The 225,474-nt window shown below is 69.3% G+C and carries 197 protein-coding genes and 7 tRNA genes (2 of these 204 cut by a window edge); 98 read left to right on the forward strand and 106 right to left on the reverse strand.

The annotated features are described in order from the left end of the window. The 3 genes from LCHO_RS08850 to LCHO_RS08860 all read right to left on the reverse strand — a co-directional run. Positions 1–1,115, reverse strand: partial view of a chemotaxis protein CheW gene (locus LCHO_RS08850; RefSeq protein WP_012346796.1) — the 5' portion only. Its footprint begins 430 nt before the window's first position; the window shows 1,115 of its 1,545 coding nt (coding positions 1–1,115); its start codon is at positions 1,113–1,115; the stop codon falls past the left edge of the window. A 19-nt stretch (positions 1,116–1,134) separates the two neighbouring features. Continuing rightward, entirely contained in the window at positions 1,135–3,213 is a 2,079-nt protein-coding gene (locus LCHO_RS23930; protein WP_012346797.1) for a methyl-accepting chemotaxis protein, read from the reverse strand. 111 nt (positions 3,214–3,324) lie between these two features. After that, entirely contained in the window at positions 3,325–4,116 is a 792-nt protein-coding gene (locus LCHO_RS08860; protein WP_012346798.1) for a 2OG-Fe dioxygenase family protein, read from the reverse strand. A 73-nt stretch (positions 4,117–4,189) separates the two neighbouring features. On the opposite strand from LCHO_RS08860, the gene LCHO_RS08865 reads away from it, so the two are divergent. Continuing rightward, a complete protein-coding gene (locus LCHO_RS08865) occupies positions 4,190–4,933 on the forward strand; it encodes a site-2 protease family protein (protein WP_012346799.1) in 744 nt (247 codons plus the stop codon). A gap of 18 nt (positions 4,934–4,951) precedes the next feature. Here the strand turns inward: LCHO_RS08865 and LCHO_RS08870 are convergent, their stop codons facing one another. From LCHO_RS08870 to LCHO_RS08880, 3 genes are all read right to left on the reverse strand, one after another. After that, entirely contained in the window at positions 4,952–5,296 is a 345-nt protein-coding gene (locus tag LCHO_RS08870) for a hypothetical protein (protein WP_012346800.1), read from the reverse strand. A 10-nt stretch (positions 5,297–5,306) separates the two neighbouring features. Next, a complete protein-coding gene (locus tag LCHO_RS22080; RefSeq protein WP_050757321.1) occupies positions 5,307–7,343 on the reverse strand; it encodes a S8 family peptidase in 2,037 nt (678 codons plus the stop codon). Positions 7,344–7,545: 202 nt separating this feature from the next. Continuing rightward, positions 7,546–8,709 carry a hypothetical protein gene (locus LCHO_RS08880; protein ID WP_012346802.1) on the reverse strand — a complete coding sequence of 388 codons (1,164 nt, stop codon included), beginning with the start codon at positions 8,707–8,709 and terminating at the stop codon, positions 7,546–7,548. A gap of 317 nt (positions 8,710–9,026) precedes the next feature. On the opposite strand from LCHO_RS08880, the gene LCHO_RS08885 reads away from it, so the two are divergent. The 4 genes from LCHO_RS08885 to recD are packed head-to-tail and all read left to right on the forward strand — an operon-like array spanning position 9,027 to position 19,941. Next, positions 9,027–10,019 carry a helix-turn-helix transcriptional regulator gene (locus tag LCHO_RS08885; RefSeq protein ID WP_012346803.1) on the forward strand — a complete coding sequence of 331 codons (993 nt, stop codon included), beginning with the start codon at positions 9,027–9,029 and terminating at the stop codon, positions 10,017–10,019. A gap of 3 nt (positions 10,020–10,022) precedes the next feature. Beyond that, positions 10,023–13,907, forward strand: coding sequence for an exodeoxyribonuclease V subunit gamma (recC, locus tag LCHO_RS08890; RefSeq protein WP_012346804.1), 3,885 nt, complete (start codon positions 10,023–10,025; stop codon positions 13,905–13,907). After that, the gene (gene recB, locus LCHO_RS08895) at positions 13,907–17,725 is read left to right on the forward strand and encodes an exodeoxyribonuclease V subunit beta (protein ID WP_012346805.1); all 3,819 of its coding nucleotides are present in this window, start codon (positions 13,907–13,909) and stop codon (positions 17,723–17,725) included. The genes recC and recB overlap by 1 nt, the downstream gene beginning before the upstream one ends. Beyond that, positions 17,722–19,941 (forward strand): exodeoxyribonuclease V subunit alpha, encoded by a 2,220-nt coding sequence (gene recD, locus LCHO_RS08900; protein WP_012346806.1) that lies wholly within the window; start codon positions 17,722–17,724, stop codon positions 19,939–19,941. The genes recB and recD overlap by 4 nt, the downstream gene beginning before the upstream one ends. A gap of 30 nt (positions 19,942–19,971) precedes the next feature. Here the strand turns inward: recD and LCHO_RS08905 are convergent, their stop codons facing one another. The 11 genes from LCHO_RS08905 to pedF form a co-directional block, all read right to left on the reverse strand. Beyond that, on the reverse strand, positions 19,972–21,150 hold the full coding sequence (locus tag LCHO_RS08905; RefSeq protein WP_012346807.1) for an ABC transporter substrate-binding protein: 1,179 nt from the start codon (positions 21,148–21,150) through the stop codon (positions 19,972–19,974). A 187-nt stretch (positions 21,151–21,337) separates the two neighbouring features. Beyond that, positions 21,338–23,083, reverse strand: a complete 1,746-nt coding sequence (locus LCHO_RS08910) for a TRAP transporter large permease (protein ID WP_012346808.1) — start codon at positions 23,081–23,083, stop codon at positions 21,338–21,340. After that, a complete protein-coding gene (locus LCHO_RS08915; protein WP_012346809.1) occupies positions 23,080–23,673 on the reverse strand; it encodes a TRAP transporter small permease subunit in 594 nt (197 codons plus the stop codon). The genes LCHO_RS08910 and LCHO_RS08915 overlap by 4 nt, the downstream gene beginning before the upstream one ends. A gap of 164 nt (positions 23,674–23,837) precedes the next feature. Beyond that, positions 23,838–24,482, reverse strand: a complete 645-nt coding sequence (locus tag LCHO_RS08920) for a response regulator transcription factor (RefSeq protein WP_012346810.1) — start codon at positions 24,480–24,482, stop codon at positions 23,838–23,840. Then, positions 24,460–25,965, reverse strand: coding sequence for a cache domain-containing protein (locus tag LCHO_RS08925; RefSeq protein WP_012346811.1), 1,506 nt, complete (start codon positions 25,963–25,965; stop codon positions 24,460–24,462). The genes LCHO_RS08920 and LCHO_RS08925 overlap by 23 nt, the downstream gene beginning before the upstream one ends. A gap of 15 nt (positions 25,966–25,980) precedes the next feature. Beyond that, entirely contained in the window at positions 25,981–26,331 is a 351-nt protein-coding gene (locus LCHO_RS08930; RefSeq protein ID WP_012346812.1) for a protein tyrosine phosphatase family protein, read from the reverse strand. A 45-nt stretch (positions 26,332–26,376) separates the two neighbouring features. Next, positions 26,377–26,823, reverse strand: coding sequence for a GatB/YqeY domain-containing protein (locus tag LCHO_RS08935; RefSeq protein ID WP_012346813.1), 447 nt, complete (start codon positions 26,821–26,823; stop codon positions 26,377–26,379). Positions 26,824–26,952: 129 nt separating this feature from the next. After that, on the reverse strand, positions 26,953–27,165 hold the full coding sequence (rpsU, locus tag LCHO_RS08940) for a 30S ribosomal protein S21 (RefSeq protein ID WP_012346814.1): 213 nt from the start codon (positions 27,163–27,165) through the stop codon (positions 26,953–26,955). A gap of 210 nt (positions 27,166–27,375) precedes the next feature. After that, positions 27,376–28,596: a BaiN/RdsA family NAD(P)/FAD-dependent oxidoreductase gene (locus LCHO_RS08945; protein WP_012346815.1), complete on the reverse strand. Its 1,221-nt coding sequence runs from the start codon at positions 28,594–28,596 to the stop codon at positions 27,376–27,378. 57 nt (positions 28,597–28,653) lie between these two features. Next, positions 28,654–29,508, reverse strand: coding sequence for a transporter substrate-binding domain-containing protein (locus tag LCHO_RS08950; protein ID WP_012346816.1), 855 nt, complete (start codon positions 29,506–29,508; stop codon positions 28,654–28,656). Between the two features lie 67 nt (positions 29,509–29,575). Continuing rightward, on the reverse strand, positions 29,576–30,016 hold the full coding sequence (gene pedF / locus LCHO_RS08955; RefSeq protein ID WP_223210551.1) for a cytochrome c-550 PedF: 441 nt from the start codon (positions 30,014–30,016) through the stop codon (positions 29,576–29,578). Between the two features lie 348 nt (positions 30,017–30,364). Here pedF and LCHO_RS08960 point away from each other — a divergent pair, with 348 nt between their 5' ends. Further along, entirely contained in the window at positions 30,365–32,626 is a 2,262-nt protein-coding gene (locus LCHO_RS08960; RefSeq protein WP_012346818.1) for a sigma-54-dependent Fis family transcriptional regulator, read from the forward strand. Here the strand turns inward: LCHO_RS08960 and LCHO_RS08965 are convergent. Beyond that, positions 32,593–33,705 (reverse strand): MBL fold metallo-hydrolase, encoded by a 1,113-nt coding sequence (locus LCHO_RS08965; protein ID WP_190274844.1) that lies wholly within the window; start codon positions 33,703–33,705, stop codon positions 32,593–32,595. The two genes, LCHO_RS08960 and LCHO_RS08965, sit on opposite strands and share 34 nt — an antisense overlap. Before the next feature lie 308 nt (positions 33,706–34,013). On the opposite strand from LCHO_RS08965, the gene LCHO_RS08970 reads away from it, so the two are divergent. From LCHO_RS08970 to LCHO_RS09020, 11 genes are all read left to right on the forward strand, one after another. Next, a complete protein-coding gene (locus tag LCHO_RS08970) occupies positions 34,014–34,856 on the forward strand; it encodes an MBL fold metallo-hydrolase (protein WP_012346820.1) in 843 nt (280 codons plus the stop codon). After that, positions 34,853–35,572: an ABC transporter ATP-binding protein gene (locus tag LCHO_RS08975; protein WP_012346821.1), complete on the forward strand. Its 720-nt coding sequence runs from the start codon at positions 34,853–34,855 to the stop codon at positions 35,570–35,572. Before LCHO_RS08970 ends, LCHO_RS08975 begins: the two co-directional genes overlap by 4 nt. A 58-nt stretch (positions 35,573–35,630) precedes the next feature. Next, a complete protein-coding gene (locus tag LCHO_RS08980) occupies positions 35,631–36,647 on the forward strand; it encodes a PQQ-dependent catabolism-associated beta-propeller protein (protein ID WP_012346822.1) in 1,017 nt (338 codons plus the stop codon). Continuing rightward, on the forward strand, positions 36,647–37,822 hold the full coding sequence (locus LCHO_RS08985) for a type 1 periplasmic-binding domain-containing protein (RefSeq protein WP_012346823.1): 1,176 nt from the start codon (positions 36,647–36,649) through the stop codon (positions 37,820–37,822). The genes LCHO_RS08980 and LCHO_RS08985 overlap by 1 nt, the downstream gene beginning before the upstream one ends. Beyond that, positions 37,819–38,661 (forward strand): ABC transporter permease, encoded by an 843-nt coding sequence (locus tag LCHO_RS08990; protein WP_012346824.1) that lies wholly within the window; start codon positions 37,819–37,821, stop codon positions 38,659–38,661. The genes LCHO_RS08985 and LCHO_RS08990 overlap by 4 nt, the downstream gene beginning before the upstream one ends. A gap of 4 nt (positions 38,662–38,665) precedes the next feature. Then, the gene (locus LCHO_RS08995; protein ID WP_150105441.1) at positions 38,666–39,391 is read left to right on the forward strand and encodes a MotA/TolQ/ExbB proton channel family protein; all 726 of its coding nucleotides are present in this window, start codon (positions 38,666–38,668) and stop codon (positions 39,389–39,391) included. Then, the gene (locus LCHO_RS09000) at positions 39,391–39,993 is read left to right on the forward strand and encodes a hypothetical protein (protein WP_012346826.1); all 603 of its coding nucleotides are present in this window, start codon (positions 39,391–39,393) and stop codon (positions 39,991–39,993) included. The genes LCHO_RS08995 and LCHO_RS09000 overlap by 1 nt, the downstream gene beginning before the upstream one ends. A gap of 41 nt (positions 39,994–40,034) precedes the next feature. Further along, entirely contained in the window at positions 40,035–40,535 is a 501-nt protein-coding gene (locus LCHO_RS09005) for a hypothetical protein (RefSeq protein WP_012346827.1), read from the forward strand. Beyond that, positions 40,532–41,308, forward strand: coding sequence for a hypothetical protein (locus LCHO_RS09010; RefSeq protein ID WP_223210522.1), 777 nt, complete (start codon positions 40,532–40,534; stop codon positions 41,306–41,308). The genes LCHO_RS09005 and LCHO_RS09010 overlap by 4 nt, the downstream gene beginning before the upstream one ends. Beyond that, positions 41,299–42,294, forward strand: a complete 996-nt coding sequence (locus LCHO_RS09015) for a tripartite tricarboxylate transporter substrate binding protein (protein ID WP_012346829.1) — start codon at positions 41,299–41,301, stop codon at positions 42,292–42,294. Before LCHO_RS09010 ends, LCHO_RS09015 begins: the two co-directional genes overlap by 10 nt. A gap of 143 nt (positions 42,295–42,437) precedes the next feature. Further along, on the forward strand, positions 42,438–42,965 hold the full coding sequence (locus LCHO_RS09020; protein WP_150105442.1) for a hypothetical protein: 528 nt from the start codon (positions 42,438–42,440) through the stop codon (positions 42,963–42,965). A gap of 28 nt (positions 42,966–42,993) precedes the next feature. Here the strand turns inward: LCHO_RS09020 and LCHO_RS09025 are convergent, their stop codons facing one another. Then, positions 42,994–43,878: a DNA-binding protein gene (locus LCHO_RS09025; protein ID WP_012346831.1), complete on the reverse strand. Its 885-nt coding sequence runs from the start codon at positions 43,876–43,878 to the stop codon at positions 42,994–42,996. 128 nt (positions 43,879–44,006) lie between these two features. Between LCHO_RS09025 and LCHO_RS09030 the strand changes: the two genes are divergently transcribed. Continuing rightward, positions 44,007–45,212, forward strand: coding sequence for a tyrosine-type recombinase/integrase (locus LCHO_RS09030; RefSeq protein WP_012346832.1), 1,206 nt, complete (start codon positions 44,007–44,009; stop codon positions 45,210–45,212). Between the two features lie 54 nt (positions 45,213–45,266). Here the strand turns inward: LCHO_RS09030 and LCHO_RS09035 are convergent, their stop codons facing one another. Next, a complete protein-coding gene (locus tag LCHO_RS09035; protein ID WP_012346833.1) occupies positions 45,267–45,935 on the reverse strand; it encodes a CAP domain-containing protein in 669 nt (222 codons plus the stop codon). A 365-nt stretch (positions 45,936–46,300) separates the two neighbouring features. On the opposite strand from LCHO_RS09035, the gene LCHO_RS09040 reads away from it, so the two are divergent. Further along, a complete protein-coding gene (locus LCHO_RS09040) occupies positions 46,301–47,143 on the forward strand; it encodes a 23S rRNA (adenine(2030)-N(6))-methyltransferase RlmJ (RefSeq protein WP_012346834.1) in 843 nt (280 codons plus the stop codon). Positions 47,144–47,671: 528 nt separating this feature from the next. Here the strand turns inward: LCHO_RS09040 and LCHO_RS09045 are convergent. The 3 genes from LCHO_RS09045 to LCHO_RS09055 form a co-directional block, all read right to left on the reverse strand. Continuing rightward, complete coding sequence (locus LCHO_RS09045; protein WP_012346835.1) at positions 47,672–51,316, reverse strand: WD40 domain-containing protein; 3,645 nt, start codon at positions 51,314–51,316, stop codon at positions 47,672–47,674. Further along, positions 51,309–52,811: an AAA-like domain-containing protein gene (locus LCHO_RS09050; protein ID WP_012346836.1), complete on the reverse strand. Its 1,503-nt coding sequence runs from the start codon at positions 52,809–52,811 to the stop codon at positions 51,309–51,311. Before LCHO_RS09050 ends, LCHO_RS09045 begins: the two co-directional genes overlap by 8 nt. 108 nt (positions 52,812–52,919) lie before the next feature. Beyond that, positions 52,920–53,774, reverse strand: coding sequence for a M48 family metallopeptidase (locus LCHO_RS09055; protein WP_150105586.1), 855 nt, complete (start codon positions 53,772–53,774; stop codon positions 52,920–52,922). Between LCHO_RS09055 and LCHO_RS09060 the strand changes: the two genes are divergently transcribed. After that, positions 53,749–55,068 carry a hypothetical protein gene (locus LCHO_RS09060; RefSeq protein ID WP_190274845.1) on the forward strand — a complete coding sequence of 440 codons (1,320 nt, stop codon included), beginning with the start codon at positions 53,749–53,751 and terminating at the stop codon, positions 55,066–55,068. The genes LCHO_RS09055 and LCHO_RS09060 overlap by 26 nt on opposite strands. A 91-nt stretch (positions 55,069–55,159) precedes the next feature. On the opposite strand, the gene LCHO_RS09065 is transcribed toward LCHO_RS09060, so the two are convergent. Continuing rightward, positions 55,160–56,908, reverse strand: a complete 1,749-nt coding sequence (locus LCHO_RS09065; protein ID WP_012346839.1) for a PQQ-dependent methanol/ethanol family dehydrogenase — start codon at positions 56,906–56,908, stop codon at positions 55,160–55,162. A gap of 232 nt (positions 56,909–57,140) precedes the next feature. Next, the gene (moeA, locus tag LCHO_RS09070) at positions 57,141–58,433 is read right to left on the reverse strand and encodes a molybdopterin molybdotransferase MoeA (protein WP_012346840.1); all 1,293 of its coding nucleotides are present in this window, start codon (positions 58,431–58,433) and stop codon (positions 57,141–57,143) included. 174 nt (positions 58,434–58,607) lie between these two features. Between moeA and LCHO_RS23355 the strand changes: the two genes are divergently transcribed. The 8 genes from LCHO_RS23355 (at position 58,608) to LCHO_RS09110 (ending at position 65,410) form a co-directional block, all read left to right on the forward strand. Beyond that, entirely contained in the window at positions 58,608–59,324 is a 717-nt protein-coding gene (locus LCHO_RS23355) for an ABC transporter permease (RefSeq protein ID WP_012346841.1), read from the forward strand. After that, the gene (locus LCHO_RS23360; protein ID WP_012346842.1) at positions 59,321–60,040 is read left to right on the forward strand and encodes an ATP-binding cassette domain-containing protein; all 720 of its coding nucleotides are present in this window, start codon (positions 59,321–59,323) and stop codon (positions 60,038–60,040) included. Before LCHO_RS23355 ends, LCHO_RS23360 begins: the two co-directional genes overlap by 4 nt. Beyond that, complete coding sequence (locus tag LCHO_RS09085) at positions 60,031–60,879, forward strand: ABC transporter substrate-binding protein (RefSeq protein WP_012346843.1); 849 nt, start codon at positions 60,031–60,033, stop codon at positions 60,877–60,879. Before LCHO_RS23360 ends, LCHO_RS09085 begins: the two co-directional genes overlap by 10 nt. A 231-nt stretch (positions 60,880–61,110) precedes the next feature. Beyond that, positions 61,111–61,584, forward strand: coding sequence for a 4Fe-4S dicluster domain-containing protein (locus LCHO_RS09090; protein ID WP_012346844.1), 474 nt, complete (start codon positions 61,111–61,113; stop codon positions 61,582–61,584). Between the two features lie 10 nt (positions 61,585–61,594). Continuing rightward, positions 61,595–63,442, forward strand: coding sequence for an aldehyde ferredoxin oxidoreductase family protein (locus tag LCHO_RS09095; protein WP_012346845.1), 1,848 nt, complete (start codon positions 61,595–61,597; stop codon positions 63,440–63,442). Between the two features lie 77 nt (positions 63,443–63,519). After that, entirely contained in the window at positions 63,520–64,800 is a 1,281-nt protein-coding gene (locus tag LCHO_RS09100; RefSeq protein ID WP_012346846.1) for an NAD(P)/FAD-dependent oxidoreductase, read from the forward strand. A gap of 52 nt (positions 64,801–64,852) precedes the next feature. After that, positions 64,853–65,107, forward strand: a complete 255-nt coding sequence (gene thiS / locus LCHO_RS09105; protein ID WP_012346847.1) for a sulfur carrier protein ThiS — start codon at positions 64,853–64,855, stop codon at positions 65,105–65,107. Continuing rightward, positions 65,108–65,410: a hypothetical protein gene (locus LCHO_RS09110; RefSeq protein WP_012346848.1), complete on the forward strand. Its 303-nt coding sequence runs from the start codon at positions 65,108–65,110 to the stop codon at positions 65,408–65,410. Positions 65,411–65,436: 26 nt separating this feature from the next. Here LCHO_RS09110 and LCHO_RS09115 read toward each other — a convergent pair whose 3' ends face one another. Then, positions 65,437–65,730, reverse strand: coding sequence for a GYD domain-containing protein (locus LCHO_RS09115; RefSeq protein ID WP_012346849.1), 294 nt, complete (start codon positions 65,728–65,730; stop codon positions 65,437–65,439). Positions 65,731–65,933: 203 nt separating this feature from the next. Between LCHO_RS09115 and LCHO_RS09120 the strand changes: the two genes are divergently transcribed. Continuing rightward, positions 65,934–67,094: a substrate-binding domain-containing protein gene (locus tag LCHO_RS09120; protein ID WP_012346850.1), complete on the forward strand. Its 1,161-nt coding sequence runs from the start codon at positions 65,934–65,936 to the stop codon at positions 67,092–67,094. Positions 67,095–67,281: 187 nt separating this feature from the next. Further along, positions 67,282–70,491 carry a bifunctional diguanylate cyclase/phosphodiesterase gene (locus tag LCHO_RS09125; protein WP_012346851.1) on the forward strand — a complete coding sequence of 1,070 codons (3,210 nt, stop codon included), beginning with the start codon at positions 67,282–67,284 and terminating at the stop codon, positions 70,489–70,491. Positions 70,492–70,519: 28 nt separating this feature from the next. On the opposite strand, the gene LCHO_RS09130 is transcribed toward LCHO_RS09125, so the two are convergent. From LCHO_RS09130 to folE, 7 genes are all read right to left on the reverse strand, one after another. After that, a complete protein-coding gene (locus LCHO_RS09130; RefSeq protein WP_012346852.1) occupies positions 70,520–71,548 on the reverse strand; it encodes a quinoprotein relay system zinc metallohydrolase 1 in 1,029 nt (342 codons plus the stop codon). Next, entirely contained in the window at positions 71,545–72,390 is an 846-nt protein-coding gene (locus LCHO_RS09135; RefSeq protein ID WP_012346853.1) for a quinoprotein dehydrogenase-associated SoxYZ-like carrier, read from the reverse strand. The genes LCHO_RS09130 and LCHO_RS09135 overlap by 4 nt, the downstream gene beginning before the upstream one ends. A 33-nt stretch (positions 72,391–72,423) precedes the next feature. Continuing rightward, complete coding sequence (locus tag LCHO_RS09140; protein ID WP_012346854.1) at positions 72,424–74,595, reverse strand: TonB-dependent receptor family protein; 2,172 nt, start codon at positions 74,593–74,595, stop codon at positions 72,424–72,426. 237 nt (positions 74,596–74,832) lie between these two features. After that, positions 74,833–75,672, reverse strand: coding sequence for a DUF429 domain-containing protein (locus tag LCHO_RS09145; RefSeq protein ID WP_012346855.1), 840 nt, complete (start codon positions 75,670–75,672; stop codon positions 74,833–74,835). Then, the gene (locus LCHO_RS09150) at positions 75,669–76,130 is read right to left on the reverse strand and encodes a MarR family winged helix-turn-helix transcriptional regulator (RefSeq protein WP_012346856.1); all 462 of its coding nucleotides are present in this window, start codon (positions 76,128–76,130) and stop codon (positions 75,669–75,671) included. The genes LCHO_RS09145 and LCHO_RS09150 overlap by 4 nt, the downstream gene beginning before the upstream one ends. Before the next feature lie 25 nt (positions 76,131–76,155). Beyond that, the gene (locus LCHO_RS09155) at positions 76,156–76,581 is read right to left on the reverse strand and encodes a BLUF domain-containing protein (protein WP_012346857.1); all 426 of its coding nucleotides are present in this window, start codon (positions 76,579–76,581) and stop codon (positions 76,156–76,158) included. A gap of 14 nt (positions 76,582–76,595) precedes the next feature. Further along, on the reverse strand, positions 76,596–77,348 hold the full coding sequence (gene folE / locus LCHO_RS09160) for a GTP cyclohydrolase I (RefSeq protein ID WP_012346858.1): 753 nt from the start codon (positions 77,346–77,348) through the stop codon (positions 76,596–76,598). 493 nt (positions 77,349–77,841) lie between these two features. On the opposite strand from folE, the gene LCHO_RS23140 reads away from it, so the two are divergent. The 3 genes from LCHO_RS23140 (at position 77,842) to LCHO_RS09175 (ending at position 82,051) form a co-directional block, all read left to right on the forward strand. Continuing rightward, a complete protein-coding gene (locus LCHO_RS23140) occupies positions 77,842–78,765 on the forward strand; it encodes a hypothetical protein (RefSeq protein WP_012346859.1) in 924 nt (307 codons plus the stop codon). 122 nt (positions 78,766–78,887) lie between these two features. Further along, positions 78,888–80,612, forward strand: coding sequence for an MFS transporter (locus tag LCHO_RS09170; RefSeq protein WP_012346860.1), 1,725 nt, complete (start codon positions 78,888–78,890; stop codon positions 80,610–80,612). Between the two features lie 173 nt (positions 80,613–80,785). After that, the gene (locus tag LCHO_RS09175) at positions 80,786–82,051 is read left to right on the forward strand and encodes a coiled-coil domain-containing protein (RefSeq protein WP_012346861.1); all 1,266 of its coding nucleotides are present in this window, start codon (positions 80,786–80,788) and stop codon (positions 82,049–82,051) included. A gap of 30 nt (positions 82,052–82,081) precedes the next feature. Here LCHO_RS09175 and LCHO_RS09180 read toward each other — a convergent pair whose 3' ends face one another. After that, positions 82,082–82,291, reverse strand: a complete 210-nt coding sequence (locus tag LCHO_RS09180) for a heavy-metal-associated domain-containing protein (RefSeq protein WP_012346862.1) — start codon at positions 82,289–82,291, stop codon at positions 82,082–82,084. Between the two features lie 172 nt (positions 82,292–82,463). On the opposite strand from LCHO_RS09180, the gene LCHO_RS09185 reads away from it, so the two are divergent. Next, positions 82,464–84,878, forward strand: coding sequence for a heavy metal translocating P-type ATPase (locus LCHO_RS09185; protein WP_012346863.1), 2,415 nt, complete (start codon positions 82,464–82,466; stop codon positions 84,876–84,878). A 4-nt stretch (positions 84,879–84,882) separates the two neighbouring features. Here the strand turns inward: LCHO_RS09185 and LCHO_RS09190 are convergent, their stop codons facing one another. Next, positions 84,883–85,371, reverse strand: coding sequence for a thioesterase family protein (locus LCHO_RS09190; protein WP_012346864.1), 489 nt, complete (start codon positions 85,369–85,371; stop codon positions 84,883–84,885). 71 nt (positions 85,372–85,442) lie between these two features. On the opposite strand from LCHO_RS09190, the gene LCHO_RS09195 reads away from it, so the two are divergent. Further along, a complete protein-coding gene (locus LCHO_RS09195) occupies positions 85,443–86,186 on the forward strand; it encodes an acetyltransferase domain-containing protein (protein ID WP_043705059.1) in 744 nt (247 codons plus the stop codon). Positions 86,187–86,249: 63 nt separating this feature from the next. Here LCHO_RS09195 and LCHO_RS09200 read toward each other — a convergent pair whose 3' ends face one another. The 5 genes from LCHO_RS09200 to LCHO_RS09220 all read right to left on the reverse strand — a co-directional run bounded on the left by LCHO_RS09200 (position 86,250) and on the right by LCHO_RS09220 (position 90,183). Further along, positions 86,250–87,077 carry a peptidylprolyl isomerase gene (locus tag LCHO_RS09200; protein WP_012346866.1) on the reverse strand — a complete coding sequence of 276 codons (828 nt, stop codon included), beginning with the start codon at positions 87,075–87,077 and terminating at the stop codon, positions 86,250–86,252. Positions 87,078–87,208: 131 nt separating this feature from the next. Beyond that, the gene (locus LCHO_RS09205; RefSeq protein ID WP_012346867.1) at positions 87,209–87,514 is read right to left on the reverse strand and encodes a BolA family protein; all 306 of its coding nucleotides are present in this window, start codon (positions 87,512–87,514) and stop codon (positions 87,209–87,211) included. Beyond that, positions 87,511–88,149 carry a septation protein A gene (locus LCHO_RS09210; protein ID WP_012346868.1) on the reverse strand — a complete coding sequence of 213 codons (639 nt, stop codon included), beginning with the start codon at positions 88,147–88,149 and terminating at the stop codon, positions 87,511–87,513. The genes LCHO_RS09205 and LCHO_RS09210 overlap by 4 nt, the downstream gene beginning before the upstream one ends. A 100-nt stretch (positions 88,150–88,249) precedes the next feature. After that, positions 88,250–88,675, reverse strand: a complete 426-nt coding sequence (msrB, locus tag LCHO_RS09215; RefSeq protein ID WP_012346869.1) for a peptide-methionine (R)-S-oxide reductase MsrB — start codon at positions 88,673–88,675, stop codon at positions 88,250–88,252. Continuing rightward, positions 88,672–90,183 (reverse strand): protein adenylyltransferase SelO, encoded by a 1,512-nt coding sequence (locus LCHO_RS09220; RefSeq protein ID WP_012346870.1) that lies wholly within the window; start codon positions 90,181–90,183, stop codon positions 88,672–88,674. Before LCHO_RS09220 ends, msrB begins: the two co-directional genes overlap by 4 nt. Before the next feature lie 127 nt (positions 90,184–90,310). Between LCHO_RS09220 and LCHO_RS09225 the strand changes: the two genes are divergently transcribed. The 5 genes from LCHO_RS09225 to LCHO_RS22735 all read left to right on the forward strand — a co-directional run bounded on the left by LCHO_RS09225 (position 90,311) and on the right by LCHO_RS22735 (position 95,298). After that, positions 90,311–91,981, forward strand: coding sequence for a 3-(methylthio)propionyl-CoA ligase (locus tag LCHO_RS09225; RefSeq protein WP_012346871.1), 1,671 nt, complete (start codon positions 90,311–90,313; stop codon positions 91,979–91,981). An 891-nt stretch (positions 91,982–92,872) separates the two neighbouring features. Beyond that, the gene (locus LCHO_RS22730; RefSeq protein WP_223210523.1) at positions 92,873–93,271 is read left to right on the forward strand and encodes an HNH endonuclease; all 399 of its coding nucleotides are present in this window, start codon (positions 92,873–92,875) and stop codon (positions 93,269–93,271) included. A gap of 41 nt (positions 93,272–93,312) precedes the next feature. Further along, complete coding sequence (locus LCHO_RS23365) at positions 93,313–93,561, forward strand: hypothetical protein (protein WP_150105443.1); 249 nt, start codon at positions 93,313–93,315, stop codon at positions 93,559–93,561. A gap of 362 nt (positions 93,562–93,923) precedes the next feature. Then, positions 93,924–94,568, forward strand: coding sequence for a hypothetical protein (locus LCHO_RS09235; protein ID WP_012346873.1), 645 nt, complete (start codon positions 93,924–93,926; stop codon positions 94,566–94,568). Positions 94,569–94,770: 202 nt separating this feature from the next. Beyond that, positions 94,771–95,298 (forward strand): GNAT family N-acetyltransferase, encoded by a 528-nt coding sequence (locus LCHO_RS22735; protein WP_012346874.1) that lies wholly within the window; start codon positions 94,771–94,773, stop codon positions 95,296–95,298. Here LCHO_RS22735 and LCHO_RS23695 read toward each other — a convergent pair. After that, entirely contained in the window at positions 95,277–95,417 is a 141-nt protein-coding gene (locus LCHO_RS23695) for a hypothetical protein (RefSeq protein ID WP_190274846.1), read from the reverse strand. The genes LCHO_RS22735 and LCHO_RS23695 overlap by 22 nt on opposite strands. Positions 95,418–95,584: 167 nt before the next feature. Between LCHO_RS23695 and LCHO_RS09240 the strand changes: the two genes are divergently transcribed. After that, positions 95,585–96,193 (forward strand): trimeric intracellular cation channel family protein, encoded by a 609-nt coding sequence (locus LCHO_RS09240; protein ID WP_012346875.1) that lies wholly within the window; start codon positions 95,585–95,587, stop codon positions 96,191–96,193. 48 nt (positions 96,194–96,241) lie between these two features. Here LCHO_RS09240 and LCHO_RS09245 read toward each other — a convergent pair whose 3' ends face one another. Beyond that, positions 96,242–97,531, reverse strand: a complete 1,290-nt coding sequence (locus tag LCHO_RS09245; RefSeq protein ID WP_043704078.1) for a lytic murein transglycosylase — start codon at positions 97,529–97,531, stop codon at positions 96,242–96,244. A 40-nt stretch (positions 97,532–97,571) separates the two neighbouring features. Here LCHO_RS09245 and trhP point away from each other — a divergent pair, with 40 nt between their 5' ends. The 8 genes from trhP to LCHO_RS09285 all read left to right on the forward strand — a co-directional run bounded on the left by trhP (position 97,572) and on the right by LCHO_RS09285 (position 104,919). Beyond that, the gene (gene trhP / locus LCHO_RS09250; protein ID WP_083772806.1) at positions 97,572–98,960 is read left to right on the forward strand and encodes a prephenate-dependent tRNA uridine(34) hydroxylase TrhP; all 1,389 of its coding nucleotides are present in this window, start codon (positions 97,572–97,574) and stop codon (positions 98,958–98,960) included. A gap of 62 nt (positions 98,961–99,022) precedes the next feature. Next, positions 99,023–99,997, forward strand: coding sequence for a branched-chain amino acid ABC transporter permease (locus LCHO_RS09255; protein WP_420805705.1), 975 nt, complete (start codon positions 99,023–99,025; stop codon positions 99,995–99,997). Further along, positions 99,990–101,288, forward strand: a complete 1,299-nt coding sequence (locus LCHO_RS09260; RefSeq protein ID WP_012346879.1) for a branched-chain amino acid ABC transporter permease — start codon at positions 99,990–99,992, stop codon at positions 101,286–101,288. Before LCHO_RS09255 ends, LCHO_RS09260 begins: the two co-directional genes overlap by 8 nt. Next, a complete protein-coding gene (locus LCHO_RS09265; protein ID WP_012346880.1) occupies positions 101,285–102,046 on the forward strand; it encodes an ABC transporter ATP-binding protein in 762 nt (253 codons plus the stop codon). The genes LCHO_RS09260 and LCHO_RS09265 overlap by 4 nt, the downstream gene beginning before the upstream one ends. Continuing rightward, positions 102,039–102,746 (forward strand): ABC transporter ATP-binding protein, encoded by a 708-nt coding sequence (locus LCHO_RS09270; protein WP_012346881.1) that lies wholly within the window; start codon positions 102,039–102,041, stop codon positions 102,744–102,746. Before LCHO_RS09265 ends, LCHO_RS09270 begins: the two co-directional genes overlap by 8 nt. 176 nt (positions 102,747–102,922) lie before the next feature. Beyond that, positions 102,923–103,906 carry a transglutaminase-like domain-containing protein gene (locus tag LCHO_RS09275; RefSeq protein WP_012346882.1) on the forward strand — a complete coding sequence of 328 codons (984 nt, stop codon included), beginning with the start codon at positions 102,923–102,925 and terminating at the stop codon, positions 103,904–103,906. Positions 103,907–103,955: 49 nt separating this feature from the next. Next, a complete protein-coding gene (locus tag LCHO_RS09280; RefSeq protein ID WP_012346883.1) occupies positions 103,956–104,420 on the forward strand; it encodes a PaaI family thioesterase in 465 nt (154 codons plus the stop codon). 31 nt (positions 104,421–104,451) lie between these two features. Then, on the forward strand, positions 104,452–104,919 hold the full coding sequence (locus LCHO_RS09285; protein WP_012346884.1) for a GNAT family N-acetyltransferase: 468 nt from the start codon (positions 104,452–104,454) through the stop codon (positions 104,917–104,919). Between the two features lie 21 nt (positions 104,920–104,940). Here LCHO_RS09285 and LCHO_RS09290 read toward each other — a convergent pair whose 3' ends face one another. The 5 genes from LCHO_RS09290 to LCHO_RS09310 form a co-directional block, all read right to left on the reverse strand. Then, complete coding sequence (locus LCHO_RS09290) at positions 104,941–106,413, reverse strand: sensor domain-containing diguanylate cyclase (RefSeq protein ID WP_012346885.1); 1,473 nt, start codon at positions 106,411–106,413, stop codon at positions 104,941–104,943. A 125-nt stretch (positions 106,414–106,538) separates the two neighbouring features. After that, the gene (locus LCHO_RS09295) at positions 106,539–107,762 is read right to left on the reverse strand and encodes a hypothetical protein (RefSeq protein ID WP_012346886.1); all 1,224 of its coding nucleotides are present in this window, start codon (positions 107,760–107,762) and stop codon (positions 106,539–106,541) included. A 41-nt stretch (positions 107,763–107,803) separates the two neighbouring features. Further along, positions 107,804–109,000, reverse strand: coding sequence for a methanobactin export MATE transporter MbnM (locus LCHO_RS09300; protein WP_012346887.1), 1,197 nt, complete (start codon positions 108,998–109,000; stop codon positions 107,804–107,806). A 14-nt stretch (positions 109,001–109,014) separates the two neighbouring features. Beyond that, positions 109,015–110,616 carry an MbnP family copper-binding protein gene (locus tag LCHO_RS22085; RefSeq protein WP_050757324.1) on the reverse strand — a complete coding sequence of 534 codons (1,602 nt, stop codon included), beginning with the start codon at positions 110,614–110,616 and terminating at the stop codon, positions 109,015–109,017. 159 nt (positions 110,617–110,775) lie between these two features. Beyond that, on the reverse strand, positions 110,776–111,189 hold the full coding sequence (locus LCHO_RS09310) for a DUF2946 family protein (protein ID WP_012346889.1): 414 nt from the start codon (positions 111,187–111,189) through the stop codon (positions 110,776–110,778). A 273-nt stretch (positions 111,190–111,462) separates the two neighbouring features. Here LCHO_RS09310 and LCHO_RS09315 point away from each other — a divergent pair, with 273 nt between their 5' ends. Next, positions 111,463–113,829 carry a Tex family protein gene (locus tag LCHO_RS09315; RefSeq protein ID WP_043704085.1) on the forward strand — a complete coding sequence of 789 codons (2,367 nt, stop codon included), beginning with the start codon at positions 111,463–111,465 and terminating at the stop codon, positions 113,827–113,829. Between the two features lie 10 nt (positions 113,830–113,839). Here the strand turns inward: LCHO_RS09315 and LCHO_RS09320 are convergent, their stop codons facing one another. From LCHO_RS09320 to LCHO_RS09330, 3 genes are all read right to left on the reverse strand, one after another. Continuing rightward, entirely contained in the window at positions 113,840–114,466 is a 627-nt protein-coding gene (locus LCHO_RS09320; RefSeq protein WP_012346891.1) for a hypothetical protein, read from the reverse strand. Between the two features lie 281 nt (positions 114,467–114,747). Further along, entirely contained in the window at positions 114,748–115,446 is a 699-nt protein-coding gene (locus tag LCHO_RS09325; protein ID WP_012346892.1) for a phosphatase PAP2 family protein, read from the reverse strand. Next, entirely contained in the window at positions 115,443–117,170 is a 1,728-nt protein-coding gene (locus LCHO_RS09330; protein WP_012346893.1) for a phosphoethanolamine transferase, read from the reverse strand. The genes LCHO_RS09325 and LCHO_RS09330 overlap by 4 nt, the downstream gene beginning before the upstream one ends. A 95-nt stretch (positions 117,171–117,265) precedes the next feature. Here LCHO_RS09330 and LCHO_RS09335 point away from each other — a divergent pair, with 95 nt between their 5' ends. The 8 genes from LCHO_RS09335 (at position 117,266) to LCHO_RS09370 (ending at position 124,523) form a co-directional block, all read left to right on the forward strand. Further along, positions 117,266–117,925: a response regulator transcription factor gene (locus LCHO_RS09335; RefSeq protein WP_012346894.1), complete on the forward strand. Its 660-nt coding sequence runs from the start codon at positions 117,266–117,268 to the stop codon at positions 117,923–117,925. After that, entirely contained in the window at positions 117,922–119,247 is a 1,326-nt protein-coding gene (locus tag LCHO_RS09340) for a sensor histidine kinase (protein ID WP_223210524.1), read from the forward strand. The genes LCHO_RS09335 and LCHO_RS09340 overlap by 4 nt, the downstream gene beginning before the upstream one ends. A 138-nt stretch (positions 119,248–119,385) precedes the next feature. Further along, complete coding sequence (locus LCHO_RS09345; RefSeq protein ID WP_012346896.1) at positions 119,386–120,270, forward strand: acetoacetate decarboxylase family protein; 885 nt, start codon at positions 119,386–119,388, stop codon at positions 120,268–120,270. Beyond that, positions 120,267–120,764, forward strand: a complete 498-nt coding sequence (locus LCHO_RS09350) for a DUF1772 domain-containing protein (RefSeq protein ID WP_012346897.1) — start codon at positions 120,267–120,269, stop codon at positions 120,762–120,764. Before LCHO_RS09345 ends, LCHO_RS09350 begins: the two co-directional genes overlap by 4 nt. A gap of 1 nt (position 120,765) precedes the next feature. Next, positions 120,766–121,146 (forward strand): hypothetical protein, encoded by a 381-nt coding sequence (locus tag LCHO_RS09355; RefSeq protein WP_012346898.1) that lies wholly within the window; start codon positions 120,766–120,768, stop codon positions 121,144–121,146. Between the two features lie 4 nt (positions 121,147–121,150). Next, positions 121,151–122,650, forward strand: a complete 1,500-nt coding sequence (locus LCHO_RS09360) for a patatin-like phospholipase family protein (protein WP_012346899.1) — start codon at positions 121,151–121,153, stop codon at positions 122,648–122,650. Positions 122,651–122,700: 50 nt separating this feature from the next. Continuing rightward, positions 122,701–123,666, forward strand: a complete 966-nt coding sequence (locus LCHO_RS09365) for an alpha/beta hydrolase (protein WP_012346900.1) — start codon at positions 122,701–122,703, stop codon at positions 123,664–123,666. Further along, positions 123,663–124,523 (forward strand): YbgC/FadM family acyl-CoA thioesterase, encoded by an 861-nt coding sequence (locus tag LCHO_RS09370; RefSeq protein ID WP_012346901.1) that lies wholly within the window; start codon positions 123,663–123,665, stop codon positions 124,521–124,523. Before LCHO_RS09365 ends, LCHO_RS09370 begins: the two co-directional genes overlap by 4 nt. A gap of 11 nt (positions 124,524–124,534) precedes the next feature. Here LCHO_RS09370 and LCHO_RS09375 read toward each other — a convergent pair whose 3' ends face one another. From LCHO_RS09375 to ygfZ, 3 genes are read right to left on the reverse strand one after another with little or no spacing between them, the layout of a single operon-like run. Next, on the reverse strand, positions 124,535–125,494 hold the full coding sequence (locus tag LCHO_RS09375) for an NRDE family protein (RefSeq protein WP_012346902.1): 960 nt from the start codon (positions 125,492–125,494) through the stop codon (positions 124,535–124,537). Positions 125,495–125,498: 4 nt separating this feature from the next. After that, positions 125,499–125,849 (reverse strand): DUF4936 family protein, encoded by a 351-nt coding sequence (locus tag LCHO_RS09380; RefSeq protein ID WP_012346903.1) that lies wholly within the window; start codon positions 125,847–125,849, stop codon positions 125,499–125,501. Then, the gene (ygfZ, locus tag LCHO_RS09385; protein ID WP_012346904.1) at positions 125,846–126,805 is read right to left on the reverse strand and encodes a CAF17-like 4Fe-4S cluster assembly/insertion protein YgfZ; all 960 of its coding nucleotides are present in this window, start codon (positions 126,803–126,805) and stop codon (positions 125,846–125,848) included. The genes LCHO_RS09380 and ygfZ overlap by 4 nt, the downstream gene beginning before the upstream one ends. Before the next feature lie 177 nt (positions 126,806–126,982). Between ygfZ and mltG the strand changes: the two genes are divergently transcribed. The 7 genes from mltG (at position 126,983) to def (ending at position 131,953) form a co-directional block, all read left to right on the forward strand. After that, positions 126,983–127,969, forward strand: coding sequence for an endolytic transglycosylase MltG (gene mltG, locus LCHO_RS09390; RefSeq protein WP_012346905.1), 987 nt, complete (start codon positions 126,983–126,985; stop codon positions 127,967–127,969). 55 nt (positions 127,970–128,024) lie between these two features. Next, positions 128,025–128,693 carry a dTMP kinase gene (gene tmk, locus LCHO_RS09395; protein WP_150105444.1) on the forward strand — a complete coding sequence of 223 codons (669 nt, stop codon included), beginning with the start codon at positions 128,025–128,027 and terminating at the stop codon, positions 128,691–128,693. Further along, entirely contained in the window at positions 128,687–129,769 is a 1,083-nt protein-coding gene (locus LCHO_RS09400) for a DNA polymerase III subunit delta' (protein WP_012346907.1), read from the forward strand. Before tmk ends, LCHO_RS09400 begins: the two co-directional genes overlap by 7 nt. Beyond that, positions 129,766–130,146, forward strand: a complete 381-nt coding sequence (locus LCHO_RS09405; RefSeq protein WP_012346908.1) for a PilZ domain-containing protein — start codon at positions 129,766–129,768, stop codon at positions 130,144–130,146. Before LCHO_RS09400 ends, LCHO_RS09405 begins: the two co-directional genes overlap by 4 nt. Before the next feature lie 106 nt (positions 130,147–130,252). Next, a complete protein-coding gene (locus LCHO_RS09410; protein ID WP_012346909.1) occupies positions 130,253–131,029 on the forward strand; it encodes a TatD family hydrolase in 777 nt (258 codons plus the stop codon). A 140-nt stretch (positions 131,030–131,169) separates the two neighbouring features. Next, a complete protein-coding gene (locus LCHO_RS09415) occupies positions 131,170–131,400 on the forward strand; it encodes a hypothetical protein (protein ID WP_012346910.1) in 231 nt (76 codons plus the stop codon). 16 nt (positions 131,401–131,416) lie between these two features. Then, positions 131,417–131,953, forward strand: a complete 537-nt coding sequence (def, locus tag LCHO_RS09420; RefSeq protein ID WP_012346911.1) for a peptide deformylase — start codon at positions 131,417–131,419, stop codon at positions 131,951–131,953. Between the two features lie 4 nt (positions 131,954–131,957). Here def and LCHO_RS09425 read toward each other — a convergent pair whose 3' ends face one another. Together LCHO_RS09425 and LCHO_RS09430 are read right to left on the reverse strand one after the other, a co-directional pair. Beyond that, positions 131,958–132,875 (reverse strand): SPFH domain-containing protein, encoded by a 918-nt coding sequence (locus tag LCHO_RS09425; RefSeq protein ID WP_012346912.1) that lies wholly within the window; start codon positions 132,873–132,875, stop codon positions 131,958–131,960. Between the two features lie 46 nt (positions 132,876–132,921). Next, entirely contained in the window at positions 132,922–133,353 is a 432-nt protein-coding gene (locus LCHO_RS09430; RefSeq protein ID WP_012346913.1) for an NfeD family protein, read from the reverse strand. A gap of 132 nt (positions 133,354–133,485) precedes the next feature. Between LCHO_RS09430 and LCHO_RS09435 the strand changes: the two genes are divergently transcribed. The 6 genes from LCHO_RS09435 (at position 133,486) to LCHO_RS09460 (ending at position 145,361) form a co-directional block, all read left to right on the forward strand. Further along, positions 133,486–135,741: an arginine/lysine/ornithine decarboxylase gene (locus LCHO_RS09435; protein WP_012346914.1), complete on the forward strand. Its 2,256-nt coding sequence runs from the start codon at positions 133,486–133,488 to the stop codon at positions 135,739–135,741. A 177-nt stretch (positions 135,742–135,918) separates the two neighbouring features. Further along, positions 135,919–138,189, forward strand: a complete 2,271-nt coding sequence (glgX, locus tag LCHO_RS09440; protein ID WP_223210525.1) for a glycogen debranching protein GlgX — start codon at positions 135,919–135,921, stop codon at positions 138,187–138,189. Positions 138,190–138,290: 101 nt separating this feature from the next. Then, complete coding sequence (locus LCHO_RS09445; RefSeq protein WP_012346916.1) at positions 138,291–139,925, forward strand: alpha-D-glucose phosphate-specific phosphoglucomutase; 1,635 nt, start codon at positions 138,291–138,293, stop codon at positions 139,923–139,925. A gap of 46 nt (positions 139,926–139,971) precedes the next feature. After that, positions 139,972–141,240, forward strand: coding sequence for a glucose-1-phosphate adenylyltransferase (gene glgC / locus LCHO_RS09450; protein ID WP_012346917.1), 1,269 nt, complete (start codon positions 139,972–139,974; stop codon positions 141,238–141,240). A 68-nt stretch (positions 141,241–141,308) separates the two neighbouring features. Then, positions 141,309–142,772, forward strand: a complete 1,464-nt coding sequence (glgA, locus tag LCHO_RS09455; RefSeq protein WP_012346918.1) for a glycogen synthase GlgA — start codon at positions 141,309–141,311, stop codon at positions 142,770–142,772. A 60-nt stretch (positions 142,773–142,832) separates the two neighbouring features. Then, on the forward strand, positions 142,833–145,361 hold the full coding sequence (locus LCHO_RS09460; RefSeq protein WP_012346919.1) for a glycogen/starch/alpha-glucan phosphorylase: 2,529 nt from the start codon (positions 142,833–142,835) through the stop codon (positions 145,359–145,361). Positions 145,362–145,407: 46 nt separating this feature from the next. Here the strand turns inward: LCHO_RS09460 and LCHO_RS09465 are convergent, their stop codons facing one another. From LCHO_RS09465 to ompR, 4 genes are all read right to left on the reverse strand, one after another. Continuing rightward, positions 145,408–146,874 (reverse strand): VWA domain-containing protein, encoded by a 1,467-nt coding sequence (locus LCHO_RS09465; protein ID WP_012346920.1) that lies wholly within the window; start codon positions 146,872–146,874, stop codon positions 145,408–145,410. Between the two features lie 14 nt (positions 146,875–146,888). Further along, positions 146,889–148,283 (reverse strand): AAA family ATPase, encoded by a 1,395-nt coding sequence (locus tag LCHO_RS09470; RefSeq protein ID WP_012346921.1) that lies wholly within the window; start codon positions 148,281–148,283, stop codon positions 146,889–146,891. A 62-nt stretch (positions 148,284–148,345) separates the two neighbouring features. Further along, a complete protein-coding gene (locus tag LCHO_RS09475) occupies positions 148,346–149,761 on the reverse strand; it encodes a sensor histidine kinase (protein ID WP_012346922.1) in 1,416 nt (471 codons plus the stop codon). Positions 149,762–149,780: 19 nt separating this feature from the next. Continuing rightward, positions 149,781–150,515, reverse strand: coding sequence for an osmolarity response regulator transcription factor OmpR (gene ompR / locus LCHO_RS09480; RefSeq protein ID WP_012346923.1), 735 nt, complete (start codon positions 150,513–150,515; stop codon positions 149,781–149,783). Positions 150,516–150,769: 254 nt separating this feature from the next. Between ompR and LCHO_RS09485 the strand changes: the two genes are divergently transcribed. Next, positions 150,770–151,444 carry an SIMPL domain-containing protein gene (locus LCHO_RS09485; RefSeq protein ID WP_012346924.1) on the forward strand — a complete coding sequence of 225 codons (675 nt, stop codon included), beginning with the start codon at positions 150,770–150,772 and terminating at the stop codon, positions 151,442–151,444. A gap of 21 nt (positions 151,445–151,465) precedes the next feature. Here the strand turns inward: LCHO_RS09485 and LCHO_RS09490 are convergent, their stop codons facing one another. Then, complete coding sequence (locus tag LCHO_RS09490; protein WP_012346925.1) at positions 151,466–152,236, reverse strand: 3-hydroxybutyrate dehydrogenase; 771 nt, start codon at positions 152,234–152,236, stop codon at positions 151,466–151,468. A 73-nt stretch (positions 152,237–152,309) separates the two neighbouring features. Here LCHO_RS09490 and LCHO_RS09495 point away from each other — a divergent pair, with 73 nt between their 5' ends. The 4 genes from LCHO_RS09495 (at position 152,310) to phaR (ending at position 156,366) form a co-directional block, all read left to right on the forward strand. Further along, positions 152,310–153,212, forward strand: a complete 903-nt coding sequence (locus LCHO_RS09495; RefSeq protein WP_012346926.1) for an alpha/beta fold hydrolase — start codon at positions 152,310–152,312, stop codon at positions 153,210–153,212. A 9-nt stretch (positions 153,213–153,221) separates the two neighbouring features. After that, a complete protein-coding gene (locus tag LCHO_RS09500; RefSeq protein WP_012346927.1) occupies positions 153,222–155,498 on the forward strand; it encodes a RelA/SpoT family protein in 2,277 nt (758 codons plus the stop codon). Positions 155,499–155,562: 64 nt separating this feature from the next. Further along, a tRNA-Val gene (locus tag LCHO_RS09505) sits at positions 155,563–155,639 on the forward strand. Between the two features lie 139 nt (positions 155,640–155,778). Further along, positions 155,779–156,366 carry a polyhydroxyalkanoate synthesis repressor PhaR gene (phaR, locus tag LCHO_RS09510; RefSeq protein ID WP_012346928.1) on the forward strand — a complete coding sequence of 196 codons (588 nt, stop codon included), beginning with the start codon at positions 155,779–155,781 and terminating at the stop codon, positions 156,364–156,366. 56 nt (positions 156,367–156,422) lie between these two features. On the opposite strand, the gene LCHO_RS09515 is transcribed toward phaR, so the two are convergent. Continuing rightward, entirely contained in the window at positions 156,423–157,067 is a 645-nt protein-coding gene (locus LCHO_RS09515; protein WP_012346929.1) for an arylesterase, read from the reverse strand. A 55-nt stretch (positions 157,068–157,122) separates the two neighbouring features. Between LCHO_RS09515 and LCHO_RS09520 the strand changes: the two genes are divergently transcribed. From LCHO_RS09520 to LCHO_RS09540, 5 genes are all read left to right on the forward strand, one after another. Continuing rightward, positions 157,123–157,812 (forward strand): ABC transporter ATP-binding protein, encoded by a 690-nt coding sequence (locus LCHO_RS09520; RefSeq protein WP_043704090.1) that lies wholly within the window; start codon positions 157,123–157,125, stop codon positions 157,810–157,812. A 20-nt stretch (positions 157,813–157,832) separates the two neighbouring features. Continuing rightward, on the forward strand, positions 157,833–158,567 hold the full coding sequence (gene rlmB / locus LCHO_RS09525) for a 23S rRNA (guanosine(2251)-2'-O)-methyltransferase RlmB (RefSeq protein ID WP_012346931.1): 735 nt from the start codon (positions 157,833–157,835) through the stop codon (positions 158,565–158,567). Next, entirely contained in the window at positions 158,564–159,340 is a 777-nt protein-coding gene (locus tag LCHO_RS09530) for an SIR2 family NAD-dependent protein deacylase (protein ID WP_012346932.1), read from the forward strand. The genes rlmB and LCHO_RS09530 overlap by 4 nt, the downstream gene beginning before the upstream one ends. Before the next feature lie 61 nt (positions 159,341–159,401). Beyond that, the gene (upp, locus tag LCHO_RS09535; protein ID WP_012346933.1) at positions 159,402–160,028 is read left to right on the forward strand and encodes a uracil phosphoribosyltransferase; all 627 of its coding nucleotides are present in this window, start codon (positions 159,402–159,404) and stop codon (positions 160,026–160,028) included. 30 nt (positions 160,029–160,058) lie between these two features. Beyond that, positions 160,059–160,433 carry a hypothetical protein gene (locus tag LCHO_RS09540; protein WP_012346934.1) on the forward strand — a complete coding sequence of 125 codons (375 nt, stop codon included), beginning with the start codon at positions 160,059–160,061 and terminating at the stop codon, positions 160,431–160,433. 21 nt (positions 160,434–160,454) lie between these two features. Here the strand turns inward: LCHO_RS09540 and LCHO_RS09545 are convergent, their stop codons facing one another. Then, positions 160,455–161,465: a D-2-hydroxyacid dehydrogenase family protein gene (locus tag LCHO_RS09545; protein ID WP_043704093.1), complete on the reverse strand. Its 1,011-nt coding sequence runs from the start codon at positions 161,463–161,465 to the stop codon at positions 160,455–160,457. A gap of 80 nt (positions 161,466–161,545) precedes the next feature. On the opposite strand from LCHO_RS09545, the gene LCHO_RS09550 reads away from it, so the two are divergent. From LCHO_RS09550 to LCHO_RS09560, 3 genes are all read left to right on the forward strand, one after another. Beyond that, entirely contained in the window at positions 161,546–164,002 is a 2,457-nt protein-coding gene (locus LCHO_RS09550; RefSeq protein WP_012346936.1) for a penicillin acylase family protein, read from the forward strand. A gap of 228 nt (positions 164,003–164,230) precedes the next feature. Next, complete coding sequence (gene nadC / locus LCHO_RS09555) at positions 164,231–165,100, forward strand: carboxylating nicotinate-nucleotide diphosphorylase (RefSeq protein WP_012346937.1); 870 nt, start codon at positions 164,231–164,233, stop codon at positions 165,098–165,100. A 119-nt stretch (positions 165,101–165,219) separates the two neighbouring features. Further along, positions 165,220–165,651, forward strand: coding sequence for a PilZ domain-containing protein (locus tag LCHO_RS09560; RefSeq protein ID WP_012346938.1), 432 nt, complete (start codon positions 165,220–165,222; stop codon positions 165,649–165,651). A gap of 41 nt (positions 165,652–165,692) precedes the next feature. Here LCHO_RS09560 and LCHO_RS09565 read toward each other — a convergent pair. Then, positions 165,693–165,766: transfer RNA gene (locus tag LCHO_RS09565), tRNA-Gly, on the reverse strand. Between the two features lie 82 nt (positions 165,767–165,848). On the opposite strand from LCHO_RS09565, the gene trmB reads away from it, so the two are divergent. Beyond that, positions 165,849–166,589 carry a tRNA (guanosine(46)-N7)-methyltransferase TrmB gene (gene trmB / locus LCHO_RS09570; protein ID WP_050757326.1) on the forward strand — a complete coding sequence of 247 codons (741 nt, stop codon included), beginning with the start codon at positions 165,849–165,851 and terminating at the stop codon, positions 166,587–166,589. A gap of 7 nt (positions 166,590–166,596) precedes the next feature. Here the strand turns inward: trmB and LCHO_RS09575 are convergent, their stop codons facing one another. Further along, positions 166,597–167,421 carry an undecaprenyl-diphosphate phosphatase gene (locus tag LCHO_RS09575; RefSeq protein ID WP_043704095.1) on the reverse strand — a complete coding sequence of 275 codons (825 nt, stop codon included), beginning with the start codon at positions 167,419–167,421 and terminating at the stop codon, positions 166,597–166,599. A 129-nt stretch (positions 167,422–167,550) separates the two neighbouring features. Between LCHO_RS09575 and LCHO_RS24245 the strand changes: the two genes are divergently transcribed. After that, positions 167,551–168,801, forward strand: coding sequence for a pseudouridine synthase (locus tag LCHO_RS24245; protein WP_012346941.1), 1,251 nt, complete (start codon positions 167,551–167,553; stop codon positions 168,799–168,801). Between the two features lie 89 nt (positions 168,802–168,890). After that, complete coding sequence (locus LCHO_RS09585; RefSeq protein WP_012346942.1) at positions 168,891–169,529, forward strand: TetR/AcrR family transcriptional regulator; 639 nt, start codon at positions 168,891–168,893, stop codon at positions 169,527–169,529. 31 nt (positions 169,530–169,560) lie between these two features. Here the strand turns inward: LCHO_RS09585 and purL are convergent, their stop codons facing one another. Further along, complete coding sequence (gene purL, locus LCHO_RS09590; protein ID WP_012346943.1) at positions 169,561–173,643, reverse strand: phosphoribosylformylglycinamidine synthase; 4,083 nt, start codon at positions 173,641–173,643, stop codon at positions 169,561–169,563. A gap of 57 nt (positions 173,644–173,700) precedes the next feature. After that, a complete protein-coding gene (locus LCHO_RS09595) occupies positions 173,701–174,816 on the reverse strand; it encodes an NAD(P)/FAD-dependent oxidoreductase (RefSeq protein ID WP_012346944.1) in 1,116 nt (371 codons plus the stop codon). A 91-nt stretch (positions 174,817–174,907) separates the two neighbouring features. Between LCHO_RS09595 and map the strand changes: the two genes are divergently transcribed. Both map and LCHO_RS09605 read left to right on the forward strand, forming a co-directional pair. Beyond that, the gene (gene map, locus LCHO_RS09600) at positions 174,908–175,711 is read left to right on the forward strand and encodes a type I methionyl aminopeptidase (protein ID WP_012346945.1); all 804 of its coding nucleotides are present in this window, start codon (positions 174,908–174,910) and stop codon (positions 175,709–175,711) included. A 192-nt stretch (positions 175,712–175,903) separates the two neighbouring features. Next, positions 175,904–178,462, forward strand: coding sequence for a [protein-PII] uridylyltransferase (locus LCHO_RS09605; protein WP_262925507.1), 2,559 nt, complete (start codon positions 175,904–175,906; stop codon positions 178,460–178,462). Here LCHO_RS09605 and rlmD read toward each other — a convergent pair. From rlmD to surE, 4 genes are all read right to left on the reverse strand, one after another. Further along, complete coding sequence (gene rlmD, locus LCHO_RS09610; RefSeq protein ID WP_012346947.1) at positions 178,438–179,934, reverse strand: 23S rRNA (uracil(1939)-C(5))-methyltransferase RlmD; 1,497 nt, start codon at positions 179,932–179,934, stop codon at positions 178,438–178,440. The two genes, LCHO_RS09605 and rlmD, sit on opposite strands and share 25 nt — an antisense overlap. 55 nt (positions 179,935–179,989) lie before the next feature. After that, on the reverse strand, positions 179,990–180,937 hold the full coding sequence (locus LCHO_RS09615; protein WP_012346948.1) for a peptidoglycan DD-metalloendopeptidase family protein: 948 nt from the start codon (positions 180,935–180,937) through the stop codon (positions 179,990–179,992). A 61-nt stretch (positions 180,938–180,998) separates the two neighbouring features. Next, positions 180,999–181,850 carry a protein-L-isoaspartate(D-aspartate) O-methyltransferase gene (locus tag LCHO_RS09620; protein WP_012346949.1) on the reverse strand — a complete coding sequence of 284 codons (852 nt, stop codon included), beginning with the start codon at positions 181,848–181,850 and terminating at the stop codon, positions 180,999–181,001. Continuing rightward, positions 181,847–182,608 carry a 5'/3'-nucleotidase SurE gene (surE, locus tag LCHO_RS09625; protein WP_012346950.1) on the reverse strand — a complete coding sequence of 254 codons (762 nt, stop codon included), beginning with the start codon at positions 182,606–182,608 and terminating at the stop codon, positions 181,847–181,849. The genes LCHO_RS09620 and surE overlap by 4 nt, the downstream gene beginning before the upstream one ends. 259 nt (positions 182,609–182,867) lie before the next feature. Here surE and LCHO_RS09630 point away from each other — a divergent pair, with 259 nt between their 5' ends. Further along, on the forward strand, positions 182,868–183,614 hold the full coding sequence (locus LCHO_RS09630; RefSeq protein ID WP_012346951.1) for a response regulator: 747 nt from the start codon (positions 182,868–182,870) through the stop codon (positions 183,612–183,614). Between the two features lie 227 nt (positions 183,615–183,841). On the opposite strand, the gene LCHO_RS09635 is transcribed toward LCHO_RS09630, so the two are convergent. Further along, positions 183,842–184,270, reverse strand: coding sequence for a universal stress protein (locus LCHO_RS09635; RefSeq protein WP_012346952.1), 429 nt, complete (start codon positions 184,268–184,270; stop codon positions 183,842–183,844). A 227-nt stretch (positions 184,271–184,497) separates the two neighbouring features. Between LCHO_RS09635 and gshA the strand changes: the two genes are divergently transcribed. Next, positions 184,498–186,057 (forward strand): glutamate--cysteine ligase, encoded by a 1,560-nt coding sequence (gene gshA, locus LCHO_RS09640; protein ID WP_012346953.1) that lies wholly within the window; start codon positions 184,498–184,500, stop codon positions 186,055–186,057. Positions 186,058–186,063: 6 nt separating this feature from the next. On the opposite strand, the gene LCHO_RS09645 is transcribed toward gshA, so the two are convergent. The 9 genes from LCHO_RS09645 to uvrC form a co-directional block, all read right to left on the reverse strand. Then, the gene (locus LCHO_RS09645) at positions 186,064–186,825 is read right to left on the reverse strand and encodes an ABC transporter permease (RefSeq protein ID WP_043705091.1); all 762 of its coding nucleotides are present in this window, start codon (positions 186,823–186,825) and stop codon (positions 186,064–186,066) included. 2 nt (positions 186,826–186,827) lie between these two features. Next, complete coding sequence (locus LCHO_RS09650; protein WP_012346955.1) at positions 186,828–187,754, reverse strand: ABC transporter ATP-binding protein; 927 nt, start codon at positions 187,752–187,754, stop codon at positions 186,828–186,830. Between the two features lie 141 nt (positions 187,755–187,895). Next, positions 187,896–187,971, reverse strand: a tRNA-His gene (locus LCHO_RS09655). A 58-nt stretch (positions 187,972–188,029) separates the two neighbouring features. Continuing rightward, the gene (locus LCHO_RS09660; RefSeq protein ID WP_012346956.1) at positions 188,030–189,943 is read right to left on the reverse strand and encodes a SurA N-terminal domain-containing protein; all 1,914 of its coding nucleotides are present in this window, start codon (positions 189,941–189,943) and stop codon (positions 188,030–188,032) included. 143 nt (positions 189,944–190,086) lie between these two features. After that, positions 190,087–190,162 (reverse strand) — tRNA-Val (locus LCHO_RS09665). Between the two features lie 36 nt (positions 190,163–190,198). Further along, positions 190,199–190,507 carry an HU family DNA-binding protein gene (locus LCHO_RS09670; protein WP_476703319.1) on the reverse strand — a complete coding sequence of 103 codons (309 nt, stop codon included), beginning with the start codon at positions 190,505–190,507 and terminating at the stop codon, positions 190,199–190,201. A 207-nt stretch (positions 190,508–190,714) separates the two neighbouring features. Beyond that, positions 190,715–191,668 carry a DMT family transporter gene (locus LCHO_RS09675; protein WP_012346958.1) on the reverse strand — a complete coding sequence of 318 codons (954 nt, stop codon included), beginning with the start codon at positions 191,666–191,668 and terminating at the stop codon, positions 190,715–190,717. Positions 191,669–191,671: 3 nt separating this feature from the next. Further along, the gene (gene pgsA, locus LCHO_RS09680) at positions 191,672–192,238 is read right to left on the reverse strand and encodes a CDP-diacylglycerol--glycerol-3-phosphate 3-phosphatidyltransferase (RefSeq protein WP_012346959.1); all 567 of its coding nucleotides are present in this window, start codon (positions 192,236–192,238) and stop codon (positions 191,672–191,674) included. A 74-nt stretch (positions 192,239–192,312) separates the two neighbouring features. Beyond that, positions 192,313–194,391 carry an excinuclease ABC subunit UvrC gene (uvrC, locus tag LCHO_RS09685; RefSeq protein WP_012346960.1) on the reverse strand — a complete coding sequence of 693 codons (2,079 nt, stop codon included), beginning with the start codon at positions 194,389–194,391 and terminating at the stop codon, positions 192,313–192,315. Positions 194,392–194,423: 32 nt separating this feature from the next. On the opposite strand from uvrC, the gene earP reads away from it, so the two are divergent. Beyond that, positions 194,424–195,641, forward strand: coding sequence for an elongation factor P maturation arginine rhamnosyltransferase EarP (gene earP, locus LCHO_RS09690; RefSeq protein ID WP_012346961.1), 1,218 nt, complete (start codon positions 194,424–194,426; stop codon positions 195,639–195,641). A gap of 149 nt (positions 195,642–195,790) precedes the next feature. Further along, positions 195,791–196,345 (forward strand): elongation factor P, encoded by a 555-nt coding sequence (gene efp, locus LCHO_RS09695; protein WP_012346962.1) that lies wholly within the window; start codon positions 195,791–195,793, stop codon positions 196,343–196,345. A gap of 96 nt (positions 196,346–196,441) precedes the next feature. On the opposite strand, the gene LCHO_RS09700 is transcribed toward efp, so the two are convergent. From LCHO_RS09700 to tolB, 13 genes are all read right to left on the reverse strand, one after another. Continuing rightward, the gene (locus tag LCHO_RS09700; protein WP_012346963.1) at positions 196,442–197,155 is read right to left on the reverse strand and encodes a hypothetical protein; all 714 of its coding nucleotides are present in this window, start codon (positions 197,153–197,155) and stop codon (positions 196,442–196,444) included. A gap of 17 nt (positions 197,156–197,172) precedes the next feature. Beyond that, a complete protein-coding gene (locus tag LCHO_RS09705) occupies positions 197,173–197,601 on the reverse strand; it encodes an ExbD/TolR family protein (protein WP_012346964.1) in 429 nt (142 codons plus the stop codon). 12 nt (positions 197,602–197,613) lie between these two features. Next, positions 197,614–198,039, reverse strand: coding sequence for an ExbD/TolR family protein (locus tag LCHO_RS09710; protein WP_043704102.1), 426 nt, complete (start codon positions 198,037–198,039; stop codon positions 197,614–197,616). Between the two features lie 15 nt (positions 198,040–198,054). Next, positions 198,055–198,813 (reverse strand): MotA/TolQ/ExbB proton channel family protein, encoded by a 759-nt coding sequence (locus LCHO_RS09715; RefSeq protein WP_150105446.1) that lies wholly within the window; start codon positions 198,811–198,813, stop codon positions 198,055–198,057. A gap of 118 nt (positions 198,814–198,931) precedes the next feature. Further along, positions 198,932–201,496 carry a TonB-dependent receptor plug domain-containing protein gene (locus LCHO_RS24125; protein ID WP_012346967.1) on the reverse strand — a complete coding sequence of 855 codons (2,565 nt, stop codon included), beginning with the start codon at positions 201,494–201,496 and terminating at the stop codon, positions 198,932–198,934. Between the two features lie 333 nt (positions 201,497–201,829). Further along, positions 201,830–201,905, reverse strand: a tRNA-Lys gene (locus tag LCHO_RS09725). Positions 201,906–201,976: 71 nt separating this feature from the next. After that, positions 201,977–202,052, reverse strand: a tRNA-Lys gene (locus tag LCHO_RS09730). Positions 202,053–202,077: 25 nt separating this feature from the next. Beyond that, a tRNA-Lys gene (locus LCHO_RS09735) sits at positions 202,078–202,153 on the reverse strand. Positions 202,154–202,309: 156 nt separating this feature from the next. Beyond that, positions 202,310–203,098 carry a tRNA threonylcarbamoyladenosine dehydratase gene (locus tag LCHO_RS09740; protein ID WP_012346968.1) on the reverse strand — a complete coding sequence of 263 codons (789 nt, stop codon included), beginning with the start codon at positions 203,096–203,098 and terminating at the stop codon, positions 202,310–202,312. Further along, complete coding sequence (locus LCHO_RS09745) at positions 203,095–204,210, reverse strand: YeeE/YedE family protein (protein WP_012346969.1); 1,116 nt, start codon at positions 204,208–204,210, stop codon at positions 203,095–203,097. Before LCHO_RS09745 ends, LCHO_RS09740 begins: the two co-directional genes overlap by 4 nt. A 51-nt stretch (positions 204,211–204,261) precedes the next feature. Continuing rightward, on the reverse strand, positions 204,262–205,113 hold the full coding sequence (ybgF, locus tag LCHO_RS09750; protein ID WP_012346970.1) for a tol-pal system protein YbgF: 852 nt from the start codon (positions 205,111–205,113) through the stop codon (positions 204,262–204,264). Next, positions 205,113–205,703, reverse strand: coding sequence for a peptidoglycan-associated lipoprotein Pal (pal, locus tag LCHO_RS09755; RefSeq protein ID WP_012346971.1), 591 nt, complete (start codon positions 205,701–205,703; stop codon positions 205,113–205,115). Before pal ends, ybgF begins: the two co-directional genes overlap by 1 nt. Before the next feature lie 59 nt (positions 205,704–205,762). Beyond that, a complete protein-coding gene (gene tolB, locus LCHO_RS09760; RefSeq protein WP_012346972.1) occupies positions 205,763–207,046 on the reverse strand; it encodes a Tol-Pal system beta propeller repeat protein TolB in 1,284 nt (427 codons plus the stop codon). A 249-nt stretch (positions 207,047–207,295) separates the two neighbouring features. Between tolB and LCHO_RS09765 the strand changes: the two genes are divergently transcribed. Further along, entirely contained in the window at positions 207,296–207,886 is a 591-nt protein-coding gene (locus LCHO_RS09765) for a peroxidase-related enzyme (RefSeq protein ID WP_012346973.1), read from the forward strand. A gap of 31 nt (positions 207,887–207,917) precedes the next feature. On the opposite strand, the gene rng is transcribed toward LCHO_RS09765, so the two are convergent. From rng to LCHO_RS09805, 8 genes are all read right to left on the reverse strand, one after another. After that, positions 207,918–209,399 carry a ribonuclease G gene (gene rng, locus LCHO_RS09770; protein ID WP_012346974.1) on the reverse strand — a complete coding sequence of 494 codons (1,482 nt, stop codon included), beginning with the start codon at positions 209,397–209,399 and terminating at the stop codon, positions 207,918–207,920. Positions 209,400–209,406: 7 nt separating this feature from the next. Then, the gene (locus tag LCHO_RS09775; protein ID WP_012346975.1) at positions 209,407–210,015 is read right to left on the reverse strand and encodes a Maf family protein; all 609 of its coding nucleotides are present in this window, start codon (positions 210,013–210,015) and stop codon (positions 209,407–209,409) included. Between the two features lie 22 nt (positions 210,016–210,037). Next, positions 210,038–210,508, reverse strand: a complete 471-nt coding sequence (gene rlmH, locus LCHO_RS09780; protein ID WP_012346976.1) for a 23S rRNA (pseudouridine(1915)-N(3))-methyltransferase RlmH — start codon at positions 210,506–210,508, stop codon at positions 210,038–210,040. 20 nt (positions 210,509–210,528) lie between these two features. Beyond that, on the reverse strand, positions 210,529–211,281 hold the full coding sequence (rsfS, locus tag LCHO_RS09785; protein WP_012346977.1) for a ribosome silencing factor: 753 nt from the start codon (positions 211,279–211,281) through the stop codon (positions 210,529–210,531). A gap of 71 nt (positions 211,282–211,352) precedes the next feature. Then, positions 211,353–211,991 carry a nicotinate (nicotinamide) nucleotide adenylyltransferase gene (nadD, locus tag LCHO_RS09790; protein ID WP_012346978.1) on the reverse strand — a complete coding sequence of 213 codons (639 nt, stop codon included), beginning with the start codon at positions 211,989–211,991 and terminating at the stop codon, positions 211,353–211,355. Next, entirely contained in the window at positions 211,984–212,931 is a 948-nt protein-coding gene (gene hemF, locus LCHO_RS09795; RefSeq protein WP_012346979.1) for an oxygen-dependent coproporphyrinogen oxidase, read from the reverse strand. The genes nadD and hemF overlap by 8 nt, the downstream gene beginning before the upstream one ends. A gap of 15 nt (positions 212,932–212,946) precedes the next feature. Beyond that, positions 212,947–214,230 carry a phosphoribosylamine--glycine ligase gene (purD, locus tag LCHO_RS09800; protein WP_012346980.1) on the reverse strand — a complete coding sequence of 428 codons (1,284 nt, stop codon included), beginning with the start codon at positions 214,228–214,230 and terminating at the stop codon, positions 212,947–212,949. Between the two features lie 60 nt (positions 214,231–214,290). Further along, positions 214,291–215,016 carry a YebC/PmpR family DNA-binding transcriptional regulator gene (locus tag LCHO_RS09805; RefSeq protein ID WP_012346981.1) on the reverse strand — a complete coding sequence of 242 codons (726 nt, stop codon included), beginning with the start codon at positions 215,014–215,016 and terminating at the stop codon, positions 214,291–214,293. Positions 215,017–215,220: 204 nt separating this feature from the next. Here LCHO_RS09805 and LCHO_RS09810 point away from each other — a divergent pair, with 204 nt between their 5' ends. The 3 genes from LCHO_RS09810 to LCHO_RS09820 all read left to right on the forward strand — a co-directional run bounded on the left by LCHO_RS09810 (position 215,221) and on the right by LCHO_RS09820 (position 219,277). Next, on the forward strand, positions 215,221–216,798 hold the full coding sequence (locus tag LCHO_RS09810; protein WP_012346982.1) for a helicase HerA-like domain-containing protein: 1,578 nt from the start codon (positions 215,221–215,223) through the stop codon (positions 216,796–216,798). 11 nt (positions 216,799–216,809) lie between these two features. Further along, a complete protein-coding gene (locus LCHO_RS09815; RefSeq protein WP_012346983.1) occupies positions 216,810–217,298 on the forward strand; it encodes a DUF1499 domain-containing protein in 489 nt (162 codons plus the stop codon). Between the two features lie 119 nt (positions 217,299–217,417). Continuing rightward, a complete protein-coding gene (locus tag LCHO_RS09820; protein ID WP_012346984.1) occupies positions 217,418–219,277 on the forward strand; it encodes a glutamine--tRNA ligase/YqeY domain fusion protein in 1,860 nt (619 codons plus the stop codon). Positions 219,278–219,298: 21 nt separating this feature from the next. On the opposite strand, the gene LCHO_RS09825 is transcribed toward LCHO_RS09820, so the two are convergent. The 5 genes from LCHO_RS09825 to LCHO_RS09845 form a co-directional block, all read right to left on the reverse strand. After that, entirely contained in the window at positions 219,299–219,940 is a 642-nt protein-coding gene (locus tag LCHO_RS09825) for a hypothetical protein (RefSeq protein ID WP_012346985.1), read from the reverse strand. Between the two features lie 181 nt (positions 219,941–220,121). Further along, a complete protein-coding gene (locus tag LCHO_RS09830) occupies positions 220,122–220,580 on the reverse strand; it encodes a VOC family protein (RefSeq protein ID WP_012346986.1) in 459 nt (152 codons plus the stop codon). Between the two features lie 564 nt (positions 220,581–221,144). Next, positions 221,145–222,176: a DEAD/DEAH box helicase family protein gene (locus tag LCHO_RS09835; protein WP_012346987.1), complete on the reverse strand. Its 1,032-nt coding sequence runs from the start codon at positions 222,174–222,176 to the stop codon at positions 221,145–221,147. Then, complete coding sequence (locus LCHO_RS09840; RefSeq protein ID WP_262925504.1) at positions 222,161–223,708, reverse strand: ATP-dependent nuclease; 1,548 nt, start codon at positions 223,706–223,708, stop codon at positions 222,161–222,163. Before LCHO_RS09840 ends, LCHO_RS09835 begins: the two co-directional genes overlap by 16 nt. A gap of 362 nt (positions 223,709–224,070) precedes the next feature. Beyond that, a protein-coding gene (locus tag LCHO_RS09845; protein WP_223210528.1) for an IS3 family transposase occupies positions 224,071–225,254 on the reverse strand; the annotation gives its coding sequence in 2 pieces (ribosomal slippage) (positions 224,071–224,984 and positions 224,984–225,254; 1,185 coding nt in all). A gap of 135 nt (positions 225,255–225,389) precedes the next feature. Between LCHO_RS09845 and LCHO_RS09855 the strand changes: the two genes are divergently transcribed. Next, positions 225,390–225,474 carry the 5' portion of a tetratricopeptide repeat protein gene (locus LCHO_RS09855; protein WP_012346990.1) on the forward strand. 2,453 nt of this gene lie beyond the right edge of the window, so the window shows 85 of its 2,538 coding nt (coding positions 1–85); it begins with the start codon at positions 225,390–225,392; its stop codon lies beyond the right edge, outside the window.

Consider the following 225,474-nt stretch of genomic DNA (forward strand, 5'->3'; position numbering starts at 1 on the left):
GGCAGCGGCAGCACCTCGCTGACCTGCGACAGGAGCGTGGCCACTTCGTGGCCGATGTCGTAGGTGATGACCGCGTCGCCGCCGGCGCTGGCGGCCGTGCTCGACGTCGCCGAGGCCGCGCGGGCGGCTCCGTTGCCGACCTGGGCGCGCACGTTCAGGTGCGCCAGGCCTTGCAGGTCGGCATGGTCTCGCAGCACGCCGGGGCCCAGCAGCAGGTGCTGGCCATGGCCCGGCACGTTCAGCAAGGCCCGGAACAGCTCGGGCCGGCGCACTGCCAGGGGCGGCAGCGCTAGCAGGTCGCTCTCGGGCACCTGCACGAGATCGATCACCTGGCTCACCAGAAGCGCCACCAGGCCGTTCTCGTCGCGCAGCAGCAGCGCCTGGCTCGGCTCGCCGGCGGGCCGTGCGCCCAGCTCCAGCAAGGCCAGCGGGTCGACCGCCGGCAGCTGCACGCCGGCGTGTTCGATCACACCGTGGCAGATTCGCCCGTCGATCGACGAGGGCATCAGCGTCACCTGCGGCAAGGTGGCGTGCACCTCGGTCACGCCGATCGCCAGACCGATCTCGCCGCAGCGCACCAGCATCAGCGAGCGGCACGCCAGGTCCTGGCGCGGGCGGGCCGCGCCGGGCGCCGCACCACGCAGCAGCGGCACGCCGGGCAGGCGCATCAGCGCAGCGGCATCGAGCACGCTGACCACCGAGCCGTCTTCGCTGCGCTCGAAGCAGCCGCCAAACAGCAGCTCGGTGCCCGTGCTGTCCATCCGGTTCAAGCGGCCGGCGGCCAGCCGGGCGAGGCCGCGAACGCCGTCGACCAGCAGGCCGATCACGGCGTTCGCGTGGTGCACCAGCGCCACCACCTGGCCGGTGTCACGGGGTGCCGGCTGGCCCAGCAGCAGGCGCAGGTCCAGCACCGCCACCACCCGGCCACGCAGCGTGATGGCGCCCAGCAGTCCGGGGGTGTTGACGGGCAGGGCGCTGAACCGGGCCGGGCCGGGGATCACCTCGCGCAGCGCATCGATCGGCAAGGCCACCTGCGCCGAACCGATTTGCAGCACGCCGTAGACCGTGTCGGCATCGATGGTCGTGGGCGAGGCGGGTGTCTGTAGAACCGACATGGTGTGCACCGCGCCGGGTTCAGGTACGCGCCGGCTCGTGGGTGAGCTCGCCGATCAGCGTGCGGACGGCTTGCGACACGTTCTGCTGAGTCAGCGTCGACTCGGCGATGCGGCTGATCGATGCGCTGGTCTTGCCCACGCTCGTGACGATGTGCTCGAAGGCCTCCCTGGCCTGCTGCGACACCGTCGAGCCCTGGTTCACGCGGCTCGACGACTCGTCGATCAGCTTGTTGATCTCGCGCGCGGCGTCGCCGGCGCGCTCGGCCAGCTTGCGCACCTCGCCGGCCACCACCGAGAAGCCGACGCCATGTTCGCCGGCGCGCGCCGCCTCGATCGCCGCGTTGAAGGCCAGCAGGTTGGTCTGGCTGGCGATGTCGCCGATCACCTTGACGATCGCGGTGATCTCGCCTGACGACTTCTGGATCAGCGCGATCGACTCGATCGACTTGTTGAGCGCATCGAAGCCGGTCTGTGCGGTGTGCCGGGTTTCCTGGGCCAGTTCGGCGGCCGACTGGGTGCTCAGCGAGATGTCCTTGATGGCCGCAGCCAGCCCGACGATCGACTCCGACATCTCGTGGGTCTTTCGGGCCACGCGCTGCTCCAGCGCGACCTGCTCGGTGATGTCGTAGGCGTACTTCACCACCTTCGCCGGCTGGCCGTCGAGTCCGAATATCGGGTTGTAGCTGGCCTGCAGCGACACCCGGCGGCCGTACTTGCCGACCCGATTGAAGCGCTGGCTGATGAACTCGCCCTTGCTCAGGCGCAGCCAGAAGTCGCGGTAGTCGGGCGAAACGATGTCGTCGTGGTCGCAGAACATGCTGTGGTGCTGGCCCAGCACCTCGCGCCGCGAGAAGCCCATCGTGCGCAGGAAGTTTTCGTTGGCAGCCAGCACATGCCCTTCGAGATCGAACTCGATCACCGCCTGCACGCGGCTGATGGCGTTCACCTTGCCCTCGAAATCGGCATTGCGCAGCTTGGCCTGCGTCACGTCGGTGGCGAACTTGACGATCTTCATCACCCGCCCGTCCAGGTCCATGATCGGGTTGTAGGTGGCCTGGATCCAGATTTCCCGGCCGTCCTTGCCCAGGCGCTTGTATTCGCCGCCCTGGAAATCGCCGTGCCGAAGTTTTTCCCAGAAGGTCGCGTAGGCGTCGGTCTGGGCAAAGTCGGTGTCGCAGAACATCCGGTGATGCTTGCCGACGACCTCCTCGGCCCTGTAGCCCATCCAGGCCAGGAAGTTCTCGTTGGCCGCGAGCACGTGGCCCTTGAGGTCGAATTCGATCACCGCCTGCGAGCGGTCGACCGCTCGCACCTTGCCCTCGAACTCGGCGTTGCGCAGCTTCGATTCGGTCACGTCGAGCGCGTGCGTCACCACCTTCACCGGCTTGCCGTTGAGGTCGAAGATCGGGTTGTAGGTGGCACGCAGCCAGACTTCGCGCCGGCCCTTGGCGATGCGCTTGTATTCGCCACCCTCGAACTCGCCACGGCCGAGCGTCTGCCAGAAGGCGCGGTAGGCGGGGCTCCGCGCCTCGACTTCATCCACGAACAGGCGGTGGTGCTGGCCCCGGATCTCGTCGAGCGTGTAGCCGGTCAACGTCAGGAAATTCTCGTTGGCATGGGTGACGTGGCCCTGCAGATCGAACTCGATCACGGCCTGGGCCCGGTCGATGGCGGCGTACTTGTGCTGCAGTTCGGCGAGTTCGCACCCGGACTTCGTGCGGTCGCGCGCCGCAATGAGCAGTCCCTCGATCTTGCCGGCGGCATCGGTGAAGGCCGCAAAACGAGCCTCCAGCAGGCGCAGGCTGCCGTCGTGGGCAAACAGTGTCAACTGGCGCACGCAGGAGGTGCCGCCGGCGACTGTGGCGGCGATCTGCTCGATGTCTTGCGGACCGATCTGCAGCAGCGCCTCGATCGGCTCCCCCACCAGCACGTCCCGGCTGCGGCCTGAACAACGCGTCACCAACTCGTTGACGGTGCTGATCCGACGGCTGTCGATGTCGATGCGGATCAGCATCTGCGCCTCCTGCAGGAGGTTGAACGCCACGCGGCAGAGTGCGGTGTCGCAGTCGGTCGGGTGGTTGCTGGAAATCGAGGTCATGGGCGATCCTGGCGGAGTTCATTGCGCGCGGAAGCCCGCACACTGCCCGCCAATCTATTCGGAGCGCCTCCGATCAGTAGCGCATTGATGCCCTGTGTTCCGGGCTCATTTTCATTTTGGCGGATCCTGGAAACCGCCGGCCCGATACGTCAGCACCAGCGTGTCGCGGTGGCCGCCGGGTGCGGCGGGCTGGATGGGGGTGCTTTCGTGGATCACCCGCACGTCGTCGAGCAGCAGCGCGCTCCACGGTTCGTCGAGCGTGAAGCGCACGCCCAGCGGGCCGTCGGCGGCGAACACGCGCGTTTCGCCACCGACCACGCCGACCCGGTCGACCAGCAGCACGGCCACGAAGTTGACGCCGTCGCGGTGCGCGCCCTCGGGTGTCGGCCGGCCGACGCCGCCGGTGGTGTCGATGCGGAAGGCATGCGCCTCGACGAACCAGCGGCCGTCGAAGGCCGGCTCGCTGTCGGTCGGATGGGCCGCGGCGGCGAACACCTCGCCGAGCCGGCGCACCACGTCGAGAAAGGCCGGCGATTGCGCCAACTGGGCCGACAGCGGATCGAACCAGCGCAGCATGCCGCCGTGCAGCGCGTTGTAGGTGGTGGGCTGCCAGTGCGCGCGGTGCGGCACGCTGTCGAGCGTGGCGGCGCCGACGTCCTGCACCAGGCTGCCGTGGCGGCGGCGGCGGTAGCGGCCGCCGTCCTTCAGGTGGGCGTCGGGCGGCAGGTCGTTCCAGGCGGGCGCGAGCGCGCCGAGGGCCGACAGCGGCTGGTGGCTCAGGTGCGCCAGCGCGTCGGGCGCCAGGCGCGCGAATCCCTGGCTGCGCAGCAGCGCGGCGGCATCGTCGGCCTGCTCGCGGTGCAGCGCTTCGGGATGGGTGAATGAGGGCACGGGTAAGGACATGGCTGCATTTTGCCCCTGCGCTGCGGCCGGCCCGCCACCTCGCCCGAACCGGGGTCGACGGCGAGAATGACCCATGATCAAGATCCTGCTGCTGTTGCTGTCGGGCGCCAAGCTCGGCAAGCTGTTGACCACCGGCGGCACGATGCTGCTGTCGCTGGTGGCCTATGCCTTCATCTTCGGCTGGCGTTATGCCGCCGGTTTCGTGCTGCTGCTGTTCGTGCACGAAGCCGGGCATTACGTGGCGGCCCGACAGCGTGGGCTGGATGTCGGCGCACCGACCTTCATCCCCTTCGTCGGCGCCTGGATCGCGCTCAAGCAGCTGCCGCACGACGCCGAGACCGAGGCCTACGTCGGCCTGGGCGGACCGCTGATCGGCACGCTCGGCGCGATCGTCTGCTTCTTCCTGGCGCGCAGCTGGGACGCGCCGTGGCTGCTGGCGGTGGCCTACGCGGGCTTCTTCCTGAACCTGTTCAACCTGATCCCGCTGTCGCCGTTCGACGGCGGGCGCATCACCGCGGTGCTGTCGCCGCGCATCTGGCTGCTGGGCGTGCCGATCCTGGGCGCGCTGATCTGGTGGCGGCCCAGCCCGATGCTGCTGCTGGTGGCGCTGCTGGCCGCGCCGCAGGTCTGGAAGGCCGTCACCTACCGGCGCGACAGCGTCGAGGCGCAGACCTACTACGCCGTCGACACCGCCACCAAGTGGCGCTACGGCCTGATCTACGTCGTGCTGACCGCTTTCCTGGCGGTCATGACGTTCGAGGTGCACGAGATGCTGCAGGCGCAGCGCCCGGCCGCGGCGTCGACCCCGGTGCTCTGATCCCGGCGCCGGCGTCGCTCAGGGCGCGCCGGTGTCGTCGGGCGCCTCGAACTCGATGTCGCAGTCGCAGCCGATGCCCGCGGCGATGAAACGGCGCGCCACCTTCTGCAGCCGCGGCGCGGCCGGGCGCAGCAGGGCCGGCAGGTGTTCGGCCGGCGCCACCAGCAGGCCGCAGCGGTAGCGCGCATCCGGCTCGCTCCACACCAGCGCGACGCAGGCCCCGCGCCGGCGCCGGCTCAGCAGCATGCCGACCGGGCAGGGCTCGCTGAGGCAGCAGACGCCGCAGCCGTTGCAAGGCTGGCCCCAGGCCGGCTTGGATGGCGCGGCGGGGTGGATGGCGATGACGCGGGCCGGGGCGGTCATGGCCCGGGCGTCAATCGTCGGCACCGACCTGTCTGCGTCGCATCCAGCCGAGTGCCGCGATCGCGGCGGTCAACGCTGCCAGCCATTCGAGCCCGAGTGCGCCGCCCCCGCTGCTGGAGGGGGGGTCTGTCGTGACGTCGTCGGGTGGTGCCCCGACCCGGATGACGACGCTGCTTCGGGCCGTGCCGCCACGGCCGTCGGTCACGGTCAGACGCACGAGCAGTTCGGTCTGGACGGTGGTGTCGAGCGTGACGACGGCGGTGGCGTTGCCGTTGGCGAACGTGGCACCGGTGCCTTGCATGATCTCCCACAGATAGGCGGTGAGGGGCGAACCATCGGACGCACGAGACGCTGATGCGTCCAGCACGACGGTGTCGCCGACATTGACCTGGGTGCTCGTTGCATGCACATGTGCCACCGTCATGTTTGCGGCCGCAAGCAGCACGGCTGCGCCAGCGTCCAGCATGCCTGCCCCGCAGGTGCTGGTGGTGCAGTGGCATTCGGTCTGTTCGGCCGCAGTCGGCGCGACGCACTCGGGCAGTGCCGTGTCGGTGGACAGGGGCGGGAATGCACGTGCGGAGGCACGCAACATCTGACGGATCTGGGCTGGGCTCAACGTCGGTTGGACAGCCAGCATCAAGGCCGCAGTGCCTGCGACCAGCGGTGACGCGTAACTCGTGCCGAAGGCCGGCCTGATCTGACCGTCGGTGAATGTCGCCGTGCCCGGCGCGGTGGTGCCGGTGTTGGACGTGCTCAGGATCGGATAGAGGCAGGCCTGCCCATCCGTGTTGACGCAGTTGCCACCCGGCGCGCTGATCGCGATCTCGGGCCCGAGGCTGGAGAAGCCGTTCTTGGTGCCGCTGTGACGCACGCCGCCCACCGCGATCACGCCGACGCAGTTGGCCGGCATGTCGACCGCCAGGCCTTCGTTGCCGCCCGATGACACCACCACGGCGCGGGCTGCGATGACATCGTCGACAGCGCTCTGGTAGGTCGCACTGCAGGCGCCTTCGCCACCCAGGCTCATGTTGAGCACCCGCGCCGGATGGGGGTTCGCAGGGACGCCGGGGACGCTCACGCCGGCAGCCCAGCGCATGCCGGCGACGATGTCCGACACAAAGCCGCCGCACTTGCCGAGCACCCGCACGGGCAGCACCATGACGTGGCGCCCGACGCCGGCCATGCCCGAACCGTTGTGGGTCGCCGCGCCCACCAGCCCGGCCATCTGCGTGCCGTGCCAGCTGCTGTCTTCTTCGACGCAGGTGCTGGCGACGAGCGAGCCGATGTCCGACGTGGCGACCCAGTCGCCCGGATCGGTCGGATCGCCGTCGCGACCGTTGCCGTCATTGGCAATGTTGGCGTCCGAGATGAAGTCGTAGCCTGGCAGGAGCTTGCCGACCAGATCCGGGTGTTCGGGGCGTACGCCCGTGTCGAGCACGGCCACGACGATGTCGGCGCTGCCGTTGGTGATGCCCCACGCCCCTTCGACATCGATCGACGCCACCAGATCGGCCGTCGATGCGCGCAGATACCACTGCCCCGCGGCCGGACTGTTGGCCGGGCTGGCGGTGTACAGCGGGTCGTTCGGTGCGGCGTGCGCGCGCATGCGGCGATCGATCTCGACGTATTCGACGTCCGGATCGGTCGCCAGCCGGGCGGCCAGCGCAGCGCTGCTCAGGCCGCTGGCCTTGAGCACCTGGGTGCGCGGCGCGAGGGTGTTGCCGTCGGCCAGCGCCAGGCCGTGGCGCTGGCCCATCGCCTGCGCCCGGCGGACTGCGGCTGTGGCCTTGCCCGGCGCGGCGGCGATGCGGGCGCTGCTGCCGTCATCGGCGGCGGCGCGGTACTTCACGATCACGCGCGCTTCGGTGGGCGATTCGTCGGGCAGCGCACGCTTGAGCCGCGTCTTGACCGGTTCGGCGGCATTCGCTGCGCCGCCGGTGGCCAGGCCGATGGCCGTCATGCACAGCAGCGCGAGCGCCAGCGTGCCGGCCTGCCGCAGCGTTGCGGCAAGCCGGGGGCCGATCAGGGCGCCGGGGTTTTGCGGCACGCGGCGGGGGCGCCGTGTGCGGTCGGAACGGTCGGATCGGAGCATCGGTTGAGGGCGCAGGCGGTGTAACTGCGCAGTGTAGACAGTCGATCCGGTCCGTCCTGTTGCGCCCGTTCAGGCGGCGTCGCCGTTGGCGGTCACGCGGGTGACGCCTTGTATCTTGCGATCCGGTCCGGCGCACCCCGCCGGGCCGGCCCGCCGATCAGGCGCCGGCGACCGGCTGCGACCAGGGCAGCGAGAGCTGGCGCGCCATCGCCGCGATCGGCACGCCACGCGCCGGGCTGGCGGCGATCTGCCACAGCGGGGTCGGCATGTCGGCCACCGCGTTGCACGCCGTTACCGTGTAGCCGCGTGTGTCGAGCGCCCAGCCGTCGGTGCTCTGCTCGTCGCTGTGCAGCACGACGCGCTGGTCGAACAGGCCGGCTTCGGCGGCGCGTTCCATCAGGTACTGCGCCTGTTCGGCGTCGAGCTGCAGCGCGAACTGCCACCACAGCTGCTGCACCTCGGTGTCGCGCCAGGCGTCCTCGAGCGCCCAGCGGCGGCGCAGCGGGTCGGTCGGCTGGCCGCCTTCAATCACCCGCGCCAGCAGGGCGATGAAAAAGCGCTGGAAATCCTGCTGCGCGCAGCCGCGCGGCAGCAGCCGCAGCAGCGCGGGCATGCGGGCGCTCCAGCCGCTGCGCGCCAGCATCCGGGTGGCCAGCACCTGCAGCGCCTGGATCGGGTTGCGCAGGTGCAGCCGGTTGGGCGGCAGCACCAGCAGCGGCACCCGCGCGGCCAGCGTGTGCGGCAGCGGCGTCACGAACGACAGCAGCACGCCCAGGCGCCGCCAGGCGTCGCCCGACAGCCCGTCGACCTGGCCGCCGCCGGCGGCCTCGATGCGCTGGGCCTGCTGCATCGACTCGTCCCAGGTGCGCTCGGCGCGGGCCTGCCCGGCCACCCGGCTGAGCGTGGCGAGGTGGCCGGCCGCGTAGCCGGCGTCGTCGTGCAGGCGGGCGATCACCGCGTCGGCGGCTGCGCCGCGCCGCGGGTCGCCCGGCTGGCTGCTGAACTTCCGGCGCGTCACCGGGCAGTGGCTGGTGGCCAGCTGGCCGAGGTAGTTGGGCGTCACGCTCAGCAGTTCGAAGTGGCGACCCTCGCGCCAGGCCTGCAGGCGCAGCTGCAGCCACAGCCGGGTGTGCTCGCCGGCCGGGCTGGTGCGTTGCGCGAAGCGGGCGCGGCCGGCGTCCCAGCCCTGGCGCACCGGGTTGCCGGGGCCGAGGTGCTCGGCCGGCGGCGTCAGGGCGTGGCGGGCGTAGTCGCGGCCCAGCTCGAAACCGTCGCCGGTGCTGTCGTCGTGCCAATCCGATTCGATCCGTTGGGCCGCCATGTCCGCGCTCCTGCTGGGGGTGGGCGACGTGCCCGACCGGTGTGTTCAGTGTGAACCTGCACTGGCTCATGGCGTGAGCCAGTAAGCGCGCTGTTCAGGCTTCTTTTCCTGTCTTGAATCTGCGGTCGGCGCCGCGGCGCGACCAGCCCGTGGCCGCGGGGTCGGGGTCGGCGGGGTGCAAAGGGCGCACGCCAGGGCCCCCCGCAGACTGGGGGAACGCGCACCAGTCGTACCCCGGACGGCGGCACTACCATCAGGCTCACACATTGAGCCAGACACGCGTCCAGCGCCGCGGCGGGTGGAACGGGAGCCAAGAAATGGATCGCACCGAACGCTTCTACAAGATCGAGATGCTGATCAAGAGCCGCGGCTCGGTCAGTTTTGCCACCCTGATGGACGAGCTCGAGGTGTCGCGCGCCACCCTCAAGCGCGATCTCGACTACCTGCGCACCCGCATGGACGCGCCGATCGTCTACGAGCGCGACAGCAACGGCTACCGCTTCGAGCAGCCCAGCGGCCGCGGCGCCAACGGCCGCGCCCAGGAGGCCAGCCACGAACTGCCGGGCGTCTGGTTCAGCGAGCGCGAACTGCACGCGCTGCTGACCATGCACCAGCTGATCCAGGGCCTCGACAGCGGCGGCATGCTCGGGCGCCACCTGCAGCCGCTGCTCGACAAGCTGCACGGCATGCTCGGCACGACCGAGGGCGAGGCGCGCGAGCTGATGCGGCGGGTGCGCATCCTCAGCCCGGCGCAGCGGCCGGTGGCAGGCAAGTTCTTCGAGCGCGTGGCCAGCGCGCTGCTCGAACGCCGCCGCCTGCAGATCACCTACTACACGCGCAGCAAGCAGGCCGAATCCGACCGGATGGTGTCGCCGCTGCGCCTGGTGCACTACCGCAGCACCTGGTACCTCGACGCCTGGTGCCACGCCAGCGAGGGCCTGCGCCGCTTCGCGCTCGACGCCCTGCGCGGCGCCGAGGTGCTGACCCAGCGCGCCAAGGACGTGGCGATGAAGACCGTCGAGGCCGAGCTCGACGCCGGCTACGGGATCTACGCCGGCCGCGACGTGCGCCAGGCCACGCTGCTGTTCAGCCCCGGAGCCGCGCAGTGGGTGGCCAACGAGCTCTGGCATCCGCGCCAGGAGCTCGAGCCCCAGCCCGACGGCAGCCTGCGCATGCGCCTGCCCTATGCCGACGACACCGAACTGCTGATGGACCTGCTGCGCCACGGCCCCGACGTCTGCGTCGAAGGCCCGCCGGCCCTGCGCCAGAAGCTGCAGCAGCGCCTGCAGGCGGCGTTGGGGCACTATTGACGCATGCGTGACGATTCGGGCTCCGGGCCCACCCCAGGCCTGCTGATCCTGCACGGCAACCGCCTCGAGCTGCTGCTCGAGACCGTCCTCCAGTGGCTCGCCGCCCACCCGCTGGCGCCGCTCGAAGAAGAGGTGCTGCTGGTGCAGAGCAACGGCATCGCCGAGTGGCTGAAGATGTCGCTGGCGCAGCGCGTGGGCGTCTGCGCCGCCACCCGGGTCGAGCTGCCGGCGCGCTTCCTGTGGCGCTGCTACCGCGCGATGCTCGGCCGAGCCGGCGCGCCGGCCCGCTCGCCGCTCGACAAGGGGCCGCTCGCCTGGCGCCTGATGCGCGTGCTGCCCGCACTGGCCGGGCGGCCGGGCTTCGAGCCGCTGGCGCAGTTCCTGGCCGGGCCGGGCGGGCCGACGCCGGATGCCGCCCCCGACCTGCCGCGCCGCCTGCAGCTCGCGCAGCGGCTGGCCGACCTCTACGACCAGTACCAGGTCTACCGGGCCGACTGGCTGATCGACTGGGCCGCCGGCCGTGCCGTGCTCACCAACCCCTGCACCGGCGCGGCGCCGGTGGCGCTCGATGCCGAGCAGCGCTGGCAGGCGCTGCTGTGGCAGGCGCTGATCCGTGACCTCGGCACGACCGACGCCGATCAGCCCGCCGACGCACCGGCCGAGTCCGCTGCCCTGGCCGTGCTGGCCGGCACCCGCCCGGCCGTGCACGCCCGCTTCGTCGCCGCGCTCGCGCAGGACGAGGCGCCGCAGCGACCGCTGCCGCGCCGCGTCGTGCTGTTCGGCCACAGCCACCTGCCGGCACAGACGCTCGAGGCACTGGCCGCCCTGGCCGGCCACACCCAGGTGATCCTGGCGGTGCCCAACCCCTGCCGGTTCCACTGGGCCGACATGATCGACGGCCGCGAGCTGCTGCGCAGCGCGCACCGCCGCCAGCCGCTGCGCAACGGCCGCGACCTGGGCGCGCTCGACATCGCCGACGCCCACGCCGAGGCCCATCCGCTGCTCGCCGCCTGGGGCCGGCAGGGGCGCGATTTCCTGCGCCTGCTCGATGCCTTCGAGGAACAGCTCGGCGGCGCCGAGGCCGGTGCCCTGCGCGGCGAGCTGCCGCGGGTCGACCTGTTCGACGACGAACCCGGCGACACGCTGCTCGCGCAGGTACAGGCGCGCATCCGCGACGCCGTGCCGCTGGCCGAACACGCCGCGCTGAACGGCCCGCCGCTCGATGCCGCCGCCGCCCGCCAGCGCGCCGCGACCGACCGCTCGATCGAATTCCACCTCTGCCACAGCGCGATGCGCGAGGTCGAGGTACTGCACGACCAGCTGCTGGCGCGCCTGGCCGCGGCCAAGGGCTCGCTGGCGCCGCGCGACATCGTCGTGATGGTGCCCGACGTCGAGGTCTACGCGCCGCTGGTGCGCGCCGTGTTCGGCCAGTACCCGGCCAGCGACGCCCGCCACATCCCGTACGACATCGCCGACCTGCGCCCGCGCGGCCATCACCCGCTGCTGCTGGCGCTCGAATGGCTGCTGCGCATCACCGAGCAGCGCTGCACCGCCAGCGAGCTGCGCGAGCTGATCGACGTGGCGGCGCTGGCGAACCGTTTCGGCCTCGAAGGCGACGACCTGCCCACGCTCGGCCGCTGGCTCGACGGCGCCGGCGTGCGCTGGGGACTCGACGCCGAACACCGCGCCAGCCTCGACCTGGCCGCCTGCGGCGAGGCCAACACCTGGGCGTTCGGCCTGCGCCGCATGCTGCTCGGTTATGCGGTCGGCGACGACCCGGCCGCCACGCCCGGTGAGCCGTGGCACGGCATCGCGCCGTATGCGGAGGTCGGCGGCCTCGAGGCCTCGATCGCCGGTGCGCTGGCCGAGCTGGTCGAGGCGCTGCAACGCTGGTGGCGCGAGGCCCGCACCGCCGCCACGCCGGCTGATTGGGACGCCCGCGCCCGCGCGCTGCTGGCTGCCTTCTTCCGCCCCGCCACCGAAGACGAGCGCCTGCTGCTCGCGGCCCTGCACGACGCGCTGGCGCAATGGCGCGAGGCCTGCGACGAAGCCGGCTACGCCGAAGCCGTGCCGCTGGCGGTGCTGCGCGAGGCCTGGCTCGGCACGGTCGACGAGCCCGGCCTGCGCAGCCGCTTCCTGGCCGGCGGCGTCACCTTCTGCACCCTGATGCCGATGCGCGCGATCCCGTTCCAGGGCGTCTGCCTGCTCGGCATGAACGAGGGCGACTATCCGCGCCGCGGCGTGCGCAGCGATTTCGACCTGCTCGCCGCGCCCGGCCAGCGCCGCCCCGGCGACCGCGCCCGCCGCGACGACGACCGCATGCTGATGCTCGAGGCGCTGCTGAGCGCGCGCGCGCAGCTGCACGTCAGCTGGATCGGCCGCAGCGTGCGCGACAACACCGCGCAGCCGCCCTCGGTGCTGGTGGCGCAGCTGCGCGACTACCTCGCCGCCGGCTGGGGCCGTCCGCTGGTGGACGCGCTGAGCGTCGAACACCCGCTGCAGCCGTTCAGCCGGCGGTATTTCGAGCAGACCGTCGAGCAGGGCGAGCCGGTCGACGGCCCCGCCGACGAAACGGGCGACGAAACGGGCAACGACACCGCCGCCCTGCGCCGCGGCCTGCTGACCTACGCCCGCGAGTGGCGCGCCGCCCATGCGCGCGAAGACGCTGCCGCTGCGGCGTCCGACCCCCTGACAGCCGCGCCGACCCCGATCGACCGCCGTCCCGCACCGGCCGACCAGCCGCCGCTCAAGCTCGCGATGCTGACGCGCTTCCTGCGCAACCCGGTCGCCGATCACCTGAACGAGCGCCTCGGCGTGCGCCTGGCGCTGGCCGACGAGGCCCTGGCCGACGACGAGCCGCTGGGCCTGCACGCGCTCGACGAGAGCATCCTGCTGCGCCGGCTGGTCGAGCAGGGCGACGTGCAGACGGCGCAGTTGCCAGCCAGCGCGCCCGCAGCCGATCCCGAGTCGGACGCCGATGCCGCGCGGCTGCAGCGCGCGCTGCAGGACGGCAGCCTGTCGCTGCAGCGCCAGGGCATCCTGCCGCTGGCCGGGCTGGGCGAGCGCTGGCAGCAGGCCTTCGTGCGCCAGAGCCTGCCGATGCTGGCGCAGTGGCGGATCTGGCAGGAGGCTGCGCCCGAACGCGCCGCGCCGCAGCCGCTCAACCTGGCCCTGCCGCTCGCCGACGGCGGCGCACTGCAGATCGACGACTGGCTCGACGGCCTGCAGATCGAGGCCACCACCGGCGCTCTGCTGTGGCTCGACCTGCAGGCCAGCCGGCTGTGTGCCAAACCGGGCAAGAAGGATCAGGGCAAGGGCAAGGCCGGCCCGGTGCGGCCCGACAAGCTCTACCGCGCCTGGCTGGTGATGCTGGCGGCGGGTGCGGCTGGCATCGCGCTGACCGGCCGCATCGTCGGCCGTGACGTCACGCTGGAACTGAGCCCGCCGCCGGCCGAAGTGGCCCGCGCCGCGCTGGCCGACCTGACCGGCGCCTGGTGGGCCAGCTGGCGCGCGCCGCTGGCGATCGCGCCCAGGTCGGCGCTGGCGGCGCTGGCCGAGGCGCCGGTGCTGGCCGACGCCGATCCGTCCGGGCCACGCCCCTGGCCGCTCGACGCCTGGATCGCAGCCGAGCGCACCTACGACGGCGGCACCTTCACCCGCCGCGTGCCGCCCGAATCCGACGAGCCGTCGCTGGCCCGCGTCTTCGCCGACTGGGAGGCGCTCGGTGCCCGCGCCGACGAGTTCCAGCACTGGGCCGAGCGCCTCTACCGCCCGCTGCGCGCGTGGGCGCTGAACACCGAGCGGGTGAAGGCGCAGCCGCTGCCGCAGGCGGTGCTGCTCGACGACGACGCCCAGGACGACGAACGCGACGACGGCGAGGACGCCTGATGACGCCGCTGAACCCCCTGACGCTGCCGCTGCACGGCAGCCACCTGATCGAGGCCAGCGCCGGCACCGGCAAGACCTGGACGATTGCCGCGCTCTACCTGAGGCTGGTGCTCGGCCACGGCGAGCGCGAGAGCGTCGACAGCCCGCTGCCGCGGCCGCTGCTGCCGGCCGAGATCCTCGTCATGACCTTCACGCGCGCGGCCACGCGCGAGCTGTCCGACCGCATCCGCGAGCGGCTGATCGAGGCGGCCCGGTGTTTCCGCGGCGAGGCCGAGCCGGCGCCGCACGACCACTTCCTGCGCGACCTGCGCGCCGACTACCCCGGCGAGGCCGAGCGCCGCGACGCCGCCTACCGCCTGGCGCTGGCCGCCGAGGGCATGGACGACGCCGCGGTGCACACCATCGACGCCTGGTGCCAGCGCATGCTGCGCGAACACGCCTTCGACAGCGCCCAGCTGTTCGACGAGGAACTCGAAGCCGACGAAGCCGGCCGGCGCCGCCAGGCGGTGCAGGACTACTGGCGCCGCGAGGTCTACCCGCTGCGCGGCGCGGCGCTCGAGACGGTGCTGTCGCTTTGGCCCGAGGTGGCCGAACTGCAGTCGCAGGTGGCCGGGCTGCTGGGCAAGCTCGACCTGCTGGAGGGGGTGCCCGAGGGCCTCGGCCTGCGCGACTGGCTGGGCCAGATCGCGGCGCAGCGTTCACAGGAGCTGGCGCAGCTCAAGGCCGGCTGGGTGGAACGTGCCGATTTCATGCAGGGCTGGATCAACCAGCACCGCACTTGCAAGCCACCGGTTCTCGCGGGCGCCCGGCTGAAGTCCAACAACGTGTCGGACTGGTTCGACGCCTTGCGCGCCTGGGCAGCGGATCCGGCGCTCGAAACCCTGGACATGGGCAAGACCGCCCCGACACGCCTGACGCCCGAGGGCATCGCCGAGTGTTTCAACGACGGCTGCGCCGTGCCGGTGCCGGCCGACTTCGCCGCCTTTGCGCAGCTGATGTTCGCGCTCGGCCAGCGCGCGCCGCTGCACGAGCCGCTGCAGCGCCACGCCGCCTTCGGCGTCGCCCGCCGGCTGGCCGCGCTCAAGCGCCAGGCCGGGCGTTTCGGTTACGCCGACCTGGTCGAGCGGCTCGACGCCGCGTTGCATGGCCCGGCCGGCGAGCGCCTCGCGCAGCGCATCCGCACGCAGTACCCGCTGGCGCTGATCGACGAGTTCCAGGACACCTCGCCGCTGCAGTACCGGCTGTTCGACCGGCTCTACGACGTGGCCGCGAACCGCGCCGACACCGGCCTGCTGCTGATCGGCGATCCGAAGCAGTCGATCTACGGTTTCCGCGGCGCCGACATCTACAGCTACCTGAAGGCGCGTGAGGCGACCGCCGAGCGGCGCTACATGCTGACCACCAACTTCCGCTCGACGGCGGCGCTGGTGGCGGCGGTCAACACGCTGTTCGAGCAGGCCGAGGCGGCCCGGCCCGAGGGCGCGTTCGCGCTCGGCAAGGACGAATCGCGGGCGCTGCCGTTCGACCCGGTCGCTGCCCGTGGTCGCGGCGAGGTGCTGGTGGCGGGCGGCGCCGCGCTGCCGGCGCTGCAGCTGGCGTGGCTGCCGGGCGCCGGGCAGGCGCAGGTCCAGCGCCGCGAGCTGGCCGATCACGCCGCCGCGCAGCTGGTGGCCTGGCTGGCCGATCCGACCTGCGGCTGGTCCGAGGGCGACGCGCCGCTGCGCCGGCTGCGGCCGAGCGATGTCGCGGTGCTGGTGCGCGACCAGCACGAGGCCGCGGCGATCCGGCGCGCGCTGCAGCGGCGCGGTGTGCACTCGGTCTACCTGTCGGACAAGGACAGCGTCTACGCCAGCGCCGAAGCCGCCGACCTGCTGCGCTGGCTGATGGCGGTGGCGCAGCCGCTCGACGGCCTGCTGGCCCGCGCCGCCTACGCCAACGCCAGCTGGGACCTGGGCCTGGACGAACTGGCCGCCCACGTGCACGACGAAACCGCCTGGGACGCCCGGCTGGCGCTGCTGCAGCAGCTGCACGGCGTCTGGCAGCGCCAGGGCGTGCTGACCATGCTGCGCCAGACGCTGCACGCGCTCGACCTGCCGGCGCGCTGGCTGGCCGAAGGCAACGAGGCGGCCGGCGAGCGCCGCCTGACCAACGTGCTGCACCTGGGCGAGCTGCTGCAGGCCGCCAGCGCGCACCTCGAGGGCGAGGCCGGGCTGATCCGCTGGCTGGCCGCGATGGTGCGCGGCGGCGGGGATGGCGCCCAGGGTGGCAGCGGGATGGGTGGCTCGGCCGCAGCCGCCGGGGCAGGCGGCGACGCCCACATCGTGCGGCTCGAAAGCGACGCGCAACTGGTGCAGGTGGTCACGGTACACAAGTCCAAGGGCCTCGAATACCCGGTCGTGATGCTGCCGTTCGCCAACAGCGCACGCGCCTGGCGCAAGAAGCGCCACGGCGCGCTCGAGTGGGTGGACGACGACGGCCGGCGCGCACTCGATTTCGCGCAGCAGCCCGAGCATGTCGCGGCCGCCGAGCGCGAGCGTCTGCGCGAGGACCTGCGGCTGTTCTACGTGGCGCTGACCCGCGCCCGCCACGCGCTGTGGCTGGGCATCGGCGTGCCGCCGACCGGCCGCAACGGCTCGGCGGGCCCGCTGTCGGCGCTCGGCTACCTGCTGGCCGGCGACCAAGGGCTGCGCGAGGACTCGCTGGGCAGCGTCTTGCAGGCGCTGTGCGACGTGAGCGACCCGCCGGCCACGCGCAGCGTCTGCCTCGATGTTCCCGCCCAGCGCGTGCGCTGGCGCGACGACCGGGCACAGCCGCCGCTGCACCTGCCGCCGGTCTTCCAGGCCGAGTTCGAGCGGCGCTGGGCGATCGGCAGCTTCTCGGGGCTGGTGCGCGATCTGGGCGAGAGGGGGGCCGGTGCCGGCGTGCCGGCCACGCCGCATGGCGCGACCGACCTGCTGCGCACCGAGCAGCTGCAGGAGGAGCTGGCGCAGATGGCGCAGCTGACGCAGATGGCGGCCCAGGCCGACGGGCAGCCGGCCGCGCCCTCCGGCAGCCGTGCCGCCGCGATCGCCGGTTCCGTGCCGACGTGGCACGGGTTTCCGCGTGGCGCGTTGCCCGGCAACTTCCTGCACGACCAGCTTCAGTGGCTGGCCGAGGAGGGTTTCGAGCGTGCCGGCGAGTCCGGTGTCGCAGCCGCGCTGCTGCGGCGCTGCGAGCGCGCCGGCCATGCGCAGCACGCCGCCGGGGCGGTCGACTGGCTGCAGCAGCTGCTGGCCACGCCGCTGCCGCCGCTCGGCGCGAGCCTGGCCGAGGTCGACCGGCTGCTGCCCGAGATGGAGTTCTGGATGCCCAGCGTCGCGCTGCGCAGCGCCGAGCTCGACCGCATCTGCCAGCAGCACCTGCTGCCCGGCCAGCCGCGCCCGGCGCTGGTGTCGCGCCAGCTCGACGGCCTGCTGATGGGCTTTGCCGACCTGGTGTTCGAACACGGCGGACGCTGGTGGGTGCTCGACTACAAGTCCAACGCGCTCGGCGCCACCGATGCCGACTACACGCCGGCCGCGCTGTCGCAGGCGATGCTGGCGCACCGCTACGAGCTGCAGGCCGCGATCTACCTGCTGGCGCTGCACCGCCTGCTGCGCAGCCGGCTGGGCGACGACTACGACCCGGCACGGCAGCTCGGCGGCGCGCTCTACCTGTTCCTGCGTGGTTTCAAGGGCCCGGCGGCGGGCTGCGTGCACCTGAGCGCCGAGCCCGCGTGGCTGGACGCACTCGACGCCGCCCTGTCGGCGGATCCTTGCGCGGTGGAGAGCCAACGATGAGCCCTCATGTGCCCGATGGTCAGGTCGATCTGTTCGGCCCGGTGTCCGGCCAATTGCCTGGCCATCCGACGGGCGAGCCGGCCGAGCCGGGGGATGCCCCGTCACCGTCCGCCGTGCTGGCCGAACTCGCTGCCTGGGCCGAAGCCGGCTGGCTGCGCGCGCTCGACCTGTCGCTGGCGCGCCTGCTGGTGCAGCAATGCCCGGATGCCTCGGCGCATCTGGCGCTGGCCGCCGCGCTGCTGGCGCACAACGAGGGCCGCGGCCACACCTGCCTGCCGCTGGACGAATGGCTGGCGTCGGTCGACGAGGCCGCCGCGCCCACCGCCCCCGGCGGGTCGCACGCCCGGCCCCTCACCGAGCCGTGGCTGGATGGCCCGGCCGATGCGCAGGCCGCACTCGCCCGACAGCTGCGTGCGCTCGGCACCGATCCCGGCGAGTGGCGCGCCGCCTTGCTGTGCAGCGGCGCGGTGGCCGCCGCGGGCGAGATCGTGGCGACCGGCCTGGCGAGCCCGCTGATCCTGTCCGGCAGCCGGCTCTACCTGCGCCGCCATTTCCGCGACGAGCAGGCCGTGGCGCAGGCGGTGGTCGGGCGCGCCGCCGCCGCGATGCCGGTGGCCGAAGGGGCGCCGCAGGCGCAGCCGCATGCGGGCACCGAGCCACCGGACGCCGCGCAGGTGCGCCTGTGGCTCGACCGCCTGTTCGGCGGTCCGCCCGCGCCGGATCGTTTCGACTGGCAGCGCAGCGCCTGCGCGATCGCGTTGCGCGGCCGGCTGGCGCTGATCACCGGCGGGCCGGGCACCGGCAAGACCTACACCGTGGCGCGGCTGCTGGCGCTGGTGATGGCGGTGCATCCGCAGCCGCAGGCGCTGCGCATCGCGCTGGCGGCGCCCACCGGCAAGGCGGCGGCGCGGCTCAAGCAGTCGATCGACAGCGCGCTGCAGCAGCTGGCCGCGGCGCTGCCGGGGGCGCTCGACTGGGGTCTGCTGCAGCAGCGCCTGTCGCAGTCGCTGACGCTGCACAAGCTGCTGGGTGCGCGGCCGGACACCCGCCGTTTCGGCCGCGATGCGCGCCATCCGCTCGAGGTCGACCTGCTGGTGGTGGACGAGGCGTCGATGGTCCACCTCGAGATGATGGCCGCGCTGCTGGCCGCGCTGCCGCCGGCGTCACGGCTGGTGCTGCTGGGCGACAAGGACCAGCTGGCGTCGGTCGAGGCCGGTGCGGTGCTGGGCGACCTGTGTGTCGACGCCGCCGCGGGCGGTTACGACGAGGACACCGCCGCCTGGATCCAGGCCTGTGTCGGCCAGGCGCTGCCGCAGCCGTTCCGCTGCGGCCAGCCGGGCCCGCTGGCGCAGCAGACCGTGATGCTGCGCGAGAGCCGGCGCTTCGAGGGCCCGATCGGCGCACTCGCGCTGGCGGTCAATGCCGGTGATGTGACCGCAGCGCGCCGGCTGCTCGGGCTGGGCGTGCCGGCGCCGGCCGACGACGGCAGCCTGCGCGCGCCGACGGGTGTCACGCCCGCTGCGGTCTGTGATCTGGCCGTGCACGGACGCGCCGGCAACGACGCTTCGGCGACCGGCTTCGTCAACTATCTGCGCCTGCTGCGCGAGGGCGCGCCCAGGCGCGCCGACGGGCCGAGTCCGGACGGCGTGCGAGCGGTTCTGCAGGCCTTCGAGCGTTGCCGGGTGCTGTGCGCGGTGCGCGAGGGCGAGTGGGGCGTCGCCGGGCTGAACGCGGCGATCGAGCGCCAGCTGCGCCAGCAGGGCTGGATCGCGCGCCAGGGCGAGTGGTACGAGGGCCGGCCGGTGATGGTGACGCGCAACGATCCGGCGCTCGGTGTCTTCAACGGCGACATCGGCCTGGCGCTGCGCGGGCCGGCGCAGCCGGGGGGGGCCCAGGGGGCGGGCGGCCCGTTGCGGGTCTGGTTTCTCGATGGCGAGCAGCCGCGCTCGGTGCTGGCCAGCCGGCTCGCCGCGGTCGAGACGGCGTACGCGATGACGGTGCACAAGTCGCAGGGCTCGGAGTTCGAGCACACGGTGCTGGTGCTGCCGCCGCACGCCAACCCGGTGCTGACGCGCGAGCTGGTCTACACCGGCATCACGCGGGCGCGGCGGGCGTTCACGCTGGTCGCGCCCGAGCCGGCGGTGTTCGACCTGGCGTTGCAGCGGCGCACCCGGCGCGCCAGCGGCCTGCCCGATCTGCTGGCGGCCGGCGCCTGACCCGACGTGATGCGCCGCGGCTGAGCGCGCTCACATCTTGCAGCCGCGCGCCGGATCGGCCAGGCCCTTGGCGGCCACGCCGATCGCCTTGTTGGCCTTGCCGACCACCTGGCGCAGGTAGAAATCCTGCACCGGGTTGTGGGCGCGGCTCAAGGTGAACGGGCCGCGCGGGCTGTCGATCCGGGCCGCTTCCATCGCCTTGACCAGGCCGTCGCGGTTCTTGATGTCGCCCTTGACCGCGGTGAGCCCGGCGCCCAGCAGCTGCGCCGCGTCGTAGCCCTGCACGGCGTAGACGTCGGGCTGCAGCTTGTAGGTCTTGGCGTACTGCAGGCGGAAGGCCTGGTCGCGCTTGTTGCTCAGGTCGTCGGCATAGTGCAGCGCGGTGACGATGCCCTGGGCGGCGTCGCCCTGCGCCTCGAGCGTGCCGTCGGTCAGGAAACCCGAGGCGTAGAGCGGGATCCTGTCCTTCAGGCCGGCGGCCTGCCAGTCCTTGACGAACTTGACCGCGCCGGCGCCGGCGAAGAAGACGAACGCGACGTCGGGCTTGAGCGCCGCCACCTCGGTCAGCAGGGCCTGGAACTCGACCGTCGGGAACGCCAGGTTGAGTTCCTTCACGACCTTGCCGCCACCGCCCTCGAAGGCCTCCTTGAAGCCGCGCACGGTCTCGTCGCCGGCGGCGTATTTCCAGGTCAGCGTGACGGCGGTCTTGAACTTGCGCTCGCCGGCCACCTTGCCGATGGCGTAACCCGGCTGCCAGTTGCTGAACGAACTGCGGAAGATGTTGGGCGCGCACAGCGCGCCGGTGACGGCATCGGCGCCGGCGTTGGGCACGATCAGCAGGGTGTTGTTGTCCTTGGCGACCTTGGCCATCGCCATCGCCACGCCCGAGTGCACGCTGCCGACCATGACGTCGACCTGGTCGCGCTTGACCAGCTTGTTGGCGTTGTCGGATGCCTTGGCCGGGTCGGACTCGTCGTCGACCTTGAAGAACTCGACCTGCCGGCCACCGAGCTGGCCACCCTGTTCGTCGAGGTACTGGCGAAAGCCGTTCTCGATCGCCACGCCGAGTGCGGCGTAGGTGCCGGTGTAGGGCAGCATCAGGCCGACCTTGATCTTTTCCTGCGCGATCGTCGCACCGGCCAGCGGCAGCAGCGCGAGGGCGAGCAGGCGGCGGGCCAGGCGGGTCGGGTGTTGAGCTCGGTGGTTCATGCGGGTCTCCTTTTGTGGGCGGACGATGCATGAAAAGAGCGGGCGCAACCATCCGGGCTTGCGCCGGGGCGTGGCAGGCGGCGTCGCCGCAGTCGCGGCGCAGCCACAAAAAAAGCGGTGGGACGCTTGCGCGCCACCACCGCCGGTGTCGATGCCCGCGGCGCCGCCGAAGCGGCTGCCGCTGCGGTCACTTCTTCTCTTCGTCCTTCGGCAGGTCCTTGAAGGCGTCCATCGGATCGGGCTCCTTGGCCTCGCCGCTGCCGCCGGGGTTGTTGGCCGACTTCTCGAACATCGAGTTCGGGTCGACCTCGGGTGCCGTCTCCTGGGTCTGGAACTCGATCTGGACGTCGTCGATGTTGATCGCTTCCTTCTTGCCCAGGCCACCCGAGACCAGGTCCGGGAAGGCGATGAGCAGGCCCACCATGATGACCTGGATCACCACGAACGGCACCGCGCCCCAGTAGATCTGGCCGGTGGTGACCTTGGGGATCATCTGGCCGGTCAGGCGGTCCTTGTAGTCCTTGTTGGGCGCCACGCTGCGCAGGTAGAACAGCGCGAAGCCGAACGGCGGGTGCATGAACGAGGTCTGCATGTTGACCGCCAGCAGCACGCCGAACCAGACCAGGTCGATGCCCAGCGCCGCGGCCACCGGGCCCAGCAGCGGCACGACGATGAAGCTCAGCTCGAAGAAGTCGAGGAAGAACGCCAGCACGAAGATCAGGATGTTGACCACGATCAGGAAGCCGACCTGGCCGCCGGGCAGGCCGGTGAGCAGGTGTTCGACCCACTTCGGACCGTCGACACCCTGGAAGCTCAGGCTGAAGACCGTCGAGCCGACCAGGATGAAGACCACGAAGGTGGCCAGCTTCATGGTCGAGTCCATCGCCTGGCGCAGCAGCTTCATGTCCAGGCGACGACGGCCCAGCGCCATCAACAGGGCGCCGACGGCACCCATCGCGCCGCCTTCGGTCGGCGTGGCGATGCCCAGGAAGATCGTGCCCAGCACCAGGAAGATCAGCGCCAGCGGCGGGATCAGCACGAAGGTGACACGCTCGGCCATCTTCGACAGCAGCTTCAGGCCGATGGCCTTGTTGATCACCGACAGCAGGAATGCGACACCCACGCCGACGCACATCGACACGACGATCAGCTCGTCGGTCGGCGTGGTGTCGGGGCGGGTCTTGGCGAAGGCCACGGCCAGCGCGGTCGACAGCAGCACCAGCACGCCCAGCGAGGGCAGGCCGGAGTCGCCGTTGTCTTCACGGATGGTGCGGGCTTCTTTCGGCAGCGCCGGCACCCAGGTGGGTTTCCAGAGGCTGATCAGCGCGATGTAGCCGACGTACAGGCCGGTCAGCACGAAGCCGGGGATGAAGGCGCCCTTGTAGAGGTCACCCACGCTCTGGCCGAGCTGGTCGGCCATGATGATCAGCACCAGCGACGGCGGGATGATCTGCGCCAGCGTGCCCGAGGCGGCGATCACGCCGCTGGCGATGCGGCGGTCGTAGCCGTAGCGCAGCATGATGGGCAGCGAGATCAGGCCCATCGAGATCACCGAGGCCGCCACCACGCCGGTGGTGGCCGCAAGCATGGCGCCGACGAAGATCACCGCGTAGGCCAGGCCACCGCGGATCGGGCCGAACAGTTGGCCGATGGTGTCGAGCAGGTCTTCGGCCATGCCGGAGCGCTCGAGGATCAGTCCCATGAAGGTGAAGAACGGGATCGCCAGCAGCGTGTCGTTCTGCATGATGCCGAAGATCCGCAGCGGCAGGGCCTGGATCAGCGCGGCCGGCAGCAGGCCCAGCTCGATGCCGATGAAGCCGAACACCAGGCCGCAGGCGCCCAGCGAGAAGGCCACCGAGTAGCCCATCAGCAGGAAGACGATCAGCCCCATGAACATGATGGGGGCCATGTTGGCCGAGAGGAACTCGATCATTTCTTGGCTCCTTCAGCCGCGGCACGGATCGCTTCGGCGAGTTCTTCTTCGGCGGTCTTGGCCAGTTTCTTCTCGGTCGGATCGTCGATCAGCCCCTTCAGGAAGGCGACGCGCTTGATCAGCTCGGAGATGCCTTGCAGGCCGAGCAGCGCAAAGCCGATCGGCAGCATCGCGTACACCGGCCAGCGGATCAGGCCGCCGGCGTTGGACGACATCTCGCCGGTCAGCCAGGCCTTGACCACCAGCGGCCACGACAGGTCGATCACGACCAGCACGAGCGGGAACAGGAAGGCGACGATGCCGAAGATCTCGATCTTGATCTGCGTGCGCTTGGTGAAGCGGTGCAGGATGACGTCGATCTTGACGTGCTCCTGGCGCAGCATGGTGTAGCCCGCCGCCAGCAGGAACATCGCGGCGAACAGGTACCACTGGATTTCGAGGTAGGCGTTGGAGCTGACGTTGAAGGCCTTGCGCACCACCGCGTTGATCGCGGAAATGAGCACGGCCGCCAACACCAGCCACGACGCCCAACGGCCGATGCGCTCGCTGAGCGCATCGATCAGCTTGGACAGTTGAAGCAGGGCAGACAAGGAAAAGTCCTCCGGAGAGTGATTGAAACCATCGGGCGGCGCAGGGCAGACCGCCTGTTGCGATGGGGGCGTATGACACTCGAAAACCCTTAGAGTGCCCATCGGGTGTTACGACTACGCGGCACTACGCAAGCAAGGTTACGCAAGCGCGCCGGCCGAGGTTTTCAGCGCGGCGGATCGCCGCCCGGCGCGTCGCCGTGGGTGCGGCAGCGCTCCACCGCGTAGCGGATCAGCTCGGCCTGGCCGGCGATCTTGAGCTTGCGGCGGATGTTCTGGCGGTGGGTCTCGACGGTGCGCACGCTGAGGTCGAACTGCGCCGCGATCTGCTTGCTCGACAGCCCGCGTGCCAGGCCGTTGAGGATCTCGCTCTCGCGCTCGGACAGCAGCGGGCGCGGATCGTCGGTGCGGGCCCCCGCTGCGCGGGTGAGCTGGGTGCTGAGGTAGTTGCCACCCGCGCCGATGGCCTCGATGGCCGCGAAGATCTCGCTCGACGGGCCGTCCTTGAGCACGTAGCCACGCGCGCCCGCCTGCAGCGCCTGGTGCACGTATTCGGGGTTGTCGTACATGCTGAGCATCAGCACCGCCAGCCCCGGGTGCAGGCGCTGCAGCTCGGCGGTGAGGTGGATGCCGTTGGTGTGCTTCATGCCGATGTCCATCAGCACCAGGTCGGGTTGCAGCTCGGCCACCCGCAGCAGGGCTTCGTCGGCCTGGGCGGCTTCGCCGACCACCTCGAGGGCGGGCTGGCTGGCGAGCAGGGCGCGCACGCCCTCGCGCACCAGCGCATGGTCATCCACCAGCACGATGCGCATGGTTGCGGTCTCCTGATCCGGGGTGTTGGGCGTCGGCCGGGGTGCCGTTCTGGCGCTCGGCCGCCGCAAAGCGGCGGATGGCGGCGGTCGGCACCTGGGCGATGACGCGGGTCGAGCCGGGCTGCGATTGCACCGTGAGCTGGCCACCGATCGAGGCCATGCGCTCGCGCATGTTGCGCTGGCCGATGCCGCGGCGCGGATCGAGCTGCAGCGCCTGGGTGTCGTAGCCCACGCCGTCGTCCTGCACCGTCAGGCGCACGCCGGCGGGGCCGAAGATCAGCCGCAGGTCGACCCGGCTGGCACGGGCGTGGCGCTCGATGTTGGTCAGTGCCTCCTGCGTGATGCGGAACAGCACCGTCTTGATGTCTTCGGGCAGCGTCTGTTCGGGCCCGCGCAGGCGCATGAAAAACGCCAGTTCGGCGTGTTCGGCGAACTCCTCGCCCAGGTAGCGCAGCGCCGCGGGCAGGCCGAAGGTGTCGAGCACGGTGGGGCGCAGGCGGTGCGAGAGGGTGCGCACCTCGCTGAGCGCCTCGTCGATGCGCTCGCGCGCCTTGTCGAGCGTCGGTGGCGGGGCCTGCAGGTTGCGCTTGAGGTGGCCGATGGCGCTGTCCATCAGCAGCTTGATCGACACCAGCGTCTGGCCGGTGCCGTCGTGCAGTTCGCGCGACAGGTGGGCGCGTTCGTTCTCTTGCGACTGCACCACCTGGTGCGCCATCAGCTGCAGCTGGGCGTCGGCGGCGCGGTATTCGCTGAGGTTGAGCGCCAGCGCGCAGGCCGACAGCAGGCTGATGCCCAGCAGCGCGATGCCGGCGATCCAGGCCATGGTGGCCCAGATGTTGGCCTGGCCCTGGCGCTCGAGCTGGTCGAGCGTGACCTGGATGTCGTCGAGGTAGAGCCCGGTGCCCATCATCCAGCCCCAGCGCGGCAGGCCCACCACGTAGCCGAGCTTGGGCGCGACCTGGCGCATGCTGGGCTTGTTCCAGACGTAGCGGAAGAAACCCTGGCCCTCGCGCGCCTTGGCGATCAGCGCCTGCACGACCGGACGGCCGTCGCGGTCGCGCACGTCCCAGAGGTTGGTGCCGACCAGCTCGGGCTGCGGCGGCAGCACGATGCACAGGCCGTCGAAGTCGTAGGCGAAGAAATAGCCGTCGCCGGCACCGGAGCTGAGCGAGGCCAGGATGCGCGCGGCCTCCTGCTTGGCCGCCGCGTCGTCGCGGCCGGAGTCGTAGATCGGCCGCACCATGCTGAGCGCGAGGTCGACGTAGCCACGCAGCTCGGCCTCCTTGCTGGCCATGTAGGCCGATTCGACCAGCGCGCGCTCGCGCTGTGCCAGCTCCAGGGCCTGATGCCGCACGGCCAGCGCGATCAGCAGCAGCGACGCCACCAGCGGCAGCACCGCCAGCAGCAGGATCTTCTTGCGCAGGCGGCGCGGGCCGGTGGCGTCGGCGCCGGCTCCGGGCCGAAGCAGCGCGCTCAGATCCATCGCGTGGCGACAGGTTCAGCGCAGCGCGCTGGCGGCCACGAACAGCTTGGTCGAGCGCGCGCCGCTGCGGCAGAACGCCAGCACCGGGGTCGGCAACTCGGCCAGCAGGCGGGCGAAGGCGGCGATCTCGTCGGGGCTCTGGTAGCCGCCCGACACCGGCAGGTGGGCGTAGCGCAGGCCGGCCGCCAGCGCTGCGGCCTCGATGGCCGCGCTGGTGGGCTGGTCCGGGCCACCTTCGAAATCGGGCCGGTTGTTGACCACGCTGCGGAACCCGGCTGCAGCCACTGCGGCCATCGCGTCGGGCGTGAGTTGCGGGGCGACACAGACCTCGTCGGTCAGGCGCTGGACAGGCAGGGGGGCGTTCATCGTGGCGGGCTCGAAACGGTCGGGATGGGCGAGCTTAGCGCGGGATCAGGGCTGCAGCGCGCGCTTGACCGCGGCCGACACCAGGCCCATGTCGGCATTGCCGCTGAAGCGCTGCTTGGCCGCACCCATCACGCGGCCCATGTCGGCCGGCCCCTTGGCGCCGAGTTCGGCCACCATCGCGCGCACGGCGGCGTCGACCTCGTCGGCGCTCAGGCGGGCCGGCAGATAGCCTTCGAGCACCAGCAGCTCGGCGCTTTCCTTGGCCACCAGGTCGTCGCGGCCGGCCTGGGCGAACTGGCTGATCGAGTCCTTGCGCTGCTTGATCAGCTTGTCGACGATGGCGATCACCATCGCGTCGTCGAGCGTCACGCGCTCGTCGACTTCCTTCTGCTTGAGCGCCGACAGCAGCAGGCGGATCGTGCCCAGGCGCTCGGCCTCGCGGGCGCGCATGGCGGTCTTCATGTCTTCGGTGATGCGTTCTTTCAGGCTCATGGCAGCTTCCTCGCGGGGGATGGATCGGTTCCAGAAACAACAAAGCCCGTCACGGCGTCCCGTGCGGGCTAGGTAACACCGTCCAGGGCGCGGATCACGAAGGATCGGGCCCGGGCTCTGGCACTGGCGTCAGTACAGCTTCTTGGGCAGCTGCATCGAACGCACGCGCTTGTAGTGGCGCTTGACGGCGGCTGCCTTCTTGCGCTTGCGCTCTGCGGTGGGCTTCTCGTAGAACTCGCGTGCGCGCAGTTCGGTCAGCAGGCCCAGCTTTTCGATGGTGCGCTTGAAGCGGCGCAGGGCAACGTCAAACGGTTCGTTTTCCTTGACACGGATGGTCGTCATGAACTAAAGGATCCTTCGGTTATGCCCTCGGTGGCCGGTGGTGCGTTTCGGGGTTCCGCGCGGACTGGAACTTCGACCCCCGCAATCACCAACTCGAACAGGCTCATTGCAGCAAAGACCAAAATTATAGACCGAGTCGCAGTCCCTGCATATTCATTTGAGTAATGCGACCTTTGAAACCGCTTTGCAGCGAGGGAATCGGGAAGATATTCAAGCGGTCGCGCCCGCCATTTGCGGCTGCAGCGACTGCGCGCAGGCAAAGGCGCTCGACCAGGCCCACTGGAAGTTGTAGCCGCCCAGCCAGCCGGTCACGTCGACCGCTTCGCCGATGAAATAGAGCCCCGGCACGTGGCGGCTGGCGAGGGTCTGCGAGCTCAGGTCGCGGGTGTCGACGCCGCCGGCCATCACCTCGGCCTTTTTCCAGCCCTCGTCGCCGTTGGGCGTGATGGGCCAGGCCTGCAGACGCTGTGCGAGCTGTTGCAGGTCGCGATCGCGGCAGTCGGGCATCGGGCGGTGGGCGTCGAGGCCTGATCCGGCCAGGAAGGCATCGGCCAGGCGGGTGGGCAGATGCTGCGCCAGTTCGTTGCCGAGCTGCCGTTTCGACGTCAGCTTGGCCGCCAGCAGGGCGCCACCCAGATCGCCGCCGTGGGTCAGGTCGATGCTCAGCGCCTGGCCGGGGCGCCAGTAGCTCGAGATCTGCAGCACCGCCGGGCCGCTCAGGCCGCGGTGCGTGAACAGCAGATCCTCCTGGAACACCGTGCGCTGCTTGCCGCTGCCGGTGCTGATCTGCACCGGCAAGGCCAGGCCGGCGAGCGCCGCGTAGGGCGCCCAGGTCTGCGCGTCGAAGGTCAGCGGCACCAGCGCCGGACGCGGGGCGACGATGCGGTGGCCGCTGCGCTCGGCCAGCCGCAGGCCCCAGTCGGTGGCGCCGATCTTGGGGATCGGCAGGCCGCCGGTGGCGATGACGAGCTGGTGCGTGCGCACCGGCCCGGCGTCGGTGTCGAGTTCATGGCCGTCGGCAACATGGCGCACGGCCTGCACGCGGCACGGCTGGCGACGCACCACCGCGCCGGCTTCGCATTCGCGCAGCAGCATCGTGATGATGTCTTCGGCGCTGTGGTCGCAGAACAGCTGGCCGCGGTGCTTTTCGTGGAAGGCGATGCCGTGGCGGCGCACCAGCGCGATGAAGTCGGCGGCGCCGTAGCGCGCCAGCGCCGAGCGGCAGAAGTGCGGGTTGTCGGACAGGAAGTTGGCGGGCGCAGCCTCACGGTTGGTGAAGTTGCAGCGCCCGCCGCCGGAGATGCGGATCTTCTCGGCCAGCTTGGGGGCGTGGTCCAGCAGCAGCACGCGCAGGCCCCGCTGGCCGGCGACGCCCGCACAAAAAAGGCCGGCCGCACCTGCGCCGACCACCACCACGTCGAAATGTTCCATCGACAAATTATCGATGGCCGCGCGGGCAGGCCGGGCCCGGCCCGGCCCGGGGCGCCGTCAGACGCTCTGCCAGTCGAGGTTGCCGGTGGCGAAGATGCGCTTGAGTTCGCCCTGGCTGGCCAGTTCGTTCAGGCCGCCTTGCAGGGCGCGGGCCAGGTCGAGCGAGCCGCGCTTGACCGCCATGCCGACCGCCCAGCCGTCGCGCGGGGCGCGGGGCACCGGCAGCGGCGTGATGGCGAAGCGGCTGTCACCCTTGAGCGTCGACAGCAGCTCCGAGCGCAGGCCGCAGGCGGCCGCCACTTCGCCGCGTTGCAGCATCCTTGCGGCCTCGATGCCGTTGGGGATCTTGGTGGTCAGCTGTTCGCGCAGGGCGCCGTTGTCGTGGCCGATCATCAGCCAGCCGGCCAGCGACAGCCCCGGCACCGCGATGCGGTGGCCGGTCAGACGCGCCAGACCGTCGAGCTCGGGCACCTTGCCCAGATCGCGGGCGATCATCACGGTCTCGCGCCAGTAGGGGCCGAAGATGTTGACCTGCGGGCTGCTGTCCATCAGCGGGCGGTCGACCGGCACGTGCAGCAGCACGTCGGCCGGGCCGTAGCCGAGGTAGTGGCCTTTCCAGACCATGTTGCGCAGGTCGTCGTGCATGTCCTCGTCGGCCGTGAACGGCAGCAGCGACAGCGCCACGCCGAGCTTGTCGGCCAGCGCCTGTGCCAGGTGCACCTCGATGCCCGCGCCCTTGTCGTGGAACGGCGGCAGCTCGTTGTACAGGCCGACCACCAGCCGACCGCGCGCGCGCACCTTGGCGAGGGCGCTCGGCTCGTCGCTGCCCTCCGACTGGGCGATGGCGCTGCCGCTCAGGCCGAGGCCGAGCGCGAGTGCTGCGCTGCGGTTGAGAAAATCACGTCTGTCCATGCTTGTCCCCGATAGGCAGCCGCCTGCGACGGGCGGCCGGGTTGATTGGACGGTCTGCGCCGCCCGATCAATTTACAGCGGTTTTTTCGCGCCGGGTCTCGAGGTAGGCCTTGATCGACCAGACCGCCTCCTGGCTCAGGATGCCTTCGAACGGGGGCATGTAGACCGCGCCGTTGCGGGTCTTGCCGCGCCGCACGCTGGTGGCGTAGTAGTCGTCGATCTCCTTCACGCAGGCGGCCTTCTTGGCGGCGATCTTCACGTTGGAGCAGTCGTTGTCGAGCTTGCGCAGATCCGGCGCGATGCCGCCCGAGATCGCTTCCAGGCCGTGGCAGCGGGCGCAGTTCTGGTTGTAGGCCGAGCTGCCGATCTTGATCGCGTCCTCGTGGGCGCGGTAGGGGTTCTCGGGCCGCCAGTCGGCGCCCAGTTGCGGCAGGCTGCTGGTGTCCACCGACTGAGGGGTCACGTCACCGTGTGCCGACGCCAGGGTGCCGACGGCTGCGCAGGCCATCGCCAAGATGGCGGCCCTGAAAATGTCTCCTCGTGCCATGTCTCGTGTCTCCAAAGGTCAGTGAAAGGAAGCGGATCGTCTGCAGCACTCAACTGCAATCGCTGTGCCAAGCCTGATGGCCGGCTTGCGGGGTGCGTGCTTGCGGGTCAATCCGGGTGGCGTGCTGCGCTTTGGCGCGGCGCGGATGTGTCACAGGTTCGCGGTACGTGCTGTATCGGCCCAGGTGTTCCAATTGGTGACACATCCGGGCACGCCCCGGGTGGCGCAGTGCATCCGACCGCGCGATGCTCGCGTCCTCAATCGATCGTCGGCGTCCGTTCGCCGACATCCGACTTCCAGGAGACCTCGATGGCCACAAGTTATCTGCCGCACTCGGCCAGCAACCGCGGGCGTCAGCAAGCCGACGACGCGCGGCGGCCGATCGCCTCGGCCTTGCCGCTCGGCGAGGCGCACGTGGAGCGCATCGACGAGTCGCACGAACGCTGCCAGGCCTTCGGCCTGTCGCGCATCGAACGGCCCGATTTCTCGCCGATGGGCCGCTCCGACCTCGGCGTCGTGCGCGATCGCAACCAGCGCCTGTACGTGCATGCCGCGCCGGTGATGGAGATGCTCTACGAGCAGATCGTCAACAGCCAGAACATGGTGGTGCTGACCGATGCCACCGGCACCATCATCCACTCGATCGGCGACGACGACTTCCTCAGCCGCGCCTCCAAGGTGGCGCTGCAGCCGGGCGCCAACTGGTCGGAGTCGAGCAAGGGCACCAACGGCATCGGCACCGCGCTGATCGAGGAAACCCCCACGCTCGTGCATGCCGACGAGCACTTCCTGCATGCCAACCACTTCCTGACCTGCTCGGCCGCGCCGATCCTCGACCCGCGCGGCAACATCCTCGGCGTGCTCGACGTCTCCGGCGACCAGCGCAGCTACCACCAGCACACGATGGGGCTGGTGAAGATGTCGGCGCGCATGATCGAGAACCACTGGCTCAGCGACGACTACCGCAACGTCATGCGGCTGCATTTCCACAGCCGCGTCGAGTTCATCGGCACGCTGATGGAGGGCATCCTCGCGGTCAGCCAGGACGGCAAGCTGGTCGGCGCCAACCGCGGCGCGCTCGAGCAGCTCGGCCTGAGCGGCGCGGCGCTGCGCATGCACACGCTGACCTCGCTGTTCGGCACCACGGTGCCGGCGCTGGTCGACCGCTTCCGCTCGCCGCTGGCCGCGCCGCTGTCGGTGGAGGCCGGCAGCGGGCGCCAGTTCCACGTCTATGCTCGCTTCAGCTGGCCGGTCTGGCACAACGCCGATCCGTCGGTGCGCGACGAGCCTGTGCAGCCGGCCGTCGAGCGCAGCACCGATCGCGTGAGCGAGCGTGCCGGCGAACGCCCGGCTGCCCCGGCGCCGAGCGCCTCCGCGGCCGAGCCGCGCCAGGCCGCCGGCCAGGGCTCGCGCGAGGGCCTGGCCAGCCTGACCACCGGCGACGCGGCGGTCGGCACGCTGGTCGACAAGATCCGGCGCGTGCTCAACCGCGACATCCCGATCCTGATCCTGGGCGAGACCGGCACCGGCAAGGAGCTGCTGGCGCGCGCCATCCACCAGGATTCGGAGCGCGCCAAGCAGCCGTTCGTGGCGGTCAACTGCGCCTCGATCCCCGACACGCTGATCGAGGCCGAGCTGTTCGGCTACGAGGAGGGCGCCTTCACCGGCGCGCGCCGCAAGGGCGCGGTCGGGCGCATCGTGCAGGCCAACGGCGGCACGCTGTTCCTCGACGAGATCGGCGACATGCCGCTGGCCCTGCAGGCGCATCTGCTGCGGGTGCTGCAGGAGCGCCAGGTCACGCCGCTGGGCAGCGGCAAGGCGGTGGCGGTGGACGTGACGCTGGTCTGCGCCACCCACCGCAACCTGCGCGAGATGATCGAGCAGAAGACCTTCCGCGAGGATCTCTACTACCGCCTCAACGGCCTGGCCGTGCGGCTGCCGGCGCTGCGCGAGCGCAGCGACCTGATGGCGCTGGTCGACCGCATCCTCGAGCGCGAATGTCCGCGCCGCCGACTGCAGCTCAGCGCCGAGGTGGTCAAGCTGTTCCAGGGCTACCACTGGCCGGGCAACGTGCGCCAGCTCTTCAATGTGCTGCGCACCGCCTGCGTGATGGCCGCCGGCGACAGCCAGGTCACGCGCGATCACCTGTCCGACGACTTCATCGAGGACGCCGGCCGGGCGCTCGACTCGCGCGCCGCGGCCGCTGCGGCGGTCGCCGCCGAACCGGCCGCTGCGTTGCCGTCGGCGTACGTGGCCCCGCAGCCCGCTGCCGCGGTGCCGGCCGAGCGCTCGCCGCAGACGGGCGCGGGCGCCGCGACCGGCCGGGCCGATCCGGCGGCTTCGCGCCAGGCCGAGCCCATCGCCGGGGCGCCCGACTGGCTGGTGCCACGCCCGGTGGCTGCCGCGCCGGCGGCGGCCGACGAGCCCTCGCGCTCGCTCGAGGACATCGAGCTGCAGAGCATCCGGCTGGCAGTCGAGGCGGCCGGCGGCAACATCTCGGTGGCGGCCAAGCGGCTGGGCATCAGCCGCAACACGATCTACCGCAAGCTGCGCTGGAACACGCCGCGTTGATCGGGCGTCGTCGCATCGAAGCCGCTGTCCTCGGCCTGACGCCAGGCGCGCTGCCAGTTCAGGGCATGGCGGGGGCTGGCGGTGACGGCCGCGTCGATGCCGGCCAGGTCGGCGGGCGGATCGGTTTCAGGCCGGCCCTCGGCCTGTGCCTGTGCCACCGCGGCGGCCAGGGCGGCCCAGTAATCCCGGTGCCGGCTTGCCAGGTCTGCGTCGGCGACCGGCCCCTGTTCGGGCAGCCAGCGCAGCGTCCGGTCGGGTGGTGGGCTCAGGGCGGCTTGCAGCGCGATCAGGGCCTCGGTGGCGGCGTGCATGTCGGCGATGCGGCTGTCGCGCAGATCGGGTGCGCCGTCGTTCCACAGCACGCCGTGGGCGGTCAGGACGCCGCTGGCCGGGTGCCACCAGACGGTCACCGGCGTGTCGCTGCCGCGCGCCAGGCGCCACCACCGGAACGGCCCGAGCCGACCCTGATCGCCGTGCAGCAGCGCGTCGGGCAGGCGGATGGCGGGCTCGCCGAGGTCGGCGGCATGGCGGCCGAGCCGCAGACGCAGCCGCTCGACGCAGTGTTCGCAGCGCTGCGCCATCGCGGTGGCCACGTCGGCATGGGCCCAGCTGCGCGCGCCCGGCATGCCGGCCTGGCCCAGCACCAGCTCGGGCCGCGGCCAGGGCGAGATCACGTCGGTGGCGGCGCGGCCGAGCCGGCAGATCAGTTGCCGCTGCAGCGCGCGGCCCTGGGCGGCGCTCGGCCCCGATCCGACCAGCCAGAGCCGATCGCCATCGGCCACCACCAGCAGGTTCGAGATCTGGCCGCGGTTGGCCTCGTCGCTGTCACCGGCCGCACCCGCCAGCCACCAGACGTCGGGGCCGAGGGCTTGCAGCGCCGGCACCACGGGCCCGGCGCCGGCGCTGGCCGTGCCGCAGTGGGCGGACGTCGGGGTGTCGACGGCGGGTGTGCCGGTGGCGCATGCCGTCAGCACGGCCGCCGCGGCAAGCAGCGAGCCGATGCGGCCCGGCCAGGGGCGCGGATGTGGCGGGCCGACCGCGGTGCGGGCGGGTGTCGGAGGGGCGGATCTGGACGTCAATCGGGTGGCCTCGGGCGGCAAGGGTCGCAGCATATTCGCTGCGATCGCCGGTCGGGCAAACCCGCACAGGACAGGCTGCTCCAGCTTGGCACAGTGTCACCGCCGGCCGTCGGCGCGCGGGTCCGGCTGTTCGCGTTTTCCAGGGTTTCCGCACCGACGAGAGCGGTCAATTTGTCGGCTGGCGCCACGCCGGGCGGGCTACCGGCGGCGGCATGCCTCTTGCACCCGTGTCGAACAATGTGTGCCCACGGGGTACAGCCTGGAGAAAACGTCATGCGGGGGAAGATCGAACACGATGGAGCACGGACATGAAGGTGGTCGTGCTCAAGGGCGGTGACGAGGCCGTGCCACTGGCCCAGTGCGTGCAGTCGGGGCCGTCGCCGAGCCGCGCCGCCGGTGCGGCCGCCTTGTCGGGCGACGGGCGGCACTGGGCCCTGCTCAACGTGTCGCCGGCGGTGGCCGAGCAGCTGGCTACCGATGCTCGCCTGCTGCGCCACCACGGCCTGCCCGATGCCGCGGTGCGCACCGTCGTGCTGACCGATGCGCAGATGGACCACGTCACCGGCCTGCTGAGCCTGCGCGACGGCCCGCCGATCCACCTGTACGCCACGCCGGCGGTGTTCGAGGAACTCACCACCTCGGTGCCGGTGCTGCCGATGCTGCAGCACTACTGCGGCGTGCACTGGCACGTGATCCCGGTGGCGGGCGAGTGCCGCACGGCGGTGTTCCACGTCGAGGGCCAGCCGTCGCTGGAGTTCACCGCGGTCGCCACCGACGGCCCGTCGCCGCGCCACAGCATGCATTCGGCCGGCCCGGTGGTGGGCGAGACCATCGCGCTGGCGGTGCTCGATCTGGCCACCGGCCAGCGCTTCTTCTGCGCCAGCAGCCTGGCGAGCGCCGGCGCGATGGCGGTCGAGTGGATGCGCGAGGCCGATTGCGTGATGGTCGGCGACGAGCCCGACAGCACCCTGAGCCGCTACTCGCCCGATGCGGCCAACGACGCCTGGGCGCTGCTCGACGGCGTGCGGGCGCGCCGCAAGCTGCTGCTGGCCCACCCCGACGGCGCCGGCCCGCAGCGCCAGCCCGCGCCCAGCGTGATGGCGCGCTGGGGCCTCGAGCTGGCGTCCGACCGGATGGAGATCGAGCTGTGACGGCGCTGCACATCGCCTCGCTCACCAAGCGCTACGGCGAGCGGGCTGCGCTGTCGCAGCTCGGCCTCGACATCGGCGCCGGCCAGCTGGTGGCGCTGCTCGGGCCCAACGGCGCGGGCAAGTCGACGCTGTTCCAGGTGCTGACCGGCCTGTTCGTGGCCGACGAGGGCGAGGTCGAGGTGGCCGGCCACTCGCTGCGCCACTCGGCGGTGGCGGCGCTGCGCCACATCGGCGTGGTGTTCCAGCAGATGTCGCTCGACCTCGACCTGAGCGTCGAGCGCAACCTGCGCTTTCATGCCGACCTGCACGGCCTGCCGCGCGCGCTGGCGCGCGAACGCATCGTCAGCGGCTGTGCGGCGCTGGGCATCGTGGCCGATCTGGCGCGGCCGGTGCGCGAGCTGTCGGGTGGCAACCGCCGCAAGGTCGAGCTGGTGCGCGCGCTGCTGCACCGGCCGAAGGTGGTGCTGATGGACGAGCCCACCGTCGGCCTCGATCCCAAGTCGCGCCGCGACCTGCTGGCCGCCATCCGCGCCGACGTGGCCGAGCGTGGCAGCAGCGTGCTGTGGGCCACCCACCTGGTCGAAGAGGCCGAAGCCGCCGACCGCGTGGTGGTGCTGCACAAGGGCCGGCTGCTCGCCGACGGCACGCCGGCGGCGGTCACCGCGCAGCTGGGCGGCACGAATCTGGAAGATGCCTTCATCCGCGCCACCGCCTGAAGGCGGGGCACTTCACGAACGGATCGCCGGACGATCCGCATAAAAAAGGAGCGAGACGATGACGCAACAACCGAAGCAGACCGGTCGTGCCCCGGCCCTGCGGCCCGCACGCCGGGCTGTCGCCTGCCTGCTGGCCGCGCTGGGCGCCGCCGCGCCGACGCTGGCGCAGGCCCAGGTCGCCTTCATCTCCAGCGAGAAGGACAACGCGCTGACGGTGCTCGACCTCAAGACCCAGGCCGTGATCGGCACGGTCGCCACCTGCAAGCGCCCGCGCCACATGCAGCTCACGCCCGACGGCAAGCAGCTGATGGTGGCCTGCGGTGACTCGGCCCAGGCCGACGTGATCGACGTGGCCACCCGCAAGTCGGTCGGCAAGGTGGGCCTGGGCGAAGACCCCGAGATCTTCGACCTGTCGCCCGACGGCAAGACCCTCTACGTCAGCAACGAGGAAGACGGCGAACTCGGCGTGGTCGACCTCGCCAGCGGCAAGCGCAGCAAGAGCATCGAGGTCGGCAAGGAGCCCGAGGGTGTCAAGGTCAGCCCCGACGGCAAGACCGTCTACGTGACCTCCGAGGTGGCCAGCCTGGTGCACGTGATCGACGTGGCCAGCGGCAAGGTCACCAAGAACATCAAGGCCGGCAAGCGCCCGCGGCGTTTTGCCATGACACCCGACGGCTCGCAGCTGTGGGTCACCAACGAGCTGGCCGCCAGCGTGACGGTGATCAGCACCCGCGATCACACGGTGCTCGACACCATCAAGTTCGAGGTCAAGGGTGCGCGCGCCACCGACATCACGCCGGTGGGCATCACGATCAGTGCCGACGGCCAGCGCGCCTACGTCGGCCTGGGCAAGGCCAACCATGTCGCGTTCGTCGACGTCGCCACGCGCAAGACCACCGACCTGGTGCTGGTCGGCAAACGCGCCTGGGGCGTGGGGCTGAACAAGGCGCAGGACCGGCTCTATGTCGTCAACGGTCTGTCCGACGACCTGACCATCGTCGACACCGGCAGCGCCAAGGCGATCAAGAGCGTGGCCGTGGGCCGCGTGCCGCACAGCGTGGTGGTGGTCGAGTGATGCGCGGCGCCGCCATCCATGACGTGGGCCGCCGTGTCGCGCAGGCCGCGCTGCTCGCGCTGATCGCCCCCGCCGTGCAGGCCGCCGCCTTCAAGGCGGTGCTGCTGGTGCCCGACGACGACCCGCGCCTGGACCGCAACCGCCTGGAGCGCGCCTACCTCGGCCACACCGGCGGGCAGGCGCTCGACGCGGTGCAGTCGGCGCTCAAGGAGTCGCGGCTCGAACTCGAGGCTGCCGGCGCCAGCCTGACGCTCGACACCGTGGCCGTGGCCACGCCCGAGGCCGCGCGGGCGGCAGCGGCGCAGGCCGAAAAAACCGGCGCCGCCTTCGTGCTGACCGACCTCGGCCCGGCCGCCACGCTGGCCGCCGCCGACGCGGTCAAGCTGCCGGTGCTCAACCTGAGCGACAGTTCTGACGCGCTGCGCCAGAACGACTGCCGGCCGCGCCTCTACCACCTGATCCCCAGCGAGCGCATGCGCGCCGACGCGCTGGCGCAGTCGCTGATGGCGCGCAAGTGGACGCAGGTGCTGCTGCTGACCGGCCCGAGCCCGGCCGACGCCCAGCGCAGCGCCACCGCGCAGGCGGCGATCAAGCGTTACGGCCTCAAGCTCGCCGGCAGCAAGCCCTTCAAGCTGTCGGGCGACCCGCGCGAGCGCGATCTGGCCAACCCGCTGCTGCTCACGCAAGGCAGCTACGACGTCGTGTGGGTGGTCGACAGCGACGGCGAACTGGCGCGCACGCTGCCCTACCGCACCGTGCTGCCGCGCCCGGTGGTCGGCGACGCCGGTCTGGTGGCGCTGGCCTGGCATCCGCAGTACGAGCGTTACGGCGCGCCGCAGGTCTCGCGTCGCTTCGCCCGTGAAGCGAAACGGCCGATGGGCGGCCACGAATGGGCCGCCTGGATGGGCGGCAAGGCCATCGCCGCGGCGGTGATCGAGGCGCCCAAGGGCCCGCTGGCCGCCGTGCACAAGGCGTTCGCCGCGATCGAGGTCGACGGCTCCAAGGGCGTGCCGATGAGCTTCCGCCCGTGGGACGGCCAGCTGCGCCAGCCGCTGCTGCTGACCGACGGCCAGGGTGTCATCGGTACCGCGCCGGCCGACGGCGTGCTGCACCCGAAGAACACGCTCGACACGCTGGGTGTGGACGCGCCTGAAAAGCTCTGCAAAGCCAGATGAGTCACTACCTTCAGGCCATGTGGGCGATCGTCGCCCGCGAGCTCGCCAAGTTCATGCGCCAGACCGGCCGGCTGGTGTCGGCGCTGGTGCGTCCGCTGCTCTGGCTGGCGGTGTTCGCGGCGGGTTTTCGCAACGTCTTCGGCATGGCGATCGCCGAGCCCTACGACACCTACATCTCGTACGACGTCTACATCGCCCCCGGCCTGATCGGCATGGTGCTGCTGTTCAACGGCATGCAGTCGAGCCTGGCGATGGTCTACGACCGCGAGATGGGCCTGATGCGCCTGCTGCTGACCGCGCCGCTGCCGCGGCCGTGGATCCTGCTGAGCAAGCTGGTGGCCACCGCGGTGCTTTCACTGGTGCAGGCCGCGGCCTTCGTGGCGATCGCCTGGCTGCTGGGCACCGAGCTGCCAATCTGGGGCACGCAGACACCGCACGTGCTGCTGGCCGCGGTGGCCGGCGCGCTGATGCTGGGCTCGCTGGGGCTGCTGCTGTCGGTGCACATCAAGCAGCTGGAAAACTTTGCCGGCACGATGAACTTCGTGATCTTCCCGATGTACTTCATGTCGACCGCGCTCTACCCGCTGTGGAAGCTGGAGGAGTCGGGCGCCGACTGGGTCTACCAGATCGCCCGTTTCAACCCGTTCACGCACGCGGTCGAGTGGCTGCGCTTCGCGCTGTACGGCCAGGATCCGGGCCTGTCGCCGTACATCGTGCTGGCCACGCTGGCGCTGTGTTTCGGTCTCGCCAGCTGGGGTTACGACCCGCAGCGCGGTTTCGGCCAGCTCGCCAAGCGCGGTGGTGGCGGCAATGGTGGCCCGCCCGGCGCCGGGGGCTGACGCCATGAAGATCTGGTCGATGCTGCGGGCGTGTTCCCGCGTCGAGGCGGGCTTGCCGGCCGATTTCCGCCCCGATGTCGGGCTCGGCGGCGGCGACATCGCCGCGCTCGCCCAGCGCCTGTTCTGGGCCTGGGCGCTGATGGCCGGCGTGGCGCTGTTCGGTGCCTGGTGGATGCAGCGCCACGGCTGGTGGCGGGCGCTGGTCGACGGCGATCCGAGCGGCATCAGCGTGGTGATCGCGGTGCTGGCGGTGGTCGTTACCGGCTGGTGCGGCCTGCGCGCCTGGCGGCTGCAGGGCGAATCGCGGCCCGGCGCCGGCCACTGGCGCGCCGCCTATCTCGCCGATCTGCGTGCCGGCCACGATCACGCCAGCGCGCTGCTGTCCGAGCGCACCCACGGCCCGCACGAAACCGCCTGGTGGTTTGCCGCCGCGGCGATCAAGCTCGGGCTGCTCGGCACGGTGGTCGGCTTCATCCTGATGTCGTCGCAGCTGGGCAAGAGCCAGAGCTTCGAGCTGGCCGAGGTGCAGCAGCTGCTGCAGCTGATGACCGGCGGCATGGCGATCGCGCTCTACACCACGCTGGTCGGGCTGGTGGCCAACCTGTGGCTGGGGCTGCAACTGCTGCTGCTCGACCGCCTGGCCGACCGGCTGGCGGCCGACATCCTGGCTGATGGCACCACGGTCCGCGCCGCAGCGGCCGTGCGGCCGGCAGGCGCGGGAGCCCTCTGATGGCCGTGCTGCGCGCGCGCCGGTTCGACGAGATCGATCCGTTCAGCGACCTGCTGTTCAACACGCTGCTGATCTTCGTGATGCTGTTTGCCGTCGCGCTGATCGCCATGAATCCGAAGGCCAAGAGCGGCGTGATCGACGCCAAGGCCGAGTTCATCATCACCGTGACCTGGGCCGACCTGAACCCCAACGACATCGACACCTGGGTCGAGGATCCGGCCGGCAACCGGGTCTGGTTCCGCCAGCGCGAGGGTGGCCTGATGCACCTCGACCGCGACGACCGCGGCGTGGCCAACGACACGCTGGTGATCAACGGCCAGCAGGTGGTCAATCCGCTCAACCAGGAGGTGGTGACGGTGCGCGGCTACGCACCGGGCGAATACACCGTCAACGTCTTCTATTACGAGAGCAAGAACGGCGAGCCGGTACCGGTCAACGTGTCGGTGGTCAAGGTCAACCCGCGCGCCGAGGTGGTTTTCTACGGCACCGTCAACCTGGCGCGCAAGGGCGACGAGGCCACCGCGGTGCGTTTCAACCTCGATCGCGAAGGCGGCGTGACCTCGGTCAACACGCTGACCAAGACGCTGGTCGAGCGGATCTGAGCCATGAAATTGAACAAGACAACAATGAAGGACATCCGGCGATGACGTCGACCGATGCGGTGCTGTGGGCCTTCGTGGCCGTGTTGTTCGTGCTGGGGCTGGCACTGGTGGCGTCGCGCTGGCCGGTCTGGGCCAAGGCGCTGCTGGTCGCGCTGGTGACGCTGCTCTATTTCTGGAGCGACCAGGCGCTCGAGGAGGTCTGGGGCTGGCCGAGCCGGCATGCGCTGCCCGAGCGTTTCGTGCTGCTGGCGGCGGTGATCGAGGAGCCGGCCAAGGGCCGCGAGGGCGCGCTGTTCGTCTGGGTCAACGCGATCGAGAACGGCAAGCCGGCCGCCCAGCCGCGCGCCTATCGGCTGCCGTACAGCAAGGATCTGCACGCGCTGCTCAACGAGGGCATGAAGAAGGTGCGCCAGGGTGTCAGCCAGATGGGCAGCGCCGACCCGAAACGTGGCCCCAAGGGCCTGAGCTGGTTGCGCCCGGGCGCCGACGAGCAGAACGTCAAGATCCGCGACCTGCCGATGCCGCAGCTGCCTGAAAAATGAACCGCGCCGCTGTTCAAGGATCCAACGATCGGACGTCGCGGCTGCGGGGCGCGAGGCCATCGGCGCTCGGGCTGGCCGGGGCGATGGTGTTCGGCCTCGCCGTCGGGCTGGGTGGCTGCAGCAGCGAGCCGGCGGGCGAGTCGTACTTTCCGCTCGAGGCCGGTCGCAGCTGGACCTACCGGCTCAGCAGCGAGTGGGAGAACAACACCCGCGAGAGCGAAACCGTCGCGTTGAGCAACCAGGGTCGCGACGGCGCATTGGAGAGCGGCTCGGCCTGGCGGCGGCGCAGCGATTCGGGCATCGACTACTGGCTGCGTGCCGACGACAGCGGCATCTACCGCGTCGCCAGCAAGACCGACCTCGATGCCGATCCCAAGCCCGACGAACAGCCTCGCTTCGTGCTCAAGGCGCCGATCGCCGCGGGCACGAGCTGGCAGGCGAGCACGACCACCTATCTGCTGCGCCGCAACAACGAGTTCCCGCCCGAGATCCGCCACAGTCACCCGGCGGTGCCGATGACCTACACGATCGAGGCACTGGCGCAGAAGGTCGAGACGCCGGCCGGCCGCTTCGACGACTGCCTGCGTGTGCGTGGCGAGGCGATGCTGAAACTGTTTGCCGACCCGGTGGTCGGTTGGCGCGACATGCCGCTCGCCACGCTCGAGTGGTATTGCCGCGGGGTCGGGCTGGTGCGCGTGCAGCGCAGCGAGCCGGCCAACTCGACCTTCCTGCTGGGCGGCGTGATGACGATGGAGTTGATGTCATGGCAATGATGAATCGCCGCCGCGTGCTCGGCTTGATGGGTGCGGCGGCCTTTGCGCCCGCCAGTGCGCGCGTGATGGCGCAGGCCAGCGCGCCGAGCGACCCGTTTCCGAGCCGCCCGATCACGCTGTGGGTGCCGTGGCCGGCCGGCGGCGCCACCGACCTGACGATGCGCCTGCTCGCCGAACTCGCCAGCCAGCGCCTGGGCCAGCGCGTGCTGATCGAAAACCGCGCCGGCGCCGGCGGCACGCTGGCCATGCCGGTGCTGCAGCAGGCCGCGCCCGACGGCTACACCATCGCCCAGCTGCCGCAGCCCGCGCTGCGCGCGCCGCACATCCAACGTCTGCTGTGGGATCCGATCCGCGACACCACGCCGATCATCCAGCTCACCGGCGTGACCTTCGGCATCGTCGTGCCGGCGGCCAGCGCGCTGCACGGCGTCGACGACGTGTTCGCCTACGCCCGCGCCAACCCGGGCCGCATCACCATCGCCACCAACGGCGTGGGCACCACCCCGCACGTGGTGATGGACGAACTGTTCGCGCGCCGCGGGCTGACCTACGTGCACGTGCCGTACAAGGGCACCTCCGAGCAGATGCTGGCGGTGTCGTCCGGGCAGGTGATGGTGGGTGTCAATTCCAACGGCTTCGCGCCCTTCGTCGACAACGGCGCCCTGCGCCTGCTGGCCACCTTCGGCGAGCACCGCACCAAGCGCTGGCCGCAGGTGCCCACGCTCAAGGAACTCGGCCACGGCATCGTCGCCACCTCGCCCTACGGTCTGGTCGGCCCGAGCGGCATGGCGCCGGCGGTGGTCAAGGTGCTGCACGACGCCTTCCGCAGCGCCATGAACGACCCGGCACATGTGGCCGAACTGGCCAAGTACGACCAGACGCTCGACTATCTCGGCCCCGAGGACTACGGTCGCGCGCTGCGCGAGGCCTTTGCGGCCGAGAAGCGCACCGTCGAGCGCCTCGGCCTGGCCAAGGGCGGCGGCTGAAACGGTCTCGCCACGATCCCTCACGAAAGCCTGCCATGACGTTCGACGCCCCCTCGGTCTGTTCATCGGCGGAGGTATCCGCACGTCACCGGGCTGCGACGCCTGGCACCGGCCTGCGGCTTGTCACCCGATGGCTGGGTGCGTTGAGCCTGACCCTGCCGCTGCTGGCCAGCGCCTGGGAGCTGCAGGGCGTCAAGTCCCTCACCGTGCGCCCACGTGACCAGGCGCCGATCCGGATCGGCAGTGTCACCTTCGAGCCGCGCGGCGACGGCCGGGTGGCGTTTCGCATCGAGCTCGACCACGCGCAGTTCACCGACCACTTCCTGTCGATGAAGGAGTTCAAGTGCCTCGACGGTCGGGTCGAGATCGCCTGCCACGTGCCGTACCCCTACGCGCAGCCCGGCACCGTCGCCGCCGACGACCTGGCCTGGCTCGAGCACAGCCTGCTGTTTCTCTACAAGCTGCCGACCGATTTCGGCGCCAAGTTGTGGAACGGCCTGTACTTCCGCTTCGAGCGCAGCGCGCAGGGGCTGGTCGGGCGCCCGCAGGCGGTCGACCTCAATCTCATCAGCGCGCCGCCGGCTCAGCTGAACATCCCGCCCTACCGGCCTGCGCTGCGCGACGACATCGCGCCCGGCGCCCGCTGGATCGAGTCGGTGACGATCGAATAGGCGCCGGCTGCGCGCGACCGGGCGCGTTTCAGCCGCGCCCGCGCTCGCGCATGCGGGCCAGGGGCGATGCCACGGCGCGGCTCTTGTCGCTGCGATCGCGCAGACGCACGCGCCGCATGTCCGCTTCCATCTGGCCGACACGGTCGCGCAGCACCTGCGCCTGCGCCTCCAGCCGGCTGTAGGACTGCACCTGCGCGACCCGCTCGGCCTGGGCGCGGGCGCGTTCGTCGGCCAGGGCTTGATCGGCCTGCTGGCGTGTCTCGCGGGCGAGCTGCTCGGCGCGCGCACGGGCCTGGCGCTCGCGGTCCATGTCGGCGGCGGCGCGGCGCTCGGCCTGCACGGCGCGGTCGACGGCCGCAGCCAGATCGGCGCGATGGGTCTCGTCCTGGGTGGTCAGCCGCGCGGCGATCGCGGCCTGCTCGCCGACCAGGCGATCGATTTCGCGCTGCGATGCCTCGGCGCGCTCGGCGTGCGCAGCTTCGGCACCGGCCGCAGCCAGCCGCAGCGCCTGCAGCGTGGCCTCGGCGGTTTCGGCACGGCTGCGCAATGACCGTGCCTCTGAAACCGCCGCATCGCGTTCGGCCTCGGCGGCGCGCGCGCGCACGTCGGCTTCGCCGCGAGCCAGCGCGAGCGCGGACTCCCAGAAATGCCGCGCCGCCTGCATCACCGGCTCGGGCACGTCCGGCGGCGCGCTGAAAGCCAGCGGATCGGCGATGCGCGAGCCCAGGCGCGCAAACCAGCTTTCGAGGTGCGGGCTGACCGTGTTCGGCGAGCCGCGGCCGATCTGCATGCGCACCCGTTCGATCGTCGGCCGAGCGCCTGCGAGCAGCAGGGCATCGGCGGCGGCCCAGACGTCCTGTTCGGTGATGCCACGCGGCGTCTTGCCAGGGTGATTCAGGTGTGTCGTGCGCATCGTGATTTCGTTGCCTGCCAATCGGTCTTTACTAACGATAATTGAAGCTTATCGATGGTTGTATGGATTTGATGTTTTGTATCTTACATTGCACATATGAAATCATACATTAAACACACGGGATCCCGATGGCTCCCAGCATGACGCCGCCGCCGATCGATCCGCACGCCGATCGGGTCGTCCTCCGGCCGGACGACGCCACGCCGGTGTTGCTGCCCGACGAGTTGCCCGACAGCGCGCTGGCCGCGGTGCGGGCGCTGCTGGATCAGGGCGAGTCGCCGAACACGGTGCGCAGCTACCGCTCGGGGCTGCGCTACTGGGCGGCGTGGTTCAGCCTGCGCTACGGACGGCCGCTGGCCTTGCCGCTGCCGGTGACGGTGGTGCTGCAGTTCGTCGTCGACCACGCCCAGCGGCTCGATGAAGCCGGCCGGCTGGTGCACGAGTTGCCCGTGGCGGTCGACGCCGCGCTGGTCGCTGCCGGGCACAAGGCCGCGGAGGGCGCGCCGACGCTGGCCACGCTGGTGCACCGGATCAGCGTGCTGTCGAAGCTGCATCAGCTGCAGGGGCTGCCCAATCCCTGCAGCGACGGCCGGGTGCGCGAGCTGCTGTCGCGTACGCGCCGGGGTTATGCACGCCGCGGCGCGCAGCAGATCAACGCCAAGCCGGCGCTGACCCGCGAGGCGCTGGAACGGCTGCTGGCCACCTGCGACGACTCGCTGGCGGGGCGGCGCGACCGGGCGCTGCTGCTGTTCGCATTCGCCAGCGGCGGGCGGCGGCGCTCGGAGGTCACGGCCGCCACGCTCGAGAACACCCGGCGCGTGGGCTCGGCGCTGGCCGGTGCGCCCGCGGCGGGCTGGATCTATCAGATGGGCGTGTCGAAGTCGAATCAGGCCGGGCTCGCGCGTGCCGACGGCCACAAGCCGATCGTCGGCCGGGCGGCCGAGGCGCTGGAGGCGTGGCTGGACGCCTGGCGCACCTGGGCCGCGGCGGCGGGTGCGCCGGCGCCGGCCGGGCCGATCTTCCGCCGTGTGCGCAAGGCCTTGCCGGCGGGCGCGGTGGCCGAGCCGCTGACACCGCAGTCGGTGCGCGACATCGTGCGCCGGCGCTGCGCCCTGGCGGGTCTGGACGAGGGCTTTTCGGCCCACTCGCTGCGCTCGGGTTTCGTCACCGAAGCGGCGGCGCAGAACATCCCGATGGCCGAGACGATGGCGCTGACGGGGCATCGCTCGCCGGCGTCGGTGCTGGGCTACTTCCGCAAGGGCGAGGTGCTGAACATGCGCGGGGCCAGCCTGCTGGACGCCGACGCGCAGGCCGACAACAAGAAGAAGCCGTGAGCCCCAGCCGGTCGTGCCGGGCGAGCTGCCACGGCGGTGCGCGGTCTCGGCGGCTCAGGGGCGGCCGAGGTTCAGCGTCCAGTAGCGGGTGCCGGATTCGCTGCGCGCGCAGCTCAGCGCCACCTCCCGGTAGGCCGTGCCCATGATGTTGACGCAGTGTCCGGGGCTGGCCATCCAGGCGCTCAGCACCGCGGCGACGCTGGTTTGCCCGGCGGCGATGTTTTCGGCCAATGTCGACCACTCGTAGCCGACGGCGTCGACGCGGTTTTGCAGCGTCAGGCCTTCCGGGCTGGTGTGGCTGAAATAGTTGCGGCTGGCCATGTCGGTGCTGTGGCCGGCGGCGGCGTCGAACAGCACGGCGTTCCAGGTCAGCGGACCGGCCGCGCCGAAGCTGCCTTTGCTGCCGCAGCTTTGCGCCGAGGCGCGCAGCGCGTTGATCCCGGCGATCAGCTGTGCGCGCAGCTGCGTGTTGCCGCAGGTGGTGTCGGTGCTCAGGCTGACGCTGGCGGCGCTGGCGGTGTCGCTGCCGACGGCGATGGTGGCGCCGGTGTCGGCCGGTATCGCGCTGCCGGACCCGCCGGCCAGTGCAGCGCCGGCCGCCGTCGCGCCATCGGATCCGCCACCGCCGCATGCGGCGAGCGCCAGCGTGAACGTCAGTGCCAGGGTCAGCGCAGCGTGCCTGGATCGGGCGTGGATGGAGCGGTGGGCGGCGTCCGTTTTCATGGTGATCTTTTCTGGCGCAAGAGGCGGTCGGGGCGGGCACGGAGCCGGTCCGGCGCTCCGTGCAAGGCAACTTCTGGAGCCATTCTTGCGTCGCCGAAGGGGTCTTTTCCGGTGACCAGTCGTAAGCGGATATGCGGGCGTGCGTACGTCGCACCGCACCGATCGCACCCCCCTCGTTCGAGCGGGTGAGGTCGGCGAAACGGTCGTGAAGTCGGTCACGACCGGGCTTGCGCGGCGTCTCGGATGGCGGTGTCTTTTTCATTCCGGGCCGCTTGCCGGCAGGGCCGGCCGGGCCGGGCTGGCGCCGGCTGCCGAGGCGGCTACAGTGCGCGCTCAAGCGACTCCGCGAATCACACAGAACTTCCATGCTGGCCTACCGACACGCCTTTCACGCTGGCAACCATGCCGATGTCCTCAAGCACCTGGTGCTGGTGCAGGTGCTGCAATACATGGCGTCCAAGGACAAACCCTTTCGCCTGATCGACACCCATGCCGGCGGCGGCGGCTACGCGCTGCACAGCTCGCAGTCGCAGAAGAAGGGCGAATACCTGCAGGGCATCTCGCGCATCTGGGGGGCCGGTGATGCCCCGCCGGCGGTGGCCGACTACCTGCGTCTGGTGCGCCGCTTCAACCCCGACGGCCAGCTCAATCTCTATCCGGGCTCGCCGGCGCTGTCGCAGATGCTGCTGCGCCGTGGCGATCAGCTGCGGCTGTTCGAACTGCATCCCACCGAGTTCAAGATCCTGACCGAGAACACCCGGCCCGGCCGCCAGGTGCAGCTGGCGCAGGTCGACGGCTTCGCAGCCCTGCGCGGCCAGGTGCCGCCGTCGATGCGCCGCGGCGTGGTGCTGATGGATCCGTCGTACGAACTGGTGTCCGATTACGCCAAGGTGATCGACAGCCTGCGCGACGCGCTGCAGCGCTTTGCCGAAGGCGTCTACGTGGTCTGGTACCCGCAGGTCAGCCGGGTCGAGTCGATCCAGATCGCGCGCCGCCTGCAGGCCACGGCGCCCAAGGGCTGGCTGCATGTGCGGCTCAATGTGCAGCAGCCCGACGCGCAAGGATTCGGGCTCACCGGCAGCGGCGTGTTCGTGATCAACCCGCCGTACACCTTGCATGCGCAACTGGCGGCCTGCATGCCGTGGCTGACACAGAAGCTCGGTCAGTTCGAGGGCGCCAACCATCTGCTGGAGCACCACGCCGTCTGACCGGGGGGTGTCGCCCAGGCAGGGTGACTGCCTGGGCGCCTACCTTGTCGACGTGATGAACACGTGGAAAGAGCCGTCTGTCGCACCCAGCAACTTGGCCATTTCTTCGTGGTCACCTCATCGTCCGGTGGCATGCATTCAACGGGCTTGGACTCAACAGAACGCTTGTTCGGATGAACCTGTTTGCATGCCGACTGATGTCTGGCATCCGTGGGATACCGTCCCATGAATGTATTGCAGGACGTGTGCCAACGGTGAAGTGGTACGCAGGGGTTTTCCCGGAAATGAAATAATCCGTTGCGAAACAAGCACTTAAGCGCAAAGTAAGGTGAACTCAAGCTGAGGCATCCACTTGGATCGGGGATGGCTTGAGTGAAATAACCCAGGGTCTGCGTGCGATGCCCCAATCGAGGGCTGAACGTGAACGGGTGCGGGATTGTTTCGCATCGAAACTGATTGCTATTGGTGCATGGCTGACGATGGCGATGCTCTATGGCGCCGCGGTTCGGCGGTGCAAAGCCGGGCGGTTCAGCGTTCTGCGGGGCTCGGTGGTGCCGCGGCCGGCCGTTGCAGGCGTTCCAGCCGTTGCGCCATCCAGGCCGACAGCCGCGCCGGATCGGCTGCGCTGCGGCCCAGATCCCAGATGGCGGCGCTGCCGTCTTCGCTGGCGGTGGCCAGGCGCTGGCCGTCCGGGCTGAAGGCGGCGTTCCAGATCCAGTCGGCATGCGCGTACTCGCCGACTGCGGCGCCGTCTGCGGCGCGCCAGAGCCGGGCGTGGCCGTCGTCGCTGGTGGTGACGATCAGGCGGCCGTCGGCGCTGTAGATCGCCAGCCGGGCGATGTCGGTTCGGCCGGCCGGCAGGGTGAACAGCGCCTTGCCGCTGGCCACGTCCCAGACCCGCGCGCTGCGGTCCTGGCTGGCGCTGACGAGCCGGTGGCCGTCCGGGCTGAAGTGCGCGCTCATCACGATGTCGTCGTGGCCCTCGAGCGTGCGCAGCAAGGCGCCGGTGTCGACCTGCCAGATGCGCACGCGCTGGTCGTCGCCCGCCGTGGCCGCGAGCCGCCCGTCGGCGCTGAAGCTGGCCATGCGCAGCCGTTCGCCATCGCGGCTGTGCGCCAGCGGCCGGACCAGCCGGCCGTCGGGCAGCGACCAGATCCGGGCGCTGCCGTCGGCGCTGGCGGTCAGCACCCGGCGGTTGTCGGCGCTGAAGACGGCCGAGTTGACCGCGCCCTGGTGCCCGCGCAGCGCGATCGGCGGGGCCGATCCGCCGGCGCGCCAGAGCAGCGCCTGGTCGTCGTCGCCGGCCGAGACCAGCCATTGGCCGTCCGGGCTGAACGCCACCATGTTCACGGTGGCCCGGTGACCGGGGCCGGCAAGCGGCCGCCGCTCGCCGGTGCGGGCGTCGAACCCTTGCACCGTCGACAGGCCGTCGTCCGCATCGGCCTTGCGGGCGACGGCCGCCCATCGGCCGTCGGCACTCAGCGCGACGGCCGTGATCTCGGGGGGTGGCCGGGACGGGCCGGGTGCCGCGCTGGCGCGGGTCTTCGTGCCTGCGGCCGATGGCGTGCCGCCGCTGTCCAGCTGCAGCGTGATCGCCGGCTCGGCCCGGCCGGGCGAGTGGATCTGCGCCACGCCGTCTTCACCGGCCAGCAGCAGGCGCTGGCCGTCGGCGCTCCACGCCAGGTCGTTGACGGCCCGCTGGCCGGGGCGCAACCGGGCCAGCAGCGAGCCCGGTCGCAGGCTCCAGAGCCGCGCGCTGCGGTCGTTGCCGGCGGTCAGCGCCAACATCGTGCGGCTGTCGACCGCCACCGCCGTCACCGCCTGTCGATGGCCGAGCAGGGTCAGGACCTGGCCGTCGGGGGCGATCGGGTTGACCCGCGTGACGCCGGCATCGTCGCTGCTCAGCACCTGGTCGCTGCCGACGAACTGCACCGCGTTGATCCAGCCGCGCGGGTGCTGCCAGCGGCGCTGCGGGCGGCCGTCGCTGCTGCGCCAGAGTCGCACCGCGCCGTCGCCGCCGCCGGTCACGACACGCGCGCCGCGGTCGTCGAACGCGGCGCTGCGCACCGAGGTGGCGTGGCCGCGCAGCACCTGCCGCGGCCGGGCGTCGCGGGTCGACCAGATGCGGGCGGTGGCGTCGTCGCTGGCGCTGACCAGCGATCGGCCGTCGGGGCTGAAGGCGACGCTGCGGATCCAGTCGCGGTGGCCGGCCAGGCGGGCGGCGAGCCGGCCGCTGCGCACGTTCCACAGGCGCACGTCGCCGTCGTTGCCGCCGCTGGCGAGCTGGCGACCATCGGGGCTGAAGGCGAGGCAGCGCACCCAGTGCTTGTGGCCTTCGAGTACGTGCAGCAGCCGGCCGTCGGTGCCGCGCCAGAGGCGGGCGGCGCCGTCCTGGCTGGCGGTGGCGATCAGGTTGCCGTCGGGGCTGAAGGCGGCAGCCATCAGGCGATCGCCGTGGCCCTGCAGCGTGAGCAGCGGCTCGCCGGTCCGGCTGTCCCAGAGGCGCGCCGTGCGGTCGTGGCCGGCGCTCAGCACGCGCTGGCCGTCGGGGCTGAACGACACCGCGATCACCGGGCCGGCATGGCCGCGCAGTTCGGCCGCCTGCCGGCCGTCGGGCAGGTGCCACAGCCGCACGCTGCCGTCGTGACTGGCGGTGGCGGCCAAGGTGCCGGCGGGGTTCAGCGCCACCTGATCGACGACGTCGGTGTGGCCGAGCAGCGCGGCCAGCGCCTGATGCTGTTCGGCCGCGGCAAAGGCCGCCCACAGCGACACCGGCGTCACGCGCGTCGCCAGCGCCTGGTGCGTCAGGGCCAGCGCGCGATCCGGGTCGCCGGCATCGTTTGCAGCGGCGGCATCGGCGGCCAGAGTCGCAGCCTGCGCGTCGGCGGTGGCCCGCCTGGCCCGCTCGGTCGCCTGTTCGGCCTGCTGTCGGCCGGCATCGGCCTCGACCCGCGCCTGCCGGGCGGCGGCGGTGGCCTGCTCGGCGCGCAGCCAGAGCGCGGCAAAACCGGCTGTCACCAGCAGGCTGGCCGCCAGTGCGCCGGCCCAGATGCGGTTGGCCGGGGTCCAGAAGGTGGGGCGGTGCTTGCGCAGCCACGGCCGGCCGAACAGCTCGCGGTAGACGCCGTTGCGCAGCACCAGCTGTTCGTCCACCCGCTTGACGATGCCGCACAGGCGCAGCCGGTTGTGCACCGGCGAGGCGTCGATGCTGGCCACGCGGCGCCCGGCCAGCACCTGCGCGTAGGTGGCGAACAGATCGGCCTTCAGCTCGGCCGGCGACTCCGTCATGTAGCGCGCCACCGACTGGAAGTGCGGATCCGCCCAGCCGCTGTCCGACAGCAGCCCGCCTGCCACCACGCCGTCCACGTGCTCGGCGGCGGATGGCGGGTTCGCACCCGGCGCCGCGGCCAGCAGTGCACACAGCCGCTGCGTCAGATAGGGCTGGCCGCCGGTCCAGCGCAGCACGTCGGCCAGCGCGGCGTCGGTGTCCGCCACGCCGGGCCCGATGCGCTCGACCAGCTGGCGCGCCTCGGCGGCGTTGAAATCCGCCAGCTCGATGCGCTGGCCGATGTTGAACGGCGTGCGTGCCGGGTCGCGGATCAGCTCGGTGGGGGTGGCCACGCCGGCCAGCACGAACGACAGCCGCGCCAGCGCCGGCTGCTCGGCGCGGGCGTTGTGCAGGTGTCGGATGGCGGCGTAGAAGTCGTCGGTGAAATCGAGCTTGAGGGTCGAGTCGATCTCGTCGATCAGGATCACCACCGGCCCGCTCAGCTCGGCCAGCACCACCTCGATCAGGTAGCGGATGAAACGCTGCACGATCGGCTGCGGCGCGGCCTCGGCCCACCAGTCGAACAGGTCGGTCTGCGGCATGCAGGCCCGCTCGACCTCGGCCAGCACGCCCGCGTACCAGGTTTCCTGCGTCACGCCCTGGGTGCCGATGGCGGTCAGGTCGACCATCGCCACCGTCACGCCGCGCTCGCGCAGCTGCTCGATGGTGCGCGCCAGCAGGCTCGACTTGCCCATCTGCCGCGACGACAGCACGTAGGCGAACCGACCCGCCAGGCAGGCCTGCAGCAGCTCGTCGTCGGCGGCGCGGCGCACGTAGCTCGGATTGTCCGGCGCCAGCGTGCCGCCGGTGACGAAGCGGAAACCCGCCGCGACGGCCTCAGTCATGCAGCGCCCGGCGCAGGTAGCGGTCGTAGAGCTGGTTGCGCGCGACCAGCCGCCCGTCTTGTTCGACGAACAGCCCGCCGGCGATCAGCCGCTCGCGCGCACGGCCGTCGAGCCGGTCGCCCGACAGTGCCGAGCGGATCGCCGAGCCGAGATCGGCCTTGAGAATCAGCCGCGTCAGCAGCGCGCGCAGGTGGTCGCCGAACGGGCCGGTCTCCGAGCAGGCATCGGCGATCAGGGTGTCGAAGCTCGAACGGCCGGTGCCGATCAGGTAGAAGGCCTTGCGCGTCAGGTAGGGGTGGCCGCCCAGCAGCTGGTAGAGCGTCTCCAGCTGCGGCCGGCTCAGGTGCGCGTCGTGGCTCTGGTTGATCTTTTCGGTGTCGGCCAGCTCGAAGTCGGCCAGCTTGACCGGCGTGCCGACGTTGAACGGCGACTGCGCCAGGTCGGCGATCAGCAGCGCCGGTTCGGTCGAGATCGCCATCGCCAGCGCGAAGTTCTTCCACGGCCCCGGGCGGGCGCGGCTGCCGTGCCAGCTGCGCAGCATGCCGAAGAAGTCCATGCTCGCGCCCGACGCCAGCAACTCGTCGGCGTCGTCGAGCAGCAGCAGCAGGCCGGCGTCGCCGCAGGCCGGCAGGATGCGGCGCTCCATGAAGCGGCCGCATTTCTGCGTCGCGCCCAGCGGCACGCCCCAGTACTTGTCGAGTTGCGGTTCGAGCTGCAGGGCGTCCTCGATGCTGAAGGCGAACTGGTAGTAGAGCTGCGCCGGGTCGTTCAGCACCGCGTCCTCGAAGCCCTGGAAATCGATGAACGCCGCCTTCTTGCCCGCCTGCACGCCGCGTTCGAGCACCCGCCCGAGCATCGAGCTCTTGCCGGTCTGGCGCGCCGCCTGGATCGTCAGCGTGTAGCCCGGCTGGGTCTGCTCGGCGGCCAGCACGCGGTCGCCGTCGCGCTCGATGTAGAAAGGTGACGCCGCCTCGAGCACCTGCTCGGGCAGCTCCAGCACCGCGCGCGGGTTGGCCGCGGGCATCGGCCGGTCGCAGGGCAGCTCGCCGCCGGCCAGCACCGGGGCGGGCAGGGCATCGCCGCCGATGGCCGCCGACAGCTGCACCAGCAGTTCGTCGTCGTCGGCCGGGCTGCGCCAGAGCGCGTAGTTGAGCCGGTTGAGGATGGCGCCCAGGTCGTAGGGCAGGCTGCCCTCGTAGACCACCCGCACCGGCAGGATCGACGGCTTGCCGCTGCTCTTGCGGGCATGTTCGGCCAGCCGCACCTCCTCGGCCACCATCTGGCTCTCGATCGAGTGCTCCGACAGCAGCAGGATCAGGAAATCGGCCGCCTCCACCTCGCGCTGGATGCGCATCACCCAGTCTTCACCGAGCAGGATCTCGGCGTCGAGGAACACCTCGTGGCCGGCCTTGCCGAGGCTGTCGTACAGCCGGTGCGCCAGCGGTTGATCGAGCGCGGTGTTGCGCTTGTAGCTGATGAAAACGCGCTTGGACATGACGGCCTCCGGCTGACGAAGGCAATTTGTCAGATCGAGAGGCGTTTGGCTACATCAGAAGAAGGGAAACGGTGGCGGATGCAGACAGGCAGCGTCCGCCACACCGGTTCATCGTTTCGTCGCCGCCTGATACAGCGGCATCACGGTCGGCAGCAGGCCCTGGATCGTCTGCACCCGCCGGTCGTCGGCCGGGTGGCTGCTCAGGAACTCGGGCGGCGCCGAGCCGCTCTTGGCGCCGCCCATCTTCTGCCACAGGCTGACCCCGGCGCGCGGGTCGTAACCGGCGCGCGCCATGAGTTCGAGGCCGATGCGGTCGGATTCGGTCTCGTCGTTGCGGCTGAAGCGGGTGGCGATCAGGGATTCGTAGACGGTGCCGGCGATCTCGGTCGAGGCCTGGCCCAGGCCGAGCACCGCGCTGCCCACGCCGATGGCGGTCTGTGCGGCCATCGCCTGCGACACCTGCTCGCGCGAATGTTCGCGCAGCGCGTGGGCCATCTCGTGGCCCATCACGACGGCCAGTTCGTCGTCGGTCAGCTTGAGCTGCTGGGCCAGGCCGGTGTAGACCATGATCTTGCCGCCGGGCATGCAGAAGGCGTTGACCTGGTCGCTGGTGATGACGTTGGTCTCCCACTTCCAGCCCGGTGCGTCGGCGCGGAACACGCCGGTGTGCGGCGTCAGGCGGTTGGCGATCGTGGTCACGCGCCTGAGCAGGGCCGGATCCTGGTTCAGCGTGCCGGCGGTGGTGGCCTCGGTCTTGAGCTTGAGGTAGCCCTGCGCCGCCACCTGTTCGAGCTCGGCGGACGACACCAGCAGCAGTTGCTTGCGGTCACCGCCCACCGCGCCGCGGGTGGTGGTGGATTCGCAGCCGACAAGCACGGCCAGCGCGGCAACGCAGCACGCGGTGGCGGTCAGGCGTGCGCCGAGGCCGGTCAGCCGTGTGCGGCTCGCGGCGGGGGGTTTCATGCGGATTGCGGACATCGTTTTCCCTTTGGGTTGTGTGACGGTGGCGGCGCAGAATCATTGCGCGGCCCTCGTGTGTCGATCTGAAATGCTGCAGGGCCGCATCCTGTCGCGCGGTGGGTCGATGTGCAAGCTCGGACCACAATCGCTCACAAAGCCAAGCCTGCGCGCGAGGCTGGTTTGCGTGGAGGCAGTCGTCATGACACCACGGCCATCGCCCAGAACCACCGGCGCCTGCGTGGCGCTGGCCACCTTGACGGCCTGCTCGAGCACCGGCGGCCTGATCACGTCGCTCGAAGACCTGAGCACCGAATCGGTCAAGGAGGGTTTCGTCAAGATCCCGCAGTACCGCGTGGCGTCGATTCCGGGCTGGTTGCCGTTTGCCGATGTGGGCGGCCTGTATTTCTACAAGCCGAGCCGCAAGCCCGCGTCGGTCATCGGCCTGAGCCCGGGCGCGAGTTTCGAGCTGGTGAGCGAGATCGCCGGCGACGCATCGAACGACTGCACCGAGATCTGCCTGGCGGCGATCCGCACGCGGCTGACCCGGCTCGGCAGCCTGGCCGCCGAGCTGGTGCAGGAGCGCGCGGACCTGTCGCTGCTGCAGGCGCGGCAGGCGGCCGGCGCCGAGCCGCCGGTGTCCGAGGTTCAGATCGATGCAGCCCGGGACACGTACCGCGCCGCCCGCAAATCGTTCGACACCCATTACGAGGGCGTGGTCGATGCCGTGCGCAGCAACGGCGTGCTGATCTATCGCTGGGCGACGGACTCGAGTCGCTCGGGCGGTCTGGGCCTCGGCAATCTGTTCGGTGCGTCCGGCCAGCAGGACGAAACGCGCAACGGCTTTGCGCTCGTCAGCGGGATCCGGACCAAGACGCTGTTCGTCGGCCACGACCTGATCGACGCCTGGCCGCAACTGAGCAAGGGCTCGCGCTTCAGCAACCGGTTCGAGATCACCACCCACGTGATGCAGGCCCGGCACATCCTGTACGGCCATGTGGCGGACGTCAGCCAGTTCGCCCAGGCCAGGCTGAAGGCGTCGTACGAGCAGCTGGCGAATTTTCCGCAGGCCTTGAAGGCGCTCGACGAGATCGAGGTGAGCATGGCGCTGTCGAAGGTGTCCAACCTGTCGAACATCGGCGTGATGGGCAACATGAAACGCTCCGTCGTGCCGATCCAATGGGATCTGACGGCGCTGCAGAACCGCTTCGCGTCGGATGACTGGCTGACGTTCTACAGCGTCGAATCCGATTTTTCCGACCTGCTGGAACTGTTGCGTCAGGCCGAGACTGGCCGGTAGGGCCTCCTGGGCGGGATGAAAAAAGCGGCGACAACTTCCGTTGTCGCCGCTGATTGCTGCGGATTCAGGCCGGTTCACACCGGCGCCGGCATCACTTCATCAGCTTGAACACCCACACCGAGCCACCCTGCTCGAGGTAGTTGACCTTCTTGGCCACGTCGCCGCCCCACAGCGGCACCGCGCCACCCCAGCCCGAAGCCACGGCGACGTACTGCTCGCCACCTTCGCTCCAGGTCACCGGGGGCGCCACCACGCCGGAACCGGTCTGGAACTTCCAGACGATCTTGCCGGTCTTGGCGTCAGCGGCTTGCAGATAGCCTTCCGGCGTGCCCCAGAACACCAGGTTGCCACCGGTGGTCAGCACGCCGCCCCACAGCGGCGCGTTGTTCGGTGCTTCCCAGACGATCTTGCCGGTCTTCGGGTCGATCGCGCGCATCGCGCCGATGGGGCCGTCGTTGAGCGTCTTGATCGTGAAGCCCGCGCCCAGGTAGGCGCCGCCCTTCTTGTAGGTGATCGGCTCGTTCCAGATCTCCATGCCCCATTCGTTGGCGGGCACGTAGAACAGCTTGGTGTCCGGGCTGTAGGCCATCGGCATCTGGTTCTTGCCACCCAGGAACGACGGTGCGGCGAAGGTCGAGGTGCCCTTCTTGCCGTCGGCGCTGGCGGTCGGATCGCCCGGACGGTTTTCCGGCACGAAGTTCGGACGGCCGGTCTTCAGGTCGATGCCGGTGGCCCAGGTGATCTTCTTGACGAAGGGGAAGGCGTTTTCCAGCTTGCCGCTCTTGGCATCGAGCACATAGAAGAAGCCGTTGCGGTCGGCCTTGCCGCCGAGGACCTTGCCGCCGTCGTCGTACGTGATGAGTTCGTTGACGCCGTCGAAGTCCCAGCCGTCGTTCGGCGTGGTCTGGTAGTGCCACTTGATCTGGCCGGTCTTGACGTCGATGGCCAGCGTCGAGCAGCTGAACAGGTTGTCGCCCTTGCGCAGGTGGCTGTTCCAGGGTGCCGGGTTGCCGGTGCCGAAGTAGGCCAGGCCGGTGCGCGAGTCGTAGCTGCCACCCAGCCAGGTGGCGGCGCCGCCGGTCTTCCAGAGGTCGCCCGGCCAGCTCTTGCCGGTGGTGCCGGAGATGCCGTTCTCGGTCTTGTTGCCGTCCTTGTCGTACTTGTAGCCCATGTGGCCTTCGACCGTCGGGCGGGTCCAGACCAGCGCGCCGGTCTTGGGATCGCGCGCTTCGACGCGGCCGACCACGCCGAACTCGCCACCGGAGACGCCGGTCAGCAGCAGGCCTTCGGCGATCAGCGGCGCGGCCGAGGCCGAGTAGCCGTCGGCGTAGTTGTCGATCTTTTCCTTCCAGACCACTTCGCCGGTGTCCTGGTTCAGCGCGACGATCTGGGCATCGAGCGTCATGAAGATCACGAGGTTGTCATACAGCGCGGCGCCGCGGTTGATCACGTCGCAGCAGGGCATGATGCCGTCGGGCAGGCGGTGCTCGTACTTCCAGAGCTTGGCGCCGGTCTTGGCGTCGAGCGCGAAGATCCGCGAGTACGAACCCGTGACGAACATCTTGCCGTTGTGGATGACCGGCTGCGATTCCTGGCCGCGCTGCTTTTCACCACCGAACGAGAAGCTCCAGGCCGGCACCAGCTTGGCGACGGTGCTGGTGTTGATCTGCTTGAGCGGCGAATAGCGCTGGCCCTGGGTGCCCATGCCCCACGAGAGCACGTCGCCGGTGGACTTGGCGTCGTTCTCGATCATCTTGTCGGTCACGGCGGGGGTGGCGGCTTGGGCGGCCATCGTGGCCAGACTGGCGGTCACCAGCAAGCTGAGCATCTTCAAACGCATGGGGGGTCTCCTCGTTGAGGTGGGGTTGTTCCAACGGCGGACGTCCGCCACCGTTCAGTCACCTCAGACTGCAGCAAGCGTGCCAAGCAGGAATCACCGCAAAAATGATCTCGAGCCCGGTGTTTGCGCTTGTCTGCGCTCAGGGAGAACCCCGAAAACTGCTCCAGCGTCAAACAGTCGGCAAATGCTGCGGTGCGATGGCGTTCCAGGCCGTGTCACGCGTCATCAGGGGTCACACCAAGCCGTCGAACAGCCAGACGTCGACCCGGTCGCCGGCCGCCACCGGGCCCTGCTCGTGGCCCAGCACGACCAGCGCGTTGGCCTCGCACATGCTGCGCAGGATGCCCGCGCCCTGCGAGCCGGTCAGGCGCACCGACCAGCCGCCGTCGGCGTCGCGGTGGACCCGGCCGCGCTGGAACTCCGTGCGGCCCGGCCGCTTGCGGATGGCGGTGGCGCAGCGCGCCTGCAGCACCGGCAGCGGCTCGGCGCTGGCGCCGCCGAGCGTCAGCAGCGCCTCGCGCACGAAGGCGTAGTAGGTGACGAGGCTGGCGACCGGGTTGCCGGGCAGGGCGAACAGCCAGCTCGGCGCCGGGTCGGTGGCGCCGTCGCGGCGCAGCGGGCCGAACGCGAACGGCCGGCCCGGGCGCATCGCCACCTTCCAGAACGCCACCTCGCCGAGTCGGGCCAGCAGGCCGCGGGTGTAGTCGGCATCGCCCACGCTGACGCCGCCGCTGGTGATCACGGCGTCGGCCTGCGCCACCGCCTGATGCAGCGTGGCCTCGAGCGCGGCCGGGTCGTCGCGCACCAGGCCGAGGTCGATCACCTCGACACCCAGGCGCTGCAGCGCGCTCATCAGGCTGTAGCGGTTGCTGTCGTGGATGCAGCCGGCGGGCAGCGGCTCGCCCAGGTCGCGCAATTCGTTGCCGGTGGAGAACACCGCCACCCGCAGGCGCCTGAACACCGTCACCTCGGCCACGCCGAGCGAGGCGATCAGGCCGATGTCGGCCGGCCGCAGCACCCGCCCGGCCTGCACGGCGGGGCGGCCCTGCGCCAGGTCCTCGCCGCGAAAACGCCGGTTCTCGCCCGGGCGCAGTACGCCGGCGTCGATCTCGATCACGGCGTGCTCGCCGTCCGTCGTGCGGCGGCAGAGCTCCTGCGGCACCACCGAGTCGAGCCCGGCCGGCATCACCGCGCCGGTCATGATGCGCACGCACTCGCCGGCCTGCGCCTGCAGCGTCGGCACGTCGCCGGCGTGCACGGTGCCGACCACGCGCAGCCGCACGCTGCCGGCTGCCGGCAGGTCGGCGCCGTGCAGCGCGTAGCCGTCCATCGCCGAGTTGTCGTGCGCGGGCACGTCGATCGGCGAGATCACGTCGGCGGCCAGCACGCGGCCGAGCGCCTGCATCAGCGGCACGGTCTGCGTCCGGGTGATCGGGCGGATCGCCGCGGCGATGGCCGAGCGGGCGTCGGCCACGCTCAGGTGGGTGTCGCCGGCAATCAGGGGGGAGGGGCCGAGTTCGGGCATGGGAGGGGCCGGTCGAAGCACAAGGATGCCGGGAATCATAGCCACGGCGGCTGCGGCGACCGGCCAGCCCGGAACGTCGTTTCTATATGCACACGACGACATATCGCCACGCCTTGATCGACCACGCAGAATCGCGCCCCGCATGACTCCCGTAACAACTGTCGCAATCCGCTCATGAGCACGGTGGCCGCCAGCCTCGGCCTGGCCGTCGATCTGATTTCCAGTGGCGATGCCGACGTGCTGCGCATCGTCGGCCTGTCGCTGCGGGTCAGCGGCGCGGCCTGTCTGACGGGCGCGCTGTCCGGGCTGTGGCTCGGGGCGTGGCTGGCGGTGGCGCGGTTTCCGGGCCACGGCCTGGCGGTCTGGCTGCTCAACACGCTGCTGGCGCTGCCGTCGGTGGTGGTCGGCCTGATGGTCTACCTGCTGCTGTCGCGCTCGGGGCCGCTGGGGTCGTGGGGCATCCTGTTCACGCCCACCGCGATGGTGATCGCGCAGAGCATCCTGGTGGTGCCGCTGATCGCCGCGCTGACCCGCCGCCTCGTCATCGACGGCCTGGCCGATGGCGGCGACCAGCTGCGCTCGATGGGCGCCGGCCCCTTGCTGTCGGCGCTGCTGGTGCTGGTACACGAGCGGCTGGCGGTGCTGACGATCCTGCTCACGGCGTTTGGCCGTGCGGTCGCCGAGGTCGGCGCGGTGATGATCGTGGGCGGCAACATCGACGGCTTCACCCGCGTGATGACCACCGCCATCGCGCTCGAGACCAGCAAGGGCGACCTGCCGCTGGCGCTGGCGCTGGGCCTGCTGCTGCTGGGTGTGGTCGGCGTCATCAACCTGCTGATCGGCTGGATGCAGCCGCGCGGCGCCGCGGCGCCGGGACAGGGGCTGATGTGAGCGGCGAAGCCCTGATCAGCCTGGCGCAGGCCGGCGTGGATTTCGGCGCGGTGCGGGCGCTGCGCGACGTCACGCTGCAGATCAACCGCGGCGAGCGGGTCGCGCTGGTGGGCGCCAACGGCTCGGGCAAGACCACCTTGCTGCGTCTGCTGCACGGCCTGGTCGCCGGCCACGGCCGGCGCGAGGTGCATGCCCTCGAGGACACCGACGGCCGCCCGGCGCTGATGGCGATGCTGTTCCAGCGGCCCTATCTGCTGCATCTGTCGGCACGCAGCAACCTGCTGCTGGCGCTCTGGCTGGCGAAGGTGCCGCGCGCGCAGCGTGGCGAGCGCGCCGCGCAGGCGCTCGAGCGCGTCGGCCTGCAGGGCGTGGGCGAGCGTGCGGCGCGAGCGCTGTCGGGTGGCCAGCAGCAGCGCCTGGCGATGGCGCGGGCCTGGGCCATGCGGCCCGACATCCTGTTTCTCGACGAGCCCACCGCCAGCCTCGACCCCAGTGCCAAGCGCGAGGTCGAGTCGCTGATCGATGCCTTCGGCGCCGACGGCATGACGCTGGTGATGAGCACGCACAACCTCGGCCAGGTCAAGCGCCTGGCGACGCGGGTGCTGTACCTCGAGGCCGGCCACGTCGTGGTCGACCTGCCGGTCGAGCGTTTTTTCCACGACCCGCTGCCGCATGCGGCGGCTCAATTCCTGAAAGGTGAACTGCCATGGACCTGAAGCCGATTCGAATGATCCTGCGCTCGCGCCGCACGCTGATGGCCTGCGCGGTGGGGGCCCTGATCTGTGCCGCCACGCTGTCGCAGGCACAGGAGAAGTTCATCGTGGTGGCGTCCACCACCTCCACCGAGCAGTCCGGGCTGTTCGGCCAGCTGCTGCCGCAGTTCAAGGCGGCCACCGGCATCGACGCCCGCGTCGTCGCGCTGGGCACCGGCCAGGCGCTCGACATGGGCCGGCGCGGCGATGCCGACGTGGTGTTCGTGCACGACCAGGCGGCCGAGGAGAAGTTCGTCGCCGACGGCTGGGGCGTCAGGCGCTACCCGGTCATGTACAACGATTTCGTGCTGGTCGGCCCGGCCGCAGACCCGGCCAAGGTGCGCGGCAAGGACATCGTCACCGGCCTGCAGAAGCTCGCGGCCAGCGGCGCGGCCTTCATCTCGCGCGGCGACAAGAGCGGCACCCACGCCGCCGAGCTGCGCTACTGGAAGCAGGCCGGCGTCGACCTGGCCGCGGCCAAGCCGGCCGGCTACCGCGAATGCGGCTGCGGCATGGGCCCGGCGCTCAACATGGGGTCGAGCAGCAACGCCTACGTGCTGACCGACCGCGGCACCTGGCTGTCGTTCAAGAACCGCGGCGACCTGACCGTGCTGGTCGAGGGCGACACCCGGCTGTTCAACCAGTACGGCGTGATGCTGGTCAATCCGGCCAAGCATGCGCACGTCAAGCAGGCGCTCGGCCAGAGCTTCGTCGACTGGGTGGTCTCGGCGCCCGGTCAGGCGGCGATCGCGGCCTACAAGATCGGCGGCGAGCAGCTGTTCTTCCCGAACGCGGCACGCTGACTTTCCCTGGGCCGGGCTGCCCGGCCCGGCCTGATTCGGCCGTTTCGTGTCAGGCTGGAGCAATCTGGTCCCGAAACCCGTACCACGGGCTCGGAGTTCTGGGTTGATGAGGGTTAAGCCTAGGTTTCCGTCGTCGGTCGCTATGCAGATGATTGCATAGAGCGTTATGTCGCCATGAACCTATGGCGGTTGCGTGCGTCCCCCAAAACGGACCGACAGCGGAGACCCAACATGCAGAAGAGCCTTCACATCAACCCGGACAAGTGCACGGGTTGCTTGCAATGCGAAATGGCTTGTTCCTACGAGAACTACGGCGTCTTTGCGCCGGCCAAGTCGCGCATCAAGGTGTTCGATTTCCACGAGACCGGGCGCAAGGTGCCCTACACCTGCACCCAGTGCGACGAGGCCTGGTGCCTGCACGCCTGCCCGGTCGAAGCGATCACGCTCGACAAGGCGACCGGCGCCAAGGTCGTCAACGACACCACCTGCGTGGGCTGCAAGGTCTGCACGATCAGCTGCCCCTTCGGCACGATCAACTACGTGCAGGAAACCGGCAAGGTGCAGAAATGCGACCTGTGCGGCGGCGAACCGGCCTGCGCCGAAGCCTGCCCGACCGGCGCGATCACTTTCATCGACTCCAACTGGACCGGCTTGAACAAGATGCAAGCCTGGGCCGACAAGTTGGGCAACCAAGCAGCTGCTTGAGGAGAAACAGATGTCCTGGGCAGGAAAACTTCTTCGCGTCAATCTGACGACCGGCACCATTGCCACCGAACCGCTGAACATGGCGTGGGCCAGGCAGTATCTGGGCTCGCGTGGCCTGGCCACCAAATACCTGGTCGAGGAAATCGACGCCAAGGTCGACCCGCTGTCGATCGACAACAAGATCATCTGGTCGACCGGCCCGCTGACAGGCACGATGGCCTCCACCGGTGGCCGCTACACGGTCGTCACCAAGGGCCCGCTGACCGGCGCCATCGCCTGCTCCAACTCGGGCGGCTACTGGGGCGCCGAGCTCAAGATGGCCGGCTGGGACATGGTGATCTTCGAGGGCAGGTCGCCCAAGCCGGTCTACCTGTCGATCCAGGACGACGTGGTCGAACTGAAAGACGCCGCGCACCTGTGGGGCAAGAGCGTCTGGGAAACCGAGGCCACGATCAAGGCCTCGCACCAGGATCCGCTGGTGCGTGTGTCGAGCATCGGCCTGGCCGGTGAGAACCAGGTGCTGTTCGCAGCCGTGGTCAACGACCTGCACCGCGCCGCCGGCCGTTCGGGCGTGGGCGCCGTGATGGGCAGCAAGAACCTCAAGGCGGTGGTCGTTCGCGGCACCAAGGGCGTGGGCAATCTGGCCAACCCCAAGGAGTTCATGCGCGTCACCGCCGAGAAGAAGAAGATCCTGCACGACAACGCCGTCACCGGTGCCGGCCTGCCGACCTACGGCACCCAGGTGCTGATGAGCGTGATCAACGAGATGGGCGCGCTGCCCACCCGCAATCACCGCGATGTCGCCTTCGAGGGCGCCAAGGACATCGGCGCCGAGGCGATGGCCACGCCGCGTGCCACCGACGGCAAGAAGCAGCTGGTGACCAACCAGGCCTGCTTCGGCTGCACCATCGCGTGCGGGCGCATCAGCAAGATCGACAAGACCCACTTCACGGTGCAGACCAAGCCGCAGTACTGGGGCGCCAGCGGCGGCCTGGAATACGAAGCGGCCTGGGCGCTGGGTGCGGCCAACGGCGTCAACGACCTCGAGGCGCTGCAGTACGCCAACGTGCTGTGCAACGAGCAGGGCATGGATCCGATCTCCTTCGGCGCCACCATCGGCGCGGTGATGGAGCTCTACGAGATGGGCGTGCTGACCAAGGAGCAGCTCGGCATCGACGCCAAGTTCGGCGACGCCCAGGCGCTGGCCTACTTCGCCGAGATCACCGCCCGCGGTGAAGGCTTCGGCAAGGAGATCGGCCAGGGCTCGGCCCGGCTGACGAAGAAGTACGGCCACCCCGACCTGTCGATGAGCGTCAAGGGCCAGGAATTCCCGGCCTACGACTCGCGCGGCATCCAGGGCATGGGCCTGACCTACGCGACGTCCAACCGCGGCGCCTGCCACCTGCGCAGCTACACGGTGGCCTCCGAGGTGCTGGGCATCCCGGTCAAGACCGACCCGCTGACGGCCGACGGCAAGCCCGAACTCGTGATGGCGTTCCAGGACGCCACCGCGGCCTTCGACGCGGCCGGCATCTGCATCTTCACCAGCTTCGCCTGGGGCCTGGCCGACGTGCAGCCGCAGGTGGCGGCGGCCTGCGGTGACGAGTTCACGCTCGAGAACCTGAGCCAGATCGGCGAGCGGATCTGGAACATGGAGCGCGACTTCAACAACCGCGCCGGCTTCACGGCCAAGGACGACACGCTGCCCAAGCGCCTGCTCGAAGAGCCGGCCAAGACCGGCCCGGCCAAGGGCCTGGTCAACAAGCTGCCCGAGATGCTGCCCAAGTACTACGACATCCGCGGCTGGGACGCCGACGGCCAGCTCAAGCCCGAGACCCGCAGCCGCCTGGGGCTGTGAACCGACGCCGTCTGACGGTTTGACTCGAATCACAAGGCGGTTTTCGGACCGCCTTGTTTTTTGCACGGAACACGAACATGAAGCATGTGATCCTGGGCGCAGGCCCGGCCGGCGTGATCGCCGCTGAAACCATCCGCAAGCACGCGCCGAACGACGAGATCATCGTGATCGGCGACGAGCCCGAGGCGCCGTACTCGCGCATGGCGATCCCCTACCTGCTGATCGGCAAGGTGGGCGAGGAGGGCACGCACCTGCGCCATGGCGAGAACCACTACGAAAAGCTCGGCATCACGCTCAAGCGCGGCCGCGCCAGCAAGGTGGACACCCAGGCGCGCCAGGTGCTGCTGGAGGACGGCAGCGCCGAATCCTTCGACAAGCTGCTGATCGCCACCGGCTCGTCGCCGGCCACGCCGCCGATTCCCGGCATCCAGGGCCCGGGCGTGCATCCGTGCTGGACGCTCGAAGACGCCCGCGCCATCGCCGCGCTGGCCCAGCCCGGCGCGCGCGTGCTGCAGCTGGGCGCCGGCTTCATCGGCTGCATCATCATGGAGGCGCTGGCGATGCGCGGCGTCCAGCTCAGCGTGGTCGAGATGGGCGACCGCATGGTGCCGCGCATGATGGGCCCGACGGCGGGCGGCATGATCAAGGACTGGTGCGTCGCCAAGGGCGTGTCGGTCCATACCGGCGCCCGCGTCGAGGCGATCGACCGGCCCGATGCATCGGCTGCAGCGGGCTGCGCGCCGATGTCGGTGCGCCTGTCCACCGGCGAACGCCTCGATGCCGATCTGGTCATCAGCGCCACCGGCGTGCGGCCCAACATCGGCTTCCTCGAGAACTCCGGAATCATCTGCCTGGTCGGCGTGCTGACCGACGAGCACCTGCAGACCAACGTGCCAGGCATCTACGCCGCGGGCGACTGCGCCGAGGCCTTCGACAAGGTCAGCGGCACCACCATCGTCAGCGCCATCCAGCCCAACGCGGCCGAGCAGGCGCGGGTGGCGGCGCTCAACATGGTCGGCAAGACCATCGAGCTCAAGGGCGTGACGCAGATCAACGTGCTCGACACGCTGGGCATGATCTCGGCCAGCTTCGGCAAGTGGGACGGTGTGCCCGGTGGCCAGCATGTCGAGCTGACCGACCGCGAGGCCGGCCGCCACCTGAGCCTGCAGTTCAGCGGTGATCAGCTGGTGGGCTGCAACTCGATCGGCTGGACGAATCACGTCGGCGTGATGCGCGGCCTGGTCGAAGGCCAGGTGCGTCTGGGCGAGTGGAAGGACAAGCTGCTCGAAGACCCGACCCTGCTGATGGCCGCCTACCTGGCCAGCGCGCAGGCCCAGCATGAACACGCCCATGTCTGACGCAGTGGCCCTTGACGCCCGCCGGTCGGGCGTTTTGAGCGAGCATCGTCCCATGCAGATCACCTTCAAGCTCTACGCCAGCCTGACCGACTACCTGCCGGCCGAGCGCCGTCTGGGCAACCGAATGCCGCTCGAGGTGGCGCCCGGATCGACCATCGCCCAGGTCATCGAGCCGTTCTCGTTGCCCATGAGCCTGGTGCACCTGGTGCTGATCAACGGCGTCTTCGTGCCGCCGGGCGAGCGCGCCACACGCACCCTGGTCGAAGGCGACGTGCTCGCCATCTGGCCCCCGATCGCGGGCGGCTGAATGCAGAGCGGCTACCCCGCCAGCTTCACCCGCGAACAGGGTTTCAGCGAGGCCGACTGGCTGTCGTGCCTGCCGGGCGCGGTGCGGGGTCGTCCTTGGCGCCGCCCGCGCGACGGCCGGGCGGAGGTCGACATCGACGACGGCCGCCTGCATCTGGCGTGGCAGCCGCTGGCGCCGCGCCAGATCGCGCTGATCCGCATCCCGCGGATGGCGGTGAGCTACCGCTTCGAGGGCGTCGGCGACGATGCCCGCGAGGCCTTCATGAAGTATTTCGACCTGTTCATGCAGCGCGGCGGCGGCTGAGCCGGCTGCCCTGCGCCCGATCGACCTCAGCCGACCTTCGCCAGGATCTGCTGCATGTCTTCGCGGCTGAAGGCGCGCAGCGTCTGGGTGCGCACATTGCCCTGCATGCCGACGGCCAGACCGAACGCGGTCATGGCCTGCTCGTCCTTGGCCTCGAAGGTCACCACCAGGTCGTAGTTGCCCTGGGTCCAGAGGATGCTCTTCATCTCGACGCCGAGCTTGCGCCCGGCGGCCTGCACCGCTTCGGCGCGATGCACGGATTCCTTGATGTTGCGGATGCCCTGGTCGGTGAAGGTGCAGAGGCAGACATACGTGGCCATGACCGTACTCCTTGGGTAGGCGGCGCGACACCATCGGCCGCAGCCGGGATGGCGACCGTATGCCATGCCCGCGGGGGTGTCAACGCGGCCCCGGCGCCCGACCCGTACGCCATCGGGGTTGTTGGCGTGGTCCTGCCGGGAACCATCGGGGGCCGGGCCCGATTCGGTTAACGTCAGCAGCCAGATCCCATCGATTGCATCTCATGAAAGCCCGCGGCGTCCACCTCCAGTACAGCTTCCAGCCCGAGGGCCAGCGCGGCGCCGAGGTCCAGAACCCCTTGTTCGACCTGCTGTGGGCGGTGCGCGAGCACGGTTCGATCCAGCACGCGGCCAAGGCGATGGGTGCGTCGTACCGGCATGTCTGGGGTGCGCTCAAGCAGTGGGAAGAGGTCATGGGCGAGCCGCTCGTCACCTGGACGCAGGGCCAGCCCTCACGCCTGACGCCGTTCGCCGACCGCCTGCTGTGGGCCGAAACCCGCGCCCGCACCCGCCTGACGCCGCACATCGAGGCGCTGAGGGCCGAACTCGAGCGGGTGCTGGCCGAAGCGCTCGACGGCAGCCAGCACGTGCTGCCGATCTACGCCAGCCACGACCTGGCGCTGCCGCTGCTGCGCGATCTGGCCAGCCAGCAGCAGCGCCTGCACATCGAACTGCGCTTTGCCGGCAGCGTCGACGCCCTGCGCGCGCTGGCCGAGGGCCGCTGCCTGGTGGCCGGTTTCCACGTGCCGCCGCTGCAGGGCGGCGCGCGGGTGTTTGCGCAGGCGCTCAAGCCACTGCTCAAGCCGGGACGCCACAAGCTGATCGCGTTCAGCCGGCGCGCCCAGGGTCTGATGGTGGCCAAGGGCAATCCGCTGCAGTTGCGCACGGTGGCCGATCTGGCTGCGTCGGTTGACGGCGTCAGGCGCCCGGTGCGCTTCATCGCGCGCCAGGCCGGCTCGGGCACCCGGCTGCTGATGGATCACCTGCTGCAGCAGCATGGCATCGCGCCCGAGGCGATCACCGGCTACACGAGCCCGCCCGAGGACAGCCACATGGCGGTGGCCGCGGCCATCGCCAGCGGGGTGGGCGATGCCGGCATGGGGCTGGCCGCGGCGGCGCAGGCCTTCGGGCTCGATTTCGTGCCGGTGATGGACGAGGACTATTTCCTGGTCTGCCTGAAGGACGCCCTCGAACACCCCGCCGTGCTCAAGCTGCGCGAGGTGCTGGCCGGCGCCGACTGGCATCAGGCGGTTGCCACGCTGCCGGGCTACAGCGGTGCCCGCAGTGGCGAGGTGCTGTCGCTGACCGGCGCGCTGCCGTGGTGGAACTTCCGCCATCCCAAACACCTGCCCGCGGGCGCGGCCGAGCACCTGCCGGCCGGCTGACCCGCAGGCTTCGGCGTTGCCGTTCGCCCCTGCCGTGGTTGATTTCTCGTCTTCTGCGCATTTCTGGTCGCCCGGGCAGGGTTCATGCCTGGGTCGGGTGCGTGCTGGTCGACATTGCGGAGTCGGTCGATCGAGGGCCGCTTGCAGGGATCATCGCGTGGCAGATCATGGGTAAAGGCGTCGTTTCATGTTGACTTTGCTGGTGCGCCTGGTGGGCAGGCTCAGCGTCGGCCGCAAGCTGATGCTGATCTATCTGCTCGACCTCAGCTCGGTGCTGTACGTGGCGGGCATCCTGATCGACGAGAAGTTCATCGCCATCGACTTCGCGCGCAAGGAACTCGCCGGCAGCGCCTACGTGCGGGTCGTGGCCGATGCGCTGGTCGACGTGGCCGGTGCCGGGCAGCCGCCGTCGACGGCAGCGCCGGCGCTGCCGACGGCCACCCACCTGCAGCGCCTGGCCGAACAGGCCCGTGCGCAGGACGCCGGCATGCGCAGCGCCGAGGTTTCGGCGCCGCTGGCCGACGCCATCACGCGCTGGGCCGAACCCGCCGCAGGCCGGCCGCGGGCCACGGTCGACGAGGTGCTGCGCCGCGGCCAGGACCTGCTGACGCGGGTGGGCAACCAGTCGAACCTGATCCTCGACCCCGATCTGGACAGCTACTACAGCATGTCGATCGTGGTCCTGCGCCTGCCCGAGCTGCTGCAGGTGGTGCACGGCATCGCCCACCACGCCGAAACCGGGGTCGGCCGCGACGCACGCAGCGTCTACCTGGTGCTCGAAGGCCGGCTCGATGCGATCGCGCAAGGGCTCGAGTCCGACCACGCCGAGGCCTTTGCGGCCGGCAGCCCGGCATTGAAGGCGGCGCTGTCGCCAGGCCATGCCGAGCTGAATCGGCGCATCGAGCAGTTCCGGCTGCAGTCGCGGGCCTGGGTCGACGCCGGCATGGGCGTGCACGGCCAGGCGGCGATGCGGGTGGCCGAGGGCGAACTGCTGCGGGCCTTGAAGGCCTCGTGGCTCGACACCAGCCAGGCGCTCGACGGCCTGCTGCTGCAGCGTGTCGACCGGCTCTATGCGCGCATGTGGCTGCACCTGGGCACGGCGCTGTTCCTGCTGCTGTGCGTGCTGGCGGTGGTCAGCTTCGTGGCCGGCCAGATCGCCCGGCCGCTCAAGCGCCTGTCGACCGTGGCCGACACCGTGCGGCGCACCGGCGACCACGGCCAGCGCGTGGACTGGCAGAGCTCCGACGAGATCGGCCGGCTGGTCGACGCCTTCCACGACATGCTCAGCCAGCTCGAGACCGAGCGCGATCGCCAGAAGGAGATGGCCGCCCGCGAGCGCGCCGCCGAGGCCCAGCGCAGTCTGCTCGAGGCCATGCCGGTGCCGCTGATGGTGACGGCGGTGCCCGGCCACGAGGTGCTGCACGCCAACGCGCCGGCGCGGCTGTGGATCGGCGAGCGGCTGGCCGATCCGTGGGCGCTCGGGCTCGATTCGCACGTGCGAGCGCGCTTTTTCCAGCAGTTGCAGGACCGCGACGCGGTCGACGAGTTCGAGGTCCACTGGCGCGGCCCGACCGAGGCCGTCTGGGCGGTGCTGTCGGCGCGGCGCATCGTCTTCCAGGGGCGCGACGCGGTGCTCACCACGCTGGCGCCGATCAACCACCTCAAGCAGCTCGAGCAGCGGCTCGAGCTCTGGGCCAAGGTGTTCGAGACCTCGTCGGAGGGCATCTTCATCGTCGACGCCCAGCAGCGCATCCTGACCGCCAACTGGGCGCTCACGCGCAGCACCGGCCACGACCTGATCGAGCTGATGGGTGGCGATCCGGCCGAACTGCTGGCCGGCGCCGACGCCCGCCAGACCTGGCAGTCGCTGGTCGAGCGGGTGCAGACACGCGGCAGCTGGCAGGGCGAGGTGCGTATCTGCCGCCGCGCCGGTGGCGACTACCCGGCCTGGCTGCTGGCCAACGCGGTGCGCGACCGCGCCGGCCATGTCTCGCACTGGGTTTGCACCTCGATCGACATCACCGACCGCAAGGAAAGCGAGCGGCGCATCCGTTTCCTGGCCGAACACGACGTGCTGACCGAGCTGCCCAACCGCGCGCTGTGCATCGAGCGCCTGCGCCTGGCGCTGCAGCAGGCCCGGCGCACGGGGCAGAAGGTGGCCGTGCTGTTCATCGACCTCGACCGCTTCAAGAACATCAACGATTCGCTCGGCCACCACGTCGGCGACGGCCTGCTGCGCTCGGTGGCGCAGCGCCTGGTCGACGGCGTGCGCGCCGGCGACACCGTCAGCCGCCTGGGCGGTGACGAGTTCGTGGTGGTGCTCAACGGCCTGGCCGACATCGAGGAGGTCGCGCACGTGGTCGAGCAGCGTCTGATCCCGCGCGTGCGCCAGCCGCACGGCGTGCAGGGCGCGGAGATCCACGTGTCGTGCAGCGTGGGCATCTCGGTCTTCCCGGACGACGCCCAGGACATCGACGAGCTGATGCGCCAGGCCGACGTGGCGATGTACCAGGCCAAGGCGCAGGGCCGCAACGGCGCACAGTTCTTCACCGCCGAGATGAACCAGCGCGCGCAGGCGCGCCTGATGGTCGAGAACCACCTGCGCAGCGCCGTGGCGCAGGGCCAACTGTCGCTGCACTACCAGCCGCGCATCCATGTGGCCGACGGCCGGGTGGCGGGGGTCGAGGGGCTGCTGCGCTGGCACAGCCCGGAGCTGGGTCATGTGCCGCCGGACCGCTTCATCCCGGTGGCCGAGGAGACCGGCCTGATCATCGAGATCGGCGCCTGGGTGATCGAGGCCGCCTGCGCCCAGATCGAGCGCTGGCGCGGCCAGGGGCTGCAGGAGGTGGCGGTGTCGATCAACCTGTCGGCGCTGCAACTGCGCGACCCCGGCCTGCTCGACGTGCTGCGCGCCAGCCTCGAACGCCACGCCGTGCCGCCCGGTCAGCTCGAACTGGAGCTGACCGAGTCGATCCTGATGGACCAGGTCGATGCCCACCTGGTCACCTTGCACGCCTTGCGCGAACTGGGGCTGCGCCTGTCGATCGATGATTTCGGCACCGGCTATTCGAGCCTGAACTACCTCACGCGCTTCCCGATCGACCAGCTCAAGATCGACCGCTCCTTCGTGCGCGACATGCTCGACGACCCACGTGACCTCGCCATCATCAAGGCCATCATCGGCCTGGGCCACACGCTGGGGTTGAAGGTGGTGGCCGAAGGCGTCGAGCGCGAACTCGAGGTGCAGGCGCTGCGCGCAGCCGGCTGCGACGAGCTGCAGGGTTACCACTTTGCCCGGCCGATGGCGGCCGACACCGCCACCGCCTGGCTGCTGGACTGGATCCGCCGCCAGGCGGCCGTGCGTGGCGGCAACTTGCCGGCCGAGTTTCCGGTCTGAGGCGGTGGCGCTGCCGGCCCGGCCTCGATCAGCGCGGCCGGGTGGCGCTCAGCACCTGGCTCTCGTAACGCGGGTACAGGTGCACGACGTTGCGCAGGTATTCGGTCTCGAACGCCGCCCAGCCGCGATAGAGCGCCGGCACCGGCGCTTTCAGTACCTCGTTCATCTCCCAGCCCTGGCGGGCCCAGAGGCTGAAGTTCCGGTCCAGCCACTGCAGGTAGCCGCGTGTCTGGGCGATGCCGTCCAGGCTGGCGCGCACCGGCCCGTGGCTGGGCACCAGCGTCTTCACGCCGGCGCTTTCGAGCAGCGGCTGTAGCCGGTCGAGGCTGCGCTGCCAGTCGCCGATTCGCGCATGCGGCGTGGTCGGGATGCGGTCGACGAACACCAGCCCGCCGACGAAGGCGACGCCGCTGCGGCGGTCGATCAGCACCAGGTCGGAGTCGGTGTGGCCGTCGAGCTCGTGCAGCGCGAACTCGCGGCTGCCGATGCGCAGCGTGCCGCCGCCCGGCGTGACCGCCACCGCCGCATCGGGCTGCAGCGCCTGCGTGCCCTTCATCCAGTCGCCACACAGGCGATAGAGGTTGGTCTCGTAGCCGGCGGCCTCGCGCGCCATGCCCGCGCCGGTCAGCGCGGTCGCGCGGCGCGGCACGTCGGCAAAGGCCTGGTTGCCGAGGAAGTAGTCGGGGTGCAGGTTCAGGTGCAGCACCTGCACCACCGGCTGCGGCGTGGTGCGCGCGATCAGCGCGCGCAGCTGCTCGCCGTAGATCCGCCCCGGTCCGGTGTTGATCACCAGCACGCCGGCATCGGTGACGATGAAGCCGGTGTTGATGATGTTGCAGCCGTTGGCGACGCTGAAATCGGCGTTCGCGCCTTCGACCACGTAGACACCGGCGCCGAGCTCGAGCGCCTTCAGGCCGTGCTCGAGCCGCTCGACATTGACGATCGGCGCCGCGGCACTCGACGGCTGTGCCTGGGCCGGCGCGCCGACGCTGCACAAGGCGAGGGCGGCGGCGCACAGGCCGGCCGTCCAGGTGGGATTGGGTGGGCGCTGTTTCATTCGATGCGGCTGTCGATGCGGTTGCCGTTGTTGTCCACGCCGACCAGGCGCAGCACGCCGGCCGGGCGGGTGGCGAAGTCGAACGAGAACACCGGGTTCTCGCTCACCGGCTCGAAGGTCTGCAGCCGCAGCAGCTCGCGGTCGTTGCCGTCGCGCAGCGTCAGCCGGCTGAGGTAGAAGGCCGGGATGCCGCCGACCAGGCCGGTGTCCATCGGGTGCATCACGCGCAGCCGCACGCGCGTCGGTGCCAGCGCCTGGGTGACTGCGCTGGGCTCGGCCTTGTCGACCGCCGGGCTGCTGTCGAACACCCGCGCGCTGACGATGCCCAGCGTCTGCGACCAGCTGCCGTCCTTGCGCGTCGCACCCGACGCCGTGCAGCCGCCGCCCGACGAATCGACCCACGCGCCGCCCACATGCCAGCGCCCGTCGGCCGTTCGCACCGCCGCCCGCACGGGGCTGGCCTGTTCGAGCTTGAAACGGAACGCCACCCGCGGCAGCGCGCCCATCGGCTGGTACTCGAGCACCTTGCGGATCGGGTTGCGGTCGACCAGCACGACGATGCGCTGGATCTGGTCGAGCCCCTCGACCGACACCGAGATCGGCACGTTCATCGGGTCTTCGGCAAACGCCGGGCCGCTGACCTTGACGCGCGGGTCGAACACCACCGGCTCGCCGCCGAGGAACTCGCGCCGCATGTCGACCCAGGGGTGCGACTGGTAGGGATCGCCTTCGAAGGGGTCGGCGGTGGCGATCGTCGGCGTCGCCGTGGCCGCCGCGGCCGGGCCGATGCTGGCGAGCAGCAGCGTTGCAACCAGCGCGGCGCGACGAGACAGGGGTGTCATGGGCAGGTGTCCTTGGGTGGCGACGTCGGGGCGTCAGAACTTGCGCAGATAGCGCAGCGACACGAGGTGGTTGCGCCCGGGTGCCGTCTCGAAGTAGCGCTGGTTGGCCTCGGCCACGATCACGCTGCCGGCGTAGCGGCGATCGGCCAGGTTGTCGACACGCGCCAGCAGTTCGACCTTGGCCTCGCTGCCGATGTCCCAGGCGTGCAGATAACGCAGGTTCGCGATGCCCCAGCCGGCCGCGAAGCCGCCGCCCGGTGTGCCGGGGGCGTCCTGATTCGCATCGTTCAAGGCGGTGCGGCCCTGGGCGCGCACCTCCAGGCCCCATTCGCCGCCCGGCCAGGTCTTCCAGGCGATCTCGGCAAACAGGCTGGCGGGCTGGGTGCCGGCGATCTGGTTGCCGTCGATGGGGGCGCTGCGGTAGCTCGCGTCCAGCACGGTCAGCGCGAGTTGGCCGCGCAGCGTCGGGCTGTGACGCCAGCGCTGCGACAGCTCGAGCCCCTGCCGCAGCGTCCGGCCGACGTTCTTGAAGGTGCCGCGGCCGTTGACATTGGCGTTGACGCCGATCTCGTTGTCGGTGCTGATGCGGAACACCGCCGCGTCGATCGCGTAGTCGGGCGTCGGCCGCCACTTGGCGCCGAGTTCGATCTGGCGGCTGGTCTGGGCCTGCAGGGTGTCGTTGAAGCCGGTGGCGCCGTCCGGGCGATAGGCGACTTCGCCCAGCGTGGGCGATTCGTAGCCGCGCGAGGCGCTGGCGTGCAGCGTCAGCGTCGGGGCCGCCTGCCAGCGCAGGCCGAGCACCGGGTTGGTGTAGCGGAAGCTCAGCGAGCCGCTGTCGTCCGGGTTGGTCGGGTTCGTCGGCGGATTGACGTAATGGTCGGTGTTCGACAGCTCGACCTGACCGGTGCGGACGCCGGCGATCAGCTGCCACTGCTCGGCCAGCGGCTGTTCGAGCTGGGCGTAGGCCTCGCGGGTGGTGGCGCGGTTGGTCTCGTCGCGGCGCAGGTCGCCGACCACGCCCAGATCGGTGGCGCTTCTGTAGTTCTCGTAGCCCTTGCGGGCGTCGCGCAGGCGCTCGACGTTGACGCCGGTGACCAGATCGGCCTCGCCTAGACGCCAGCTCAGACGTCCGTCGACGCCGGCGTAGTCGCGGTCGAAGTCGATCACGCCGCCGGCACTGTTCGGGTTAGGCGGGGTGGTACTGCCTGGGTCAGCGGTGATCAGCTGGTTCGCGCGCGGCGTCGACAGCATCTGGAACACCGAACGCCGACCCAGGTAGCCGCTGACCTGGGTCGACTGCAAGGCGCTGTCGCCGCCCAGCTGGTGCTGCCAGCTCAGGCCGGCCTGGGTCTGGTCGATGGTCTTGCGGGTCCTGAAGTTGGTCGCCGCGAGAGCCGTCTGGTCGGGGTTCTGGCTGAACAGAGCGCGGTTCAGGCCGAGCGGGTCGTTGGCGCGCTGGTGCTGGTCGCTGATCGCGAGCGTGACGTGGTCGTCCTCGCCGACCCAGGCCAGGCGGATGTTGGCCAGCCGGCGGTCGGCATCGCTGTTCGGGCGAAAGCCGTCGATGTCGAAATTGCTGAAGTTGGCGGCGATCGAAAAACCGCCGTCGAACGGCGACTCGACCGACACCCGCTGCTGGCGCAGGCCGAAGCTGCCGGCGTCGATGCCGACCTGGAAGTTGCGCTCGCGCACCGGCTTCGAATAGGCCGCGATCACGCCGCCCGAGCTGTTGCCGTACAGCGCCGAAAACGGCCCGCGCAGCACCTCGACGCGATCCGCGCCGGCGAGGTCGAAATGCGCCACCTGGCCTTGGCCGTCGGGCATGGTGGCGGGGATGCCGTCGGCGTACAGCCGCATGCCGCGCACGCCGAAACCGGCGCGGGCGCCGAAGCCGCGCGAGCTGATCTGCAGGTCCTGCGCGTAGTTGTTGCGGTTGGCCACCACCAGGCCGGGCACCGAGGCCAGCGCCTCCGACAGGTTGACCATCGGCCCGGCGCTGCGCAGCGCCTCGGCGCCGACCGCGTTGATGGCGTAGGGCGCGTCGACCAGCTTCTGCTCGCGGGTGCTGCCGGTGATGATCACCGGCTCGAGGCCGGCGCCGACTTGCGCCGATGCCGGCGCAGCAAGGGCGGCGAGCGCGCACAGGCAGGCCGCTGCCAGCGCCGAAGGACGCGAGGTGAAACAGGAGGTCGAAGCTGCAGTCATTGCGCGCGGTGCATGTTGGGTGGTTCGGCGGGCAGCGCCGTGCGGCGCCCGTCAGGTGTCCGATCTTGGGACGCCGAGGCCGCGCTCGCCAGTCGGAAGAAACCCGCCTGAAAGCGACATGACGCAGCCGGAACGGCACCGATTGCGCCAGGACGGGACAGTTGTCGCCCGACAGCGTGCCCGTGATGAAAAAACCGGCGCGCCTGGACTGCTGGCGGTTCCGCCCGCGTGCAGGCCTCAGGCGCCGAGGATCCAGCCTTCGAGCGGATCGACGGCCGCGGGCCAGCCGTAACCCGGCCGATCGGCCGCCCAGGCGGCCTGGATCAGGCACAGCACGGCGTCGAGCGCGTCGCCGCTGGCGTCGTCGAGCAAGGCCCGGCGCTGGTCGGCGTTGATGATCAGCCGCAGTGCCAGGCGGCTGCGGCCGGCCTCGATCGCGTCGACGATCTCGGCGCGGGCGGCCTGGCGATCGGGCGTCTGGCGGGCCGGATCGTCGCTCTTGTAGGAGCGCCGGCCGATCAGCTCGCGCGCCAGCAGGCCGGGGTAGGCCTCGAGCGCGATCCGTTGCGGATCGCCGGCGTGCAGGCCGGGCAGCTCGCAGCCGGCGGCCAGCAGCGCGGCGATGCCGGCGTGCAGCATGTAGGCCACCGGCGGATTGACCCATTTCATCGACGGCGACGAGCCCGCCGGCCGGTCGCAGGCGCGGTGGGCGAACTTGCCGCCAGCCGGGCGTGCGGCGCAGAAGGCCGCGAAGGTGTCGCGGATCTGTGCGCGGCTGAGCCGGGTGTAGTGCTGCATCAGCGCCGGCCAGTCGCGCGGCCAGCCGAGGGTCTCGACCAGTTCGCGCGGCAGGCCGAACGGCAGGTCGAAGCCGCCCAGCCACGGACCCGGCTCGGCCAGGATCGCGGCGAAGGCGCTTTCGTCGTTGCAGTGGCGCAGGCCGAGCAGGTGCAGTTCGCCGCCTTGCCGGTGCCCCTCGGCCACCACGATCGGCTTGCGGCGGGTCGGGCGGCTGCTGAAGTCGACGCCGCGCAGCAGCCGGCTGGACGGCTGGAGGTCGGCGCTGTGCGCGTTCATGCGCTGGGCGGCGGCACGTCCTGATGCGCCTCGACCAGCGTGCGCAGCATCTCCAGGAACCGCTCGCGGTCGGCCGCCGGCAGCGGCGCCACGATCTGCTGCTGCGCGGCCTGCACGGCCGGCAGCACGGCCTGCAGCAGCTGTTCGCCGTCGGGCGTGAGCGTGAGCAGGCGCACGCGCCGGTCGTGCGGTGCGTGGTTGCGCTGGATCAGGCCGCGGCGCTCGAGGCGGTCGATCACGCCGCCGATGGTCGAGGTGTCGAAACCGATGGTGGCCGCCAGCGTGCGCTGGTCGAGGCCGGGCTGTTCGTGGGTGGCGACCAGCGCGGCGAACTGCACCGGCGTGATGCCGAACTCGCTGGTCTGCGCCATGAACAGCGCCACGGCCGCCTGTTGCAGCCGGCGCAGGTGGTACCCCGGCTGGGCCGGCAGGAAGGGGTGCGGAACCGGTTCGGTCATCGTCGACAAGTGCGCGGGCGGCGGCTCAGCCGGCGCGGCCGACGATCGAGGCGGTGGCGATCAGCTCCTCGAGCATCGCCATCGAGGCCCGGCCGGACACGCAGAAGGGGTCGAGCAGCGGCTTCTCGCTGTACTTGAGCACCACCGACGGGTTGACACGCAGCAGGTTGACCTGGCCCATCGTCCAGCCGGAGAAACGGCGTTCGGCGATTTCCTCGAAGTGCAGCAGCGTGACCTGGTGGTGGCGCGGATCGGCGGCAATCTGGTTGTACAGGCGGTTGACGACCTCGCGCCCGCCCTCGAGCACCTGCATGAAGACGTCGCCGCCATGACACAGGATGCCGGTGATGCCCAGCGCCGGGTTCTTGGCGCGCGACTGCACCAGGATGGCGTCGATGAGCGCGTGATCGACCGCATCGGTGCGGCTCGCGTAAAGCAGACGTACAAGCATGGCGGGCTCCGGCTTCAGGTCTTCTTGTGTTGCAGCAGCGACAGGAATTCGCGGCGCAGGTTGGGGTCCTTCAGGAAGGAGCCGCGCATCACGCTGTTGATCATCTTCGAGTCCATGTCCTTGACGCCGCGCCAGCTCATGCAGAAGTGGTCGGCCTCCATCACCACCGCCAGGCCGTCGGGCTGCATCTTGTCCTGCAGCAGGTCGGCCACCTGGGTGACGGCTTCTTCCTGGATCTGCGGGCGGCTCATGATCCACTCGGCCAGCCGGGCGTACTTCGACAGGCCGATCAGGTTGGAGTGCTCGTTGGGCATCACGCCGATCCACAGCTTGCCGACGATCGGGCACAGGTGGTGCGAGCAGGCGCTGCGCACGGTCACCGGGCCGACGATCATCAGCTCGTTGAGGCGCTCGACGTTGGGGAACTCGGTCACCGGCGGCTGTTCGACGTAGCGGCCGCGGAAGACCTCCTTCAAGTACATCTTGGCGACGCGGCGGGCGGTGTCCTGGGTGTTGTGATCGCTCTCGGTGTCGATCACCAGGCTCGACAGCACCGCCGACATCTTGCCCGAGACCTCGTCGAGCAGGGCCTCGAGTTCACCCGGGCGGATGAACTCGGCGATGTTGTCGTTGGCGTGGAAACGTTGCCGGGCGGCCTTGATCCGTTCGCGGATGCGCACCGACACCGGCACGCCGGAGTCGTCCGTCTCTTGTACGGCGAGACCGCGTTCAGCGGCCAGGATGGGGAGCGAATGATGCGTCGTCATGGTCGTCACGGGTCGCACGGGCGACGCGGTGGCAGGGTTTGCTGAGCGGGCGGCCATGCTAGCAGCGGGGGCAATTCCGCTGTGCGGCGAGGTTGCCCGTGCGGCGGTCGGTGGCTCACGGTGCGGGCCACCGACCGCCAGACGCGGCGCCGCTGCGCGCGCGCCCTGGTGCTGTGGTCGCGACGCCAACCGGCCGCCCGGCCCGGGCCATGCAAAGCGACCGGACGTTGATTTTTCCGCGTGCCGCCCCCCTGCATACGCGGGGGGCGCGGCGGCTGTTCCGACGGCGGGGCGTCAGACTCCCAGGGCCAGATGCATGACGCTTGTTCCGCATCAATCGCAGGCACTCTCAAGAAGTGTTAGCCGGAGAAACCATGAAATCACGCCCGATGTCCCACCCTCAGTCGCCTCGCGAATCGCAACCGTTTCAGGGCGCGCGTCGGCGCGCCGGTGCGCCGGCCCACCGGGTCGCTTCGGCGGCGGAGGTCTGAACATGGCGCATGACCCCGCGGCACAACGCCGCCGAGCGGTCGTCGGAGCCTTGTCCGGCGTGCTCGACGAAGCCTCGCTGATGCAGGCGCTCTGGCTGGCCCAGGAGTCCCTGCGTGGCGAGCAGGTCTCGGACATCATCCGCTACATCGACGCGGTGGCCAGCCGCAACATGATCGATGCGGCCACCTGCCGGCGCCTCTACAACGAGCTCTACAAGCTGATGCGCGAGTCCGAGGATCGCCTGCCGCTCGACCCCTGGCCGGCGATGCAGGCCACCCGCGCACCGGCGCCTGCACCGGCCTATGCCCCCGCTTTTGCCCCGGCCTACGCACCGCGGGCGATGCCGGCCCCGCCGCCGGCTCAATGGCAGCCGCCGCCGATGGCCGCCCCGGCGCCGTACTACCCGGCCGCGCAGGTGCCGCCCGGCTATCCGGGCGCGGCGATGCCTCCTCCCGGGTACGCCCCGCCGGGCTATCCCGCGCCCGTCCCGATGTACGCCGAAGTGCCGGCTGCGCCGGCGGTGGCTGCACCGGTCGCACCGCCGGCGCCTGCGCCGATCGCCATCGAGCCGCCGGTGATCTTCGGCGCGGTGATGCGCGAGGTCGTGCGCGAGGTCTTCAGCTACCACCGCGAGGCGCTCGAGGAAGTGCAGCGCGACGCGCTGCGCTCGCTCGGTCGCTCGCGCGCCACGCCGGCCTTGCAGCAGCGCTTTCGCGAAGCCCTGGGCCGTGCCCGTCAGGACGACTGGCAGCTGCAAGGCAGCCACGGCGATCTGGCCGAGCTGTCGCGGGTGATGTTCGTCGCCCTGACCGAGGCCTTCGGCCGCGTCGGCGCCGACCAGATCCTGCAGCGCGCGCTCACGAAGGCCGAGGAACTGCCCGAAGCCCGCCAGTTCTCGCCCAAGCGCCTGCTTGCGGCGATGTGATCACCTGAACACCCGGCATCGACGCACCCGCGGCCGTGGCTGCCGCAGGGGCGCGCCGTGCCGGTTCCTGAAAACCTCGGGCCCGAGCCAAGCCTGATCCACAAACACAAAGGAGACCGAGCATGAGCGGTTTCGCAGACACCACCCAGGACGATTCCAGCAGCCCGATGACCTCCGAGGAGCGCAAGCTCATCTTCGCGTCGTCGTTGGGTACCGTGTTCGAGTGGTACGACTTCTACCTCTACGGTTCGCTGGCGGCCATCATCGCCAAGCAGTTCTTCGCCGGCCTGGACCCGACCTCGGCGTTCATCTTCGCGCTGCTGGCGTTTGCGGCCGGCTTCATCGTGCGGCCGTTCGGTGCCCTGTTCTTCGGCCGGCTCGGCGACATGATCGGGCGCAAGTACACCTTCCTGGTGACGATCCTGATCATGGGCGCGTCGACCTTCATCGTCGGCGTCCTGCCCAGCTACGCGTCGATCGGCGTCGCCGCTCCGGTGATCCTGATCATCCTGCGGCTGCTGCAGGGCCTGGCGCTCGGTGGCGAGTACGGTGGCGCGGCCACCTACGTGGCCGAACACTCGCCGCAAGGCAAGCGCGGCGCCTACACCGCCTGGATCCAGACCACGGCGACGCTCGGGCTGTTCATGTCGCTGATCGTCATCCTGACCATGCGCACGGTGGTGGGCGAGGCGGCGTTCGAGGACTGGGGCTGGCGCGTGCCGTTCGTGCTGTCGATCGTGCTGCTGGGCATCTCGGTGTGGATCCGCCTGTCGATGCAGGAGTCGCCCGCGTTCCTGAAGATGCAGGCCGAGGGCAAGATCTCCAAGGCGCCGCTGTCCGAGTGCTTCGGCGAGTGGAAGAACCTGCGCATCATCGTGCTGGCCCTGTTCGGCGTGGTGGCCGGGCAGGCGGTGGTCTGGTACACGGGCCAGTTCTACGCGCTGTTCTTCCTGACCAGCGTGCTCAAGGTCGAGCCGTCCACGGCCAACGTGCTGGTGGCGATCGCGCTGCTGATCGGCACGCCGTTCTTCGTCATCTTCGGCACCGTCTCCGATCGCATCGGCCGCAAGCCGATCATCATGGCCGGCCTGCTGCTGGCGGTCGTCACCTACTTCCCGCTCTTCAAGGCGCTGACGCAGGCGGCCAATCCGGATCTGGCACGGGCCCAGGCCTCGGCGCAGATCGTCGTCAAGGCGGACCCGGCGACCTGCTCGTTCCAGGGCAGTCCGATCGCCCGCGAGATCGACTTCACGTCGGCCTGCGATCTGGCCAAGCGTGCGCTGGCGCAAAGCTCGGCCAGCTACAGCAACGAAGCGCTGCCGGCCGGCGGCGAGACCGTGATCCTGATCGCCGACAAGCCCGTCGCCGTGCCCACCGGCCAGCTGGTGGCCGAAGGCAACCGCTTCACGCCCGAGAGCGCGCAGTCGATCTCCGCCTTCCGCAAGGAGCTGGCGGCGGCGATGACGGCGGCCGGATATCCCGACCGCGCCGACCCCGCCAAGATCAACAAGCTGGAGATCGTGCTGATCCTGCTGGTGCTGGTGATCTACGTGACGATGGTCTACGGCCCGATCGCGGCGATGCTGGTGGAGATGTTCCCGACCCGCATCCGCTACACCTCGATGAGCCTGCCGTACCACGTCGGCAACGGCTGGTTCGGCGGCCTGATGCCGACCATCGCGTTCGCGATGGTGGCGCAGAACGGCAACATCTATCACGGCCTCTGGTACCCGATCGCGATCGCGGGCATCACCTTCGTGATCGGCATGGTGTTCGTGCGCGAGACCAAGGACGTCGACATCTACGCCAAGTTCCTGTACTGGCACCCGAACCGTCTGCGCAAGTGACGTGAACTGATCGATCCAGGGGGCGCTCGCCAGCAGCGCCTCGAACGCCAGCGCGGGCCTGTCCACCACCCGCGCGCGGCGGCCGCCGCCGATCGGGCAGCGCTTCATGCGCTGCTATCCTCATATTCGACTCGCCGATTCGGCCATTTCCGGCATCTGGAGGACTCGCAACGATGTCGACTTTCCGTCTTTTCCTGATCACCGCCTGCAGCGTGCTGGCGCTTGCGCTGTTCCTGCTGGCCGGCGACAAGCTGTTGACGTTCCTGAACGTCGATCTGGTGGCGACGATGCTGCGCGCCAACCCGCTGGCGCGCCCGCTCGAGGCCAACGAGGCCGCAGCCATCGCAGAGGCGCGCCGCCTCGGGGCCGCCGGCGCACTGGTGCTGGCCTTCGCGATGGTGATCGGCTTCTACCACCTGATGCAGCGCGGTGATCCGCTGCGCGACGGCCAGCATCGGCTCGCGCAGTCGCTGCACGAGCAGGAACTGGTGCTGGTCTCGCACTACCGCGACCTGGGCGCGCAGCTCGCCCGCAGCCGCGACACCCTGGCATCGGACATGGGCGACATGGGCACCTCGACGCAGCACATGCGGGGCGCCCTCGAATTGCGTTTCGCGAGCGTCGAATCGTCGCTCAAGCGCATGGACGACACGCTGACGTCGCGCCTCGAGGGGCTGGCCGCGCAGGTCAGCCACACGCTGCAATCGTCGGACAGCAAGTGGATGTCGGATCAGGCGCAGGCCTCGCAGCACATCAACGAGCGTCTTCAGGCCATCGACCGGCAGATCGAACACCGCCTCGACGGCATCGAGAGCCAGTTGCGCAGTGGCGGCGAGGCGCTCGATGCGCGGTTCGAGGCGCTCGGCCGGTCGTTCCAGCTGCAGCGCATCGACACCTCGGCCGACGAGCTCGACCAGCAGGTGCTGGCGGTCCAGGCGCGCCTGGATCTGCTCGACGAGCGGCTCGAGTCGGTCGGTGCGCAGTGGCGCAGCGGCTCGGAGCAGATCGGACAGCAGCTCGGCAACATCGACATGCGCCTGGCCGAACTGCCGATGGAGGGCGCCTCGGATGCCGCCTTCTTCGATCAGGCGCAGATGCTCCAGGCCAATTTCGAGCAGCTCAGCCGCCGTGTCGAGAGCCTGGATGCCTGGTTGCGCAGCAGCGGCGAGCGGGTGGGCTCGCAGCTGACCGACCTGAGCCAGCGCATGGCGCAGGTGCAGTCGGTCAACAACTCGAACTTCGGCGACTTCAACACCCAGCCGGCGCAGCTCACCGGCACGCATGGCGGCAACAACGCCGCGGCGATCGCGTCGGCCAATGCCAACGGCGCCATGCAGACCATGCTCCTGAACCTGGCCCACCTGCAGGTGGACCTGCGGGCCGAGCGCAGCGCGCTGCGCAAGCGCCTGCGTGACCTGCCGCCGCCGCCGCAGGGCTGAGCGACGGGTTTGCGCCGAAGCGGCGCGCCGTCAGGCCGCCTGAACCGGCACCGGCGTGAAGCCGGCGTCGCGGATGGCCGCCTCGATCTGAGCGGCGTCGCTGCGGCCGGCCTGCACCTGAACCAGGTGGCGGGGCAGGTCGATCTGGACCTGCGCCTGGGCGTCGAGCGCCTGCACGGCCTTCGTGATGCTGGCGACGCAGTGGCCGCAACTCATGTCCTGGACTTCAAAGGCAATCATCTGCGCTCCTCGTGGGTGGGCTTGAATCGGGCAGGCTCAGCCTGCATCTCGAATATCAGTATCGCCGGATATCTGATGTGTCGTCGGCTGTGCGGCTTGCGGCAGGTCAAGTTCGGCTCGCCGGCCTTTGTGGCAGGCTGGATCTTCGGCGTCGCGCCGATTCGGAGCAAAGATGAATGCAAACATCGCCACCCGGGCGGTAGACCCCCAGGCCATCGAACTGCAGGTGCTGGGCATGACATGCGCTTCGTGCGTGTCGCGGGTCGAGAAGACCTTGCGTGCGGTGGCCGGCGTGCGCCAGGCCAGCGTCAACCTCGCCACCGAAACGGCCACCGTCTCGGGCGACCCCGGCCTCGACACGCAGGCGCTGGCCGCTGCGGTCCGAAAGGCCGGCTACGACGTCGGCACGCGCAGCTTCAAGCTGCAGATCGAGGGCATGACCTGCGCGTCGTGCTCCGGCCGGGTCGAGAAGGCCTTGCGCAAGGTGCCGGGCGTGACGTCGGCGGTGGTCAATCTGGCCACCGAGCAGGCCAGCGTCGAGGGTTTGTCGGGCCTGTCGGCCGCGGTGCTGAAGGCTGCGGTCGAGCGCGCCGGTTATGCCGTGCGCGATGCCAGCGCGCTGGCCGAGCCGGCCGCGGCATCGCGCCTGCCGGCGTGGTGGCCGGTGGCGGCGGGTGCGGCGTTGACGCTGCCGCTGGTCGCGCCGATGCTGCTGGCGCTGTTGGGCATCGACGCCATGCTGCCCGGCTGGCTGCAATTGCTGCTGGCCACGCCGGTGCAGTTCTGGCTGGGTGCGCGCTTCTACAAGGCCGGCGCCAAGGCGCTGCTGGCGCGCAGCGGCAACATGGACCTGCTGGTGGCGCTGGGCACGTCGGCGGCCTACGGGCTGTCGGTCTATCTGCTGCTGCGCCACGCCGATCACGGCATGCCGCACCTGTATTTCGAGGCCTCGGCGGCGGTCATCACGCTGGTGCTGCTCGGCAAGTGGCTCGAAACCCGCGCCAAGCGCCAGACCACCGACGCGATCCGCTCGCTGCAGGCGCTGCGGCCGGTGACGGCGCGGGTGCTGCGCGCGGGCGTCGAGATCGAGACGCCGATCGACCAGGTGGTGGTCGGCGACGCGGTGCGGGTGCGCCCCGGCGAGCGCGTGCCGGTCGACGCCGAGGTGATCGACGGCAGCAGCCAACTCGACGAGTCGCTGATCACCGGCGAGAGCCTGCCGGTGGCCAAGGGCATCGGCGAGCGCGTCACCGGCGGCTCGATCAACGGCGAGGGCGCGCTGACCGTGCGCACGCTGGCGGTGGGCGCAGAGACCACGCTGGCACGCATCATCCGGCTGGTCGAATCGGCGCAGGCCGGCAAGGCGCCGATCCAGCGGCTGGTCGATCAGGTCAGCGCGGTGTTCGTGCCGGTGGTGCTGGGGATCGCGCTGCTGACGTGGGTGGGCTGGGTGCTGGCCACGGGCGACTGGGAGGGCGCGCTGGTCAATGCGGTGGCGGTGCTGGTGATCGCCTGCCCGTGCGCGCTGGGGCTGGCGACGCCGACCGCCATCATGGTCGGCACCGGCGCGGCGGCGCGCCACGGCATCCTGATCAAGGACGCCCAGGCGCTCGAACTCGCGCACGCCGTGCAGGTGGTCGCCTTCGACAAGACCGGCACGCTGACCGAAGGCCGGCCGACGCTGGTCGACGCGCTGCCCGCCGGTGATCTGGGCCGCGCCGGCCTGCTGCGGCTGGCCGCCGGCATGCAGCGCGCGAGCGAACACCCGCTCGCCCGTGCGGTGACGCAAGCCGCCGAGGCCGAGCGGGTCGAGCCGGCCGACGTCAGCGACGTCAAGGCCTTGCCCGGCCGCGGCCTGCAGGCGCGCCTGGGTGAAGACACCTTGCTGCTCGGCAGCAGCCGTCTGCTGGCCGAACAGGGCCTGCAGCCCGGCGCACTGGCCGACGCGGCGATCCATCTCGAAGCTCAGGGTCGTACGCTCTCATGGTTGATCCGCAGCGTCGCGGGACAGCCTGAACTGCTCGGCCTGCTGGCGTTTGGCGACGTCGTCAAACCCGCGGCCCAGGCGGCGGTGTCGCGGCTGCGCCAGCTCGGCGTGACCTGCGTGATGCTGACCGGCGACAACCTCGGCAGCGCGCAGGCGGTGGGTCAGCAGCTCGGTATCGACGAGGTGCGCGCCCAGGTGCTGCCGGCCGACAAGGCGAAGGCGGTCGAGGCGCTCAAGGTCGGCGGACGGCGCGTCGCGATGGTGGGCGACGGCATCAATGACGCCCCGGCGTTGGCGGCCGCCGACGTCGGCATCGCGATGGCCACCGGCACCGACGTGGCGATGGAGACCGCCGGCATCACGCTGATGCGCGGCGACCCGCGGCTGGTTTCCGATGCGATCGACATCTCGCGGCGCACCTGGCGCAAGATCCGCCAGAACCTGTTCTGGGCCTTCGCGTACAACGTGGTCGGCATCCCGCTGGCGGCGATGGGCCTGCTCAACCCGGTGATCGCCGGTGCGGCGATGGCCTTGAGCAGCGTCAGCGTGGTCGGCAACGCGCTGCTGCTGCGACGCTGGCGCCCGGCGCGGCGCGCCTGATCGGTCAGCTGACGATGTAGGCTGCCGAGCCGGTGGCGATCAGCGTGCCGCTGTCGTTGACCAGCCGCATCTGCACGGTGGCGACCCGCCCGCCCAGGCGGATCACCTCGGCACTGGCGATGAAGTGCTGGCCCAGGCCGGGTCGCAGGTAATCGACACGCAGGTCGATCGTGCCGATGCGGGCAAAGCGGTGCATCACCTGGTCGGCGGACTCGTCGCAGTGTTTTTCGGCGATCGCCAGCACCACCGCGTTGCCGCCGGTGGCGTCGAGCGTGGCCGAGATCACGCCGCCGTGCAGCCGGCCGTAGAGGTAGTGGCCGACCAGATCCGGGCGCATCGAAAAGCGCATCCGGAAGTCGTCCGGCTTGAACTGCTCGACCTTCAGGCCGAGTACCTCGTTGAAGCAGATGCGGCGCTCGAACAGCTCGGTCAGCGTGGCCTCCAGGCGGGTTTGTTCTTCTGCGCTGCGGCGTACCAGAGGGGCGTGGGTCATGGCCAGTGTGATTGCGATGGAAACAGGATGTTAGGGCGATGGCACCGATTCGGCTGCGCTATCGTTCCGGCATGAATCGAGCGCCCGAACCTTCAGCCGCCACCGTGCACCGGCTCGACCGCCTCGATGCGCTGCGTGGCGTGGCGATGCTGTGGATGACGGTCTTCCACGCCGTCTTCGATCTCAACCACTTCGGCCTGATCGGGCGCCAGAACTTCTACATCGACCCGTTCTGGACCGTGCAGCGGCTGTGCATCGTCTCGCTCTTCCTGCTGTGCGCCGGCTGCGCACAGGCGGTGGCACACACGCAGGATGTCACCTGGCCGCGCTTCTGGCGGCGCTGGTCGCGGGTGGCGGGCTGCGCCGCGCTGGTCAGCCTGTCGTCGTGGTGGATGTTCCCGAACAGCTGGATCAGCTTCGGCGTGCTGCACGCGCTGGCGTTGATGGTGCTGATGGCGCGCGGTCTCGCCGGCCGGCCGGCCTGGCTGCTGTGGGCGCTGGCGCTGCTGTGCCTGGCCTTGCCGCAGCTCTGGAGCCACGCGTGGTTCGACAGCCGATGGACCAACTGGATCGGCCTGGTCACGCACAAGCCGCGCACCGAGGACTACGTGCCGCTGCTGCCGTGGTTCGGCGTGCTGTGCATCGGGCTGGCCGGCGGGCGCTGGCTGCTGGCGCAGCGGCCTGGCTGGTTGCGCGGTGATCTGCCGGCGGTTCTGCGGCCGGTGGCGGTGCTGGGGCGCTGGTCGCTGAGTTACTACATGCTGCACCAGCCGGTGCTGATCGGCCTGTGCATGGCGTGGCTGATGTGGCGGTGAGCGGGTCTCCACACGGCAAAACGGGCGCCGAAGCGCCCGTTTTCCGTTCCGCTCAAGCGGGTGTCACTGGCCGGTGAACTTGTAGTCGGTCTTGGCCTTGGACCGCAGTTCTTCGCGGTACTTGCCCATCTTCTGCTGCGCCAGGCGTTGCTCGAGCTGCGCCTTGACTTCTTCCAGCGGCGGGAACTGCGCTTCACGCACGTCGTCGAGCAGGATGATGTGGTAGCCGAACTGGCTCTTCACCGCGGTCTCGGTGTACTTGCCCTTTTCGAGCTTGACCATCGCCTGCGAGAACTCGGGCACGTAGTTGGCCGGCGCGGCCCAGTCGAGGTCGCCGCCGTTCTGGGCCGAGCCCGGATCCTTCGACGCCTTCTTGGCCAGCTCGTCGAACTTGGCGCCGCCCTTGAGCTCGGCGATCAGCGCCTTGGCTTCGTCTTCCTTCTCGACCAGGATGTGCTTGGCGTGGTATTCCTTCTCGCCCGCGCCCGACTTGACCTTGTCGTACTCGGCCTTGATCTCGGCGTCGGTGACCGGGTTCTTCTTCTGGTACTCGTTGAACAGCTCGCGGATCAGCAGGCTCTGGCGCGCGATCTCCATCTGGGTGCGGTACTCGCTGTTCTTCTGCAGGCCGCGCTTTTCGGCTTCCTGCACGAAGATCTCGCGCAGCACCAGCTCGTCCTTGACCTGGCGCTCCAGCTCGGCGGTGCGCGGCTGGTTCCCCTGCTTGGTGACCTGCGTCATGAACGAATCGAAACGCGCGGTCGGCACGCCCTTGCCATTGACGATGGCGATGTTCTGAGCCTGGGCGATCGTGGGCAGCAGGGCCACGGTCAGCGCTGCGGCAGAGGCGGCGCGCACGACGGTGCGCAGGGCAAACGATGACTTCTTCATGGAGGAGGAAACCTTTAAGGGGGAATGAAAACCGTCGGCGGCAAGGCCGGATTGAAGGTCGCTCGACTGGCTCGGTCGGGGTGGTGGACCTGGCCGGTCGTGCGTGCCTTGACGCCTTGAATTCAGCGAGGTCAGCCGGGCGTGGAATCGGTGGTGGCGTCTTGCGCCGCCTCCGCCACGATGGCCAGGGCATGTATGCCTCTGGGCATCAAAAAAGCCAAAGAATCATACACGAGGCGGTGTCGCGCGACCCTCGACTTGCCGGAGAAGCAGACCGCCCGGATCGTCACCCGGAAGTGGCTTCCGGACGACGCGCCGGCATGCCCGGCGTGCTGGTGGCTCTCGTCGTCGACGCGCAGTTCCTGCGGGTCGAACGCGGCGCGCAGGGTGGCTTCGATCTCGGCGGCGTCGACCCAGTCGGGGTTGCGCGCGCTCATGATTCGTCCGCCTTGATGCCGTCGACCTTCATGTGCCGGTGCATGTACAGGCCCTGCGCCAGCATGAAGACGAACATCAGCCCCATGCCGCCGAAGGCCTTGAAGGTGGCCCAGGTGCTGGTGCTGAAGTTGTAGGCGACCCAGATGTTGAGCACGCCCATGCCGGCGAAGAACGCCGCCCAGGCCAGGTTCAGCTTCTTCCAGGCAAAGGCAGGCAGTTCGATCTGGCCGCCCAGCATGGCGCGCAGCAGATCCTTGCCGGCCACGATGGGTGCGAGCAGGAATGCCGCCGACATCACCCAGTACAGCACGCTCGGTTTCCACTTGATGAAGGTCTCGCTGTGGAACCAGATCGTGGCGCCGCCCATCACCGTGACGAGCCCGAGGCTCACCCACAGCATGGTGTCGACCTTCTGGCCGCGCAGTTTCAGGTACAGCACCTGCGCCAGCGTGGCCAGGATCACCACCACCGTGGCCAGCAGCACCGGCGCTTCGGCCGCGCCGACCACGCCGCCGGAGACGAGCGCGCCGAGGTGTTCGGTGGCAAAGGCGGCGGCCTCTTCGGCGCGTCCTTCGGCGACCTTGAAGGTCAGGAAGAACAGGATGATCGGGAGGAAATCGAGAAACAGCTTCATGCCAGGCGGTGCTTGTGCAGAGGGGACGGATTATCAGGGCGCGCGTCTGCCGGGGCAGCTGCGCCGGCTCAATGCGAACACCCGATTCGGGTGCTTGTGCTCAGCCGCGCGGGGTGAAGTCGATCGCGGCCGAGTTGATGCAGAAACGCTCGCCGGTGGGCGCCGGGCCGTCGTCGAACACGTGGCCGAGGTGGGCGCCGCATTGCTGGCAGCGCACCTCGACCCGCACCATGCCGTGGCTGCGGTCGGTGATGCGCTCGACGCGGCCGGCCTCGACCGCCTCGCTGAAGCTCGGCCAGCCGCAGCCGGCGTCGAACTTGGTGCCGGCGTCGAACAGCAGGGCGTCGCAGCACACGCAGCGGTAGCTGCCGTCGGCCCAGTGGTTCCAGTACTTGCCGGTGAAGGCACGCTCGGTGGCGGCGTGGCGGGTGACGGCGTACTGGTCGGGTTCGAGCCTGGCGCGCCATTCGGCGTCCGACTTCTCGACGGCGTAGGCGCCGGCCTGGGGGGTATCGTGCGCTTTCATGATGAGCAGGAAATCTCCAGGGTCTGTGCCCAGTCGGGCGGAAGGGCAGCGTAGGCGGCGTGTTCGGGTTGCTCGTCGAACGGCCGCTCCAGCACCCGGGCCAGGCGCTGCACCTCGCTGTCGTCGCCTGCTTGCGAGCGCCGGATCGCCAGCTCGGCCAGGTGGTTGCGCAGCACGTAACGCGGGTTGACGTGGTTCATGCGCGCGCGCCGTTCGGCGTCGACGCTGCCTTCGGCCTGCAGACGACTGCGGTAGCGCGCGGCCCAGGCGTCGAAGGCCGGGCGGTTCAGGAACAGATCGCGCACCGGCCCCGTGCCACCGTCGTCGGCGCTGCTGAAATCCGCCAGCTGGCGCCAGCACAGCGTGTAGTCGACCTGGGTGGCCGACATCAGGCCGAGCAGGTCGTCGAGCAGCGCGCGGTCTTCGTCGCGCCGGCTCTGCAGGCCGAGCTTGGCGCCCATCAGTGCGTCCATCTGATGCGGGAACAGCTCGCGATACGGTTCGAGCGCGGCGCCGAGGATCTCGCTGATCTCTTCGTCGCTGCCCTCGACCAGCGGCACCAGCGCCTGCGCCAGCGCGTGCAGGTTCCAGTACGCCACCTGCGGCTGGCGCGCGTAGGCGTAGCGGCCCTGGTGGTCGGAGTGGTTGCAGATGTGGCCGGGATCGAAGCCGTCGAGGAAACCGAACGGCCCGTAGTCGATCGTCAGGCCGAGGATCGACATGTTGTCGGTGTTCATCACCCCGTGGCAGAAACCCACCGCCTGCCACTGCGCCATCAGCTCGGCGGTGCGCCGGCTGACGCTTTCGAGCAGCGCGGCGGCGGGGTGGGGCGCGTCGCGGCACTCGGGGTAGTGGTGTTCGAGCACGAAGTCGAACAGCTGGCGCAGCGCCGCCGGCTGGCCGTGGTGGCAGAAGTGTTCGAAGTGGCCGAAGCGGATGAAGCTCGGCGCCGTGCGCGTCACCACCGAGGTCGTCTCCGGCCCCTCGCGCCGCACCTGCAGCGGCGAGGCCGTGATCGCCAGCGCCCGCGTGGTCGGGATGCCGAGCCCGGCCATCGCCTCCGAACACAGGAACTCGCGGATCGACGAACGCAGCACCGCGCGGCCGTCGCCCATGCGCGAGTACGGCGTCAGCCCGCTGCCCTTGAGCTGGATCTCGCGCGGGCCGCTCGGGGTGTCGATCTCGCCGAGCAGCAGCGCTCGGCCGTCGCCGAGCTGGCCGGCCCAGCTGCCGAACTGGTGGCCGCTGTAGACGGTGGCCATCGGCGTCGATCCCGGCCAGCTCGGGCCGGCGCTGTGGGCGGCGAGCGCCTGCGGGTGCAGCCACCAGTCGCCGGCCCAGCCGAGCTCGGCCGCGGCGCCCTCGCTGACCGCCACCCAGCGCGCATCGGGCAGTGCCAGGCCACCCTGGCGCCGGCCGAAGGCGGGGCCCAGTTCGGCATAACGGTTGATCCAGCGCAGCTGGGCGGGGTCGAAACCGGTCGGGGGCGGCAGGGGCAGGGCACTCATGAGCGGCAGTTTAGCCAGCGCCCCCCGTAGCGCCTGGGCTGGGGTCTTGCGCCCGGCTAGGGTTAGCCTGGGCCAAGGCGCGGGCGCTGCTTTCTATAGTGGCCCGATCCACATCGAGAGGATCGCCATGAGCCCGTTGACCGCCCGTTCGTCCGGCCCGATGCCGGGCCGCATGATGCAGATGCCGCTGCTGATCTCGAGCCTGCTGGTGCACGCCGCCCGCCATGCGGCCGACACCGAGATCGTCTCCAAGCGGGTCGAGGGCGATCTGCACCGCAGCACCTGGCGCGACGCCGAGCGGCGCAGCCGCCAGGTGGCGCAGGTGCTCGACGCGCTCGGCTGCGAGCCCGGCGACCGCATCGGCACGCTGGCCTGGAACGGCTACCGCCACCTCGAGATCTACTACGGCTGCTCGGGCTCGCAGCGCGTCTGCCACACCATCAACCCGCGGCTGTTCCCCGACCAGATCGCCTGGATCGTCAACGACGCTGCCGACCGCGTGTTGTGTTTCGACCTGACCTTTTTGCCGCTGGTCGAGAAGCTCGCGCCAGCGCTCGAATCGGTGCGCCACTTCGTGCTGATGACCGACCGCGCGCACATGCCGGCCAGCACCTCGATCGAGTCGCTCAAGTGCTACGAGGACCTGGTCGAGGCGCAGAACGGCGCCTACGCCTGGCCCAGCTTCGACGAAAACACCGCGTCGAGCCTCTGCTACACCTCGGGCACCACCGGTCACCCGAAGGGCGCCGTCTACAGCCACCGCTCGACCGTGCTGCACGCCTACGGCGCGGCGCTGCCCGATGCCATGGGCTGCTCGTCGGCCGACGTCATCCTGCCGGTGGTGCCGATGTTCCACGTCAACGCCTGGGGCCTGCCCTATGCCGCCGCGCTGGTCGGCGCCAAGCTGGTGTTGCCGGGGCCGCACCTCGACGGCAAGTCGCTGCACGAGCTGTTCGAGGGCGAACAGGTCACCTTCAGCGCCGGCGTGCCGACGGTCTGGCTCGGCCTGATCAATCACATGAAGGCGAACGGCCTCAAGTTCAGCAGCTTCAAGCGCACGGTGATCGGCGGCTCGGCCTGCCCGCCGGCCATGATGCGCACGCTCGAACAGGATTTCGGCGTCGAGGTGATCCACGCCTGGGGCATGACCGAGATGTCGCCGCTGGGCACGCTGTCCAAGCTCAAGGCCAAGCACCAGGCGCTCGACCCGCAGGCCCGCCACCACCTGCTCGAAAAACAGGGCCGCGTCATCTACGGCGTCGACATGGCCATCGTCGGCGACGACGGCCGGGCGCTGCCCTGGGACGGCAAGGCCAGCGGCGACCTGCTGGTGCGCGGCCCGTGGGTCATCAGCAGCTACTTCGGCCGCGACGACAGCCCACTGCGCCGACTCGACGGCCAGGACTGGTTCCCGACCGGCGACGTCGCCACCATCGACGCCGACGGCTTCATGCAGATCACCGACCGCAGCAAGGACGTCATCAAATCAGGCGGCGAGTGGATCAGCTCGATCGAACTCGAGAACATCGCGATGGCCCACCCCGGCGTCTACGAAGCCGCCGTGATCGCCTGCAAGCACCCGAAGTGGGACGAGCGCCCGCTGCTGGTGGTGGTGCGCAAACCCGGCGTCGACCTCAGCCGCGAGGAGATGCTCGCTTTCTACGAGGGCCGCATCGCCAAGTGGCAGGCGCCGGATGATGTGGTGTTTGTCGACGAACTGCCGCATACCGCTACGGGCAAGCTGTTGAAGATCAGGCTGCGGGAGATGTTCAAGGGGCATGTGCTGCCGGGGGGCTGAGCGGCGAGGTGTCGATCTGCGACGCGCGAATGTGCATGCAACAACGGTTCAGGTCGTATGGACATGACCTGAATGCGGGAGCACAGCGTGGTCATGCACAGGCACATGGCCGCAGTGCGCCCCTGCAGTGCATCGTTGCGCCTGCAGATCGATCCGCTGTGCATGCAATATGAAACGACTTGCCCGAACTTCGCGTCATTGCGCCTGCACATTGAGGCGATGTGCCTGCACGTCATGGTGATGTGCCCCTACATGCTGGTCTTGTGTATGCACGTCGACGCGAATGTGCCCCCGCACGCCGGTCTTGTTCGCAAGCGCCACGCCTGTTGCCTCGCATGGCACCGCCGTGTTACCCAAACGGCCAAGGCTGTTGCCTGCATGCACCCTGTGTTGCATGCGCAAGGCGGGCGATTTGCAGGCACATGGCGGCGATGTTTCCCGAGTCGCAGGACTGTGTGACTGATGTCCGGGGCTGTTCCAGTTTCTTGAGCGCTGTTCTGCGAGCAGTCTGTCTTGCGCGCACATCCCCCTGCGTCGTGCTTGACGGCACGCCATGGACTGGGGGATATTGAGTTGACGGAGTCAAGCGGCAACACGTCCGAGAAATTTCGTCCGCCCATTTCAGTTCACACACCGCAACCATGCGAGCGGTCATGAGGAAAAAATGGATGCACTGCCATTGCAGGTCAGAATTAGGCCAACGCGCCGTCGCGTTGGTGGTTGGTCCATTTAACGTTGGGCGTCAAGCAAGTAATGCCTAGCCTTCTCTTTCGCATGCTTACGTCAGTTGTACGGGGGGTACGGTCATTCGGCTCTTATGAATCAACAAAGAATCAAGTTGACACCGAGGAGATCGCTAGGGAGGCGGAGTCTTTGCAGTCAGAACGGGAAGTGAAAGCTGCTGAATGGCGCGAGGAGTGCTTTCAGGCCTCCATCCGGCGTCAAATTGATCTCCAAAACCGCAAAGAAGCAGAAGAGCGTCGACTATCTGAATTGGCATTAATTCAGCAAGCAGCAAATGCGGCGACAGAGAATAGTCCTGATTCCGGTGATATATTTTATCGGTCTGCACGCTGGCGATCACTTCGTTATGAAGCCTTCCGTCGTTACGGTCGCAGGTGCTCGCTTTGCGGCAGAACACCAAATGACAATGGAGTTGTTCTTCATGTAGATCATATTAAGCCTCGCTCAAGGAATCCAGAATTGCAGTGGGAAATTGATAACCTACAGATTTTGTGCGAAGACTGCAATCTTGGAAAAGGCGCCAAAGACAGTACAAGGTGGCGCTAGTGTGCTTCACGTATCTGCAAATTACTCGGAAGGTGTATATCATGAACGATTTAATCATGCATAGTCCACTCCATAACTGGAAAAAGGGAGAATTCCCTGTTAGTCCATTTGTCGCCATTGCCGTTGGCGCCCACACCGAATCTGACGGCAAAATCCTCCTAAGTCCCAACCTTATGACAGATTTGGAAGTCGACTATGAAGTGAATCGTCTCATCAAGAATCTGGAAAAGTTTCGTTCTTCAGCAAAGAAGGAACTGAAGTCGCTACAGTCGAAAATGCTCGAAAAATGATGTCCAACCCCGTCATCGAGCGGATATGCCCCGGCGAGCCGGGTCATGTCGCTCATAGCAAACTACAAGGGCTTCCCCATCTGTCAAGCAATAACGAGCCTTGAGTTATCGCGCAGCGATGACTCAATGGATACAGGGAGAAAGCAGATGCCAACCGCCGCGACTGATGGCGATGCGTTTGAAGGTTCGAGCCAAGGTGCGGACTGGACAAACTACAACCGGTCATTGGTGCAGCGCGGGTGCCGTGTCGGCGCCGTGGTTGCAGACCCTGATGAAAGACGCACGCGGGGGACCCATTCGTTAGGCGTCGACAAGCGATTTCTCGACCGTGCAGTCGCTACCTCATTTCACACGAAAGAACCATGCACCCTGCAGCCAAGTTCTATGCGCTAGTGACGACGGCGACCGTCGCGGTCATGTTCTTCCTCATGACATGGGTCGTTCCGATCATCCAGGCTTTGCCTATGTTCCCCGCTGCAGTAGCCAGCCTTGCAGGGGTCCTCGGCTCGGTCGGCATTTACCGCTTGGTAAGCCAGGGCGCGGAAACTGCCATACATCACATCAACTGGTTGCGCAGGTGGATCTTCGGAGGTACTTACCTTCACGGGACTTGGGCTGGCTTCTTTATTGGCCGCGCCGGCGACAAGCGCTACACGGTCGAGCACTTCGACCAGGACCTCGATGGCATTGTCATTAATGGGCAGTCGCGCACCGATACGCTGCAACCCCACGCCGATTGGACGAGCGTGTCTGTTTCGGTCGATAGCAGAACCGGCAGACTGATCTTCTCCTACACAATGACAATACTCTCTCGACAAGGAACTCTTGTTGGAATCAATTCCTCGCAACTTGAACGTGCATCACATAGAAATGCCGCGACCACTGTCACAGGACATGCGCAGGAACTCGGTGATCAGGTCAGAGTTCAGGTCACGGGAGTGAAGGTTTCTGACACACTTCTTCCATGGGACGACGCGTTCAAGCGTGCGCAGGAAAGGTTTCCGTGAGAGATCGACCCATCAATTCGACGCCTCAACCTACTCGAAGCGACGCTAACCGTTCTACAGGGACTTCCCCGCGCGTCAACTCAAATGGTTGATCATTTCTTCACTGTCATTTCCCTAGTCGACGGATTTTCTTCTTCGAATCACTGAAGGCACACGTTCGTGAAGACAACCTTCCAGCATCCTTCATGATTCCTCTTGCACCATGACCATCACCATTCGCCCTGAGGCACCGTCAGACGAAGACTCGATCGAGCAAGTCACACGGCGAGCCTTTCTCACTCATCCTTACAGCCATCAAACCGAGCAGTTCATCATCCGTGCCCTGCGGGCCGATCATGCACTTTCAGTTTCGCTCGTTGCCGAAGATGCCGGTCGCATCGTTGGACATGTTGCGATCTCTCCGGTCTCTGTTGATGACGGTTCGGGTGGCTGGTATGGTCTTGGCCCCATTTCGGTAGAGCCCAATTTGCAGCGCCGTGGTATTGGGCGATCCCTGATGGAGAAGGGCCTTGCGGAACTTCGAAAGTTCGGAGCAAATGGCTGTGTTCTCGTCGGCGATCCGGCGTTCTACAGTCGGTTCGGGTTTGCGAACGATCCTGCGCTTGTGCTTGAGGGCATCCCGAAAGAGTTTTTCCTCTCGCTTTCGTTTGGCACCTCTTCGGCTCACGGCAATGTTCAATTCCATTCGGCATTTCGAGCCGAAGGTTCTCAGGATGCCTCCTCCGTGTAACTGATCCGGAACGGGTTCTTGAAGCCGAACGATCGGTTGCGACGATCGCCACGAATGACATTCATTTGGTTGATGAAAATCTTGTCGATGGGCACTTGCCGTTCCAGCAACTCCAGCATGGGATACCGTCCGCAAACTGGCTGCGCGTGAGTGCGATCAGAGGGCACGTGTTGCGGGGGCTCTGAGCTGAACAAAAGCAGGATTCCATGAAGCTGATAACGACGCCAAATCCATCATTCCAGCGAACCGCCTACGGCAGCCGCTAGGCATTACTCAAGCCCATTCCATGCTCTTGCGCCTCCTCGATCTCTTCGGCGTCGCCGTCTTCGCCATCAGCGGTGCACTCGCCGGCATCGCTGCGCAGCTCGATCTGCTGGGCATCCTCGTGCTGGCATCCGTCACCGCGGTCGGAGGCGGCACGATTCGCGACCTGCTCCTGAGTCGACACCCCATCTTCTGGATCGAAGATCCCGGGCCTCTTTTTTCCATCGCCTGCGCAACCGCGCTGACCCTGCTCTGGGTTCACTTCTTTCCGATCCCGACGAGCGCGCTGCTCATCGCCGATGCACTCGGTCTGGCCTTGTTTGCGATGTCCGGCGCCCGGATCGCCGAAAGCGCCGGGTGTCACCCGCTCGTGGTCATTCTCATGGGCACGCTCACAGGTGCCGGCGGCGGAGTTGTCCGCGATCTGCTGTCGGCCAGGATCCCGCTGATTCTTCGCCAGGACATCTATGCCTCGGCAGCCATCGCCGGCATCGCCATCTATCTGCTCATGCGAGCGGCCAAGGTGCCCGCGGGGTTCGCGCTGGCGGCGGGTTTCGTCGCGGTCGCGGCCACGCGCCTGGCGGCGATCGCCTTCGACCTTCGGCTTCCCACGTTTGCGCTGCCGCAGTGATGCCTGATCGGTTCCGGCTGTGCCATGGCGCAGTTACTGCCGCACCGCCTACCGCTCCAGCAACCGCTCCAGCAACTCCACAGTGGGATACCCGTCCGCAGGCAGCCCGACGCTGCGCTGATAGCGCAGCAACCCCTGGCGCGTGGCCGGCCCCATCACCCCGTCGGGCGTGCCGCTGTCAAAGCCGCGCTCGTTCAACGCCGTCTGCAACGCAAGCAACTGGCTGCGCGTGAGCGCCGCCAGATCACGCGGCCAGGGCGCCTGCACGCCGGGGCCGCCGGCCAGGCGCTGCGCCAGCAGGGCGACCGCGAGCGCATAGCTGGTCGAATTGTTGTAGCGCAGGATGGCGCGGAAGTTGGGCCCGATCAGGAAGGCCGGCCCGCGTGCGCCCGCGGGCAGCAGGATGGCCGCATCGGCCAGCTCGGGCAGCGGCGCGCCGTCCACGCTCTGCACGCCCTCGGCGGCCCATTGCGCGGTGGATTGCCGCAGCGCGGCATCGGCACGGCCGATGTCGAACGCCGGCGGCAAGCGGACCTCGGCGCCCCACGGTTGCTGCGCCTGCCAGCCCGCGCGGGCCAGGAAGTTCGCCGTCGACGCGGTGACGTCGGCCATGCTGCCCCAGATGTCGCGCCGCCCGTCGCCGTCCGCATCGACGGCGGTGTTCAGGAACACCGATGGCAGGAACTGCGTCTGGCCCATCGCGCCGGCCCAGGAGCCGATCATGTGCGCGCGGTCGATGTCGCCGTTCTGCAGGATCTTCAGCGCAGCGAGCAACTGGTCACGCGCCCAGGTCTGGCGCCGGCCCTCGAAGCCGAGCGTGGCCAGCGCGTCGATGGTCGGGATGTCGCCGAAGTTGCCGCCGTAGTTGCTTTCCACGCCCCAGATGGCGACCACGATGGCGGCCGGCACGCCGTAGCGGGCGGCCGCGGCGTCGGCTTCGGGGCGGACCTGCTGCAGCTTGTCCTGGCCCAGCGCGATGCGCTGCGGTGACACGGCGCGATCGAGGTAATCCCAGACCGTGCGGGTGAATTCGGGCTGCGAGCGATCCGATTCGACGACGCGCGGCAGGTAGCGGATGCCGTCGAACGCGACCGCCAGCGTGGCCTCGTCGATGCCGGCGGTACGGGCCGTGTCGCGCATGCTCAGGATCCAGCGGCTGAAATCCTGCTGCAGCGCGGTGTCATCGGCCTGGATCGGCGTCGGTGGGGTGCCGACGCTCGACTCGGCCGGTGCCTGCGGTGCCGTCGAGGGTGCGGCGGCACAGCCGGCCAGGGCCACGACGGCCCAGGTCGTGAAGACGAGCCACGGGCGGCACGGCGGGCAGGTGGGTTTGCGCATCGTCGCGATTCTGGCCCTGGCCGCCGTGGACAATCCGGGGGTGAAGATCAAACCACCTGAATTGCTGCTGCCCGCCGGATCCCTGGCCAAGATGCGCGCGGCCTACGACTTCGGCGCCGACGCCGTCTATGCGGGCCAGCCGCGCTACTCCTTGCGCGCGCGCAACAACGAGTTCCGGCTCGAACAGATCGGGCAAGGCATCGCCGAGGCGCACGCGCGCGGCCGCAAGTTCTTCGTCACCAGCAACCTGCTGCCGCACAACGACAAGGTGCGCACCTACCTGCGCGACATCGAGCCGGTGATCGCGCTGCGGCCCGACGCGCTGATCATGGCCGACCCCGGCCTGATCATGATGGTGCGCGAGCGCATGGAAAAAGACTGGCCCGAGGTGCCGATCCACCTTTCGGTGCAGGCCAACACGGTCAACTGGGCGGCGGTCAAGTTCTGGCAGAAGATGGGCGTGGCACGCATCATCCTGTCGCGCGAGCTGAGCCTGGACGAGGTCGAGGCCATCCGCAACGAATGCCCGGATATCGAGCTGGAGGTGTTCGTGCACGGCGCGCTGTGCATCGCCTATTCGGGCCGCTGCCTGCTGTCGGGCTACTTCAACCGGCGGGATCCGAACCAGGGCACCTGCACCAACGCCTGCCGCTGGGACTACAAGACCCACGGCGGCACCGACGAGACCGACAGCGGCGAGGTCCAACCCACCCCGCCGGTTCAGCTCGGCAGCGACTTCAACTTTGCCCAGGCGCAGGCCGAGGCCGAGGGCGCCTTTGCCGCCTGTGGTGGCAGCCCGCGCCACCCGCTGGCCGACCGGGTCTGGCTGCTCGAAGAAAAGGAGCGCCCCGGCGAGCTGATGCCCGTGATGGAAGACGAACACGGCACCTACATCATGAACAGCAAGGACCTGCGCGCGGTCGAGCACGTCGAGCGGCTGGTGAAGATCGGCGTCGATTCGCTCAAGATCGAAGGCCGCACCAAGAGCCAGTACTACGTGACGCGCACCGCGCAGATCTATCGCCGGGCGATCGACGATGCGGTGGCCGGGCGGCCGTTCGACCCGAGCCTGCTGCTGGAGCTCGAAGGCCTGTCGAATCGCGGCTACACCGCCGGCTTCCTGGAACGCCGCCCGAGCCAGGACTACCAGAACTACCTCAGCGGCAGCTCGCAGGCGCACCGCAGCCAGTTCGTCGGCGAGGTCAAAAGCGTGCGCGAAGACGGCTGGGCCGAGGTCGAGACCAAGAACCGCTTTGCGGTGGGCGACACGCTGGAGGTGATCCACCCGGGCGGCAACCGGCGGGTCACGCTCGACAAGATGAGCAGTCTCGACGGCGAGGCCATCCAGGTCGCGTCGGGCAGCCCGCTGCGGGTCTGGGTGCCGCTGGGCGCGCCGGTCGAGGGGGCTCTGCTGGCGAGGTTGCTCTAGCCTTCGTGGACCCGCTCGTCATCAACCTGCTCAACGGCCTCAGCTCGGGGCTGCTGCTGTTCATGCTCAGCGCCGGGCTGACGCTGATCTTCAGCATGATGGGCGTGCTGAACTTCGCCCACGCGAGCTTCTACATGCTGGGCGCCTACCTCGGCCACAGCCTGGCTGCGCCGCTGGGCTTCTGGCCGGCGCTGCTGCTGGCGCCGATTGCGGTCGGGCTGCTGGGCGCGCTGTTCGAGCGTGGCGTGCTGCGCCGCCTGCGTGGCCACGGCCATGTGCCGGAGCTGCTGGTCACGTTCGGGCTGTCGTACGTGGTGCTGGAGGGGGTGCAGCTGCTGTGGGGGCGCGGCCCGGTCGCATTCCAGCCGCCGGCCTTGTTGCAGGGCACGGCGTTCACGATCGTGCAGTCGTCGGTTCACGGCCTGAGCCTCGTGGCCGGCCAGGCCGGCGCCGAGCTGTGCCGCGGTGGCGCCGACGAGCTGGTGAGCTGCGCGCGCTTTCCGATGACCCGCGCCTTCATGATGGTGGTGGCCTTGTTGATGCTGCTGGCGCTGGGGCTGCTGCTGCGGCGCACCCGCATCGGGCTGGTGATCCAGGCGGCGCTCGCGCACCCGCAGATGGTCGAGGCGCTGGGTCACGACGTGCCGCGGGTCTTCATGTGGGTGTTCGGCGGCGGCTGCGCGCTGGCGGCGCTGGCGGGCGTGATCGGCGGCATCACCTTCGTCACCGAGCCGTCGATGGCCGCGGTGATGGGCAGCATCGTCTTCGTGGTGGTGGTGGTGGGTGGCATGGGTTCGCTGGCCGGCGCGTTCGTCGGCTCGATCCTGATCGGCCTGCTGCAGACCCTGCCGCTGGCGGTCGACGGCTCGCTCGCCAGCCTGCTCAATGCGTTGGGCGCCGGTGTCGACGCCCGCACGCCCGGCTGGCCGATCCTGCGCATCACGCTGGCGCAGGCCGCGCCGATCCTGCCGTATCTGCTGCTGGTGCTGATGCTGATCGTGCGCCCGCGCGGGCTGCTCGGTGCGCGCGATGACTGACTTGCGGCCGCTCAAGCGCCACCGCGGCTGGATCCGGCTCGCGATGTGGGGCGCTTATGCGGCGCTGATGCTGGCCGCGCCGCTGCTGTGGCGCAGCAGTTTCGCGCTGACGATGCTGTCGCAGATGGGTATCGCGATCATCGTCTGCCTGGCCTACAACGTCCTGCTCGGCCAGGGCGGCATGCTGAGCTTCGGCCATGCGGTCTACAGCGGGCTGGGAGCCTATCTGGCGATCCACACGCTCAACCGGGTGGCCGCCGGCGATCTGGCCCTGCCGGTCAGCCTGGTGCCGCTGGCCGGTGGTGCGGCCGGGCTGTTGTTTGCGGCACTGCTCGGTTACGTGACCACACGCAAGGCCGGCACCTCGTTCGCGATGATCACGCTGGGCATCGGCGAGCTGGTGTGGTCGCTGGCGCTGATGCTGCCGGAGTTCTTCGGCGGCGAAGGCGGCATCAGCGCCAACCGGGTGGTCGGCCCGCCGGTGCTGGGCATCAGCTTCGGGCCGCAGATCGAGCTCTATCACCTGATCGCGATCTACTGCTTCATCTGCACCGCCGCGCTCTACGCGTTCACGCGCACGCCTTTGGGGCGCATCCTCAATGCGGTGCGCGACAACCCGGAGCGGGTCGAATTCATCGGCTACAGCACCCGTTCGGTGCGTTGGCTGGCGTTCATGGTGTCGGGCCTGTTCGCCGGCATCGGCGGCGGGCTGGCGGCGCTGAACTTCGAGATCGTCACCGCCGAGGTGCTGGGTGCGGCGCGTTCGGGCGCCTATCTGCTGTTCGTCTTCCTGGGCGGCGCGGGGTTTTTCGTCGGCCCGATCATCGGCGCGGTGCTGATGGTGATCGCGCTGGTGCTGCTGTCGGAGCTGACCGCCGCCTGGCTGCTCTACCTCGGGCTGGTCTTCGTGGTGATGGTGGTGGCCGCACCCGGGGGCATCGCCAGCCTGGTGATGGCGAACGGGCGGATCGTCGCGGCCGGACAGATGCGGGCGCTGCTGGGCGGCTACCTGGCGCTGGGCGGCAGCGCGCTGGCGGCGCTGGCGGGTGGCTCGGTGCTGATCGAGATGCTCTACCACCGCCAGCTCGACGCCGCCGCACCGGGCCCGACGCTGAACCACCTCGGCGTCGCGCTCGACGTCACGAGCGTCGACAGCTGGATCGGCGCGGCCTGGCTCACGCTGGTCGGCGCCGGCCTGTTCGAGCTGTGCCGGCGGCCGTTCGCGCGCCAGTGGCAGGCCGCGCAGCTGGCGATCGAGGACCAGATCCGGCGCCGCGGGGAGCTGCCGTGAGCCTCGTGCCTGCGCTCGAACTGCTCGACGTCCACAAGCGCTTCGGTGCGACCGGGATCATCCGCGGCGCCCGGTTGCAGGTGCGCGCGGGCGAGCGGGTGGCGATCATCGGCCCGAACGGCGCGGGCAAGTCGACGCTGTTCAACCTGATCAGCGGCCGGCTGGCGCCCGACCGCGGCGAGATCCGCCTGCACGGCCAGCGCATCGACGGCCTGGCGCCGCATCAGGTCAATCGCCGCGGGCTGGCGCGCAGCTTCCAGGTCAGCAACCTGTTCGCGCGCCTGAGCGCGTTCGAGAACATCCGCTGCGCCGTGCTCTGGAGCCTGGGCTACCGCTACACCTTCTGGCGTTTCCTGGCCGACCTGCGCGATGCCAACCAGCGCGCCGACGCCGTGCTGGCGCAGATCGGCCTGGCCCGGCGCCGTGACGTGCCGGCGATGAACCTGACGTATGCCGAGCAGCGCGCGCTCGAGATCGGCATCACCATCGCCGGCGGCGCGCCGGTGGTGCTGCTCGACGAGCCCACCGCCGGCATGAGCCGCAGCGAAACACAGCGCTGCGTGCAGCTGATCCGCGAGGTCACGGCCGGCCGCACGCTGCTGATGGTCGAACACGACATGGCGGTGGTGTTCGAGCTGGCCGACCGCATCGCGGTGCTGGTGCACGGCGAGGTGATCGCCTTCGACACCCCCGCGGCGGTGCGCGCCGATGCGCGCGTGCAGGCGGCCTACCTCGGCGCGGGGAATGCGCATGCTTGAAGTCGCCGGCCTGCACGCCTTCTACGACAAGAGCCACGTGCTGCACGGTGTCGACCTGACGGTGGGCGAGGGCGAGATCGTCAGCCTGCTGGGCCGCAACGGCGCCGGGCGTTCGACCACCGTCAAGGCCGTCATGGGGCTGGTCGAGGCACGCGGCTCGGTGCGCTGGCAGGGCCGGCAGCTGCTCGGCCGCCGGGCCTTCGAGATCGCCCGCCTCGGCGTCGGCTACGTGCCCGAGAACCGTGAGATCTTCGCGCGCCTGACGGTGCACCAGAACCTGCTGCTGGGCCAAAAGAGCGGCCGCCAGCCGGGCCGCCGGCCGGGCGGCTGGTCGTTCGACGACGTGTACACGCGGTTCCCGCACCTGGCGGCGCGCCAGCACAGCCCCGCCGGCGTGCTGTCGGGTGGCGAGCAGCAGATGCTCACGCTGTGCCGCACGCTGATGGGCGACCCCGCGCTGATCCTGATCGACGAGCCGACCGAAGGCCTGGCGCCGCAGCTGGTCGAGCAGGTGGCGGCCCTGCTGCTGGCGCTGCGCGAGCGCGGCACGGCGGTGCTGCTGGTCGAGCAGAAGTTGACGCTCGCGCTGCAGGTGTCGGCGCGCTGCCTGGTGATGGGGCACGGCCGGGTGGTGTTTGCCGGCACGCCGGCCGACCTGCGCGCGCAGGCCGGCGTGCGCCGGGAGTGGCTCGAGGTCTGAGCCGGCCGTGATGCAGGCACGCGGGCTGCCGCTGGTGTGCGTCTTGCATGTCCGGCTGGCTCCCTGTCTGGCGGCGCTGGCCGCGAAAGAGAGTCCAATGCATGGCTTCGGGGTGCCACGCAGGCCGCACCCCACACCGAACTGCGGTCGAACCCACGGGCGCCGCCAGGAATCACATGGTCAGAATCAAACTGTCGCTCGAACTCAACTACGCGGTCGCGCACCCGGGCTGCGACTTCGTGTTCAACATCCACGCCGCGCACACCCGCTGCCAGACGGTGGTCGAAGAAAAGCTGCTGCTCAGCCAGGCGGTGCCCTCCGAGATCCACACCGATCCGTCGAACGGCAACCGCTCGTTGCGGCTGTCGGCCGCGCCGGGCCCGCTGAAGGTCAACTACGACGCCACCGTCGACCTGACCCACCACGTCGCCGTGCCGCAGCAGATCGACGAGGTGCCGGTGGCGCGCCTGCCGTCGCACGTGCTGCCCTACGTCTACCCGAGCCGCTACTGCCAGTCCGACCGGCTGGGGCGTCTGGCGATCGCCGAGTTCGGCCATCTCTGGAAAGGCTATTCGCGGGTGCAGGCGATCCGCGACTGGGTCAACCAGCGCGTGGCCTTCATGCCCAACACCACCAACTCCAACACCTCGGCGGCCGACACGCTGCTCGAGCGGGTGGGTGTGTGCCGCGACTTCGCGCACCTGATGATCGCGCTGTGCCGCGCGGTCAACATCCCGGCGCGGTTCACCACCGGCTTCGACTACGGCGCCGATCCGGCGCTGGGCCCGCCGGACTTCCATGCCTACGTCGAGTGCTATCTCGGCGACCGCTGGTATCTGTTCGATCCGTCGGGCACCGCGATCCCGATGGGCTTCGTGCGCCTGGCCACCGGCCGCGACGCCGCCGACGTGGCGTTTGCCACCATCTTCGGCTCGGTGCAGTCGCCGCCGCCGCTGATCCAGGTGCATGCCATCACCGACATGCAGCACAACTTCGAGCTGCCGCGCCATCGCTTCGAGGCGCTGTCGACCGACACCGGCTCGGCCAACGAACACCAGCCGCCGCAGACCGAAGCGGCCGTGGCCGCCGCGCCGGGTCTGGCCGCCGTGCCGCCGGCGGTGGCGACCGGCCCGGTGCTGGTGAAGGCGGCGCCGATCTGAGGCGGGGGCCGGCCTTCGGCGGACGCTGCCGGCCTCTAAACTCGGCGCGATGAGCGCGATTCCCTTCCCGATCCACATCCCGTTCGTCGAACTGCTCGGCTTCGAGCTGATGCGATTCGACGGCGGCGAGGCCGAGATCCACTACGAGCCGCGGGCCGAGCAGCTCAATTCCTTCGGCGTGCTGCACGGCGGCGCCTGCATGACGCTGCTCGACGTCGTGATGGCGCACGCCGCACGCAGCAGCAACCTGTCGATGGGCGACGCCAGCCCCGGCGTGGTGACGGTGGAGATGAAGACCTCGTTCATGCGCCCCGGCGAAGGCCGGCTGCGCGCGGTCGGCAAGATCCTGCACCGCACCAGCACGCTGGCCTTCACCGAGGGCCGGGTGCTCAACGCCGCCGGCGCCCTGTGCGCCCATGCCACCGGCACCTTCAAGTTCGTGCGCCGCCTGCCGGCCGAGGGCCGCCAGATCCGCGAACTGCAGCGCAAGCTCGACGGCGCCGGCTCGGACTGATCGGCATTCGGACACCGCGAACCTCACCCACATGGCGAACATCGAATTTCACTGGACCTGGGCCCGCTTCAATGAGCTCGGCCTCGACGACCTCTATGACGCGCTGGCGCTGCGCTGCCAGGTGTTCATCGTCGAGCAGGAGCCTTATCTGGACGTCGACGGCCTCGACCGCCAGAGCTGGCACCTGATCGGCCGCGACGCGCAGGGCGTGGTGCAGGCCTACGCGCGGGTGGTCGACCCGGGCCTGAAGTACGACGAGCCGTCGCTCGGCCGGGTCGTCACGCCCGCCGCGATGCGTGGCACCGGCGCCGGCGACGCGCTGCTGGCCGAGGCGATGCGGCGCTGCGACGCGGTCTGGCCCGGCCGGGCCAACCGCATCAGCGCGCAGGCGCACCTGCAGCGCTTCTACGGCCGCCACGGCTACGTGGCGCTGGGCGAGATCTACATGGAAGACAACATCCCGCACATCGAGATGCTGCGCCCGCCCCGCGACCGCTGAAGATCGATCCTCGGCGGCCCCTCAGACCCGTCGCCGTTCGTGGTCGGCCTGGCCGTAGAAGGCCTGCTTCTGCTCGTACATGAGCTTGTCGGCGCGGTGCAGGGTGGCTTCCAGGCGCTCGCCGGGCTGGGAGATCGCCACGCCGATGGCCAGTTGCAGCGGGTCGCCGCCGTGGAACTGGTTGTTCAGCGCGACCAGGGCCTGGATCTGCGCCGCCACCTGATCGGCCGCCGCCGACTCGGTCATCGGCAGCAGCACGGCGAACTCGTCACCGCCGATGCGCGCCACCGTGGCCGGGGGCTCCACCGCCTTGGCCAGCACCTCGCCGGCACGGCGCAGCAGCGTGTCGCCGGCGCGGTGGCCGAATTCGTCGTTGACCTGCTTGAGGCCGTTCAGGTCGATCGACATCACCGCCACCGGATGGCTGGCCTTGCGCTCCAGCCGGTGCAGTTCGTCGTCGAAGTAGGAGCGGTTGCGCAGCTTGGTCAGCACGTCGTGCTTGCCGAGGAACTCCAGGTAGGCCTCGGCCTTGCGCCGGGCGGTGATGTCGGTCAGCGACACCTGCACCAGCGACCAGTCGTCCTCGTGCCCGGGCAGCACCGCGAACTGCAGGTGCACGTGCAGCGCTTCGCCGTCGAGCGCGTAGTTCACCGTCTCGCGCTGCTGGTAGAGCTTGCCGGCCCACAGCTCGATCAGCTGCTCGGTGAAGGGCCGGCGCATCTCGTCGCGGAAGACGTCGGGCAGGCGCCTGAGCAGGGTCGGCTTGTCCGCCGCGCGGAACATCGTCAGCGTCTGGCGGTTGACGTCGACCACCCGGATCTCGGCCATGCAGCGTTCGACGAATTCGGGGTGCACGTCGGTGAAGACGCGGAAGTCGACGATGCCCTGCTGCCGCACCTCGTCGATCAGCCGCTTCACGCCGGAGAAGTCCTCCACCCACAGCGAGACCGGCGAATGCTGGAACAGGCCTTCGGCGTAGCGTTCGCTGCGCTGCAACTCCTGGCGAGCCCGCTCGCGCGCGCTGATGTCCTCCAGCGACAGCAGCACCCGGTCCCAGCGCCCCTCGTGGCCGGGCAGCACCCGCACCTGCAGCGCCACGTCGAGCCGGCGGCCGTCGAGCGTGTAGTTGACGCTCTGGCTGGCATAGGCCAGCGCACCGCTCCACAGCTGCACCAGCTCTTCCACATGGCGCTCGAGCATGTCGTCGCGGAACACCCGGTCCAGGCCGGCCAGCAGGGTGGGCAGGTCGGCGGCGCCGAACAGCTCCAGGGTGCGGCGGTTCACCTTCAGCACCTTGAGCTGGCGGGTGCACTGGGTGATGCGGGAGCGATCGGCCAGCAGATGTGCCCGCAGGTCGCGCACGCCCTCGGCCCGCCAGCGCTCGAACAGCGCGGCCAGCCCGCTGAAGTCCTCCAGCCACAGCGACACCGGCGCGAGCTCGAACATCTGGGCGAGGTCCTGGTCGGCGAGGTGGAGGGGATCGACGGGCGTCATCGCGGGTGGGCGGGCTGTGGGTGGGTGATGGGGACGGGGCGAGGGCGATCGCCACGGCGGTGGCGGGGCGCAGTCTCGCATGAGACGGGCGAGGCAGCCGCGGTGCCCGCCGGTCTGCGGCCCGATCACCAGTCCCCGCGCAGCAGTTCCGGCGCCGACCAGGCGGCGCGCAGGCCGATCCAGCGGTTGGTCGGCAGCGCGCTGCGTTCGGTGCCGGCCTCGAGGCCCAGCAGCCAGCCGCCGCCCGGTTCCCAGGTGAGCGCGCTGGCCAGCCGGGTGATCGGGTGGTTGCCGTCCAGGCCGGCGTCGGCGCTGACCAGGGTCGCGCCCGGGCCGACCAGGCGGTGCGTGGCGCTGGCCCGCTCGGCGCGCAGGCCCACGATCCAGCCCTGGCCGAGCAGGCGCTGCACGTCGAGCCAGCCGGCGCGGGTGGTGCCGCGGTAGTCGGTGATGCCCAGTTGCGCCGCCAGCGTGCCGCGGTCGCGCTGCAGCAGGCCGGCGGCGGTGACGATCCAGCCGCTGTCGTGGCCGTCCCACATCAGGCTGCCGCCGAGCAGCCGGGTCTGGCCGTCGAAGCAGGCCACCGCGGCCAGGCTGCGGCGGCAGTCGGGCTGGCCGTGGGTGTGCGGCGCATCGGCGGCGGCCGAGGGCGTGCCGCGGGCCCGGGGTGCCAGCGACGCGGCGAAGCCGCTCAGGTTCCAGTCGCCCCAGCTGCCGCCGAGATGGACCGCCGGTGCCAGCCGGCCGTCCAGGCCGCCGGGCCAGGTGCGGGCGCGCCAGAGGCCGGCGTCGACGCTCTGCAGCCCTTCGGCCACGCCGCGCTCCCAGCGCAGGTTCAGGCCGTCGGAGATCCAGTCGTCGTTGAGGACCAGGCGCTTGGCCAGCGGCGCCAGCGCGTAGCGGTCGAAGTGGCCGGCGCCGGTCAGCACCGGTCCCATCGGCACGCGGTCGCGGCCCAGCTGCACCGACAGCCGGTCCAGGCCGATCTGCCAGCGGCTGTCGAGCCGGGCGGCCTCGGTGTGCACGCGGTCGCTGCCGTGCTTGCCGATCGCCAGCACCGCGCCCTGCCGCTGGCCGAAGGCCAGCGCCGCTTCCAGCGTGGCGTGCTCCAGGCCCGGGCCGCTGCGGTCGGCGGCGGTCTGGCCGCTGCCGGGCAGGCCGGGATGACGTGCGGCCGGCAGGCGCTCGCTGGCGCTCATCGACGTCACCGCCGCCGCGGCGCCGATGCGCCAGCCGGGGGTTGCGGGCAGGGGATCCTGGCTCAGGTCGTGAGCCAGTGTCGGGGCCGTGGCACTGAAGCAGGCAGCGGCCAGGGCGGCGCGACGCAGGAACGGGGGCGGGATGGGCATCGGGGTCGTGTGACGGTGTCGGGGTCGATGAACCGGCGCACTCAGCGCGCGGGCGTGCTCACGAAGGGATCGGACAGCGCCGGATCGCCCAGCAGCCGTTCGTCGGTCAGCGTGCGCAGGAAGGCGATCAGGTCGGCCTTGTCCTGGGCGCTCAGGTTGATGCGGGCGATCAGGCCGTCCTTGAACGGATTGGCACGGCCGTCGCCGGCCAGCGGGCCGTCGGCGATCACGCGCCCGCCGGCGGCGTAGAAGTCGAGCACCTCCTCCAGCGTGGCCATCGTGCCGTCGTGCATGTAGGGCGCCGTGACGGCGATGTTGCGCAGGCTCGGCGCGCGGAACTTGCCCATGTCGGGCGCCGCCTCGGTGAAGGAGAACAGACCTTGGTTGGGGAACGGAAAGGCGCCGCTGCCGCCGATGTTGTAGAGCCCGGTGTTGCGGAACGGCGTCTCGACCTGGCGCAGGCCGTTGTAGATCACCTGCTCGTTGAAGTTGAAGCTGCCGTGGCAGTGGAAACATTCGGCCTGTTCGCCGAAGAAGAGCGTCTGGCCGCGTTGTTCGGCGTCGCTCAGCGTGGCCCGGTTCTGCCGGGCCCGGTCGTAGCGGCTGTCGGCCGAGATCATGCTGCGCTGGAAGCTGGCGATCGCGCGGATCACGTTGTCCCAGTTCAGCGCACCGGGCTGGCCCGGAAAGGCCGCGGCGAACAGCCGGCCGTAGTCGGGCGCGCTGCTGCCCGAGATGCGGGCCAGCACCTCGAACTTGTTGGCGTCGTTGACGCCCATCTCCACCGGCCGGGTGCCGAAGAGCGGCGTGAGCATCTGGGTTTCCAGCGTCACCAGCGTCGGGTTGGCCCAGGTCAGCGTCGCGTTGTAGATGACGTTGACCAGGCTCTGCGAATTGCGCGGGTGGCTCTCGCCGGTGGAACCCACGGCGGTGGTGAGCCCGTCGGTGAAGGCCTTGTCCTGCAGGTGGCAGCTGCCGCAGGACTGCGTGCCGTTGCCCGACAGGCGCCGTTCGTAGAACAGGAAGCGGCCGAGCTCGACCCGGGCCGCCGTGGTCGGGTTGTCGGCCGAGTCGCGTGGCGCCGGGAAGTCGGCCGGAACGGCGAAGGTCCAGCCCTCGGAATTGCTCAGCCCGGTCTCGGTGACCTGGGTACCCCCGCCACCGCAGGCCGCCAGGGCGGCCCCGAGCAGGGCCAGGCCGGCGAGCCGGACCCGGGATTTCACGCTGCCTCGCGACATCGGTGCCTCCTGTCTTATCGGCTGATCGCGCGGAACACGGTCTGCGCGGCGCCGCCGGCGATCGGCCGGCCGGTGCTCACGTCCAGGCCGAGGGCGTTCGGGAACTGCGCGATGCACTCGCCGTCGGTCGCGCCCGACATGCAGCCGGGGGCTCCGCCCAGGTTCACCTGGATGTCGTTGCTGGCGACCAGGGCTGCCAGGTCCACCGCCACCTGCTGGGTCGCGGGGTTGAAGCTCGCCAGCGAGATTGCCATCCGGTTCGGGCGGGTGCAGGTGTTGATGCCGCTGATCGGATCGGCCGTGCAGCCGGTGGCGCCGAGGTGGAAGTAGAAGGCGTCATAGGTGCCGGTCGCCGGTGCCGGCCAGGCGGTGGCGGTGCCCTTGTTGGCGTCGACCAGTTCGATCTTGGCGAACTTGTAGGCGCCGCCCGCCCAGCCCCAGGCCAGCGCGGCGGCGTCCAGCGGCGCGGGTGCGGTGGCCGAGGTCTTGTTCAGCGAATCGGGCAGGCCCATCACCAGCTGGATGCCGCTGAAGCTGACGCCGCTCGGAATCACCAGGCGCAGCGTGTCGTTCATCGCCGCGGTGGTGGTGCCGTCGGCGGCCGAGGCACAGGCGCCGGTGCCGTTTTCCAGGTCGATCAGCGTGGTCCAGTCGTTCGCGTTCAGCGGCGAGGTGTAGTTCCACTGCGTGTTCAGCGGCAGCTTGATGGTCGTGCTGACGACGTTGCCGCCCGCGTCCAGCAGCTGGGCGCCCGACAGGTAGAAGCGCAGATCCTGCAGCTTGGCCGAGGCGCTGCTGGTGCCCAGTCCGCCGATCACCTGGCTGCCACACGACACGGGGGTGTTGCCGCTGCCGGCGACCGCCGCGAACTTGACCTTGAGCACCTTCTGGGCGACGGTGGTCAGCGCGGCAGCCGGGTTGCCGGGCGCGGTGGTCGATGCCGCGTCCGTGCCGATGGCGGTGCCGACGGCGGCCAGCGTCTTGCCGCGCAGCGCCGCGGCCAGATCGTCCAGCACGGCGTCCAGGCCGGTTCCGTCGGCCGCGAAGGCCGAGGTCACGATGTCCACGCCACTGGCGGGCGTGGCCGCGCCCAGTTGCGGCAGCAGCGCGAGCACGTAGGCCTTGCTGGCCGACAGCGTGGTGCCGGTCAGGCGCGCGGTCGGCAGGGCGCCGGCGTACTGCGTGGTGGTCGTGGCCGAAGCCGTGGCCTGCAGGGCGTGCGCGACCATCAGCTCGGTGAGGTTGGTGACGTTCACCGTGCCGGCGGCCAGCGAAGCGCTGTGGAAGCGGTCGGTGTTGGTGCGGCCGTTGACGGTGCCGCCGGAGACTTCCAGCAGGCAGGGCTGGGTGGCGTTGGTCAGGGTCAGGTCGAAGCGGCCGTCGGTGCCGGTGGTGGCGGTGCTCGAGGTGCCGGCGGCGCACTTGGCGGTGACGGTGCCGCCCACGATCGGGGCGCCGACCGCGGCGGTACCGCTGACCGTGCTGGTCGTGCCGGACGGTGCCGCATCGCTGCCGCCGCCGCAGGCGCTCAGGGCGCCGATGGCGGCGAGGGTGGAGAGTGCCAGGGTGCCGCGCAGGGCAGCGGTGGCGGGACGGGTGCGCAGGATTCGGTTCATGGAGAGGCTCGGATTCGGGTTCGGATGGACGCAGGCCATGCCGCGGCGCGCCTGGACCTCATCGGGCCGGGCAAAAGCTGCTCGCGGTGCATGCGCGGTCAGGCCTGGCGGCGTGCAGGACTGCAGCGCCGCAGGGCGACGGGATTCGGGTTCAGGGGGTCAGACGGTGGCGGAACCAGCCGGCGGAGCGCGCGGCTGGCCGGTGCGCGGCACGCCATCGGCGGCGTGCGGCAGCACCAGCACCTGGCTCGGCACCGCAGCGGGCGCCGGTGCGGGTGCAAAACGCAGTGCGTTCGATGCCAGCGCCAGGGCGGCCGGTGCGCCGGCGCAGAACGGGCAGAGCATGCCGGCCGCGCTGCGTTCGGCGGGGGCCGACTCTGCATCGACGGCGGCACTGGCAGCCGGTGCCGTGGCACCCATGCCCGGCGCCACGCACCATTCGGCCATGCCCGGCGGCACGCCACCGCCCGCGCCACGGCTGGCGTGGGCGAGGGTGGGTGCCAGCACGTTCAGCAGGATCAGCCAGATGCCGATCCAGCTGACGAGGCGCTGCCGGGATGGTCGGAAATACATGCAGCAATTGTCGAGCGACCTTCCTGAACAGGCGCTTAGCACTTGATGGCCATCAAGGCGTCGGCAGCGGCGCCACACGGATCTCGATGGAAATGCCACAACGGATGGGATTTTTCAGATCGGGATGGGGGTCAGATCGTCGCGTGCAGACGACAGATGGTGGGCTCGATGCACGCATCGCGGATCCGGATCGCCCATCGGGCGCCGGATTTGCCCTATGGCAAACTCCGCCGCTCCCTGCCAACCCGGCCCGTTCCGCGGGCCCAGAGCGCCTTGGACAAGATCCTTTTGCAGATTGCGGCGGAGCTCTCCGTGCGCCCCGCCCAGGTCAAGTCGGCCGTCGACCTGCTCGACAGCGGCTCCACCGTGCCCTTCATCGCGCGTTACCGCAAGGAGGCCACCGACGGCCTCGACGACACCCAGCTGCGTGACCTGGAGTCGCGCCTGGGCTACCTGCGCGAGCTCGAGGATCGCCGCGCCGCGGTGCTCAAAAGCATCGCCGAGCAGGGCAAGCTGACGCCCGAACTGCGCGCCGCCATCGAGGCCGCGCCGACCAAGCAGGAGCTCGAAGACCTCTACCTGCCCTACAAGCAGAAGCGCCGCACCAAGGGCATGATCGCCCGCGAAGCCGGCATCGAGCCGCTGGCCGACCGGCTGTTTGCCGACCCGACGCTCGACCCGCGCGCCCAGGCCGAGGCCTTCATCGCGGCCTATGACGGCGGTGCCACCGCGCTGGCGACCGCCGGTTTTGCCGACGCGCTGGCGGTGCTCGACGGCGTGCGCGACATCCTCAGCGAGCGCTGGGCCGAAGACGCCGCGCTGGTCAAGGGCCTGCGCGAGTGGCTGTGGGACGAGGGCCTGTTCAAGTCCAAGCTGATGGACGGCAAGGACGAGAACAACCCGGACGTCGCCAAGTTCCGCGACTACTTCGCGTATGACGAGCCCATCCGCCGCGTGCCCTCGCACCGTGCGCTGGCCGTCTTCCGCGGCCGCACGCTGGAGATCCTCGACGCCAAGCTGGCGACCGACGAGGAACTGCAGCCCGGTCAACCCAGCCTGGCGGAGGGCAAGATCGCCATCCACCTGCGCTGGAGCCACGCCAACCGGCCCGGCGACGCGCTGATCCGCAAGTGCGTGGCCTGGACCTGGAAGGTCAAGCTCAGCCTGAGCCTGGAGCGCGACCTGTTCACCCGCCTGCGCGAAGAGGCCGAGGCCGTCGCCATCAAGGTCTTCAGCGAGAACCTGCGCGACCTGCTGCTGGCCGCGCCGGCCGGCAAGCGGGTGGTGATGGGTCTGGATCCCGGCATCCGCACCGGCGTGAAAGTGGCGGTGGTGAGCGACACCGGCAAGGTGCTCGACACGTCCACCGTCTACCCGCACGAACCGCGGCGCGACTGGGACGGCTCGCTGCACACGCTGGCCAAGCTCTGCGCGACGCACGGCGTGAACCTGATCGCCATCGGCAACGGCACCGCCAGCCGCGAGACCGACAAGCTGGCGGCCGACCTGATCAAGCGCATCCAGCAGCTCGCCCCCGGCACGCTGATCGACAAGGTGGTGGTCAGCGAAGCGGGTGCCTCGGTCTATTCGGCCAGCGAGTTCGCCTCGAAGGAGCTGCCGGATCTGGACGTCAGCCTGCGTGGCGCGGTCTCGATCGCCCGCCGGCTGCAGGATCCGCTGGCCGAGCTGGTCAAGATCGACCCCAAGAGCATCGGCGTCGGCCAGTACCAGCACGACGTCAACCAGGGCGAACTGGCGCGCACGCTGGGCACGGTGATCGAGGACTGCGTCAACTCGGTGGGCGTGGACCTGAACACCGCCTCGGCGCCGCTGCTGTCACGCGTGTCGGGCCTGAGCGGCACGGTGGCGGCCAGCATCGTGCGCTGGCGCGATGCCAACGGTGCGTTCCGCAACCGCAAGCAGCTGCTCGACGTGGCGGGGCTGGGCCCCAAGACCTTCGAGCAGGCGGCGGGTTTCCTGCGCATCCGCGGCGGCGACAACCCGCTCGACATCACCGGCGTGCACCCGGAAACCTACCCGGTGGTCGAGAAGATGATCGCCGGCACCGGCCGGCCGGTGGCCGAGCTGATGGGCCGCAGCGACGTGCTGAAGACGCTCAAGCCCGAGCTGTATGCGACCGAGAAATTCGGCGCCATCACGGTCAAGGACATCATTGCCGAGCTGGAGAAACCCGGCCGCGACCCGCGCCCGGATTTCAAGGTGGCACGTTTCAACGACGGCGTGGAGGACATCAAGGACCTGAGCGAAGGCATGGTGCTCGAAGGCACGGTGAGCAACGTCGCGCAGTTCGGTGCCTTCATCGATCTGGGCGTGCACCAGGACGGCCTGGTGCACGTCAGCCAGCTGAGCAACAAGTTCGTCAACGACGCGCGCGAGGTGGTGAAAACCGGCGACATCGTCAAGGTGCGGGTATTGGAAGTCGACCTGGCGCGCAAACGCATTTCGCTGACGATGAAACTCGACGCGCCGGCTCAGCCCAAGGGTGCGGGCAAGGCGGCCGACAACAGTTTCAAGGCCGCCGGGCGCGGCGAACGATTTGCGCCGCCGCCGCGCGGTGCGCAGCCGGCGCCGGCCGGTGCCCTGGCGGCGGCGTTCGCGAAACTGCAGGTCAAGAAATGAGGGCGCCCGCTCACATCGCAGCCGACATCGGCTGGTGATGGCCCTGATATTCCATGAACTGGGTTTCGTCGTCGTTGCGGGTCCTGGCCCAGGCGGTCAGGGCCAGCATGCCGGCATAACCGCCGACGATCATCACCGGATAGGCCGCCAGCAGTTCCACCAGCGAGTATTTCCAGGCCAGCGGCCGGCCCACGCCCATGAACGCGGCATAGAACCAGGTGACGCCTGAGACCGAGCCGGCAAACACCGTCAGGTGCAATTGGGCGGGTTTGAGCTTGAGCAGCGAACCGGCTTTCTGCATCAGCGGCAGCACGGTCCTGTGCAGCAGCACGCCGTTGATCGTCAGCAGCAGCACCAGCCCGATCTTGGCCTGCAGTTTCGGGTTCTCGAAATAGCTCCAGCCCTTGACCGAGGCGTCGAGCGCGACCACGGCGATACCGGTGATCCACAAGGCCAGCAGCGCACGCGATACCGTGCTTTGCAGCTGGTCGAGGTGTTCGGAATCGGATCGTGATCGCGTGGTGTCGCCGGTGATCAGTTTCCTGACCATGGCGATGTCGCTCGTCAGGACCAGTCCGATGGCCACGCAGCAGGCGATCAGGTGAAGATAGACGACAGCAAGGCGGGTGAATTCCATGAAAGCTCCGGCAAGGGCCGACGGGTGTCGGCTCGTTCAACAGACAAGTTCGACAGACCACCCCGTTCTGGATGAATGAACCGGTCTGCGCTGGAACGAAGCTTAAAAGCGCCTTAAATCGCCTATGTGAGCAAAGGTGCGACGCCGTGAACGTCTGTTGAAAACCGCGATGCGCCTGTGTGTGGGCAGCTTTCCCACGTGTGGGCCGGGTTTGCCCGTGCATCGGTCGGCGGATCGGTGCGGTGGCGCTTGCTTATTTCCGCACACTTGACCGACTGTTGTTACAGATCAAGTTTCGCCAGGGTCTGGCGGCGAAACGCCTGGTCCCACGCCAGGCACAGCGTCCAGCACAGCCAGGCCGACCACAGCACGTGGCTCGGGTAGTGCGCGCCACGGGCCAGCTGGGCCAAGCCGTACAGGCTGCCGACCAGCAGCACGGCGACGAGCAGCCTGCGTGCGAGTTGCGGACGGTGGTCGCGCCACAGGAAGTACAGGCTGAAGAAGGCAAACGCCGAGACGGCATGCCCGGACGGAAAGCAGTGGCCGCCGCCGCCGTCGCCGATGCCGATCTGCCAGTGCGACACGTAACGCGCCATGCCGCCGAACAGGCTCAGATCCCACGGGCAGCTGGTGGCGCTGACCCGCTTGATGCCGGGCACCACGAGCAGGCTCGCCAGCGTGGCGCCCAGCCAGGCCAGGCGCGTGCGCCGGTCCGGGCCGCGGGTCAGCGGCCGCCAGCAGTCGATCAGCACGATGGCCAGCACCACCATCGACAGGCGGCGGCCGCCCTCGTGCAGCAGGTCGCGGGTCCACCAGGCGTCGCGCAGGGCAAAACCCTGCGGGCTGCCGAACCCGGCGCTGACCGCCAGGTCGAGCCCCGACAGATCCCACAGCAGCAGCGCCGCCGCGGCGCCGAGCGTGACCCGCAGATCACGGCGTGCACGCCCGGCCGGCTGCCGCGCCGCCGCAAGCGTCGTCACGCGCCGGCCGCCGGGGTGGCGGGGGGCTTGGCGAGACCGGCGGCACTGCACGGAGCCAGCAGATCCAGCGGTCTTTCGTGCAGGCCGGTGCTGACGTCGAGCAGGCCGAGCACGGTGTGGAACAGGTTGTCGTGGCTCGCGGGGGCCTTGGCGACACGCTGCAGGCAGGCGCTGTCGAGGCCGGCCTGCTGCTTCCAGCCGTCCGACAGCCACATCACCATCGGCACCTTCTTCTGCACGTCGGGCGCGATGGGATAGGGCATGCCGTGCAGGAACAGGTTGTTCTCGCCCAGCGATTCGCCGTGGTCGGACACGTAGATCATGGCCGTGTCGATCTGGTCGGAGCGGGCCCGGAGCTTGGCGATCAGCGTGGCCAGCAGGTGATCGGTGTAGAGCAGGCTGTTGTCGTAGGCGTTGACGATCTCGGCGGGCGTGCACAGGCGCAGGTCGTCGCTGGTGCAGGCCGGCTGGAAACGTGCGAAGGCCGGCGGATAGCGTTTCGAATACGCCGGGCCGTGGTTGCCGAGCTGGTGCAGCACCAGCAGCTGGTTGCCGCGGGCGTGCGCCAGGCTCTGGTCCAGGCCGTGCAGCAGGCCCTCGTCGAGGCAGCGCCCGCCTTCGCACAGGCCGGCCGGGTTGATCGTGGCGACGACGTCGTTGGGCAGGCCGTCGCAGACGCCCTTGCAGCCGGACTGGTTGTCGCGCCAGTGCACCGCCACGCCGGCACGGGCGGCCACGTGCAGCAGCGATTCGCTGCCGCGGATGCGGTCTTCGTCGTAGTCGCGCCGGCCGACCGGGGCGAACATGCAGGGCAGCGAGACCTCGGTGTTGGTGCCGCAGGCGGTCACGTCCCTGAAGTTGAGCACCGGCAGGCCGGCCAGCTCGGGGGTGGTGTCGCGGGCGTAGCCGTTGAGGCCCCAGTTGGCGGCGCGGGCGGTCTCGCCCACCACCAGCACGAGCACGCGCGGCTTGTGCCGGGTCGCCCAGCTCGGGCCGGGCACGGCGTCCAGGCCGATCGGCTGACGCGGCTTGGCAGCGCCTCGGGCGTCCTGCACCGCCACGCTGGCCAGCGACCACAGCACGTTGGCCGGCGTGATCAGGTAGCGCATTTCCTTGTGATTGCGCATCAGCGACGAAAACGGCTGGAACACCGCCAGCAGCGCCCCGACCAGCACCGCCACGCCCGCCAGCAGCAGGCCTGCCCGTGCGGCGCCGGCACGCAGCCACGGCCGGTTGACGATGCGCACCCGCCACAGCAGCAGCAGCGGCAGCACGGCGTAGACCAGCAGGTGCGCGGCCATCGCCAGGCTGAACAGCTCGCCGGCCTCGCCGACGTCGGTGCGCAGCACGTTGCGCAGCATCGAGGGGTCGAGGTAGACGCCGAACTGCTGCATGAAATGGCTGGCCGACGCGGTGGCCACGATCAGCACCGCCAGCAGCGGCTTGACGGTCCAGCGGTTGGCCGCCAGCGCAAGCAGCAGCAGGTGGATGCCCATCACGATCACGCTCAGCGCCAGCCCGAAGCCCCAGGTCGACAGCGACGTCAGCGAGCGCCCCTGCAAGGCGGCGCTGACGAACTGCCGGTTGGCCGTCAGCAGGAAGAACAGGCTGGCGACCAGCACCAGCTGTTCGACGGTGGCGGGGATCGCGAATCGATCGGGCGCGCTGCGTGACGGGGCGGCGGCAGCGGCCGCAGCGGTGAAAGGGGGCTTGTGGTCGGACATCGGGGCGGATTTCAGACTGCCGAACTGAAGTCGGTCTGAAGCCGGCCCCGCGACGGCCGGTGTTACCGTTGCGGACACGATTTCCGTGTCACACCATGCGTTTGCTGCTGCTCGAAGACGATCTGATCCTGGGCGAGGGCCTGCGCGACTACCTGCGCACCGAGGGCCATGTGGTCGACTGGTGCAGCCGCCTGGCCCATGCCGAGGCGCTGCGCGGCGAGCCCTACGACGCCCTGCTGGTCGACTGGCAGCTGCCCGACGGCTCGGGCCTGGCCTGGCTGCGCGGTCGCCGCGCCCACGGCGACACCACGCCGGCGCTGATGCTGACCGCGCGCGACCGGCTCGAAGACCGCGTGATGGGGCTCGACCAGGGCGCCGACGACTACCTCGTCAAGCCCTTCGCCCCGGAGGAACTGGCCGCCCGCCTGCGGGCGCTGGCGCGGCGCCTGGCCAGTGCGGCGGTGCCGCGGCTGAGCTTCGGCGGCGTCGAGATCGACCTGCAGGCGCGCACCGCCTGGCGCGACGGCCCGCGCATCGAGCTGACCGCGCGCGAGTGGATGGTGCTCGAGGCCCTGGCGCTGCGGGCCGGGCGCATCGTGCCCAAGCCCGACCTCGAGCGGCTGGTGCTCGGCCAGGACTCCGAGGTGGTCAGCAACGTGCTCGAGGTGCACATCTCCAGCCTGCGCCGCAAGCTCGGCGCGACGCTGATCGAGACCGTGCGCGGCCTCGGCTACCGCATGGGCCAGCAGGCGTGAGCCGGCTGGCTTCGATCCGCCAGCGGCTCGGCCGCATGATGATCGGCTGGTCGCTGGTCTGGGTGGTGGCCGGCTCGCTGGCGGTGCTGCTGACGGTCGAGCACGAGATCGACGAACTGCTCGACGACACCCTGCGCGCCTCGGCGCAGGTGATGAGCGCGCTGCTGTCCAGCCATGCCGATGCCTTGCCGCCGGGCCTGCCGGTGCAGGGCCAGATCGGCAGTCTGGGCGAGGAGCGGTTCGCCTGGCAGATGGTCAGCCACGACGGCCGGGTGCTGCTGCGTTCACCGAGCGCACCGGCGCAAGCGCTGCACGCCACCGCGACCGCGGGGTTTTCGGACACGCCCGACTGGCGCGTGCTGGGGGTGGCGCTGGCCGGCCGCGGTCGCATGCTCTACGTGGCGCAGACCCGCGCCGAGCGTCACGAGGCGCGCCTGTCGGTGGGGCTCAATGCCGGCCTGGCGGCGCTCGGGGTCGGTCTGCTGGCCTACCTGACGCTCGGGGCGCAGATCCGGCACGAGCTGCTGCCGCTGCAGCGCCTGAGCGACCGGCTCGCCCACCACGATCCCAGCCAGCCCGGTGTCAGCCTGGGCCCGGCCGAGCGTGCCGAGCTGCAGCCGGTGCATGCCGCGATCGACGAGCTGGGCCACCGGCTGGCGCGCCGGCTGGCGCACGAGCGGGTGTTTTCGGCCCACGCCGCGCACGCGCTGCGCACGCCGCTGGCCGGCATCGACGCCCAGCTGGCGGTGGCGCTGCGCGAAAGCCCGCCCGAGCTGCAGCCGCGCCTGCGGCGGGTGCGCGAGGCCAGCACGCGGCTGCAGCGGGTGGTCGCCGCCTTGCTGCTGCTGTTTCGCAACAAGGCCAAGGAACTCAGCCGCGAGCCGGTCGACCTGCCGGCGCTGCTGGCGCGGCTGCCGGTCGCGGGCTTGCAGGTCGATGTGCCCGACGGCGCGGTGTTCGATGCCGACGCCGACCTGCTGGCCGCCGCCTTGCTCAACCTGCTCGACAACGCCCAGCGCCACGGGGCCCACCGGGTGGTGCTGTCGCTGCCGGCGCCCGATTGCCTGCGCCTGCACGACGACGGCCCGGGCGTGCCGGCCGAGCAGCGCGACTGGCTGCGCCAGACGCTCGCCGGCGCCGCGGCGTCAGCTGCCGCCGAGCCGGCCGGTGCGCCGAGCCAGGGCCAGGGCACCGGCCTGGGCCTGCACCTGGCGCAGCTGGTGGCGCGGGCGCACGGCGGGCAGCTGCACCTGCCGGACGTCGAAAGCGGATTTGCGGTCGAGCTGGCGTGGCCGGCCGGCGACGAGCGCCTGCTGGGCTGACCCGAGGGCAGGCCGGACCGAGGCTCCCCCCGTTTGCGGAGGCCCGGATTGACATCGGGACGTCAATCCCGGAAGCTGAAACAAGCGTATCCATCGGCAAGTCCGGCCCGCCGGACCGAGCCCAACTGGAGCACGGACATGGCTGTACCTGCCCGACAACTGCGCCTCGCCGGCCGCCACGCGCTGGTCGACGGCATCCGGTTCGAGATGCCGATCAACTCCGAACGATCGCCCGCGCTGATGGCGGTGTTCTCGATCGACGCCGACGCCGCGCGGCGCCTGATCCCCGGCAACGAGGTCCATCCCCTGCGGCTGTGGAAGCGCGGCCTGCTGGTGGTGACGGTGATCGACTACCGCGTCACCGACATCGGCCAGTACATCGAATATTCGATCGCGATCGCCTGCACGCACGGCCGGCGCCCGGCGCCGCCGCTGTTGCCGGGCCTGCTGATGAAGACCTTCGGCACCGGCCAGTACGTCTGGGACCTGCCGGTGTCGAGCGAGGTGTCGGTCAAGGGCGGCAAGGGCATCTGGGGCATGCCCAAGCACCAGGCCAGCCTCGACTTCGTGATCGGCCGGCAGTGGGTCAGCAGCCAGTACGACCTCGACGGCCGGATGATGATGCGCATCGACGTCAGGAAGCCGTCGTCGGCCTGGCTGCCGGTGAACCTGGGCGCGGCCAACTACTGCGCCTTCCGCGGCATGCTGATGAAGTCGAACATCTACTTCAAGGGCAAGCTCGGTCTTTCGCTGTTTCGCCCCGGCTCGGCGCGGCTGCTGATCGGCGACCACCCGCGCATGGCGCCGCTGTGGACGCTCGACATCGACCCGACGCCGATCGCCGCCGGCTTCTTCCCGTCGACCGCCGGGGTGCTCGACGACCATTTCGAGTGCTGGTTCCTGACCGACCCGCAACCGCCCGCGCAGGCCGTCCAGGGCCTCGAAACCACCCATCCGCTCGGCCAGTCGCAGCAGTGGCTGGCGCCGCCCGCACGGGCGGCGAACTGGGAGTTCGAATCATGAAAGGCCGGCTGCTGATCGCCAACCACGGGTTCCTGCTGCTGTGCGCGTCGATGTACCTCGGCACCGGCGGCTCGCTGGTGCTGTTCTCGTTTCCGGTCGCGTCCCAGCTGACGCCCGACAACTACTATCTGCAGTTCGTGCCGCAGGTCCAGGCGGCCACCGAGTTCTTCACCACCATGACGCGGCTGATGCTCGCCGGCGGCGTGGTCATGCTGGTGGCCGAATGGCGACAGCCGACGCGCTGGGTGCCGATCGTGGTGCTGCTGGCCGTGCTGGCGGCGACCGCGATCACGATGAAATGGATCTTTCCGCTCAATGCGGCGATGGCCGGCCCCATCACCGATGCCGCCGAGCTGCGCCGCGTGCTCGACGAGTGGATGCAGCTCAACCGCATCCGGGTCGGGCTGTGGTGCGTGCAGTGGGCGGCGCTGGCCTGGTATTTCGCACGCTGGGCGCATCGCGGCCGCTATCGCGCAACCGGACCGGGGTACTGACATGAATCCGCTGCCACTGGAGCGCCGCGCCGCCGCGGCCATCGCCGCCATCACGATCCTGACCGGCGCGGCGCAGATGCTGGCCGGCGGGCCGCTGCTGGCCCTGATCGCGACCGCGCCGCCCGACCGGACCGGCGCACACCTGTTCGCCACCGTCGGCATGTTCATGGTGCTGTTCGGCGCCAGCCTGCTGCACGCGCAGAGCCGACGCGAGGCGCTGGCGGTGGTGCTGCTGTGGGCGGCGCTGCAGAAGCTGCTGGCGGCGGTGATGGTCGGCTGGGGCGTCGGCCGGGGCGTTTTCGTGGAGCCCGCGCTGCTGGTGGCGGGTTTCGACCTGGCCAGCGGCCTGCTGTTCCTGGACCTGCGCCGCCGCGGCGGCTGATCCCGTGAGCGCGTCGCACACCCCACCGATCGCCGCCCGCGATGCCGGCGTGCGGCGCGCCCTGGTGCTCGCCGGTGGCGGCATGCGGGTGGCCTACCAGGCCGGCGCGGTCAAGGCGCTGTTCGACGAGGGCCTGCGCTTCAGCCATGCCGACGGCACCTCCGGCGGCACCATCAACCTCGCCGCCCTGCTGTCAGGCCTGACACCCGACGAGCTGTGCGCGCGCTGGCGCAGCCTGCCGGTCACCGGTTTTGCCGCGCTGCGGCCGCTGCCCGAGTACCTGCGCGGCACCCGCATGAGTGCCGTCGGCAGCGCTGACGGGCTGATCGAGAAGGTCTACCCGGCGCTCGGCATCTCGATCGAGCGCATCCGCGCCGCCACCGGCATCGACGCCGCGTTCAACGTCTGCCGCTTCGACGACAAGACCGTCGTGCCGCTGCCGCAGGCGCAGCTCGACATCGCTCGCCTGGTGGCCGGCGTGTCGCTGCCGATCTTCATGCCGGCGGTGCAGGCCGACGGGCAGACCTGGACCGACGCGGTCTGGATCAAGGACGCCAACCTGCTCGCCTGCGTCGAGCGGGGCGCGCGCGAGCTCTGGCTGGTCTGGTGCATCGGCAACACGCCGGTCTACCGCGACGGTGCCTTCAACCAGTACGTGCACATGATCGAGATGAGCGCGCTGGGCGCGCTGCACGGCGAGCTGGCGAGCATCGCCGACATCAACCGGCGCATCGCCGCGGGCGAGACGGTGTTCGGTCACCGCGAGCCGATCGCCGTGCACATCATCAGGCCCGAGGTTGCGCTGCCGCTGGACCCGGACTTCTTCCTGGGCCGCATCGACGCCGCGACGCTGATCGACATGGGCTACCGCGACGCCCGCCGCACGCTGCGCGCGGGTGCGCCGGCCGCGTTGGAGCCTGGCGCGACGGCAATGCGTGAGCCCGGTGTCGGCGTGGGCTGGCGCCTGGCGATGGCAGGCGGTTTCCAGCTCGGCACGACCGCCCCGCTGACGCTGCACGCCACCGTCCACATCGAGGACCTCGCGGCCTTCATCACCGACCCGCGGCACCCGGCGGGGCTGACCGGCCGGATCGATTTCGCGCCGCTCGGCCTGGTCGCGCTGCCGGCCGAGTCGGGCCGTTTCGGCCTGGTCGGCCCGGGCGGCGGAGCGGACCCGGCACACATCGCCTACGAACTGGGGTTCGTGCACGCCGGCCAGAGTTATTGCCTGATCGGCAAGAAGCGCTTTCGAACCGGTGGGCCCTGGCGCCTGCGCGCCGACCTCACCACGCTGCACACGACGCTGCACAAGGGGGTCGACGCCAGCGGCGCGGTTGTCGGCACCGGCGTCCTGCACCTGGGCGTGGCCGATCTGCTGCGGCTGCTGCGCAGCCTGCACGCCAGCAACGCACCTTCCGCGCGCACGGGATTCGCTGCGGTCTGGCGTTTCGTCAAGTTCTTCACGTGCTGGGTGAGCCGGCGAGGGCGACCACGAGGCGCCTGAGGGTCGCCGGCTGCGCGACACTGGCGGGCTCGATGCTCACGCCAGCGCGCATGAAACCGCTCCCGCCCGCTCCCCTGACCCCCGCGATGCACGCGCTGCTGCAGCGCATCCACCGCGCCGACCGTCCCGCGCTGCACCACCTCAGCCCGGCCGATGCCCAGCAGCTGTACCACGCCGGCGCCGAGGTGCTGGAGCTGCCCCGCGCGCCGCTGGCACGGGTCGAGAACCTGCAGATCACCGTGGCGCCCGGCGTGGCGCTGCCGGCGCGGCTCTACGCCGGCAGCACGGCGGCCGGCCTGCCGGTGCTGCTGTACCTGCACGGCGGCGGTTTCACGATCGGCGGGCTCGAGACGCACGACAGCCTGTGTCGCCAGCTGGCCCTGCGCAGCGGCGTGGCGGTGCTGGCGCTCGATTACCGCCTGGCGCCCGAGCACCGCTTTCCGATCGCGGTCGACGACGCCTGGGGTGCGCTCGGCTGGCTGGCCCAGCACGCCGCAGATCTGGGGCTCGACCCGCACCGCCTGGCGGTCGGCGGCGACAGCGCCGGCGGCACGCTTTCGGCGGTGGTCGCCCTGCTGGCGCGCGACCACGGCCTGCCGCTGGCCTTGCAGGTGCTGATCACGCCGGGCACCACGGCGCATGCCGACACCGGCTCGCACCACACCTACGCGCAGGGCTACCTGCTCGAGCGCGCCGCGATCGAGTGGTTCTTCGACCACTACATCGACCGCGGCCAGCGCGAGGACTGGCGGTTCGCGCCGCTGCTCGCGCCCGACCACGACGCCGTCGCGCCGGCCTGGATCGGCCTGGCCGAATGCGATCCGCTGGTCGACGAGGGCCTGGCCTACGCCGACCGCCTGCGCATGGCCGGCGTGCCAGTGCAGCTCGAGCTGTGGCGCGGCGTGACGCACGACTTCATCAAGCTGGGCCGGGCCATCCCCGAAGCCCTGCAAGCCCAACAATCGATCGCCGACGCCTTGCGCGCGGCCTTCCAGATGCCCGGAGAACGCGCATGAGCCGCCGCAACAGCTTCCGTTTCCTGCACCGCCTGCGGGTGCGCTGGGCCGAGGTCGACCTGCAGCAGGTGGTCTTCAACGGCCACTACCTGATGTATTTCGACACCGCGGTGGCCGACTACTGGCGCGCGCTGGCGCTGCCGTATCACGAGACGATGGCGCAGCTCGACGGCGACCTGTACGTGCGCAAGGCCACGGTCGAATACGAAGCCAGCGCCCGGTTCGACGACCAGCTCGAGATCGGCGTGCGCTGCGAGCGCGTCGGCAACAGCTCGATCACCTTCAGCTGCGCGGTGTTCCGCGCCGAGGAACTGCTCGTCGGCGGCGAACTGGTCTACGTGTTCGTCGACCCGGTCAGCCGCACCAGCCGGCCGGTGCCGCAGGCGCTGCGCGAGACCCTGCTCGCCTACGAGGGCGGCGCGCCGATGCTCGACGTGCGGGTGGGCAGCTGGGCTGAACTGGGCGGGCGCGCCCAGACGATCCGCACCGAGGTGTTCGTGCACGAGCAGCGCATCCCCGCCGAGCTGGAGTGGGATGCCGCCGACGCGACCTGCGTGCATGCGCTGGCCGTCAACCGCCTGGGCATGCCGCTGGCGACCGGCCGGCTGCTCGAGCCGTCGCCGGGCGTGGGGCGCATCGGCCGCATGGCGGTGCGGGCGTCGATGCGCGGCGGCCATGTCGGCCGCGCCGTGCTCGACGCGCTGCTGGCGGCGGCGCGCGAACGCGGTTTCCACGAGGTGGTGCTGCACGCCCAGCAGTCGGCGGTCGGCTTCTACCTGCGGGTCGGATTCGTGCCGCGTGGCGAGGCCTTCGAGGAGGCCGGCATCCTGCACCAGGAGATGGTGCGCGCGCCCTGAACCGGGCGTGTTCAGCCGCGGACGGCGGTGGCGTCGAAGTCCGACAGCATCACCGGGAAACGCGCGGCCGCCGACCGGTGCGGCTGCGGGTGGTGGTGGACCAGCATCGGCCGCTGCGCACCCAGCGGCAGCAGCAGGGCGTCGCCGGCCGGGCGCGGCGGCCAGTCGTGCAGGGTCGCGCGGCGCAGCTGGCTCGGGCGGCCGGCGATCGCGTGGCTGCGTTCGTAGACCGTCGTGACGAGGCCGTCGCCGCGCTGCTCGGTGATCAGCACCGTCGAGCAGCGTGTGCCGTAGCGGCCATCGGGCGTGCGGATGAAGCAGGCCGACAGCTGGCGTTCGAGCTCGAGCGCGATGCCGGTGGCGGGCAGCTGGTCGTCGCTCGCCACGCGGGAGTCGCCCAGCGCGGCCAGCAGGTTCGACGCCAGTTCGTCGGGCGTGCTGGCGGGGCAGTCCTGCGCGCGCTGCAGGGCCAGGCCGAGCTGCTGCTTGAGCGCCACGACCTTGGGCCACGGTTCGTCGAGGCTGCCGTTGGACAGCCCGAACAGGCCGTGATCGAGCCGCAGCGGGCTGGCGTGGGCCGAGCTCATCCAGTAAAGGTCGCCGCGGCTGAAATCGGCGGCGATCAGGTTGAAGCCGTTGTGGCCGCTCAGGGCCGTCTGCATCCAGAACCGGTCGGTGCGCTGGCAGGTGGTGAGCCAGCGCGTGACGATGTTGCCGCGCGAGGGCGCATCGGCCTGCTGGCGGCTCGGTGCGCGGATGTTGGTGAGCAGGGCCAGCCGGCCTGCGGCGCTCAGGCCCATCCAGGTGCCGCCGGCCTGAAGGTCGCGGCCGGCCAGGATCTCGGTGCCTTCGCTGGTGGGCGGCCACCAGGCCAGGCCTTCGGTCGGGCGGGCGTGGAACTCGTCGCGATTGGCCGCCAGCACCAGCGGAAACCGCGCGCTCAGGCCCAGGGCAAAGGCGGCCAGGCACATGGCGTCAGTGCTCCGGCGCCGCCGTGCCGCCCGCCAGGGCGCGGTCGACGGGCTCGAAACATTCTTCGTGACGGGTGCCCACACGCACGCTCGGAACGTCGAGCGCCGCCTGGCGGATCAGCGCGAGCCGATCGCCGCCCAGGCCGTCGGCGTGGCGGTAGGTTTCCATCCAGGTGGACAGCCCACCCGGCTCGGCACCGGTCGACGAGCCGTCCGCGCCACGGCGCAGCAGGCGCGCCTGCAGGCCGGGCAGCTCGACGCCGAGCCGCTGCTGCAGCGCCTGCACCTGCGCGCAGGCCAGCGCCTCGTCGGCCGCAGCGACGCGGTAATACACGTAGAGCTCGACGCCGCTCAAGCCGCCTCGCCGCTGCTGGCTTCGTGGGGCAGCGCGTAGGGCAGGGGCTGCACGCGCAACTGCGGGCCCTGGCCCGAGCCGAGGTGCAGGCTGCCGCTGCCGATCACGCCGATCTTCAGTTCGGCCAGCGCCAGATGGCTGCCGTCGGGCGCGGTGGCGCTCCAGGCCACCTGACCGGCAGGCTGGCCGGTGTCGCCGCTCCAGAACACTTCCTGCGCCGGTTGCGCGGGCACGTCGCTGGCCAGCAGGAAGGCCCGGCGCTTGAGCTTGCCCAGGTACTGGCTGCGCGCCACCACCTCCTGGCCGGGGTAGCAGCCCTTCTTGAAATCGACCCCGCCGACCAGCTCGTAGTTGAGCATCTGCGGCACGAACTGGCCGCTGGTGGCGGCCACCACCGGGGCGATGCCGGCGGACACGTCGAGCCATTGCCAGTCGGATTCGGCCACCACCGGCAGGGCCTGCAGCACGGCCTCGGCCGCCGCTGCGGGGCCGATCCACAGCCAGCGTGGCACGCCGGCGACGTCGGGCAGGCGCACGTGCATGGCGCCGTCGCGCTCGGACTTGTCCCAGGCGCCGGCCGGGGCGTCGGCGCCGAGCCAGTCGGCGCCGGCCTGACCGGCCAGGCCCAGCACGGCGAGCTCGCCGCTGGCGTCGCTCAACCGGGCCTTGGCGCGCAGCACGAACATCGACAGCCGCTTGAGCGTGACCGGCAGCAGGTCGGCGCTGCACAGCAGCCAGACCTCTTCGGCCGAGCGCTTGGCGTAGAGCAGGCTGGCGAGCATGCGGCCCTGGGCGTTGCAATAGGCCGCCAGGCGGGCGTGGCCGGTGTCGAGCCGCGTCACGTCGTTGCTCAGCTGGCTGTGCAGGAAGCTGACGGCGTCGGCGCCGCTGGCGCGCATCACGCCCCAGAAGGGCAGACGGCAGGCGCCGCTGGGGAGCAGGTGGGTGGAGTTCATGGCGTCATTATCATCACGGACCCTGTTTGAAAGACGGCATCGTCCGAGTACCACCTGCAGCACGGTCGGCCATGTGTCGCCCGCCACCGCGGTGCAGCCGTCGCCAGCGAAATGAGCCGTCGTCCCACGAAGAACCCGCCTGATGCCGCACCCGCGCGCCCGACCCTGCGGCGGCTGATGGTCGGGCTCGTGCTGCTGGTGCTGCTGCTGGTCGCCGGCGCGGCGGCGGCGCTGCATTGGCTGAACCGGCCGCTGGCGCTGCGCCAGGATCCGATCGAGCTGCAGATCGAGCCCGGCGACTCGCCGCGCGACATCGCCGCCCATCTGGTCGAAGCGGGCGTGCAGACCGATGCCTGGCTGCTGTACCAGTGGTTCCGCTGGTCGGGGGATGCCCGCCGCATCCGCGCCGGCAGCTACGAGTTCGGTGCCGGCATCAGCCCGCAATCGTTGCTGCGCAAGATCGTCAATGGCGACGAGACACTGGCCACGCTGCGCCTGCTCGAGGGCTGGACTTTCCGCCAGGTGCGCGCCGAACTGGCCCGCAACCCCGACCTGCGCCCCGACAGCGCCGGCATGGACGAGGCCCAGCTGATGGCCGCATTGGGCACACCCGGGCTCCCCGCCGAGGGCCGCTTCTTCCCCGACACCTACGCGTTCTCGAAAGGCACCAGCGATCTGCACGTGCTGCGCCGGGCGCAGCTGGCGATGCAGCGCCGGCTCGACGCCGCCTGGGCGCAGCGCAGCGCCGACCTGCCGCTCAAGGACGCGACGCAGGCGCTGATCCTCGCGTCGATCGTCGAGAAGGAAACCGGTCAGGCCGCCGACCGTGGCCAGATCGCCGGCGTGTTCATCAACCGCCTGCGCATCGGCATGCCGCTGCAGACCGATCCGACGGTGATCTACGGCCTGGGCGAGGCCTTCGACGGCAACCTGCGCCGCCGCGACCTGCAGGCCGACACGCCCTTCAACACCTACACCCGCGGCGGCCTGCCGCCCACGCCGATCGCGATGCCCGGCCGCGATGCGTTGCTCGCCGCCACCCGGCCGGCCGGCACGCGGGCGCTCTACTTCGTCGCTCGCGGCGACGGCAGCAGCGAGTTCAGCGCCACCCTGGCCGACCATAATCGGGCGGTCGACCGCTACCAGCGCAAGGCCAGGCCCTGATCTTCCGCGGGGGCTGCCGGTTCGATTCCCCGATTTTCAGACCTTGATCGCCGCCTTGAGCACTGAACACAACCCCTCTCGGCCGCCCCGGGCCGAGGCCGCATCGCACCCGCCGGCCGGCTGCTTCGTCACCATCGAGGGCATCGACGGCGCCGGCAAGACCAGCCATGTCCAGGCCATTGCCGAGCGCTGGCGCGCGCGGGGCCTCGAGGTGGTGCGCACCCGCGAGCCCGGCGGCACGCCGCTGGCCGAAGCACTGCGCGAACTGGTGCTGCACCAGCCGATGGACGCGCTGACCGAGGCGCTGCTGGTGTTCGCGGCGCGCCGCAATCATCTGCAGGAGGTCATCGAGCCGGCGCTGGCGCGCGGTGCGGTGGTGCTGTGCGACCGCTTCACCGACGCGACGTTCGCCTACCAGGGCGGGGGGCGCGGTTTCGACACGGCGGTGCTGGCGCAACTGGAGACCTGGGTGCAGGGCAGTCGCCAGCCCGATCTGACGCTGTGGTTCGACCTCGGCCCCGAGCTGGCTGCCGAGCGCCGTGCCGCGGCACGTGCACCCGACCGCTTCGAGCGCGAGCAGGTGGCTTTTTTCCATGCCGTGCGCCTGGCTTACGCCGACCGCCTGGCGCAGGCGCCGCAGCGCGTGCAGCGCATCGACGCGGGCGGCACGCCGGAGCAGGTCGCCGCACGCTGGCTGGCGGTGCTGGAGTCGCGCGGATGGTGAGCAGCACGCGCCGGGCACCGGCGGCGGCGGCCGAGCGGGCGCCGATCACCACCGCCGCCGATCTGCCATGGCTGGCCGAGCCGCTGGCGCAGACGCTCGCCACGCAGCGCTCGCACGCCTTGCTGGTGCACGGGCCCACCGGCGTCGGCCAGTTCGAGATGGCGCTGGCGCTGGCGCGGTCCTGGTTGTGCGAGACGCCGGCCGGCGAGCGGCCTGCCGGTCTGGCCTGCGGCCGTTGCGGCAGTTGTCACCTGGTCGACGAACACAGCCATCCCGACCTGCGGCTGCTGGTGCCCGAGGCGATGCGCGCGCAGGTCGGCCTGGATGCGGACGACGCGGCCTCCGACGACGACGGCAAGAAGCGCAAGCCGAGCCGCGAGATCAAGGTCGAGCAGATCCGCGCCGCGATCAACTTCTCGGAACTGACCGCCGGGCGTGCGTCGCTCAAGGTGCTGGTGGTCTATCCGGCCGAGGCGCTCAACACGGTGGCCGCCAACGCGCTGCTGAAGACGCTCGAAGAGCCACCCGGCACGCTGCGGTTCGTGCTGGCGAGCGCGGCGCCGCAGGCGCTGCCGGCGACCGTGCGCAGCCGCTGCCAGAGCGTGCCGCTGCGCCCGCCGCCGGCCGATCAGGCACTGGCCTGGCTGGAGTCCCAGGGTGTCGCGCAGGCCGGCGTGCTGCTGGCGGCGAGCGGCCAGCAGCCGCTGGCGGCGCTGGCCCATCACCAGGCCGGGCTCGACGGCGCGAGCTGGCTGGCGCTGCCGACCCGGGTGGCGGCCGGGGATGCCGGCGTGTTCGCCAACTGGCCGCTGCCGCAGGTGGTCGACGTGCTGCAGAAGCTCTGCCACGACCGCCTGCTGGCCACGCTGGGCCTGGCGCCGCGCTACTTTCCCGGTTCGACGGTGCCGCCCGGCGACCTGGCGCGACTGACCGCCTGGGCCGCCGCCCTGCGCCGTCATGCCCGCAGCGCCGAACACCCCTGGAGCGCCGGCCTGGCGATCGAGGCCCTGCTGGTCGAGGCGCATGCGGCGGACTTCACGCGGGGCCCGTCGGCGCCGATACACTCGCGGCCATGAGCGATTCCGCCTTGCGTCCCCTCACCAGCGCTGCGACCCCCCGGCCGAGCGTGATCCAGCTGGTCTTTCGCGAAAAAGGCGCGCTCTACGCGGCCTACATCCCGCTGTTTTCCGAAGGCGGGCTGTTCGTGCCGACCACCCGCGAATACCGGCTCGGCGAGGATGTCTACCTGCTGCTGACGCTGCCCGACGACCCGCAGCGCTACCCGGTGGCCGGCAAGGTGGCGTGGCTGACGCCCGTCAACGCATCCGGTGGCCGCACGCAGGGCGTGGGGGTGCGTTTTCCGCTCGACGAGAAGACCCGCGCGCTGCGGGTGCGCATCGAAGAGACCCTGGGCACCGCGATCCAGTCGGCCAAGCCCACCCAGACCATCTGACCGATCATCCGGCCGCTGCGCCTGATGCCCGATTCCCCCTCTGCGTGCCGCCGGGTTTGCGTTGCCGGGCGAGCCGCTGGCCGTTTTCCGTCTATCGCCTGCCGCCATGTTCGTCGATTCGCATTGCCACCTGAGTTTTCCCGAGCTGAGCGCCCGCCTGGGCGAGATCCGCGCGCAGATGCAGGCGGCCCAGGTCGACCGCGCGCTGTGCATCTGCACCACGCTCGAAGAGTTCGACGGCGTGCATGCGCTGGCGCTGGCGCACGACAACTTCTGGGCCACGGTCGGCGTGCACCCCGACAACGAGGGTGTGCGCGAGCCCGCGCTCGACGACCTGCTGACGCTGGGCGCCCAACCGCGCGTGCTGGCGATCGGCGAGACCGGGCTCGACTACTACCGCATCGGCGAGCGCAGCCACGCCGACATGGAGTGGCAGCGCGAGCGCCTGCGGGTGCATGTGCGCGCGGCGCGTCGACTGCACAAGCCGCTGGTGATCCACACCCGCAGCGCCTCGGCCGACACGCTGGCGATCCTGCGCGAGGAGGGCGCCGAGCAGTGCGGGGGTGTCTTCCACTGCTTCACCGAAACCCGCGAGGTGGCGGCGGCCGCGCTCGAGATGGGCTTTCACGTGTCGTTCTCCGGCATCCTGACCTTCAAGAACGCCGGCGACCTGCGCGAGGTGGCCGCGATGGTGCCGCTCGATCGCTGCCTGATCGAGACCGACAGCCCCTACCTGGCGCCGGTGCCCTACCGCGGCAAGCTCAACACGCCGGCCCTGGTGCCTTACGTGGCCGCCGAACTGGCGCGGGTCAAGGGCGTGAGCGTCGAGGAGATCGCGCAGGCCACCAGCGCGAACTTCGATCGCCTGTTCAAGCCGGTCTGAATCGGTGGCCCCCTGACCGCGTGTCAGATATCTTCTGACACCGTTTTTCGCATTTTCACCACTCCCGCGTCGTTCGCTCCCGGCCTACATTGCATTCATCGACAGAGATTTCCTTCAGCCCGTTCAGCCAGGAGTGCTCGATGAAAGCCCAATTCAGTGCCGACCCCTTTGCGTTGATGATGAACCCGCAGGCCGTCCTGCAGGCCATGGAACGCTCTGAACGGCTGCAGCACCTGGAGCGTCACATCTGCCATCCGCTCGACAAGCCGATGATCCCCCACGCGCTGAGCGCCCTCGAGGTCTACGACCACGAGATCGACGACGATGCCGACGAGACCGGCGACGACTTCGACGACGGCCTGGGCGAATGACCCGCAACTCAAGCCGATGCCCGTCCGCACCATCCTGAAGATGGGCGACCCGCGCCTGTTGCGCATCGCCCAGCCGGTCCGACGCTTCGACACGCCTGAACTGCATCAGCTGGTGCAGGACCTGCGCGACACCATGGCTGCGGCCAACGGGGCCGGCATCGCGGCGCCGCAGATCGGTGTCGATCTGGCCGTGGTGATCTTCGGTTCTGCGCACAACCCGCGCTATCCCGACGCGCCGCCGGTGCCTGCCACGGTGCTGGTCAATCCGCAGATCGTGGCCCTGTCCGACGACGAGGAAGACGGCTGGGAAGGCTGCCTGTCGGTGCCCGGACTGCGTGGCGTGGTGCCGCGCTGCACGCGCATCCGCTACAGCGGTTTCGATCCAGTCGGCCAGCTGATCGAGCGCGAGGCCGACGGCTTCCACGCCCGCGTCGTCCAGCACGAATGCGATCACCTGATCGGCAAGCTCTACCCGATGCGGGTGCGCGACTTCAGCCGTTTCGGCTACACCGAGGTGCTGTTCCCCGGTCTCGACGCGTCGAGCGACGACTGACCGATCAGGCCGTGCCCTTGGGCAGCTTGCCCATCAGCGTCATCGCGGTGCCGATCAGGGACGACACCTCGCTCATGTTGCCCGGCACGATCATGGTGTTGTTGGTCTGCGCCAGCTGGGCGTAGGCCTCGACGGCCTTCTCCGCCACTTTCAACTGCACCGCCTGCGTGCCGCCGGGCTGCTCGATCGCTGCGGCGATCACCCGGATGGCCTCGGCCGTGGCGGCGGCGACCGCGCTGATGGCGGCGGCCTCGCCCTGTGCCTTGTTGATCTCGGCCATCTTCTGGCCCTCGGAGCGGGCGATGAAGGCCTCGCGCTCGCCGGTGGCGATGTTGATCTGCTCCTGGCGGCGGCCTTCGGAGGCGGCGATCAGCGCACGCTTGCCGCGCTCGGCGGTGATCTGCGCCTGCATCGCGTGCAGGATCTCGGCCGGCGGCGTCAGGTCCTTGATCTCGTAGCGCAGCACCTTGACGCCCCAGGTCAGCGCCGCGTCGTCGAGCGCGCTGACGACCGCGCTGTTGATCAGGTCGCGCTCCTCGAAGGTCTTGTCGAGCTCCATCTTGCCGATCACGCTGCGCAGCGTGGTCTGCGCGAGCTGGGTGATCGCCATCTCGTAGTTGGAGCTGCCGTAGCTGGCGCGCTGCGGGTCGGTGACCTGGAAATACAGGATGCCGTCGACCTGCAGTTGGGTGTTGTCCTTGGTGATGCAGACCTGGCTGGGCACGTCGAGCGGCACTTCCTTCAGCGAGTGCTTGTAGGCCAGCCGGTCGACGAAGGGCACCAGGAAGTTCAGGCCCGGCACCAGCGTGCCGTGGTACTTGCCCAGGCGCTCGATGACCCAGGCGGTCTGCTGGGGCACGACCTTGACCGAGCGGGCGATGAAGATGGCCGCGATGACCAGAATCACGAAAGCGACTTCCATTGCGTTTTTCTCCGGTTGAGAGGGACTGGCGCCGCCGATGCGGTGCTCAGCGTTCGAGCAGCAAGGTGTTGCCGTCGACGGCGCGGATGCGGTAGTCGCCGGTTGGCACCGCATCCGTGGACGACGGCTGATGCAGGCGCGCGGTCCAGGTGCTGCCGCGGTAGCTCACGCGCGCGCTGCCGTCGGCGCGCCAGTGCGTGACGTGAACCCGCTGGCCGATGTCGAGGTTGAGCTCGGGGTTCTCGGACTGCGGTGCGGTGGGTGGTCGGCTCTGGCGGCGCAGATGCCAGAACGCCACCGCGCCACCGCCGGCCAGCGCGGCACACAGCAGTTGCGCCGGGGTGTCGAGGCCTGCATGAGCGGCCAGCGCACCGGCGGCCAGGCCCAGGCTGAGCATCAGCAGATAGAAGGTGCCGGTGGCCAGTTCGGCGGCCACCAGGATCGCGGCGGCAAGCCACCAGAGCATCGGTTCGGACATCGTCTTGGGCGCCTCCAGAACGCCGGGTTCAGTGTACGTTCCGGGCTGTTCAGGGGCCGGCCCGGAGGTGTCACATGCAAGCCCTACACTGCGCCCTTCCATTTTTTTGACCCCAGGCCACCGGAGCCGCCCATGCAGCGTTTTCATTTCCCGATCGTCATCATCGACGAGGACTTCCGCAGCGAGAACACCTCGGGGCTGGGCATCCGTGCGCTGGCCCAGGCCATCGAAAAAGAGGGCTTCGAGGTGCTGGGTGCCACCAGCTACGGCGACCTGAGCCAGTTCGCGCAGCAGCAAAGCCGCGCCGGCGCCTTCATCCTGTCGATCGACGACGAGGAGTTCACGCCCGGCCCCGAGCTCGACCCGGCGGTGCTGTCGCTGCGCAAGTTCATCGAGGAGATCCGGTTCCGCAACACCGACATCCCGATCTACATCTACGGCGAGACGCGCACCTCGCAGCACATCCCCAACGACATCCTGCGCGAGCTGCACGGCTTCATCCACATGTTCGAGGACACGCCGGAGTTCGTGGCGCGCCACATCATCCGCGAGTGCAAGAGCTACCTCGACGGCCTGGCGCCGCCGTTCTTCAAGGAGCTGATGGACTACGCGCAGGACGGCTCCTACAGCTGGCACTGCCCGGGTCACTCGGGCGGCGTGGCGTTCCTGAAGAGCCCGGTGGGCCAGATGTTCCACCAGTTCTTCGGCGAGAACATGCTGCGCGCCGACGTCTGCAACGCGGTCGAGGAACTCGGCCAGCTGCTCGACCACACCGGCCCGGTGGGTGCGTCCGAGCGCAATGCGGCGCGCATCTTCAACGCCGACCACTGCTACTTCGTGACCAACGGCACCAGCACGTCCAACAAGATGGTCTGGCACCACACGGTGGCGCCCGACGACATCGTGGTGGTCGACCGCAACTGCCACAAGTCGATCCTGCACTCGATCATCATGACCGGCGCGGTGCCGGTCTTCATGACGCCCACGCGCAACCACTACGGCATCATCGGCCCGATCCCCGAGAGCGAGTTCAGCCGCGAGGCGATCGAGCGCAAGATCGCCGCCAATCCGCTGCTGGCCGGCGTGGACACCTCGCAGATCAAGCCGCGCATCATGACGCTGACGCAGAGCACCTACGACGGCGTGCTCTACAACACCGAGACCATCAAGGGCATGGTCGACGGCTGGATCGACACCCTGCATTTCGACGAGGCCTGGCTGCCGCACGCGGCCTTCCACAAGTTCTACGGCAGCTTCCACGCGATGGGCAAGAACCGGCCGCGCCCGAAGGAGGCGATCGTCTACGCCACCCAGTCGACCCACAAGCTGCTGGCCGGCATCAGCCAGGCCTCGCAGGTGCTGGTGCAGGACTCGCAGACGCGCCAGCTCGACCGCCACCTCTTCAACGAGGCCTACCTGATGCACACCAGCACCTCGCCGCAGTACGCGATCATCGCGTCGTGCGACGTGGCCGCGGCCATGATGGACCCGCCCGGCGGCACCGCGCTGGTCGAGGAAAGCATCAAGGAGGCGCTCGACTTCCGCCGCGCCATGCGCAAGGTCGAGGACGAGTTCGGCCACGACTGGTGGTTCAAGGTCTGGGGCCCGCCGGCGCTGGCCGGTGACGGCATCGGCCGCGCCGACGGCTGGATCCTGCAGGCCAACGAGCAGTGGCACGGCTTCGGCGACCTGGCCGACGGCTTCAACATGCTCGACCCGATCAAGTCGACCATCATCACGCCGGGGCTGAACATGTCGGGCGAGTTCGCCAAGACCGGCATCCCGGCGGCGATCGTCACCAAGTTCCTGGCCGAGCACGGCGTGGTGGTCGAGAAGACCGGGCTCTACAGCTTCTTCATCATGTTCACCATCGGCATCACCAAGGGCCGCTGGAACACCCTGCTGACGGCGCTGCAGCAGTTCAAGGACGACTACGACCGCAACCAGCCGCTGTGGCGCGTGCTGCCCGAGTTCGTCGCCAAGTACCCGGTCTACGAGCGCATGGGCCTGCGCGACCTCTGCCAGGCCATCCACGAGGCCTACGCCGAGGGCGACATCGCCCGCCTCACCACCGAGATGTACCTGTCCGACCTGCATCCGGCGATGAAGCCCAGCGAGGCCTACGCGCACATCGCCCGGCGCAGGACCGAGCGGGTCGAGATCGACCAGCTCGAAGGCCGCATCACCACCTCGCTGCTGACGCCGTACCCGCCGGGCATCCCGCTGCTGATCCCCGGCGAGCGTTTCAACAAGAAGATCGTCGACTACCTGCGCTTCGCGCGCCGCTTCAACGACCGCTTCCCCGGTTTCCACACCGACGTGCACGGCCTGGTCGAGCAGGACATGGGCAACGGCGTGCGGCGCTACTACGTCGACTGCGTGGCGTAGTGGTCGCGGCCAGCACCTGAACCCGGCTGGCGGACCGGCCGGCGGGCCACCCGGCTGCCGAGGGTTTGCCCCTCGCGCCGGTGGTGGGGTACATGCGGGTTACATGGCAAGATGTTTCTCCATGATGTACCTGCAGCGATCCCTGCGCCGCCCAGACGACGCCACCCGGGCATGACGATGATGCGACCTGACTTCGGTGCCGGCCTGGCGAGCGGCGCCCCCTTGAAGACCGACCTGCTCGGCGCCGGCCTGCCCTGGCCGCTGGGTGCGCACTGGTGCGACCGGGCGCTCAATTTCGCGGTCTGGGCGCCCGATGCAAGCCAGCTCGAACTCTGCCTGTTCGATGCCACCGGCACGCGCGAACAGGTCCGCCTGAGGCTGCCGGCCTGCACCGACGGCGTCTGGCACGGCCGGCTCCAGGCCGATGACCTTGCCCTGCTGACGATCACCGGCGACGATGCCGGCGACGGCATCCCGGACGTCCTGGTCTATGGCTGGCGGGCCCACGGCCCGTGGGCACCGGCTCAAGGCCACCGCTTCAATCCGGCCAAGGTCCTGCTCGACCCGTACGCCACCGAACTGGTGGGCCGCTACGCCGGCGACCTGTCGCTCTACCAGGGCCATGACGCCGCCAACCCGCAGCACCCCGACATCCGTGACAACGCGCCGGTCGCGCTGAAGGCGCTCGTGCGTCGGCCCGAGGGCCGCGCGGCGGACCGGTCGAGCGCCGTGCCGCGGCCCGAAGGCCCGCGCGTGGCGCCCGAGATGACGGTGCTCTACGAGGTCCACGTCAAGGGCGCGACCCGCCTGCACCCGGACGTGCCCGAGCCCCTGCGTGGCAGCTATGCCGGCCTGGCCAGCCCGGCCATGATCGCGCACTACCGCGCGCTCGGCGTCACCACGCTCAGCCTGCTGCCGGTGCATGCCCGCGCCGACGAAGAGCGCCTGCAGCACCTCGGCCTGACCAACTACTGGGGCTACAGCAGCATCGCCTTCCTGGCGCCCGAACCGCGCTACTGGAGCGGGCGGCCCGGCACGAACGTGGCCGACGAGTTCCGCGAGATGGTCGCGAGCCTGCATGCGGCCGGACTCGAGGTGGTGCTCGACGTGGTCTACAACCACAGTGCCGAGACCGACGACAACGGCCCGACGCTGAGTTTTCGCGGCCTGGCGAACGCGCGCTACTACCACCTCGAAACCCAGCGCGTCGAAGCCCATCACCCGGATGCGCACCACCCGGACGGGCACCACGGCGCCCAGCACCGCCGCGTCTATCAGAACTGGAGCGGCTGCGGCAACAGCCTGAACCTGGCCGAACCGCGCGTGGTGCAGCTGGTGATCGAGTCGCTGCGGCACTGGGTGCTGGCGTATGGCGTGGACGGCTTCCGCTTCGACTTGGCGCCGATCCTGGCGCGCGGGCGTGACGGCCAGTTCGGCACGTCGGCCGGTTTCTTCGCGGCGCTGCAGGCCGATCCGGTGCTGTCGCGCGTCAAGCTGATCGCCGAGCCCTGGGACATCGGCCCCGGCGGCTACCAGCTCGGTGGTTTCCCACCCGGCTGGCAGGAGTGGAACGACCAGTTCCGCGACACGCTGCGCACCTGGTGGTTGCGCTGTGCCGGTGACCGCGGCGTGCTGGCGCACCGGCTGGCCGGTTCGAGCACCCAGTTCCATCACGACGGCCGCTCGCCGCTGGCCAGCGTCAACTTCATCACCGCGCACGACGGCTTCGGGCTGCGCGATCTGGTCAGCTTCAACCACAAGCACAACGACGCCAACGGCGAGCACAACCGCGACGGCCACCACCACAACTGCAGCTGGAACTGCGGCGTCGAGGGTGACACCGACGAGCCCGAGGTGCTGGCCCTGCGCGCGCGCCTTCAGCGTGCCTTGCTGGCTTGCCTGGTGCTGTCGCAGGGCACGCCGATGCTGCTGGCCGGCGACGAGATCGGCCACAGCCAGCGCGGCAACAACAACGCCTACTGCCAGGACAACCCGCTGACCTGGCTCGACTGGGCCGGCGCCGACCGGGCCCTGCTTGCCTTTGCGAGCCGGCTGCTGGCGCTGCGCCGCTGCCAGCCGTCGCTGCGCATCAGCAGCTGGCTGACAGGCCACGCCGACCGCCACGGCCGCCTCGACGTGCTCTGGTGGCACCCCGAAGGCCACGCGCTGGCCGGGGCCGACTGGGCTGAAGAACGTGACCGCGCGATGGGCGTCCGGCTCGACGCGGGCCAGGGCGCGGCGGCGGCGCTGCTGCTGTTCAACCCGAATGCATCGGTGCGTCGTTTCGTCCTGCCGGCCGGGCGCTGGGTCGCGCAACTGTGCAGCGCCAGTCTCGACGGCGAGCCCGGCGCCGACCAGCAGCCGTGTGTCGACGACCTGGTGGCACCGCACGGTGCCTGCGACCTGCCGGCACGCGCCGTGCTCGTGTTGCTGGATGGCCTGGGGTAGCCACAACACGGCCACGGCACCAGAATCGCCGAACGTCGCAATCGATTCCGTCATTCCCCGATCTGTCCGTTCCACCCGCTCCATCGCCGAGTCTGCCCACCATGAAGATCGTCCAGGTTTCCACCCAGCCCATCGCCGGCCAGCGGCCCGGCACCTCCGGCCTGCGCAAGAAGGTCTCGGTGTTCCAGCAGCCGCACTACCTCGAGAACTTCGTCCAGGCGCTGTTCGAGAGCCTCGACGATCGCGCCGGCCAGACCCTGGTGCTCGGGGGGGACGGCCGCTTCCACAACCGCGCGGCGGTGCAGACCATCCTGCGCATGGCCGCGGCGCACGGTTTTGCCAAGGTGCTGGTCGGGCAGGGCGGCCTGCTGTCGACACCGGCGGCCAGCGCGGTGATCCGCAAGCGCGGCGCCTACGGCGGCGTGGTGCTGTCGGCCAGCCACAACCCGGGCGGCCCGGACGGCGACTTCGGCATCAAGTACAACATCGGCAACGGCGGCCCGGCGCCCGAGAAGGTCACCGAGGCGATCTACGCCGGCACGCAGCGCATCACGCAGTACCCGATCGCCGACGATGTCGCCGACATCGACCTCTCGCGCCTGGGCGAGCAGCGCATCGGCGCGATGGTGGTCGAGGTGATCGATCCGGTGGCCGACCACCTCGAGCTGATGCGCGGGCTGTTCGACTTCGACGCCATGCGCGCCTGGTTCGCTGCCGGCAACCGCATGTGCTACGACGCCATGTGCGCCGCCGGCGGCCCCTACGCCCGCGCGGCGCTCGAAGGCGCGCTCGGCGCGCCGGCCGGCACGGTCATCAACGGCGAGCCGCTGGAGGACTTCGGCGGCCATCACCCCGATCCCAACCCGGCCCACGCCGAGGCACTGATCGCGATCATGTCGGCCGCCGATGCGCCCGATTTCGGTGCAGCCTCCGACGGTGATGCCGACCGCAACATGATCCTCGGCCGACGCTTCGTCGTCACGCCGTCCGACAGCCTGGCGGTGCTGGCGGCCAATGCCGGGCGGGTGCCGGGTTATCGCGACGGGCTCAAGGGCATCGCGCGTTCGATGCCGACCTCGCAGGCGGCCGACCGCGTGGCTGCCGCGCTCGGCATCCCGTGTTACGAAACCCCGACCGGCTGGAAGTTCTTCGGCAACCTGCTCGACGCCGGCCGCGCCACGCTGTGTGGCGAGGAGAGCTACGGCACCGGCTCCGACCACGTGCGTGAAAAGGACGGTCTCTGGGCGGTGCTGTTCTGGCTCAACCTGCTGGCCGCCACCGGCGAGTCGGTCGAGCAGATCGTGCGCGCGCACTGGGCCCGTTTCGGCCGCAACTACTACTCGCGCCACGACTGGGAGGGCGTGCCCACCGAGCGCGCCGATGCGCTGATGGCGGCACTGCGCGCCCGGCTGCCGTCGCTGGCCGGCGCGCGGTTCGGCGACCTGCTGATCGAGCAGGCCGACGACTTCGCGTACACCGATCCGGTCGACGGCTCGGTCTCCACCCGCCAGGGCGTGCGGCTCCTCATCGCCGGTGGCTCGCGGGTGGTGTTCCGCCTGTCGGGCACCGGCACCGAGGGTGCCACCCTGCGGGTCTACCTCGAGCGCTACGAAAGCGATCCGGCCCTGCACGACCTGCCGCCGCAGGACGCGCTGGGCCCGCTGATCGACCTGGCCGAGCAGATCGCCGGCATCCGCGCCCACACCGGCCTCGATGCACCGGCCGTGATCACCTGATTTCCACCTGACCCGATACCCACCGAAGCCCCCAAGAGGAGACACCATGGACATCACCCGCATTGCCCAGGCCCGCAGCCTGACCCGCCGCTCACTCGCCCTGGTGCTGGCCGGCGGCCGCGGTTCGCGCCTGAAGGACCTGACCGATCGGCGCGCCAAGCCGGCGGTGCACTTCGGGGGCAAGTTCCGCATCATCGACTTCGCGCTGTCGAACTGCATGAACTCGGGCATCCGCCGCATCGGCGTGATCACGCAGTACAAGTCGCACTCGCTGCTGCGCCACCTGCAGCGCGGCTGGAGCTTCCTGCGCAACGAGATGGGCGAGTTCGTCGACCTGCTGCCCGCGCAGCAGCGTGTCAACGAGGAAAGCTGGTACCAGGGCACCGCCGACGCCATCTACCAGAACCTCGACATCATCCGCAACTCGACGCCGCCCGACTACATCGTCGTGCTGGCCGGCGACCACATCTACAAGATGGACTACTCGATCATGCTGGCCGACCACGCCGCCAGCGGTCGGGGCGTGACGGTGGGCTGCATCGAGGTCTCGCGCGATGAAGCCAAGGCGTTCGGCGTGATGGCGATCGACGACGAGCGCCACGTCACCGCCTTCGTCGAGAAGCCGGCCGATCCGCCGGCCATGCCGGGCCATCCGGACAAGTCGCTCGCCAGCATGGGCATCTACGTCTTCTCGGCCGACTACCTGTATCGCCTGCTCGAAGACGACGCCGCCGATCCGACCTCGGAACACGATTTCGGCAAGAACCTGATCCCGCGTGCGGTGGCCGAGAACCAGGCGCTCGCGCATCCGTTCTCGATGTCGGCGATCCCCAATCCGCTGTTCGAGGGCTCCTACTGGCGCGACGTCGGCACGGTCGACGCCTACTGGGCCGCCAACCTCGACCTGGCTTCGCCCACGCCCGAGCTGAACATGTACGACAAGGAATGGCCGATCTGGACCTACCAGGAACAGCTGCCGCCGGCCAAGTTCGTGCACGACTACGACGGCCGCCGTGGCGAGGCGATCAACTCGCTGGTGTCGGGCGGCTGCATCGTCTCGGGCTCGACGGTGCGCAACTCGGTGCTGTTCTCCAACGTGCTGGTGCGCTCGTACAGCGAGATCAACCAGACGGTGATGCTGCCCGACGTGCAGATCGGCCGCGGCTGCCGGCTCAGCAAGGTGGTGATCGACCGCCGCTGCCACCTGCCCGACGGCCTGGTGATCGGCGAGGACGCCGAGCTCGACGCCAAGCGGTTCTTCCGCACCGAAAACGGCGTGGTGCTGGTGACACGCCGCATGCTCGCCGCGCTGTGATGGCGCACTGAGCGCATCGCCCGCCACCCGCGTCACCCGCCGCCCCGTCCATCAGCCCGCTTCCGACCATGCGCATCCTGCAAGCCTGTGCCGAGATCTTTCCCTTGCTCAAGACCGGCGGGCTTGCCGACGTGGCGGGGGCCCTGCCGCCCGCGCTGCGTGCGCTCGGCGCCGAGGTGCGGGTGGTGGTACCGGGGTTCCCGGCCATCCTGGCCGGGCTGGTCGACGCCATCGAGGTGGCGCGGCTGGAGCCGCCTCCGGCGATGGTCATGGCGCGTGGCGCGCGGCTGCTGTACGGTCGGCTGCCGGCCTGCGATGTCGACGCCTACGTGATCAACTCGCCCGACCACTATCACCGCGACGGCGGCCCCTACAACGATGCCCGCCAGCATCCCTACGACGACAACCACCTGCGCTTCGGGCTGCTGGGCTGGGTGGCGGCCAAGCTGGCCGACGGCCTCGATCCGTACTGGGCACCGCGCGTGGTGCATGCGCACGACTGGCATGCCGCGCTGGCACCGGCGTATCTGCGTGCGCTCGAATGGGCACGTGGCCGGCGCCTGGCAGGCAGCGTCTACACGGTGCACAACCTCGCGTACCAGGGTTTTTTCCCCGCCCATCATTTCGGTGATCTGGGCCTGCCCGCGGCCTACAACCAGGTCCACGGCCTGGAGTTCTACGGCCAGATCAGCTTCATGAAGGGCGGCCTGTACTTCGCCGACCGCATCACCACCGTCAGCCCGACCTACGCCCGCGAGATCCAGGGCGCCGAGCAGGGCTGCGGTCTCGACGGCCTGCTGCGCGACCGCGATGCCGACCTGAGCGGCATCCTCAACGGCGTCGACGATGCGGTCTGGAATCCGGCCGGCGATGCCCTGATCCCCGCCACCTACACCCGCCGCAAGCTCACCGGCAAGGCGCAATGCAAGGCGACGCTGCAGGCGGAACTCGGCCTGGCCGAAGATCCCGCCGTGCCGCTGCTGTGCGTGGTCAGCCGCCTGACCGAGCAGAAAGGCCTGCACCTGGTGCTGCAGGCGCTGCCGGCGCTGATCGAGCGCGGCTTCCAGTTCGCCCTGCTCGGCAGCGGCGACGCCGGCATGGAAAACGAGTTCCGCCGCCTCGCCGAGCAGCATCCGACGGCGGCGGCGGTGCGGCTGGGCTACGACGAGGCCTTCGCCCACCGGCTGATCGCCGGCAGCGACCTGATCCTGGTGCCGTCGCGTTTCGAGCCCTGCGGCCTGACGCAGCTCTACGGCCTCAAGTACGGCACCCTGCCGGTCGTGCGCCGGGTCGGCGGCCTGGTCGACACCGTGGCCGACGCCCGGCTCGAGACGCTCGACCACGACGCCACCGGCTTCGTCTTCGATGACTTCAGTGCCGACGGCCTGATCGGCGCCTGCCTGCGCGCCAAGGCGCTGTTCCGCCGCCGTGCCGACTGGCTGCAGGTGCAGCGCCGCGGCATGCAGCAACCCTTCGGCTGGGAAGACTCGGCGCGGCAGTACCTCAAGCTCTACCAGCAGGTGGCCGCCTGACGCCGACCCCGGCCGCCTGCCCCCCACGACGACAAACACCGCAAAGACCAAGAGCATCCGATGGACCTGACCCAGTTCGAACACCAGTACGACCACCTGGCCCGCGACGTGGCCTCCTTCAAGCGCGCCATCTCGAACAAGCTGGTCTACAGCGTCGGCAAGGATCCCGTCTCGGCGCGTCCTGAAGACTGGCTGCACGCGGTGTCGTACGCGGTGCGCGACCACCTGGTCGAGCGCTGGATGAAGACCACCCGCGCCCAGTACGCGCAGGACGTCAAGCGGGTCTACTACCTGTCGATGGAGTTCCTGATCGGGCGCACCTTCAGCAACGCGCTGCTGGCGCTCGAGCTGATGCCCACCATCCGGCAGGCGCTCGGCGAACTCGACGTCGACGTCGACAAGCTGTTCGACCTCGAACCCGATGCCGCGCTCGGCAATGGCGGCCTGGGCCGGCTGGCGGCGTGTTTTCTGGATTCGATGGCCACCATCGGCGTGCCCGGTTTCGGCTACGGCATCCGCTACGACTACGGCATGTTCCGCCAGACCATCGTCGACGGCCGCCAGGTCGAGGTGCCCGACTACTGGCTCAACCAGGGCAACCCGTGGGAGTTTCCGCGCCCGGAGGTGCATTACCGCGTGCGCTTCGGCGGCTACCTCGAGACCACCGGCCAGGGCGTCGACAGCATCGTGCGCTGGGTCGGCACCGACGACGTGCTGGCGATGGCCTACGACACCATCATCCCCGGCTACGGCACCCAGGCCACCAACACGCTGCGCCTGTGGTCGGCCAAGGCGACCGAGGAGATGAACCTCAAGGCCTTCAACCAGGGCAACTACTTCGGCGCGGTGGAGGGCAAGAACCACTCCGAGAACGTCTCGCGCGTGCTGTACCCCGACGACTCGACGCTGTCGGGGCGCGAGCTGCGGCTGCGCCAGGAGTATTTCTTCGTCTCGGCCAGCCTGCAGGATCTGGTGCACCGCTACCTGCGCACCCACACCGGCTTCGAGGCGCTGCCCGACAAGGTCAGCATCCACCTCAACGACACCCACCCGGTGCTGGCGATTCCCGAGCTGATGCGCATCCTGGTCGACGAGCACCGGGTGCCGTGGGCGCAGGCCTGGGCGTTGAGTCAGAAGGTGTTCTCGTACACCAACCACACGCTGATGCACGAGGCGCTCGAGACCTGGCCGGTCGACCTGTTCGGCCGCGTGCTGCCGCGCCACCTGCGCATCATCTTCGACATCAACGCCGATTTCCTGGCCGCGATCACCAAGAAGAACGGCCACCAGCCCGAGCTGATGCGCAGGGTCTCGCTGATCGACGAAAGCGGCGAGCGGCGCGTGCGCATGGCCTACCTGGCGGTGGTGGCGAGCCACTCGATCAACGGCGTGTCGGCGCTGCATTCCGAGCTGATGAAGGAGTCGATCTTTGCCGACTTCGCCCGGCTCTGGCCCGAACGCTTCAACAACAAGACCAACGGCGTGACGCCGCGGCGCTGGCTGGCGCAGGCCAACCCGGGCCTGGCCGCGCTGATCGACCAGCGCGTGGGCCGCGGCTGGCGGCGTCACCTGGATGACCTCGAAGGCCTGCGCCACTCGCTCGACCTGCCCGGTTTTCTCGGCGCCTTCCGCAAGGTCAAGCGCCAGAACAAGGAGCGCCTGGCGCGCTACGTGCTCAAGCACATGGGCGTGACGCTCAACCCCGACGCGCTGTTCGACGTGCAGGTCAAGCGCATCCACGAATACAAGCGTCAGCTGCTCAACCTGCTGCACGTGGTCTCGCGCTACCGCGCGATCCTGGCCAATCCCGACGCGCAATGGGTGCCGCGGGTGGTGGTGTTCGCCGGCAAGGCGGCCTCGGCCTATCACATGGCCAAGCTGGTCATCAAGCTGATCAACGACGTGGCCCGCACGGTCAACAACGACCCGCGCGTGGGCGACCGGCTCAAGGTGGTGTTCATCCCCAACTACAGCGTCAGCCTGGCCGAGATCATCATCCCGGCGGCCGACCTGTCCGAGCAGATCTCCACCGCCGGCACCGAGGCCTCGGGCACCGGCAACATGAAGTTCGCCCTCAACGGCGCGCTGACGATCGGCACGATGGACGGCGCCAACGTCGAGATCCACCAGCAGGTCGGCGCCGACAACATCTTCATCTTCGGCAACACCACGCCCGAGGTGGCCGAGATCCGTGCCCGCGGCTACCAGCCGCGCGCCCTCTACGAAGGCAACGCCGAACTCAAGGCCACGCTCGACGCGATCCGCGACGGCCTGTTCAGCCCCGACGAACCCGGCCGCTTCCAGCAGATCTACGACGTGCTGGTGAACTGGGGCGACCACTACCTGCTGCTGGCCGACTACGCCAGCTACGTGGCGGCGCAGGCCGATGTCGACATGCTCTACCGCAACCCCGACGCCTGGGCGCGCAAGGCGGTGCTCAACGTGGCGGGCATGGGCGTGTTCTCGTCCGACCGCACGATCGCCGAATACGCCGACCAGATCTGGCACAGCCGCCCGGTGGTGCTGCCGCTGCCGCACACGGTGCAGCTGGCGGTCGAGGCCAGCGCCGCCGTCTCCAGCGGAAGCTGAAGCGGCCGGGGCGGGCGGCCCGCCGCCTGCCTGCCACACCGGCCGTTCAGCTGCGGTGGCGGCTTGCCCGTTCGCTGAGCGCGTTCGGAAAGTAGAGCGCGGTCAGGCTCGGCGTGTGCACCGGCACGTGGCCCTCGCGCTGCGGCTGCTCGCCTTCGAAGCGGCGCCAGTCGCGCAGCCAGTGGATCTGGTCGCAGGTCTCGAGCAGACCCATGGTTTCGCGGTCGCCGATCAGGATGCCCTGCACCCGCAGGCCGAGTTCGGCCTTGGCCTGATCGAGCTGCAGCAGGGTCTGCGGCACGCAGCCGAATTCGCCGTCGCTGACGATCAGCAGATCGGCGCTGCGCCAGCGCGCCTGGCGCACCCGCTCGACGGCATGTTCGATCGGCGTCTGCACGTCGGTGCCGCCGTCGAAACCGGTGCCGATCAGATCGAGCAGCGCCCGCAGGCCGGCGGCGCCGGCGTGCAGCTCGCGGCTGAGCATCTCGCCACGGCCGCCGAAGGCCACCAGCATGCAGCCGCGCCGCTCGCGCTGCGCCGTGCGCAGCGCCTCGATCACCACCGCCTTGGCGATCTTCTCGGGTGCACCCTTCATCGAGCCCGAGGTGTCCAGGCACAGGATGATCGGCCCGCGCGCCAGCGGTGCGGCCACCGGCTGCGACTGCAACTGCGGCCGCGCCTGCGGATCGGGCGCGTGTTCGATCAGCACCGCCTCGCTTTCGTAGGTCAGCAGCCGCGCCTCGGCCAGCCGGGCGCGCCAGAGCTTGCGCAGCACCGGGTGGCGGATCTGCACCGCCTCGGCGCTCAGCATGCGGTCGATGCGGTCGGACTGGCGGATGCCGGTGACCTCGCCGGGCGCGTCGGGCAGGTGGGTTTCGCACTCGCGCATCGGCCGGCGCAGCGATTGCACCTGCGGCGCGGCGGTGTCGGCCGGCGGCGCCGACGGCTGGTGTTCGGTGCGGCCGAGCGCGCGGATCAGCTCGACCAGCGGCTGCAGGTGCGCCAGCAGCGCGCTCAGGCGCTGCGCCTCTTGCCATCCACGCGAGTTGAGCAGGCCTTGCAGTTCGTCCCAGCGCAGCTGCGAGACGTCGCCCAGGTCCTGCAGCAGCGCGAGCTGTTCTTCGAGGCCGGTGGATTCGAGCGCCCATTCCGCGCTGAAACCCTGCGCGGCCGCCGCAATGGCCTCGGTGCGGCCGAGTGCGGGCTGCAGGTCGGCGATGCGGTCGAGATGCCACAGCAGCGTGCGCAGCACCTGCTGCGCCAGCGCCGGCACGCCCTTGCACAGGCCGGGCAGTTCGAGCGTGCCGATCACGGCGCGCATCGGCGCGAGTGCGTCGTCGTCGGCAAAGTGGTGTTCGGGCGAGGGCAGGCGGCCGGCGTCGAGCGCATCGAGCCAGGCGCGCAGATCGGCCAGCCGCTGCGCCGAGTCGCCCACCGAGGTGATCAGCGCCGGCAGCCAGAGTTCACGCGGCAGGGCTTCGAGCCGGTCGTAGGGCGCATCGAGGGTGCGCATCACGCGGCTCCGGGTCAGGCCCGCAGTTCGATCGGTTCGGGTGTCTGCGCCGGCAGTTCGGCGCTCACCGGCAGATCGGCATAGCCGACCGCGGCAGCTTCGAGCCGCTCGCAGAGGTGATCGAGCAGGGCCAGTGTCCGCTCGCGTGCCGAGCGCATTGCGGCGGCCAGCGCGGGTGGCAACCAGAGCCGCCCGGCCAGACGTGCCGTCAGCGCGTCGAGCTGCTGGCGCACGCCGTCGGCCTGCGCGCGGGCGCGCGCCAGCACCTCGTCGACCTGCGCCAGGCGGGCGGCGACGTGCACCGGGCTGTAGTGGCGGCGCAGTTCCTTTTCGAGCGACGCACTGACGATGCGCAGCATGCCCTCGCCGGCGCCACCGCTGCCGCCGCTGATCGCACGCGCCAGCGAGAGCTTGCCGGCGCCCTGGTCGTCGCCGCCCTCGGGGCTGGCGTCCTGCTCCAGTTCGAGCTGTTTCTCGAAGGCCTCGACGGCGCGGGTCAGCCAGGGGGCGTCCTGCGGCGCGGCCTCGGCGACGTCGGACAGGAACCAGGCCTCGATCCCGGCCACCTGCGCGGGCTGCTGCGCCAGCGCGTAGGGCACGAGCCAGAGGTCGAGTTCGTCGACGCTGCTGCGGCCGTCGGTGTGCGCGGCGCTGCGCAGCAGGCCGACCAGCTGGCGCCAGCGGCGGTCGGAGACGGCGATGTCCTGCGCCTTCAGGCGCAGTCGCAGCGCGGCCAGGTGGGCCTGCACCGATTCGGGCAGCGCCACGCCGGCGCGGGCCTCGAGCAGCGCGGCCAGTTCGTCGGGCTGCCACTGTTCGGCCGGGCGAGCCGGAGCGCGGCCTTCGAGCTGCAGCAGCGCGCCGAAGGCCGCGTCGCTGACCGGTGTCACCGGCACGCGCAGCAGGAAGCGGTCGTAGAAGGCCATCAGCGCGTCTTCGCCAGGCACCTCGTTGGTGGCGCCGATCACGCTGATCAGCGGCACGTGCAGGCGCTGGCTGCCGTTGTCGAACTCGCGTTCGTTGAGCAGCGTCAGCAGCGCGTTGAGGATCGCCGAGTTGGCCTTGAAGACCTCGTCGAGGAAGGCGATGCTGGCGGTGGGCAGGTAGGCGTCGGTCAGGCGCTCGAAGCGGTCGTCCTCCAGGGCTTTCAGCGACAGCGGGCCGAACAGTTCCTCGGGCGTCGAGAAGCGCGTCAGCAGGCGCTCGAAATAGCGCCCGCTCGCCAGCACGCCGTGCAGGCGGCGCGCCAGTTCGCTCTTGGCGGTGCCGGGCGGGCCGATCAGCAGCACGTGTTCGCCGGCCAGGGCGGCCAGCAGGACCAGCCGCACGGCCGTCTCGCGTTCGAGCAAACCGGTTTCGAGGGCCTCGATCTGCGCCCGCAGGCGCGCTTGGACGGATGGTGCAGGCATGGCCCGATTGTGCCGGCGTGACCGGCCACGCCGCCTCGGGGCTGCCCCTGCCGCGGCCGGTTTCAGGGCGCGCGGCGCAGCTTCACGTAGGCGATGAAACCGCCGCCCTGGGCGTTGCCGAGTTCGAGCTGGCCGCCCATGCGGGTGACGGTCTTCTCGACGATCGCCAGCCCGAGCCCGGCGCCGGTGCTGCTGGTGTGGGTGCGGGCCTTGTCGCCGCGGTAGAACGGCGTGGTCAGGTGCGCGAGCTGCTCGGGGCTGACGCCCGGCCCCTCGTCGCGCACGCTCACCACCACCCACTGGCCGGCACGTGCGTAGGTGACGGTGACATGCGCCACGCCGTCGTCGGACTGCGCGTAGCGCCGCGCGTTCTCGAACAGGTTGGCGAAGATGCGGTCGAGGTCGGTCTCGTCGCCCAGCACGCGTACGTCGGTGGTGACGCGCGCGGTCACCTTCAGGTGCTCGCTGCTGACGCGGCGGATCACCGTGTCGAGCAGCACCGCCAGCACCACCGGCGCGAGCTTGACCTCGGTCGGGCGGGCGTAGTCCATGAACTTGTCGATGATGGCGTCGAGCTGGTCGATGTCCATCGCCATGTTGCTGCGCGCCTCCTCGTCGGACACGCTCATCTCGGTCTCGAGGCGGATGCGCGCCAGCGGCGTGCGCAGGTCGTGCGAGATGCCGGCCAGCATCACGGCGCGGTCGTCCTCGATCTTGGCCAGCTCGCGCGCCATGCGGTTGAAGCCGCGGTTGACCTCGCGGATCTCCATCGTCGCGGTGTCTTCATCCAGGCGCGAGGTGAACTCGCCCTCGCGGATGCGGCTGGCCGCCGAGCTGAGTTCGCGCAGCGGCAGGTTGATCTTGGCGGCGATGTAGGCCGACACCACCAGCGTGGCCAGGAAGGTCAGGCCCATCACCAGGAAGTAGGTCATGCCGGTGATGGCGGTCTGCACCCGGTTCGGGTCGGCCTGCAGCCAGTACTGGTCGGTCTCGATCAGGAAACCCACCCACAGCCCGCTGCTGCCGTTGACGGTGCTCGCCACCACCGTCTGCGGCCCGAGCCGGCTGCGCAGCTCGGCGCCGATGGTGCGGGTGAAGCGGTCGACTTCGAACGGCTCCCACTTGTCGCCCGGTTCACGCGGCTGCAGCTTGACGGCCTCCTGCTCGGCGATGTTCTTCACCAGCGACACGCGGTTGACCTGGTCGGTGTAGCGCAAGGCCGCGCGCGACAGGTTCACCAAGCTGGCGATCTGCTGCGCGGCCTGCACCGCACGCGGCTCCAGCTCGAAGTAGCGCAGCACGTAGGTCCAGCCCAGGATGCCCACCCCCAGCATGATCGACAACAGCAGGAAGGTGCGCCAGAACAGGCTCAGCAGCACGGTGCGCCGCAGCAGCGCGGTGAAGCCGCGCAGCGGCGTCGATGCCGGCGCGCGCTTGACCGCGCCGGCCTGCAGGGTGGTGGAGGTGGTGGAGACCATGGAGACAGCAGGATCCGCTTTACGCCGCGCCGTCCGGCACGAAGACGTAGCCGACACCCCAGACGGTCTGGATGTAGCGCGGCTGTGACGGATCGGGCTCGATCATCTTGCGCAGCCGCGAGACCTGCACGTCGAGGCTGCGGTCGAAGGGTTCGAACTCGCGGCCACGCGCCAGCTGGGCCAGCTTGTCGCGGCTGAGCGGCTGGCGCGGGTGGCGCACCAGGGCCTTGAGCATCGAGAACTCGCCGGTGGTCAGCGAGATCACCTCGCCGTCGCGGGTCAGGCGGCGCAGCGCGAGGTCGAACTCGAACGGCCCGAAGGTGACGCTCTGAGCCTCGCGCGACGGCGCGCCGGGCGCTTCCATCACCGGCCGGCGGCGCAGCACGGCGTTGATGCGCGCCAGCAGTTCGCGCGGGTTGAAGGGCTTGGGCAGGTAGTCGTCGGCGCCGACTTCCAGGCCGACGATGCGGTCGACGTCGTCGACCTTGGCCGTCAGCATGATGATCGGCGTGATGTCGTTGGCCGCGCGCAGGCGCCGGCAGATCGACAGGCCGTCCTCGCCGGGCAGCATCAGGTCGAGCACGATCAGGTCGACCGTCTCTCGCGTCAGAATGCGGTTGAGCGCCTTGGAGTCCTCGGCCAGCAGCACCTCGAAGCCTTCCTGCGTCAGATAGCGGCGCAGCAGATCGCGGATGCGGGCGTCGTCGTCAACCACCACGATGCGGTCGGTGCGCTGGGGGTTCTGGTTTGTCATCGGTGGCTTCCCAATTTGTAACAGACACGATTGTGCGCACGGCCGAAGCCGTTTTTCGCCCGTTCTGACCGGCTGTTACATTTCTTGCGCGCGGTGTCTCAGTTTGATTTCAAGCTCATCCCTTGTACAAAAAGGTACCCATGAACTCTCGAATCGATGACCGCCAAGCCCGTTCTGCCGGCACGGATTCAAGCCTGCGAAGCGTCCGTCTCGTCGGACGAAAGGCGGGCCTCTGCGCACTGGTGTCGGCGCTGATGCTCGGCGCCGTCATGCCGGTCGCCCATGCGGGCGAGCTGCCTGAAAACCGGGTCAGCTTTGCCGCCACGGCCACGGTGGAGGTGCCGCTCGACACCCTGTCGGTGACGCTGCAGGCGCAGCGCGAAGGGGCCGACGCGGCCACCGTGCAGGTCCAGTTGAAGCAGGTGCTCGACCAGGCGCTCGCCGAGGCCCGGCGCCAGGCCGCGCCGGATGCGATGGAGGTCAGCACCGGCAGTTTCAACCTCAGCCCGCGCTATGGCCGCGACGGCAAGCCGAGCGGCTGGTCAGGCTCGGCCGAACTGCTGCTCAAGGGCCGCGACGTGGCACGGGTGGCCGCCACGGCGGGCAAGCTCGGCGGCATGGCGATCGTCGCCACCGGCTACAGCCTGTCGCGCCAGCTGCGCGAGAAAGAGGAGTCGGCGCTGGCGGCCCAGGCGATCCAGAAGTTCCGCTCGCGCGCCGGCGAGGTCGCCAGGCTGTTCGGCTTCAACGGCTACGCGCTGGGCGAAGTCAACGTGCAGACGATCGACACCGACGGCGGTGGCCGACCGCCGATGCTCGCCATGCGGTCGATGGCCAAGTCGATGGAAGACAGCGCGCCGCTGCCCACCGAGGGTGGCAAGGGCAGCATGAGCGTGACGGTGCAGGGCTCGATCACGCTGACGCGCTGACGTCGCAGGCGCGGTAAGTGTTTACTGCGCCGTCCAGCCGCCGTCGACGTTCCAGGCCACGCCGCGCACGTTGTTGCCGGCGGGCGAGCACAGGAAGACGGCGAGTTCGCCGAGTTCCTCGGGCGTGGTGAACTGCATCGACGGCTGCTTCTCGCCGAGCAGGCGACGGGTGGCTTCGGCGATGTCGACACCGTCGTGCGCGGCGCGCGCATCGACCTGCTTCTGCACCAGCGGCGTCAGCACCCAGCCCGGGCAGATGGCGTTGCAGGTGACGCCGGTGGTGGCGTTCTCGAGTGCCGTGACCTTGGTGAAGCCGATCACGCCGTGCTTGGCCGCCACGTAGGCCGACTTCTGCGCCGAGCCCACCAGGCCGTGCACCGACGCGATGTTGATGATGCGGCCCCAGTTGCGCGCCTGCATGCCGGGCAGGGCGAGGCGGGTGGTGTGGAAGTTCGAGCTGAGGTTGATCGCGATCACCGCGTCCCAGCGCTCGACCGGGAAGTCCTGCACCGGCGCGACGTGCTGGATGCCGGCGTTGTTGACGAGGATGTCGACGCCGCCGAACTCGGCCTGCGCGTAGGCCATCATGGCCTCGATCTCGGCCGGCTTGCTCATGTCGGCGCCGTGGTAACCCACCTTGACGCCGAGTGCGGCCACCTCGGCCTGCGGGCCGCTGGCGTCACCGAAGCCGTTGAGGATCACGTTGGCGCCTTGACGTGCGAGGCTGAGTGCCACGCCCAGTCCGATGCCGCTGGTGGAACCGGTGACCAGAGCGGTCTTGCCCTTGAGCATGTGAGCTTCCTTGTTCAGTTGGGTACGATGGCATTATCGAATGCACTTGTTGCCTTTCAGCTGACAGCCCTCCATGCACGAACCGCGCCTTCACCACGTCTCCTGCCTCGACTCCCAGGGCCTGCACCGCATGGCGTATTGGGAGTGGGGCGACTCCGACAACCCGCAGGTGGTGGTGTGCGTGCATGGCCTGTCGCGCCAGGGGCGTGACTTCGACACCCTGGCGCGCGCGCTCGCGCCGCAATGGCGGGTGATCTGTCCGGACGTGGTCGGCCGCGGCCAGTCCGACTGGCTGCCCGATCCGATGGGCTACCAGGTGCCGGCCTACGTGGCCGACATGGTGACGCTGATCGCGCGCCTGAACGTGCCCAAGGTGGCGTGGGTCGGCACCTCGATGGGCGGGCTGATCGGCCTGGGTCTCGCCGGCCTGCGCAACAGCCCGGTCTCGCGCCTGGTGCTCAACGACGTCGGGCCGGTGATCGAATACGCCTCGCTGCAGCGCATCGGCACCTACCTCGGTGCGCCGGTGCGGTTTGCCGACGAGGTCAAGGCGGCGGCGTTCCTGCGCAGCATCTCGGCGAGTTTCGGCCCGCACAGCGACGAGCAGTGGCTGGCGCTCAGCCGTCCGCAACTCAAGCGCGCACCCGAAGGCGACCTGATCCCGCACTACGACCCGGCCATCGCGCTGCCGTTCCGCGCCGTCACGCCCGAGCTGGCACTGGCCGGCCAGGCCTTGCTGTGGAACAGCTATGACCGCGTTCAGGTGCCGACCCTGCTGCTGCGCGGGGCCGAATCCGATCTGCTGTCGCGCGAGACCGCCGTGGCGATGACCCGGCGCGGTCCGCATGCGCGGCTGGTCGAGTTCGACGGCGTGGGCCATGCGCCGACGCTGGTCGCGCCCGATCAGGTCGAATGCGTGCGCGGCTTCCTGGCCGAAGGGCTGGTGACGGCGCCCGAAGCAGCGGTTCCCGCCTGAGGTGCCGCGATGAAGACGACGCGCCTCGACGTCGGGGCCGAGTCGGCTTCGCCGATCCTGCAACTGGCCGATGCGGTCGGCACGGCCGGCCAGCCCGACGCCGGCCAGGAAACCGAGCGGCTCGAGCGGGCCCGTGCCTTTGCCGTGCCCTTGCTGAGCGGGCACCGGTTCGACACCGGTGAAGACGCGCTCGAACACGCGGACGGCGTGGCGCAGATCCTCAAGAGCGTGGGTGCCGCGCCGTCGATGCAGGCGGCGGTCTACCTGGTCTACGCCGGCGATTTCCTGACCGACCCCGAGACGGTGGTCAGCCAGGCTTTCGGCCCGTCGTACGCGAGCCTGGTGACGCACACGCGCAAGCTGGTGAAGCTGCAGCGCAGCGCGCGCGATGCCTTGCTCGAGGAAACCGACCAGGAGGTGCTGGCCGAGCAGCTCGAGCGCGTGCGCAAGATGCTGCTGGCGTTTTCACACGACCTGCGGGTGGTGCTGCTGCGGTTGGCGTCGCGGCTGCAGACGCTGCGCTTCCACGCGGCCAGCCGCACGCCGTGCCCGCGGGCCTTGGCGCGCGAGAGCCAGCAGGTGTTCGCGCCACTGGCCAACCGGCTCGGCATCTGGCAGATCAAATGGGAGCTGGAGGACCTGGCGTTCAGGTTCCTGCAGCCCGAGCAGTACAAGCGGATCGCCCGCCTGCTCGATGAAAAACGCGTCGAGCGCGAGACCGGCATCGAGCGTGCCCGCGAACACCTGGCACAAGCCCTGGCGCAGGCGGGTGTGCAGGCGCAGGTACAGGGCCGGCCCAAGCACATCTACAGCATCTGGAAAAAGATGCAGGGCAAGAGCCTCGATTTCTCGCGGGTCTTCGATGTGAGCGCGCTGCGGGTGATCGTCGCCGATGTGCGCGACTGCTATGCCGCGCTCAGCCGCGTGCACGAGCTCTGGCATGCGCTGCCCGACGAGTTCGACGACTACATCGCCCGGCCCAAGGCCAACGGCTACCAGTCGCTGCATACGGTGGTGCTCGACGACGAGCAGCGCCCGTTCGAGATCCAGATCCGCACCCGCGAGATGCACGAACACGCCGAGAGCGGCGTGGCCGCGCACTGGGCCTACAAGGAGGCCGGCAGCAAGGGTTACGCCGGTGTCAGCGCAGCGGGCGACTTCGAGGATCGCGTGGCCCTGGCGCGCCGTGCGGTGCTGCATCAGCTGCTGGCCTGGGAGCGCGATTTCGCCGGCCAGAGCGCGGCCCAGGCCGCCGGGCTGGGCGGGCAGGGCGCAGGCGCCGGGTTCTTCGAGGACCGCATCTACGTGCTCACGCCGCAGGGCAGCGTGATCGAGTTGCCGGCCGGGGCCACGGCGATCGACTTCGCCTACCAGCTGCACACCGACCTCGGCCACCGCTGCCGGGGCGCGCGTGTCGACGGGGCGCTGGTGCCGCTGATCACGCCGCTCAAGAGCGGACAGACGGTGGAGATCGTCGCCGCCAAGGAGGGCGGGCCGTCGCTCGACTGGCTCAACCCGCAGCTCGGTTATCTGCAGAGCCACCGCGCGCGGGCCAAGGCGCGCGCCTGGTTCAATGCCCGTGCCTTGCAGGACACCGTCGCACGCGGGCGCGAGGCGGTCGACAAGCTGCTGCAGCGCGAAGGCCGCACGGCCATCAAGCTCGACGAGCTGGCCACGCAGCTGGGTTTCCGTCATGCCGAGGCGCTGTTCGAGGTGGTCGGCAAGGACGAGTATTCGTTGCGCAACATCGAGCTGCAGCTGCGCCCGCCCGAGCCGGTGGTCGAAGACGACACGCCGGTGTTCAAGCGGTCACGCAGCCATGCCGGCGGCGGCAATGGCGTGCTGGTGGTCGGTGTCGGATCGCTGCTCACGCAACTGGCGCATTGCTGCCGGCCGGCGCCGCCCGACGTGATCGGTGGGTTCGTCACCCGCAGCAAGGGCGTGGCGGTTCACCGCAAGGACTGCCTGAACTTTCGCGAGATGGTGGCGCGCCACCCCGAGCGTGCGATCCCTGTCACCTGGGGCAGCCAGGGCGCTTCTGACGGACGCAATGCGGTCTACCCGGTCAACGTCTCGGTGACGGCCGTCGACCGGCAAGGCCTGCTGCGCGACATCTCGGAGGTGTTCGCCAAGGAGAAGATGAACGTCACCGGCGTGCACACCCGCTCGGTCAAGGGCACGGCCTGGATGACCTTCACAGTCGAGGTGGCCGACTCGGCGCTGCTGGCTCACGTGCTGAGCCTGGTCGCATCGGTGAACGGCGTGCGGAGCGCACAGCGCCGTTGAAGCAAAATTGTTTGCCGAAGTTGTTGACGGTTTTGAAAACGATGCTATAGTCTAAGTCTTCGTTAGGCGCGTAGCTCAGCTGGTTAGAGCACCACCTTGACATGGTGGGGGTCGTTGGTTCGAGTCCAATCGCGCCTACCAGAAATGGTAGGCATCAAGCCCGGCAGATCTCAGATCTGTCGGGCTTTTTCGCATCCGCAGCGTCGCTGACAAACCCCAGTGCCTGCTGCTGCAGGCACTGCCTAGAATCATTGTGCAGTTGCACCCAGGAGAGTCTTGCATGCCAGCCAATCGCCGCACCGCCGAGCCCAGCGAGGGCCCCACTGACGGACTGCGCGTGCTCAAGAAATACCCGAACCGCCGGCTTTACGACACCCGGACCAGCAGCTACATCACGCTGGCCGATGTCAAGCAGATGGTGCTCGACTCCGAGAACTTCGAGATTCGTGACGCCAAGTCGGGCGACGAACTCACGCGCAGCATCCTGCTGCAGATCATTCTCGAGGAAGAGTCGGCCGGCGTGCCGATGTTCTCGACCGAGATGCTGGGCCAGATCATCCGCTTCTACGGCCACACGATGCAGGGCCTGATGGGCGCCTACCTCGAGAAGAACCTGCAGGCGTTCATCGACATGCAGAAGCGCTTCGCCGAGCAGACCGGCGGGCTCTATGAGGGCAAGGCGTTCAATGCCGATGCCTGGTCGCAGTTCATGTCGATGCAGGCGCCGGTGATGCAGGGCTTCATGGGCAGCTACCTCGAACAGTCCAAGAGCGTGTTCGCGAAGATGCAGGAGCAGATGCAGAAGCAGGCCGAGAGCTTCTTCCCCGGCATGTCGGGGCTCACGCCGCCACCGAGCAGCAAGGGTTGAAGAGTCGCCTGATTGCCTGGTGACGGCCGCACTTCGCGGTGCGATCAGGGCCGCGTTCAGCCCCGCCCGAGCCAGCCCGTCATCACCTGCCAGACGTTTTCGAGCATGCGCGGATGCGCTTGGGCGGTGGGGTGGATGCGGTCCGGCTGGAACCACTTCTGGGCGTCGGACGCGTCGGCAATGCCGGCGAGCAGGAACGGCACCAGCGCGGCACGTTCGCGCTGGGCCACCTTGCCGAACAGTCCGGCGAAATCGCGGCTGTAGGCCTGCCCGTAGTTGGGCGGCACCTGCATGCCCACGAGCATGACTGCTGCGCCAGCAGCGCGGGCCGCCTGCGCCATCGCCAGCAGGTTGGCTTCGGTCATGGCCAGCGGCAGGCCGCGCAGGGCGTCGTTGCCGCCGAGCTCGATCACCACGTGACTGGGCTTGTGCTGGACGAGCAGCGCCGGCAGGCGCGAGCGGCCACCCGAGGTGGTGTCGCCACTGATGCTGGCGTTGATCACGGTGTAGGCCGGCTTGTGCGCCGCCAGTCGGGCCTCGAGCAACGCGACCCAGCCGCTGCCGCGGGGCAGGCCGTATTCGGCCGACAGGCTGTCGCCGACCACCAGGATCTTGCGTTGCTGCGCTGCCGCCGCGAGTGCCGTGCCTGAAGACGCCAGTGCGGCGATCGCCCCTGCGCCGGCGGCGCGCAGCCCGATCAAGATACATTCGCGGCGCGAACAACAAGTCGAACGGGAAACTGGCGTGGGTACAGTCGTGGACAAGACAGGGTCGATCATCGAGGTCAAGGGCGTCACCAAGCAGGTGCATGACGCAAGCGGTGTTCTGACGATTCTGCATGAGATCTCCTTTCGCCTGGCGGCCCGGGAATCGGTCGCGATCGTGGGCGCCTCGGGCTCCGGCAAGAGCACACTGCTGTCGATCCTGGCGGGGCTGGACGTGCCCAGCGCGGGCCAGGTTCGGCTGGCGGGCATCGACCTGTTTTCGCTCGATGAAGACGCCCGCGCCGCCGTGCGCGGCGAGCACGTCGGCTTCGTGTTCCAGAGCTTTCAGCTGATGGGTCACCTCACGGCGCTCGAGAACGTCATGCTGCCGCTCGAGTTGCGCGGCGAGCGCGATGCCCGGCGCATGGCCACCGAGATGCTGCAGCGGGTCGGGCTGGGTGCGCGGCTCGGACACTTTCCGAAATTGCTGTCGGGCGGTGAACAGCAGCGTGTCGCGCTGGCGCGGGCCTTCGTGGTGCGGCCGGCCCTGCTGCTGGCCGACGAGCCCACCGGCAGCCTCGACCACGCCACCGGCGAGGCGGTGATGCAGCTGATGCTCGAACTCAACCGCGAGGTCGGCACCACGCTGGTCCTGGTGACGCACGACGTCGGCATCGCGGCACGTTGCGATCGGCAGATCCGCCTGGTCGCGGGGCGCATGCAGGTCGAGGCCGAGGCCTGACCAGCCGCTAACATCGCCCGATGTCTGCAAACAGCCTGCTTTTTGGATTCCACGCCGTCACGGTGCGCGTCAAGACCGCGCCCGCCTCGGTGCTCGAGGTGCATGTCGATCCGGCCCGGCGCGACGCGCGCATGCGCCAGTTCGTCGCGCGGGTCGAGGCCGCCGGCATCAGGCTGATCGAGACCGACGACAAGCGCCTCGGCCAGATGGCCGGCAACACGCGCCACCAGGGCGTGGTCGCGCGGGTCAACGTGCTGGCGCCGATCCACTCGCTCGACGATCTGCTCGATGCCGTCGAGGGTCCGCCGCTGGTCCTGGTGCTCGACGGCGTGACCGATCCGCACAACCTCGGCGCCTGCCTGCGCGTGGCCGACGGGGCTGGCGCCCACGCGGTGATCGCGCCCAAGGACCACGCCGTCGGTGTCAACGCCACGGTCGCCAAGGTCGCCAGCGGAGCCGCCGAGACGGTGCCGTACTTCATGGTGACGAACCTGGCGCGCACGCTCAACGAACTGAAGGAACGCGACATCCGCGTCATCGGCACCAGCGAGGACGCCACCCAGTCGATCTACGACATCGACCTGAGCGGCCCGGTCGCGATCGTGCTCGGTGCCGAAGGCCCCGGCATGCGCCAGCTCACGCGCAAGACCTGCGACGAGCTCGTGCACATCCCGATGCGCGGCGCGGTCGAGAGCCTGAACGTGTCGGTCGCGTCGGCGGTGTGCCTCTACGAAGCCCTGCGGCAGCGCCAATGAGCCTGCCGCAGAGCCGGCATCCGTTGCGGGACCTGCGCGTCCGCCTGCGTCACGCCGGGCGCATCTGCGTGTTCAGCGGCGCGGGCATGTCGGCCGAGAGCGGCATCCCGACCTTTCGTGATGCGCAGACCGGCCTGTGGGCCCGGTTCGACCCGATGCAGCTCGCCAGCGCCGAAGGCTTTCGTGCCGATCCGGCGCAGGTCTGGGACTGGTATGCGATGCGTCGCGAGGGCGTGCGCCAGGCGCAGCCCAACGCCGGGCATGTTGCGCTGGCGGCGTATGCGCGCCGGCATCCGGGGCGCCTGCGCATCGTCACGCAGAACGTCGACGACCTGCACCAGCGTGCCGGCTGTGCCGAGGTGATCCGCCTGCACGGCGACATCCTGGCCGATCGGTGGCTCGATCCCTGTGCGCATGCGGGCGCTGCCGACGCGCCGGTGTGCGAGGTCGATCCGGCCGCACCCGATGCCCGGCCGCCGCGCTGCCGGCATTGCGGCAACCTGCTGCGCCCGGCGGTGGTGTGGTTCGGTGAAAACCTGCCGTACGACGCACTGACGGCGGCCGAGGCTGCGGTCTCCGAGGCCGACGTGCTGCTGGTGGTGGGCACGTCGGGTTCGGTCTGGCCGGCGGCGGGGCTGGTGGCGCGCGCACGCCATGCCGGCGCGCACGTGGTGATCATCAATCCGCAAGCCACCGAGATCGACGAGGAGGCGCACCTGGTCCTGAGCGCTACGGCGGCCCGGATGCTGCCGCGATTGTTCGACCCCCTGTAGCCGATCGGCTGCCCGGTGCCGCTCGTTACACTGGCGTGAACTTGCCACCCCGGACTTCGCCATGCCCGTCATTGCCGTCACACATCCGCTGGTGCGCCACAAGATCGGCCTGCTGCGCGAGGCGGCGATCTCCAACAAGCAGTTCCGTGAGCTGACCCATGAACTGGCCTGCCTGCTGACCTGCGAGGCCACCGCCGACCTGCCGATGCAGGCCGCCACCATCGCGTGCTGGAGCGGGCCGGTGCAGATCGAGCAGCTGGCCGGACGCAAGATCACGGTGATGCCGATCCTGCGCGCCGGCTTGGGCATGCTCGAGGGCGTGCTCGGCCTGATCCCGACCGCCCAGGTCAGCGTGATCGGCCTGGCGCGCAACCACGCCACGCTGCAGCCCGAGTGCTACTGCGAAAAGCTCGTCGACCACCTCGACGAGCGCATCGCGTTGATCATCGACCCGATGCTCGCCACCGCCGGCTCCATGATCGCCGCCATCGACGTGCTGAAGGCACAGGGCTGCACCGATGTGCGAGCCCTGGTGCTGGTGGCCGCGCCCGAAGGCATCGCCGCGCTCGAGGCCGCGCACCCTGACGTGCGCTGCTGGGCCGCGGCCATCGACAGCCGGCTCGACGAGGTCGGCTACATCATCCCCGGCCTGGGCGATGCGGGCGACAAGATCTTCGGCACCGTCTGAATCCGCGTCTCAACTTGCGTACACCGTCCCATGTCCATGCAGACTCAATCCCCTCGCTCGCGCCCTGGCCTGACCGTGCTCGCGGCCGGCCTTGCCGTCACGTTCTTGTTGGCGGGTTGCACCCAGGAGCGCCAGAACGAGATCCGCCGCGGCATCCAGAACTGGACCGGCACCAACGGCGTGCTCGAGATCTACGCCGGTGAAAAGCTGGTGCGCCGCTTCGTCAAGATCGACAAGATGAGCACCGCCTACGGCACCGACGACAGCAATCCGCGGCCTTATCGCTACGGCTACGGCGTGCTCGACGAAAACCTCGACGGTGTCGACAGCAGTGGCGAGAAGCGGGTGTACTTCGAGGTCAGCGACTACTCGACGTCCTACGTCTTCTACGAGAGCCCGCGCTGAGCGGGCCCGAGCCGGGCATCGTCAGGGCCTTGCCGCCTTCAGCGAGTCGGGATTGACGATGTGGCTCGGCTTGCCGTCGAGGTAGTTGACGATGTTCTGGAACGCTGCGCTGAAGTACTGCTCGTAGCTGTCGAGCTCGACATAGCCGACGTGCGGCGTGCAGACCGCGTTCTCGAGGCGCAGCAGCGGATGGCCTTGCAGGATCGGCTCGCTCTCGAACACGTCGACCGCAGCCATGCCCGGACGCCCGCGGTTGAGCGCCGTCACCAGCATGTTGTCCTTGACCAGTTCGGCGCGCGAGGTGTTCACGAACAGGGCCGTGGGCTTCATGCGCGACAGATCCTCCAGCCCGATCAGGCCGCGGGTGGCTTCGACCAGCCGCAGGTGGACGCTCAGCACGTCGCTGCTCTCGAACAGGGCCTCGCGGCTGCTGGCCACGGCAAACCCGTCGGCTGCCGCCGCTGCCCGGGAGGCTTCGCTGCCCCAGACCTGCACGTCCATGCCGAACGCCAGGCCGTAGCCGGCCACGAGCCTGCCGATCCGGCCGTAGCCCCAGATGCCGAGCGTGCGTCCCTTGAGCACCAGGCCGAGGCTGAAGTTCGGCGGCATCGAACCCGCCTTCAGTCCCGACTGCTGCCACGCGCCATGCTTGAGGTTGCCGATGTACTGCGGCAGGCGCCGCATCGCCGCCATGATCAGGGCCCAGGTCAGCTCGGCCGGCGCGACCGGCGAACCCACGCCTTCGGCCACCGCGATGCCCAGTCGCGTGCAGGCTTCGATGTCGATGTGCGAGCCGGCCCGTCCGGTCTGGGCGATCAGTCGAAGGCGCGGCAGCTTCTCGAGCAGGGCCTTCGGGAACTGCGTGCGTTCACGGATCAGCACCAGGATCTCGGCATCCTTGAGGCGGATCGCCAGCTGACCGATCCCCTTGACGGTGTTGGTGAAGACTTTGGGGTTGTAGGGCTCCAGAAGCTCGGCACACTTGAGTTTGCGTACCGCGTCCTGGTAGTCGTCCAGAATGATGATGTTCATGGGCATGGGGCTCGATCGGCGCATTGTGCCTCCAGCCGCCCGGGGCGCGCGTCACACCCGACACTTGGAGGAGACACCACATGAGCGCATTGCGCCGCTGGGCCTACGGCCTGCTCGGGCTGGGTCTGCTGCTGTTGCTGGCCTTGCTGGTCGGCTGGGCGGTCTACCGCCAGCAGGTCCTGCCGATCACCGACGGGCGTCTGCACGTGAGCGGCCTGCCTGCCGCTGGTGCGGACGTGCGCATCGAACGCGATGCGCACGGCATTCCGACCATCCGCGCCGCCAGCATCGAAGGCGCGCTGTTCGGCCTCGGCTTCGTGCACGCCCAGGATCGGCTGTGGCAGCTCGAGACCCATCGCCGCATCGGCGCCGGGCGGCTCGCCGAAGCCTTCGGCCCGCCGGCGCTCGACAACGACCGGTTCCTGCGTGCGCTCGGCGTGCGCCGCGCCGCGCAGGCCCAATGGGAGCAGACCCGCGGCGAGGCACGCCAGGCGCTGGAGGCCTATGCCGCCGGCATCAATGCCTATCTGTCGAAGCACCTGCGCGCGCGGCCGCCCGAATTCCTGATCCTCGGCGTGCAGCCCGAACAGTGGCAACCCGTCGACAGCCTGGCCTGGTCGATCATGATGGCCTGGGACCTGGGTGGCAACTGGACCACCGAACTGCTGCGCCTGCGGCTGGCCCAGCGCATGAGCGTGGCGCGCATCAACGAACTGCTGCCGCCATACCCCGGCGAACAGCCGTTGCCGACGGCCGATTACACGACGCTGGCGCAGCAGTGGCAGGTCATGGGCCCGCTGGCCGAGCGGATCATCAGCGCGGCGCCCGAGTCCGGCATCGAAGGCATCGGCTCGAACAACTGGGCGGTGTCGGGCCAGCGCAGCAGCAGCGGCAAGCCGCTGCTGGCCAACGACCCGCACCTCAAGCTCACCGCGCCGGCGCTCTGGTATTTCGCCCGTCTCGAAGCGCCGGGCCTGCACGTGGCCGGCGCGACGATGCCGGGCCTGCCGCTGGTGGTGCTGGGCCAGAACGAGTCGATCGCCTGGGGCTTCACCAACACCGCGCCCGACGTGCAGGATCTCTACCTCGAGCGCATCCACCCGGACGACGCGCAGCAATACCAGACCCCCGACGGCTGGCAGCGCTTCGATCGCCACGACGAGGTGATCCACGTCCGCGGCGCTGCCTCGGTGACGATGACCGCGCGCCACAGCCGTCACGGCCCGGTGATCTCGGACGCGGCCGGTCCGTCGACCGAAGGCCTGACCGGCGCGGCGGCCGGGCAGGGCGGGGCGCCCCGATACGCCATCGCGATGCGGTGGACGGCGCTCGATGCGGACGTCGGCACGATCGAGGCCGGCCTGCGCTTCAATCGCGCCGGCTCGGTGCCTGAATTCATTGCCGCGGCCGCGCGCTACAGCGCGCCGATGCAGAACATGCTGGTGGCCGACGCCGTCGGGAAACACGGCCACATCGCGCTGGTCGTGCCGGGCAAGCTGCCGGTGCGTTCGCCCGACAACGACCTGCGCGGGCTGGTCCCCGCACCGGGCTGGGATGCGCGCTACGACTGGTCGGGCTATCTGCCGGCCGCGGACTTGCCGAGCCGGCGTGATCCGCCTGAAGGCTGGCTCGCCACCGCCAACCAGCGCATCGTCGGCGCCGGCTATCCGCACCACATCACCAGCGAATGGATGGCGCCGTACCGCCAGCAGCGCATCGAACAGCTGCTGGCCGGGCGGCCCACCCACGATGTCGAAAGCTTTGCCGCGATGCAGCTCGACCAGCTTTCGCTGGGCGCCAAGGCGCTCGCGGCGGCTTTTCAGGCTTCGCGCAGCAGTCATCCGCTGGCTGCGGGCCTGGCGCCCCGGATCGCTCGTTTCGATGGGTTGATGGGTGGCGACCAGGCCGCGCCGCTGGTGTTCCATGCCTGGGCGAGGGCGCTGACGGCGCTCGTGTTCGCCGATGAACTCGGGCCGCTGTGGGACAGTCATTTCGGCGAGCGCCGCAGTTTTCGGGACGCCCTCGAAGGCGTGCTGGCGCGCGACGATGCCGGGTGGTGCGATGACAAGAACACCGCCGCCAGCGAGACCTGCGGCCAGTTGCGCGACCGGGCGCTCGATCAGGCCTACGCGCTGCTGCAGGCTCAGCTCGGCGACGACACCAGCCAGTGGCGCTGGGACCGCATGCATGTGGCGCGTTCGGAACACCGACCCTTCAGCAAGGTCAGCGCACTGAAACGGCTGTTCGAGTTGCGCGTGCCTGTGGGTGGCGACGGCCACAGCATCAACGCCACGCGCGTCGGGCTCAAGCCCGATCCGCACACCGGCGAACTGTTCCTGGTCGACCACGCACCGAGCCTGCGTGCGGTCTACGACCTGGCCGATCCGTCGCGCTCGCGTTTCATCCACTCGAGCGGACAGTCCGGCATCGCGCTGACGCCCGATTACCGCGCCTTCAGCGCGTTGTGGGCGGCAGGAAAACAGATTCCGGTCTGGCCGGCCGGCTCGCCCGAGCACGTCTTGACCTTGACACGCTGAAAAGCGCCGACCTTGAGGCGCAGCCATCGGCGACGACGTCCGTGGCCAGCTCTTGTCGAGGTGCGGCGGCATCTGCGATGTGTGTTGTCGATGCGTGACGATGAATATTATGTCAACTCACATGCGCGAGTTGATCAACCGGAACACACCCCTCACGAGCGCCGCCGGCGCAGCGGCGACAATTGCGGCCGTTTGCATTTACGCGGCCCCCCGCCGGGCCTCCACGACATGACGACTGCCGCCCGATTGCCCGCCGACCTCGCTCTCAATGTCCAGATCGCGCTTGCCGAGGACCTCGGATCCGGCGATGTCACTGCGCTACTGGTCGATCCGTCTCAGACGGCGAGCGCCCGCATCGTCAGCCGCGAGGCGGCCGTGCTGTGCGGACAGGCCTGGGTCGACGCCGTCTTCCGTGCCCTGCAGCCCGGCATGCGCATCGATTGGGCCGTGCCCGAAGGCGCTTCGGTGGCCCCCGATCAGGTGGTCTGCCTGCTCAGCGGCAGCGCCCGCGCGCTGCTGACCGGCGAGCGCACGGCGCTCAATTTCCTGCAGACGCTGTCGGGCACTGCAACGTCCGTGCGCCGCTATGTCGATGCCGTGCTCGGCACCGGCACCCGCATCGTCGATACCCGCAAGACCTTGCCCGGCCTGCGCAATGCGCAGAAATATGCGGTGGTGTGCGGCGGCGGACTGAACCACCGCATCGGCCTCTACGACGGCATCCTGATCAAGGAAAACCATGTCTCCGCTGCCGGCGGCCTGCGCGAAGCCATCTGGCAGGCTCGTGCGCTGGGCCTGTCGGTGCCGCTGATGACCGAAGCCGAGACGCTGGCGGAAGCGCGCATCGCGCTCGATGAAGACGTCGATCTGCTGCTGGTCGACGATTTCGAACTCGACGACATCCGCACCGCCGTGGCGCTGGTGCGCGAACACCGTGCCTGTGGCGGCAAGACCTTGATCGAGTATTCCGGCGGTGCCACCCTGGAAACCGTGCGCGCGCTGGCTGAGACCGGCGTCGACCGGATTTCGGTGGGCGCCATCACCAAGCACTTGCGGGCACTCGACCTCTCGATGCGCTTCACCGCCAGCGGCGAGTGAATCGGATCGACGCGACGCATCGAACTACTGGTGTCATGGACACTGCATGGACAGCGGACGCACGGGTCGTGAAGATCACCTCGGCGCCTCGATTCGAGCTTGCGCCCGGGAGGTGACCCATGCGGCAGTTCGTTCGTCATCCGGTGGATGTTCCGGTCGAGATCGGCACGGAAGGCTTGTTGCCGCGGTCATCTGTTCATTCGAATGACATCAGCCTGGGTGGCCTGGCGGTTCGATCGAACTTTGCACTGAGGCCTGGCGAGCAAGTCGTGATCCGCATCCCTTCCGTCAGGCCGCCATTCGAGGCGCCTGCGCGCGTGGCCTGGTGCCACGAGCTCGGTGACACGGGCTACGACTTGGGCGTGACGTTTCTCGACGCCGAAGATGCGTTCCGTGTCCGCATGGTCGAGCAGATCTTTCACATCGAGGAGTACCGCATGTCGGTGCATCGACTCGAGGGACGGGAACTCAGCTCAGAAGAGGCGGCCGATGAATGGATCGCCCTGCACGCGGAACAGTTTCCGCCGATTGGCCCGTCTTCAGTCCACTAGAGGCGCATGCCGTGGCTGGTGAAACCGGGCTGGCTGGACCTTGGAGCGGGTGATGGGAATCGAACCCACGTATGAAGCTTGGGAAGCTGCCGTTCTACCATTGAACTACACCCGCTCGGGCGAAGCCGGATTATAGGGGCCCAATTCGGCAGCGTTGATCGGGCACAATCCGCGCCCTCGACGCACCCCTCCCCCCCATGTCAACGACGCGCCCCGTGGATACCCCAGACACCTCATCGCAGCCTGAGACAGACCTTCCGCAGCGGCGCAGCATCCGCAGTTTCGTGCTGCGAGCCGGGCGCATGGGCACCGGGCAGCAGCGCGCCATGGAAGAACTCGGGCCGCTCTACCTGCTGCCCTTTCAGACTGCACCGATCGACTTGCCACGGGCCTTCGGCCGCGACGCGCCGACCGTGCTCGAGATCGGTTTCGGCATGGGCACGGCCACCGCGCAGATCGCGCAGGCTCGGCCGGAGCTGAATTTCCTGGGGGTGGAGGTGCACGCGCCGGGGGTGGGTGCTTTGCTCAAGCAGATCGGTGAGACCGGCCTGACGAACCTGCGCATCGTTCAGCACGACGCGGTGGAAGTGCTGGAACAGATGCTCGCGCCGGCCAGCCTGGCCGGGGTGCACATCTTTTTTCCCGATCCCTGGCACAAGAAAAAGCACAACAAGCGCCGACTCATCCAGGCGGACTTCGTCGCTCGCCTGATGACGCGACTGGCGCCTGGCGGCTACCTGCATTGCGCCACCGACTGGCAACCCTATGCCGAGCAGATGCTGGAGGTGCTGAGCGCCGAGCCGGGCCTGGTCAACACCGCAGACGGTTATGCGCCCAAGCCGGATTACCGTCCGCTCACCAAGTTCGAGCAACGCGGCCTGCGGCTCGGCCACGGCGTCTGGGATCTGGTGTTCCGGCGCACGTCGGCGCCGGACTGAGCGGGCGTCACTCGCTCCAGACGATCAGGCCGCTGTAAGAGGTCGCCAGCACCACGATGCCGAAGGCGATGCGGTACCAGGCGAACGGCACGAAGTTGTGCGTGGCCACGTAACGCAGCAGCCAGCGGATGCACAGCAAGGCCGAGATGAACGAAAACAGCAGGCCGACACCGAACATCGGCAGGTCCTGCGCCGACAGCAGGGCCCGCTCTTTCCAGAGGCTGTAGGCGCCTGCGCCGATCAGCGTCGGGATGCCGAGGAAGAAGCTGAAATCGGTTGCCGCCTGGCGCGACAGCCCCAGCATCATCCCGCCGATGATGGTGGCGCCGGAGCGGCTGGTGCCGGGGATCATGGCCACGCACTGGATCAGGCCCACCTTCAGTGCGTCGGCGTGGTTCATGTCGTCGATCGTGGCCACGCGGATCCGGGTGTCGGGGCGGCGTTCGACCCACAGGATGATCATGCCGCCGACGATGAAAGCCGCGGCCACGATCTCGGGGGTGAACAGGTGGGACTTGATCGCCTTGCCCAGCAGCAGGCCCGCGACGGCGGCCGGCAGAAAGCCGATCAGCACGTTGAGCGCGAAGCGGCGGGCGCGGGCGTCGGAGCCCAGTCCGCGCGCGGTACTGGCAATGCGCTGCCAATAAACCAGGATCACGGCGAAAATGGCGCCGGTCTGAATCGCGATGTCGAAAACCTTGCTCTTGGCGTCGGTGAATCCGAGCAAGGACCCTGTGAGGATCAGGTGACCGGTGCTGGAGATCGGCAGGAACTCGGTGAAGCCCTCCACGATGCCCATCACGGCGGCCTTGATCAGCATGACGACGTCCACATCCACTCCCAACACGTTCAGTTCAGACAAGAAAAAGCCCCGCCACGTGCGGGGCTGTTCGATCGATCGGGCTGAAGATAGCACAGCCCCTGCCCGGCACGACTGCCCTTCCCGCCCTGTAATGTCCACATGGTCACGCTCAAACTGAAGAAACCCCTCAACCCGACGGAGACCGAAACCACGCGGCCGCGACTGCCCGTGCGCAACGGCGTCAGCGGCCCCCGTCCGCGGCCGACGCTGGCGCAGGCCCAGGCCGAACGGGCGCGCCGTGCCGAGGAATACGGCGGCCAGCCCGTCGATCCGGATCGCCGCCGGCCGCCGCAGCGTCAGGATCAGGACCGCCCCCCGATGCCGCGTCGTGACGACCAGGGCCGCGGCTTTGCGCCGCGCCGTGACGACCCGCCGCAGCGGCCGGCCTATCGCGACGAGCGCCCCGCACGCAACGAGCCGCAGGTCCGCGACGATCGACGCAGCGGGCCGCCCGCCGAACGCACGCCGTGGTATGCGCCGCAGTCGCATCAGGAGGCACCGGCCGCACGGGCGCGGCGGGTGCTCGAGCCGGCCCGCCCGGTGCGACCGGGCACGCCGTCGCAGCGCCCTGCCCGGCCGGCCGAGGTGCCCTCCTCGCCCCTGGCCGGCGAAGGTGAACGCCTGTCCAAACGCATGGCTGCACTCGGTCTGGCGTCGCGCCGGGAGGCCGACGAGTGGATCGAGGCTGGCTGGGTGCGGGTCGACGGCAAGATGGCGGTGCTCGGCCAGCGGGTCGGCCCGCAGGCGAAGATCCACGTCGATCCTGCCGCGCACAAGCAGCAGGCCCAGCGCGTCACGATCCTGGTCAACAAGCCGGTCGGCTACGTCAGTGGCCAGGCCGAGGACGGCTACGAGCCGGCCGCCGCGCTGATCCGACCCGAAAACCGCTGGAGCGAAGACAGCTCGGGCGTCAACTGGCACCCCGGCCAGCTGCGCGGGCTGGCACCGGCCGGCCGGCTCGACATCGATTCGGTCGGTCTGCTGGTGCTGACGCAGGACGGCCGTGTCGCCAAGCTGCTGATCGGCGACGAATCGCTGGTCGAGAAGGAATACCTCGTGCGCGTGGCCTATCAAGGCCAGGGCCGGCTGCCCGACAGCGCGCTGGCGTTGCTCAATCACGGCCTCGAGCTCGACGGTCAGGCGCTGCGGCCGGCCAAGGTCAGCTGGCAGAACGAGGATCAGCTGCGCTTCGTGCTGCGCGAGGGCAAGAAACGCCAGATCCGGCGCATGTGCGAGGCCGTCGGCCTGCAGGTGCTGGGCCTCAAGCGGGTGCGCATCGGCAGCGTCTCGCTCGGCCATCTGCCGGCCGGGCAATGGCGTTACCTGCGCCGCGACGAGTTTTTCATCTGAGCGCCCGCATCCGGAAACACGCTGTTGAGCACAGTGCGGTCCCGGATGCCTGAACGTCCAGTACGATTTCACAAAAGGGAGGAATCAGAATGGACTTGGCCAAGCCTGCACATGCCTATTCGTCGGCACAACACCATCGGCGCCGGCTGCTCGACGGCCTGGCCGTCAGCGTGGCCCGACGCGGTTATTCGGACACCACCATCTCGGACATCGCGGCGGCCGCCCGGGTCTCCAAGCGCACCTTCTACGAGCATTTCAGCTCCAAGCAGCAATGCATGATCGCGCTCTACGAGAGCGCGAGCGAACTCAGCCGCCGGCAGATGGAAGTCGCCATCGACGAGTCGCTCGGCTGGCCCGAGCAGGTCGAAGCCGCGGTTCGCCGCTACTTCAACCACCTGAGCATGCACCCGGTGCTGATGCGCGCGCTGTTCATGGAGATCCTGTCGCTCGGCCCGGACGGCCTGAAGGCGCGGCGCGACAACCTCAACGCGCTGGCCGGCACGATCGCGCGCAGCGCCGGCACCCAGGGCGTGACGCTGAGCCTGCCGCAGGCGGCGTCGCTGGCGGGCATGCTGTCGGAATGGGTGCTGCTGGCCATCGAGGAAGACCGCGTGGCGGCCTTGCCCGATGACGCGCCGGTGGTCGCCGCGATGCTGCGGGCGGCGATCGTCGGCCACAAGCTGATCGAGCCGCAGCCGACCCAGCCGCCGCAATCCGCGACCGCCTGACGCCGCCTTCGGGCGGCGCCGGTCTCCGCCGTCAGCCGATCCAGCGGCGTGCGTTGCCGAACATGCGCATCCACGGGCTGCGCGCGTCGACGTCGCCCGACGTCCAGCTCATCTGCACGTTGCGGAAAACGCGCTCCGGGTGCGGCATCAGCACCGTGAAACGGCCGTCGTCGGTGGTGACCGAGGTCAGGCCGTCCGGGCTGCCGTTCGGGTTGAGCGGATAGGCCTCGGTCGGCGCGCCGTCGTGGTCGACGAAGCGCATCGCGCGCTGCACTTTCGAGGCATCGCCGCGCTGCGAGAAATCGGCAAAACCCTCGCCGTGCGCCACCGCGATCGGCAGGCGGCTGCCGGCCATGCCCCGGAAGAAGATCGACGGGCTGTCCAGCACCTCGACCAGGCTCAGGCGGGCCTCGAACTGCTCGCTCTTGTTGCGCGTGAACTTGGGCCAGTGCTGGGCGCCCGGGATGATCGGCGACAGCGCCGCCATCATCTGGCAGCCGTTGCACACGCCCAGCGCGAAGGTGTCGGTGCGGCCGAAGAAGGCCGCGAACTGCTCGGCCAGCTTCGGGTTGAACAGCACCGAGCGCGCCCAGCCCTCGCCCGCGCCCAGCGTGTCGCCGTAGCTGAAGCCGCCGCAGGCCACGAAACCCTGGAACTGGTCGAGGCGGGCCCGGCCGGTCTGCAGGTCGGTCATGTGCACGTCGTGGCTGTCGAAGCCGGCCTGCGCCATCGCATAGCTCATCTCGACATGCGAGTTGACGCCCTGCTCGCGCAGGATCGCCACCTTCGGGCGGGTCAGGTTGATGAACGGTGCGGCGACGTTTTCGGTCGGGTCGAAGGTCAGCGCCACGTGCAGGCCGCGATCGTCGGGCGCGCCGGCTGCGGCGTGTTCGCTGTGCGCGCAGGCCGGGTTGTCACGCTGCGCGGCGATGCGCCAGCTGACGTCGTCCCAGGCCTGATGGAGCTGCTGCAGCGGCGCGGCGAACACGTTCTTGGCATCGCGCCAGACCTCGACCACGGCGCGGTCGTTGGTCTTGCCGATGACGTGGCTGTGCTTGGACAGGCCATGCTCGCGCAGCGTCTGCAGCACCTCGTTGCGCACGGCGGTGGCCACCTGGATGACAACGCCCAGCTCCTCGTTGAACAGCGCCTTGAGCGTCAGCTCGTTGCGGCGCTCGCCGACCTGGCCGGCCCAGTTCTTCGAGTCGCCGGTGTCGGCGCGGCTGTCCGTGATGCCGTCACCTTCGGTGACCAGCATGTCCACGTTCAGGCTCACGCCGACATGGCCGGCAAACGCCATCTCGCAGGCCGAGGCCCAGAGGCCACCGTCGCTGCGGTCGTGATAGGCCAGCAGCTTGCCTTCGCCACGCAACTGGTTGATGGCCGCGACCAGCGCCTTCAGGCGCTCCGGGTCGTCCAGATCGGGCACCTCGTTGCCGAACTGGCCCAGCACCTGCGCGAGCATCGAGCCGCCCATGCGGTTCTTGCCGTTGCCCAGGTCGATCAGGATCAGGCTGGTGTCGATGCCGGCCGGCGTGTCGGTGCGCAGCTGCGGCGTCAGCGTGCCGCGCACGTCGTCGAGCGTGACAAACGCCGACACGATCAGCGACACCGGCGCGACCACCTGCTTCGCATGACCGCCATCGCTCCAGCGGGTGCGCATCGACAGCGAATCCTTGCCCACCGGGATGCCGATGCCCAGCGCCGGGCACAGTTCCATGCCGACCGTCCTGACGGTGTCGTACAGCGCCGCATCCTCGCCCGGCTCGCCGCAGGCGGCCATCCAGTTGGCGCTCAGCTTGACGCGCGACAGCTCCATCGGCGCGGCCAGCAGGTTGGTGATGGCCTCGGCCACCGCCATGCGGCCCGAAGCCGGCGCGTCGAGCGCAGCCAGCGGCGTGCGCTCACCCATGCTCATCGCCTCGCCGCGGAAACCGGCGTAGTCGGCCAGCGTCACCGCGCAATCGGCCACCGGCACCTGCCACGGGCCGACCATCTGGTCGCGGTGGCTCAGGCCGCCGACGGTGCGGTCGCCGATCGTGATCAGGAAGCGCTTGCTGGCCACCGTCGGGTGGCGCAGCACGCTCAAAGCCACCTCGTCGAGCTTGACGCCGGTGAGCTGCAGCGGTTGCTCGCTGCGCGCCACGCGCTGCACGTCACGGTGCATCTTGGGCGGCTTGCCGAGCAGCACGTCCATCGGCATGTCGATCGGACGCTCGCCGCCCGGGCCTTCTTCGAGCACCAGCTCGCGGTCGTCGGTGGCCACGCCGACCACGGCGTAGGGCGCGCGCTCACGCCGGCACATCTCGTCGAACAGCGGCAGCGCCTCGGGCGTGACCGCCAGCACGTAACGCTCCTGGCTCTCGTTGCACCAGATTTCCTTCGGCGCCAGCCCGGTTTCTTCGAGCGGCACCTTGCGGATGTCGAAGGTCGCGCCCTTGCCGGCGCCGTCGACCAGCTCGGGGAAGGCGTTGCTGATGCCGCCCGCGCCGACGTCATGGATCGCCACCACCGGATTGCTCGCGCCCAGCGCCCAGCAATGGTTGATGACCTCCTGCGCGCGGCGCTGGATCTCGGGGTTGCCACGCTGCACCGAATCGAAGTCGAGCGAGGCGGTGTTGGTGCCCGCCGCCATCGAGCTGGCCGCGCCGCCGCCCATGCCGATGCGCATGCCCGGGCCGCCGAGCTGGATCAACAGCGTGCCGGCGCCGAAGGGCAGCTTGTGGGTCTGGTCCTCGCTGATCGTGCCCAGGCCGCCGGCGATCATGATGGGCTTGTGATAGCCGCGCCGCAGGCCGGCGACGTCCTGCTCGAAGACGCGGAAATAACCCGCCAGGTTCGGCCGGCCGAACTCGTTGTTGAAGGCCGCGGCGCCCAGCGGACCCTCGGTCATGATCTGCAGCGGGCTGGCGATGTGCTCGGGCTTGCCGACCGGCGCGCGTTCCCACGGCTCATCCGTGCCGGGCAGGTGCAGGTTCGAGACGCTGAAGCCGGCCAAGCCGGCCTTGGGCTTGGAGCCGCGGCCGGTCGAGCCCTCGTCGCGGATCTCGCCGCCCGAGCCGGTCGACGCGCCCGGGAAGGGCGAGATCGCGGTCGGGTGGTTGTGCGTCTCCACCTTCATCAGCACGTGCACGGTTTCCTGGCGCGCGGCGTAGAGCGGCGCGTTGGTGTAACCCTGCGGCAGCCAGCGCTCGGTCGGGCCGCCGGGCATCACCGAGGCGTTGTCGCTGTAGGCCACCACGCTGGCGTGCGGGGCGAGCTTTTCGGTGTTGCGGATCATGCCGAACATCGACAGCGGCTGGCGCTCGCCGTCGACCGTGAAGTCGGCGTTGAAGATCTTGTGGCGGCAGTGTTCGCTGTTGGCCTGCGCGAACATCATCAGCTCGACGTCGCTCGGGTTGCGCTTGAGCTCGGTGAAGGCGTTGACCAGGTAGTCGATCTCGTCGTCCGACAGGGCCAGGCCGAAGTCCTTGTTGGCCACCACCAGCGCCTCACGGCCCTGCCCCAGCACGTCGACATGCGCCAGCGGCTCGGCCGGCTGGGCGTCGAACAGATGGCGCGCGGCCTCGCGCTCGAAGGCCACCGACTCGGTCATGCGGTCGTGCAGCAGCAGCGCGCAGGCCTGCAGTTCTTCCGCACTGAGCGCCTTGGGCTTCTTGACGAAGGCGTCGAGCAGGCCGCTTTTCAGGCTGATGCGGAATTCGGTGACGCGTTCGACCCGGTGGATCGCCAGACCGCAGTTGTGGGCGATGTCGGTGGCCTTGGAGGCCCACGGCGACAGCGTGCCCAGGCGCGGCATCACGACGATCACGCTGGCGGGCGCGCCGGCATCGACCGCTTCGGCCGGGTCGCCGTAGGTCAGCAGCGCCGACAGCGTGTCGTGGGCGGCGCGGTCGAGCGCGCTGTCGCTCCAGACCCAGTGCACATGGCGTGCGCTGACGCCGGCGATGCGTTCGCTGACGGCCTGCAGCCGTGGCAGCAGGGCCAGGGCGCGGAAGGCGGACAGCGCGTTGCCGCCCTCGAAAGACGTCAGATGCTGGGGCGAAGAGCTGGAAATTGAAGACACGCGATGAGTCCCGCAGGGCTGTGGCGCCGCCGATCGGGCGCCGGGCATGGAGCACGCAGCCGGGCATGGCCCGGCCGGCAAGCGGCGGATTTTAGGTGAGGCGGCTCAGGCGAGTTGAGCCTGCACCTGTTCGGCGATGGCCAGGCAGGCGGTCAGCCCCGGCGATTCGATGCCGAACAGGTTGATCAGCCCGGCCACGCCGTGCACGTCGGGCCCGTCGATGCGGAAATCCGCCGCCGGCTCATCGGGCCCGCTGATCTTGGGGCGGATGCCGGAATAGGCCGGGCTCAGCGCGCCATCGGGCAGTCCCGGCCAGTAGCGGCGGATCGCCTCGGCCATGCCGTCCACGCGCAGTGGATCGACGTGGTAATCGGGCGCCATCGGATCCATGTCGGCCAACCACTGCACGTCGGGGCCGAAGCGCATCTGGCCGGCCAGGTCGAGCGTGACGTGCACGCCCAGGCCGGCCTGTTCCGGGATTGGATAAATCAGGCGGCTGAAGGCCGGCTTGCCGGCGCAGCTGAAGTAGTTGCCCTTGCAGTAGAACGCCTCGGGCACGTGGCGGGTGTCGAGGCCGTCGATGCGCCGCGCCAGGTCCGGCGCAACCAGCCCGGCGGCGTTGATCAGGCGCCGCGCCCGGATCTGGATTGGCTGGTCGCCGCCCACCGCCAGCACGAAACCTTCGGGATCTCGGCGGGCTTGCAGCAGCGGTGAACACAGGGCCAGGTCGGCGCCGGCCGCCTGCGCGTCGCCGAGCAAGGCCAGCATCAGGCCGTGGCTGTCGATGATGCCGGTCGAGGGCGACAGCAGCGCGGCCTCGCAGGCCAGCGCGGGCTCGAGCGCGCGGGCCTGGTCGCCGTCGAGCCATTGCAGGTCGTGCACGCCGTTGGCCTGCGCCTGGGCCTGCAGCTTGTGCAGCGCCGCGACCTGCGCCGCTCGTGTCGCCACGATCAGCTTGCCGCAGCGCCGGTGCGCCACGCCGTGGTGCGCGCAGAAGTCGTACAGCAGCGCCTTGCCGCGCACGCACAGCGCGGCCTTGAGCGAGCCGGGCGGGTAGTAGATGCCGGCGTGGATGACCTCGCTGTTGCGCGCACTGGTCACGCTGCCGAAGGCGGGCTCGGCTTCGAGCACCACCACCTCGTGGCCGGCCAGGGCCAGCCCACGCGCCACCGCCAGGCCGATGACGCCTGCGCCGACCACCACCGTATCGATCTGATCCATCGCTGATGCGGCCCGAAGGCCCCTGCCGTGTCCGGGGGCGAGCTTAGCCGAGGCCGATTGCCGCAGTCCCGGGTGCAATAATTCCGCCCCTATGACGATTTCCATCAAGACCGCTGCCGACATCGAGGGCATGCGCGTGGCAGGCCGCCTGGCTTCCGAGGTGCTCGACATGCTGACGCCGCATGTGCGCGCCGGCATCACCACCAACGAGCTCGACCGCCTGGCGCACGACTACACCGTGCACGAGCAGAAGGCGATTCCCGCGCCGCTGAACTACGCGCCGCCGGGCTACAAGCCCTACCCCAAGTCGGTCTGCACGTCGATCAACCATCAGGTCTGCCACGGCATCCCGAACGATCGGGCGCTCAAGAACGGCGACATCGTCAACATCGACGTCACCGTGATCAAGGACGGCTGGCACGGCGACACCAGCCGCATGTTCATCGTCGGCGAGGCCTCGATCGCCGCCAAGCGGCTGTGCCAGCTCACCTACGAGTCGATGTGGAAGGGCATCATGAAGGTCAGGCCCGGCGCACGCCTGGGCGACATCGGCCACGCGATCCAGACCTTCGTCGAGAACCAGGGCCTGTCGGTGGTGCGCGAGTTCTGCGGCCACGGCATCGGCCGCAAGTTCCACGAGGACCCGCAGATCCTGCACTACGGCCGCCCCGGCACGCTCGACACCCTGGTGCCGGGCATGGTGTTCACGATCGAGCCGATGGTCAACGCCGGCCGGCGCGAGATCAAGGAATCCGGCGACGGCTGGACCATCGTCACCAAGGACCGCTCGCTGTCGGCGCAGTGGGAACACACGCTCGTCGTCACCGAAACCGGCTACGAAGTGCTGACCCTGTCGGCCGGCAGCCCGCCGATTCCCGATTTCGTGAACGCCTGATCGTCAGAGCCCGCGCGAGTCGCCCGCCGCACTCGCCGTCCAGCCCCTCTTGCCCGATGCGCCGCGAGTCTGGCGGCGCCGACCCGGATCGCAGCCATGCCCGACCTGCACGCCTCCACCCTTGACGACGTGCCTGTCCAGGCCGATGACAAGACCCGCCCGATCCTGACGATTGCCGAGTTGCGCAGGCTGATGCGCGAAGGCCGGCAGTCGCTGATCGAGCAGTTCCGCACCAGCAGTGCCAGCCTGCCGGCGGCCAACCGGCTGATCCGGCAACTGGCCCGACATGTCGACGACGTGCTGTGCCAGCTGTGGGAGCAGTCGGGCCTGCCCAAGGGCGCGGCGCTGGTGGCGGTGGGTGGTTACGGTCGCGCCGAGCTGTTTCCGCATTCGGACGTCGACGTCCTGCTGCTGATGCCGCACGACCTGCCCGAAAACGGCGCCGGCGACCGCGACGGCCAGGCCCAGCGCGAGCGCGTCGAAGCCTTCATCACCGCCTGCTGGGACATCGGCCTGGAGATCGGCTCGAGCGTGCGCACGGTCGACGAGTGTGTCGGCGAGGCGCTGGCCGACGTCACCACCCAGACCGCGATGCTCGAGAGCCGCTGGCTGTGCGGCTCCAAGCGGCTGTTCGAGCAGTTTCGCCGGCGCACCTGCGAGGTGCTCGACCCGGCCGATTTCCTGGTCGCCAAGACGCTGGAGATGCGCCAGCGCCACACCAAGTACGAGGACACGCCCTACGCGCTCGAACCCAACTGCAAGGAAAGCCCCGGCGGCCTGCGCGACCTTCAGGTTGTGCGCTGGGTGGCCGGTGCGGCGGGGCTGGGCAGCAGCTGGTCCGAGATGGCGAGCAAGGGCCTGATCACGCGTTTCGAGGTGCGCCAGCTGCAGCGCAACGAGGGGCTGCTGAAGGTCATCCGCGCCCGCCTGCACACGGTGGCGCAGCGCCGCGAGGACCGGCTGGTGTTCGACCTGCAGACCGCGGTGGCCGAGAGCTTCGGCTACACCTCGACCGCCGAGCGGCGTGCCAGCGAGGCACTGATGCGCCGCTACTACTGGGCCGCCAAGGCGGTGATGCAGCTCAACCAGATCCTGATGCTCAACATCGAGGAGCGCGTCAACGGCCTGCAGGACGCCGCGATGCGGCCGATCAACGCGCGCTTCTACGACCGCGGCGGCATGCTCGAGGTGGCCAGCGACGACCTCTACGAGAAAGACCCGCACGCCATCCTCGAGACCTTCCGGACCTACCAGCAGACGGTGGGCATCAAGGGGCTGTCGGTGCGCACGCTGCGCGCGCTCTACAACTCGCGCGAGCTGATGGACGGCGCCTTCCGCGCCGACCCCGAGAACCGGCGCCTGTTCATGGCGATCCTGCAAGAGCCGCGCGGCCACACGCACGCGTTCCGGCAGATGAACAACACCTCGGTGCTGGGGCGCTACCTGTGGGTGTTCCGGCGCATCGTCGGCCAGATGCAGCACGACCTGTTCCACGTCTACACGGTCGACCAGCACATCCTGATGGTGCTGCGCAACGTGCGGCGCTTCTTCATCCCCGAGCACACCCACGAGTACCCGTTCTGCTCGCAGCTGGCCGCGCACTGGGACCAGCCCTGGCTGCTGTACGTGGCGGCGCTGTTCCATGACGTGGCCAAGGGCCGCGGTGGCGACCACTCCGACCTGGGCGCGGTCGAGGTGCGGCGCTTCTGCCGCGATCACGGTGTCGAACGCGAAGACGCGCGCCTGATCGAGTTCATGGTCAAGGAACACCTGACGATGTCGCGGGTGGCGCAGAAGGAGGATCTGTCCGATCCCGAGGTGATCCAGGCCTTCGCCAAGCTGGTCAAGGATCCGCGCCGCCTGACCGGGCTGTATCTGCTGACGGTGGCCGACATCCGCGGCACCAGCCCGAAGGTCTGGAACGCCTGGAAGGGCAAGCTGCTCGAGGACCTGTACCGCTCGACCCTGCGCGCGCTGGGTGGCGCCCAGCCCAATACCGATGCCGAGATCGAGCTGCGCAAGCAGGAGGCGCGGCAGATGCTGGCCCTGCATTCGACGCTGCCGGGCAGCCAGGACGCGCTCTGGCAGACGCTCGACCTGAACTACTTCGCCCGCCACGACAGCGGCGAGATCGCCTGGCACGCCCGCTCGCTCAAGCGCCTGGCCGACACCGACCGCCCCGTGGTCAGCGCGCGCCTGTCGCCGGTCGGCGAAGGCCTGCAGGTGATGGTCTACGCGCCCGACCGGCCCGACCTGTTCGCGCGCATCTGCGGCTATTTCGACAGCGGCCAGTTCAGCATCGTCGACGCCCGTGTGCACACCACCCGTGCCGGCTATGCGCTCGACACCTTCCAGGTCATCACGCCGCAGTTCGAGAACGCCTACCGCGACCTGATCTCGATGGTCGAGACCCAGCTCGGGCTGGCCCTGAACGACGACGGCCCGTTGCCCGAGCCGAGCACCGGCCGGCTGTCACGTCGCGTCAAGTCGTTCCCGATCGCGCCGCGGGTGCAGTTGCGGCCCGACGAGCGGGCGCAGCGCTGGCTGCTGTCGGTGTCGGCCAGCGACCGCTCGGGCCTGCTGTACCGCATCGCCCGGGTGCTGGCGCAGCACCACATCAACCTGCAGCTGGCCAAGATCAGCACGCTGGGCGAGCGGGTCGAGGACACCTTCCTGGTCGACGGTTCCGCCTTGCAGCACAACCGCAGCCAGATCGAGTTCGAGACTCAGCTGCTCGACGCGCTGGCCTGATCGGCGCCGGCGGTCTCGACGGCCGGCGGCAGGTCGGTCGATTCGGGCTCGGCTGCAAGCTCCGGTGCCGGCGCGGGCACCGGCAGCTGCCAGCCGTCGATGCGCTCGAACACCGCGATCGACTCGACGTGCGCGGTGTGCGGGAACATGTTGACCGCACCCGCCGCCGTGCAGCGGTAGCCGGCCTGGTGCACCAGCAGGCCGGCGTCGCGTGCCAGGGTCGACGGATTGCAGCTGACGTAGACGATGCGCTGCGGCGGCGTGTAGCCGTCGATCGGCTGCTGGCGCACCTCGGCCAGGGCCTTCGAGAGCGCGAACGCACCCTCGCGCGGCGGGTCGATCAGCCAGCGGTCGGCCGAGCCGTAGGCAGCCAGATCGGCGGGTGACAGCTCGAACAGGTTGCGCGCCGCGAACGTGGCATTGTGCGCCAGCCCGTTGAGCTGGGCGTTCTCGCGCGAGCGCTGCACCAGCGTCTCGCTGCCCTCGATGCCCAGCACCTCGCGCGCCTGGGTGGCCAGCGGCAGCGTGAAGTTGCCCAGGCCGCAGAACCAGTCGATCACCCGCTCGTTGCCCTGCACCTTCAGCAGGCCCAGCGCCTTGCCGACCAGCACGCGGTTGATGTGGTGGTTGACCTGCGTGAAGTCGGTCGGCTTGAACGGCATCGTGACGCCGTATTCGGGCAGCGAATAGGCCAGCTTCGGACCGACGCCCTCGTCGAGCAGGTGCACCGTCTCCGGTCCCTTGGGCTGCAGCCACCATTGCACCGGATGGATGGCGGCAAAGTCGCGCAGGCGCTGGGCGTCGGCGGCGCTGAGCGGCTCGAGGTTGCGCAGCACCAGCGCATTCACCAGAACATTTTCCAGGCCCTGGCTCGACTCGCCCACCGCCAGCTCGATCTGCGGCAGGCGCTCGCGGGCCTCCATGCTGTCGATCAGGTCGCGCAGCGGCAGCAGCATCGCGCTGATGTGCGGCGGCAGCACGGCGCAGCTGCGCATGTCGGCCACGTAGCGCGACTTGCGCTCGTGGAAACCGACCAGCACGACGCCCTTCTTGGCCACGTAGCGCACCGACAGGCGGGCGCGGTAGCGGTAGCCCCAGGTCGGCCCTTCGACCGGGCGCAGGACCCGTTCGGTGCGGACCTTGCCGAGATGCCAGAGGTTGTCCTCGAGCGTGCGCTGCTTGACCGCCACCTGCGCGCTGGCGTGGAAATGCTGCATCTTGCAGCCGCCGCAGGCACCGGCGTGCAGGCCGAAGTGCGGGCAGCCGGGGCGCACGCGCTGGGCGCTCTCGCGCCCGATCGTCACCAGCGCGGCCTGCTCCCAGTTGTTCTTGCGGCGTTGCGCGTGCACCTGCACCCGCTCGCCCGGCAAGGCGCCTTCGATGAAGACCACCTTGCCCTCGCTGTTGCGGGCCACGCCCTGTGCATCGAGGTCGAGCGACTCGACCTGCAACCATTCATCCGAGGGTGTCATCGAAATGCCTTGAGTGGCCTGCGCAGTGCACAGGCGCTGCGGCAAGCCGTGAGTGTCAACGGGCGGGCAACAAGCGGGCCGGATCGATCGGCTTGCCGCGGCGACGGATCTCGAAGTGCAACTGCACCCGTTCGGCGTCGGTCGAGCCCATCTCGGCGATCTTCTGGCCGCGCCGCACGGGCTGGTCCTCGCGCACCAGCAGGGCCTGGTTGTGCGCGTAGGCGGTGAGGTAGGTCTCGTTGTGCTTGATGATCACCAGGTTGCCGTAACCACGCAGGCCGGAGCCGGCGTAGACGACCCGGCCGTCGGCCGCGGCCATCACCGGATCACCGGGCCGGCCGCCGATCGCCAGGCCCTTGTTGCGGCTTTCGTCGAAGCCGCTCACCACGTTGCCTTGCGCCGGCCAGGACCAGCTCATGTCCTCGTCGTTGCTCGTCGCGGCAGCGGGAGCCGGTGCGGGAGACGGCGTGACGGCCGGCGCCGGCGGCGGGATGATCATCGGCGCGCTGCCCGCACCGGTCGATGGCGAGGCAGATGCCGACGCCGACGGCAACGGGCGGCTCTCGAGCGGGCGCGACTCGGCGCGCGCCACCACGATCGGCCGGGCGGCCGTCTGCGTCGGGTCCTGCCCTGGCGGCACCACCCGCAGCACCTGGCCGACCTCGATCCGGTCGGCGTTGTCGAGCTCGTTCCAGCGTTGCAGGTCGCGCCAGTTCTGGCCGGTCTCGAGGCCGACACGGATCAGCGTGTCGCCGGAGCGCACGGTGTAGTAGCCCGGCTTGCCGGCGTTCTCGAGGTTCAGTTGCGGCTTGACGGGGCTGGCCACCGGCGCCGATGCGGCCGCCGGCGCTGCCACCGCAGCGGGCCGGCTGGTGCCGAAGCCGCGGTCTTCCACGGGTGCGCGCGGCGGCTTGAAGTTGCCGGCACAGCCGGCGAGCCAGAGCGTGGCCAGACCCAGCAGGAAATAGCGCGTTGCGCGGGCAACGGATCGAAGAGAAGTCATGGAGTGAAGGTGCCGGTGGGCCGAGGGCGTCGGGTGGCCATGCATCCCGCTCTGTTTCACCTCAAGCCGGCTTGTAATCGCTGGTGCCGGATTCTAAAGGGACGAAACGGACGGTTTCATGTCGATGCTGCACCAGCGAGCCGTCGGGCATGCGATCCACCACGACGAGCACCTGGGTGCCGCGCTGCGCGTCGTGCATGGGCGCCACCAGGCGGCCGCAGACGGCCAGCTGGTCGAGCCAGGCCTGCGGGATGGCATGTCCGCCGGCGGCCGCGATGATGGCGTCGAAGGGCGCGTTGGGGCCGTGGCCATGCAGGCCGTCGCCGTAGATCAGCCGCAGCTGATCGCGTCGCATCGGCGCGAGGTTTTCGCGCGCCCGGTCGTGCAGCGCCTTGAGGCGCTCGATCGAGTAGACCTGCGATGCCAGCCGGCACAGCACCGCGGCCTGGTAGCCGCAGCCGGTGCCGATCTCGAGCACGCGCCCGAGCTGCGCGCCGCCGGGGCGTTGGCGCAGCAGGCCGAGCATGCGCGCCACCACCGAGGGTTTCGAGATCGTCTGGCCGTGGCCGATCGGCAGGCTGGTGTCCTCGTAGGCCTGCGCCGCCAGTGCCGAGTCGACGAACAGGTGGCGCGGCACGCGGCTCATCGCGCGCAGGACGTGTTCGTCGCGGCAGCCGTCGGCGCGCAGTCGCTCGATCATGCGGGCCCGGAAGCCGTCCGAATCGAGGCCGTGTCCGGCCAGGATGGCCGGTCGGGCCGTCTCGCGGGTGATTTCGGATGCCGGCCGCTGCGGTCGTGGCGGGACCGGTTGCAACACGGCCTGCCCCGTCGAGACAAATCGGCGCACCACCGGCGTCGTCGCCGACAGCGGCAGCGGGAAGCGTCCGCGCCGCGGCGGCTGCGACTCGCTCATGCCCGGCTGCCGTGGTCCTGCCAGCGCTGCGACCAGGTGCCCAGCCGGCCGTGGTCGGTCAGGTCGACCTGCAGCGGGGTGATCGACACATGGCCGTTGGCGACCGCATGGAAGTCGGTGCCTTCGCCGGCTTCGCGGGCGTCGCCGGCCGCGCCGATCCAGTAGATCGGCTCGCCGCGCGGGCTGGTCTGGCAGATCACCGGCTCGCTGGCGTGGCGCTTGCCCAGGCGGGTGATCTGCAGCGGCAGCTCGGCCGCGTCGGGCCGGCTCGGGATGTTGACGTTGAGCAGCCAGTGCTCGCGGTGCCAGCCCGACGCCAGCACATGCGCCAGCACGCCGCGCGCGGCCCGGGTGGCGGCGTCGAGGTGGCTCCAGCCCTTGTCGACCAGCGAGAAGGCGATCGCCGGCACGCCGAACAGGTAGCCCTCCATCGCCGCGGCGACGGTGCCCGAATAGATGGTGTCGTCGCCCATGTTGGCGCCGTTGTTGATGCCCGAGACGACCAGATCGGGGCGCTGCGCGAGCAGCCCGGTGAGTGCGACGTGCACGCAGTCCGACGGCGTGCCGTTGACGTAGCGGAACCCGTTGGCCGCCGTGTGCACCGACAGCGGCCGTGTCAGCGTCAGCGCGTTGGAGGTGCCGCTGGCGTTCTGCTCGGGCGCGACCACCTCCACGTCACCGAACTCCTTGCACACGGCAACCAGGGCAGCCAGGCCCGGTGCGAGATAACCGTCGTCGTTTGCAACCAGGATACGCATCGTCACATTGTAGGCAGAGCCCCGTCGATGCCGAGCGCCCGCAGCGGCCCGCGCCGACGGGCCGCTCCACAGCGGTGGGTGCGACCTGTTGTTCGAAGCGTGAATTGCCGGTTGCTTCAGTTCAGCCTGTGTTCAGGTGCCAGGATCGGCGCCGCACCCTTTGCATCGGGGGCCGGTGTTCGCATCGGCGTGGACAGTCGCACGATAATCGGCGCCATGGATGCGGCTCTGGGCCGCTCCGACAGACTCTCCGCCCCCCATGTCCCTGCGCACGCTCATCGTCGAAGACAACGCCGTTGCACGCCAGTTCCTGGCGCGGGTGGTGCGCGAGAGCTTCAGCGACGACATCGTCTTCAGCGAAGCCGGTGATCTGGATGCCGCGCGCCGCATCCTCGCCATCCAGGCCAGCGAACGGGCCCAGGTTCCCGACGATGCCTTCCGCCTGATCCTGTGCGACATCGAACAGCCCGACGGCAGCGGCCTCGAACTGCTGGCGCAGCTGAGCGACTACCCGGCCATCAAGATCGCCACCACGCTGCACTCGGACGACGACCACCTGTTCCCGGCGCTGCAATGCGGCGCCAACGGATATCTGCTCAAGGAAGACCGCTTCGAGGTGCTGGTCGAGGAGTTGCAGCGCATCGTGCGCGGTCAGCCGCCGCTGTCGCCGGCGATGGCGCGGCGCCTGCTCGGCTTCTTTCGGGGCAGCGACATCAGCACCACGCGCAGCGGTCTCGACAGCCGCTTCCCGCGTTCGGAAGGGTTTGCCGCTTCGGGCATGGGGTCGTCGATGCTGTCCGGCCTGCCCGGCGACATCATCAGCGAGCGCGAATCCGAAGTCCTGATGCTGCTCAGCAAGGGCTTCATGATCAAGGAGATCGCGCGCACGATGGGCATCAAGTGGTTCGCCGTCAACGACCACATCCGCTCGGTCTACCGCAAGCTCGCGCTCAGCAGCTCGCCCGAAGCGGCGCTGCTGCACAGCCGCGAGGTCTTCAGCCAGTAGCCGATTGCAGCCCCGAGAAACAGGCGGGGCGCGCGGCAGGACGCCGATGCGTTTTTCGCATTCCGGCGGCTGGCGGGCCCGGCGATCGAGCACCCGCATTCCGGCGTCCGCGCGCCGATGATCAGAGCGGCCGTGGCCCGCTGCGATTGCTGTGCCTGAGCGCGTTCAAGACGGACCTGGCCGAGCCTGCCTGCCGCGCGAGCGCGAGACCTGACGGCCGCTGGGATTCATTTCACCAGCAGCACCGGCACTTTCGACAGGTGCACCACCTTCTGCGCCACCGAGCCCTGGATCAGGCTGCCCATCGCGCCGCGGCCGTGCGTGCCCATGACGATCTGGGCGGCGCCGATCTCGTCGGCCACGCGCACGATCTCGAGCGCCGGATAACCGGTGGTGCGTTGCGACTCACCGAGCTTGAGCCCGGCCCGGGCCGCCTGCTCCTGGGCCTCGGCGAGCACCTTGTCCTGCGCCTGCTTCTGTGCGGACTCGATCTCCTCGAGGCTGAGCACCGGCAGTTCGCCGTAGTACACCGGGCCTTCGCGCACGTTCAGCAAGGTGGCCTCGACCTGCACCGACTCCCGAGCCAGTCGGGCGACGGCCTCGATCGCGTGCTGCGCATGGGTCGAACCATCGACTGCAATCAGCATCTTCAGCATGGGGCGCTCCTGGTTCCGATCGGTCCTGCAAGGATAGGCCGCATGCACGCCCGACGGTTGAGGCTGCGCAAGGCGGCGCGGCTGGCAGTCCGATCGACGATCCCCGGCCTTGTGCGTCGATGGCACCGCCACTGCACCGTCATGGAGCCCCCACTATGATGCGGCGACATCGCCGTGGCGGGTCGCGTGCGACCGGCACCGACGGCACCACCTCACCCAGGCTTCCGATGTCCGACCTCACCCCTCACCGAATTCTCGACTCGTTGCGCGCGCTGCCGGCCGACCGACTGCGCGGCGTGCGCCGTGGCATCGAGAAAGAGTCGCTGCGCGCGCAGCCCGACGGCTCGCTGGCCCGCACGCCCCACCCGGCCGCGCTCGGCTCGGCGCTCACGCATCCGCGCATCACCACCGACTTCAGCGAATCGCAGCTCGAGCTGATCACCGGCGTGCACGGCAGCGCCCAGGCCTGCCTCGACGAGCTCACGCAGATCCACCAGTTCGTCTACCGGTCGATCGGCGACGAGCGGCTGTGGGTGGCGAGCATGCCGTGCTGCCTGCCGGCCGACGAGCAGATTCCGATCGCGCGCTACGGCAGCTCGAACATCGGCCGCGCCAAGAGCGTGTACCGCACCGGCCTGTCGCACCGCTACGGGCGGCGCATGCAGACCATCTCGGGCATCCACTACAACTGGTCGATGCCGGGTGTCAGCACCGACGGGTACTTCGCGCTGATCCGCAATTTCCGCCGCCATGCCTTCCTGCTGATCTACCTGTTCGGCGCCTCGCCGGCGGTGTGCTCGAGCTTCGTCGCCGGCCACCCGCACGGGCTGCAGCCGCTGGCCGACAACACCCTCGGGCTGCCGCATGCCACCTCGCTGCGCATGGGGCGGCTGGGTTACCAGAGCGATGCGCAGGCCGCGCTGGCGGTCAGCTACAACAGCCTCGACAGCTATGCCGCCTCGCTGCACGACGCCCTGATCCGGCCCCACCCGGCCTACGAGGACATCGGTGTGCGCGACGCCGACGGCGAGTACCGGCAGCTGTCGACCTCGCTGCTGCAGATCGAGAACGAGTTCTACGGCACGATCCGCCCGAAACGGGTCATCCGGCCCGGCGAGCGCCCGCTGCATGCGCTGCGCGAACGGGGTGTCGAGTACATCGAGGTGCGCTGCATGGACCTTGACCCGTTCGTGCCGGTCGGCATCGCCGAATCGACCGCGCGTTTCCTGGACGTGTTCCTGCTGCATTGCCTGCTGGCCGACAGCCCGCAGGACTCGCCGCAGGAGACGGCGGCGCTGGCGTGCAACCAGGAGCGCGTGGCCGCGCGCGGGCGCGAACCCGGCCTGCGGCTGCAGCGCGGCCGGACCGAGGTGAGCCTGGTCGAATGGGGCGCGCAGCTGCTGCGCGAATGCGCGCCGATTGCCGCCGCACTGGATGCGCTGCACGGCGGCAACGGCCACCGCGACGCCCTGCTGGCGGCGCAGGCCGGGCTGGAGAATCCGGCCCAGCTGCCGTCGGCGCGGGTGCTCGCGGCGATGGCCGCGTCTTTCGGCGGCGCACATGTGCCGTTCGTGCGCGCACGCTGCGAAGCGGCCCGGCAGGATCTGCTCGCCCGGCCCTGGTCGACAGCGCAGGCGGCACATTTCCAGGCGCTCACGCAGCAGTCGCTGCAGGACCGGCAGGCCATCGAAGCCGCCGACCGGACGCCCTTCGAGGACTTCCGCCAGCAATACCTGGCGCCCGAGCAACTGCAGCCGACGCGCACCGCGTCGGCGCACGGTGCCTGAGCCGGGCTACACCTTGAGCTTGTAGCCGGTCTTGAAGATCCAGGCCACGACCGCCAGTGCAGCGACCAGAAAGGCCATCGTCATGGCCAGGCTCAAGCCCACGCCCACGTCGGCCAGGCCGTAGAAGCTCCAGCGGAAGCCGCTCACCAGGTAGACCACCGGATTGAACAGCGCCACCGTCTGCCAGAACGGCGGCAGCATGTCGATCGAGTAGAAGCTGCCACCCAGAAAGGTCAGCGGCGTGATCACCAGCAGCGGCACGACCTGCAGCTTCTCGAAGCTGTCGGCCCAGATGCCGATGATGAAGCCGATCAGGCTGAAGGTCACCGCGGTCAGCACCAGGAACAGCAGCATCCAGACCGGATGGGCCACCTCGAACGGCACGAACAGGCGGGCCGTCGCCAGGATGATCAGCCCCAGCAGGATCGACTTGCTGGCCGCTGCGCCGACATAGCTGATGACGATCTCGAGGTAGGAGATCGGCGCCGACAGCAGCTCGTAGATCGTGCCGCTGAACTTGGGGAAATAGATGCCGAACGAGGCGTTCGAGACGCTCTGCGTCAGCAGCGACAGCATGATCAGGCCCGGCACGATGAAGGCGCCGTAGCTGATGCCGCCGACCTCGGGGATGCGCGAGCCGATCGCCGCGCCGAAGACCACGAAGTACAGCGAGGTCGAGATCACCGGCGAGATCACGCTCTGCATCAGCGTGCGCCAGGTGCGTGCCATCTCGAAACGGTAGATGGCGCGGATCGCGTGGATGTTGATGCTCATTGGCCGCCCCGCACCAGGTTGACGAAGATGTCCTCGAGCGAACTCTGCGTGGTGTGCAGGTCCTTGAAGGCGATGCCGGCGTCGCCGAGGTCTTTCAGCAAGGTGGCGATGCCGCTGCGATCGACCTGGGCGTCGTAGGTGTAGGTCAGCTCGCTGCCGTCGTCCGACAGTTCGAGCCGATAGGCATCGAGCGCGGGTGGCAGCATCTTCAGATGCTGCTGCAACTGCAGTGTCAGCTGCTTGCGGCCGAGCTTGCGCATCAGCTCGGCCTTGTCCTCGACCAGGATGATCTCGCCCTTGCGGATGATGCCGATGCGGTCGGCCATCTCCTCGGCCTCGTCGATGTAGTGGGTGGTCAAGATGATGGTCACGCCGGTGTCGCGCAAGGCGCGCACGAGCTGCCACATGTCGCGCCGCAGGTTGACGTCGACACCCGCGGTGGGCTCGTCGAGGAACAGGATCTGCGGCTCGTGCGACAGTGCCTTGGCGATCAGCAGGCGCCGCTTCATGCCGCCCGACAGGGTGATGATCTTGCTGTCCTTCTTCTCCCACAGCGAGAGCGCCTTGAGCACCTTCTCGATGTGCGCCGGATCGGGCGGTCTGCCGAACAGGCCGCGGCTGAACGAGACGCTGCCCCAGACCGACTCGAACGCATCGGTCGTCAGCTCCTGCGGCACCAGGCCGATGAGCGCGCGTGCGGCCCGGTAGTCGCGCACGATGTCGTGGCCATCGACGCGCACGCTGCCCTGGCTCGGGTTGACGATGCCGCAGACGATGCTGATCAACGTCGTCTTGCCCGCCCCGTTGGGGCCGAGCAGGGCGAAGATCTCGCCGCGCCGGATCGACAGATTGATGTTCTTGAGGGCGTCGTGCCCCGATGCGTAGGTCTTGTAGAGGCCTGATACCGTGAGGACGTCGTGCATGGGCGTGACGATAACCGCCAGCGGTCGATGCTCGGACGCCCGCTCAGGCCAAATCGACCCAATCGCATCGACGCGGCAAAGCTGGAGAAAAAAGAAAAAGGCCTCCAGGCTATTTGCTTGGAGGCCTTTATTTTGTCTGGGTGGGGTGGCTGATGGGACTCGAACCCACGACAACCAGAATCACAATCTGGGACTCTACCAACTGAGCTACAGCCACCGCAGAGCTAGATATTATAGAAGCAAAAAATGCTCTTGTGCAAGCCTCTATTTCAAATTCAAGGAGTGGCGGTTCCGACCGCGGCCTTGCCCTTGTCGGTGACCTCGGCCTTGTATCGCTTGCTCAGGGCGCGGTAGTAGGCGTCGGATTCCGCTTGCGACCACAGTTGTGCGTATTGGGCCTTGACGCGCTCCGGATCCCCGGTCGCGGCCGGGTCGGCGGCCAGCACCTTCGCCAGCTTGATCACGGCATAACCCTGTCCACCCAGTTCGACGCCGATCCAGCCCGGCAGCTTGTCGGCGGGTGCGCGCAGAACGGCGTCCACCACTTCGCGTGGCTGACCTTGGGCCTGCGTCCGCGATAGCACCAGGGCCGCGCCGAGCTTGGCGCTTTCGGGCTTGGATTGCCACTCGGCCAGCTTGGTCTTGCCGTCGTCCGCAGCGGCCTTGGCCGCCTTCTCGCTGATCACCGCGTTGCGCAGCCGTTCGCCGACTTCGGCCAGCGGTTGCTTGCGCGCAGGCGCATGTTCGAGCACGCGAGCCGCGACGAGCTGGTTGGCGGCCGCCTCGACCGGCTCGATGTTGCGCTTGCCGCTCAGCGATTCGGGCTGGAAGATCGCTTCCAGCACCTTGGGCGACGCAAGCACATTGCCCGGTTGCGCAGGCGCGACGCGGCCGAGCTTGTCGGCCTTGTGCAGTTCGAGCTTGAGCGCATCGGCCACCGGCTTGAGCGTGTCTTCCTGTTCGACCAGGTTGGTGAACTGCTCGGCCAGTTCGGCGTAACGCTTCTGAGCGAGCTGTTTCCTGACTTCGGCCTCGAGTTCGCCGCGCACGTTGGCAAAGGCGCGTTTTTCACCACCGCGGGTGTCGGTCACCTCGATGACGTGAAGGCCGAATTCGGTTTCGACGATGCCGCCGAGCTCACCCTTCTTGAGCCCGAAGACGGCGTCCTCGAACGGCTTGACCATCGCGCCACGAGCGATCCAGTCGAGGTCGCCGCCTTGTGCGGCAGAGCCGGGGTCGTCGGATTGTCTGCGGGCCAGATCGGCAAAGGCGGCGCGGTTCTTCTGCACCTCGGCCAGCAGCGCCGCGGCCTTTTCCCTGGCTTTTGCCTTGGCGTCGTCGGAGGCATCCGCGTCGAGCTTGACGAGGATGTGGCGGGCACGCCGTTCCTGCGGCTGTTCGTAGCGCGCCGCATTTTCGTCGTAGTACTTGCGCAGATCGTCTTCGTTGACGTTGATGCCTGCCGTCACGGCCGGCAGGTCGAGCACCACATACTCGACCGATACCGTTTCCGGCGACTGGAATTGCGCGGCATTCCTGGGGTCGTCGTAATAGGCCTGCTGCTCGGCATCCGAAGCCGAAACCTTCGACAGATAGTCCTTGGCCGGGAACAGCGCGACCTGCACCTCGCGCTGCTGGAAGAACGAGTCCATCGCACGCGCGGTCACCGCGGGCGATGCCAGCGCGGAGCCGGCCAGGCCGAGAGAAACCTGGCGCAGGGCGAACTCCTGGCGCAACTGCTGGGCGAACTGTTCGGAGGTCATGCCGCGCGCTTCGAGCAGATCCTTGCGCACCGAGCCGTCGGCGTTGCGCAGGCTCGCAAACTGCGGATCCGTGGCGAACAGGCGCTGCAGACGCTGGTCGGTCGGTGCCAGCAGCAGCTTCTGGGCGGCCACGAGCATCACCCGCTCACGCACCAGGTCGTCGAGCACCTTCTGCTTGATCGCCGGGCTGTCGAGCAGCTTGGCATCGACGCCGGGCATCTGCGCACGCACGCGCTCGACCTGCTGGCGATGTGCGGCGTCCCATTCGGTCTGCGTGATGGCGCGGCCGTCGATGTTGGCGACCGCTTCGTTGCTTGCGCTGAACTGGTCGTAACCCTGAATCCCGACGACAAGGAACGACGGAACGATCACCAAGGCCAGGCCGAATTGCAGCAGGCGGTTGTGGCGACGGACAAAATCAAACATCAAAACGTCCTTGAGAATCGGGTTCACGAACCCGCGTACAGAGCCGGAAAACACGTGCCAGACACGACAAAGGCGAACCAATGTTCGCCTTGTTTGCGTCGCGCCTGATCCAAATACGACGGCACCGGAGTCGACACAGGGAATGGTGGGTGCTGAGGGGCTCGAACCCCCGACCTACGCCTTGTAAGGGCGCCGCTCTACCAACTGAGCTAAGCACCCCTGTGTCCTGGCCATGCCCTGCCGGGCACGGTGAAATCAGTTGAGCGAATCCTTCAAGGCCTTGCCAGGGCGGAACTTCGGCACTTTCGACGACTTGATCTTGATCACCGCGCCGGTACGCGGATTGCGTCCGCTGCGTGCCGCGCGCTTGGTCACGGCGAACGTGCCGAAACCGACCAGCGAAACCGAGTCGCCCTTCTTCAACGTGCTCTTCACGCCGCCGATCAACGCTTCCAGGGCGCGGGCCGCAGCAGCCTTGGAAATGTCAGCTTTCTCAGCGATGTGTTCAATCAATTCAGACTTGTTCACAGTGGGGCCCCTCTCGATGATCTTCAACAACTGCATGCCCTTGCGGGAGCCCGCGACTGCGATCGGCCATGGATGCATTCCGCAAGTTCACCGCCCTTCGAACGCCAGGCTCCGGGGGGCGGCCTTTTCGATTACAGCCCGGCTCAGTCGGGAGTGTCAACCGGAGGCGCGGATTCTATTCACTTTCGAGCGCACCCTCCCGCGACACCCCGCACCACCCCGCGTCCGGGCGTGATTCGGCGCTCAACGGGGCGAGCGCACCACCAGCGCCACCCCCGCCACCGTGATGACGATGCCTGCCAGCACGGTGGGGCCGAGCGCTTCGTCGAACAGCAGCATCGCGAGCACCGCCGTGCAGGGCGGCACCAGGTACATGAGGCTGGTGACACGGGTTGCCGCGCCGCGCTGGATCAGCAGGTAGAGCAGCGAACTGCCGCCCAGCGTCAGCGCCAGAACCGACCATGCCAGCGCGCCGATCATCTCGGGATGCCAGTCGATCGCCTCGGGCTCCAGCAGGGCCAGCGGCAAGCTCACGGCCAGCGCGGCGAGCAGCTGCACCGTGTTGGCGGTGCGGACATCGCAGGGCGCGAGGTGACGTTTCTGGTAGAGCGTGCCCGCCGTGATGCTCAGCAAGGCCAGCACCGCCAGCGCCAGGTTGCCGGGCGTGATCTCGCCCTGAGCCAGCTTGCGTTCGACCACCAGCGCGAGGCCGGCCAGGCCCATCAGCAGGCCGAGCCACTGCTGCTTGCCCAGACGATGTGCCGCTGAGCCCGCGGTCGACGACGGGCCGCGTTCGCCGCGCCAGGTCACCCACACCGCCGTCAGCAGCGGTTGCAGACCGACGATCAGGGCCACCGTGCCGGCGCCGATCCCCATCTTCACGGCGGCCCAGACGCCGCCGAGATAGCCCGCGTGCATCAGCACGCCGGTGACAGCCAGATGGCCCCATTGCGCCCGGCCCTGCGGCCAGCGGGCGCCGCTCCAGGCGATCCAGGCGCCCAGGCAGGCGATCGAGCACGCATAGCGCAACGACAGGAAGCCCAGCGGCGGCGCATGCGGCATGCCGTAACGCGCGACGATGAAGCCGGTGCTCCAGATCAGCACGAACACCGCCGGCATGCTGGCGAGCCAGAGCTCGGTCGAGTCCGACGCGCGGCCGGCGGGTGTGGCAGACGTCGATTCGGATGGCGTGGCCATCGATCAGCGCACTTTGGCGCGGATCTCGGGCACCGCCTTCTTCATGTAATAGACCATCGACCAGATCGTCAGCAGGCTCGCCGCGATGATCAGGATCGTGCCCCAGAAGTGCGTGTCGATCACGCCGAACAGCTTGCCGTCGAACAGCAGGAACGGGATGGCGGTCATCTGCGCGGCCGTCTTGAGCTTGCCCAGCATGTGCACCGCCACGCTGCGCGAGGCGCCGATCTGCGCCATCCACTCGCGCAGCGCCGAGATGGTGATTTCTCGGCCGATGATCACCAGCGCGATGAACACGTCGACGCGGCCGAGCTGCAGCAGGATCAGCAAGGTCGCGCAGACCAGGATCTTGTCGGCCACCGGATCGAGAAAGGCGCCGAAGGCCGAGGTCTGGTTGAGCCGGCGCGCCAGGTAGCCGTCGAGCCAGTCGGTCAGCGCCACCGCCACGAACAGCACCGAGGCCGTGAGATTGCGCGTGGGCGTGTCCAGCGGCAGGTAGAAGATGCCGACGATCAGTGGAATCGCCACGATCCGGGCCCAGGTCAACAACGTCGGTAGGGTCATAAACATGGTGACATTGTGCACACATCGTGTGTGACGCACTGCTCGAGTACCCGGCCGAGTACCCGTGGACGCCAGCCGAATCAGCGCAGCGCCTGGTAGATCTGCTCGGCCAGTTCGGGCGAGATGCCCTCGACCGAGGCCAGATCCTCGACGCTCGCCTGCGCCACGCCGCGCACGCCGCCGAAGCGCTGCAGCAGCCGGGCGCGCTTCTTCGGCCCGATGCCGGCGATGTCTTCGAGCCGGCTGCCACCGGTGCGCACCGAGGCCCGCCTGGCGCGCATGCCGGTGATCGCGAAGCGGTGAGCCTCGTCGCGGATCTGCGCCACCAGCATCAGGGCGGCCGAATCGCGGCCGAGGTAGACCTTCTCGCGGCCGTCGGCGAACACCAGTTCCTCGAGCCCGACCTTGCGGCCCTCGCCTTTCTCGACCCCGACGATCAGTGCCAGATCGAGCCCGAGCTGCTGGAAGACCTCTTTCGCGACGCCCACCTGGCCGCGCCCGCCATCGATGAGCACCAGATCGGGCAGGCGGCCCTCGCCCGACTGGGCCGCTTCGGCCAGCTTCGAATAGCGGCGCGTCAGCACCTGGCGCATCGCCGCGTAGTCGTCGCCGCCCTGGATGCCGGCGATGTTGAAGCGCCGGTACTGCGCCGGCTGCATGCGGTGGTTTTCGAACACCACGCACGAGGCCTGGGTCGCTTCGCCCTGGGTGTGGCTGACGTCGAAACACTCGATGCGCAGGCTGTCGAGACCGCCGTCCATGCCCTCGGGCGCGAGGTCGAGCGCCTCGACCAGCGCGCGGGTGCGCGCCTGCTGCGAGCCCTCTTCGGCCAGCAGCCGGGCCAGGGCCAGCTCGCAGCCCTTGATCGCCATGTCGAGCCAGGCGCGGCGGTCTTCGCGCGGCTGGTGCTGGGCCACCACCTTGTGGCCGGCGTTGCCGGCCAGGGCGGCGATCAGGTCGCGATCGACCGGCAGGCTGGTGATCAGCAGGGGCGGACAGTCGGCGCCCAGATAGTGCTGCGCCAGGAACGCCTGCAGCACCGCACGCTCGGCCTGCCCGAGGCTGGAGCCCACTGCAGCGTCGGACGCAGCCGGGGCCGGTTCGGGGGTCGACGGCGTGCCGGCTTCCGGCTCTGCGGATTCTTCCTCGTGCGCCAGCGCGACGGCGTCATCGACGTGAGTCGGAAAGTACGCCCGGTCGCCGAGGTGACGCCCGCCGCGCACCATCGCCAGGTTCACGCAGGCCCGCCCGCCCTGCACCTTGACGGCCAGGATGTCGACATCGCCGGCCTCGCCGGTTTCCATCGACTGCTGATGCAGCACCTTCGACAGCGCGCCGAGCTGGTCGCGGATCTCGGCCGCCTTCTCGAACGCCAGCGCCTCGGCCGCCACCATCATCTGCGTCTGCAGGCCGTCGAGCACCTCCTGCGCCTGGCCGTCGAGAAAGCGCACGGCGTTGCGCACGTCGGCGGCGTAGGCCTCGGCGCTGATGGCCTGCACGCAAGGGCCCGAGCAGCGGCGGATCTGGTAGAGCAGACAGGGCCGCGTGCGGTTGGCGAACACCGTGTCCTCGCAGGTGCGCAGCCGGAACACCTTCTGCAGCAGCTGGATGCCTTCCTTGACCGCCCAGGCGCTCGGGTACGGCCCGAAATAGCGATGCCGGCGATCGACCGCACCGCGGAAATACGCCACGCGCGGGTACTCGTGCGTCACCAGCTTCAGGTAGGGGTAGCTCTTGTCGTCCCGGAACAGGATGTTGAAGCGCGGGTTCTGCGTCTTGATCAGGTTGTTTTCGAGCAGCAGGGCCTCGGCCTCCGAGCGCACCACGGTGGTCTCGATCCGGTGGATCTTGCCGACCATGTGGCCGATTCGGCTGCCGCCGTGGTCCTTGTGGAAGTAGCTCGAGACGCGCTTCTTCAGGCTCAGCGCCTTGCCGACGTAGAGCAGCTGGTTGCCGGCATCGAAGTAGCGATAGACGCCCGGCAGGCTCGGCAGGCTGGCCACCTCGGCGAGCAGGCGCTGCCAGACCTGCGCGCGCGCAGCGGCGGCGTCGATGGCCTGGGCCGCAGTCTCCTCGGCGGGCGCGGCAACGGCGTCCGGCAGGTTCTCGCCGGCCAGCTTGGCCAGTGCGTCGGTGGTCTCGGGGGTGGCCGGATTCATGGCCGAATTGTGCCGCCTCGGATAATCCGCCCATGCCCGTGCAGACCATCCCGCCCGCCTCGTCCGGCCTCGTTTCCGCGCCCCCGCAGGCCCCGCCGTGCCGGTCGTGGGACATCTTCTGTCGTGTCATCGACAACCACGGCGACCTGGGCGTGTGCTGGCGCCTGGCGGTCGACCTGGCGCAGCGTGGCCAGCGTGTGCGCCTGTGGATCGACGACGCCAGCGCGCTGGCCTGGATGGCCCCGACCGGCGCGAACGGCGTGAGCGTGCGGCCCTGGGCCGAGCCGTCGGTCGACGACGTGCCGGGCGATGCGGTGATCGAGGCTTTCGGCTGCGATCCGCCGGCCGGCTTTGTCGAACGCATGGCGCAGCGCGGCGTCGCGCCGCTGTGGATCAACCTCGAATACCTCAGCGCCGAAGCCTACGTGGCGCGCTCGCACCGCCTGCAGTCGCCGCAGTGGAGCGGGCCGGGCCGCGGTCTGACGAAATGGTTCTTCTATCCCGGCTTCACGCCCGACACCGGCGGCCTGTTGCGCGAGCCGGGCCTGATCGAGCGGCGACGGCTGCATCAGGCGGCGGCCGGAGATGGCGCCGAGGCGCTGGTCATCACGCTGTTCTGCTACGCCAACGCCGCCCTGCCCTCGCTGCTGGATGCGCTGGTCGATCTGCCCGACACGGCGCAGCCCGGTGGCGTCCGGCTCAAGGTCACACCGGGCTGGGCGGCCACGCAGGTGGTGCGTTGGCTCGGTTCAACCGAGGCACCCGACGCCGGCACGGTGGTCCGCCGCGGCCGTCTCGACATCGAGTTCCTGCCCTACCTCAGCCAGGCCGGATTCGACGAGTTGCTGTGGCGCAGCGACCTGAACCTGGTGCGCGGCGAAGACTCGCTGGTGCGCGCGCTGTGGGCCGGCCGGCCGATGCTGTGGCAGGTCTATCCGCAAGACGACGGCGCCCATCTGCGCAAGCTCGATGCTTTCCTGCAGCGCTATTTCGGGGTCGCCGACGGGCTTGACATGGCCGCCGTCCGGCTCGATGTTCAACAGGTCTGGCAGGCCTGGAACGGCGCCGAGTCCCCGCCGTCCGTGGCGCAGTGGCACCGGTTGCTGGCTGCCCTGCGCGGCGACTGGTGCAGGGCTTCGGAGGCGGTCTGCGGGCGGTTGTCAGCGCGGCCGGACCTGACGTCGTCACTGCTCGAATTCGCGGCCGACCACACCCCCGAACGGGCGGGTGCCGCCGACCGTCTAGAATAGAGAGCTTTGCGCAAGGTGTCGGCTCCAGCCGCACTGCCTATCCTCGGTGTCGTGACGATGGCACCGTTCAACATGCCAGGGCGCAGCGCAAGCCGCCCGCCCTTCGCCACCGCTACTCGCCCCGTGCAGGGGGCCACAGGAACACTGAGATGAAGATTGCACAGGAAATCCGCGCCGGCAACGTGATCATGCACGGCAAAGACCCGATGGTCGTGCTCAAGACCGAATACAGCCGCGGCGGCCGCAACTCGGCCACCGTGCGCATGAAGCTCAAGAGCCTCTTGAGCAACTCGGGCACCGAAGTCGTCTTCAAGGCCGACGACAAGATGGACCAGATCATCCTCGACAAGAAGGAGTGCACCTACTCCTACTTCGCCGACCCGATGTACGCGTTCATGGACGCCGACTTCAACCAGTTCGAAGTCGAAGCCGAGAACATGGGCGACGCCATCAGCTACCTCGAAGACGGCATGGCCGTCGAAGTGGTGTTCTACGACGGCAAGGCGATCTCGGTCGAACTGCCGACGTCGCTGGTGCGCGAAGTGACCTGGACCGAGCCGGCCGTCAAGGGCGACACCTCGGGCAAGGTGCTCAAGCCGGCCAAGCTGGCCACCGGTTTCGACATCCAGGTGCCGATCTTCGTGGCGCAAGGCGACAAGATCGAAATCGACACCCGCACGCACGAGTACCGCAAGCGCGTCTGACGCGAGACGGCGGCAGGTCGGGGTTTCTCCCGCCGCCGACATGAACCAGGGGCGCCCCGCGAGGCGCCCTTTTTCATGCCCGCATCACGGCTTGCGTCATGGTTCGCGGAAGCCGATCTCCAGGGGTACGAGCTGTTCCTCGGCGCCGTCGACGGTGCAGTTCATGCGCCTGACCGCCCGCTGGACCGCCCGGTAGTACTCGCGCGGCCCCGATTGCGGCGTCACGTCCAGGATCTGATTGCCGCGCACGCGGATCACGACCTTGACGTCGCCGGTGATGCCCACGCGGTCCCACTCGCCGGCCAGGGCCGACTTCAGGATGTTCTGGTAGCCCGGGCAGACGATCGCCACCTCGGCGCGCGGTGCGGGCCGGGTGGCCGGTGCTGCGGCGGGCGGCGGCGCAGGGGGGGCTGCCGGGCGGGTCTCGGCGGGCTTTTCGGGCGCACGCTCCTGCGTCACCTGAATCGCCGGCGCCGGGGCCGTCGCCGGCACGACGATTTCGGGCGCCGTGACAACGGGCGCCGGAGCGGGGGCCGGTGCCGCGGGTGTCGGCGGCGGCGGACGGTCGATCACCCGGGGCGGACTGGGCGAAGGGGGTGGCGGTGCGCGCGGTGGTGGAGGTGGCGGCGCCGGATCCGCCGGTCGAGGCTGGTCCACGATCGCCACCTCGATCGGCTTCTTGATCACCTCGATCGCCTTGCGTGCCAGGCCCGACATCAGGCCCCAGATGACGAGCACATGCAGCAAGGCGACCACCGCCAGGCCGATGAAGCGCCGGGAACGGTCTTGCGGTTGGTAGTCGGGACCCATCGGTGCGGCGCCCTCTTTCAGCGCGCGGCCAGCGACTCGTTGCCGAGCACGCCCAGCTTGCGCAAGCCCAGGCGATCGGCCGACACCAGCACCTCGGCCACCGCCTTGTATCTGGTGCGGCGATCCGGGCGCAGGTGGATCTCGGGCTGCGGCGTCTGTTGCGCCGCGGCGGCCATGCGCAACTCAAGGTCGGCTCGGTCGGCCAGCGGCTGGCCGTTCCACGACACGACGTTGCGGGCGTCGATGTCGATGCGGATCACCTCGGGCTTGATCGGCGGCGGCGTGGCCTTGGCCACCGGCAGGTTCAGGTTCACCGCGTGCAACTGAACCGGAATCGTGATGATCAGCATCACCAGCAGCACCAGCATCACGTCGATCAGCGGCGTGGTGTTGATGTCCATGATCGGCGCGTCGTCGTCAGCGCCGTCGGCAAAGTGGATCGCCATGTCGTCGCGTCCTCAGCCCTTGGCGGGCGGCTCGGTGATGAACGAGACCCGGGCGATGCCGGCGCGCTGGCAGGCCTGGATGACGCGGCCGATCGACTCGTAGTCGGCCTCGAGGTCGCCCCGGATGTGCACCTCGGGCTGCGGATCGCGCGTGGCCACCGCCTTGAGTCGCTCGACCAGTGCCGCAGGGTCGCGCACCTCGGTGTCGAACCAGAAGATCGCACCCTTGGCGTCGACCGAGACCACGATGTTCTCGGGCCGGCTCTGGCGCAGTTCGTTGCGCTCCTTGGGCAACTGGACCGGCACCGACAGCGTGACGACTGGAATCGTGATCAGGAAGATGATCAGCAGCACCAGCATCACGTCGACCAGCGGCGTGGTGTTGATGACCGACAGCACCTCGTCGGGCGAGTCGGACGAACCGGTTTGCATGGCCACGGCGGGCGACCTCGGTCAGCGCGCGGCCGCGTTGGCCTGAGCCAGCAGCACCGCGTGCAGGTCGCTGCCGAAGGCGCGTACATCGTCCATCGCGACCTTGTTGCGCCGCACTAGCCAGTTGTAGCCCAGCACCGCCGGCACCGCCACGGCCAGGCCGATGGCCGTCATGATCAGCGCCTCACCCACCGGGCCGGCGACCTTGTCGATCGAGGCCTGCCCGGCCACGCCGATGGCGGTGAGCGCGTGATAGATGCCCCAGACCGTGCCGAACAGACCCACGAACGGCGCCGTGGAACCGACCGTGGCCAGAAACGCCAGCCCGCCTTGCAGCCGGCTGTGCACCCGCTCGACGGCGCGCTGGATCGACATCGTCACCCAGGTGTTCAGGTCGATCTGGCCCAGCAGGCCGTCGTGCTTGCGGCTGGCTTCGGCACCGGCCTCGGCGATGAAGCGGAACGGGCTGCCCACGCTCAGCGCATCGGCGCCCTGGCGCACGTCGCCGGCACGCCAGAAACGGTCCTGCGCTTCCTGCGCCTGCCGGCCGACCCGCGCCTGCTCGAGCAGCTTGACGACGATCACGTACCAGCTGCCGGCCGACATCACCGTCATCAGCATCAGCACGATCTTGGCGACGACGTCGCTGCCCGCCCACAGTGCGGCCAGGCCGTAGGGGTTCTCGGTCAGGACGGCCGCAGCGTTGACCGCTTCCTGTGCCGATGCCGTCGAACCCATCGTGACGGCGCTGCAGATGAAGAGGGCGAGCGAACGCGACATGCCGCGGGCGCCAGCTGGTGGAAACAGGGACATCGACACTCCGTGACGGAAACGCAGGACGGAACAGCCCGGATGATGTCGATTCAGGCCCCGGGGAATACCGGGGCAGTCGATCACATCAGAATCGATACGCCGCGCGCAGCGCCAACACCCTTCCGAGCGGATCGGTGAAGCGCGGATCATAGCCAGCCTGGAACAGGCTCAGTTGCAGCGTCTGCGGCGGATCGCGGTCGAACAGATTGCGCAGGCCCGCCGATAACGTCAGGCCACGAATGCCGCTCCACTGCGCCATCAAGTCATGCAGCGCATAACTCGACACGTGATTTTCCGGAGCCTGATCCGCATACCCGGACTTGAAGCGCTGCGCCAACGTGACCGACCAGGCGTCGAGTGACCAGTTCACCGCGAAGGCGTGTTGCCAGCGGAATATCGGTGCGTTGTCGGCATAACGCCCGGCGGCCTCGATATGGCTGCCATTGCGTTCGCGCTGGTACCGATAGCTGTGCACATAGGTGCCGTCAAGGCCGATGCTGATTCGCCCCCATGCCTGTTGAACATCCTGCCAGGCCATCGAGACGTCCAGTCCGCTGGTTTGCAGCGTGCCCAGGTTTTCGGTCGGCAGATCGATATAGGCAATCGGGTCGATCGACGTGTTGAGGCAGGTATCGAGCTGTTCGCGACTGACCGTGGTGCCGCCGCCGGCCTCCAGCTGGCTGCACCGGACATAACGTGCGGCGTATTTGGCCGGATCGTCGAAGACCGCTTGTTCCGGCAGGCCGCCGATCAGGTTCCGGACACGGATGGTCCACAAGTCAAGACCGACCGACAGTGACCTGACGGGTTCGACCAGAATGCCCAATGAAAGATTCTTCGATTTTTCAGGCCGAAGGCTGTCGAGGCTCCTGCCGTCGGCGGCGGGGCCCGCGACCCGGACATTGAACTGCTGTGCACAGACGGCCCCGGCATTGGCGCCGTCGACGGCTTCGCCGCCCGGGCAATACCGCGGATCGTCATAACTGCCGAAGGTGAATCCGAAGGACTGCGGGCGATGGATGTCGTACAGGTTGGGGGCCCGAAAACCGCTGCCGACCGACCCACGAAACAGGATTTCAGGTGTCGCCTGCAGGCGCATGGCCAGTTTCGGGTTGAGTGTGCTGCCGAAATCGCTGTAGTGGTCGAGTCGAGCCGCGACGGTCATTTCCAGCGCGCGCGTCACGGGCCAGCCGATTTCTCCGTAGATGGCATCGACGCGACGCGACCCCGACGCATCGCCGCTCGGATCGAGACCAAGGCTGGGCAGCGAGGCGGTGACATCCAGGGTATCGAACGACGATCGTTCATCTCGATGCTCAAGTCCGATCACGAGCGCCAAGGGGCCTGCATCGAGATGGGCCAATTCGCCGCGCAACTGCAGATCGGCAAAATCGGACCGGCTGCGCCCGATCTGCACCGGGCCGACGATCTGTGCCGCATCGATGGCGGCTTGTCCTTCTGCGGTTTGAGGCCCGAACGGGTTGACCAGACCGTTCCAGACCGCGAGTTGCATCGAGGCGTCGTCGACATACCCCGCCAACACCCGCTCGGTACTTCTGCCTTGCGAGCGACCGACTGCTGAACGGAGATCCCAGTTCTGACCGAGTGCGCCCTTCAGTTCCAGCAGGGCACGGTTGGCGATGCTGGTGTTCTGCCGCTTCCTCTTGCCGGCGGGCACTTCGCGCCAGTCGACCAGCCCGCCGGGCACCATCGGCACACCCTCGGCGCCGCTGCACAGCTCGGGCACGAGTTGGGTGGGTGCCTCGAGCGGGAAAAATGCGCTGCCGGCGCGCATGCAGTGGTACGCGGGGGCGGCGGCGATCAGCGAGGTTTCCTGATTCCGTGCCCAGAGGTACTCGGCGCCCAGCGACCATTCATCGAGCAGTTTCAACTCTGCCCGCAACAGCGCCGTGCGTTGCTCGTTTGCGGGTATGGCATCCAGATCGCTGACGATGTCGTAGCGGCAGGCACTGGCATCGTCGTTCGGCAGCGAGGGGGATTTGTCGCAAGTCGGAAGAGAGGGTTCGAAACCGTCAAGATCCCCCGGAAAGCTCGTGCCGCTGGTCCAGTCGACAGAGTTTCCGCGCAGAACGCCGGTGCTTGCAAATGGACGGTCGCGGGCCGCCAGGCGATTCTGCCGACGGACGTCCAGCGCCCCCTGGACATGAAAACCATCGGCGTCCGGTACGCCGGCGCCGCCCACCAGGGAGAATCGCCGAACGGCACCTCCGCCCTGTTCCGAGCCTTGCGTGTCAACGCTGATCTGGGAATAGCGCTGCTCACGCTTGAGAATCACGTTCACGACCCCGCCGATCGCGTCCGAGCCGTAGATGGCAGACGCGCCGTCACGCAGGATTTCAATCCGATCCACGGCCGCCATCGGCAAGGCATAGAGATCGACCGCGGCGCCATCGAACGGATGGTTGACCAGTCGCCGGCCGTTCAATAACACCAGCGTCTTGTTGGCGCTGGTCGCAAATGGCGCATTCAATCCGCGAAGGTCGACCTCGGCCTTGCCGCCCGTCACCGCCCCGACGGCATTGCCGATCCCCATGTGGCTCTGATTGGCCGTCACCCACGCCAGTGCCTGTTCGATTTGCGTGATGCCTTGGCGCGTCAGGTCATCGATCCGGATGACGGTGACGGGCACGTTCGACTCGGCAGCGATTCGGCGCAAACTGCTTCCGGTGATTTCAACCCGTTCCAGTGAGGGTTGTCCGGCAACTGTGATTGGCCAACAACACAGTCCAAGAACGAGTGGCAGCAGTACGCGTGCGCCTGTCTGGCGGTTTGACATCGAAACTCCCTGATCCGTGTGTCGTCTGTACCCAGCATCTGTGTGCTGGTTGCGATGACAGATTCTCGACGCACGTAACCGAGTGTGTCCAGCGTCTTGCGTTGGAATTTTCAAGAAGAACCGATGTCGTGATGCGAGCAGAAAACAAAAAAGCGACCCGGCTGCTGCCGGATCGCTTTGATGTCTTGGTGGGCCCTGAGTGACTCGAACACTCGACCTACGGATTAAGAGTCCGCTGCTCTACCAACTGAGCTAAGAGCCCCAATACAAACAATACAACTTCTGTCAACCAACAAGAGAAACTTGCAAGACAAGTTTTCTTGCTCTTAATTTTGGTGGGCCCTGAGTGACTCGAACACTCGACCTACGGATTAAGAGTCCGCTGCTCTACCAACTGAGCTAAGAGCCCGAATAAAACTATTATAACACCAGCTTGGTGGGTTGTGCGGGACTCGAACCTGCGACCTACGGATTAAAAGTCCGCTGCTCTACCAACTGAGCTAACAACCCGCGCGATCCGGTCATCAATCCCCGCTACATAAGTCGCCGCCCGACATGCTTGACGCATCAACAGGGCTTGCAATTCATGCCACAGTCACCGGAAACAAACTGTCGTTTGACAATCACATTTCGCGAAGCCTGCAATCATAGCAGGAACTGATTCAATCATTCAAGCCCCCCCTGCGCATCGCACGCCCTGACCCAGGCCATCGCTGCTTCAGCCGCGACCATGCCGAAGGTCGCGGTCACCGTCACCGATGATCCGTAGCCGTGGCAGTTCAGGTTGCCATCGACATCGCAGCCGTTGTCTGGCCGCACCACGGATTCGCGGGAATAGACACATCGCACCCCGATGTCGCCGGTGCGTGGCGCGCCGTCGCGGCGCAGATGCTGGCGCAGGCGCGCCAGCAGCGGATCGTGCGTGACCTTGGCCAGATCGTCGACCTGAACCGCCTGCGGCGATGTCTTCCCACCGGCCGCGCCCACCGAAACCAGCTTGTGGCGTCCGGTCAGCGCCCATTGCGCCAGCAGGAGCTTGGCGCGTCCCTGGTCGCAGGCGTCGACGACCACGTCGACCGGCCCGGGCAACAGCGCCGGCCAGTTGTCGGCCTCGACGAACTCCTCGATGGCGTGCACCCCGCACAGCGGATGGATGTCGGCAATGCGGCGCGCCAGCATCTCGACCTTCGCAGCACCGACCGTGCTGCCCAGTGCCTGAACCTGCCGGTTGATGTTCGACTCGGCGATCTGGTCCAGATCGATCAGCACCAGCTGCGCGACACCACAGCGTGCCAGTGCTTCGGCGCACCACGAGCCGACACCGCCGAGCCCGACGATGGCCACCTTGGCCTGTCTGACCCTGAGATATGCCGGCTCGCCCCACAGTCGGCGCAGTGCGCCGAAGCGGCGTTCGAGATCGGCGTCGACGTCGGGCGTCGGCGTGACGAGGTTCATGCGGCTCGCTCCAGCTGCCAGTTCAGGAAACGCAATCCGGCGACCGCCCCGGCAATGATCGCCGCCACCGCGACCAGGCTGGTCAGCCCGAGCGTGGACAGGCCGCTCAGGCCCTGTCCGATGGTGCAGCCCATGGCGGTCACGCCGCCGATGCCCATCATCGTGGCGCCGATCAGGTGGCGAGCGGTATCGGCGGAGTCGCCGAAACCTTCCCATCGGAAGCTCTTCTGCCGGATGTTGACCAGCCAGGAGCCGGCCACCAGGCCACAAACCGCCACCACGCCGGTGCTCAGCCGGCGGCCCTGATCGGAGTAGAAGATCAGCCACTCGAGACCTTGCGCCACCGGCGTCACGAAACTGAGTGCCTCCATGCGCCGGCTGGCGGTGCCGAGAAAGGCTTCTTCGAGGGTTTCGGGATGCTCGGCCAGATGACCGAAGCGCCCGGACACCCACCAGACCGCCAGCACCACGGCGCCGATGCCGATGCCGCCCAGCAGCAGTCCGGCGTCACGGCCCGGTCGCGCCCACAGTGCCCAGGCCAGCAAGGCGGTGCCGACGACGGTGCCGACAACCAGCGCGACATCGGGCGTCGATCCGCCGTAGCCGGCGGCGATCAGGCTCGGCAAGTCCTGCGAGCCGGGCAGTGACACGGCCCAGCGGTCGACTGTCTCGACACGCCACATCGCGGTCAGCCCGCGCAGCGTCATCCAGGCCGAAAGCCCCATCACGAGCAGCACTACCAGCGCCTTGAGGTTGCCGCCGCCCAGCCGCACCAGGTTCTTGCTGCCGCAACCCGACGCCAGCACCATGCCGAAGCCGAACAGTGCGCCGCCGACCAGGGCCGACGCCCATTGCCAGCGTGAGCCGCCGTACAGCGTCTTGTCGGCGCTGACCCAGCCGGCGGCCACCATCAGGTTGAATCCGATCGTCACGACCCCGGCCGCCAGCGCCCACATGTGCAGCCGGCGCCAGTCGCCGAAGTTGACGACATCGGCGACCGCGCCCATGGTGCAGAAATGGCTGCGCTCGGCGATCGCCCCGTAGAGCAGCGCCAAAAGAAACACGGCCCAGAGTACCTGGGCCGTCAGATTCGATGCCTCGGAGGCTTGCATGCCGATGGATTCCAGGGCGTCAGTCTGTCGGGCCCGCGACCGGGCCGATCGTCACTTGAGCTTGGCCAGGCGTTCACGACCCGCCTGGGCGGCTTCGGACTGCGGGTAGTTCTTGACCAGTTCGTCGAGCGACTTGCGCGCAGCCTTCGGATCCTTGAGTTCGACCTGGCAATTGGCCAGCGCGAGCAGGGCCTCGGCGGCGCGGGGATGGTCCGGCGCGTTGCTCACGAGCGTGCGGAAGGTCTGTGCCGCTTCCTTGACCTCGCCCTTGCCGTACTGGGCATTGCCCAGCCAATACTGCACATGGCCGTTGTAGGGGCTGCTCGGAAAGCGGCGCTGGAAACCCTGCAGCGCTTCGGCCGCCTTGGCGAACTCGCCCTTGCGCAGGATGCCGATGGCGTCGTCGTACGCCTTCTTCTCGCCGGCGTCGACCGTGGCTTCCTGACCGTCGAGGCTGACCTTCTGCGGCTCCATGCGCCGGATCCGCTCGTCCTGCGCGGCGAGCGCGGCCAGCAGGTCCTTCTGCTTGCGCTGCACGTCGGCCAGTTCGCGCAGCAGGTCGCGCGAGGACTGGCTGGCCTGCTCGTCCTGCCCGCGCAGGCGGGCGAGATCGGCGCGCAGCATCTCGATCTGGCTGTTCAGGTCGAGCATGCCGCGCTTGAGGATGTTGACCTGCTCGGTCAGGTCGGCGTTTTCGGTCTTGCGGGCGGTCAGCTGCTGGGCCTGCTGCTGATCCTGAAGCTCGATCCGGTCGATCCGGTTGCGCAGGTCGACGATCGCCTTGCGCGCCTCTTCATCGTCGAACAGGCCGGCGCTGGCCAGCAGCGGCGCCAGCAGCAGGGCCAGGACCGCGGGCCTGGCGGCGCGCAGCAGCTGGGGTCGACGCAGATTGAACGTGTTCATCAGCGATCCTTCAGTTCGGCGCGGCGGTTCTTCGCCCAGGCGGCTTCGTCAGCGCCGGAGGCGGCCGGGCGTTCCTCGCCGTAGCTCACGGCTTCGGTCTGGCTGTCGGGCACGCCGAGCAGGGCCAGCGCACGCACCACCGCCTCGGCGCGACGCTGGCCGAGCGCCAGGTTGTATTCGCGGCCGCCCCGTTCGTCGGTGTGACCCTCGATCAGCATCTGGCGCTTGCGGTCGACGCCCAGGTACTTCGCGTTGGCCTCGATGACCGGCCGGTAGGTGTCCTTGACGACGTAGCTGTCGAAATCGAAATAGACCACGCGCGGCAGACCGGCGTTGCCCATGCCGATGTCGGTGCCCTTGCCGAGGTCGAGCGTCGCCACGCGCGACTCGCTGGTCTGGCCGGTCGAGCTGCCGTTGCTGCTGCTGCTGCCCGACGCCCCCGTCGAGCCTGAGCCGGCTCCGACGCTGCGGTCTTCGACCGGCGCGGCCGGCTCCAGGCGCGTGCTGGTCGAGCAGCCGCCCAGCAGGAGCAGCAGTGCGGTACCGGTGGCCAGCAGGCCGCCGCGGATGTCGTGGTTGATTCTGGACATGTCTCGTGATCCTGCGCCCCGCCGTGATCGGCGAAGCGGTGCGTTGGAATGGATGGCGTTCAGCGGCCGAAAGGCCCCCAGGTCGGCTCGCGCACGTCGGCCTGCGGTGCGCCGAGCCGGGCCTTGATGCTGCCGTCGAGCGTGGTGGTCATCAGCACGTCGCGCCCGCCTGCGCGGGTGGCGTAGATGATCAGGCGGCTGTTGGGCGCAAAGCCGGGGCTTTCATCGTCATTGGTGTCGGTCAGGGTGGTGATGGTTCCGGTGGCCAGCTCCATCAGCGTCAGGCGGAAGGCGCTGCCGTTCAGGCGCGACACATACGCCATGTAGCGCCCGTCCGGGCTCAGCGCCGGGCTGATGTTGTAGTTGCCCGCGAACGTGACGCGCTCGGCATTGCCGCCCCCTGCGGCAACGCGGTAGATCTGCGGGCCGCCGCCGCGGTCGCTGACGAAATAGACGCTCTTGCCGTCCGGCGACCAGGCCGCTTCGGTGTCGATGCCGCTGCTGGTGGTCAGCCGACGCAGGTCGCCGCCGGTGCGGCTCATCGTGTAGAGCTGCGACAGGCCGTCGCGTGTCAGCGTGACGACCAGCTGGTTGCCGTCGGGCGACCAGGCCGGCGCGCTGTTCGAGCCCTTGTAGTTGGCGATCACGCGGCGCTTGCTGGTCAGCACGTCCTGCACGTAGACCACCGCCTTGCGCGCCTCGAACGACACGTAGGCCAGCTCACGCCCGTTGGGCGACCAGGCCGGCGAGATGATCGGCTCGGGCCCGCCGACGGCGGCCTGGGCGTTTTCGCCGTCGGCGTCGGCCACCCACAGCGTGTAGCGGTTGGCGGCCTTGGACACGTAGGCGATGCGGGTCGAGAAGACCCCCCGTTCGCCGGTCAGCTTCTGGTAGACGTCGTCGGCGATGCGGTGCGCGGCCAGACGCAGGTCGTCCTTGGCGACGCTGAGCGCCTGGGCGGCCAGTTCGCTGCCCTTGACCACGTCCCACAGCCGGTAGCGCACGTCGAAACGCGCGTCGGCCAGGCGGGTGACCGAGCCGGCCACCAGGGCGTCGCTGCCGAGGCTGCGCCAGTCCGAAAAGACCGGGCGGCTGGTCTCGTCGTGGGCGACGTTGCCGGGCTCGACGCTCCTGAACAGGCCGCTGCGCTCCAGGTCGGCGCGCACGATCGCCGAGACCGGCTGCGGCGCCTTGTCCTCGTCGCGCAGGCGCAGCACGGCGATCGGCACCTGGGTGGCGCCGACCCCCGAGATCTCGACACGGAACTGCGCCCGGGACGCGGTTGCGTTCAGTCCGCCCAACAAACCCAGGGCAAGGCCGGAAAACTGTCTACGAGAGGTCATCGTCAAGGGATTCGGGTGAATGGGCTGCCGGCAACTCGAGATTGCGGCGCCAGGACCCGGCAATATATCGCAAGGTTACAAGTGGACCGTGACAGGTGGAACATCGCGTCTGATGGCATTCGATGTCCCGCCGCGTCGGCAACCGGTCGGTTCGCGCTTGTCGTCGGTGGCACCGGAAAGTTACGCTGCGTTACCCGGTCGGCCGGACGCTCGACCGGCGACGACCCATTCCACCCCCAGGAGACCCCCATGAACACGCCCGCTCGACCGCCCATCAGCCGCTACCCGGTGCCCGACCTCGCAGAGCTGCCGGCCGACCTGCGCGAGCGCATCCTCGCCGTGCAGGAAAAGGCCGGGTTCGTGCCCAACGTGTTCCTGTCCCTGGCGCACCGGCCTGACGAATGCCGGGCGTTCCTCGACTATCACGACGCGCTGATGCTGCGCCCGTCCGGTCTCGGCAAGGGCGAGAAGGAGATGATCGTGGTGGCCACCTCGGGCGCCAACCGCTGCCTGTATTGCGTGGTGGCGCACGGTGCCATCCTGCGCATCTACGAGAAGGCGCCGCTGCTCGCCGACGCCGTGGCCATCAACCATCACAAGGCCGACCTGAGCGCGCGCCAGCACGCCATGCTCGACTTCGCGCTCAAGGTCTGCACCGACTCGGCCGCCGTCGACGAGGCCGATTTCGCCGCCTTGCGGGCCCACGGCTTCTCGGAGGAGGACATCTGGGACATCGGCGCCATCACCGCGTTCTTCGGCTTGTCCAACCGCATGGCCAACCTGATCGGCATGCGGCCCAACGACGAGTTCTACCTGATGGGCCGCGTGCCGCGCCGCTGACGCGGCCGACCGGCTCATCGGTGGTGCGGCTTCACAGCAGCACGATGTCGTACTGCTCCGGATTCATCGTCGCCTCGACCTGCAGCGAGATCGGCTTGCCGATGAAGTCGGAGAGGCCGGCGATGTGCTGGCTTTCTTCGTCGAGCAGCATCTCCACCACCGCCGCGCAGGCGATGACGCGGAACTCCTTCGGGTTGAACTGGCGCGCCTCGCGCAGGATCTCGCGCAGGATGTCGTAGCAGACGCTGCGCGCGGTCTTGGTCTGGCCGCGGCCGCCGCAGGTCGGGCACGGTTCGCACAGCATGTGGGCGAGCGACTCGCGGGTGCGCTTGCGCGTCATCTCGACCAGCCCGAGCTGCGTGAAGCCGCTGATGGTGGTCTTGGTGCGGTCGCGCGCGAGCTGCTTGCGCAGTTCGGCCAGCACCTGTTCCTGGTGCTCGGGGCGCGTCATGTCGATGAAGTCGATGATGATGATGCCGCCCAGGTTGCGCAGCCGCAGCTGGCGGGCGATGGCCTGGCCGGCCTCGAGGTTGGTCTTGAAGATCGTGTCGTCGAAGTTGCGCGCACCGACGAAACCGCCGGTGTTGACGTCGATCGTGGTCAGCGCCTCGGTCTGGTCGACCACCAGGTAGCCGCCCGACTTCAGGTCGACCCGCCGCGCCAGGGCGCGCTCGATCTCCTGGTCGATGCTGAACAGGTCGAAGATCGGCCGCTCGCCCTTGTAGTGCTGCAGCCGCCCGACCGCGCTGGGCATGAACTGCTGGCCGAACTCGCGCAAGGCTTCGAACTGCGTGCGCGAGTCGATGCGGATCGACTGGGTGTTCTCGTTGACCAGGTCGCGCAGCACACGCTGCGCCAGGTTCAGGTCTTCGTGCAGCAGCGTGCCCGCCGCGCTCTTGAGCGCCAGTGCGCGCATCGTCGCCCAGGCCTTGCGCAGGTAGGCGATGTCCTCGGCCAGTTCGGCGTCGGTCGCGTCCTCGGCGTTGGTGCGCAGGATGAAGCCACCGCCGCCGCCGCTGTCGCGCGTGCCCACCAGCACGGCCATGCGCTGGCGCAGCTGCTCGCGCAGCTCGTGCGAGCCGATCTTCTGCGAGATGCCGATGTGTTCGTCCTGCGGCAGGTAGACCAGCAGCCGCCCGGCCACGCTGATCTGGGTCGACAGCCGGGCGCCCTTGGTGCCGATCGGGTCCTTGATGACCTGCACTACCAGGCTCTGGCCTTCGTAGACCAGCTTCTCGATCGGTGGCACGGCGCTGTCGCCGTGCGAGTTGCGCCCGATCGATTGCCCGGCCACGTGCACGTCGGCCACGTGCAGGAAGGCTGCGCGCTCCAGGCCGATGTCGATGAACGCGCTCTGCATGCCGGGCAGCACCCGCGCCACCTTGCCGAGGTAGACGTTGCCGACCAGTCCGCGTTCGAGCGTGCGTTCGACATGCAGCTCCTGCACCGCGCCGTTTTCGACGATGGCCACCCGCGTTTCCTGCGGGGCCCAGTTCACCAGGATGTCTTGCATGTCGGGTTCAGATCTTCCAGCCGAAGGCTTGCAACAACGTCGCCGTCTCGTGCAACGGCAAGCCCATGATGCCCGAATGGCTGCCGCTGATGTGGGCGATCCAGGCCGCCGCAGCGCTCTGGATCGCATAGGCGCCGGCCTTGCCCATCGGCTCGCCGCTGGCGACGTAATCGGCGATCTGGCGCTGGCTCAGCGGCACGAACCGCACCTTGGAGACGTGCAGCGCCTGCTCGGTGCGGCGCGCCGTGCCCACTGCCACGGCGGTCAGCACGCGGTGTTCGCGCCCGGCCAGCGAGGCCAGCATCTCGTGCGCCTGGCCGGCATCCTGCGGCTTGCCGAGGATGCGCCGGCCGATCGCCACGGTGGTGTCGGCGCACAGGATCGGCGCAGCCGGCAGGCCGGACGCCTTCAGGCGCCGGCGCGCGGCGTCGAGCTTGGCGCGGGTGACGCGCTGCACGTAGGTCGCGGGCGCCTCGTTGCCGATGACGGCCTCGATCGCCTCGGCGTCCTCGTCCGCGCCCGGCAGCAGCAGCTGGTGCGGCACGCCGATCTGGGTCAGGAGCTGGGCCCGGCGGGGGCTTTGCGAGGCAAGGTAGATCCAGTCCGGGCGGGGCATGGCAGGCGGGCGCGCGAGCGCCTCATTCACGGTGATAGGGGTGGCCGATGCTGAGCGTCCAGGCGCGGTAGAGGGCCTCGGCCAGCATCACGCGCACGAAGGCATGCGGCAGGGTCAGGTCGGACAGGCGCAGCTTCTCGTCGGCACCGTCACGCAGCGTCTGATCGAGGCCGTCGGGGCCGCCGACCAGCAGCGCGACATCACGGCCGTCGCGCTGCCAGACGGCCAGCCGCTCGGCCAGCTGCGCCGTGGTGACGCGCTGGCCGTGTTCGTCGAGCACGACCCGCCGACAGCCACGCGGCAGCGCGGCTTCGATGCGGGTCTTCTCGGCGGCCATCAGGGCCTCGACCGGCTTGCCGGTGGTGCGCGCCTCGGTCTTGACCGCCTTGAGCTCCAGCCGCAGATCCGGCGGGAAGCGCTTGGCGTAGTCCTCGTAAGCCGTGTCCGCCCATGCCGGCAGGCGTTGGCCCACCGCGATGAGCAGCAGCTTCATGGCTCAGGACCTCGGGTGCGTCAGGAGCGAGGCGTCTTGCGTGCCGGCGACTTGCGGGCCGGTGCGGTTTCGGCCGCGATCTCGGCGCGCACCCGTCGGGCCGGCGCCTTCTTGGCGGCAGCCCGTTCGGCCGCCACCTTGCGGGCGACGACCTTGTTGCCCGAACCCGGCTTGATGACGATCGTCTTGATGACGGTCGGCTCGGCCGCCTTCTTGCGAGCGGGCGCCTTCTTGGCCGCAACCGTCGTCCCGGCGGCCGGCTTGGCGGTCGCGGCCTTCTTCGCCACGGCCTTCTTCGCCGCAGGCTTGCGGGCCGTGGGCTTGTCCTCGACCGGCTCGGCCGCCGCCTTCTTGCTCGCTGCCTTGCGCTTGGGCGCCGGCGCCTCGTCCTCGTCGTCGGCACCGGCCTTGACCAGACCGCGGCCTTCACCGGCGAGTTTCATCTTGACCGGCTTGCCGCCCCAGATCTCCTCGAGGTGGTAGTACTGGCGGATCGCCGGTTGCATGATGTGCACCACGGCCTCGCCACAGTCGACGATGATCCATTCGCCGTTGTCGGTGCCTTCGACGCTCAGCACCCGGCCGCCGATGTCGCGCACGGCGTCGCGCACGCTGGCGGCGAGCGCCTTGGTCTGGCGGTTGCTGGTGCCCGAAGCGACCACCACGCGCTCGAACAGCGCGGAGAGATGCTCGGTGTTGAAGACCACGATGTCCTGGCCCTTGACGTCTTCAAGGCCATCGACGATGGCGCGTTGCAGCTTGCGGATGTCCATTCGGCTCCATTGTTGTTGGGTTTGCCGTTCACGGCAGGTTGCTGGGTGCGCGATGGGACGGCCGCCAGCGCTCATGTTCGCGCGGGGTCGAGATGGTACAGCCGCTGGCGCTCGATGTAACGGGCAACCGGTATCGACAGCAGCCCGGGGCTGAGCGCGGATGCTGCGACCCCCTGCGCCAGACGCTGCCGGATCGCGGTGGCGCTGACGTCGCAGGCCGGCATCGCCAGGCGGCAAAAGCGGTGCGGCGTGTCCCGCAGACAGGCGTCGGCCACCGGCTCGACACCCGCGCGTGCGGCCACGGCCAGGGTCACGCGGGTCAGCAGCTCACGCCAGCCGTGCCAGGTGTGGAAGTTGGCGTACTGGTCGGCGCCGATGACCAGAAACCATTGCGTCGCATCGGGCATCGCGGCTTGCAGCGCATGGACGGTGTCGAGCGTGTAGCTCGGGCCGGCACGATCGAGTTCGCAGCGCTCGAGCAGCTGGCGCGGGTCATCGGCGATCGCCAGGGCCACCATCGCCGCGCGGTGCTCGGCGGCGGCCATCTCGTCGCCCGGCTTCTGCCACGGCTGGCCGGCCACCACCCACCGCAGCTGATCGAGCGCCAGTTGATCCAGCGCCCCGTCGGCGAGCGCGCGATGCGCCTGATGCACCGGGTTGAAACTGCCGCCCAGCAAGCCGATGCGCAGCGGCTTGTCGATCTCAGCCACCGAGCCCCAGCCAGTCGCGCGGGCGCAGGAAATCGCTGTAAAGCCGCGCCTCGGGCGTGCCCGGCTCGGGTGCCCATTGATAGCGCCAGTTGGCCTGCGGCGGCATCGACATCAGGATCGATTCGGTGCGCCCGCCCGACTGCAGGCCGAACAGCGTACCGCGGTCCCAGACCAGGTTGAACTCGACGTAGCGGCCACGCCGGTAGCGCTGGAAATCCTGCTCGGCCTCGCCGTACGGCAGATCCTGGCGGCGCAGCGCGATCGGCAGCCAGGCGCCGAGAAACGCGTCGCCGACCGAACGCAGCATCGCGAAGCTGCCCTCGGCGCCCAGCTCGGAGAAATCGTCGAAGAAGATGCCGCCGATGCCACGCGGCTCGTTGCGGTGCTTGAGAAAGAAGTACTCGTCGCACCACTGCTTGAAGCGCGGATACAGGCCGTCGCCGAACGGCGCCAGCGCGTCGTGGCAGCTGCGGTGGAAATGCACCGCGTCGTCCTCGAAGCCGTAGTACGGCGTCAGGTCCATGCCGCCGCCGAACCAGCGCACGGTCTTGCCCGCGGCCGGCCCCTGCGTGGGGGTGGCCGAGAGCATGCGCACGTTCATGTGCACCGTCGGCACGAAGGGATTGCGCGGGTGGAACACCAGCGACACGCCCATCGCCTCGAACGGCGCACCGGCCAGTTCGGGCCTGTGCTGGGTGGCCGACGGCGGCAAGGCCGTGCCGCGCACCTGCGAGAACGCGCAGCCGCCACGTTCGAGCAGCTCGCCGTTCTCGACCAGCCGGGTCAGGCCGGCACCTTCGAGCTTGCCGCCGGGCGGGCGCTCCCAGGCGTCGCGGATGAAGGCGTGGCCGTCCTGCGCTTCCAGCGTGGAGCAGATGCGCTCCTGCAGGTCGAGCAGGTAGGCGCGCACGGTGGCGTTGGACAGCGTGTCGGTGTTCATCGTCGGCCCCCCGGTTCAGCGCTTGATGGCGCGGTAGCCGATGTCGTGGCGGTAGTGCATGCCGTCGAACTGGATCCCGTGCGCGCCCTGGTAGGCGCGCTGCTGCGCGGTGCGCACCGAATCGCCGAGCGCGGTGACGCACAGCACGCGGCCGCCGCTGGTCAGCACCTCGCCGGTCGGGCCGGTGGTGGTGCCGGCGTGGAAGACCATGCAGTCTTCCGTTTCGGCCGGCAGGCCGCGGATCGTGTCGCCCTTGCGCGGCGACTGCGGATAACCGGCCGCAGCCAGCACCACGCCGAGCGCGACCCGGCGGTCCCAGTCGAGCTGCACCTGGTCGAGCGTGCCGCTGGTGGCGTGCATGAACACGTCGACCAGGTCGCTCTTCAGTCGCATCAGGATCGGCTGGGTTTCCGGATCGCCGAGCCGGGTGTTGAACTCCAGCGTCTTGGCGTGGCCGCGGGCATCGATCATCAGGCCGGCGTACAGGAAGCCGGTGAACGGGATGCCGTCACGCGCCATGCCGTCGACGGTGGGCTGGATGATCTCGTGCATCACCCTCGCGTGCACGTTGGGCGTCACCACCGGGGCGGGCGAGTACGCGCCCATGCCGCCGGTGTTGGGGCCGGTGTCGCCGTCGCCGACGCGCTTGTGGTCCTGGCTGGTGGCCAGCGGCAGGATGTTGCGGCCGTCGACCATGACGATGAAGCTCGCTTCCTCGCCGTCGAGGAACTCCTCGATCACCACCCGCGCGCCGCCGGCGTTGTGCGTCACGCCCAGGCTGTTGTCGAGCAGCATCCAGTCGACCGCCTGGTGCGCCTCTTCGAGCGTCGTCGCCACGACCACGCCCTTGCCCGCGGCCAGGCCGTCGGCCTTGACCACGATCGGCGCGCCGAGGCGGTCGACATAGGCGTGCGCGGCGGCGACATCGCTGAAGGTCTCGTAGGCCGCGGTCGGGATGCCGTGGCGTCGCATGAAGTCCTTCGAGAAGGCCTTCGAGCTCTCGAGCTGCGCGGCCGCCTGCGTGGGGCCGAAGATGCGCAGGCCGCGGCGGCGGAACTCGTCGACCACACCCGCGGCCAGCGGGCCTTCGGGGCCGACCACGGTCAGGCCGATCTTCTCGCTTTGTGCGAAGTCGGCCAGCTCGCTCACGCCGGTCAGCGGCATGTTGACGATCTGGCCGTGGCGCGCCGTGCCGCCGTTGCCGGGCGCCACGAACACCTTCTGCACCTTGGGCGACTGCGCCAGTTTCCAGGCGATGGCGTGCTCACGCCCACCGCTCCCGATCACCATGACTTTCATGTTGCGACGACTCTCTGTTTCAGCTTTGGGCAATGTCCGGCGAGGCGGGCGAACGCGCGCTCACGATTCGATCAGGGCGTTGTGATAGACCGCCTGGACGTCGTCCAGGTCCTCGATCACGTCGAGCAGCTTCTGCATGCGCTGGGCATCGTCGCCGCTGAGCTCGATGGTGTTCTCGGCGCGCATCGTCACGTCGGCGATCTCGGCCTTCAGGCCGGCGGCCTCGAGGGCCTCCTTCACGGCCTCGAAATCGGTCGGGCCGGTCAGCACCTCGATCGAGCCGTCGTCGCCGGTGATCACGTCCTCGGCGCCGGCTTCGAGGGCGACGTCCATCAGCTTGTCCTCCGACGTGCCGGGCGCGAACACCAGCTGGCCGCAGTGCTTGAACTGGAACGCCACCGAGCCTTCGGTGCCCAGGTTGCCGCCGTACTTGCTGAAGGCATGCCGCACCTCGGCGACGGTGCGCACGCGGTTGTCGGTCATGGTGTCGATGATGACCGCCGCGCCGCCGATGCCGTAGCCCTCGTAGCGGATTTCCTCGTAGTTGGCCCCTTCGAGGTTGCCCGAGGCCTTGTCGACGTTGTACTTGATGCGGTCGGCCGGCATGTTGGCCGCCTTGGCCTTGTCGATGGCCAGGCGCAGGCGCGGGTTCATCGAGGTGTCGGCGCCGCCCTGGCGCGCGGCCACCGTGATTTCACGAATGATGCGGGTCCAGATCTTGCCGCGCTTCTCGTCCTGGCGGCCTTTGCGATGCTGGATGTTTGCCCACTTGGAATGTCCGGCCATCAATGCTCCTGGGTGACTCTGCGGATGCCGCTGCGCAGGTCGCTGCCGTGTCGCAGCGATGCATGCGGGTGGGGCGGCGCCACGCCACGCAGCGGCAATGGTTTCTTCGATAGACTGCCATTCTACTTTTGGGCCGTCGTGCGCCCAGAGCCGCCGCGTCCCGCAACGCCCGCCTACCGTCCACACACCGCCCCGGAGTCTTCGATGGCCGAACCCATCCTGCTTGCCCAACACGGCGAGATCGAATGCCACATGCTGCCGGCGCTGGCCAACCGTCACGGCCTGATCACCGGCGCCACCGGCACCGGCAAGACCATCACGCTGCAGAAGCTGGCCGAGAGCTTCTCGCTGATCGGCGTGCCGGTCTTCATGGCCGACGTCAAGGGCGACCTGACCGGCATCACGCAGACCGGCAGCGCCAACGCCAGGCTGGCCAAGGTGCTGGCCGAACGCGGCTTGCCCGAGCCGGCCTGGGGCGCCTGCCCGGCCACGCTGTGGGACGTCTTCGGCGAGCAGGGCCACCCGGTGCGCGCCACCGTGTCCGACATGGGCCCGCTGCTGCTGGCGCGCATGCTCAACCTCAACGAGACGCAGCAGGGCGTGCTGTCGATGGCGTTTCGCATCGCCGACGACAACGGCCTGCTGCTGCTCGACCTGAAGGATCTGCGCGCCATGCTGCAGTACCTGGGCGAGAACGCCAGCGAGTTCACGACCGAATACGGCAACATCAGCGCCGCCTCGGTGGGCGCGATCCAGCGCGGCCTGCTGCAGATCGAGGAGCAAGGCGGCGACAGGTTCTTCGGCGAGCCGATGCTCGCGATCGACGACTTCATGCAGACCGTCGACGGCCGCGGTGTCATCAACATCCTGGCCGCTGACAAGCTGATGAACGCGCCGCGGCTCTACGCCACCTTCCTGCTGTGGATGCTGTCGGAGCTGTTCGAACTGCTGCCCGAGGTCGGCGACCTCGAGAAGCCCAAGCTCGCGTTCTTCTTCGACGAGGCGCACCTGCTGTTCAAGGACGCGCCGGCCGCGCTGGTCGAGCGCATCGAGCTGGTGGTGCGGCTGGTGCGCTCCAAGGGCGTGGGCGTCTATTTCGTGACGCAGAACCCGCTCGACATCCCCGACAGCGTGCTCGGCCAGCTCGGCAACCGCATCCAGCACGCGCTGCGCGCCTTCACGCCGCGTGACCAGAAGGCGGTCAAGGCGGCGGCCGAGACCATGCGCGCCAACCCCGGGCTCGACGTCGCCAGCGCGATCACCGAGCTGGCGGTCGGCGAGGCGCTGGTCAGCCTGCTCGACGAGAAGGGCCGCCCGGGCGTGACCCAGCGCGTCTTCGTGCTGCCGCCGGGCAGCCAGATCGGCCCGATCGATGCCGAGCAGCGCAAGCGCCTGCTCGCCGAATCGCTGGTCGCGGGGGTCTACGAAAAGACCATCGACCGCGAATCGGCGCATGAAAAGCTCAAGGGCCGCGCCGCGCAATCCGTCGAAGCGGGCGAACACAAGCGTGACGGTGGCGGCCTGGCCGGCCGAGGCGCCGGTGCGGGCGAGGCCGCCCCCGGTGCCGCCGACGAGAGCGGCGGCGGCATGGCGGGCGCGCTGATGAGCGGCCTGGGCGGCTTGCTGTTCGGCTCGACCGGGCCGCGCGGCGGCCGCCATGACGGCCTGGCGCAGACCATGGCCAAGTCGGCGGTGCGCTCGGTCGGCTCGGCGGTCGGCCGCGAGATCATCCGCGGCGTGCTGGGCTCGCTGCTGGGCGGCGGCTCGTCACGGCGTCGCTGAGGGGCGGCGCGATGATCTGGGTGGTCCGTCTGATCATGCTCGGCGTCGGCCTGACGCTGCTGGTGCTGCTGGCGGCTCAGCTGGGGCTGTTCCAGGGCCAGGCGCCGGGCGACCTGGGCGTGCGTGACGGCCGGCTGAAGCCCCCGTCGCGCACCCCCAACAGCGTCAGCAGCCAGGCCGATCTCTACCCCGAGCATCCGCAGCTCGCCTACGCCCGCATCGAGCCGCTGCCGATGCCGGGCGATGCGCGCCAGACGATGGCGCGCCTGCAGGGCGTGGTCGGCGCGATGCGCGGCGCGCGCATCGTCGAGCAGAAGGACGACTACCTCTACGCCCGCTTCACCACGCCGCTGATGCGTTATGTCGACGATGTCGAGTTCTGGCTCGACCCGGTCGCGCAGGTGGTGCAGGTGCGCTCGGCCTCGCGCCTGGGCCACGGCGACCTGGGGCTCAACCGCAAGCGCGTCGAGCAGATCCGGGCGGCACTCGCCAGCCCTTGAACGGCTGCGCGCCAAGGGCGAAAGCGGGTAAACCCGCCCGATAGAATCCGCCGCCAAGGCGCTACAGCAGCCGGCCCCGCCGCCTGGCGCCACCCCATCCACAGCCTGCACGGGTTCCCATGAGCGACCACAAATCCAATACGCACGCGGCCGCAGGCGGCGCGCCCGCCCTCAAGCCGAGCAACTTCCTGCGCTCGATCATCGAGCGCGACCTCGAGGCCGGCACCTACGCCGGCCGCCGTTTTGCCGGCACGCCCGGTGACGCGGCCCATCACGCCGCCGGCGAGCCCGACCCGGCGCGCATCCGCACCCGTTTCCCGCCCGAGCCCAACGGCTACCTGCACATCGGCCACGCCAAGAGCATCTGCCTGAACTTCGGCCTGGCGCGCGATTTCGGTGGCGTCTGCCACATGCGCTTCGACGACACCAACCCCGAGAAGGAAGAGCAGGAATACGTCGACAGCATCCTCGACGCCGTGCGCTGGCTCGGCTTCGGCTGGGAGACGCTCGACCCGGCGCAGCCCGGTGCCACGCGCAGCCACCTGTTCTACGCCAGCAACTACTTCGACTTCATGTACCGCGCCGCCGAGCACCTGATCGGCGCCGGCCTGGCCTACGTCGACGAGCAGACGCCCGAGCAGATGCGCGCCAACCGCGGCGACTTCAACACGCCCGGCACCGACAGCCCGTTCCGCAGCCGCACGGTGGCCGAGAACCTGGCGCGGTTCCACCAGATGCGTGCCGGCGAGCTGCCCGACGGCGCGGCGGTGCTGCGCGCCAGGATCGACATGGCGTCGCCCAACATCAACCTGCGCGACCCGGCGCTCTACCGCATCAAGCGCGCCACCCACCACGCCACCGGCGACACCTGGTGCATCTACCCGATGTACACCTTCGCGCACCCGATCGAGGACGCGCTGGAGCAGATCACCCACAGCATCTGCACGCTCGAGTTCGAGGACCAGCGGCCCTTCTACGACTGGCTGCTCGAGCGCCTGACCGAGCCGCACACACGCGCCGACGGCAGCGTGGCCGCCGGCCTGCTGGCCAAGCCGCTGCCCAGGCAGTACGAGTTCGCGCGGCTCAACATCACCTACATCATCACCAGCAAGCGCAAGCTCAAGCAGCTGGTCGACGAGAACCATGTCAGCGGCTGGGACGACCCGCGCATGCCCACCATCGTCGGCCTGCGCCGGCGCGGCTACACGCCCGAGAGCCTGCAACTGCTGGCCGAGCGTACCGGCGCCAGCAAGGCCAACAGCTGGATCGACTACAGCTGGCTCGACATCGCGCTGCGCGACGACCTGGAAGGCAAGGCGCGGCGCGCGATGGCGGTGATCGACCCGATCCCGCTCAAGCTCAGCAACTGGGCCGAGGTGTTCGGCAGCGACGCGCACACCGAGCCCTGCCACGCCCCGGCGCATCCGCAGCGGCCCGAGCTCGGCCAGCGCGATTTCAGCCTCGGCCGCGAGGTCTGGGTCGAGCGTGACGACTTCGCCGAGCAGCCGCCGAAGGGCTTCTTCCGGCTGTTCCCGGGCAACAAGGTGCGCCTCAAGTACGGCTACGTGATCGAGTGCACCGGCTGCGAGAAGGATGCCGACGGCCGCGTCACCGCGGTGCTGGCGCGTGTCGTGCCCGACACCAAGAGCGGCACGCCCGGTGCCGACGCGGTCAAGGTCAAGGGCGTGATCACCTGGGTCGGCGTGCACGACGGCGTGGCCGCCGAGCTGCGCCTGTACGACCGCCTGTTCACCGAAGCGCAGCCCGATGCCGGCGGCAAGGATTTCCTGCAGGCGCTGAACCCGGCGAGCAAGACGATCGTGTCGGGCTTCGTGGAGCCGTCACTGGCCGCCATCGGTGCCGACGAGCGGGTGCAGTTCGAGCGCCACGGCTACTTCGTCACCGACCGCCTCGATCACGGCGCCGGCAAGCCGGTGTTCAACCGGATCACCGGGCTGAAGGACGGCTGGGCCAAGTGATGTCGCCGGCACCGGCCCGCGTCAAAGCACGAAGATGCTCACCGGATCGCTCCAGCGCCCGCCGCCTTTGCCGTTGACACCGCGCACGCGCACCCACGTGTCCTGCTTGACGGGCAGATCGGTGATCGTGATGCCCGTGCTGCCGATGGCCGTCAGTGCGTGTTTCCAGTTGGCGTCCAGCATCGGGTCGCCCTGGGTGACTTGCATCTCGTAGCTGCCGGCTCCGTCCAGGCGCCGCATGCGCACGTCGACGCTGCCGCTGATCTGGCCGTGCAGCAGCTTCAAGCCGTCCGGCGCCGGCAGCTGATCGGTGCCGGGCCGGCTGTTCTCGCGGCGCAGGTCGAATCGGGTCGTGGCCAGCGCCTGCGCATCGGCGCGATCGGCAAATTCGAGGTACTGCGCCAGCTTCCTGAGCATCTCGGTCAGCACCTCGCGCGCCACCTTGCGCTGGCCGATCTTGGCGGTGTCGCGCGTGCCGCAGGCTTGAACGGCATCGCGGTAGGTTTCCAGGGCGGCGGTCAACGTCGCCGTGCTCGGCGCCGGCGCCGGCCACGGCTCGGGAAAATGCGGATTGGCGATCATCGCCCGGATGATGACGTCGGCCTTGGCCTGGAATCCAGCTTCGTTGAGCTGGTCGAACTGCACTATCAGCCTCGTTTGCATGAAAACTCCCATGGGGGTGGTTGGAGATTTCATTGTTCGTGCTGACACCCCCCAGGCCGTCTCCCTCCAAAGGGGGTATCGGCGTGAGGAAATCACACCGGCGGAAGTGGTTTTGGGGGATACGGGCGCTGCCGTACGCTGCGCAGCCGGTTGCGTAGCCAGCGCGTGGTTCCTTCGGCCTCTACTTCTGAAACTGGATCGGCGCGCCGTTGACTGCCCAGGCGACGCCGAATCGGTCGGTCAGCATGCCGAAGACCTCGGCCCAGAACGACGGCGCAAGGGGCATCGTGACCTGGCCACCCTGCGAAAGCGCGTCGAACGCGCTGCGCGCCTGATCGACCGTGTCGTACTGCAGCGCAAGCATCACGCCCTTGATGCCGTCGAAGGGCATGCCGGGCGGGACGTCGCCCGCGAAAATCATGGCGCCCCCGGGCAGCGCCAGGCAGGCGTGCATGATGCCGTCGCCCGTGGGCGGCGCGCCGCCGTCGGCGCAGCCCGTGTCGGCGTTGGCGGGCGACGCTGGCATGTCGGCGTACGACATCATCGTTTCGATGGTCGCGCCAAGGGTCTTGGCGTAGAACGCATACGCCTCTCGCGTCGTCCCGGGAAAACTCAGGTAAGGGGTAACGGTCGTGGTCATCGCATCTCCTTCGAGCGAGTCATGGAGGTCATCAAGTCCGACGATATGGCCGGTACTCCCACGACGAACGACCGGCAGCGGTTTCGACAACGTCCCATCGGCGGCTCGCGATGGCGTTGCGCTTACGCGTCAGGACTTGAGCTGAAGGACAGCTGCCGGCCGGGATCGTGGCGTTGGCACGGTCGACCGGCAGTTTCCGTTGACTGCGACCCGCGGGAGTCGATCCGTTGCTGCCGGTCTGCTCAGGGTCACCAACGGCAGCAACGCAGCGGTTGCGGTGAGTGGCGGCCGGCGGGCGGACTCACGCTGACCGCCATCAAGCCGACCTCCAACCTATCGGTCGGCGCTGCCATAAATGTCAGCGAAGGGAGGGACAGCTGCCGCCCGAGTTGCCACCTTGACGTCTCGAACCGTGAACGACCGGTCCGTGCCAGCGCGGCGGACTCGACTCGACCCTTAGACGTCGTAGCCAACGCGACCCCCAGATCCGGAGTGCAGGGGAAGCGGTCATTCAACTTGACGGCTCGAAGGGCGACTCCCGGCACGTAGCCGGCGGCAGCGGCCTCAGGAGCGCCTGCAGGCCTTCAGCAGTGACTCGGGGACGAAGGTGAGCTTGCCCCTCGCCCGGGAACAGGCAACGTACAGCTTGTTGCGTGTCTCCGGGTTGATTGTGCGGAAGCTGCTGGCTTGCCACGCCTTCACGTTCCCTGGATTCAGGGCTACACACACATCTCCGTAGCTGTCCATGCCCTTCGAAGCGCCCCAGTTCTGCGAGAAGCAGCCGTACTTGTAGTGCTCCTTGTAGAACAGCTTGACTGTCGCCGGATCTTCGAAGAGAGCGGCCACTGCGGTTGGATCGTCTTCGAATCGCACCACGCTGGCCCGCTCGTCATGCGACTCGATCTCGATGCCGATCATCTGCGTGATGAAGTCACAGACGCTCTTGCTGCACCGGCGGCTCCGCTTGAGGCTGTCGGTGTCGACGTTCAGCCGAGCCCGCTCGAACTTCTTCTTGTAGGCGCCGTAGTCGGCGTGAAGGCTTGCGTTGACGTTGCCGTCACGACTCGTGTCGAACGTGTGCTGGTGGAAGTCGCCGACAAAGGTCATGTCCAAGCGAGCCTCGCTGATGGCCATCAGGAAGTTGAAGTCGTGCCCTCCGAAGTCCTGGACCTCGTCCACGAGGAACACATCGAAGTACTTCTCCATCCGCGCCACCACGGCGCCGTGCAGGCCGCATTGCTCGATGAACTTGGCGAGCCGGTTGGCATACAGCCAGCGGCCAGCCGTCATGTAGCGCCGGTCATTGGTCAGGGGGTAGTTCGGAAACCGCTCTGGCGTGCTGAAGGTGATGCCCCGCGTGCCCTTCTTGGATCGCAGGAACGGCCGGTAGCAAAAGCTATGCAGGAAGCTGAAGTAAGTGTAGATCGCGATGTTGGGCGGCACGTAGCCGAAGCGCTCGATGACCTTGGCCCGCAGGTTGTCGTGATTGGCGTCGGTGTAGGTGACCAGCAGGAAGCGCCGCACCTCGTCCAGCGCGGCAATCAGGCTGGTGGTCTTGCCCGAGCCGGCAACCGCGAAAACTACGCGCTTATCCATGCCACCGCCTGCTGGATGTAGCCCGGAACGACCAGCAGAGCTCCCTTCTTCTCCAGCAGCTGGAATGCAGCTTCGGTTTTGTTTTTCAGCATGTAGTCCTCGACGCTCAACTTCTTGCGCCCCGGTGCGAACAACTCGTCGCACACCGCCTGGTTGTCACGGTACATGCAGACCTCGAAGGTGTGCCGCGCGCTGTCCACGTCGGCGAAGACCTGGATGGAGGCCGAGACATGGTCGGCGTAGTTCGCCACGCAGTTGGCGGCGTAGTCGCCGTCGTTGTCACGGATGGCCGCCACCTTGATGCCCAGCAGCTTCGCCAGCTCCAGGTAGCGCTTGAAGCTGGTGCCGTCGACCGAGATTACATGGACGCCATCGGCGTCTTGGCTGTGCCCAGGCGCACTGAGCTTGTAGAGCGCTTCCATCAAGATGAACTCGGCATCGCCCTCCACCAGGATCGCCTTCTTGCACAGCGCCAGTTCCAGCACGTTGTTGTCCGGCGCCTTCATGAAGAACTCGGCCGTGCCTTGGCTTAGATTCTTGAGGCTCGCCGGCCGCGACGGGTTCTCCTCGCTCAGAATCAGCACCTTCTTCAGGTTCAGGCGCGTGGCGATGAAGCTGCTGTGGGTAGCGACGAAGAGCTGCTTTTTCACCGAGGCCCGGATGCGCTCGATAAGCTTGCGCATGTGGACGTGGCTGAGGTGGTTCTCTGGTTCCTCCAGCAGCAGAACGTCCAGTGCATGCTCCTGATTGCGCAGCGCGAACTCGGTCTTGATGAAGCACTGGCGGCCCTTGCCTTTGCTGTCGACCGGGATGTCGTCCTCGGTGAGGATGATGTCGGTCTCGACACTGGCCTTGGGGCTCGTACGGACATCAAACTTGTAGTCCTTCAGCGCTTCGTTCATCGCCTTGAAGGCTTTATCCCTAAAGTTTGCCTTGGCCTTGCGGTACTCGAAGCCGTGCTGGTTGCGCTGCGCGACGGTCGCATGCGCGGCGTACATGGCGCGCGTGTATTCGCGCGTGGCGTACTCATTGTTGATCTGCGAGCTGTCGATCAGCAGGTGCCGCAGCGGCTTCTTGTGAGGAAAGACCGCCTCGTCGGAAAACGTCTGGAAGTGAATGCCGTAGTACTCGAACGGGAAGTTGTCGTGCTTCTCGGCCAGGATCGCCTGGACCTCCCGCGTGTACTCGTCGGCCGGCCGGCACACCATCTTGATGCCTAGGTGGTCGACGCCTTTGCTATTGTTACGGCCATCTAGGTCATGGCGCCCCGGCAGGTCATCGAAATAGACTTCAATCAATAGCTCGGGCAGGTCTGCGACCTTGCGGCCACCGGCCAAGAACTCCGCAATGCAGTCGGCGTTGAACAGGGCTTCGATTCCGATGCTCTCGACCTTGCTGCGGCTGGCGCTGAGCACGATTTCCATCGCCTGCAGCACCGAACTTTTGCCAGCCTCGTTGCCGCCCACCAGGATGTTCAGCTCACCGTCGAATTCCAGCTCCAGCGTCCTGAAGCGCTTGAAATTCTTAAGCACCAATCGTCTTATTGTTACCACTTCTTATTGCTCCAATTCCGAATTCGGATCTGCAATCCCAGCACTACTGCCAAGGATGGGGCGCACAATCAGATGAATGCAGAGTCACACAGCCGGGATGGTAGCTGCGCAACGACCGCCGCTCAGTCCTGGCGTTTGCAGCGCTTCTACAATGGCTGCGCTCTAACCTAGTGGGGCCTGCCGTGTAGACCACCTGGAACCCTGTGGGTCGCACTCTGCCAGCCCTTCATTCCGTTCGTCCTTCACCCATGATTGCGGAACCCCTTCTGAAGCTGTCTTGGACCAGAGTGAGGATGTGGCATGGCACTGGACTTGTTCGCTGAGACGGGGAAGTGTGCTGGTCAAGTTTTTTCGGACACCGCGATAGGTTGTTTGATTGCCGATTGCTGCTCGAAGGCATTGGGTGGCAGGTTGCCCAGTTTGGAGTGCAGCCGCACGCTGTTGTAGAAGCCCACGATGTAGTCGGCGATGTCGGTCATGGCCTCGGCATGGTTGGCGTAGTCGCGCTGCCAGACCCGCTCGGTCTTGAGGCTCAGGAAGAAGCGTTCCATCACCGCGTTGTCCCAGCAGTTGCCCTTGCGGCTCATGCTGCCGACCAGGCCGTGGCGCGCCAGCAGCGCCTGATGCAACGCGCTGGCGTACTGGCTGCCTCGGTCGGAATGAACAATCAGCCCTGGCGCGGGTTGGCGCTGCGCAATGGCCAGTTGCAGCGCTGCGCACACCAACTCGGCATGCATCGTCGGCGCCATCGCCCAGCCCACGACCTTGCGGGCGTACAGGTCCAGCACCACGGCCAGGTACAGCCAGCCGCTGCGCGTGCGGATGTAGGTGATGTCGCTCACCCAGGCCTGGTTGGGGCGGCTCGGATTGAAGCGCCGTGCCAGCAGGTTGTCAGAGACGGGCAGCGCATGACCGCTGTCGGTGGTGTGCATGAACTTGCGTCGCCACAGGGCCCGCAACCTGTTCTCGCGCATCAAACGTCGCACCCGGTGGCGCCCGATGCCCAGCCCCCGAGCGCGCAGCACTGCGCACAGGCGACGGCTGCCATAGACGCGGCCGCTGGCGGCGAACTCGGCCTTCAATTGCGTGCTGACCAAGCAGGCCTTAGGCGCGAGCTTGGCGCGCTGACGGGCACCGTAGTAGCCCGAACGGCTGACGCCCAGCACGCGGCATAGACGCTCGATGGTGACGGCCTTCTTGTGCAGTTGCTCGACGAACTGGTAGCTCATCGAAGCTCGCGGGCAAAGAAGGCCGATGCTTTTTTTAAGATGTCGACGTCGCCGCGCAGTTGCTTGTTCTCGGCCTCAAGCTGGCGGATGCGTTGCTGCTCGGCGGTGAGCGGTTTGCCAATGCCGGGGCGGCCTGCAGCCTCTTCATCGGCTTGCGCCAGCCATCGCCGCACGGCCGTCTCGCCGAGCTTCATGTCGCGGCAGACGTCGCCCACGCTCAAGCCCTGCTCGCGAATCATCTGCACCACTTGCAGCTTGAATTCCGCGTTGAATGTCCTTCGTTCTCTCTTGCTCATGTTCCTCGTCCAGGTGGATTCCACCTATCGAGGTGTCCGGGAAAATTAGACCATGACACTTAGACAGCCAAGTCGAACCGGATTTGGCGGCGCACACGCAGCAGACCTGCTCTAAACGCCTCACTCCCACTGCCGATGATCGACTTCAAGCCCGCGACTTTCGAACTCCAATATCGTGCCCTACTATCCGAGGCCAATCCAGAGATTGATTTCGTGTTGG

This window comes from Leptothrix cholodnii SP-6 (genome assembly GCF_000019785.1).
GTDB classification, from domain to species: Bacteria; Pseudomonadota; Gammaproteobacteria; order Burkholderiales; family Burkholderiaceae_C; genus Sphaerotilus; species Sphaerotilus cholodnii.

What these genes read in the sequence shown, in the direction of transcription:
- recC (WP_012346804.1), top strand. Translation starts at nt 10,023, where the DNA reads ATGCGTGACGATTCGGGCTCCGGGCCCACCCCAGGCCTGCTGATCCTG.
- LCHO_RS09110 (WP_012346848.1), top strand. Translation starts at nt 65,108, where the DNA reads ATGCAGAGCGGCTACCCCGCCAGCTTCACCCGCGAACAGGGTTTCAGC.
- LCHO_RS09320 (WP_012346891.1), bottom strand. Translation starts at nt 114,466, where the DNA reads ATGGAATTCACCCGCCTTGCTGTCGTCTATCTTCACCTGATCGCCTGC.
- LCHO_RS09015 (WP_012346829.1), top strand. Translation starts at nt 41,299, where the DNA reads ATGGCAATGATGAATCGCCGCCGCGTGCTCGGCTTGATGGGTGCGGCG.
- LCHO_RS09275 (WP_012346882.1), top strand. Translation starts at nt 102,923, where the DNA reads ATGGTCAGAATCAAACTGTCGCTCGAACTCAACTACGCGGTCGCGCAC.
- LCHO_RS09065 (WP_012346839.1), bottom strand. Translation starts at nt 56,908, where the DNA reads ATGCGTTTGAAGATGCTCAGCTTGCTGGTGACCGCCAGTCTGGCCACG.
- LCHO_RS09295 (WP_012346886.1), bottom strand. Translation starts at nt 107,762, where the DNA reads ATGCCCATCCCGCCCCCGTTCCTGCGTCGCGCCGCCCTGGCCGCTGCC.
- LCHO_RS08860 (WP_012346798.1), bottom strand. Translation starts at nt 4,116, where the DNA reads ATGTCCTTACCCGTGCCCTCATTCACCCATCCCGAAGCGCTGCACCGC.
- recB (WP_012346805.1), top strand. Translation starts at nt 13,907, where the DNA reads ATGACGCCGCTGAACCCCCTGACGCTGCCGCTGCACGGCAGCCACCTG.
- LCHO_RS09775 (WP_012346975.1), bottom strand. Translation starts at nt 210,015, where the DNA reads ATGCCCCGCCCGGACTGGATCTACCTTGCCTCGCAAAGCCCCCGCCGG.
- LCHO_RS09195 (WP_043705059.1), top strand. Translation starts at nt 85,443, where the DNA reads ATGAATCGAGCGCCCGAACCTTCAGCCGCCACCGTGCACCGGCTCGAC.
- pal (WP_012346971.1), bottom strand. Translation starts at nt 205,703, where the DNA reads ATGTCCAGAATCAACCACGACATCCGCGGCGGCCTGCTGGCCACCGGT.
- LCHO_RS09620 (WP_012346949.1), bottom strand. Translation starts at nt 181,850, where the DNA reads ATGAGCGAGTCGCAGCCGCCGCGGCGCGGACGCTTCCCGCTGCCGCTG.
- LCHO_RS09630 (WP_012346951.1), top strand. Translation starts at nt 182,868, where the DNA reads ATGTCCCTGCGCACGCTCATCGTCGAAGACAACGCCGTTGCACGCCAG.
- LCHO_RS09660 (WP_012346956.1), bottom strand. Translation starts at nt 189,943, where the DNA reads ATGTTTGATTTTGTCCGTCGCCACAACCGCCTGCTGCAATTCGGCCTG.
- LCHO_RS09410 (WP_012346909.1), top strand. Translation starts at nt 130,253, where the DNA reads ATGTTCGTCGATTCGCATTGCCACCTGAGTTTTCCCGAGCTGAGCGCC.
- LCHO_RS09310 (WP_012346889.1), bottom strand. Translation starts at nt 111,189, where the DNA reads ATGTATTTCCGACCATCCCGGCAGCGCCTCGTCAGCTGGATCGGCATC.
- LCHO_RS09825 (WP_012346985.1), bottom strand. Translation starts at nt 219,940, where the DNA reads ATGCAAACGAGGCTGATAGTGCAGTTCGACCAGCTCAACGAAGCTGGA.
- LCHO_RS09335 (WP_012346894.1), top strand. Translation starts at nt 117,266, where the DNA reads ATGCGTTTGCTGCTGCTCGAAGACGATCTGATCCTGGGCGAGGGCCTG.
- glgX (WP_223210525.1), top strand. Translation starts at nt 135,919, where the DNA reads ATGATGCGACCTGACTTCGGTGCCGGCCTGGCGAGCGGCGCCCCCTTG.
- LCHO_RS09670 (WP_476703319.1), bottom strand. Translation starts at nt 190,507, where the DNA reads ATGCAGTTGTTGAAGATCATCGAGAGGGGCCCCACTGTGAACAAGTCT.
- LCHO_RS09550 (WP_012346936.1), top strand. Translation starts at nt 161,546, where the DNA reads ATGAGCGCATTGCGCCGCTGGGCCTACGGCCTGCTCGGGCTGGGTCTG.
- LCHO_RS08970 (WP_012346820.1), top strand. Translation starts at nt 34,014, where the DNA reads ATGAAGGTGGTCGTGCTCAAGGGCGGTGACGAGGCCGTGCCACTGGCC.
- glgC (WP_012346917.1), top strand. Translation starts at nt 139,972, where the DNA reads ATGGACATCACCCGCATTGCCCAGGCCCGCAGCCTGACCCGCCGCTCA.
- LCHO_RS09400 (WP_012346907.1), top strand. Translation starts at nt 128,687, where the DNA reads ATGGTGAGCAGCACGCGCCGGGCACCGGCGGCGGCGGCCGAGCGGGCG.
- LCHO_RS09530 (WP_012346932.1), top strand. Translation starts at nt 158,564, where the DNA reads ATGAGCCTGCCGCAGAGCCGGCATCCGTTGCGGGACCTGCGCGTCCGC.
- LCHO_RS24245 (WP_012346941.1), top strand. Translation starts at nt 167,551, where the DNA reads ATGGTCACGCTCAAACTGAAGAAACCCCTCAACCCGACGGAGACCGAA.
- LCHO_RS23930 (WP_012346797.1), bottom strand. Translation starts at nt 3,213, where the DNA reads ATGACCTCGATTTCCAGCAACCACCCGACCGACTGCGACACCGCACTC.
- LCHO_RS09055 (WP_150105586.1), bottom strand. Translation starts at nt 53,774, where the DNA reads ATGAAACCCCCCGCCGCGAGCCGCACACGGCTGACCGGCCTCGGCGCA.
- LCHO_RS09700 (WP_012346963.1), bottom strand. Translation starts at nt 197,155, where the DNA reads ATGGGTCCCGACTACCAACCGCAAGACCGTTCCCGGCGCTTCATCGGC.
- LCHO_RS09650 (WP_012346955.1), bottom strand. Translation starts at nt 187,754, where the DNA reads ATGCACGACGTCCTCACGGTATCAGGCCTCTACAAGACCTACGCATCG.
- uvrC (WP_012346960.1), bottom strand. Translation starts at nt 194,391, where the DNA reads ATGAATCCGGCCACCCCCGAGACCACCGACGCACTGGCCAAGCTGGCC.
- LCHO_RS09595 (WP_012346944.1), bottom strand. Translation starts at nt 174,816, where the DNA reads ATGGATCAGATCGATACGGTGGTGGTCGGCGCAGGCGTCATCGGCCTG.
- LCHO_RS09820 (WP_012346984.1), top strand. Translation starts at nt 217,418, where the DNA reads ATGAGCGACCACAAATCCAATACGCACGCGGCCGCAGGCGGCGCGCCC.
- LCHO_RS09125 (WP_012346851.1), top strand. Translation starts at nt 67,282, where the DNA reads ATGTTGACTTTGCTGGTGCGCCTGGTGGGCAGGCTCAGCGTCGGCCGC.
- LCHO_RS08985 (WP_012346823.1), top strand. Translation starts at nt 36,647, where the DNA reads ATGCGCGGCGCCGCCATCCATGACGTGGGCCGCCGTGTCGCGCAGGCC.
- LCHO_RS08920 (WP_012346810.1), bottom strand. Translation starts at nt 24,482, where the DNA reads ATGCGCATCGTGCTGGTGGATGACCATGCGCTGGTGCGCGAGGGCGTG.
- pedF (WP_223210551.1), bottom strand. Translation starts at nt 30,016, where the DNA reads ATGGCCTGCGCAGCCGTCGGCACCCTGGCGTCGGCACACGGTGACGTG.
- LCHO_RS09300 (WP_012346887.1), bottom strand. Translation starts at nt 109,000, where the DNA reads ATGTCGCGAGGCAGCGTGAAATCCCGGGTCCGGCTCGCCGGCCTGGCC.
- LCHO_RS09140 (WP_012346854.1), bottom strand. Translation starts at nt 74,595, where the DNA reads ATGACTGCAGCTTCGACCTCCTGTTTCACCTCGCGTCCTTCGGCGCTG.
- glgA (WP_012346918.1), top strand. Translation starts at nt 141,309, where the DNA reads ATGCGCATCCTGCAAGCCTGTGCCGAGATCTTTCCCTTGCTCAAGACC.
- LCHO_RS09245 (WP_043704078.1), bottom strand. Translation starts at nt 97,531, where the DNA reads ATGCGCAAACCCACCTGCCCGCCGTGCCGCCCGTGGCTCGTCTTCACG.
- LCHO_RS09220 (WP_012346870.1), bottom strand. Translation starts at nt 90,183, where the DNA reads ATGAGTGCCCTGCCCCTGCCGCCCCCGACCGGTTTCGACCCCGCCCAG.
- LCHO_RS09615 (WP_012346948.1), bottom strand. Translation starts at nt 180,937, where the DNA reads ATGACTTCTCTTCGATCCGTTGCCCGCGCAACGCGCTATTTCCTGCTG.
- ybgF (WP_012346970.1), bottom strand. Translation starts at nt 205,113, where the DNA reads ATGAACACGTTCAATCTGCGTCGACCCCAGCTGCTGCGCGCCGCCAGG.
- LCHO_RS09135 (WP_012346853.1), bottom strand. Translation starts at nt 72,390, where the DNA reads ATGACACCCCTGTCTCGTCGCGCCGCGCTGGTTGCAACGCTGCTGCTC.
- LCHO_RS09745 (WP_012346969.1), bottom strand. Translation starts at nt 204,210, where the DNA reads ATGCAAGCCTCCGAGGCATCGAATCTGACGGCCCAGGTACTCTGGGCC.
- purL (WP_012346943.1), bottom strand. Translation starts at nt 173,643, where the DNA reads ATGCCCGGCGCCCGATCGGCGGCGCCACAGCCCTGCGGGACTCATCGC.
- ygfZ (WP_012346904.1), bottom strand. Translation starts at nt 126,805, where the DNA reads ATGAACTCCACCCACCTGCTCCCCAGCGGCGCCTGCCGTCTGCCCTTC.
- LCHO_RS08865 (WP_012346799.1), top strand. Translation starts at nt 4,190, where the DNA reads ATGATCAAGATCCTGCTGCTGTTGCTGTCGGGCGCCAAGCTCGGCAAG.
- LCHO_RS09815 (WP_012346983.1), top strand. Translation starts at nt 216,810, where the DNA reads ATGATCTGGGTGGTCCGTCTGATCATGCTCGGCGTCGGCCTGACGCTG.
- LCHO_RS09485 (WP_012346924.1), top strand. Translation starts at nt 150,770, where the DNA reads ATGCTCGGCGCCGTCATGCCGGTCGCCCATGCGGGCGAGCTGCCTGAA.
- pgsA (WP_012346959.1), bottom strand. Translation starts at nt 192,238, where the DNA reads ATGTTTATGACCCTACCGACGTTGTTGACCTGGGCCCGGATCGTGGCG.
- LCHO_RS09035 (WP_012346833.1), bottom strand. Translation starts at nt 45,935, where the DNA reads ATGAAAACGGACGCCGCCCACCGCTCCATCCACGCCCGATCCAGGCAC.
- LCHO_RS09435 (WP_012346914.1), top strand. Translation starts at nt 133,486, where the DNA reads ATGCAGCGTTTTCATTTCCCGATCGTCATCATCGACGAGGACTTCCGC.
- nadC (WP_012346937.1), top strand. Translation starts at nt 164,231, where the DNA reads ATGACGACTGCCGCCCGATTGCCCGCCGACCTCGCTCTCAATGTCCAG.
- folE (WP_012346858.1), bottom strand. Translation starts at nt 77,348, where the DNA reads ATGACGACGCATCATTCGCTCCCCATCCTGGCCGCTGAACGCGGTCTC.
- LCHO_RS09000 (WP_012346826.1), top strand. Translation starts at nt 39,391, where the DNA reads ATGGCCGTGCTGCGCGCGCGCCGGTTCGACGAGATCGATCCGTTCAGC.
- rlmD (WP_012346947.1), bottom strand. Translation starts at nt 179,934, where the DNA reads ATGACACCCTCGGATGAATGGTTGCAGGTCGAGTCGCTCGACCTCGAT.
- LCHO_RS08945 (WP_012346815.1), bottom strand. Translation starts at nt 28,596, where the DNA reads ATGGAACATTTCGACGTGGTGGTGGTCGGCGCAGGTGCGGCCGGCCTT.
- LCHO_RS09345 (WP_012346896.1), top strand. Translation starts at nt 119,386, where the DNA reads ATGGCTGTACCTGCCCGACAACTGCGCCTCGCCGGCCGCCACGCGCTG.
- LCHO_RS08925 (WP_012346811.1), bottom strand. Translation starts at nt 25,965, where the DNA reads ATGGATCTGAGCGCGCTGCTTCGGCCCGGAGCCGGCGCCGACGCCACC.
- LCHO_RS09030 (WP_012346832.1), top strand. Translation starts at nt 44,007, where the DNA reads ATGGCTCCCAGCATGACGCCGCCGCCGATCGATCCGCACGCCGATCGG.
- LCHO_RS09120 (WP_012346850.1), top strand. Translation starts at nt 65,934, where the DNA reads ATGAAAGCCCGCGGCGTCCACCTCCAGTACAGCTTCCAGCCCGAGGGC.
- ompR (WP_012346923.1), bottom strand. Translation starts at nt 150,515, where the DNA reads ATGACAAACCAGAACCCCCAGCGCACCGACCGCATCGTGGTGGTTGAC.
- LCHO_RS09185 (WP_012346863.1), top strand. Translation starts at nt 82,464, where the DNA reads ATGAATGCAAACATCGCCACCCGGGCGGTAGACCCCCAGGCCATCGAA.
- phaR (WP_012346928.1), top strand. Translation starts at nt 155,779, where the DNA reads ATGCCAGCCAATCGCCGCACCGCCGAGCCCAGCGAGGGCCCCACTGAC.
- LCHO_RS09740 (WP_012346968.1), bottom strand. Translation starts at nt 203,098, where the DNA reads ATGAACCTCGTCACGCCGACGCCCGACGTCGACGCCGATCTCGAACGC.
- LCHO_RS09430 (WP_012346913.1), bottom strand. Translation starts at nt 133,353, where the DNA reads ATGTCCGAACCGATGCTCTGGTGGCTTGCCGCCGCGATCCTGGTGGCC.
- LCHO_RS09205 (WP_012346867.1), bottom strand. Translation starts at nt 87,514, where the DNA reads ATGAGCGCGCGCAACCCCGACTGGGTCGACGCCGCCGAGATCGAAGCC.
- LCHO_RS09240 (WP_012346875.1), top strand. Translation starts at nt 95,585, where the DNA reads ATGCTCTTGCGCCTCCTCGATCTCTTCGGCGTCGCCGTCTTCGCCATC.
- LCHO_RS09810 (WP_012346982.1), top strand. Translation starts at nt 215,221, where the DNA reads ATGGCCGAACCCATCCTGCTTGCCCAACACGGCGAGATCGAATGCCAC.
- LCHO_RS08950 (WP_012346816.1), bottom strand. Translation starts at nt 29,508, where the DNA reads ATGGACAGACGTGATTTTCTCAACCGCAGCGCAGCACTCGCGCTCGGC.
- LCHO_RS09290 (WP_012346885.1), bottom strand. Translation starts at nt 106,413, where the DNA reads ATGACGCCCGTCGATCCCCTCCACCTCGCCGACCAGGACCTCGCCCAG.
- LCHO_RS09370 (WP_012346901.1), top strand. Translation starts at nt 123,663, where the DNA reads ATGAGCCGCCGCAACAGCTTCCGTTTCCTGCACCGCCTGCGGGTGCGC.
- LCHO_RS09130 (WP_012346852.1), bottom strand. Translation starts at nt 71,548, where the DNA reads ATGAAACAGCGCCCACCCAATCCCACCTGGACGGCCGGCCTGTGCGCC.
- LCHO_RS09260 (WP_012346879.1), top strand. Translation starts at nt 99,990, where the DNA reads ATGACTGACTTGCGGCCGCTCAAGCGCCACCGCGGCTGGATCCGGCTC.
- LCHO_RS09585 (WP_012346942.1), top strand. Translation starts at nt 168,891, where the DNA reads ATGGACTTGGCCAAGCCTGCACATGCCTATTCGTCGGCACAACACCAT.
- LCHO_RS23365 (WP_150105443.1), top strand. Translation starts at nt 93,313, where the DNA reads ATGAACGATTTAATCATGCATAGTCCACTCCATAACTGGAAAAAGGGA.
- LCHO_RS09330 (WP_012346893.1), bottom strand. Translation starts at nt 117,170, where the DNA reads ATGTCCGACCACAAGCCCCCTTTCACCGCTGCGGCCGCTGCCGCCGCC.
- def (WP_012346911.1), top strand. Translation starts at nt 131,417, where the DNA reads ATGCCCGTCCGCACCATCCTGAAGATGGGCGACCCGCGCCTGTTGCGC.
- trmB (WP_050757326.1), top strand. Translation starts at nt 165,849, where the DNA reads ATGTCAACGACGCGCCCCGTGGATACCCCAGACACCTCATCGCAGCCT.
- LCHO_RS09050 (WP_012346836.1), bottom strand. Translation starts at nt 52,811, where the DNA reads ATGTCCAAGCGCGTTTTCATCAGCTACAAGCGCAACACCGCGCTCGAT.
- LCHO_RS09705 (WP_012346964.1), bottom strand. Translation starts at nt 197,601, where the DNA reads ATGGCGATCCACTTTGCCGACGGCGCTGACGACGACGCGCCGATCATG.
- map (WP_012346945.1), top strand. Translation starts at nt 174,908, where the DNA reads ATGACGATTTCCATCAAGACCGCTGCCGACATCGAGGGCATGCGCGTG.
- LCHO_RS09025 (WP_012346831.1), bottom strand. Translation starts at nt 43,878, where the DNA reads ATGCGCACGACACACCTGAATCACCCTGGCAAGACGCCGCGTGGCATC.
- efp (WP_012346962.1), top strand. Translation starts at nt 195,791, where the DNA reads ATGAAGATTGCACAGGAAATCCGCGCCGGCAACGTGATCATGCACGGC.
- mltG (WP_012346905.1), top strand. Translation starts at nt 126,983, where the DNA reads ATGGTCGGGCTCGTGCTGCTGGTGCTGCTGCTGGTCGCCGGCGCGGCG.
- LCHO_RS09145 (WP_012346855.1), bottom strand. Translation starts at nt 75,672, where the DNA reads ATGAACGCGCACAGCGCCGACCTCCAGCCGTCCAGCCGGCTGCTGCGC.
- LCHO_RS09270 (WP_012346881.1), top strand. Translation starts at nt 102,039, where the DNA reads ATGCTTGAAGTCGCCGGCCTGCACGCCTTCTACGACAAGAGCCACGTG.
- LCHO_RS09605 (WP_262925507.1), top strand. Translation starts at nt 175,904, where the DNA reads ATGCGCGAAGGCCGGCAGTCGCTGATCGAGCAGTTCCGCACCAGCAGT.
- LCHO_RS09005 (WP_012346827.1), top strand. Translation starts at nt 40,035, where the DNA reads ATGACGTCGACCGATGCGGTGCTGTGGGCCTTCGTGGCCGTGTTGTTC.
- LCHO_RS08930 (WP_012346812.1), bottom strand. Translation starts at nt 26,331, where the DNA reads ATGAACGCCCCCCTGCCTGTCCAGCGCCTGACCGACGAGGTCTGTGTC.
- LCHO_RS09115 (WP_012346849.1), bottom strand. Translation starts at nt 65,730, where the DNA reads ATGGCCACGTATGTCTGCCTCTGCACCTTCACCGACCAGGGCATCCGC.
- rsfS (WP_012346977.1), bottom strand. Translation starts at nt 211,281, where the DNA reads ATGGACATCCGCAAGCTGCAACGCGCCATCGTCGATGGCCTTGAAGAC.
- LCHO_RS08905 (WP_012346807.1), bottom strand. Translation starts at nt 21,150, where the DNA reads ATGAACCACCGAGCTCAACACCCGACCCGCCTGGCCCGCCGCCTGCTC.
- LCHO_RS09765 (WP_012346973.1), top strand. Translation starts at nt 207,296, where the DNA reads ATGAACACGCCCGCTCGACCGCCCATCAGCCGCTACCCGGTGCCCGAC.
- LCHO_RS23695 (WP_190274846.1), bottom strand. Translation starts at nt 95,417, where the DNA reads ATGCTGGAGTTGCTGGAACGGCAAGTGCCCATCGACAAGATTTTCATC.
- rpsU (WP_012346814.1), bottom strand. Translation starts at nt 27,165, where the DNA reads ATGACGACCATCCGTGTCAAGGAAAACGAACCGTTTGACGTTGCCCTG.
- LCHO_RS08990 (WP_012346824.1), top strand. Translation starts at nt 37,819, where the DNA reads ATGAGTCACTACCTTCAGGCCATGTGGGCGATCGTCGCCCGCGAGCTC.
- LCHO_RS09170 (WP_012346860.1), top strand. Translation starts at nt 78,888, where the DNA reads ATGAGCGGTTTCGCAGACACCACCCAGGACGATTCCAGCAGCCCGATG.
- LCHO_RS09500 (WP_012346927.1), top strand. Translation starts at nt 153,222, where the DNA reads ATGAAGACGACGCGCCTCGACGTCGGGGCCGAGTCGGCTTCGCCGATC.
- LCHO_RS09355 (WP_012346898.1), top strand. Translation starts at nt 120,766, where the DNA reads ATGAATCCGCTGCCACTGGAGCGCCGCGCCGCCGCGGCCATCGCCGCC.
- LCHO_RS08910 (WP_012346808.1), bottom strand. Translation starts at nt 23,083, where the DNA reads ATGATCGAGTTCCTCTCGGCCAACATGGCCCCCATCATGTTCATGGGG.
- LCHO_RS09545 (WP_043704093.1), bottom strand. Translation starts at nt 161,465, where the DNA reads ATGAACATCATCATTCTGGACGACTACCAGGACGCGGTACGCAAACTC.
- LCHO_RS09415 (WP_012346910.1), top strand. Translation starts at nt 131,170, where the DNA reads ATGAAAGCCCAATTCAGTGCCGACCCCTTTGCGTTGATGATGAACCCG.
- LCHO_RS09540 (WP_012346934.1), top strand. Translation starts at nt 160,059, where the DNA reads ATGTCCATGCAGACTCAATCCCCTCGCTCGCGCCCTGGCCTGACCGTG.
- LCHO_RS09465 (WP_012346920.1), bottom strand. Translation starts at nt 146,874, where the DNA reads ATGCGCACCCTCGATGCGCCCTACGACCGGCTCGAAGCCCTGCCGCGT.
- LCHO_RS08960 (WP_012346818.1), top strand. Translation starts at nt 30,365, where the DNA reads ATGGCCACAAGTTATCTGCCGCACTCGGCCAGCAACCGCGGGCGTCAG.
- rlmH (WP_012346976.1), bottom strand. Translation starts at nt 210,508, where the DNA reads ATGAAGCTGCTGCTCATCGCGGTGGGCCAACGCCTGCCGGCATGGGCG.
- LCHO_RS09830 (WP_012346986.1), bottom strand. Translation starts at nt 220,580, where the DNA reads ATGACCACGACCGTTACCCCTTACCTGAGTTTTCCCGGGACGACGCGA.
- LCHO_RS08935 (WP_012346813.1), bottom strand. Translation starts at nt 26,823, where the DNA reads ATGAGCCTGAAAGAACGCATCACCGAAGACATGAAGACCGCCATGCGC.
- LCHO_RS09405 (WP_012346908.1), top strand. Translation starts at nt 129,766, where the DNA reads ATGAGCGATTCCGCCTTGCGTCCCCTCACCAGCGCTGCGACCCCCCGG.
- LCHO_RS09375 (WP_012346902.1), bottom strand. Translation starts at nt 125,494, where the DNA reads ATGTGCCTGGCCGCCTTTGCCCTGGGCCTGAGCGCGCGGTTTCCGCTG.
- LCHO_RS09090 (WP_012346844.1), top strand. Translation starts at nt 61,111, where the DNA reads ATGCAGAAGAGCCTTCACATCAACCCGGACAAGTGCACGGGTTGCTTG.
- surE (WP_012346950.1), bottom strand. Translation starts at nt 182,608, where the DNA reads ATGCGTATCCTGGTTGCAAACGACGACGGTTATCTCGCACCGGGCCTG.
- msrB (WP_012346869.1), bottom strand. Translation starts at nt 88,675, where the DNA reads ATGAAAGCGCACGATACCCCCCAGGCCGGCGCCTACGCCGTCGAGAAG.
- LCHO_RS09280 (WP_012346883.1), top strand. Translation starts at nt 103,956, where the DNA reads ATGAGCGCGATTCCCTTCCCGATCCACATCCCGTTCGTCGAACTGCTC.
- LCHO_RS09715 (WP_150105446.1), bottom strand. Translation starts at nt 198,813, where the DNA reads ATGTCGCGTTCGCTCGCCCTCTTCATCTGCAGCGCCGTCACGATGGGT.
- LCHO_RS09155 (WP_012346857.1), bottom strand. Translation starts at nt 76,581, where the DNA reads ATGCTTGTACGTCTGCTTTACGCGAGCCGCACCGATGCGGTCGATCAC.
- LCHO_RS09085 (WP_012346843.1), top strand. Translation starts at nt 60,031, where the DNA reads ATGGACCTGAAGCCGATTCGAATGATCCTGCGCTCGCGCCGCACGCTG.
- LCHO_RS09285 (WP_012346884.1), top strand. Translation starts at nt 104,452, where the DNA reads ATGGCGAACATCGAATTTCACTGGACCTGGGCCCGCTTCAATGAGCTC.
- LCHO_RS09045 (WP_012346835.1), bottom strand. Translation starts at nt 51,316, where the DNA reads ATGACTGAGGCCGTCGCGGCGGGTTTCCGCTTCGTCACCGGCGGCACG.
- LCHO_RS08995 (WP_150105441.1), top strand. Translation starts at nt 38,666, where the DNA reads ATGAAGATCTGGTCGATGCTGCGGGCGTGTTCCCGCGTCGAGGCGGGC.
- LCHO_RS09350 (WP_012346897.1), top strand. Translation starts at nt 120,267, where the DNA reads ATGAAAGGCCGGCTGCTGATCGCCAACCACGGGTTCCTGCTGCTGTGC.
- LCHO_RS09490 (WP_012346925.1), bottom strand. Translation starts at nt 152,236, where the DNA reads ATGCTCAAGGGCAAGACCGCTCTGGTCACCGGTTCCACCAGCGGCATC.
- LCHO_RS09475 (WP_012346922.1), bottom strand. Translation starts at nt 149,761, where the DNA reads ATGGTCTCCACCACCTCCACCACCCTGCAGGCCGGCGCGGTCAAGCGC.
- moeA (WP_012346840.1), bottom strand. Translation starts at nt 58,433, where the DNA reads ATGCCCGAACTCGGCCCCTCCCCCCTGATTGCCGGCGACACCCACCTG.
- LCHO_RS08870 (WP_012346800.1), bottom strand. Translation starts at nt 5,296, where the DNA reads ATGACCGCCCCGGCCCGCGTCATCGCCATCCACCCCGCCGCGCCATCC.
- LCHO_RS09365 (WP_012346900.1), top strand. Translation starts at nt 122,701, where the DNA reads ATGAAACCGCTCCCGCCCGCTCCCCTGACCCCCGCGATGCACGCGCTG.
- LCHO_RS23140 (WP_012346859.1), top strand. Translation starts at nt 77,842, where the DNA reads ATGGCGCATGACCCCGCGGCACAACGCCGCCGAGCGGTCGTCGGAGCC.
- LCHO_RS08885 (WP_012346803.1), top strand. Translation starts at nt 9,027, where the DNA reads ATGGATCGCACCGAACGCTTCTACAAGATCGAGATGCTGATCAAGAGC.
- hemF (WP_012346979.1), bottom strand. Translation starts at nt 212,931, where the DNA reads ATGAACACCGACACGCTGTCCAACGCCACCGTGCGCGCCTACCTGCTC.
- LCHO_RS09675 (WP_012346958.1), bottom strand. Translation starts at nt 191,668, where the DNA reads ATGGCCACGCCATCCGAATCGACGTCTGCCACACCCGCCGGCCGCGCG.
- LCHO_RS09040 (WP_012346834.1), top strand. Translation starts at nt 46,301, where the DNA reads ATGCTGGCCTACCGACACGCCTTTCACGCTGGCAACCATGCCGATGTC.
- LCHO_RS09470 (WP_012346921.1), bottom strand. Translation starts at nt 148,283, where the DNA reads ATGCCTGCACCATCCGTCCAAGCGCGCCTGCGGGCGCAGATCGAGGCC.
- LCHO_RS08980 (WP_012346822.1), top strand. Translation starts at nt 35,631, where the DNA reads ATGACGCAACAACCGAAGCAGACCGGTCGTGCCCCGGCCCTGCGGCCC.
- LCHO_RS09010 (WP_223210522.1), top strand. Translation starts at nt 40,532, where the DNA reads ATGAACCGCGCCGCTGTTCAAGGATCCAACGATCGGACGTCGCGGCTG.
- LCHO_RS09210 (WP_012346868.1), bottom strand. Translation starts at nt 88,149, where the DNA reads ATGAAGCTGTTTCTCGATTTCCTCCCGATCATCCTGTTCTTCCTGACC.
- rng (WP_012346974.1), bottom strand. Translation starts at nt 209,399, where the DNA reads ATGCAAGACATCCTGGTGAACTGGGCCCCGCAGGAAACGCGGGTGGCC.
- LCHO_RS09180 (WP_012346862.1), bottom strand. Translation starts at nt 82,291, where the DNA reads ATGATTGCCTTTGAAGTCCAGGACATGAGTTGCGGCCACTGCGTCGCC.
- LCHO_RS23355 (WP_012346841.1), top strand. Translation starts at nt 58,608, where the DNA reads ATGAGCACGGTGGCCGCCAGCCTCGGCCTGGCCGTCGATCTGATTTCC.
- tolB (WP_012346972.1), bottom strand. Translation starts at nt 207,046, where the DNA reads ATGACCTCTCGTAGACAGTTTTCCGGCCTTGCCCTGGGTTTGTTGGGC.
- LCHO_RS09235 (WP_012346873.1), top strand. Translation starts at nt 93,924, where the DNA reads ATGCACCCTGCAGCCAAGTTCTATGCGCTAGTGACGACGGCGACCGTC.
- LCHO_RS08880 (WP_012346802.1), bottom strand. Translation starts at nt 8,709, where the DNA reads ATGGCGGCCCAACGGATCGAATCGGATTGGCACGACGACAGCACCGGC.
- LCHO_RS09225 (WP_012346871.1), top strand. Translation starts at nt 90,311, where the DNA reads ATGAGCCCGTTGACCGCCCGTTCGTCCGGCCCGATGCCGGGCCGCATG.
- LCHO_RS09635 (WP_012346952.1), bottom strand. Translation starts at nt 184,270, where the DNA reads ATGCTGAAGATGCTGATTGCAGTCGATGGTTCGACCCATGCGCAGCAC.
- LCHO_RS09495 (WP_012346926.1), top strand. Translation starts at nt 152,310, where the DNA reads ATGCACGAACCGCGCCTTCACCACGTCTCCTGCCTCGACTCCCAGGGC.
- LCHO_RS09150 (WP_012346856.1), bottom strand. Translation starts at nt 76,130, where the DNA reads ATGACCGAACCGGTTCCGCACCCCTTCCTGCCGGCCCAGCCGGGGTAC.
- purD (WP_012346980.1), bottom strand. Translation starts at nt 214,230, where the DNA reads ATGAAAGTCATGGTGATCGGGAGCGGTGGGCGTGAGCACGCCATCGCC.
- LCHO_RS09200 (WP_012346866.1), bottom strand. Translation starts at nt 87,077, where the DNA reads ATGAAGAAGTCATCGTTTGCCCTGCGCACCGTCGTGCGCGCCGCCTCT.
- LCHO_RS09100 (WP_012346846.1), top strand. Translation starts at nt 63,520, where the DNA reads ATGAAGCATGTGATCCTGGGCGCAGGCCCGGCCGGCGTGATCGCCGCT.
- LCHO_RS09445 (WP_012346916.1), top strand. Translation starts at nt 138,291, where the DNA reads ATGAAGATCGTCCAGGTTTCCACCCAGCCCATCGCCGGCCAGCGGCCC.
- LCHO_RS22085 (WP_050757324.1), bottom strand. Translation starts at nt 110,616, where the DNA reads ATGAACCGAATCCTGCGCACCCGTCCCGCCACCGCTGCCCTGCGCGGC.
- LCHO_RS09255 (WP_420805705.1), top strand. Translation starts at nt 99,023, where the DNA reads ATGCTCAGCGCCGGGCTGACGCTGATCTTCAGCATGATGGGCGTGCTG.
- recD (WP_012346806.1), top strand. Translation starts at nt 17,722, where the DNA reads ATGAGCCCTCATGTGCCCGATGGTCAGGTCGATCTGTTCGGCCCGGTG.
- gshA (WP_012346953.1), top strand. Translation starts at nt 184,498, where the DNA reads ATGTCCGACCTCACCCCTCACCGAATTCTCGACTCGTTGCGCGCGCTG.
- LCHO_RS09835 (WP_012346987.1), bottom strand. Translation starts at nt 222,176, where the DNA reads ATGGATAAGCGCGTAGTTTTCGCGGTTGCCGGCTCGGGCAAGACCACC.
- LCHO_RS09425 (WP_012346912.1), bottom strand. Translation starts at nt 132,875, where the DNA reads ATGGAAGTCGCTTTCGTGATTCTGGTCATCGCGGCCATCTTCATCGCC.
- rlmB (WP_012346931.1), top strand. Translation starts at nt 157,833, where the DNA reads ATGTCTGCAAACAGCCTGCTTTTTGGATTCCACGCCGTCACGGTGCGC.
- earP (WP_012346961.1), top strand. Translation starts at nt 194,424, where the DNA reads ATGCCCGTGCAGACCATCCCGCCCGCCTCGTCCGGCCTCGTTTCCGCG.
- LCHO_RS09095 (WP_012346845.1), top strand. Translation starts at nt 61,595, where the DNA reads ATGTCCTGGGCAGGAAAACTTCTTCGCGTCAATCTGACGACCGGCACC.
- LCHO_RS09175 (WP_012346861.1), top strand. Translation starts at nt 80,786, where the DNA reads ATGTCGACTTTCCGTCTTTTCCTGATCACCGCCTGCAGCGTGCTGGCG.
- upp (WP_012346933.1), top strand. Translation starts at nt 159,402, where the DNA reads ATGCCCGTCATTGCCGTCACACATCCGCTGGTGCGCCACAAGATCGGC.
- LCHO_RS09805 (WP_012346981.1), bottom strand. Translation starts at nt 215,016, where the DNA reads ATGGCCGGACATTCCAAGTGGGCAAACATCCAGCATCGCAAAGGCCGC.
- LCHO_RS22735 (WP_012346874.1), top strand. Translation starts at nt 94,771, where the DNA reads ATGACCATCACCATTCGCCCTGAGGCACCGTCAGACGAAGACTCGATC.
- LCHO_RS09190 (WP_012346864.1), bottom strand. Translation starts at nt 85,371, where the DNA reads ATGACCCACGCCCCTCTGGTACGCCGCAGCGCAGAAGAACAAACCCGC.
- thiS (WP_012346847.1), top strand. Translation starts at nt 64,853, where the DNA reads ATGCAGATCACCTTCAAGCTCTACGCCAGCCTGACCGACTACCTGCCG.
- LCHO_RS09560 (WP_012346938.1), top strand. Translation starts at nt 165,220, where the DNA reads ATGCGGCAGTTCGTTCGTCATCCGGTGGATGTTCCGGTCGAGATCGGC.
- LCHO_RS09460 (WP_012346919.1), top strand. Translation starts at nt 142,833, where the DNA reads ATGGACCTGACCCAGTTCGAACACCAGTACGACCACCTGGCCCGCGAC.